This is a genomic window from Nesterenkonia suensis, from assembly GCF_054782935.1.
The window spans coordinates 1,143,102-1,347,903 of the sequence record NZ_BAAGRN010000001.1; the positions used below are offsets into that span (position 1 = coordinate 1,143,102).

Annotated in this window: 173 protein-coding genes, 3 tRNA genes, 1 other RNA gene and 3 pseudogenes (1 of these 180 running past the window's edge); 96 read left to right on the plus strand and 84 right to left on the minus strand. The window is 68.5% G+C overall.

Annotated elements, in window-relative coordinates:
* The 9 genes from ACYVKI_RS04995 to ACYVKI_RS05035 all read left to right on the plus strand — a co-directional run.
* Positions 1 to 1,297 carry the 3' portion of a GntP family permease gene (locus ACYVKI_RS04995; RefSeq protein ID WP_460689207.1) on the plus strand. 95 nt of this gene lie to the left of the window's left edge, so only the last 1,297 of its 1,392 coding nucleotides appear in the window; its start codon lies beyond the left edge, outside the window; its stop codon occupies positions 1,295 to 1,297.
* An 11-nt stretch (positions 1,298 to 1,308) separates the two neighbouring features.
* Positions 1,309 to 2,133 (plus strand): SDR family oxidoreductase, encoded by an 825-nt coding sequence (locus ACYVKI_RS05000; RefSeq protein ID WP_460689208.1) that lies wholly within the window; start codon positions 1,309 to 1,311, stop codon positions 2,131 to 2,133.
* A complete protein-coding gene (locus tag ACYVKI_RS05005; protein ID WP_460689209.1) occupies positions 2,133 to 3,197 on the plus strand; it encodes a zinc-binding dehydrogenase in 1,065 nt (354 codons plus the stop codon). Before ACYVKI_RS05000 ends, ACYVKI_RS05005 begins: the two co-directional genes overlap by 1 nt.
* 430 nt (positions 3,198 to 3,627) lie before the next feature.
* Positions 3,628 to 3,876: a glutaredoxin-like protein NrdH gene (gene nrdH / locus ACYVKI_RS05010; RefSeq protein WP_460689210.1), complete on the plus strand. Its 249-nt coding sequence runs from the start codon at positions 3,628 to 3,630 to the stop codon at positions 3,874 to 3,876.
* Positions 3,877 to 4,007: 131 nt separating this feature from the next.
* A complete protein-coding gene (nrdI, locus tag ACYVKI_RS05015) occupies positions 4,008 to 4,502 on the plus strand; it encodes a class Ib ribonucleoside-diphosphate reductase assembly flavoprotein NrdI (RefSeq protein WP_460689211.1) in 495 nt (164 codons plus the stop codon).
* Positions 4,493 to 6,676, plus strand: a complete 2,184-nt coding sequence (nrdE, locus tag ACYVKI_RS05020; RefSeq protein WP_460689212.1) for a class 1b ribonucleoside-diphosphate reductase subunit alpha — start codon at positions 4,493 to 4,495, stop codon at positions 6,674 to 6,676. Before nrdI ends, nrdE begins: the two co-directional genes overlap by 10 nt.
* A 495-nt stretch (positions 6,677 to 7,171) precedes the next feature.
* Positions 7,172 to 8,164, plus strand: a complete 993-nt coding sequence (nrdF, locus tag ACYVKI_RS05025; RefSeq protein ID WP_460689213.1) for a class 1b ribonucleoside-diphosphate reductase subunit beta — start codon at positions 7,172 to 7,174, stop codon at positions 8,162 to 8,164.
* Between the two features lie 34 nt (positions 8,165 to 8,198).
* Positions 8,199 to 8,990, plus strand: a complete 792-nt coding sequence (locus ACYVKI_RS05030; protein ID WP_460689411.1) for a thioesterase family protein — start codon at positions 8,199 to 8,201, stop codon at positions 8,988 to 8,990.
* The gene (locus ACYVKI_RS05035; protein WP_460689214.1) at positions 8,987 to 9,763 is read left to right on the plus strand and encodes a lipoyl protein ligase domain-containing protein; all 777 of its coding nucleotides are present in this window, start codon (positions 8,987 to 8,989) and stop codon (positions 9,761 to 9,763) included. The genes ACYVKI_RS05030 and ACYVKI_RS05035 overlap by 4 nt, the downstream gene beginning before the upstream one ends.
* A gap of 52 nt (positions 9,764 to 9,815) precedes the next feature.
* On the opposite strand, the gene ACYVKI_RS05040 is transcribed toward ACYVKI_RS05035, so the two are convergent.
* Positions 9,816 to 10,058: a hypothetical protein gene (locus tag ACYVKI_RS05040; RefSeq protein ID WP_460689215.1), complete on the minus strand. Its 243-nt coding sequence runs from the start codon at positions 10,056 to 10,058 to the stop codon at positions 9,816 to 9,818.
* A gap of 441 nt (positions 10,059 to 10,499) precedes the next feature.
* The gene (locus ACYVKI_RS05045) at positions 10,500 to 11,207 is read right to left on the minus strand and encodes a vitamin K epoxide reductase family protein (protein ID WP_460689216.1); all 708 of its coding nucleotides are present in this window, start codon (positions 11,205 to 11,207) and stop codon (positions 10,500 to 10,502) included.
* 529 nt (positions 11,208 to 11,736) lie between these two features.
* Here ACYVKI_RS05045 and ACYVKI_RS05050 point away from each other — a divergent pair.
* From ACYVKI_RS05050 to ACYVKI_RS05120, 15 genes are all read left to right on the plus strand, one after another.
* Positions 11,737 to 14,994 (plus strand): Rne/Rng family ribonuclease, encoded by a 3,258-nt coding sequence (locus tag ACYVKI_RS05050; protein WP_460689217.1) that lies wholly within the window; start codon positions 11,737 to 11,739, stop codon positions 14,992 to 14,994.
* Positions 14,995 to 15,236: 242 nt separating this feature from the next.
* Positions 15,237 to 15,545, plus strand: a complete 309-nt coding sequence (rplU, locus tag ACYVKI_RS05055) for a 50S ribosomal protein L21 (RefSeq protein ID WP_460689218.1) — start codon at positions 15,237 to 15,239, stop codon at positions 15,543 to 15,545.
* A 70-nt stretch (positions 15,546 to 15,615) separates the two neighbouring features.
* Positions 15,616 to 15,873 (plus strand): 50S ribosomal protein L27, encoded by a 258-nt coding sequence (rpmA, locus tag ACYVKI_RS05060; protein ID WP_460689219.1) that lies wholly within the window; start codon positions 15,616 to 15,618, stop codon positions 15,871 to 15,873.
* A gap of 153 nt (positions 15,874 to 16,026) precedes the next feature.
* Positions 16,027 to 17,748 (plus strand): GTPase ObgE, encoded by a 1,722-nt coding sequence (obgE, locus tag ACYVKI_RS05065; protein ID WP_460689220.1) that lies wholly within the window; start codon positions 16,027 to 16,029, stop codon positions 17,746 to 17,748.
* Positions 17,745 to 18,896 (plus strand): glutamate 5-kinase, encoded by a 1,152-nt coding sequence (gene proB / locus ACYVKI_RS05070; protein ID WP_460689221.1) that lies wholly within the window; start codon positions 17,745 to 17,747, stop codon positions 18,894 to 18,896. The genes obgE and proB overlap by 4 nt, the downstream gene beginning before the upstream one ends.
* A gap of 91 nt (positions 18,897 to 18,987) precedes the next feature.
* The gene (locus ACYVKI_RS05075; RefSeq protein ID WP_460689222.1) at positions 18,988 to 20,346 is read left to right on the plus strand and encodes a glutamate-5-semialdehyde dehydrogenase; all 1,359 of its coding nucleotides are present in this window, start codon (positions 18,988 to 18,990) and stop codon (positions 20,344 to 20,346) included.
* 151 nt (positions 20,347 to 20,497) lie between these two features.
* Positions 20,498 to 21,799: a mechanosensitive ion channel gene (locus ACYVKI_RS05080; protein ID WP_460689223.1), complete on the plus strand. Its 1,302-nt coding sequence runs from the start codon at positions 20,498 to 20,500 to the stop codon at positions 21,797 to 21,799.
* A gap of 135 nt (positions 21,800 to 21,934) precedes the next feature.
* Complete coding sequence (locus ACYVKI_RS05085; protein ID WP_460689224.1) at positions 21,935 to 22,120, plus strand: hypothetical protein; 186 nt, start codon at positions 21,935 to 21,937, stop codon at positions 22,118 to 22,120.
* Positions 22,121 to 22,185: 65 nt separating this feature from the next.
* Positions 22,186 to 22,863, plus strand: coding sequence for a nicotinate-nucleotide adenylyltransferase (gene nadD / locus ACYVKI_RS05090; RefSeq protein WP_460689412.1), 678 nt, complete (start codon positions 22,186 to 22,188; stop codon positions 22,861 to 22,863).
* Positions 22,860 to 24,062, plus strand: coding sequence for a hypothetical protein (locus tag ACYVKI_RS05095; RefSeq protein ID WP_460689225.1), 1,203 nt, complete (start codon positions 22,860 to 22,862; stop codon positions 24,060 to 24,062). Before nadD ends, ACYVKI_RS05095 begins: the two co-directional genes overlap by 4 nt.
* A 63-nt stretch (positions 24,063 to 24,125) precedes the next feature.
* On the plus strand, positions 24,126 to 24,515 hold the full coding sequence (rsfS, locus tag ACYVKI_RS05100) for a ribosome silencing factor (protein WP_460689226.1): 390 nt from the start codon (positions 24,126 to 24,128) through the stop codon (positions 24,513 to 24,515).
* 132 nt (positions 24,516 to 24,647) lie between these two features.
* Positions 24,648 to 24,720 (plus strand) — tRNA-Ala (locus ACYVKI_RS05105).
* A 335-nt stretch (positions 24,721 to 25,055) separates the two neighbouring features.
* Positions 25,056 to 25,658, plus strand: a complete 603-nt coding sequence (locus ACYVKI_RS05110) for an FAD-binding protein (protein ID WP_460689413.1) — start codon at positions 25,056 to 25,058, stop codon at positions 25,656 to 25,658.
* 33 nt (positions 25,659 to 25,691) lie between these two features.
* Complete coding sequence (locus ACYVKI_RS05115) at positions 25,692 to 26,246, plus strand: D-arabinono-1,4-lactone oxidase (RefSeq protein WP_460689227.1); 555 nt, start codon at positions 25,692 to 25,694, stop codon at positions 26,244 to 26,246.
* The gene (locus ACYVKI_RS05120) at positions 26,243 to 26,632 is read left to right on the plus strand and encodes a sensory rhodopsin transducer (protein WP_460689228.1); all 390 of its coding nucleotides are present in this window, start codon (positions 26,243 to 26,245) and stop codon (positions 26,630 to 26,632) included. Before ACYVKI_RS05115 ends, ACYVKI_RS05120 begins: the two co-directional genes overlap by 4 nt.
* A gap of 59 nt (positions 26,633 to 26,691) precedes the next feature.
* Here the strand turns inward: ACYVKI_RS05120 and ACYVKI_RS05125 are convergent, their stop codons facing one another.
* From ACYVKI_RS05125 to ACYVKI_RS05135, 3 genes are all read right to left on the minus strand, one after another.
* Complete coding sequence (locus ACYVKI_RS05125) at positions 26,692 to 26,949, minus strand: DUF7218 family protein (protein WP_460689229.1); 258 nt, start codon at positions 26,947 to 26,949, stop codon at positions 26,692 to 26,694.
* Position 26,950: 1 nt separating this feature from the next.
* Positions 26,951 to 27,844, minus strand: coding sequence for an SDR family oxidoreductase (locus ACYVKI_RS05130; protein ID WP_460689230.1), 894 nt, complete (start codon positions 27,842 to 27,844; stop codon positions 26,951 to 26,953).
* A 150-nt stretch (positions 27,845 to 27,994) separates the two neighbouring features.
* Complete coding sequence (locus tag ACYVKI_RS05135; RefSeq protein ID WP_460689231.1) at positions 27,995 to 28,420, minus strand: DUF3054 domain-containing protein; 426 nt, start codon at positions 28,418 to 28,420, stop codon at positions 27,995 to 27,997.
* A 94-nt stretch (positions 28,421 to 28,514) separates the two neighbouring features.
* On the opposite strand from ACYVKI_RS05135, the gene ACYVKI_RS05140 reads away from it, so the two are divergent.
* The 8 genes and pseudogenes from ACYVKI_RS05140 to ACYVKI_RS05175 all read left to right on the plus strand — a co-directional run bounded on the left by ACYVKI_RS05140 (position 28,515) and on the right by ACYVKI_RS05175 (position 34,506).
* A complete protein-coding gene (locus ACYVKI_RS05140; RefSeq protein ID WP_460689232.1) occupies positions 28,515 to 29,147 on the plus strand; it encodes a hypothetical protein in 633 nt (210 codons plus the stop codon).
* Positions 29,144 to 29,683 (plus strand): hypothetical protein, encoded by a 540-nt coding sequence (locus ACYVKI_RS05145; RefSeq protein WP_460689233.1) that lies wholly within the window; start codon positions 29,144 to 29,146, stop codon positions 29,681 to 29,683. Before ACYVKI_RS05140 ends, ACYVKI_RS05145 begins: the two co-directional genes overlap by 4 nt.
* A gap of 156 nt (positions 29,684 to 29,839) precedes the next feature.
* A complete protein-coding gene (locus tag ACYVKI_RS05150) occupies positions 29,840 to 30,358 on the plus strand; it encodes an SRPBCC family protein (protein WP_460689234.1) in 519 nt (172 codons plus the stop codon).
* Positions 30,355 to 30,714 carry an ArsR/SmtB family transcription factor gene (locus tag ACYVKI_RS05155; RefSeq protein ID WP_460689235.1) on the plus strand — a complete coding sequence of 120 codons (360 nt, stop codon included), beginning with the start codon at positions 30,355 to 30,357 and terminating at the stop codon, positions 30,712 to 30,714. Before ACYVKI_RS05150 ends, ACYVKI_RS05155 begins: the two co-directional genes overlap by 4 nt.
* Positions 30,715 to 30,934: 220 nt before the next feature.
* A complete protein-coding gene (locus tag ACYVKI_RS05160; protein ID WP_460689236.1) occupies positions 30,935 to 31,885 on the plus strand; it encodes a putative RNA methyltransferase in 951 nt (316 codons plus the stop codon).
* A 128-nt stretch (positions 31,886 to 32,013) separates the two neighbouring features.
* Complete coding sequence (locus tag ACYVKI_RS05165) at positions 32,014 to 32,499, plus strand: NfeD family protein (RefSeq protein ID WP_460689237.1); 486 nt, start codon at positions 32,014 to 32,016, stop codon at positions 32,497 to 32,499.
* A 40-nt stretch (positions 32,500 to 32,539) separates the two neighbouring features.
* Positions 32,540 to 33,436 (plus strand): annotated as a pseudogene (locus ACYVKI_RS05170) (SPFH domain-containing protein); the annotation flags it as partial.
* A 725-nt stretch (positions 33,437 to 34,161) separates the two neighbouring features.
* A complete protein-coding gene (locus ACYVKI_RS05175) occupies positions 34,162 to 34,506 on the plus strand; it encodes an RNA polymerase-binding protein RbpA (protein WP_460689238.1) in 345 nt (114 codons plus the stop codon).
* 119 nt (positions 34,507 to 34,625) lie between these two features.
* Here ACYVKI_RS05175 and ACYVKI_RS05180 read toward each other — a convergent pair whose 3' ends face one another.
* The 3 genes from ACYVKI_RS05180 to ACYVKI_RS05190 form a co-directional block, all read right to left on the minus strand.
* Positions 34,626 to 35,360: a polyprenol monophosphomannose synthase gene (locus ACYVKI_RS05180; protein WP_460689239.1), complete on the minus strand. Its 735-nt coding sequence runs from the start codon at positions 35,358 to 35,360 to the stop codon at positions 34,626 to 34,628.
* A 116-nt stretch (positions 35,361 to 35,476) separates the two neighbouring features.
* Positions 35,477 to 36,838, minus strand: a complete 1,362-nt coding sequence (locus ACYVKI_RS05185; RefSeq protein ID WP_460689240.1) for a hypothetical protein — start codon at positions 36,836 to 36,838, stop codon at positions 35,477 to 35,479.
* Between the two features lie 69 nt (positions 36,839 to 36,907).
* Complete coding sequence (locus ACYVKI_RS05190; protein ID WP_460689241.1) at positions 36,908 to 39,904, minus strand: DEAD/DEAH box helicase; 2,997 nt, start codon at positions 39,902 to 39,904, stop codon at positions 36,908 to 36,910.
* Positions 39,905 to 39,969: 65 nt separating this feature from the next.
* Between ACYVKI_RS05190 and ACYVKI_RS05195 the strand changes: the two genes are divergently transcribed.
* Positions 39,970 to 41,259: an MFS transporter gene (locus ACYVKI_RS05195; protein ID WP_460689242.1), complete on the plus strand. Its 1,290-nt coding sequence runs from the start codon at positions 39,970 to 39,972 to the stop codon at positions 41,257 to 41,259.
* Positions 41,260 to 41,307: 48 nt separating this feature from the next.
* On the opposite strand, the gene ACYVKI_RS05200 is transcribed toward ACYVKI_RS05195, so the two are convergent.
* The gene (locus tag ACYVKI_RS05200; protein WP_460689243.1) at positions 41,308 to 42,417 is read right to left on the minus strand and encodes a LacI family DNA-binding transcriptional regulator; all 1,110 of its coding nucleotides are present in this window, start codon (positions 42,415 to 42,417) and stop codon (positions 41,308 to 41,310) included.
* Positions 42,418 to 42,429: 12 nt separating this feature from the next.
* Positions 42,430 to 44,187 carry a glycoside hydrolase family 13 protein gene (locus ACYVKI_RS05205; protein ID WP_460689244.1) on the minus strand — a complete coding sequence of 586 codons (1,758 nt, stop codon included), beginning with the start codon at positions 44,185 to 44,187 and terminating at the stop codon, positions 42,430 to 42,432.
* Between the two features lie 197 nt (positions 44,188 to 44,384).
* On the opposite strand from ACYVKI_RS05205, the gene ACYVKI_RS05210 reads away from it, so the two are divergent.
* The 6 genes from ACYVKI_RS05210 to ACYVKI_RS05235 all read left to right on the plus strand — a co-directional run bounded on the left by ACYVKI_RS05210 (position 44,385) and on the right by ACYVKI_RS05235 (position 54,479).
* Positions 44,385 to 45,632, plus strand: a complete 1,248-nt coding sequence (locus ACYVKI_RS05210; protein ID WP_460689245.1) for a sugar ABC transporter substrate-binding protein — start codon at positions 44,385 to 44,387, stop codon at positions 45,630 to 45,632.
* Between the two features lie 6 nt (positions 45,633 to 45,638).
* On the plus strand, positions 45,639 to 47,282 hold the full coding sequence (locus ACYVKI_RS05215) for an ABC transporter permease subunit (protein ID WP_460689246.1): 1,644 nt from the start codon (positions 45,639 to 45,641) through the stop codon (positions 47,280 to 47,282).
* Position 47,283: 1 nt separating this feature from the next.
* Positions 47,284 to 48,210 carry a sugar ABC transporter permease gene (locus tag ACYVKI_RS05220; RefSeq protein ID WP_460689247.1) on the plus strand — a complete coding sequence of 309 codons (927 nt, stop codon included), beginning with the start codon at positions 47,284 to 47,286 and terminating at the stop codon, positions 48,208 to 48,210.
* 9 nt (positions 48,211 to 48,219) lie between these two features.
* Positions 48,220 to 50,196 (plus strand): glycoside hydrolase family 13 protein, encoded by a 1,977-nt coding sequence (locus ACYVKI_RS05225; protein ID WP_460689248.1) that lies wholly within the window; start codon positions 48,220 to 48,222, stop codon positions 50,194 to 50,196.
* A gap of 272 nt (positions 50,197 to 50,468) precedes the next feature.
* Positions 50,469 to 50,942: a hypothetical protein gene (locus ACYVKI_RS05230; protein WP_460689249.1), complete on the plus strand. Its 474-nt coding sequence runs from the start codon at positions 50,469 to 50,471 to the stop codon at positions 50,940 to 50,942.
* A gap of 75 nt (positions 50,943 to 51,017) precedes the next feature.
* A complete protein-coding gene (locus tag ACYVKI_RS05235; protein WP_460689250.1) occupies positions 51,018 to 54,479 on the plus strand; it encodes a DNA polymerase III subunit alpha in 3,462 nt (1,153 codons plus the stop codon).
* Here the strand turns inward: ACYVKI_RS05235 and ACYVKI_RS05240 are convergent.
* Both ACYVKI_RS05240 and exaC read right to left on the minus strand, forming a co-directional pair.
* Positions 54,404 to 54,793, minus strand: a complete 390-nt coding sequence (locus ACYVKI_RS05240; RefSeq protein WP_460689251.1) for a DUF779 domain-containing protein — start codon at positions 54,791 to 54,793, stop codon at positions 54,404 to 54,406. The genes ACYVKI_RS05235 and ACYVKI_RS05240 overlap by 76 nt on opposite strands.
* Before the next feature lie 76 nt (positions 54,794 to 54,869).
* Complete coding sequence (gene exaC / locus ACYVKI_RS05245) at positions 54,870 to 56,393, minus strand: acetaldehyde dehydrogenase ExaC (protein WP_460689252.1); 1,524 nt, start codon at positions 56,391 to 56,393, stop codon at positions 54,870 to 54,872.
* Positions 56,394 to 56,752: 359 nt separating this feature from the next.
* On the opposite strand from exaC, the gene ACYVKI_RS05250 reads away from it, so the two are divergent.
* Together ACYVKI_RS05250 and ACYVKI_RS05255 are read left to right on the plus strand one after the other, a co-directional pair.
* Positions 56,753 to 57,901 carry a sigma-54-dependent transcriptional regulator family protein gene (locus tag ACYVKI_RS05250; protein ID WP_460689253.1) on the plus strand — a complete coding sequence of 383 codons (1,149 nt, stop codon included), beginning with the start codon at positions 56,753 to 56,755 and terminating at the stop codon, positions 57,899 to 57,901.
* A 110-nt stretch (positions 57,902 to 58,011) separates the two neighbouring features.
* A pseudogene (locus ACYVKI_RS05255) lies at positions 58,012 to 58,823 on the plus strand (alcohol dehydrogenase catalytic domain-containing protein).
* A gap of 211 nt (positions 58,824 to 59,034) precedes the next feature.
* Here the strand turns inward: ACYVKI_RS05255 and ACYVKI_RS05260 are convergent.
* From ACYVKI_RS05260 to ACYVKI_RS05270, 3 genes are all read right to left on the minus strand, one after another.
* On the minus strand, positions 59,035 to 59,433 hold the full coding sequence (locus ACYVKI_RS05260) for a VOC family protein (protein ID WP_460689254.1): 399 nt from the start codon (positions 59,431 to 59,433) through the stop codon (positions 59,035 to 59,037).
* 101 nt (positions 59,434 to 59,534) lie between these two features.
* Complete coding sequence (locus ACYVKI_RS05265) at positions 59,535 to 60,485, minus strand: heme o synthase (protein WP_460689255.1); 951 nt, start codon at positions 60,483 to 60,485, stop codon at positions 59,535 to 59,537.
* A 212-nt stretch (positions 60,486 to 60,697) separates the two neighbouring features.
* Positions 60,698 to 62,779: a DNA gyrase/topoisomerase IV subunit B gene (locus tag ACYVKI_RS05270; protein WP_460689256.1), complete on the minus strand. Its 2,082-nt coding sequence runs from the start codon at positions 62,777 to 62,779 to the stop codon at positions 60,698 to 60,700.
* 287 nt (positions 62,780 to 63,066) lie between these two features.
* On the opposite strand from ACYVKI_RS05270, the gene ACYVKI_RS05275 reads away from it, so the two are divergent.
* A complete protein-coding gene (locus ACYVKI_RS05275) occupies positions 63,067 to 63,288 on the plus strand; it encodes a DUF7455 domain-containing protein (RefSeq protein ID WP_460689257.1) in 222 nt (73 codons plus the stop codon).
* 260 nt (positions 63,289 to 63,548) lie between these two features.
* On the opposite strand, the gene ACYVKI_RS05280 is transcribed toward ACYVKI_RS05275, so the two are convergent.
* From ACYVKI_RS05280 to ACYVKI_RS05290, 3 genes are all read right to left on the minus strand, one after another.
* Complete coding sequence (locus ACYVKI_RS05280; protein WP_460689258.1) at positions 63,549 to 65,048, minus strand: RNA polymerase sigma factor; 1,500 nt, start codon at positions 65,046 to 65,048, stop codon at positions 63,549 to 63,551.
* A 276-nt stretch (positions 65,049 to 65,324) separates the two neighbouring features.
* The gene (locus ACYVKI_RS05285; protein WP_460689259.1) at positions 65,325 to 66,797 is read right to left on the minus strand and encodes a DUF4192 family protein; all 1,473 of its coding nucleotides are present in this window, start codon (positions 66,795 to 66,797) and stop codon (positions 65,325 to 65,327) included.
* Positions 66,798 to 66,901: 104 nt separating this feature from the next.
* Positions 66,902 to 68,014 (minus strand): PAC2 family protein, encoded by a 1,113-nt coding sequence (locus tag ACYVKI_RS05290; protein ID WP_460689260.1) that lies wholly within the window; start codon positions 68,012 to 68,014, stop codon positions 66,902 to 66,904.
* A 331-nt stretch (positions 68,015 to 68,345) separates the two neighbouring features.
* Here ACYVKI_RS05290 and ACYVKI_RS05295 point away from each other — a divergent pair, with 331 nt between their 5' ends.
* The 3 genes from ACYVKI_RS05295 (at position 68,346) to sucB (ending at position 73,402) form a co-directional block, all read left to right on the plus strand.
* On the plus strand, positions 68,346 to 69,935 hold the full coding sequence (locus tag ACYVKI_RS05295; RefSeq protein ID WP_460689261.1) for a leucyl aminopeptidase: 1,590 nt from the start codon (positions 68,346 to 68,348) through the stop codon (positions 69,933 to 69,935).
* Positions 69,936 to 70,181: 246 nt separating this feature from the next.
* Positions 70,182 to 71,561 (plus strand): dihydrolipoyl dehydrogenase, encoded by a 1,380-nt coding sequence (gene lpdA, locus ACYVKI_RS05300; RefSeq protein ID WP_460689262.1) that lies wholly within the window; start codon positions 70,182 to 70,184, stop codon positions 71,559 to 71,561.
* A gap of 95 nt (positions 71,562 to 71,656) precedes the next feature.
* Positions 71,657 to 73,402 (plus strand): 2-oxoglutarate dehydrogenase, E2 component, dihydrolipoamide succinyltransferase, encoded by a 1,746-nt coding sequence (gene sucB / locus ACYVKI_RS05305; RefSeq protein ID WP_460689263.1) that lies wholly within the window; start codon positions 71,657 to 71,659, stop codon positions 73,400 to 73,402.
* Between the two features lie 99 nt (positions 73,403 to 73,501).
* On the opposite strand, the gene ACYVKI_RS05310 is transcribed toward sucB, so the two are convergent.
* The gene (locus ACYVKI_RS05310) at positions 73,502 to 75,028 is read right to left on the minus strand and encodes a serine/threonine-protein kinase (protein ID WP_460689264.1); all 1,527 of its coding nucleotides are present in this window, start codon (positions 75,026 to 75,028) and stop codon (positions 73,502 to 73,504) included.
* Between the two features lie 225 nt (positions 75,029 to 75,253).
* On the opposite strand from ACYVKI_RS05310, the gene lipB reads away from it, so the two are divergent.
* From lipB to ACYVKI_RS05345, 7 genes are all read left to right on the plus strand, one after another.
* A complete protein-coding gene (gene lipB, locus ACYVKI_RS05315; protein WP_460689265.1) occupies positions 75,254 to 75,961 on the plus strand; it encodes a lipoyl(octanoyl) transferase LipB in 708 nt (235 codons plus the stop codon).
* Complete coding sequence (gene lipA, locus ACYVKI_RS05320; protein WP_460689266.1) at positions 75,958 to 76,965, plus strand: lipoyl synthase; 1,008 nt, start codon at positions 75,958 to 75,960, stop codon at positions 76,963 to 76,965. The genes lipB and lipA overlap by 4 nt, the downstream gene beginning before the upstream one ends.
* 259 nt (positions 76,966 to 77,224) lie before the next feature.
* Entirely contained in the window at positions 77,225 to 78,025 is an 801-nt protein-coding gene (locus ACYVKI_RS05325) for a DUF4191 domain-containing protein (protein ID WP_460689267.1), read from the plus strand.
* A gap of 362 nt (positions 78,026 to 78,387) precedes the next feature.
* A complete protein-coding gene (rpsD, locus tag ACYVKI_RS05330; protein ID WP_460689268.1) occupies positions 78,388 to 79,017 on the plus strand; it encodes a 30S ribosomal protein S4 in 630 nt (209 codons plus the stop codon).
* Between the two features lie 193 nt (positions 79,018 to 79,210).
* Positions 79,211 to 81,934, plus strand: a complete 2,724-nt coding sequence (gene alaS, locus ACYVKI_RS05335; protein WP_460689269.1) for an alanine--tRNA ligase — start codon at positions 79,211 to 79,213, stop codon at positions 81,932 to 81,934.
* Entirely contained in the window at positions 81,909 to 82,436 is a 528-nt protein-coding gene (gene ruvX, locus ACYVKI_RS05340) for a Holliday junction resolvase RuvX (protein ID WP_460689270.1), read from the plus strand. The genes alaS and ruvX overlap by 26 nt, the downstream gene beginning before the upstream one ends.
* A 118-nt stretch (positions 82,437 to 82,554) precedes the next feature.
* Positions 82,555 to 83,400, plus strand: coding sequence for a hypothetical protein (locus tag ACYVKI_RS05345; RefSeq protein ID WP_460689271.1), 846 nt, complete (start codon positions 82,555 to 82,557; stop codon positions 83,398 to 83,400).
* Here the strand turns inward: ACYVKI_RS05345 and ACYVKI_RS05350 are convergent.
* The 8 genes from ACYVKI_RS05350 to ACYVKI_RS05385 all read right to left on the minus strand — a co-directional run bounded on the left by ACYVKI_RS05350 (position 83,364) and on the right by ACYVKI_RS05385 (position 93,010).
* A complete protein-coding gene (locus tag ACYVKI_RS05350) occupies positions 83,364 to 85,583 on the minus strand; it encodes a RelA/SpoT family protein (RefSeq protein WP_460689414.1) in 2,220 nt (739 codons plus the stop codon). The two genes, ACYVKI_RS05345 and ACYVKI_RS05350, sit on opposite strands and share 37 nt — an antisense overlap.
* Before the next feature lie 225 nt (positions 85,584 to 85,808).
* Positions 85,809 to 86,987, minus strand: a complete 1,179-nt coding sequence (gene secF / locus ACYVKI_RS05355; protein ID WP_460689272.1) for a protein translocase subunit SecF — start codon at positions 86,985 to 86,987, stop codon at positions 85,809 to 85,811.
* A complete protein-coding gene (gene secD / locus ACYVKI_RS05360) occupies positions 86,987 to 89,044 on the minus strand; it encodes a protein translocase subunit SecD (RefSeq protein ID WP_460689273.1) in 2,058 nt (685 codons plus the stop codon). The genes secF and secD overlap by 1 nt, the downstream gene beginning before the upstream one ends.
* Positions 89,045 to 89,169: 125 nt before the next feature.
* Positions 89,170 to 89,517, minus strand: a complete 348-nt coding sequence (locus ACYVKI_RS05365; protein WP_460689274.1) for a preprotein translocase subunit YajC — start codon at positions 89,515 to 89,517, stop codon at positions 89,170 to 89,172.
* 159 nt (positions 89,518 to 89,676) lie between these two features.
* Entirely contained in the window at positions 89,677 to 90,750 is a 1,074-nt protein-coding gene (gene ruvB / locus ACYVKI_RS05370) for a Holliday junction branch migration DNA helicase RuvB (RefSeq protein WP_460689275.1), read from the minus strand.
* Positions 90,747 to 91,376 (minus strand): Holliday junction branch migration protein RuvA, encoded by a 630-nt coding sequence (gene ruvA, locus ACYVKI_RS05375; protein ID WP_460689276.1) that lies wholly within the window; start codon positions 91,374 to 91,376, stop codon positions 90,747 to 90,749. The genes ruvB and ruvA overlap by 4 nt, the downstream gene beginning before the upstream one ends.
* A 167-nt stretch (positions 91,377 to 91,543) precedes the next feature.
* Positions 91,544 to 92,239 (minus strand): crossover junction endodeoxyribonuclease RuvC, encoded by a 696-nt coding sequence (gene ruvC, locus ACYVKI_RS05380; RefSeq protein ID WP_460689277.1) that lies wholly within the window; start codon positions 92,237 to 92,239, stop codon positions 91,544 to 91,546.
* 12 nt (positions 92,240 to 92,251) lie between these two features.
* A complete protein-coding gene (locus tag ACYVKI_RS05385; protein WP_460689278.1) occupies positions 92,252 to 93,010 on the minus strand; it encodes a YebC/PmpR family DNA-binding transcriptional regulator in 759 nt (252 codons plus the stop codon).
* 141 nt (positions 93,011 to 93,151) lie between these two features.
* Here ACYVKI_RS05385 and ACYVKI_RS05390 point away from each other — a divergent pair, with 141 nt between their 5' ends.
* Positions 93,152 to 95,308 carry a M3 family metallopeptidase gene (locus ACYVKI_RS05390; RefSeq protein WP_460689279.1) on the plus strand — a complete coding sequence of 719 codons (2,157 nt, stop codon included), beginning with the start codon at positions 93,152 to 93,154 and terminating at the stop codon, positions 95,306 to 95,308.
* Here ACYVKI_RS05390 and pgsA read toward each other — a convergent pair whose 3' ends face one another.
* The 5 genes from pgsA to ACYVKI_RS05415 all read right to left on the minus strand — a co-directional run bounded on the left by pgsA (position 95,309) and on the right by ACYVKI_RS05415 (position 100,251).
* On the minus strand, positions 95,309 to 95,923 hold the full coding sequence (gene pgsA / locus ACYVKI_RS05395; protein ID WP_460689280.1) for a phosphatidylinositol phosphate synthase: 615 nt from the start codon (positions 95,921 to 95,923) through the stop codon (positions 95,309 to 95,311).
* A complete protein-coding gene (locus ACYVKI_RS05400; RefSeq protein ID WP_460689415.1) occupies positions 95,923 to 96,582 on the minus strand; it encodes an HIT family protein in 660 nt (219 codons plus the stop codon). The genes pgsA and ACYVKI_RS05400 overlap by 1 nt, the downstream gene beginning before the upstream one ends.
* Before the next feature lie 31 nt (positions 96,583 to 96,613).
* Positions 96,614 to 98,632 (minus strand): threonine--tRNA ligase, encoded by a 2,019-nt coding sequence (thrS, locus tag ACYVKI_RS05405; RefSeq protein ID WP_460689281.1) that lies wholly within the window; start codon positions 98,630 to 98,632, stop codon positions 96,614 to 96,616.
* Positions 98,633 to 98,864: 232 nt separating this feature from the next.
* A complete protein-coding gene (locus ACYVKI_RS05410; protein ID WP_460689282.1) occupies positions 98,865 to 99,755 on the minus strand; it encodes an Fpg/Nei family DNA glycosylase in 891 nt (296 codons plus the stop codon).
* A 22-nt stretch (positions 99,756 to 99,777) separates the two neighbouring features.
* A complete protein-coding gene (locus ACYVKI_RS05415) occupies positions 99,778 to 100,251 on the minus strand; it encodes a ribose-5-phosphate isomerase (protein WP_460689283.1) in 474 nt (157 codons plus the stop codon).
* Between the two features lie 247 nt (positions 100,252 to 100,498).
* Between ACYVKI_RS05415 and ACYVKI_RS05420 the strand changes: the two are divergent.
* A pseudogene (locus ACYVKI_RS05420) lies at positions 100,499 to 100,966 on the plus strand (OsmC family protein); the annotation flags it as partial.
* 282 nt (positions 100,967 to 101,248) lie between these two features.
* Entirely contained in the window at positions 101,249 to 101,677 is a 429-nt protein-coding gene (locus ACYVKI_RS05425) for a globin (protein WP_460689416.1), read from the plus strand.
* 57 nt (positions 101,678 to 101,734) lie between these two features.
* Here ACYVKI_RS05425 and ACYVKI_RS05430 read toward each other — a convergent pair whose 3' ends face one another.
* Positions 101,735 to 102,484 (minus strand): hypothetical protein, encoded by a 750-nt coding sequence (locus ACYVKI_RS05430; RefSeq protein WP_460689284.1) that lies wholly within the window; start codon positions 102,482 to 102,484, stop codon positions 101,735 to 101,737.
* A gap of 198 nt (positions 102,485 to 102,682) precedes the next feature.
* Between ACYVKI_RS05430 and ACYVKI_RS05435 the strand changes: the two genes are divergently transcribed.
* Complete coding sequence (locus ACYVKI_RS05435; RefSeq protein WP_460689285.1) at positions 102,683 to 103,708, plus strand: acyl-CoA thioesterase; 1,026 nt, start codon at positions 102,683 to 102,685, stop codon at positions 103,706 to 103,708.
* Between the two features lie 94 nt (positions 103,709 to 103,802).
* On the opposite strand, the gene ACYVKI_RS05440 is transcribed toward ACYVKI_RS05435, so the two are convergent.
* The 3 genes from ACYVKI_RS05440 to ACYVKI_RS05450 form a co-directional block, all read right to left on the minus strand.
* Positions 103,803 to 105,041: a glycosyltransferase gene (locus ACYVKI_RS05440; protein WP_460689286.1), complete on the minus strand. Its 1,239-nt coding sequence runs from the start codon at positions 105,039 to 105,041 to the stop codon at positions 103,803 to 103,805.
* Positions 105,042 to 105,201: 160 nt separating this feature from the next.
* A complete protein-coding gene (locus ACYVKI_RS05445; protein WP_460689287.1) occupies positions 105,202 to 106,662 on the minus strand; it encodes a DUF2079 domain-containing protein in 1,461 nt (486 codons plus the stop codon).
* 1 nt (position 106,663) lies between these two features.
* A tRNA-Arg gene (locus ACYVKI_RS05450) sits at positions 106,664 to 106,736 on the minus strand.
* A gap of 255 nt (positions 106,737 to 106,991) precedes the next feature.
* On the opposite strand from ACYVKI_RS05450, the gene ACYVKI_RS05455 reads away from it, so the two are divergent.
* Both ACYVKI_RS05455 and ettA read left to right on the plus strand, forming a co-directional pair.
* Complete coding sequence (locus tag ACYVKI_RS05455; protein WP_460689288.1) at positions 106,992 to 107,579, plus strand: single-stranded DNA-binding protein; 588 nt, start codon at positions 106,992 to 106,994, stop codon at positions 107,577 to 107,579.
* A 76-nt stretch (positions 107,580 to 107,655) separates the two neighbouring features.
* Positions 107,656 to 109,338 (plus strand): energy-dependent translational throttle protein EttA, encoded by a 1,683-nt coding sequence (ettA, locus tag ACYVKI_RS05460; protein ID WP_460689289.1) that lies wholly within the window; start codon positions 107,656 to 107,658, stop codon positions 109,336 to 109,338.
* Between the two features lie 166 nt (positions 109,339 to 109,504).
* Here ettA and ACYVKI_RS05465 read toward each other — a convergent pair whose 3' ends face one another.
* The 4 genes from ACYVKI_RS05465 to ACYVKI_RS05480 form a co-directional block, all read right to left on the minus strand.
* Complete coding sequence (locus ACYVKI_RS05465; RefSeq protein ID WP_460689290.1) at positions 109,505 to 110,971, minus strand: glyceraldehyde-3-phosphate dehydrogenase; 1,467 nt, start codon at positions 110,969 to 110,971, stop codon at positions 109,505 to 109,507.
* Positions 110,972 to 111,184: 213 nt separating this feature from the next.
* Positions 111,185 to 111,597, minus strand: an RNA gene (gene rnpB, locus ACYVKI_RS05470) — RNase P RNA component class A.
* 99 nt (positions 111,598 to 111,696) lie between these two features.
* Positions 111,697 to 112,194, minus strand: coding sequence for a hypothetical protein (locus ACYVKI_RS05475; protein WP_460689291.1), 498 nt, complete (start codon positions 112,192 to 112,194; stop codon positions 111,697 to 111,699).
* Positions 112,195 to 112,203: 9 nt separating this feature from the next.
* Positions 112,204 to 113,757 (minus strand): flotillin family protein, encoded by a 1,554-nt coding sequence (locus ACYVKI_RS05480; protein WP_460689292.1) that lies wholly within the window; start codon positions 113,755 to 113,757, stop codon positions 112,204 to 112,206.
* Positions 113,758 to 114,015: 258 nt separating this feature from the next.
* On the opposite strand from ACYVKI_RS05480, the gene ACYVKI_RS05485 reads away from it, so the two are divergent.
* The 3 genes from ACYVKI_RS05485 (at position 114,016) to ACYVKI_RS05495 (ending at position 118,019) form a co-directional block, all read left to right on the plus strand.
* Positions 114,016 to 114,939 carry an ATP-binding protein gene (locus ACYVKI_RS05485; RefSeq protein ID WP_460689293.1) on the plus strand — a complete coding sequence of 308 codons (924 nt, stop codon included), beginning with the start codon at positions 114,016 to 114,018 and terminating at the stop codon, positions 114,937 to 114,939.
* Positions 114,936 to 117,152 (plus strand): VWA domain-containing protein, encoded by a 2,217-nt coding sequence (locus ACYVKI_RS05490; protein ID WP_460689294.1) that lies wholly within the window; start codon positions 114,936 to 114,938, stop codon positions 117,150 to 117,152. Before ACYVKI_RS05485 ends, ACYVKI_RS05490 begins: the two co-directional genes overlap by 4 nt.
* An 84-nt stretch (positions 117,153 to 117,236) precedes the next feature.
* A complete protein-coding gene (locus ACYVKI_RS05495) occupies positions 117,237 to 118,019 on the plus strand; it encodes a YaaA family protein (RefSeq protein WP_460689295.1) in 783 nt (260 codons plus the stop codon).
* 90 nt (positions 118,020 to 118,109) lie between these two features.
* On the opposite strand, the gene ACYVKI_RS05500 is transcribed toward ACYVKI_RS05495, so the two are convergent.
* Both ACYVKI_RS05500 and ACYVKI_RS05505 read right to left on the minus strand, forming a co-directional pair.
* Entirely contained in the window at positions 118,110 to 118,562 is a 453-nt protein-coding gene (locus ACYVKI_RS05500; RefSeq protein ID WP_460689296.1) for a reverse transcriptase-like protein, read from the minus strand.
* A 70-nt stretch (positions 118,563 to 118,632) separates the two neighbouring features.
* The gene (locus tag ACYVKI_RS05505) at positions 118,633 to 119,583 is read right to left on the minus strand and encodes a Nif3-like dinuclear metal center hexameric protein (RefSeq protein WP_460689297.1); all 951 of its coding nucleotides are present in this window, start codon (positions 119,581 to 119,583) and stop codon (positions 118,633 to 118,635) included.
* Positions 119,584 to 119,704: 121 nt separating this feature from the next.
* Here ACYVKI_RS05505 and msrA point away from each other — a divergent pair, with 121 nt between their 5' ends.
* The 3 genes from msrA to epsC all read left to right on the plus strand — a co-directional run bounded on the left by msrA (position 119,705) and on the right by epsC (position 122,073).
* Positions 119,705 to 120,295, plus strand: a complete 591-nt coding sequence (gene msrA, locus ACYVKI_RS05510; protein ID WP_460689298.1) for a peptide-methionine (S)-S-oxide reductase MsrA — start codon at positions 119,705 to 119,707, stop codon at positions 120,293 to 120,295.
* 104 nt (positions 120,296 to 120,399) lie between these two features.
* Positions 120,400 to 121,335 (plus strand): cysteine synthase A, encoded by a 936-nt coding sequence (cysK, locus tag ACYVKI_RS05515; RefSeq protein ID WP_460689299.1) that lies wholly within the window; start codon positions 120,400 to 120,402, stop codon positions 121,333 to 121,335.
* A gap of 150 nt (positions 121,336 to 121,485) precedes the next feature.
* Positions 121,486 to 122,073, plus strand: a complete 588-nt coding sequence (epsC, locus tag ACYVKI_RS05520; protein WP_460689300.1) for a serine O-acetyltransferase EpsC — start codon at positions 121,486 to 121,488, stop codon at positions 122,071 to 122,073.
* A 206-nt stretch (positions 122,074 to 122,279) separates the two neighbouring features.
* Here the strand turns inward: epsC and gndA are convergent, their stop codons facing one another.
* From gndA to zapE, 3 genes are all read right to left on the minus strand, one after another.
* On the minus strand, positions 122,280 to 123,722 hold the full coding sequence (gndA, locus tag ACYVKI_RS05525; RefSeq protein ID WP_460689301.1) for an NADP-dependent phosphogluconate dehydrogenase: 1,443 nt from the start codon (positions 123,720 to 123,722) through the stop codon (positions 122,280 to 122,282).
* A 256-nt stretch (positions 123,723 to 123,978) separates the two neighbouring features.
* On the minus strand, positions 123,979 to 124,917 hold the full coding sequence (gene ppk2, locus ACYVKI_RS05530) for a polyphosphate kinase 2 (RefSeq protein ID WP_179542811.1): 939 nt from the start codon (positions 124,915 to 124,917) through the stop codon (positions 123,979 to 123,981).
* Between the two features lie 181 nt (positions 124,918 to 125,098).
* Positions 125,099 to 126,178, minus strand: a complete 1,080-nt coding sequence (gene zapE / locus ACYVKI_RS05535; RefSeq protein ID WP_460689302.1) for a cell division protein ZapE — start codon at positions 126,176 to 126,178, stop codon at positions 125,099 to 125,101.
* A 150-nt stretch (positions 126,179 to 126,328) separates the two neighbouring features.
* Here zapE and ACYVKI_RS05540 point away from each other — a divergent pair, with 150 nt between their 5' ends.
* Positions 126,329 to 127,213 (plus strand): sulfurtransferase, encoded by an 885-nt coding sequence (locus ACYVKI_RS05540; RefSeq protein WP_460689303.1) that lies wholly within the window; start codon positions 126,329 to 126,331, stop codon positions 127,211 to 127,213.
* 120 nt (positions 127,214 to 127,333) lie between these two features.
* The gene (locus ACYVKI_RS05545) at positions 127,334 to 127,792 is read left to right on the plus strand and encodes a SufE family protein (RefSeq protein ID WP_460689417.1); all 459 of its coding nucleotides are present in this window, start codon (positions 127,334 to 127,336) and stop codon (positions 127,790 to 127,792) included.
* On the opposite strand, the gene ACYVKI_RS05550 is transcribed toward ACYVKI_RS05545, so the two are convergent.
* Positions 127,764 to 129,137 (minus strand): alpha/beta hydrolase family protein, encoded by a 1,374-nt coding sequence (locus tag ACYVKI_RS05550; RefSeq protein ID WP_460689304.1) that lies wholly within the window; start codon positions 129,135 to 129,137, stop codon positions 127,764 to 127,766. The two genes, ACYVKI_RS05545 and ACYVKI_RS05550, sit on opposite strands and share 29 nt — an antisense overlap.
* Before the next feature lie 124 nt (positions 129,138 to 129,261).
* On the opposite strand from ACYVKI_RS05550, the gene msrB reads away from it, so the two are divergent.
* The 6 genes from msrB (at position 129,262) to ACYVKI_RS05580 (ending at position 135,590) form a co-directional block, all read left to right on the plus strand.
* A complete protein-coding gene (msrB, locus tag ACYVKI_RS05555) occupies positions 129,262 to 129,693 on the plus strand; it encodes a peptide-methionine (R)-S-oxide reductase MsrB (protein ID WP_460689305.1) in 432 nt (143 codons plus the stop codon).
* Positions 129,690 to 130,808, plus strand: a complete 1,119-nt coding sequence (locus ACYVKI_RS05560) for a threonine aldolase family protein (RefSeq protein ID WP_460689306.1) — start codon at positions 129,690 to 129,692, stop codon at positions 130,806 to 130,808. The genes msrB and ACYVKI_RS05560 overlap by 4 nt, the downstream gene beginning before the upstream one ends.
* A 21-nt stretch (positions 130,809 to 130,829) precedes the next feature.
* On the plus strand, positions 130,830 to 131,513 hold the full coding sequence (locus ACYVKI_RS05565) for a DUF3000 domain-containing protein (protein WP_460689307.1): 684 nt from the start codon (positions 130,830 to 130,832) through the stop codon (positions 131,511 to 131,513).
* A gap of 7 nt (positions 131,514 to 131,520) precedes the next feature.
* Positions 131,521 to 132,750 (plus strand): HRDC domain-containing protein, encoded by a 1,230-nt coding sequence (locus tag ACYVKI_RS05570; RefSeq protein WP_460689308.1) that lies wholly within the window; start codon positions 131,521 to 131,523, stop codon positions 132,748 to 132,750.
* Positions 132,751 to 132,849: 99 nt separating this feature from the next.
* Complete coding sequence (locus ACYVKI_RS05575; RefSeq protein WP_460689309.1) at positions 132,850 to 135,027, plus strand: 3-hydroxyacyl-CoA dehydrogenase NAD-binding domain-containing protein; 2,178 nt, start codon at positions 132,850 to 132,852, stop codon at positions 135,025 to 135,027.
* A 119-nt stretch (positions 135,028 to 135,146) separates the two neighbouring features.
* The gene (locus ACYVKI_RS05580) at positions 135,147 to 135,590 is read left to right on the plus strand and encodes a Rieske (2Fe-2S) protein (RefSeq protein ID WP_460689310.1); all 444 of its coding nucleotides are present in this window, start codon (positions 135,147 to 135,149) and stop codon (positions 135,588 to 135,590) included.
* Between the two features lie 35 nt (positions 135,591 to 135,625).
* Here the strand turns inward: ACYVKI_RS05580 and ACYVKI_RS05585 are convergent, their stop codons facing one another.
* From ACYVKI_RS05585 to dut, 7 genes are all read right to left on the minus strand, one after another.
* On the minus strand, positions 135,626 to 136,120 hold the full coding sequence (locus tag ACYVKI_RS05585; protein WP_460689311.1) for a hypothetical protein: 495 nt from the start codon (positions 136,118 to 136,120) through the stop codon (positions 135,626 to 135,628).
* 87 nt (positions 136,121 to 136,207) lie between these two features.
* On the minus strand, positions 136,208 to 138,199 hold the full coding sequence (gene dxs / locus ACYVKI_RS05590; protein ID WP_460689418.1) for a 1-deoxy-D-xylulose-5-phosphate synthase: 1,992 nt from the start codon (positions 138,197 to 138,199) through the stop codon (positions 136,208 to 136,210).
* A 164-nt stretch (positions 138,200 to 138,363) separates the two neighbouring features.
* Entirely contained in the window at positions 138,364 to 141,204 is a 2,841-nt protein-coding gene (gene acnA, locus ACYVKI_RS05595) for an aconitate hydratase AcnA (RefSeq protein ID WP_460689312.1), read from the minus strand.
* A 296-nt stretch (positions 141,205 to 141,500) separates the two neighbouring features.
* Positions 141,501 to 143,051, minus strand: a complete 1,551-nt coding sequence (locus tag ACYVKI_RS05600) for a class I SAM-dependent RNA methyltransferase (protein WP_460689313.1) — start codon at positions 143,049 to 143,051, stop codon at positions 141,501 to 141,503.
* Between the two features lie 4 nt (positions 143,052 to 143,055).
* The gene (locus ACYVKI_RS05605) at positions 143,056 to 143,883 is read right to left on the minus strand and encodes a DUF3159 domain-containing protein (RefSeq protein ID WP_460689314.1); all 828 of its coding nucleotides are present in this window, start codon (positions 143,881 to 143,883) and stop codon (positions 143,056 to 143,058) included.
* Between the two features lie 9 nt (positions 143,884 to 143,892).
* Positions 143,893 to 144,855 carry a DUF3710 domain-containing protein gene (locus ACYVKI_RS05610; RefSeq protein ID WP_460689315.1) on the minus strand — a complete coding sequence of 321 codons (963 nt, stop codon included), beginning with the start codon at positions 144,853 to 144,855 and terminating at the stop codon, positions 143,893 to 143,895.
* A 26-nt stretch (positions 144,856 to 144,881) separates the two neighbouring features.
* Positions 144,882 to 145,376 (minus strand): dUTP diphosphatase, encoded by a 495-nt coding sequence (gene dut, locus ACYVKI_RS05615; protein ID WP_460689316.1) that lies wholly within the window; start codon positions 145,374 to 145,376, stop codon positions 144,882 to 144,884.
* A 162-nt stretch (positions 145,377 to 145,538) separates the two neighbouring features.
* Between dut and ACYVKI_RS05620 the strand changes: the two genes are divergently transcribed.
* Positions 145,539 to 146,021, plus strand: coding sequence for a DUF3093 domain-containing protein (locus ACYVKI_RS05620; protein ID WP_460689317.1), 483 nt, complete (start codon positions 145,539 to 145,541; stop codon positions 146,019 to 146,021).
* Here the strand turns inward: ACYVKI_RS05620 and ACYVKI_RS05625 are convergent.
* Positions 146,018 to 146,924 (minus strand): IS5 family transposase gene (locus ACYVKI_RS05625; protein ID WP_460689318.1). Its coding sequence is split into 2 segments (ribosomal slippage): positions 146,018 to 146,572 and positions 146,574 to 146,924, totalling 906 coding nucleotides; the frame shifts between segments, so codons are not numbered across the junction. The genes ACYVKI_RS05620 and ACYVKI_RS05625 overlap by 4 nt on opposite strands.
* A 67-nt stretch (positions 146,925 to 146,991) precedes the next feature.
* A protein-coding gene (locus tag ACYVKI_RS05630; protein WP_460689419.1) for an IS5 family transposase occupies positions 146,992 to 147,859 on the minus strand; the annotation gives its coding sequence in 2 pieces (ribosomal slippage) (positions 146,992 to 147,507 and positions 147,509 to 147,859; 867 coding nt in all).
* 264 nt (positions 147,860 to 148,123) lie between these two features.
* Between ACYVKI_RS05630 and ACYVKI_RS05635 the strand changes: the two genes are divergently transcribed.
* The gene (locus tag ACYVKI_RS05635) at positions 148,124 to 148,252 is read left to right on the plus strand and encodes a hypothetical protein (protein ID WP_460689319.1); all 129 of its coding nucleotides are present in this window, start codon (positions 148,124 to 148,126) and stop codon (positions 148,250 to 148,252) included.
* 476 nt (positions 148,253 to 148,728) lie between these two features.
* Here the strand turns inward: ACYVKI_RS05635 and ACYVKI_RS05640 are convergent, their stop codons facing one another.
* On the minus strand, positions 148,729 to 149,028 hold the full coding sequence (locus ACYVKI_RS05640; protein WP_179542827.1) for a DUF4193 domain-containing protein: 300 nt from the start codon (positions 149,026 to 149,028) through the stop codon (positions 148,729 to 148,731).
* A 390-nt stretch (positions 149,029 to 149,418) separates the two neighbouring features.
* Between ACYVKI_RS05640 and sepH the strand changes: the two genes are divergently transcribed.
* Positions 149,419 to 150,822: a septation protein SepH gene (gene sepH / locus ACYVKI_RS05645; protein WP_460689320.1), complete on the plus strand. Its 1,404-nt coding sequence runs from the start codon at positions 149,419 to 149,421 to the stop codon at positions 150,820 to 150,822.
* Positions 150,823 to 150,883: 61 nt separating this feature from the next.
* On the opposite strand, the gene ACYVKI_RS05650 is transcribed toward sepH, so the two are convergent.
* Positions 150,884 to 152,110: an alkaline phosphatase family protein gene (locus ACYVKI_RS05650; RefSeq protein WP_460689321.1), complete on the minus strand. Its 1,227-nt coding sequence runs from the start codon at positions 152,108 to 152,110 to the stop codon at positions 150,884 to 150,886.
* Between the two features lie 29 nt (positions 152,111 to 152,139).
* Positions 152,140 to 152,760, minus strand: a complete 621-nt coding sequence (locus tag ACYVKI_RS05655) for a DUF5998 family protein (protein ID WP_460689322.1) — start codon at positions 152,758 to 152,760, stop codon at positions 152,140 to 152,142.
* A 61-nt stretch (positions 152,761 to 152,821) separates the two neighbouring features.
* On the opposite strand from ACYVKI_RS05655, the gene ACYVKI_RS05660 reads away from it, so the two are divergent.
* The 3 genes from ACYVKI_RS05660 to ACYVKI_RS05670 are packed head-to-tail and all read left to right on the plus strand — an operon-like array spanning position 152,822 to position 157,703.
* Positions 152,822 to 153,850: a 3-oxoacyl-ACP synthase III gene (locus ACYVKI_RS05660; RefSeq protein ID WP_460689323.1), complete on the plus strand. Its 1,029-nt coding sequence runs from the start codon at positions 152,822 to 152,824 to the stop codon at positions 153,848 to 153,850.
* Positions 153,844 to 156,651, plus strand: a complete 2,808-nt coding sequence (locus ACYVKI_RS05665; protein WP_460689324.1) for an alpha/beta fold hydrolase — start codon at positions 153,844 to 153,846, stop codon at positions 156,649 to 156,651. The genes ACYVKI_RS05660 and ACYVKI_RS05665 overlap by 7 nt, the downstream gene beginning before the upstream one ends.
* Positions 156,652 to 156,695: 44 nt before the next feature.
* Positions 156,696 to 157,703, plus strand: coding sequence for an NAD-dependent epimerase/dehydratase family protein (locus tag ACYVKI_RS05670; protein WP_460689420.1), 1,008 nt, complete (start codon positions 156,696 to 156,698; stop codon positions 157,701 to 157,703).
* A gap of 32 nt (positions 157,704 to 157,735) precedes the next feature.
* Here the strand turns inward: ACYVKI_RS05670 and ACYVKI_RS05675 are convergent, their stop codons facing one another.
* Entirely contained in the window at positions 157,736 to 160,474 is a 2,739-nt protein-coding gene (locus ACYVKI_RS05675; RefSeq protein ID WP_460689325.1) for a GNAT family N-acetyltransferase, read from the minus strand.
* 100 nt (positions 160,475 to 160,574) lie between these two features.
* Between ACYVKI_RS05675 and ACYVKI_RS05680 the strand changes: the two genes are divergently transcribed.
* The 3 genes from ACYVKI_RS05680 (at position 160,575) to ACYVKI_RS05690 (ending at position 164,891) form a co-directional block, all read left to right on the plus strand.
* The gene (locus ACYVKI_RS05680) at positions 160,575 to 163,175 is read left to right on the plus strand and encodes a DNA gyrase/topoisomerase IV subunit A (protein ID WP_460689326.1); all 2,601 of its coding nucleotides are present in this window, start codon (positions 160,575 to 160,577) and stop codon (positions 163,173 to 163,175) included.
* 225 nt (positions 163,176 to 163,400) lie between these two features.
* Entirely contained in the window at positions 163,401 to 163,745 is a 345-nt protein-coding gene (locus ACYVKI_RS05685; protein ID WP_460689327.1) for a BlaI/MecI/CopY family transcriptional regulator, read from the plus strand.
* A 60-nt stretch (positions 163,746 to 163,805) separates the two neighbouring features.
* Positions 163,806 to 164,891 (plus strand): M56 family metallopeptidase, encoded by a 1,086-nt coding sequence (locus ACYVKI_RS05690; protein ID WP_460689328.1) that lies wholly within the window; start codon positions 163,806 to 163,808, stop codon positions 164,889 to 164,891.
* Positions 164,892 to 165,512: 621 nt separating this feature from the next.
* Here ACYVKI_RS05690 and ACYVKI_RS05695 read toward each other — a convergent pair.
* The 3 genes from ACYVKI_RS05695 to ACYVKI_RS05705 are packed head-to-tail and all read right to left on the minus strand — an operon-like array spanning position 165,513 to position 167,105.
* A complete protein-coding gene (locus ACYVKI_RS05695) occupies positions 165,513 to 166,424 on the minus strand; it encodes an SURF1 family cytochrome oxidase biogenesis protein (RefSeq protein ID WP_460689329.1) in 912 nt (303 codons plus the stop codon).
* Positions 166,421 to 166,705: an acetone carboxylase gene (locus ACYVKI_RS05700; protein ID WP_460689330.1), complete on the minus strand. Its 285-nt coding sequence runs from the start codon at positions 166,703 to 166,705 to the stop codon at positions 166,421 to 166,423. Before ACYVKI_RS05700 ends, ACYVKI_RS05695 begins: the two co-directional genes overlap by 4 nt.
* The gene (locus ACYVKI_RS05705; protein ID WP_460689331.1) at positions 166,692 to 167,105 is read right to left on the minus strand and encodes a DUF3099 domain-containing protein; all 414 of its coding nucleotides are present in this window, start codon (positions 167,103 to 167,105) and stop codon (positions 166,692 to 166,694) included. The genes ACYVKI_RS05700 and ACYVKI_RS05705 overlap by 14 nt, the downstream gene beginning before the upstream one ends.
* A gap of 113 nt (positions 167,106 to 167,218) precedes the next feature.
* Between ACYVKI_RS05705 and ACYVKI_RS05710 the strand changes: the two genes are divergently transcribed.
* Both ACYVKI_RS05710 and ACYVKI_RS05715 read left to right on the plus strand, forming a co-directional pair.
* Entirely contained in the window at positions 167,219 to 167,926 is a 708-nt protein-coding gene (locus ACYVKI_RS05710; protein WP_460689332.1) for a beta-ketoacyl-ACP reductase, read from the plus strand.
* A 50-nt stretch (positions 167,927 to 167,976) separates the two neighbouring features.
* Positions 167,977 to 168,741 carry an SDR family oxidoreductase gene (locus ACYVKI_RS05715; protein WP_460689333.1) on the plus strand — a complete coding sequence of 255 codons (765 nt, stop codon included), beginning with the start codon at positions 167,977 to 167,979 and terminating at the stop codon, positions 168,739 to 168,741.
* A 94-nt stretch (positions 168,742 to 168,835) separates the two neighbouring features.
* Here ACYVKI_RS05715 and ACYVKI_RS05720 read toward each other — a convergent pair whose 3' ends face one another.
* Positions 168,836 to 170,434 carry an ABC-F family ATP-binding cassette domain-containing protein gene (locus ACYVKI_RS05720; RefSeq protein WP_460689334.1) on the minus strand — a complete coding sequence of 533 codons (1,599 nt, stop codon included), beginning with the start codon at positions 170,432 to 170,434 and terminating at the stop codon, positions 168,836 to 168,838.
* 202 nt (positions 170,435 to 170,636) lie between these two features.
* On the opposite strand from ACYVKI_RS05720, the gene ACYVKI_RS05725 reads away from it, so the two are divergent.
* Positions 170,637 to 171,320, plus strand: a complete 684-nt coding sequence (locus ACYVKI_RS05725) for an energy-coupling factor ABC transporter ATP-binding protein (RefSeq protein ID WP_460689335.1) — start codon at positions 170,637 to 170,639, stop codon at positions 171,318 to 171,320.
* A 63-nt stretch (positions 171,321 to 171,383) separates the two neighbouring features.
* Here the strand turns inward: ACYVKI_RS05725 and ACYVKI_RS05730 are convergent, their stop codons facing one another.
* The 7 genes from ACYVKI_RS05730 to ACYVKI_RS05760 form a co-directional block, all read right to left on the minus strand.
* Positions 171,384 to 171,716, minus strand: coding sequence for a metal-sulfur cluster assembly factor (locus tag ACYVKI_RS05730; RefSeq protein WP_460689336.1), 333 nt, complete (start codon positions 171,714 to 171,716; stop codon positions 171,384 to 171,386).
* 105 nt (positions 171,717 to 171,821) lie between these two features.
* Positions 171,822 to 172,316, minus strand: coding sequence for a Fe-S cluster assembly sulfur transfer protein SufU (gene sufU, locus ACYVKI_RS05735; protein WP_460689337.1), 495 nt, complete (start codon positions 172,314 to 172,316; stop codon positions 171,822 to 171,824).
* Positions 172,309 to 173,700 (minus strand): SufS family cysteine desulfurase, encoded by a 1,392-nt coding sequence (locus ACYVKI_RS05740; protein ID WP_460689338.1) that lies wholly within the window; start codon positions 173,698 to 173,700, stop codon positions 172,309 to 172,311. Before ACYVKI_RS05740 ends, sufU begins: the two co-directional genes overlap by 8 nt.
* A gap of 29 nt (positions 173,701 to 173,729) precedes the next feature.
* A complete protein-coding gene (gene sufC, locus ACYVKI_RS05745; protein WP_460689339.1) occupies positions 173,730 to 174,488 on the minus strand; it encodes a Fe-S cluster assembly ATPase SufC in 759 nt (252 codons plus the stop codon).
* A gap of 86 nt (positions 174,489 to 174,574) precedes the next feature.
* Positions 174,575 to 175,864, minus strand: coding sequence for a Fe-S cluster assembly protein SufD (gene sufD / locus ACYVKI_RS05750; RefSeq protein WP_460689340.1), 1,290 nt, complete (start codon positions 175,862 to 175,864; stop codon positions 174,575 to 174,577).
* 126 nt (positions 175,865 to 175,990) lie between these two features.
* A complete protein-coding gene (gene sufB, locus ACYVKI_RS05755; RefSeq protein ID WP_460689341.1) occupies positions 175,991 to 177,448 on the minus strand; it encodes a Fe-S cluster assembly protein SufB in 1,458 nt (485 codons plus the stop codon).
* Complete coding sequence (locus ACYVKI_RS05760; protein WP_460689342.1) at positions 177,445 to 178,308, minus strand: helix-turn-helix transcriptional regulator; 864 nt, start codon at positions 178,306 to 178,308, stop codon at positions 177,445 to 177,447. Before ACYVKI_RS05760 ends, sufB begins: the two co-directional genes overlap by 4 nt.
* Before the next feature lie 153 nt (positions 178,309 to 178,461).
* Between ACYVKI_RS05760 and ACYVKI_RS05765 the strand changes: the two genes are divergently transcribed.
* From ACYVKI_RS05765 to ACYVKI_RS05775, 3 genes are read left to right on the plus strand one after another with little or no spacing between them, the layout of a single operon-like run.
* Positions 178,462 to 179,409, plus strand: a complete 948-nt coding sequence (locus ACYVKI_RS05765) for an ABC transporter ATP-binding protein (RefSeq protein ID WP_460689343.1) — start codon at positions 178,462 to 178,464, stop codon at positions 179,407 to 179,409.
* A complete protein-coding gene (locus tag ACYVKI_RS05770; protein ID WP_460689344.1) occupies positions 179,406 to 180,170 on the plus strand; it encodes an ABC transporter permease in 765 nt (254 codons plus the stop codon). Before ACYVKI_RS05765 ends, ACYVKI_RS05770 begins: the two co-directional genes overlap by 4 nt.
* A complete protein-coding gene (locus tag ACYVKI_RS05775) occupies positions 180,161 to 181,141 on the plus strand; it encodes a COX15/CtaA family protein (protein ID WP_460689345.1) in 981 nt (326 codons plus the stop codon). Before ACYVKI_RS05770 ends, ACYVKI_RS05775 begins: the two co-directional genes overlap by 10 nt.
* A 16-nt stretch (positions 181,142 to 181,157) precedes the next feature.
* Here the strand turns inward: ACYVKI_RS05775 and ACYVKI_RS05780 are convergent, their stop codons facing one another.
* A complete protein-coding gene (locus ACYVKI_RS05780; protein WP_460689346.1) occupies positions 181,158 to 181,595 on the minus strand; it encodes an RDD family protein in 438 nt (145 codons plus the stop codon).
* Positions 181,596 to 181,988: 393 nt separating this feature from the next.
* Between ACYVKI_RS05780 and glnA (ACYVKI_RS05785) the strand changes: the two genes are divergently transcribed.
* On the plus strand, positions 181,989 to 183,413 hold the full coding sequence (glnA, locus tag ACYVKI_RS05785) for a type I glutamate--ammonia ligase (RefSeq protein WP_460689347.1): 1,425 nt from the start codon (positions 181,989 to 181,991) through the stop codon (positions 183,411 to 183,413).
* Positions 183,414 to 183,621: 208 nt separating this feature from the next.
* Here glnA (ACYVKI_RS05785) and ACYVKI_RS05790 read toward each other — a convergent pair whose 3' ends face one another.
* Positions 183,622 to 184,632: a Rossmann-fold NAD(P)-binding domain-containing protein gene (locus ACYVKI_RS05790; RefSeq protein ID WP_460689348.1), complete on the minus strand. Its 1,011-nt coding sequence runs from the start codon at positions 184,630 to 184,632 to the stop codon at positions 183,622 to 183,624.
* 292 nt (positions 184,633 to 184,924) lie between these two features.
* Between ACYVKI_RS05790 and ACYVKI_RS05795 the strand changes: the two genes are divergently transcribed.
* Positions 184,925 to 185,935 carry an LLM class flavin-dependent oxidoreductase gene (locus ACYVKI_RS05795; protein ID WP_460689349.1) on the plus strand — a complete coding sequence of 337 codons (1,011 nt, stop codon included), beginning with the start codon at positions 184,925 to 184,927 and terminating at the stop codon, positions 185,933 to 185,935.
* Here the strand turns inward: ACYVKI_RS05795 and ACYVKI_RS05800 are convergent.
* Positions 185,920 to 188,991, minus strand: a complete 3,072-nt coding sequence (locus ACYVKI_RS05800; protein ID WP_460689350.1) for a bifunctional [glutamine synthetase] adenylyltransferase/[glutamine synthetase]-adenylyl-L-tyrosine phosphorylase — start codon at positions 188,989 to 188,991, stop codon at positions 185,920 to 185,922. The two genes, ACYVKI_RS05795 and ACYVKI_RS05800, sit on opposite strands and share 16 nt — an antisense overlap.
* A gap of 16 nt (positions 188,992 to 189,007) precedes the next feature.
* Positions 189,008 to 190,348: a type I glutamate--ammonia ligase gene (gene glnA / locus ACYVKI_RS05805; RefSeq protein WP_460689351.1), complete on the minus strand. Its 1,341-nt coding sequence runs from the start codon at positions 190,346 to 190,348 to the stop codon at positions 189,008 to 189,010.
* Between the two features lie 139 nt (positions 190,349 to 190,487).
* Here glnA (ACYVKI_RS05805) and panB point away from each other — a divergent pair, with 139 nt between their 5' ends.
* On the plus strand, positions 190,488 to 191,447 hold the full coding sequence (gene panB / locus ACYVKI_RS05810) for a 3-methyl-2-oxobutanoate hydroxymethyltransferase (protein ID WP_460689352.1): 960 nt from the start codon (positions 190,488 to 190,490) through the stop codon (positions 191,445 to 191,447).
* 40 nt (positions 191,448 to 191,487) lie between these two features.
* Here the strand turns inward: panB and ACYVKI_RS05815 are convergent, their stop codons facing one another.
* Positions 191,488 to 191,652 (minus strand): SPOR domain-containing protein, encoded by a 165-nt coding sequence (locus tag ACYVKI_RS05815; protein WP_460689353.1) that lies wholly within the window; start codon positions 191,650 to 191,652, stop codon positions 191,488 to 191,490.
* A gap of 18 nt (positions 191,653 to 191,670) precedes the next feature.
* Complete coding sequence (locus tag ACYVKI_RS05820) at positions 191,671 to 192,444, minus strand: DeoR/GlpR family DNA-binding transcription regulator (protein ID WP_460689354.1); 774 nt, start codon at positions 192,442 to 192,444, stop codon at positions 191,671 to 191,673.
* 30 nt (positions 192,445 to 192,474) lie between these two features.
* On the opposite strand from ACYVKI_RS05820, the gene ACYVKI_RS05825 reads away from it, so the two are divergent.
* The 4 genes from ACYVKI_RS05825 to ACYVKI_RS05840 all read left to right on the plus strand — a co-directional run bounded on the left by ACYVKI_RS05825 (position 192,475) and on the right by ACYVKI_RS05840 (position 195,954).
* Entirely contained in the window at positions 192,475 to 193,677 is a 1,203-nt protein-coding gene (locus tag ACYVKI_RS05825; RefSeq protein WP_460689355.1) for an MFS transporter, read from the plus strand.
* 124 nt (positions 193,678 to 193,801) lie between these two features.
* Complete coding sequence (map, locus tag ACYVKI_RS05830) at positions 193,802 to 194,698, plus strand: type I methionyl aminopeptidase (protein ID WP_460689356.1); 897 nt, start codon at positions 193,802 to 193,804, stop codon at positions 194,696 to 194,698.
* 196 nt (positions 194,699 to 194,894) lie between these two features.
* The gene (gene ppgK, locus ACYVKI_RS05835) at positions 194,895 to 195,803 is read left to right on the plus strand and encodes a polyphosphate--glucose phosphotransferase (protein WP_460689357.1); all 909 of its coding nucleotides are present in this window, start codon (positions 194,895 to 194,897) and stop codon (positions 195,801 to 195,803) included.
* Between the two features lie 78 nt (positions 195,804 to 195,881).
* Positions 195,882 to 195,954: transfer RNA gene (locus ACYVKI_RS05840), tRNA-Val, on the plus strand.
* A 124-nt stretch (positions 195,955 to 196,078) separates the two neighbouring features.
* Here ACYVKI_RS05840 and ACYVKI_RS05845 read toward each other — a convergent pair.
* Complete coding sequence (locus ACYVKI_RS05845) at positions 196,079 to 196,231, minus strand: zinc transporter permease (RefSeq protein WP_460689358.1); 153 nt, start codon at positions 196,229 to 196,231, stop codon at positions 196,079 to 196,081.
* Between the two features lie 20 nt (positions 196,232 to 196,251).
* Positions 196,252 to 196,560 carry an ArsR/SmtB family transcription factor gene (locus ACYVKI_RS05850; RefSeq protein WP_460689359.1) on the minus strand — a complete coding sequence of 103 codons (309 nt, stop codon included), beginning with the start codon at positions 196,558 to 196,560 and terminating at the stop codon, positions 196,252 to 196,254.
* Positions 196,561 to 196,771: 211 nt separating this feature from the next.
* Between ACYVKI_RS05850 and ACYVKI_RS05855 the strand changes: the two genes are divergently transcribed.
* Positions 196,772 to 197,362, plus strand: a complete 591-nt coding sequence (locus ACYVKI_RS05855; protein ID WP_460689360.1) for a DUF3995 domain-containing protein — start codon at positions 196,772 to 196,774, stop codon at positions 197,360 to 197,362.
* Here ACYVKI_RS05855 and ACYVKI_RS05860 read toward each other — a convergent pair.
* The 3 genes from ACYVKI_RS05860 to ACYVKI_RS05870 all read right to left on the minus strand — a co-directional run bounded on the left by ACYVKI_RS05860 (position 197,277) and on the right by ACYVKI_RS05870 (position 201,088).
* Entirely contained in the window at positions 197,277 to 198,437 is a 1,161-nt protein-coding gene (locus tag ACYVKI_RS05860; protein WP_460689361.1) for an ABC transporter ATP-binding protein, read from the minus strand. The genes ACYVKI_RS05855 and ACYVKI_RS05860 overlap by 86 nt on opposite strands.
* Positions 198,434 to 199,963 carry an ABC transporter permease gene (locus tag ACYVKI_RS05865; RefSeq protein ID WP_460689362.1) on the minus strand — a complete coding sequence of 510 codons (1,530 nt, stop codon included), beginning with the start codon at positions 199,961 to 199,963 and terminating at the stop codon, positions 198,434 to 198,436. The genes ACYVKI_RS05860 and ACYVKI_RS05865 overlap by 4 nt, the downstream gene beginning before the upstream one ends.
* 75 nt (positions 199,964 to 200,038) lie before the next feature.
* Entirely contained in the window at positions 200,039 to 201,088 is a 1,050-nt protein-coding gene (locus ACYVKI_RS05870; RefSeq protein WP_460689363.1) for an iron ABC transporter substrate-binding protein, read from the minus strand.
* A gap of 419 nt (positions 201,089 to 201,507) precedes the next feature.
* Here ACYVKI_RS05870 and ACYVKI_RS05875 point away from each other — a divergent pair, with 419 nt between their 5' ends.
* A complete protein-coding gene (locus ACYVKI_RS05875; RefSeq protein WP_460689364.1) occupies positions 201,508 to 201,939 on the plus strand; it encodes a RidA family protein in 432 nt (143 codons plus the stop codon).
* 83 nt (positions 201,940 to 202,022) lie between these two features.
* On the opposite strand, the gene ACYVKI_RS05880 is transcribed toward ACYVKI_RS05875, so the two are convergent.
* Genes ACYVKI_RS05880 through ACYVKI_RS05890 form a run of 3 tightly spaced genes read right to left on the minus strand, consistent with a single transcriptional unit; the run spans position 202,023 to position 204,487 of the window.
* Complete coding sequence (locus ACYVKI_RS05880; protein ID WP_460689365.1) at positions 202,023 to 203,498, minus strand: NCS2 family permease; 1,476 nt, start codon at positions 203,496 to 203,498, stop codon at positions 202,023 to 202,025.
* A 21-nt stretch (positions 203,499 to 203,519) separates the two neighbouring features.
* Positions 203,520 to 204,050 carry a redoxin domain-containing protein gene (locus tag ACYVKI_RS05885; protein WP_460689366.1) on the minus strand — a complete coding sequence of 177 codons (531 nt, stop codon included), beginning with the start codon at positions 204,048 to 204,050 and terminating at the stop codon, positions 203,520 to 203,522.
* On the minus strand, positions 204,047 to 204,487 hold the full coding sequence (locus ACYVKI_RS05890; protein WP_460689367.1) for a DUF3052 domain-containing protein: 441 nt from the start codon (positions 204,485 to 204,487) through the stop codon (positions 204,047 to 204,049). Before ACYVKI_RS05890 ends, ACYVKI_RS05885 begins: the two co-directional genes overlap by 4 nt.
* Positions 204,488 to 204,802 lie beyond the last annotated feature (315 nt).

Below are 204,802 nucleotides of genomic sequence, written 5' to 3' on the forward strand. Positions count from 1 at the left end.
AGTCCATGCCTTCATCACGTTGGTCGTGGTCTCCGCGCTGACCGCGATCGTCGCGGGGGTCCCCATGACTGCCCTGACGGACACGCTCATGGACGGTTTCGGCTCGACCCTGGCCTCCGTGGCGATTCTGGTGGCACTGGGCGCCATGCTCGGCCGTCTGGTGGAGCACTCCGGCGGCGCCCAGGCGCTGGCTGATCGCATGGTCTCCACCTTCGGTGAGCGTCGGGCGCCCCTGGCGCTGGGCATCGCCTCCCTGATCCTGGGGTTTCCGATGTTCTTCGACGCGGGCCTGGTGATGATGCTGCCCATCGTTTTCGCGGTGGCTCGCCGCGTCTCGGGGAACCGTTCGGTGCTGCTCTTCGGCATCCCGACCGCCGCAGCGTTCTCCGTGATGCACGTGTTCCTGCCGCCGCATCCCGGACCCGTGTCGGCCAGTGAGTTCTTTGAGGCGAACCTGGGACTGGTCCTGCTGGTGGGCCTGGTGATCGCCTATCCGCTGTGGTATATCGCCGGCGCCTTCTGGGGCCGGATGGTCGGTGAGCGCATCATGGTGCCCGTGCCGAGTCTGTTCGGCGACGTCGACGAGGATCCGCCGCAGAACCCGCCGCGCGTGGGCACCATCATCGGGCTACTGCTGCTGCCGATGTTCCTCATCTTCCTGAACACGGGCCTGAACAGCCTCGCCTCCGTGGGCGTGGTCAGCGAGGAGGACGTCTGGGTCCAGACCTTGACCTTCCTGGGCACCTCTGCCATGGCGCTGCTGATCACCGTCATCGTGGCCACTGTGGTGCTCGGCCACCGGCGTGGCGAGCACGGCACGGCGTTGGAGAAGCTGCTGGACTCTGCGCTGGGTCCGGTCTGCTCCGTCATCCTGATCACCGGAGCCGGCGGCATGTTCGGCGGCGTGCTGCGGGCCTCCGGCATCGGCGATGCCTTGGCGGACACCCTCAGCGGCGTCGGTCTGCCGGTGATCGTCGCGGCCTACCTGATCGCCGTCGCCCTGCGGCTGGCGCAGGGTTCGGCCACAGTGGCCCTGGTGACGGCCGCCGGACTGGCCTCGCCGGCGGTGCTCGCCGGTGATTTCAGTCCGCTGCAGGTGGCCTGCATCGTGCTGGCCACCGCGGCAGGATCGGTCTTCGCCGGGCACGTCAACGATTCCGGATTCTGGCTGGTGGGCCGTCTGATGGGGATGGACGTCAAGACCACGCTGAAGACCTGGACCGTCCAGCAGGCACTGCAGTCGGTCGTCGGATTCCTGCTGGTCGGCGTCGTCTACCTGGCCGCCGGAGCCTTCTGAGGAGGAACATCATGAGCAACGAGCAACAGCACACCGGCGATCCCGGTGCCGAACCCGCTCCAGGGCTGACGCCAGGTCTCTTCGATGTCAGGGGCCACCTGGCCCTGGTGACCGGCTCCTCCCGCGGACTCGGTCGCTCCCTGGCGCTGGCGCTGGCCGACGCCGGCGCCCGGGTCATCGTCCATGGTCGTGACGTACAGGCGCTTGAGGAGGTCTGTCGGGAGGCCTCCGCCCGGTCCGGGCACGAGGCGGCCAGCATCCGGTTCGACGTCACGGACGTCGACGAGGTCCGGGCCGGAATCGAGGAGCTGGTCTCCGCCCACGGCGTGCCAGACATCCTGGTCAACAATGCCGGGCTGCAGCGCCGGGCGCCTTTCGAGACCTTCGACCCGCAGGACTGGGACGCGGTGGTGGCCTCCAATCTCGACAGCGTCTTCTATGTCTCCCGCCACGTGGTGCCGGGGATGGTGGAGCGCGGTTCGGGCAAGATCATCACCATCGGCTCGGTCCAGTCGCTGTTGGCCCGGGAGACCATCGCTCCGTACTCGGCCACCAAGGGGGCGGTCGTCCAGCTGACCAAGGGCATGGCGGCCGACCTTGCCCGCCACGGCATCCAGGTCAACGCGATCTCCCCGGGATACTTCGCCACAGAGATGAACCGAGCGCTGGTGGAGGACGAGGGCTTCAACACCTGGCTGATCAACCGGACGCCGGCTCGTCGTTGGGGTTCCTTCGACGAGCTCTTCGGGGCGCTGCTGTTCTTCGCCTCCTCGGCCTCCAGCTTCGTCTCGGGGCAGAACCTGTTCGTCGACGGCGGCATGACGGCGGTGGTCTGATGCAGGAGCAGAGCAGGCCGAGGGGTTCGAGCAGCCGCCAGGTCCGGGCGCTGGTCATCGAGGCGGCGCGGCGGGCGGTCGTGCGCCGCATCGAGGTCCCCGCCCCGAGGATGGGTCAGGTGCGCCTGGCTGTCCACCATGTGGGTCTCTGCGGTTCGGATCTGCACTACTACTCCGCGGGGGCCAACGGGGCCTTCGTGATGCGGGAGCCGCTGATTCCCGGCCACGAGCTCTCCGGTGTCGTGGAGAGCGATCCCTCCGGGGAGCTGGCGCCGGGCACGCCGGTCACCGTGCATCCGGCCCGATTCGGCGTGCGGGACGACCGGTTCGCCGAGTCCCCGCATCTGTGGCCGGGAGGTTCGTACCTCGGCAGCGCGTCGACCTGGCCGCATACGCAGGGGGCGTTGAGCGAGCTCCTGGTCGTCGAGCAGGAGATGGTGCGCACGTTGCCGCCGGATCTTCCGGTGCGCCGGGCGGTGCTGGCCGAGCCGCTGGCCGTGGCGCTGCACGGCATGGCCCAGGCGACCTCCGTGGGGGCGCGGCTGCCTGGCGCGAAGGTGCTGGTCGCCGGAGCCGGTCCGATCGGCCTGCTTGCGGTGGCCGCCGCCGTCGACGCCGGCGCGGAGTCGGTCACCGCCGCCGATGTGTTGCCCGGTCCGCTGGGGCGGGCTGTCGAGCAGGGTGCGGGACGCACGGTGGACGTCTCTGTCGAGGCGCTGCCGGAGAACACCTTCGACGTGGTGCTGGAGTGCTCCGGGACCGCGGCCTCGATCGGGGCGGCGCTGCAGGCCGTCCGCCCCGCCGGAGTCGTGGTCCAGGTGGGCATGGTGCCCACGACGCCGCGACCGATGGACCTTTCGCCGGTGATCGCCAAGGAGGTGCGCTATGTGGGCACCTTCCGGTTCGATGAGGAGATCGAGGCCGCGATGGACCTGCTTGCGCGTCGACCGCAGATCGAACAGGTGATCACCCACGAGCTGGATCCGGGGGATCCGGAGGCGCTCTTCGCCGCAGCCGGGGATGCCGAGCGTTCGGGGAAGGTGATCAGCGCCTACTGGGGCTGAGCCGAGCGTCGGACGCGGGCCCGGTGTCCTGCTCGGCCGGGGCGTCGAGAGGCCCTCACCGACCTGCCGCCAGAGGGGTGCGGCACTACATGTTGCGGTCGACCCGGCGCCGACGGCCACATCTTCGACCTCTCGAGTGGGCGACACGCCGCGACACGCGATGAGAAAAATCATGCTTCCGGTGGAGGAGTCGATCTCCACAGGTGTGGACTGGTGGGGGCGGGTGTCCGTGGATCCGCATGATCTCGGGCATCAGTCGCTCCACAGGGGCTGTGCACTCCCCGGTGGAGGAACTACACTGGTGTGAGTACAGCATCTAGTGGTGACTTCCATGCGGCGACCCAAGATGTAGTATTGAAGCATCGCTTCCGCAGGAACACCCGATGACGACGCCCAGCCCTCGCCGAGGGCGGGAGAGAAGGGGAGGACCATGTCCGTCACCGTCTACACCAAGCCCGCATGTGTCCAGTGCAACGCCACCTACCGCGCCCTGGACAAGAACGGCGTCACCTACCGCTCCGTCGACATCTCCCAGGATGCCGAGGCCCTGGAGCGTGTGCGTGCCCTGGGGTACATGCAGGCTCCCGTCGTCATCACCGAAGACGACCACTGGTCCGGCTTCCGCCCGGACAAGATCTCGGGCCTGGCCTCCCGGGTCGAGGCCACCTCGGTCGCCTGAGGCTCGTTCCGCGATCAGCGGAGCGCCCCCCCCGCACAGCCCTTCCACACAGCGGAGGCTCAGGGCGCACCGAGCTCAGCACCCACGGAGCAGCACCGGAGCAGGATGAGCAGCATCGAGGAGCACCAGCGATGACCGCAGCAGCCACGGAGATCTCCGGAGGCGCAGGCGGAGGGTCGGAGGATGTGCCGTCGGCGCGCAGCACCTCGGCCTCGCTGATCTACTTCTCCTCGGTCTCCAACAACACCCATCGATTCGTGGAGAAGCTGGGTCTGCCGACCGAGGAGGTCGCCAGGCTCCCGCTGCGCACGCAGGAGGAGACCCTGCACGCGACGCGACCCTTCGTCCTGATCCTGCCCACCTACGGGGCCGACGGAGGCAAGGGCTCGGTGCCGAAGCAGGTCATCAAGTTCCTCAACGTCGAGTCCAACCGGAATCTGCTGCGCGGGGTGATCGGTGCGGGCAACACGAATTTCCATGAGAGCTACTGCCTCGCCGGCGACATCGTCGCGGCGAAATGCGGGGTCCCTCATCTGTACAGGTTCGAACTGATGGGCACCGAGGACGACGTGTCCACCGTCCACCAGGGATTGGAAGAGTTTTGGAAACAGCAGTCATGCCGTTGAACGATCGGGACGCGCAGCAGGGCGCCGCCGGTGAACCGCCGCTGGCCAAGGAGCTGCCCCCGCAGTGGCAGGGGCTGAGCTATCACGAGCTCAACGCCATGCTGAACCTGTACAACTCCGACGGGGAGATCCAGCTGGAGGCCGACCAGCTAGCGGCTCGGCAGTACTTCCTGGAGCACGTGAACACCAACACGGTGTTCTTCCATGACCTGGACGAGAAGCTGAAGTACCTGGTCGAGAAGGACTATTACGAGGTCGAGACCCTCGAGCAGTACAGCCGGGAGTTCATCAACCGGCTCTGGGACGACGCCTACGCCCGTCGGTTCCGTTTCCGGACCTTCTTGGGCGCGTTCAAGTTCTACACCTCCTATGCGCTGAAGACCTTCGACGGCAAGCGATACCTCGAGCGCTTCGAGGACCGGGTCTGCATGGTGGCCCTGCACCTGGCCCGGGGTGAGGAGAAGCTGGCCAGCCGGATCATGGAGGAGATGATCTCCGGGCGCTTCCAGCCGGCGACCCCGACCTTCCTCAACGCCGGAAAGAAACAGCGCGGTGAGCTCGTCTCCTGCTTCCTGCTGCGCATCGAGGACAACATGGAGTCCATCGCCCGCGGCATCAACTCGGCGCTGCAGCTCTCCAAGCGCGGCGGGGGAGTGGCCCTGTCGCTGACGAACATCCGCGAGCACGGCGCTCCGATCAAACAGATCGAGAACCAGTCCTCCGGCGTCATCCCGGTGATGAAGCTCCTCGAGGACTCCTTCTCCTACGCCAACCAGCTGGGGGCTCGGCAGGGCGCCGGCGCGGTCTACCTCAACGCCCACCACCCGGACATCCACCGGTTCCTGGACACCAAGCGGGAGAACGCGGACGAGAAGATCCGCATCAAGACCCTCTCGCTCGGCGTCGTCGTCCCGGACATCACCTTCGAGCTGGCGAAGCGCAACGAGGACATGTATCTGTTCTCTCCGTACGACGTCGAGCGCGTCTACGGCAAGCCGTTCAGCGAGATCTCGGTGACGGAGAAGTACCACGAGATGGTCGACGACGCGCGCATCCGCAAGTCGAAGATCAGCGCCCGGGCGTTCTTCCAGACGCTGGCCGAGATCCAGTTCGAGTCCGGATACCCGTATGTGATGTTCGAGGACACGGTGAACAGGGCGAACCCGATCGCGGGTCGGATCACCATGTCCAACCTGTGCTCCGAGATCCTGCAGGTCTCCGAGCCCAGCGAGTACACCGCTGACCTCGGATACCAGACCGTGGGCAAGGACATCTCCTGCAACCTCGGTTCGCTGAACATCGCCCGGACCATGGACTCCCCGGACTTCGGGCAGACCATCGAGACGGCGATCCGTTCACTCTCGGCAGTCTCTGACATGTCGGACATCCAGTCGGTCCCCTCCATCGCCGACGGCAACCGTCGCTCGCACGCGATCGGCCTCGGCCAGATGAACCTCCACGGCTACCTCGCCCGTGAGCGGGTCTTCTACGGGTCGGAAGAGGGCATCGACTTCACGAACATCTACTTCTACACCGTCCTGTTCCACGCGCTGCGGGCGTCGAACCGGCTGGCGATCGAGAAGGGCGAGGTGTTCGACGGATTCGAGAACTCGAAATATGCCTCGGGAGAGTTCTTCGACAAGTACACCGAGCAGATCTGGGAGCCGGCTACCGAGAAGGTCCGCGAGCTGTTCAGCCACGTGCACATCCCCACCCAGGCGGACTGGCGTGAGCTGAAGGCCTCGGTGATGGAGCACGGCATCTACAACCAGAACCTGCAGGCCGTGCCGCCGACCGGCTCGATCTCCTACATCAACAACTCGACCTCCTCGATCCACCCGGTGGCCTCGAAGATCGAGATCCGCAAGGAGGGGAAGATCGGGCGTGTGTACTACCCGGCCCCCTACCTGACCAATGACAATCTGGAGTACTACCAGGACGCGTACGAGATCGGGTATGAGAAGATCATCGACACGTACGCGGCCGCCACGCAGCACGTGGACCAGGGCCTGTCGCTGACGCTGTTCTTCAAGGACACCGCCACCACGCGCGACATCAACAAGGCTCAGATCTACGCGTGGAAGAAGGGCATCAAGACGCTGTACTACATCCGTCTGCGCCAGCTCGCGCTCGAGGGCACCGAGGTCGAGGGCTGCGTGTCCTGCATGCTGTGAGACCCAGAAAAGACTTTGGGGGACCGTGCGCGAACACGGTCCCCCAAAAGGAAGCCCGGGATAGAACCGAGCTCGAGACTTTGCTAGAAGTCGTGCTCGATTCTAAAGGAGCCAGCAGGCCGTTGTCGAACGGCCCTCCGTCCCGGCGTGACGCCAGGAAGGAGGTGGCGTATGCCGAAGAAGATTCGGATCCGGCGCACCATTCGCGTGCGCCCGAAGCGTGTGCGCATTACTGTCAAGCCTGAGCGCTGACAAGTGCCCAGGAAGGCAGCTCGACAAACGGCCTGAGAGGAGGTGACTCCTATGGCCAAGAAGCGAACTGTCTACCGTTCTGCAATCACGGGACGTTGGGTGACCAAGACCCACGTGAAGCGGAGCCCCAGGACGACTACCACTGAGCGTCGTTAGTAGACTGACAATCAAGAAGGGGTGGAGCCTCCGCGTGCGGAGGCTCCACCCCGAGCCCGCGCAGACCAGACAGAAAGTAAGCCTCAAGTGACCACTTCAGCCTCTGCGACGACCTCCTCGACGCTGCTCGACCACGTCGAGGCCATCAACTGGAACCGGATGCCGGATGAGAAGGACGGCGAGGTCTGGAACCGTCTGGTCAACAACTTCTGGCTTCCGGAGAAGGTGCCGCTGTCCAACGACGTCCAGTCCTGGGCGACGCTCACCCCGGAGGAGCAGACCCTGACCATGCGGGTCTTCACCGGGCTGACCCTGCTGGACACCATCCAGGGAACCGTGGGTGCGGTGGCGCTCATCCCGCATGCGCTGACTCAGCATGAGGAGGCGGTGTACACGAACATCGCCTTCATGGAGTCGGTGCACGCGAAGTCCTACTCCTCGATCTTCTCCACGCTGTGCTCCACCAAGGAGATCGACGACGCCTTCCGCTGGTCCCGGGAGAACCCGAACCTGCAGCGCAAGGCCCAGATCGTCATGGATTATTACCATGGCGCCGACGGCCTGAAGAAGCGGGTAGCCTCCACCATTCTGGAGTCCTTCCTCTTCTACTCCGGCTTCTACCTGCCGATGCACTGGTCCGCCCACGCGAAGCTGACCAACACCGCCGACGTCATCCGTCTGATCATCCGTGATGAGGCGGTGCACGGCTACTACATCGGCTACAAGTACCAGCGGGCCCTGGAGGCCGAGACTCCGGAGCGCCGCCAGGAGCTGAAGGACTACACCTTCGACCTGCTCTTCGAGCTCTACGAGAACGAGGTGCAGTACACCCACGACCTCTACGACGGCGTCGGCCTCAGCGAGGACGTGAAGAAGTTCCTGCACTACAACGCCAACAAGGCGCTGATGAACCTGGGCTACGAGGCGATGTTCCCCAAGGACGTCACCGACGTGAACCCGGCGATCCTCTCCGCACTGAGCCCCAACGCCGACGAGAACCACGACTTCTTCTCGGGCTCCGGCTCCTCCTACGTCATCGGCACGGCCGTGGAGACCGAGGACGAGGACTGGGACTTCTGAGGTGACAGCGCAGTCACGGGCCGAGACGCAGCCGATGCCGGTGCTCGCCGAGGGGGACTTCTTCTACGAGTCCCTCGGTGAGGGCCGGTACCGCTCCACCATCCATTCTCAGGGGGCGTGGAACCCGCATGAGCAGCACATGGCGCCTGCCACCGGGCTGCTCACGCACGTGCTGGAGCGCTTCCAGCCACGCGAGGACCTCCGCCTGGCTCGGCTGAGCCTGGACATCCACGGGATCATCCATGCGGGGGAGGTGGAGGTCACCACTCGGATGATCCGCCCGGGGCGGACCATCGAGCTGGTCGAGGCGGAGATGACCGCCCAGGGCCGCACTGCGGTGGTGGCCCGGGGGTGGCGGCTGCAGACCTCCGACACCACGGCGGTGGTTGCGACCGAGGATGCACCGATCGTCGGGCCGGATGAGCTTGCCGTCTGGGACGGCCAGCAGCTCTGGCCCGGCGGATACATCAGCTCCTTGGAGATCCGTGTGGGGGAGGAGCACCGTCCCGGCCGCGGGGTCACCTGGTTGCGCAATCCCTATGAGATGGTCTCCGGCGTCGAAGCCTCGTCCTTGGTGCGACTGCTGGGGATGGTGGACACCGCCAACGGCGTCGCACCGCGGGTGCCTCCGGGGCCGGACTCCTGGATGTTTCCCAATGTCGACCTGCAGATCCACCTGCACCGTGCGCCCGTCGGCGAGTGGCTGGGTCTGCAGACCTCCCAGACCTTCGGCGCCGACGGCGTCGGCCTGACGTCCTCGGTGCTGCATGACCTGCAGGGCCCCTTCGGTCGGGCTGAGCAGATCCTCACCGTCCGTCCGCTGTGAGGCGTTCTCGACGACGGCCTCTGACGACGCCGAAGCTTCTTCTGCGTCGGCGGGCGGAGTCACTCGGTGCGGCCGCGGACCTGGACGAGGCCATCTCCCTGCTCCAGGGGACACGGGACGGTTCCACCTCTGCGATGCTGCGGCTCTACCGTCCTCGCCCGACGGTGGCCTTCGGACAACGGGACCGGCGGCTTTCAGGTTTCGCCGCGGCCGAGGAGGCGAGTCGTCGACTCGGTTTCGAGCCGCTGGTGCGCCGAGCCGGCGGTCGGGCGGCGGCCTATCACCCGGGATGCCTGGTGGTGGACCATATCGAACCGGATGCCGATCCTATCGTGGAGTCGCAGGACCGCTTCGCCGCCTTCGGGGGCATGCTCACCGAGGCCCTCGTCTCGTGTGGACTGGACGCTCGTCTCGGGGAGATCCCCGGTGAGTACTGCGCCGGCCGAGAGTCCGGGCACGCGGTGGGCCGGGGCGAGAGCGGCCCGTGGGCCGCGGATCGGCGGGTGAAGGTCATCGGCACCGCCCAGCGCGTGATCGCCAGCGGGTGGCTGTTCTCCTCGGTCATCGTCGTCGCCGGGGGTCCGTCGATCAGACGCGTCCTCGGGGAGGTCTACGATCACCTGGACATCCCGTGGGACCCGCTGACCGCCGGCGCCGCCGATGAGATCGTCCCCGGACTGGCGGTGGACGCCGTCGAGGCCGCCGTGCTGGATGCCTATCGACGGCACTGGCAGCTTATCCCGGAGCAGGATGACGCCGTCACGGCACGGTGAGGCCAGCAGACCCTTGCGGCAGACCCGCAGAGGCAGTCGACAGACGAAGGTGTCAGCGGCCGCGGTCGATCCAGTCCTGCAGGTGGGGCCTCTCCTGGTCGACGCGGGTGGTGTCTCTGTCTCCGGTGCGCGTCTCGGTCTGCGCCGGCAGGTCGGTGACGATCCGGTCTCGGATGGAGCTGATGATCGTCTCGAAGCTGCTGGGGCGTCCGGTGGCTCCGGGGTCGTCCTGGACGAGGGTGTCTCCGGAGAAGGGCGCCGGTCCGTGGTCATGGGGGAGCAGGATGGCCAGCACAGTGCGGTCTCCGACGGCTCGGGTGACGGTTTCGGCGTCGTCGGCGGGGTCGATGATGAGGCCTTCGTCGTCGCCGACGAGGTAGACGCTGTTCTCCGCCTCTCAGGTGCCGCCGTCTCGGGAGACGGTCCCGGAGGTTCTCCGGTGCTCGATGCGTGTGCGCTGTGGACGCGCTGTGGGCGCTGGGCGTGCCGTGTGGGGATCACCGGTGCGGCTCCTTCGACGGCGATCTCCAGCGACGGTCACAGTCCGGGACGTCACGAGGAGTCTCCAGGACTGGCGAGGTGCTCCGCACGTCATGGCCCCACCCCCGGGGGAACCGGGGAGAGGTAGCGCCCGCACGAGGGGACAAGACCGCAGGTCAGCTCGCTCACCGGCCGCGGCGAGCAGGTGCGGCTCGACTCATGCGACGCAGAGGTCCAGAGCTCAGAGGCCCAGTGCTCAGAGGCCCAGCGCGTGGGGCAGCTCGATCGCGATGGAGGCGACGACCAGCAGGACGATCACTGCCATCACCACCCACCACCAGTCGGCGGTCAGCCGACGGAGCCGCGGCGAGGACGGAAGGTCGCCGGCGAGGATGTTCCGCGCGGTCACCGCCACGGTCATCGGGATCACCGCCGCCCAGACGATCATGCAGTACGGGCACAGGGCACCGATCGCATACACAGCCTGGGACCAGAGCCACACGCAGAATCCGAAGGCGAAGACCACTCCCGCCTGCAGCCCGAGCCAGAACCAGCGCGGCGGGCGCAGTCCGGCCAGCAGTGTCACGGCCAGGGCGATCACCACCGGGAAGGCCACAACTCCGATGAAGATGTTCGGGAAGCCGAAGGTGGACGCCTGCCAGGAAGCCATGACCTCCCCGCAGGAGACCCAGGGGTTCACGTCACAGGCGGTGATGTGGTCGGGGTCCTGCCAGAGCTGGACGCGTTCGTGGAGCAGCAGAAAGCTGGCCGCGGCTCCCACCAGACCGGTCACCATCAGCCAGACCGCCAGTGCTCGCGGCCCGAAGGGGCCGCCCGGCACCGACTCGCCGGGCGCAACGGAGCCAGCCGCTCCGGGGGGATCGGCGGACTGCTCCGTCCCTGCCCCGGCCGGTGTCCTGGCGCGCTGATCCGGCTCGGAGGGTGCGTTCATGTCGACTGCCATGGCTGGAATTGTACGGGTCTCTCCTGCATGCTTCCCGAGAGAGTGCTCCTCAGTGTGCGATACTGAGGATCACCGACGTGCGGACCACACCCGGACGTCGGATGAGCTTGACTGCTTCGACAACTGCACATCCGCACCGCACGCACGGGCCCAGGCGACGCCGGCACCCGTCGTGGACGAGGGGGACCGCCCCGAGTCCGCACGGATCCGAGAAGACGATGGATGAGAAGGCGCAAGATGCCGCCGCCGACGCCCCGGGGGTCTTGTATGCTCCCGACTCTGCGTGGGTGCGGAGGGGCTGCGGAGTGAGTGTTCGCGGACAGGCCGTGAAGAGCGCACAGTGGAGAACCCGCTGTCAGCGCCCGGCGTGGACCGCGAGGCTGCGAGAGCAGGTTTTGCAGACGATGACGATGTGCCTCGGACGCATCCGCTGTGACAGAGCGGGCATGCGGCCGAAGGAATGACCGTACAAGCAGCCGACGCGAGGGTGGGTGTGGCCCCCTCGGCGTGGGCATGGAGCAACAGAACAATGTCGCACACAGACACGCCGCAGGACGCGGCGTCGACACAGGACACCTCCGGCGCAGAGATCTTCGACCCGTTCAGCCCGCCGCCCGGGACCCTGCAGGACGGCCCGCAGTCCGGGGAGGACGGAACGGACGCGCCGGACCACGGGACGCAGGACGGGCAGAGCGGCGGGGGCACAGCCCGAGAGGCCGACCAGGACACCGACCAGGACGCGGACCAGGACTCCGACGCATCGGAGCCGCAGGGGCCTGACCACGGCACCACCTCCGCGCAGAGTGGGCAGGGCGCAGAATCGGTGGCTGCCGATCCGGTGGCCGTCCTCTTCCAGGCGCCGGATCTCTCAGCCGTCCAGCAGGTCCGCCGGTCCCAGCCGGACCACGATCAGGACCGTGACCAGGACCGTGACCAGCACCCTGACCACGACTCTCCGGCCGAGGGCGAGGCCGACCCCACGGAGGAGCCGCGGCGCGGCGGCCGTCGGGCGTCCCGCGCAGAGCACGACGACTCCTCCGCAGAGGGTCGGCAGGCCTCCGCGGACGATTCGTCCGCTGACACGGAGGAGGAGTCCGGGGACGGAGAGTCGGGCGGCGGGCAGCGCCGTTCGCGGCGCAAGCGTCGCCGCGGCGGCCGCGGCCGCAGCCGCCAGCAGGGTGACGGCGAGGACGGCTCCGCCGCCGACTCCCGGGGGGATTCCGCGAAGCGCACCGGACAGGGTGAGTCGGCCGACGGAGGCTCCCCCGGCGAGGAGGAGCAGGGAGACGAGCCCCGGGATGAGGACGGTCAGGTGATCCGTCGCCGACGTCGCCGCCGACGCGGTTCCGTGGACATGGAGGTCTCCGGGGGTGACGGGGATGATCCGGAGCACACGGTGACCCGGGTCCGGGCCCCCCGTGAGGTCTCCGAGTCGACCGCCCCGGACAAGGTCACGAGCCTGAAGGGATCCACCCGGCTGGAGGCCAAGCGCCAGCGCCGACGTGCCTCCCGGGAGACTGGCCGTCGGCGGCAGGTCATCACCGAAGCTGAGTTCCTCGCCCGCCGGGAGTCGGTGGACCGGAAGATGATCGTCCGGCAGAAGGGCGAACGGATCCAGATCGGAGTGCTCGAGGACGGGGTGCTCGCCGAGCACTACGTCTCGAACACCCAGCAGGACTCGCTGATCGGCAATGTGTACCTCGGCAAGGTCCAGAACGTGCTTCCCTCCATGGAGGCGGCGTTCGTCGACATCGGACGGGGCCGCAACGCGGTGCTCTATGCCGGCGAGGTGGACTGGGACGCCGCGAACCTCGACGGGGCACCCCGGAAGATCGAGAACGCCCTGAAGTCCGGCGACTCTGTGCTGGTGCAGGTCACCAAGGACCCGGTCGGTCACAAGGGCGCTCGGCTGACCAGCCAGGTCTCGCTGCCCGGCCGGTACCTCGTCTTCGTCCCGGGCGGCTCCATGACCGGCATCTCGCGGAAGCTGCCGGACACGGAGCGTTCGCGGCTGAAGAAGATACTCAAGGAGCACATGCCCAACAACGCGGGCGTGATCGTGCGCACCGCGGCCGAAGGTGCCTCTGAGGAGGAACTCACCAACGACATCAACCGCCTCCGCGCCCTCTGGGAGACGATCCAGGCGCAGAAGGCCGACCGCAAGGTGCTGGCTCCGGAGCTGCTCTACAGCGAGCCGGACCTGACCATCAAGGTCGTGCGCGACGTCTTCAACGAGGACTTCTCCTCCATGGAGATCCAGGGGGAGGAGACCTGGGACAACGTCGAGGCCTATGTGACCTATGTGGCGCCGCACCTGTTGGACAGGCTGCATCGTTGGGAACCAGAGGGCCAGCAGGCCGATGACATCTTCAGCCATCACCGGATCGATGAGCAGCTCGCCAAGGCCCTGGACCGTAAGGTCAACCTGCCGTCGGGAGGCTCCCTGGTCTTCGACCGGACCGAAGCGATGACAGTCGTCGACGTCAACACCGGCAAGTTCACCGGTTCCGGGGGAAACCTCGAGGAGACCGTCACTCGCAACAACCTGGAGGCGGCCGAGGAGCTGGTCCGTCAGCTGCGGCTGCGCGACATCGGCGGCATCATCGTCATCGACTTCATCGATATGGTCCTCGAGTCCAATCGGGACCTGGTCCTGCGTCGGCTGGTCGAGTGCCTCGGCCGGGACCGCACCAAGCATCAGGTCGCCGAGGTGACCTCCCTGGGGCTGGTCCAGATGACCCGCAAGCGCATGGGAACGGGCCTGCTGGAGGTGTTCTCCGAGCCCTGCGAGCATTGCGCAGGTCGGGGGATGATCACCCACGGGGAACCGGTGGGGAACACCCCGTCCTACACTTCCCAGGGGGAGGTGCGCTCCGGCAAGGGCTCGAAGAAGCGGCGCAAGAAGGGCGGCAAGCCCCAGTCCGGCGGCGGTGACCAGCCGTCGGGCGAGCTCAGCTCCGAGGATCGGCAGAAGCAGGAGAAAGCCCGCCAGGCACTTGCCCAGGTGGCGGCCGCGACGACGGGCCACGCGGAGGAGGACACCCAGGCCAAGGATTCACCGGCCAAGGATTCACCGGCCAAGGGCTCACCGGCCAAGAACATCGGGGAGAAGGATTCTGCGGCCGGGACCGTCGCAGAGGAGGAGCCCGGCTCCGGACGCCGTCGACGCGGACGCAAGCCACGTCGGGCCACCGGCGGCGGTCAGCCCGACTCCGCCGGGGGCGAGGCCCGGAGCTCGGCGTCGGCAGACGAAGGCTCAGATGCGGGGCAGACGCCGGTGCTCACCATCGGTGGTGAACCGGTGCCGGTTCCGCGCGGGGAGTCCGGCGCGGCGGCAGAGACCACGGGTTCGTCGGAGGCGAGCCGGCCTGTCTCGCTGGACTCTCTGGACGAGGCGCTGGCCTCCCGCGCCGGTGACGGTGAGTCCGGGGAGCAGGAGAAGTCCTCCTCCCCAGCCGCCTCAGCCGGCCGTCCTGCCGGCCGTCCTGCCGGCCGTCGTCGGCGCCGAGCCGCTGGATCCGCCCAGGGGGCCGGCGGCGAGGTGCATGAGGTCGCCGCCGCGGTCACCGGCCCCAGCCGGACCTTCAGCAGCACGGTCTCCACGGGAGGGACGGAGGAATCCTCGGCGCCTGCGGGCTCGGCCGGTGAGCCGGTGATGTTCGGCGTCGGCGTCAGTGCTGAGGAGATCAGCCAGACCTCTCCGCGGGCCGATGAGGAGGCCTCGGGAGCTGAGGACGGATCCGGCGCAGACACCGGAGATCAGGCAGATGCGGATTCCTCGCGGTGACCGGCGTGTCGCGGCGACTCCCAGTTGCTGCTGAGCACTTCATCCCGTAAAGTGGATCCCTGGTGTCATCGGCACCAGCACGTCTTCTGCGCTCGGAAGAGTATGAGTACACCGGCAGTCCGACGACCCGCACGCCTGAGCTCCTCAGCCGTTCCGCGAGTCCCACATGACCGTCGTCGAGTCCTCGTCTCCGGCCAGATCCAGAATTGTCAGCAATTGTCATCGAGAGAAGTGAGTCCCAAGTGGTGTACGCGATTGTCCGCGCAGGCGGCCGCCAGGAGAAGGTTTCCGTCGGAGACCTCGTGACCCTTGACCGCGTCCCCGCCGAGGCAGGCAGCACCATTGAGCTGCCGGCAGTGATGCTGGTGGACGGGGACAAGATCACCACCGCAGCCGACGACCTGGCCAAGGTCACGGTGTCTGCCGAGGTCCTGGAGAACATCCGCGGCAAGAAGGTGGTCATTCACAAGTTCAAGAACAAGACCGGCTACCACAAGCGGCAGGGTCACCGTTCTGAGCTGACCCGTGTGAAGGTCACCTCCATCGCCTGAGCGGCGCCGGAACGACGACGCACGCTCAACCTGTTCAACATACCTACCCAGCTGAGAGGCAGGCAGTCCCATGGCACATAAGAAGGGTGCGAGCTCTACTCGCAACGGTCGTGACTCGAACGCGCAGCGCCTCGGCGTGAAGCGTTTCGGCGGCCAGGCCGTCAACGCCGGTGAGATCCTGGTCCGCCAGCGCGGCACCAAGTTCCACCCCGGCACCAACGTCGGACGCGGCGGCGACGACACCCTGTTCGCCCTGGCCGACGGCGCCGTGGAGTTCGGCAGCCGTCGCGGCCGCAAGGTCGTCAACATCGTCCCAGCCGCACAGTGAACGCGGCGCCGGGCTGAGCTGGGCGCCACGCGTCCAGCGGGCCCGGACGACTGAGCCACACCAGATCGAGGACGGGCCGTGACGGTCCGTCCTCGATCTGTCTTAACAGCCGGTCCACCACCGGCGCACCGGCCCCTGAGAAGGAGCATCACCATGGCACACTTCGTCGATCGCGTCGTGCTGCACGCCTCCGGCGGTGACGGAGGGCACGGTTGCGTGTCCGTCCACCGCGAGAAGTTCAAGCCGCTGGGAGGCCCCGACGGCGCCGACGGCGGAGACGGCGGAGATGTCGTCCTCGTGGTCGACCCGCAGACGACCACCCTTCTCGACTACCACCACCGGCCGCATCGTCGCGCGGAGAGCGGCGGCGTCGGCCAGGGCGGGCTGCGTCACGGCCGCCGCGGTGCGCCCTTGGAGCTCCCGGTGCCCGACGGCACCGTGGTCAAGGACCGTGACGGCACTGTCCTGGCCGATCTGATCGGCGACGGCGCCCGGTGCACGATCGCGGAGGGAGGCCAGGGCGGCCTCGGCAACGCGGCGCTGGCCTCCAGACGGCGCAAGGCACCGGGCTTCGCGCTCCTCGGCACACCCGGTGAGACCCGTGACGTCGTCCTCGAACTCAAGACGGTGGCCGACATCGCCCTGGTCGGGTTCCCCTCGGCCGGCAAGTCGAGCCTCATCGCAGCGATGAGTGCCGCCCGCCCGAAGATCGCAGATTATCCCTTCACCACGCTGATCCCGAACCTCGGGGTGGTGCAGGCCGGCGAGACCCGATTCACCGTCGCAGACGTGCCCGGCCTCATCCCGGGTGCCGCCGAAGGACGTGGGCTGGGGCAAGAGTTCCTTCGCCACGTGGAGCGCTGCGCGGCGCTGGTCCATGTGCTCGACTGCGCCTCCCTGGAGACCGATCGGGACCCGCTGAACGACTTCGAGGCGATCGAGGCCGAACTGGCGGCGTACAGCCCCGATGCCGTGATCGATGCCTCCGGGCACACCGGCGAGTCTGCTGTGCCCCTCAACGAGCGGCCGCGCCTGGTCGTGCTCAACAAGACGGACCTGCCCGACGGCTCGGCCATGGCGGACATGGTCCGCGAGGAGCTGGAGTCCCGGGGGCTGCGCGTCTTCGACGTCTCGGCGCTGGACAGATCCGGGCTGCGTGCGCTCGGCTTCGCCATGGCAGAGATCGTTGAGCAGGCGCGTCGTCAGCGGGAGACCCAGCCGGCTCCGGTGCCGATCACAGTGCGCCCGCAGGCGGTGAACGCCAAGCCGTTCACCATCACTCGCGAGGAGAAGGGCGGCGAGCCGCTCTTCCGTGTCCGCGGCGCGAAGCCCGAGCGGTGGATCCTGCAGACCGACTTCTCCAACGACGAGGCCGTGGGCTACCTGGCGGACCGTCTGGCGAAGATCGGGATCGAGGATGAACTCTTCCGCATCGGCGCTACGCCGGGGGACGCCGTGGTCATCGGTGACGACGCCGACGGCGTCGTCTTCGACTGGGAGCCCACCATGGTCGGCGGCGCTGAGCATCTGGCAGGCCCCCGCGGCACCGACCTGCGCTTCGAGGACTCCAACCGTCCGACCCGCGAGCAGAAGCGCGAGGAGCAGCAGGCCCGCCGCGACGCCAAGGCCTCCGTACGTGCAGAGATGGACGCCCAGTACACCCATTGGGACGCCGAGGAGACGGTCGCCGGCGCGGAGGACGAAACGGAGGTCGTCTACACCCACGGCGATCCCGACGCGGAGCTGCGCGTGGAGAGCCGAGGCACCTGGACCGATGCGGAGCACGCTGCGGGTGCTGCAGACGAGGCTGCTGGTGAGGCTGCTGATGACGACTCCGGCCCGGTCGAGCAGGACGCAGGGGAGAGCCGACGATGAGTACGCCTCGATTGACCCAGTCGGCCATCACGCAGCGCAGTGAGATCACCCGGGCCCGTCGCCTCGTGGTGAAGGTCGGCTCGTCGTCGTTGACCACGATCGACGGCGGCATCTCGGTGGACGCCCTCAATCGTCTGGTCGACTCGCTGCAGGTCCTGCGGGCTCGCGGCACCGAGATCGTGCTGGTCTCCTCCGGCGCCATCGCCGCGGGTCTGGCTCCCCTCGGCCTGGCCCGTCGGCCCCATGATCTCGCCACCCAGCAGGCGGCCGCCGCCGTGGGTCAGGGACTGCTGCTGGCCCACTACAATCGTGCGTTCGCCACGTACCGGACCACGGTCTCGCAGGTGCTGCTGACCGTGGAGGACCTGATCCGACGGACCCAGTACACCAACGCCCTGCGAGCGATCGAGAAGCTGCTCAGTCTGGGTTCGGTGCCGATCGTCAACGAGAACGACGCGGTGGCGACCCACGAGATCCGCTTCGGGGACAACGACCGGCTCGCCGCTCTGACCGCCAATCTGGTCCGGGCTGACGGTCTGGTGCTGCTCTCGGATGTCGATGCTCTGCACGACGGCCCACCCGAGCAGGGCGGGCGGCCGGTGTCGACGGTGCGCAGCCCGGAGGACCTTGAGGGAGTCACCTTGGGGCGTCGCGGCAAGGCCGGGGTGGGGACCGGAGGCATGATGACCAAGGTCGAGGCCGCGCAGATCACGGCCGCCAATGGGATTCCTGCGATGCTCACCTCTGCCGACCAGGCGGCGCGGCTCTTCGCCGGGGAGGATGTCGGGACCTACTTCGTGGCGCGCGGACGCCGTCGGGGGGCGCGTTCGGCCTGGCTGGCGCACCTTGCTCATGTCAAAGGCCGGCTGATCATCGACGACGGCGCCGTCGCCGCCGTCGTCGACGGCCGTCGGTCCCTGCTGCCCGCCGGCCTCAGCAGGGTTGAAGGTGAGTTCGAGGCCACGGACCCCGTCGAGATCGCCGACCTGCGCGGTGTGGTGCGGGCACGGGGCCTGGTCGGATTCTCCTCGACGGAGCTGCCGACCATGCTCGGCCGGTCCACGGCGGATCTCGGCCGTGACCTGGGCACTGACTACGAACGTCCCGTCGTGCACACTGATGACATGGTCAGGATTCCAGTGCTCTGAGCGCGGATCCTGCACTCAGGGGGACATCCAGAGGATGAGATGTCCTCCAGATCCGGTTCACGGACGGACAACGACGACTAGGCTGGAGAACATGAGCGAGCAGCAGACGACTGACCAGCCGGCCGCTGAGGGCCAGGCCGCAGAGGACCACGCCCAGGATCTGGGCGCCGAGATCCGCCGCATCTCCGACCGGGCACGGGCGGCCTCGAAACGCCTGGCCCAGCTGGACCGGGACCATAAGGATCGGACGCTGCATGCGATCGCTCGAGGTCTGCGAGAGTCCTGCGCAGCCCTGCTGAAGGCCAATCGCGAGGACCTCGACCACGGTCGCGAGGCGGGGCTCAGCCGCGCGCTTCTCGACCGGCTGGCTCTCGACGAGCCACGGATCGAACAGCTTGCCGCTGCGGTGGAGGAGATCATCGGCCTCGACGATCCGACCGGCCGCGTGGTGCAGGGGCGCACGCTGCCCAACGGGCTGCGTCTGACCCAGGTGACGGTCCCGCTCGGGGTCATCGGGGTGGTCTACGAGGCCCGACCCAACGTGACTGTGGACATCGCGGCCCTGGCGCTGAAGTCGGGCAATGCGGCGCTGCTGCGCGGCGGGTCGGCGGCGCAGCGCACCAACGAGGTGCTGCTGTCCGTCATCCGGGAGGCCCTGCGCGCCACCGCGGCTCCGGTGGATGCGGTGCTCAGCATCGACGCCTGGGGACGGGAAGGCGCCACGGAGCTGATGACGCAGCTCGGCTCCGTCGACGTGCTGATTCCGCGCGGCGGTCGTGAGCTGATCCAGCACGTGGTCAGGACCTCCAGGGTCCCGGTGATCGAGACCGGCGAGGGCAACGTGCACATCTACATCGATGCGACCGCCGATGCCGACACAGCTCGCGACATCGTGGTCAACGCGAAGACCCATCGCCCCAGCGTCTGCAACGCGGCCGAGACCCTGCTGCTGCACAAGGACGCGGAGAAGGCTGGTCGGGAAGTCCTGCGAGGCCTTCTGCGTGCGGGGGTGGATCTGCATCTGGACCCGCGGGCCAGAGACTGGCTGCCTGTCGCCGAGCCGGAGGACCCCGCGCAGGACCGTACCGAGGGGGAGGTCATCGAGCTCACTGACGATGACTACGCGACCGAGTATCTGGACCTGGACATCGCCGTGGGGGTGGTGGACTCGCTCGACGAGGCCATCGAGCACATCTCCCGGTGGAGCACCGGCCACACCGAGGCGATCGTCACCGACTCCGTCGCTCATGCGGATCGGTTCGTCTCGGAGGTCGACGCAGCGGCGGTGATCGTCAACGCATCCACACGGTTCACCGACGGGGGCGAGTTCGGTCTCGGCGCGGAGGTCGGCATCTCGACGCAGAAGATGCACGCCCGAGGCCCGATGGGCATGGGACAGCTGACCACCACCAAGTGGGTCGTCCGGGGTGAGGGGCAGATCCGGGGCTGATCCTTCGAGGTCACTGACGCGCTGAGGCGCCTGAGCAGACGATGAGCTCCATCTGGCGATCTATGGACCTGTGCCAGGGGTTTGGGTAGCGTGTGTGATGTCAGACACTTTCGGGGTCTGGCTGACAAGCACATACGTCGAAGGAGCAATCATGAACCTGGGCGATTATGACTGGCTCGGGCTGGTCGAGAAGCTCGTCATAGCTCTCGTCATCCTTCTGGTCACGTGGATCCTGGCCAAAGTCGTCAAATGGGCTGTGGTGAAGCTCGTCACCCGAGTGCCGTTCTTCCAGCGCGGGGAGGACCGCGGGCAGTCCTTGGGCGATGGAATCGGCCAGATTGCTTCGTTGCTGATCTGGCTGTTCGGCCTGGTGGCCATCCTGCAGGTCTTCGCACTCGAGCAGGTCCTGGGTCCGGTCCAGGAGCTGCTCCACGTCTCCCTGGGCTTCCTGCCCAACATCATCGCGGCCGGTGTGATCTTCTTCATCGGTTTCGTGATCGCCCGTCTCGTGAAGCAGCTCATCGAGGCGACGATCGGTCGCGTGAACTTCCACGGCCTCTTCAACCGGGCCAAGTCTGCCGCTGACCGCACCAGCGCCACCGCCGCAGGGCCGGCGCAGGGCGCGGCGGAGCAGGCCCCGCAGGGATACTCCCCCGAGGCCGCTGACCTGAATCGGAGGATCACCTCCACGATCGCGAACGTGGTCTTCGCCGTCATCGTGATCGTCGTCGGCATCGCCGCTCTGCAGGTGCTCGGGATCTCCGCCATCTCGGAGCCAGCGACCGCGATGCTCGACATGATCCTCAACGCGATCCCGGCGATCATCGCCGCAGCGCTGATCCTCGGTGTGGGTGTGCTGATCGCCAAGTTCATCGGTGACCTTCTGGACTCCACGCTGAGCAGCATCGGCACCGACCGGTTCGCCGCGAACCTCGGCATCGAGCCGCAGCAGGCGAGCGTCTCTTCGATCCTGGCAAAGGTCGCGCAGGTGGCGATCGTGCTGTTCTTCGCCATCATGGCCGCTCGTGCGCTGAACTTCCCGGAGATCACCCTGATCCTCAACGAGGTGCTCAGCCTCGGTGGTCGGGTGCTCTTCGGTGCGGTCATCATCGGTGTCGGCTTCTTCATCGCGAATCTGCTGGCCCGCACGGTCGGCGGCGGCACCGCGAGCACGATCATCCGCTACGGCACGCTGGCGCTGTTCATCGCGATGGGCCTGCAGTACATGGGCATCGCGGATTCGATCATCAACCTCGCCTTCGGCGCGGTGGTCGTCGGAGGTGCCCTCGCCGCGGCCCTGGCCTTCGGGCTGGGTGGACGCGAGACGGCCGCACGCACGCTGAAGAAGCTCGAGGGGAAGGTCGGCGATCAGGAGGCTCCGACAGCACCGCGAGCCTCCGGTGGTGCGGCTGCTCCCGGCACCCCGCCGAGCACCCCGCCACGGGCGCCCTGACCCTGGAAGGATCGTGCAGGAGGGGCCCAGTTCGGACTCTTTCGCGCATCGGAAGGCATCGGTGCGCCGAGGGGCGAGCTGGGCCCCTTTTCGCGTAGACTTGCGATGTTCTGACCCATCCGTAGAGGGAGAGGCATGCTCAACCTGCCGTTCGCCGCCATGGTGCTCGCCGCCGAGGGTGAAGAGGAGATCGCGCTCTTCATGCCAGCTGAGTGGTTCGGCATCATCATGTTCATCGTGCTGATGCTGCTGCTGCTGACCACCGTCGCGTTCTCGAGCAAGAGCAAGAGCCCCGCGGCCCGGGAGCATGAGGACCACTGAACGTAGTGCCTCCCCAGTCCTCCGCCACCTCCGATCCCGGACGCCGCCGGATCCGCCTGGGCATCATGGGCGGCACCTTCGACCCGATCCACCATGGGCACCTGGTGGCCGCCAGCGAGGTGGCCAGCGAGTTTCAGCTGGACGAGGTCGTCTTCGTCCCGACCGGCCAGCCGTGGCAGAAGGCCGAACGTGATGTCACCGCAGCGGAGCATCGGTATCTGCTCACGGTGATCGCCACGGCGGCCAATCCGCGGTTCACCGTCTCCCGGGTCGACATCGACCGGGCTGGTCCCACCTATACGATCGATACGTTGCGGGACTTTCGGCGGCTCTATCCCGAGGCGGAGCTGTTCTTCATCACCGGCGCGGACGCCATGGCCCAGATCATGTCCTGGAAGGACGTGGAGGAGCTCTGGGAGCTCGCCCACTTCGTCTCGGTGACTCGCCCTGGATTCGTCTCGGAGGATTTCGGACGCACCGAGCAGATCTCGCTGATGGAGATCCCTGCCATGGCGATCTCGTCCACCGACTGCCGCGAGCGGGTGCGTGACAGTAAGCCTGTCTGGTATCTGGTGCCGGACGGTGTGGTGCAGTACATCGCCAAACACCGCCTGTATCAGGATCTCCAGGCCGGGGGAGAGGCATCCGGCGAGCCGGGCGGGCAGGACGCGGAGCGGAGACATAGCATGGACGAAACCCCGCGATCACGGACCGCACACAGTCCGCAGGAGGCTACGAGATGACTGCAGAGAACCCTGAGCAGGGCGACGGCGGCGCCGACCTCCGAGCACGCTACCTGCCGGTGTCTCGCAAGGAGCTGCGCCGACGCCGCGAGGCTGAGCTGGCCGCGCAAAGCGCCGGCGAACAGTCCGTCGGCGCGGTCACGGAGGGCGAGGACGCGGCAGACGGTGACGCACCGGCCGCCGAGGAGGCACCCGCGGCGCCGGCGAGGCCGGTCTCGGCGTCGAGCCTCGTCGATGAGGACACCCAGACCGCGAGCACGCCCGTCATCTCCGATGGCCAGGCAGAGCCCTCCGCGGAGGATGCGGTCGAGGACGCTGATCTCGTGGATGAGACGGAATTCGACGACGCTCCGGGGGAGGCGGTCGACTCGGCTGATGAGGACTCTGATCCCGAGGATTCGTCCGCGTCGACTTCCCCCACGGAGTCCGAGGTCCTGGAGGACGCCAGTGACGTGGCCGAGAGTGCTGCGGACGAGCGGCCCCAGGATGACCTCGCCGACGAGATGGCGGATTCCACAGAGACCGGTCTTGAGACCCTGGGGGAGGGAGAGTCCCAGGGTGGCGATCTGCGCGACGAGGATGCTGATGTCGTGAAGGACGAGGCCGCGTCTGAGGACGAGGCTGAGGCTGAGGACGAGGACGAGGCTGAGGACGAGGCTGAGGATCCTGATGAAGAGACAGCGCCCATCCCCGCCTCGCGGAGGGCGCGTCGACTTCTGCGGGAGACCGGCAGTCTGGACGCCCTCACCGACGAACGGCTGCGGGAGATCGATCAGCTCACCGCCGAGATCACCGCGCGGCCAGAGCAGGATCCGCAACGAGTGGACCCCGAGCTGCTGAAGAAGCAACAGGCGATGGCGGCCAAAGCCATGCAGGCCAATCAGGAGCGGCGTCGCAAGGAGCTGGAGGACGAGGCGCGCGAGCGTGCCCGTCGGCGTCATGAGCGCCCTGAGTCCGAGATCATCACCCGGAAGGCGCTGCGTGCCTACGTCTCCTCCGATGACCCGGAGCACCTGGACGTCGCCACCGGAGAGATCGACCCGGTCGAAGCCCGGGGCGCCCACGGTCTGGACCTTGATGACATGGTGGAGCACACCTCGCGCCAGGCCTCGCGCCAGGCCGTCCTGCTGTGGCTGGTCATCGTCCTCGCCGCGCTGTTGCTGATCACCGTCGGCGTGGTGCTCTTCAGCGTTCTCTGACCCCCCCCTGGACCCCACCCATCCGGTGCCACGGCACCGGCGACCTAGGAGCATCGACTCGACGTGACCATCCCGGAGACGGTCCTGACCGAGCTGCGCACCGCCGCGGCTGCCGCAGCGGACAAACTTGCCACTGACATCGTCGGCCTGGACGTGGGGGAGAGGGTCGGCATCACCGATGCCTTCCTCCTCTGCTCGGCCCCTTCAGATCGCCAGATCAGTGCCATCGTCGACGAGATCGAGCAGCGGCTCAAGGAGCAGCACCACTCGGCTCCACTGCGGCGAGAGGGCCGAGAGTCCGGCACATGGGTCCTGCTGGACTACGGCCACATGGTCATCCATATCCAGCACGAGCAGGAACGCGTGCTCTATGGATTGGACCGGCTCTACGCCGAGGTCGATCGTGTCGACCTGCAGCTTCCGGAGACTGGAGCGGGTGTGCAGGACTGCTGAATCATCCCAGTCATCGCCCCAGGTCAGACGCTGATCAGGGTGTGATGAGCGCCACAGGAGCTCGATTTGCGTCTGTGCTCGACGGGTGAGTAAAGTATAGGAGTCGTCACGGCGACGAGGACAACACAATACGGGGGTATGGCGCAGCTGGTAGCGCGTCTGCATGGCATGCAGAAGGTCACGGGTTCGAGTCCCGTTACCTCCACCGAGAGGCTGAGGGCCGGATCCATCGTGGATCCGGCCCTCAGTCGTCTCTGCGACGAGGATGCCATTTAGGGCCCTGGGCCGCTCGACCAGCGGTGCCACCTCCTCGGATCCGGTCTGCGACGCGCTGATGACAGGTGGAGGGGCAGGACAGGGTCGCTAGGGTGGACCTGACCTCTGGCCCGGACAGCGAGTCACCCACCGAGCCTCCTCCTGAGTCCACGGAGTGTCTCCCATGAGTGAACCCCAGCCCACAGCCCGTCGCCGCCCAACAGCGGGGGTACGGCAGGCGCTACGTTCATCAACTGGTCTGGCAGCGTCTCCTCCACTCCCCGGCTGCGTTGCAGCCCAAGCGGCACTGAGGAGCTGGCCGAGGTCATCTCCGCCGCAGCTGCCGCCGAGGAGGTCGTCCGACCGGTCGGCTCAGGGGATTCCTCCCTGCCGTTGATGACGACTGACGACGTGCTGGTCAGCCTGGACCGGCTCTCCGGCCTCCTCGAGACTGATGGGCGCTCCAGGACTGCCAGCGTGCTCCCGGGGACAGGCCTGGGAGAGCTCGGATCCCAGCCGGCGGAGCAGGGGCTGGCCATGGAGAACCTCGGAGACGTCGACTATCAGTCGATCGCCGGGGCGCTTGCCACCGGCACCCACGGCTCCGGGGCCACCTTGGGAAATCTCTCCTCGTCGGTGGTGGGGGGCCAGCTCGTCGACGGACGCGGTGAGTTCGTGGACTTCGGTGTCGACGCCGGGGCGGGCGAGGAGGACCCTCTGCTGCGGGCGGCCCAGGTCTCATTGGGAGCGCTGGGCGTGTTCACTCGACTGACGCTGCGTCTGGAGCCCGCCTACGAGCTGCACCGCGTGAACGTGATGACACATCTCGACTGGGTTCTCGAGCATTTCGAGCACCTCATCGCCGCCCATCGCAGCGTGGGCTTCTAGTGGTACCCGCGCAGCGATCTGGCTCAGGTGCGGATGTTGAACAAGCCAGGGGAGGGTCCGGACGCGGATGAGCCAGGTGCCATGCCGCCGGGGGAGGTCAAGACCGATGAGATCGGTGCCTCCTACGAGATCATCCCCAACTCTCGCGACCTGCGGTTCGAGGAGACGGAGTACATGCTCCCGCTCGACCCCTCATTGGAAGCGTTTCGGCTGGTCCGTGAACGGGTGAAGGCTCGGCATCGGGGCAGGGTGGGCTGGCGCGTCCTGGTGCGGACGATCGCCCCGGATCGCGCGCTGATCAGCACGGCTCAGCATCGACCGACGATGACCATCGCCCTGCTTGAGAACGCCTCGCTGGATCATCAGGAGTACTTCGCGGATCTCGAGCCGCTGCGGCGGGCCTTCGGCGGCAGGCCCCACTGGGGGAAGAAGCATTTCCTGGCGGCGCCTGAGTTGGGCCAGCTCTACCCGGAGTGGGCGGAATTCCTGGCCCACCGTGAGCGGATGGATCCTGAGCATGTCTTCGTCAACGAACATCTCTCCGCACATCTCGGGCTCCAGGAGACACCAGAGAAGGAGGCCGGATGAATGAGGGGCCCGTGGATGCCCCACGGAGGTCCGACGGCGTCGGCAGATGGCGGTGGGCCTTCTCTGCTGGCTGGATCCCACCCGCGAGCACCGGGCACGAGCCGGAGTTCACCAGCCGCGAGGTGTTGTGCCTGATGAATCCCGAAGCTGAGCCGGCCTGCGCAGAGGTGACGGTGCACCATGCCGACCGTGACCCTGTGGGTCCCTATCGGATTCTTGTGGACGCAGGCCGCGTCAGGCACGTGCGCATCAACGATCTCATCGATCCGGAGGCCGTGCCCTTGGGCGTGCCCTACGGCTTGACCGTGAGCAGCGACGTGCCGGTGATCGTCCAGCTGGCTCACGTGGACACCCGGAGCACGTGGACACCCGGAGTGGGGTGCTGAGCACCGCGTTGCTCAACGGGGTCCCGGGAGACTGACGAACGGCTGAACCGCTGAGGCGCTCAGTGTCGGCGGAGCTGCCGGATCAACTCGTCCTTGGTCATGTCGGAGTAACCGGTCATGCCGAGCTCCTTGACCCGCTCCCGAAGCTGCTCGACGGTGCGGTGCTCGTAGTTCGAGGCGTCACCGCCTTTCGCTCCGACGTCGCTGCGGCCCTCTCTGGCGGCCTGGTTCGCGATCCGAGCGGCCTTCTCCTTGGGCTCGCCGTCATCTCTCAACCTCTCATAGAGCTCTTCATCCTTGATGCGGTCCCGTGCCATCTCAGAATCCCTTTCCTCCGGTCACCGGGATCACCGATCCCGAGACATAGGATGCTTCCTCGCTGGCCAGATACACATAGGCGCCGGCAAGCTCCGCCGGCTGGCCCGGACGACCCAGGGGCGTGTCCTGCCCGAACTGCTCGACGGCCTCGTCGGGGAATCCCGTGGCAGGGATCAGCGGAGTCCAGATCGGCCCCGGGGCCACGGCATTGACGCGGATGCCCTTTCCGCCGAGCTCCAGGGCCAGTGCTTCGGTGAAGGCGACCTGCGCAGCCTTGGTCATGGCGTAGTCGAACAGCGGAGGCTTGGGCCCGACCGCCTGGATCGAGGTGGTGGTGATGATCGAGGCCCCAGGTCTCAGATGAGGCGCTGCCTCGCGGGTGATCACCACATGGGCCAGCAGGTTGGTGTCGAACACGCGCCGAACCTCGTCGGTGGGCACAGTCTCGATGCCGTCCCGCTGCCGCTGGTAGGCGGCGTTGAGGATCAGGACATCGAGCCCGCCCAAGTCCGCGACGGCCCGGCTGACGGCGCCCACGGCATCATCCTCGTCGGTGATGTCCGCCGGGTAGGCGAACGCACGCCGACCTTCCTGCTCGACCAGCCGGGTGGTCTGTTCGGCGTCCGCAGCCTCTTCGGGGAGGTGGATGAAGGCGACGTCGGCACCCTCGCGGGCGTAGGCGATCGCCACGGCTCGTCCGATGCCGGAGTCGCCTCCGGTGATCAGGGCCTTCTTTCCCCGGAGACGATCGTGACCGACCCACGTCTCTTCTCCGTGGTCCGGCGTGGGCGTGGTGGGCCCGGTGAGCCCCGGCTGCTGGTGCTGCTGCTGAGCCGGGAGCGGGGCCTCGCGGTGCATGGTCCGTGGGTCGCGGGGCGTGTCAGCGGCGGTCATCGGCTGCCTCCTGTCGAAAGCTGACGCCTGTCACCTCCAACCTACGCCGGGTGCGGAGGCAGTCAACGGGCGGGCGAGGATTCTCGGAGAACTTCCAGGATTCCGGGTGGTGGCGTGAAGAAGACCGGTGCTGGGCGCAACGGGGGCTGATCATCCACGGCTGTTGGGGATCAGTCGGCCGGTGAGCAGCCGACGCCCCAGGAGGAACGTCGTGAGCACTCCGGCGGTGACGAGCACGAAGGACAACGGAGCGCCTCCGAGGCCCAGCACCACGCGCAGACCCATGCCCACCGTCACTGTCAGGGTCAGGATAATCACGCCGTCGGGCCATACTCGAGAGGGGCGGCGCCAGGTGCGCAGCAACAGGACGCTCAGGGCCCAGGCGAGCACGAAGGGCGAGGCAGTGGAGAGGACGTCCAGCACTCCGAGCCCGCTCAGGTGAGTGCGGTTCCCCAGGACGGCGAACAGGATGATCAACGCGGCGTCGACAGGCAGCATCCATCCCGAGTGGCGGCGCCCTGCAGGATGGCGGACAGGGGAACGGCAGGCGGTGAGGTGGGGCTCAGAGGCGTTCATCCTGGCCAGCATAGGTGGTCGCGCTGAAGGTTGTGTCCCAGCATACAACCTCAGATGATTGTAACTCTATTGACAACCTATTATAGTTGTGAACATGTTCGTCATGACACTGGATCAGCGGGGCTCCCGCGATCGACCGGATCTGGTGGATCAGGCCGTCACGGAGTTCGGGGCGCGCGCCGCAGAACACCTGGTGCGCCCCTTCCAGCGCACTGCCGGAGATGAGGTTCAGGGTGTCCTCGATGACGCCGGCGCGGTCCTGGCGGTCACGCTGTGGGCCGCGCGCACCGAGCAGTGGAGCATCGGGATCGGGGTCGGGGCTGTGCGCACCCCGCTGCCGCAGGAGACCCGCGCGGGCAGTGGTCAGGCCTTCGAGGCCGCTCGCGAGGCCGTCACGCGGGCCAAGCGCGCCTCGGGGGGAGTGGCCCTCAGTGCCGGAGGACTCCAGGAGCATGCCGCTGAACAGGTTGAGGCCTTGGTGCAGATGCTCGGCGAACTGGAGCGCCGCCGCACCGACTCCAGCCAGGAGGCCGGTGAGCTGATCGCGCAGGGTCTCTCCCAGGCGCAGGCCGCCGAGCGGCTCGGGACCAGTCAGCAGGCGGTCTCACGCAGGCTCCAGCGCGGGCTCTGGGCGGAGACGCGACGGGTCATGTCAGTGGCCGCAGAGATTATGGACGTCATGCATCAGGATTGTGATCGGCGCAACGTTCAGGGGGTCCACGAGTGACCATCGCAGCCACCATTCTGCTGCTGCTCTCCGCCGCACCGGCCGCACTGTCGCTCCTGCCGCACGGGATGCGCCCCTCCTTGGGGCTGCTGGGCTCCACGGCGCTGGTCCAGCTGGCGCTGCTGGCCGCCGCGGGGCTGTGTGCGCTGCAGGCCTCCGGGTCCGACGGCGGCGGCTGGGGCCCCGCGCTCGTGATCACCGCGACGGTGGCGGCCTGCCTGGGTGGCTCCGGGGTCTCGCTGGCGGTGCTCGACACGGCGACAAGGTTCGACGCGCGACAGCACGCCCAGGGGGACCTGCCGGTGCTGCGCGGCGGCGCCTGGATCGGCCTGCTCGAGCGCCTGGCGGTGGTGTCCACGCTGCTCATGGGGTGGCCGGAGGGGCTTGCCGTGGTGCTCGCGGTCAAAGGGCTGGCTCGCTATTCGGAGCTCAAGCAGCCCAACGGCGCGGCGGAGCGTTTCATCATCGGGACTTTCTGCTCCGTCCTCTGGGCCTCCGCCTGTGCAGGTGTGGCAACTCTCGGCATGGCGAGCTGAGGGTGCCCCGGCGGGCTGGCAGGCGTTACGTCCCTCCATGTGCAACAGGCGGTTGCGTATAGACAGGGGTGGGAGTAGGGTGGCAGTCATAAGCAACCAGACGTTGCACTTAGATGATGCCGCGAGACCCTCGACGGCACGCCAGGGAGGCCGGTCATGTCAGAGCACACGTGCACACCAGGTCACGAGGAGGATGCCGCAGGCATGGAGGAAGGAAGCATCACCCGAACGATAGAGGTGGAGGCGCCTCCGCATGTCGTCTACGAAGTCATCAGCTCACCGGGTCATCTGGTGAAATGGTGGCCGGAGCAGGCGGACTTCATCCCTGGGGAGGGGGAGACCGGCACGCTGGTCTTCGGTGAATCCTGCGGTGGAGGCCATGCCGAGACCGTGTCGCTGACCGTTGTCGCGGCGGAGCCGCACCGCCGCTTCTCATTCAGGTGGGTCTATGACGCAGCACAGGCCGAGCCGGGGAACTCCCTGCTGGTGACCTTCGAGATCACGCCGCGGCGCGGAGCGCAGGCCTCCACGGTGACGATGACCGAGACCGGCTTCAGGGAGCACGGCTGGAGCGAGACGATCGTCCGCGCGGAGCATCGGGATCACATCCGCGGGTGGGACATCTTCCTCCCGCGTCTGCGGGACTACGCGGCCGAGCTGGTGGCCACCGGATGAGTCTGCCGGATGTCGATCAGCCTCAGAGCTTCGACGACGATCTGTGGGACGCCGTCGGGGATCCGATGCGGCGCGCGCTGGTGGATCTGATGCTCAGCAGCGGACCCAGCAGCGCGACCCGACTCAGCGGGCAGGTGCCGGTCACCAGGCAGGCCGTGGCGAAGCATCTCGCTGTGTTGGAGCGCGTCGGGCTGGTTCGGGCACACCAGGAGGGTCGAGAGCGGAAGTTTGCGGTGAATGCCGAGCAGCTGGCGCGGGCCACCTCACAGCTCCACCATGTGGGGCGGCGCTGGGATGAGCGCCTGGGCAGGATCAAACAGTTGGCCGAGGAGGTTCACCGGTCACGGCAGAGCTGAAGCCGCGGAACCGAGGCACAGCTGTAGATTGACATAATGTAGATTATCGGGTCTTCTGCGGGAGCGTGCGAGGACCAGCTGGCCGGATCACTGCCGGGTCACCACGCAGGTCACCAGGCGGGTCGTCCTGAGCGGGTCGTCCTGAGCGGGTCGTCCAGGACTGGACCCGCGACGTTGATCAGGTCTGCCTGCCGAGGCGTGACGGGATACGCTTCTGACCATGAGTCAGTCCCCGCCGGAGCCAGCGGATGCCGCCGCCGCATGGATGCGCGACGACAGCTGGCCGTTGCTGTGTCCACTGCATGCCGAGGCGCAGGCGCCGCGGGTGGCCGCGACGTCTGCAGCGCCTGCACTGGCCATCCTGCGCCGCCGCGCGGACGGCTCGGTGAAGGGGCTCGCCTGCCCGTCCGGGCATCGGTTCGATGCCGCCAGACAAGGTTATGTCAATCTGCTGGTCGGGCGTGGGTCCGCAGCCACGCCCGACTCCGCCGCCATGATCATGGCCCGCGAACGCGTGCAGGACGCCGGGCTCTTCTCGGAGCTGACCGAGGTTCTGGTCAGGCTCGCGGACCGCTGGCTGGCCCCGGGCGCCGGATCTGCCGATCTCCTGCTCGACTGCGGATCCGGGACGGGATATCACCTGCGCAGCCTGCTGGATCAGCGATCATCTGCGCGCGGGGTGGCGCTGGACCTCTCCCCTGCCGGTCTCAGACGAGCCGCGCGAGACCCACGGACTCTCGCCCTCGCCTGGGATCTGTGGAGGCCGCTGCCCCTGGCGGACGGCACCGTGGACCTGCTCCTGGACATCTTCGCTCCGCGCAATGTCGAGGAGTACGCCCGGGTCCTCTCCCCCGGCGCGGCCGCTCTCGTCGTGACCCCGCGGCCGAGACATCTCCACGAGCTGGCGGGACACGGCCTGCTGAGCATGCAGTCGGACAAGCTCCCCGATCTCCGCGCGCAGATGCGCCGCTGCTTCTCCGAGCCGGTCGCTCATCAGGTCGTCACCTCACGGGTGCCGGTGAGCCCGGAGTCCGCCTGTGATCTGGTCATGATGGGACCGGCAGGACACCACCGGCAGGCCGCTGAGGTCGCTGCGCGGATCGCCGCGTCACAGGTGGCCGAGGTGACCATCGACCTGGATGTCACGGTGTGGCGACGAACACGTCCTTGAGCGCGTCAGGGGTGACGGGAACCCCCTGGTCAGGCAGAATGAAGAGGAGATGTGCCTCGCCAGGGCGGCCCCGGTCCCGGGGCGACTGGCGAGCGCCCGGCCGGATGGGGTCTTGAGGAGGTCCGTGCATGATCGAATGGTTCGGTGAGAATCTCTGGGCGGCCTGGCTCTCCCTGACCTTCGTGCTGCTCGTCCTCGAGCTCCTGATGCTCGACCTGCTCTTCCTCATGCTCGCCGCCGGCGCCGCGGCCGCGACGACGGTGGCGCTGGCCGGTGGCCCCGGGTGGATGCAGGTCGTCCTCGGGTCCGCCACTGCGCTGCTCATGCTGGGCGCGGTGAGGCCTGTGGCACTGAAGCACATGAGGAAGGGGTCCCAGGAGCAGCTGACCAACGTGGACCGGATGACCGGCATGGAGGCCCAAGCCCTGGAGACCGTGACTCATGATGCAGGCCTGGCCGAGGTTGACGGGGACACCTGGACCGCCCGCACAGCCGGAGACGTCCGGATCGAACCTGGCATGGCGGCCCTCGTGGAATCAGTCGACGGCGCCATCGTCTACCTCAGACCGGCTTCAGGGATCGAATGGCAGGATCCGGAACCTCGCGAAGCCTGATGGCCCGATTCCCACGACAGACACGAAGAACGGATATCCCATGGATGTAGCACTTCTCGTCGTACTGCTGGCGCTGATGGCGCTCGTCGTCATCATCCTGGTGCGCAGCGTACGGATCATCCCGCAGGCGCGCGCCGGCATCGTCGAACGCCTCGGCAAGTATCAGCGGACCCAGGGGCCTGGGCTGACGCTGCTCGTGCCCTTCATCGATCGGCTGGTCCCGCTGCTGGACATGCGTGAGCAGGTCGTGTCCTTCCCCCCGCAGCCGGTGATCACCGAGGACAACCTGGTGGTCTCCATCGACACGGTGGTCTATTTCCAGATCACCGACCCCAAGGCGGCCACCTACGAGATCCAGAACTACATCCATGCCGTCCAGGAGCTGACCACCACCACGCTGCGCAACGTGGTCGGCGGCATGCATCTGGAGGCCGCGCTGACCTCCCGAGATCGGATCAACGGTCAGCTCCGTGGTGAGCTGGACAAGGTCACCGGCCGCTGGGGCATCCGCGTGGCGCGCGTGGAGCTCAAGGCCATCGAGCCGCCGCTGTCCATCCAGGACTCCATGGAGAAACAGATGCGTGCCGAGCGTGACCGTCGTGCGGCCATCCTCACCGCGGAGGGCACCAAGCAGTCCGCGGTGCTGACCGCGGAAGGTGAGCGCCAGGCGGCGATCCTGCAGGCCGAAGGTGAGGCGCAGGCCCGGATCCTGGCCGCCAATGCGGAGGCCCAGGCCATCGAGACCGTGTTCAACGCGGTCCATGACTCCGAGCCGGGCCCGGAGCTGCTCTCGTATCAGTACCTGCAGACCCTGCCGGAGCTGGCCAAGGGCGACTCGAACACCATGTGGGTCATCCCCGGCGAGTTCGGCGATGCGCTCAAGGCCTTCTCCGGTGCGTTCACCGGCAACACCGAGGCCTCCGACGGTCGCAGCCCTGAGGAGCGGGAGGCTGAGCGTGCCGCCCGCGAGGAGCGGCTGCGCGAGCGTCGTGAGCGCAAGGAGCGCGAGGCCAAGGAACGCCGGGGCAAGCCCGCGATCTCCGACGCGATCGCTGACATGGCCTCCTCGGCACGCTCCACCTCGGTGACCGATGAGCACCCGAACTACGAGGGCACCCGGGACATCGAAGAGGAGGCACGGCGGGCTCAGACCGGAGGTGGCGTCGGCGCGCAGTCCCGCCCGGACCGCGAGTCGAGCACCGACACGCTGAAGCGGATCGCTGAGTCGGCTCCACCGGAGGCAGACCCGTCGATCAGTTCGGGCCATGGAGTCGAGGACTCCGCGCAGCAGTCGCTTCCACAGAACCCCCGGCCTCCGGCTGTCGACCCGTACGGGAACCAGCACCGACAGCAGGGACATCAGGGGCAGCACGGACCGGGTGGCCAACCCGGGCAGCAGGGGCAGCCTGGTCAGCAGTCTCCCCAGGAGCCTCCCCGCGGGCAGACCTGGCCACAGCCCGGCCAGGGATCGCCTGGACGTCGGGGCGGCCCTCCCCCGCAGAAGGCCTGACCCGCACCTCTCGACACAGGGGCGGCCACCGGAGCAGGAACGAGCCAGCCTGCCACGGGAGCCAGCTCACAGGGGGTGCCCGGAATATCCGGGCACCCCCTGCTGTTGAGCACCACGACAACATCTGTCCCCAGCAGTGGAGGAGAATGCCGATGAGCGATCGCAGTCTGCGCGGGATGCGCCTGGGTGCGCAGTCCATGGAGACCGAGCAGGGTGTGGAGCCGGCACCGCGTCAGAACGTCGAGTATGTCTGCGAAGACGGCGAGAAGATCACCGTCACGTTCGCAGCCGATGCTGACGTTCCGGCCACCTGGACCTCCCCGACGGGCAAGGAGGGCGTCCTGGTGGACGGCTCTGCGCCTGACGAGACTCCGGAGAAGCCGGTCCGCACCCACTGGGACATGCTTCTGGAGCGCCGTTCGGAGGAGGAGCTGGAGGACATCCTCACAGAGCGGCTGAAGCAGCTGCGCGAACGGCGCGGCGAGAAGGTCTCCTGACTCCCGTCAGTGCGTGAGCACCTCCGACGCCACGTCCGGTGTGCTCACGTCACGACAGTTCGAGCCCGTCACCGATCATCCGGTGACGGGCTCGAACTGTCGTGACGCCCGGCGGCGAGTCAGTCCAGACCGATGCGGCGGGCCAGTCTCTTCGCGCGAGCGGCCAGTCCCCAGCGCGTGACGTTGAGCATGGCCTCGACCACGATGTCGGAGCTCATCTTCGATGCGCCCAGCGTCCGCTCGACGAAGGTGATCGGCACCTCGACGATGGTCTTGCGCTGTCGGGCGACCCGGAAGGTCATGTCCACCTGGAAGCCGTAGCCCACCGACTCGATGCTGCCGAGGTCGATGTCCTCCAAGGTGGAGCGCCGGAACACCCGGTAGCCGGCGGTGATGTCCCGGACCGGCAGACCCAGCATAGTCCTGGAGAACAGCGATCCGGCCCGCGAGATCACCTCCCGGTGCAACGGCCAATTGACCACCGCACCTCCGGGAACCCAGCGTGAGCCGATGACCAGATCAGCCTCGTCGATCTTCTCGATCAGGTCCGGCAGCTGTTCCGGCTGGTGGGATCCGTCGGCGTCGAGCTCGATGAGCACGTCATACCCCTGGTCGAGCCCCCAGCGGAACCCGGCGATGTAGGCCCCTCCCAGGCCGTTCTTCGCTCGGCGATGCAGCACGTGGATCTGCGGATCGTGGTGGCTCATCCTGTCGGCGAGCTCCCCGGTGCCGTCCGGGCTGTTGTCGTCGACGACGAGCACGTCGGACTCCGGCACTGCCGCCCGCAGGCGTTGCACGGTGAGCGGCAGGGCCTCGATCTCGTCGTAGGTCGGGATGATCGTCAGGATCTTCACGGGTGGCCTGTGCCCCTTCTATGCTGTCTGGAGGTGTCTCAGGGTCTCTGATGGTGATGTGAGGCGACCGGCTCGACACGGCGGTCCCCGAAGTATTCTGCCCCCGGTGGGCCGGTTCAGGAATGCCCGGCCTCGGAGTGTCGGATCCCTGCCGTCCCGTGAACTTCGACACCACCGATGACGGTGGCCCGCAGCACGGGACGAGCCACCGGCTCCTCGGCCGTGCCCAGGTACGGCAGCAACGGGGTGCGGGCCCGGGCGTCGGTGCTCCAGGCGGCGGTGCGTGGATCGGCCGTCTGCACCGCCAGCGTCTCGACCTCCCAGACGGCGAAGCTGGCCGCGGCGCCGGGGTCGAGCTGCGGCGCGAGCGTCGTCACTGCCGGAGCGGCACCGTCGGGGGCCGGAAGGGACCGATGGGCGGCGCGGGTCTGGGCGTTGAACGCCGCCCGCACCGAGACCGCGGCCTGTTGCTGGTGGACGTGTGCGGCCACCGGCTGCCAGGGATCGACCGTCTCCGCAGGGGCGACGGAGGTGGGCACTCCCGCGGCGAGAGCCAGGCCGAGGTGCCCGGGACGCCGCAGCAGCACATGCACGGCCGTGCCGACCAGCCCCTGCCAGTCCTCCCGCCGGGACGAGTCGAAGTCGACCAGCACTGTGGGCCGATCGGGCCGGGGCGTCGACCGGTGCTCCCGCAGCCGCTGCCGCACGGCCGAGACCAGGCCGGCCACGATGCCGGCGGGCTGCCCGGCGACGTCCAGGAGCAGCTGGCACGAGGCCTTCGCCACCACGGAGGAGACCTGGGCCAGGTGCTCGACGACCTGCTCATCCGGCGGGTGCCCCGCGTCGAGCGGCTCCGGGAATCCTCGGAGCAGCTCCTCGACGACGAGCTCGACTCCGATCGGCGTCCCGGCGGCGTCATCGCTGTGGGCGAGGACCTCCATCAGCAGACCCAGGGCCTCCTCCTGCGTGGTGGAGAGTTCGGCATCCTCCGCTGCGGTGCTCCGGTCAAGACCCGTCAGCCGTACTGCGGGAAAGACGACCACAGGGTGCCAGCGGGCGGCCTTGAACACCTCGATCAGCTGAGTGCGCAGCTGATGAGCCTGGTCCGCCACCGCGTTCCCGGAGACGCCGAGCACCAGTCGCGCAGCGGCCTGTCCGTGCGCGGCCGCCGCATCCAGCGCCGTGACGACCTCGCCGGCGTCGAGGGTCTCGAGCCTCCGGTCGATCCGCCCGACGAAGGCCGGGGCGACCAGGGCGCGGTCCAGGTCCTGGCGCTCGGCGTCTCCGTCGGTGAGTCGACCGGCGGTCTCCGGCGCACCGATCCAGGAGATCACCCCGTCGTCGATCAGCAGGGCTTCCGCATAGGGCTCTGCGATGCTGTGGACGGTGCCGTCGACCAGCACTCGTGGGGCGGCCCCCGACGGCTGGTCCACTGGGTGGCTGGCGCCGGGCTCCTGCCCGGATTGGGGGCTCATCATGGGCGTCATGGCGTCCTCACTGCGCGGGGCCTCCGCGCCGTCGTCGTGCTGACCTGGTGGGCGGATGGGTCATTCCGTGCCCGAGGAATCTGCGAGCCACCCGACTCCGTCATCCTGATCACCGTCGGGGGCGTTGGGGGTGTCGGCGTCGGGCAGACTCGCCACGGCCGAATAGGCCACCACACCCCGGGCGATGAGGTCCACCGCCTCGTGACAGCGTGCCGCCAGCTTGGCCGAGGTGTGCGGGGCTCGGGCCAGCTGATCCAGCGAGTCGATGCACTGCTTGGCCCACCGGACGAAGTCCCCGGCGGCCAGCGGAGAGTCCTCGAGGGCCTGTCGCAGGCTCTGCCCGGATGCCCACGCGTACATCGGCGGCACCAGCCCCATCTCGGGCGCGGCGGTGGGCTCCAGGTGATGCTGCTTCTCCAGCGACTCCAGGCGTTCATGGACGTCGACGGCGGCTCTGACCGCCGCGGTGAGTCGGGAGGTGGGCATCTGCGGCATCGCTCCCTCGTCCTCACGCTTGGCCTGGTAGATGAGCACGGTGGCGAAGGCGGCCAGCTCCTGGGCCGACAGCCCGGCGAGCACACCCTGCTCCTGGAGCATCTCGGTGAAGAGATCCCGCTCCCCGTAGATGCGGCGCAGCCGGTGGCCGCGCTCCGTGACCGAGAACTCCTGGCGTCCTGCGGAGTGATCGTCACTGGGCTCAGGGGCGTCCACAGCATCGAACAGAGGGTCCTCGGATTCCTCCTGCGGCACCAGGTGCCCCAACTCCACCAGGACCTCGCAGATGCGGTCGAAGGTCTTCGCGATCGAGCCCGTGCGTCGACTGATCTTGGCCTGCAGCTGATCAGTCTCACGGCGCAGCCGCCACCAGCGCTCGGCCCAGCGCGCGTGCTCCTCGCGATCTCCGCAGCTGTGGCAGGGATGACGGCGCAGCTGACTCTGCAGGGACTCGACGGCGTCCTCGTCGGGTTCGTCGACGAACCCGAACCCGGCCGCGGGGGCATCGCTGCGCGGCGGGACCCGGTCCCGCAGAGCGCTGCGCATCGTCGAGGCCAGATCACGCCGGACCTTGGGCACCTTCACCTGCGGCTTGCGCGGAAGGCGGACGCTGGTCAGCACCTCCGGCGGTTGGCTGAAGTCGTCGACGGTCAGCCGTCGCAGCTGACCCGAAGCGGTCACGACGCTGGGTCTCGGATCATGCTCCGGCGCCCCGTGGACCACCAGACATTCTCCGAGACGTCGGCGTCCGGCGACCTCGACGACGTCGCCGGGCTTCAGTGCCGCGAGCACCCGGACCACCTCACGGCGACGCTGTCTGTTCCGCGCCTTGGCCTGGCCCTTCTGCACTTCGGCCAGGCGCCGGCGCAGCTCCGCATACTCCCGGAAGTCGCCCAGGTGGCAGGCCATGGCCTCGACATACCCCGTCATGGAGGATTCTCGCTGCGCGACGTCTCGAGCCAGACCGACCACGGAACGGTCGGCCTGGAACTGGGCGAAGGAGGACTCGAGGATGGTCCGGGATCGTGCACGCCCGAACTGGGCGGTGAGGTTGACCGCCATGTTGTAGCTCGGGCGGAAGCTGGAGTTCAGCGGATAGGTGCGCCGTGAGGCCAGGCCAGCCACCTGACGCGGGTCCATCCCTGGCTGCCAGACGACCACGGCGTGACCTTCGACGTCGATCCCGCGCCGGCCGGCCCGACCGGTCAGCTGCGTGTACTCCCCCGGTGTGATGTCCACATGGGACTCGCCGTTGAACTTGTCCAGCTTCTCCAGCACGACGGTCCGAGCGGGCATGTTGATCCCCAGTGCCAGCGTCTCGGTGGCGAAGACGACCTTGAGGAGTCCAGCCGCGAAGAGCTCCTCCACGAGCTCCTTGAAGGGCGGCAGCATGCCGGCATGATGCGCGGCGATGCCGTTGACCAGGGCTTCGCGAAAGCTGTCGTAGCCCAGCACGGCGAGATCCTCAGCGGGCAGCTCCCAGCCCATCTGTTCGACCCGGGAGGCGATCTCACCGCGCTCTTCCCGGGTGGTCAGCTGGATGCCGGCCTGCAGACACTGCTCGACGGCGGCTTCGCATCCGGCGCGCGAGAAGATGAAGCTGATGCAGGGCAGGAGTCCGTCACGGTCCAGAGCTCTCATCATCTTGGGTCTGTTGAGACGCATCCGCGCACCTGAGGCGCCCGAGATGCCTGAGGCCCCGGCTGTCATCTGCGTCGAGGAGCGCCGTTGGGAGGCACGCTCGCGGCGCGGGTCGCGTCGGCCGCGGCCGCGCGGCCCCCCGGATCGACGGGAGGACGGCGCCTGCTGGCGGTGCGCCAGACGCTGCAGCTCCGGGTTGACCTGCAGACGGCCACCCTCGGCGGCATCGTGCTGGTCATCGTCGGTGACGAACAGGTCGTGCAGCTCATGGTCGACCAGCATGTGCTGCCACAGGGGAACCGGGCGATGTTCGGACACCACCACGGCAGTCTCGCCGCGCACTGTGTCGAGCCAGGCGCCGAACTCCTCAGCGTTGGAGACGGTGGCGCTCAGCGCGACCACCTGCACGTGCTCCGGGAGGTGGATGATGACTTCCTCCCAGACGGCGCCGCGGAACCGATCAGCCAGGTAGTGGACCTCGTCCATCACCACGTGACCGAGGCCCTGCAGGGCTTCGGAGTCTGCGTAGAGCATGTTGCGCAGCACCTCCGTGGTCATCACCACGATCTGCGCCCCTGCATTGATGGAGGTGTCGCCGGTGAGCAGCCCGACACGCTCGACGCCGTGATCCTCCACCAGTTCCTGATACTTCTGGTTGGACAGCGCTTTGATCGGTGTGGTGTAGAAGGTCTTCGCACCGGTGGCCAGTCCCAGATGGACGGCGAACTCTCCCACGATCGTCTTGCCGGCCCCTGTCGGGGCCGCCACCAGCACGGCCTTGCCCGCTTCGAGATGACGGCAGGCCTGCAGCTGGAAATCATCCAGTTCGAAGCCCTGCTGGCGTCGGAAGGCGCCCAGCTCGGTCCGGGACTCTGCGGTGCGGCGTCGAGCCTGGGCATAACGCTCGGCCGGTGAACTCATGCCTCCCAGCCTATGGCATCGCCGGGGCCGACGGCGTCCGGAGTCACCGGAGTAGGCTGGCGGCCGTGCCTGCAGATCGTCGACTCTCCGCCGCCAGGGGGCGCCCGGACCCGGCCGCGCCGCTGTTCCCCGCCCAGAGCGTCGTGGTGGGTGCGCTGATCCCGGCATTCCTGTTCAGCATCGGAATCGGGGCGATGCTGCCGATCATCGCTCCGCACGCCGTCCAACAGGGAGCCACGCTCGCTGTCGCGGGAGTCATCGCAGCGATGCTGCCGATGGGGCAGATCCTGGCCGACATCCCGGCCGGGGCGCTGGCTTCACGGATCGGTGACCGGCGGGCCATGCTGCTGGCCGGCGGCACGGCCTGCCTGGGCCTGCTGGCCGCCGCGCTAGCGCCGTCGTTGCTCTCCCTGGCGCTGGCGATCCTGCTGGTCGGCGCGGCGAACGCTGTGTTCCACCTGGCCCGCCATTCCTACCTGACCGAGATCACCCCGCCGATGCACCGAGCGCGGGTGCTCTCGACCCTGGGCGGGGTCCACCGGATCGGGCAGTTCGTCGGACCGTTCATCGGCGCGCTGGTGCTGCAGAGTGGGGACCTGCGGCTGGTCTTCCTGCTCGCGCTGGTCACCGCCGCGGCCGCGACCGTCACCGTCGCGCTCTCTCGGCCGGACCCCGGTGGTCTCAGGCGGAGGCGCACCGCCACAGCACCGGGAGGCGAGGTCGCCCACGGGTGCCGACCCAGCCTGCGGACCGTGCTGCGGGAGCACCGCACGATGCTGCTCACCCTCGGGGTCCCGGTGCTGCTGGTGGGAGGCATCCGCGGTGCCCGGCAGCAGGTGCTGCCCCTCTGGGGAGAGCACCTCGGGCTGGACCCGGCGACGATCTCGGTCATCTACGGGATCGCCGGCGGCATCGACATGCTGCTGTTCTATCCGGCGGGCAAGATCATGGACCACTTCGGCCGTCTCTGGATCGGTGTGCCGGCCATGCTGGTGCTCGCCGCCGCGATGGCGATGATCCCGCTGACCTCGGGATCGGGGCAGCTGACCTGGGCGGCTGTGGCATTGGGCCTGGGCAACGGACTGGGCTCCGGCATCATGATGACCGTCGCCTCAGATGTGGCACCCTCCTCCGGGCGTCCCCAGTTCCTCGGGGTATGGCGCCTGCTCCAGGATCTGGGGATCGCCGCCGGTCCGCTGATCATCGCCGCAGGAGCAGCTGTGGGCTCCCTGGCGGCAGGGATCTGGACGGCCGCCGCCTTGGGCCCCGCAGCGGCGGCGGCCCTGCAGCGCTGGCTGCCTCGGTGGTCTGTGCACGCCAACCGCACCACCCGCCGCCGCGCCGGCCTGCGCTGACGGGGCTGACGGGGCTGACGGCGCCGCTCACGCCGTGGCTGCCGGGGATCAGCCAGAACGCGGTGCTGCCGTGCTGCCGCGGACCACCAGCTGGAAGGGCAGAGCTCCGGGGTCCTGGGCAGCCTCCGGTGCGACCCCCTGTGTGACCCCCGGTGCCGCCTCCTGCCCCGCCCCCTGCGCCGACAGTCCGGTGGCCTGCTGGGCGAGCTCACCGACCGCCCGAGGAGCCTCGATGAGCTCGAGGATGTCGCGCGCGGCGCGACTGCCCTGGTCCAACGGATGCTGATCCACTGTGGTGAGATCGAACAGCGGCCCCAGGTCATGGCCGTCGATGCCCACCACAGAGATGTCCTGCGGCACCTGCAGGCCGAGCTCACCGGCGGCGAGCAGCGCGCCGATCGCCATCTCGTCGGAGAAGGCGACCAGCCCGGTGGGGGCGGCCGCCGAGCGCCCCAGAATCTGTTTGGCCGCTCGATGGCCACCTTCGATGGTGAAGTCAGCCGTCACGCACAGCCGGGGATCCGGCTCGACGCCGGCTTCGGCGAGCGCGTCCCGGAAGCCGGCGTCCCGGCGGGCCGGAATGTGGAAGTCCCGGTTGAAGCTCGCCTCCGCTCCGATCCTTCCGATGCGGGTGTGTCCCAGCCGGAGCAGGTGGTCCACGGCCAGCCGTGCCACGGCATAGTCGTCGATGGCGCGGCCCGGCAGCCGGGGGTTCGACCCGCCCAGGGTGAGCACCGGGATGCCCAGCCCGGTCAGCTGGTCGATCTCCTCGGCATGGAGCTCCATGGCGACCACGATCAGTCCGTCGACGCGGCGCCGACGAAGGAAGGAGGAGAAGATCTCCCGGCGCACGCCGGCATCGTCGGTGACGTTGTACAGGGTCAGGTCGTAGCCCCTGCGGCTGAGCTCCTCGGAGACGCCGGTGAGCACCGTGGAGAAGAACCAGCGGTGCAGGTCAGGGAGCAGGACTCCGATGTTGCGGCTGCGTCCGGAGGCCAGGCTCGAGGCCGCCGAGGAGACCACGTAGCCGAGGTCATCAGCGACGCGCAGGACCTTCTCGCGCGTCGGCGGTGAGACGTGGCCCCGTCCGCTGAGGGCGCGCGAGACCGTCGCTGACGACACTCCGGCCGCGCGGGCGACCTCATCGATGCTGACCACGGGCTCGATTCCTCAGCTGCTATCGGGGTTCTCCGGTGAGACCAACCATACAACGGTGTCCCCGGGGAGCATCTGCGGAGCGTCCTGTCCGTCCTGCGGGGGCACCGGCTGGGAGGCGTGCCCGAGTGCGTCGCTGGCGGCCACGACGGCGTACCCCGGTGGCAGCGGCACGGCCTCGGACCCCAGATTCGCCACGACCACCAGATCTCGGTTGCGCAGGACCAGGACATCATCGGTGGCGCCTCCGAGCGTGCCCTCGGCATCGAGCCACGCCACGGCGCCGTCGCCGAGGCGATGCTGTCGGCGCAGCTGAAGCAGCTGGCGGTACATCGACAGCGTGGAGACGGGATCCTCGCGCTGCTGGTCCCGGGCGAAGGAGCCCCAACCCTGCGGCTGCGGCAGCCAGGAGCGTCCTGAGGGGCTGAAGCCGCAGGCGGGGGCGTCGGCCTCCCAGGGGATGGGCACCCTGCACCCGTCCCTGCCGTAGCGCGCTCCGGAGGTGCGGAACCAGGTGGGGTCCTGGCGGGCGTCGTCGGGGATCTCCAGGACCTCGGGCAGGCCCAGCTCCTCTCCCTGATAGAGGTAGGCGGAGCCGGGCAGGGACAGCATCAGCGCCGTGGCGGCCCGGGCGCGGCGCAGCGCCTCCTGCGGCTCGGGCAGCCCGGGGAAGTCCGGCCCGATGCCGCTGCCCTGGGGGCTCTCGGCGGTGAGGCCCAGCCGGGTGGCGTGTCGGATGACGTCGTGATTGGACAGCACCCAGGTGCTGGGAGCGCCCACGGAGCTGAAGGCGGTCAGCGAGTCGTCGATGATCCCCCGCAGCGCAGCGGCGTCCCACGGGGTCTCCAGGTAGTGGAAGTTGAAGGTCTGGTGCATCTCGTCGGGCCTGACCCATAGTGCGGTCTTCTCCAGGGTGGAGACCCAGGCCTCCCCACACAGTGCACGGTCGCCGTCGTACTCGGCGAGCAGACGGTGCCAGTCGCGATAGATCTCATGCACACCGGGCTGCTCCCAGTACGGGGCCGGCGTCGCGTCTCCGCCCATCGAGGCGGCCTGCGGGTCCGGGGTCCAGTCCGGGAACTCCGGGTCCTTGACCATGCCGTGGGCGACGTCGACCCGGAAGCCGTCCACCCCGCGGTCGAGCCAGAATCGCAGGATGCGGCGGAACTCCTCCCGCACGTCCTCGTTGTCCCAGTTGAAGTCCGGCTGGCTGGCATCGAACAGGTGCAGGTACCACTGCCCGGCGGAGCCGTCCGCTTCGGTGACCCGCGTCCAGGCGGGACCGCCGAAGATGGACTCCCAGTTGGTGGGCGGCTGGTCTCCCCCGGGGCCGCGACCCTCCCGGAAGATGTAGCGTGCCCGTTCGGGCGACCCCGGCGCAGAGGCCAGCGCCTGCTGGAACCACGGGTGCTGGTCCGAGGAGTGGTTCGGCACCAGGTCCACGATGATGCGGAGGTCTCGTGCGTGGGCCGCGGAGAGGAGCTCATCGAAGTCGGCGAGCGTGCCGAAGAGCGGATCGACGTCGCAGTAGTCGGCGACGTCGTAGCCGGCGTCCTTCTGCGGGGAGACCATGAAGGGGCTCAGCCAGAGAGCGTCGACGCCCAGCTCGGTCAGTTCGTCGAGTCGGCCGGTGATGCCGCGCAGGTCGCCCACACCATCACCGGAGGAGTCGGCGAAGGACCGCGGATAGATCTGGTAGATCACGGCAGTGCGCCACCACTCGGGCGCGTCGAGGGCCGAGGCCGTGTGTCGTACGTCATGGCTGGTCTTCATGATCACACTGTAATCGTAAGCGTTTGCATTTCGCACCTCTCAACCCAGAACTTTCACTGCTGTGCCGCGGATCGATGGCAATGCTTGCAATGCCACGTGGCCTGATCCATACTGGAAGCGCTTGCAGTGAGGTGGCTCACGAATCCGCCTCTCTCCACCGCACCTGTCATGCACATCGACGATCAGAGGGACACACCATGAGGGCCAACACCACCCGAGCCCGCAGCGCCGGCGCAGCCCTGGCAGCCGGAGCGCTGCTGATGACCGCCTGCGGAGGCGATGACACGACCCCCGAGGGCGGCGATGCCGAGGCCCCCGAGGCCACCGGCAGTCTGACGGTCTGGGTCGACGCCGACCGGGCCGACGTTCTCCAGGACGCCTCCGCGGACTTCACCGAAGACACCGGCATCGATGTGGAGATGGTCCAGCAGGACTTCGCCGACGTCCGGGACCAGTTCGTCTCCCAGGTGCCCACCGGCGAGGGCCCGGACGTCGCCGTCGGCGCCCATGACTGGCTGGGCACCCTGGTCACCAACGGTGTGGTCGCCCCCATCGAGCTCGGGGACAAGGCCGCAGAGTTCCAGGACGTCGCCCTGGAGGCCTGGACCTACGACGGCAACCTCTACGGCCTGCCCTACTCCATCGAGAACATCGCGCTGCTCCGCAATGCCGAGCTCGCTCCTGAGGCGCCCGAGACCTACGAGGACATGATCGCCGCCGGCGAGAGCGCCGACGTCGACTATCCCTTCCTGGTGGGGCTCGACCCGACCGAAGCCGACCCGTACCACCTCTACCCGTTCCAGATGTCCTTCGACGCCCCCGTCTTCGGCACTGACTCCGAGGGCGGCTACGACGCCGAGGACCTGCGCATCGGCGACGAGGGCGGCGTGGACTTCGCCGAATGGCTCGGCCAGCAGGGTGCCGACGGGCTGTTCAACACCAACATCGACGGTGACCTGGCCCGGGAGAACTTCGTCGAGGGGAACACTCCGTTCCTGATCACCGGACCGTGGAACGTGCCGGCCGCCCTGGAGGCCGACATCGACCTGCAGGTCGACCCGATCCCCTCTGCGGGCGGCTCCCCCGCCCAGCCCTTCGCCGGGGTCCAGGGCTTCTTCCTCTCTGCCCAGAGTGAGAACGTCGTGGCCGCGACCACCTTCCTCACGGAGTATGTCGGCTCCGCCGAGATCCAGACTGCACTCTACGAGGTCGGCGGACGTGCTCCGGCCCTGACCGAGTCCTTCGACGCGGCCCTCACCGATGACGAGATCGTCGCCGGATTCGGCGAAGTCGGCGCCGAGGCCGTCCCGATGCCCAGCATCCCGGAGATGGGCGCTGTCTGGGAGTACTGGGGCACCACGCAGGCCGCGATCATCAACGGTGAGGGCGACCCGGCCGAGCTCTGGGAGAGCATGGCCGACGACATCGCCGGAGCCATCGACTGATCCGCGATGACCACCACGTCTCCCGCCCCTGAGAAGCCCCAGCCGGCCGCGGACCACACCCGCGGCCGGCGGGCCCCCGGGCGTCGCTCACGCCAGGCGGAACGCCTGGCGGAGGCCGCCTCTGTGGGATGGAAGCTGCTCCTCTTCAAGATCCTGGCTCTCGGCGTGCTCAACGCCGTCGCCGTCTACGCGGCCCTGGTGCTGTTCGCCGGGGGCCGACCGCTGGTCGGCGGCGCCGTCGTCGCCGTGGGGCTCCTGATCTCCTGGGTCTATCTCCGCCGCGGCGGCCTGCCGGCGAAGTACCTGCTGCCCGGTGTGGCGTTCCTGCTGATCTTCCAGATCTTCATGGTGCTCTACTCCGGCTACGTGGCCTTCACGAACTACGGCACCGGCCACAACAGCGACAAGGACGATGCGGTGCACGCGATCATGCTCCAGAACCAGGAGCGCGTGCCGGACTCTCCGACCTACCCGTTGGCGGTGGCCGAGCGCTTCGGAGAGCTGTCCTTCGTGGTCACCGATCCAGCCGGTGATGTCTTCATCGGCTCCGAGGATCAGCCTCTGGAGCGGGTCGACGGTGTCGTCACCGATGCCGGGCGGGTGGTCGATGTGCCCGGCCACGATGTCCTCGACTTCGCCGAGGTGCTCCAACGCCAAGGCGAGATCACCCAGCTGGCGGTGCCTTTCAGCGAGGACCCCAACGCCGGAGTGCTCCGCACCCAGGATGCCCAGTCGGCCTTCCTCTACACCTCCCGGTACGTCTATGACGCCGAGGCTGACACCATGACCAACACCGACACCGGGACGGTCTACGCCGACACCGGTGACGGCGCGTTCACCTCCCCCGAGGGCGAACAGCTGCTGCCGGGCTGGCGGATCCACGTCGGGCTGGACAACTTCGTGCGTGCCGCCACGGAGCCGGCGATCCGGGGGCCGCTGATCTCGGTGACGATCTGGACCTTCGCCTTCGCGTTCCTCTCGGTCGCGACGACGTTCGTGCTGGGTCTCTTCCTGGCCATGGCGCTCAACGATCCCAGGATGCGCAGCCGGAAATACTACCGGCTGATCATGATCCTGCCCTATGCCTTCCCCGGGTTCCTCTCGGCGCTGGTCTGGGCGGGCATGCTCAACCAGGAGTTCGGATTCGTCAACAACGTGCTCTTCGGCGGTGCCCAGATCCCCTGGCTGACCGATGCGCTCCTGGCGAAGATCTCGATCCTGCTGGTGAACCTCTGGCTGGGCTTCCCCTATATGTTCCTGGTCTGCACCGGAGCGCTGCAGGCGATACCCGACGAGCTCACCGAAGCCGCGCAGATGGACGGCGCCAGGCCCTTCCAAGCCTTCCGCATGATCAAGCTGCCGCTGCTGCTGGTCTCTCTGGCGCCTCTGCTGATCTCGGCGTTCGCCTTCAACTTCAACAACCTGACCCTGATCTACATGCTCACCGGAGGTGGGCCCCGCGACATCGACGCGGACATCAACGTCGGTGCCACCGACATCCTGATCACTCTGGTGTACAAGGTGGCGTTCGTGGGTGCGGACCGGGACTACGGGCTGGCCAGCGCCTTCGCGATCCTGATCTTCCTGCTGGTGGGAACCGTGTCCGTCATCGCGTTCCGTCAGACCAAGTCACTCGAGGAGCTGAACTGACATGTCGGTGCAGACCACCCCCGCAGGGACCGCCGCCGTCCCCTCCGACGAGCCCCGCGTCGTCCGGACCCGACGTCCCTTTCGGGTCTGGATGCGGCAGACCGGGTGGCGTCACCTGGTCGGCGTCGCCATCGCGGTCTTCTCGATCTTCCCCCTGGTCTATGTGTTCTCCGCCTCGCTGAACCCCGGGGGCACGCTGATCACCGCCAACAGCCTGTTCCGGAACATGAGCCTGGACAGCTATGTGGAGCTGTTCAACAGGCCCCAGCAGCCCTATGCCGCGTGGTTCGGGAACACGCTGTTCATCGGGCTGACCGCCTCGGCAGGCAGTGTGCTGCTCGGGGCGTTGGCCGCGTATGCGTTCTCGCGGATGCGGTTCACCGGACGGCGGGTCGGGCTGATCACCCTGCTGCTGGTGCAGATGTTCCCGCAGCTGCTGGCCGTGGTGGCGATCTTCCTGCTGATGCTCACCATCGGTGAGATCTTCCCGGCCATCGGCGTCAACAGTCAGGTGGGTCTGATCATGGTGTACCTGGGCGGAGCTCTGGGGGTGAACACCTATCTGATGTATGGCTTCTTCAATACGATCCCGCAGTCCATCGATGAGGCCGCCCGGATCGACGGAGCCGGTCACGCCCGGATCTTCTTCACGATCATCCTGCCGCTGGTCTCCCCGATCCTGGCGGTGGTGGCGCTGCTGTCCTTCATCGCGACCACCAACGACTTCGTGGTGGCCTCGGTGCTGCTGATCGATCCGGAGAAACAGACTCTCGCGGTGGGGCTCTACCAGTTCGTCTCCCAGGAGACCTCGCAGAACTGGTCGATCTTCGCCGCCGGGGCCGTGCTGGCCGCGATCATCCCCGTGGCGCTGTTCCTGGCGCTGCAGAAGTACATCATCGGCGGTCTGACCGCCGGAAGCGTGAAATGAGGACCCCCTATGGCCCCTGCCCGCCGCACCGCCCCCTGCAGGGATGCTGCTCTGCTCCCCCACCATGACGGCTCCGCGCTGCATGTCTCGCACGAGGCTCCCGCACTCGGCGAGCAGGTCCGGGTGCGACTGCGCGTGCCGGAGGGCTTCGGCCCGCTGAAGGCTGTCCTGGTGCGGTCGAATCCGGACCGCGAGCCAGTCTGGGACGAGGCGGTCCTTCTGGGGACCGCCGGGGGCTGGCAGTGGTGGGAGGCTGAGGTCACCGTGCACAACCCGCGCCACGGCTACCGCTGGCTGCTGCGGGGTGAGGACGGGGCCGTGCACTGGCTGAACCAGTCCGGCCTGCACTCCGGAGAGGTCCGCGACGTCGACGACTTCGTCCTGCTGGCCACCCCGCCGGCCCCGGCCTGGCTGGCCGAGTCGGTGATGTACCAGATCTTCCCGGACCGCTTCGCCCGGTCTGCGGAGGCCGACCAGCGTGAGGCCCCGGAGTGGGCCATTCCAGCCGCCTGGGACGACCCGGTGGACCCGGTGATGCCCGGGCGCTGTCAGCAGCTCTACGGCGGTGACCTCGACGGGATCGTGGAGAAGCTGGACCACCTGGCAGGCCTCGGAGTGGATCTGCTGTATCTGACCCCGGTCTTTCCCGCAGCCTCCAACCACCGGTACGACGCTTCCAGCTTCGAGCGGGTGGACCCGCTGCTGGGTGGGGACGAGGCCTATGTGCGCCTGGTCAGGGCCGCCCATGCCCGTGGCATGCGGGTGATCGGAGACCTCACGACCAATCACTCCGGAGACCGCCATGAGTGGTTCCAGACCGCGCTCGCCGATCCCGAGTCTCCGGAGCGGGAGTACTACTACTTCGCCGACGATGAGGCGGAGGAGAGCGACGCTGCTGGGGAGGGTCTCGGGTACGAGGCGTGGTTGGGCGTGCCGTCCCTGCCGAAGTTCGACTGGTCCTCCCAGCAGTTGCGCGAGAGGTTCATCGAGGGGGCTGACTCCGTGGTCGCCCGCTGGCTGCTGCCCCCTTTCGAGGCCGACGGCTGGCGGATCGATGTGGCCAACATGACCGGCAGGCTGCGCGATGTGGACCTCAACGCCGAGGTGCGGCAGATTCTGCGCCGCACTATGGAGACGGTCAACCCGGACACCGTGCTGCTGGCCGAGTCCACCAATGACGCCACTGAGGATCTCCAGGGCGACGCCTGGCACGGAGCCATGACGTATCCGGCCTTCACCCGGCCGCTGTGGTCCTGGCTGAGCGAGCCCGCCGGGGAGCCCTGGACCACGGCCGAGGGTGAGCAGCGCACTGAACCGTGGTTCTTCGGGCAGCCGCTGGGCGGGATCCCGCGGGCCACCGCGGCGGAGTTCGCCCAGGCGGTGAACCGGTTCTCCGCGGGGATCCCGTGGCGGATCCGACTGGGCAACATGCAGCCGCTGAACACCCATGACACCGCACGGTTCGCCACGCATGCCGCTGAGGGCGCCATGCCGCTGGCGCTTGGTCTGGCGATGACCCTGCCCGGCGTCCCGGTGCTCTTCGCCGGCGACGAGTTCGGGCTCACCGGGGCTGACGGGGAGCTCAGCCGCGCCCCGATGCCCTGGGGCACCGAGTCTGATCCGGAGGTCGCCGAGCGGCTGGCGCTGTGCCGGGAGCTGGTCGGTCTGCGCCGGGGCCATGAGGTGCTCGCCCGCGGAGGGATGCGCTGGATCCACACCGACGACGACGCCGTGGTGTTCGTCCGCGAGTCGGCTGCCGAGAGCCTGCTGGTGCTGGCCACCATGGCGGAGCGTGAGCTGGATCTCCCGGCGGCGATCGTGCCGGGTCTGGCGGCTCTCCGAGAGCAGCAGGGTGAGCAGGGTGAGGTGGCCTCACGGTTGCTCGGTGAGGCGGCGCTGGAGGTCCCCACCGAGGCTGCGCGGATCTCCGCCGTCGGCCCTTCCTTCACCGTGTGGAGCCTGCCTGGGGTTCCTGTTCCGCGTTGAGCCGCGCTGTTCCGCGTTGAGCCGCGCTGAGCGTTGCGCCCGCAGGGGCGTCGGAGAGTGGTCCCCGGTGCACCTGCGGGCATCTCCTGCCGGTTCGCCCCTGCTGCCTCGCATGTCAGTGCTCCGTCGTAGCCTCCCTTTGTCTTCGAAACTGTGTTCGAACTACGATGGAGGGGCGAGAGGCGACGCCACGCTCCCCGCTCGCTCCTTCCCATCGTCAGCGAACACTGCACCTGTGCGCCCTCGGGCGCTGGACCAAGGGAGTAGAGCTGATGAGCCCCACCTCGACCACCCCCGCCCTCCCCGGCGTCGTGCGCCTCGTCGCTCCGGAGGAGGCTCGCCGTCTCGCCGCGGCACGGAGCCAGAGTCCGTCGAACCGCACCTCGGCGCCGGGCCCTGGCGCAGATTCCCGCACCGACGCAGCCGTCATCCCGCTCTCGCGGGCCCTCAGCGAGGAGCTGACCGTCGAGTGCGACGACGGCGGCATCCCGTCTCGGCTGTGTTGGCGGAATCGCTGGCATACCGTCGTGGAGGAGCCGGTCCGCTGGTTCGAGCGCCGTCGTTGGTGGCTCGAGGACGCCAGGGTGGAACGTGGCCGCGGCGCCGGCGTCGTCGACCATGAGATCTGGCGGCTCCAGATCCGCCTGGAGGCCGCGTCCCGAGCTGTGCCTCGGACCGTCGATCTGAGCCGCCATGCGGGCTCCGGACGATGGCGGCTGCTGAGAGTCCACGATGCGGCAGCCTGACCTGTTCACCCCCGACCTGCTCACCCCTGGTCGGCGCGCCCTGTCCCGGGCAGCCTTCTGGCGAAGGCTCTCCTGATGGGCGGGTTCGTACATCTCGACGTCGCCTCCTCCTTCAGCGCCCACTACGGCGCCAGCTGGCCGGAGGACCTGGTCGCGGCGGCCGCCGCGGACGGTGCGGACGCCGCAGCCTGTGTGGACCGGGACGGACTGTATGGGGCGGTCAAACATGTCTCCGCCTGCCGTCTCCATGGCCTCTCCCCCATCCTCGGGGTGAACCTGCAGGTCGTCGAGGATCTGCCCGACGGCGACAGCGTGGACCGCGGGCGGGTGGTCCTGCTCGCCCACGGTTCGGCCGCCGGGTATGCGGCGCTGTGCCGGGCGGTCTCGGCGGCCCATCTGCGGGACACCGGCTCCGGGCCTCGGCTCCGCCTCTCTCAGCTGGTGGAGCTGGCCTGCCCCGCAGGGGTGCGGGCCGTGACCTCCGGGGCAGTGGAGCCTGCGCTGTTCGTGCTGCTGGGCCCGGAGAGCGACATCGGCGACGCGGCGGCCACCCGGCGCTACGCCCGGGCCCGGGGCCTGCTGCGTGGCTGGCGGGCCGTGCTGGGGACCGTCCCGCTGCGGATCGAGGTGGTCTCCCACCTCGCCCCTCCCGGCGAACCGCTCTCCACCGCCCATGCCGCACGGATGCTGGCCATCGCTGAGGACTGCTCGGTGGCTCCGGTGCTGACCAACATGGTGCGCTTCGCCCAGGAGGACGACGCCACCACCGCCGATGTGCTCGACGCGGTCCGGGTGCTCTCCAGCCTGCAGGTCACCGAGACGCTGCAGCCCAACGGTCAGGGCTGGCTCAAGCCTGCCCGGACGATGGAGCGTCTGGCCGGGGAGATCTGCGCGGCCAGTTCGGCGGCGCGCAGCGGCCCCGTCGCGCTGCTGGAGCACACCCGGACGCTGGCGCAACGGTGTCTGGTGGATCCGGAGGAGCATATGAGCTTCCGCGTGCCGAAGGTCCCGGAGGCCCGGGTGCTCGGGCTCGGGAGGCAGGGGCGCGGCACGGATCCGCGCCGCGAGCTGCGCCAACGCTGCGAGGTCGGGCTCGCCGCACGGTTCCCCGGGCTGTCCTCCTCTGCCGCCGCGCAGGTGCAGGGCCGGCTGGAGCATGAGCTGGCGATCATCGAGGACCTCGGATTCGCCAGCTACTTCCTGACCGTTGCGGAAGTGGTCGCGATGGTCGAGCAGATGGGGGTGCGGGTCGCCGCCCGCGGCTCGGGAGCTTCATCCCTGGTGAATCATCTGTTGAGGATCAGTGCGGTGGACCCGATCGAGCATGACCTGATCTTCGAGCGTTTCCTCTCGCGGAGACGCTCCACCCTGCCGGACATCGACATCGACGTGGAGTCGGCCCGCCGTCATGAGGTCTACCACCGGATCTTCGAGAGGTTCGGGCCGGAGCGCACCACGCTGATGAGCATGCAGAACAGCTACCGGATCCGCGGGGCGGTGCGCGACGCCGGCCTCGCCCTGGGGCTTCCGGAGGAGGAGATCGCCCAGATCGCCGAGACCATGTGGCGCTTCCCGGCGCGCCAGTTCCGCGAGGCGCTGGCGGAGAAGCCGGAGCTGCGCACCGTGGCCGCCCGGCTGGACTCTGCACGGGGACAGGGGCGCCAGCAGCTGGACCTGCTGGTGGACCTCACCGAGCGGCTGGACCGGCTGCCCCGGCACATCTCCACCCATCCCTGCGGGATCATCCTGGGTGATCAGCGGCTGCTGGACCTCACCCCGGTCCAGCCCTCCGGGGTGGACGGACTGCCGATGAGCCAGTTCGACAAGCACGACATGGACCCTATGGGCTTCCTGAAGCTGGACGTGCTGGGGGTGCGCATGCAGTCCACCATCGCCCACGCCCTGCAGGAGGTGCACCGCACCACCGGAGAGCGGATCGATCTGGAGGCGGTGGACCGCGACGATGAGGCCACCTACCGTCTCATCCAGTCCACCCACACTCTGGGATGCTTCCAGGTCGAGTCCCCGGGGCAGCGGGAGCTGGTGGGCAAGTTGGTGCCACGGTGCTTCTCCGACCTGGTGGTGGACATCTCCCTGTTCCGTCCGGGGCCGATGGGGTCAGGCATGGTGACCCCCTATCTGGAGCGGCGGCACGGCTTCGAGCCGAGACGCTTCCCTCACCCGGATCTGGCCGAGGTGCTGGCCGAGACCCACGGGGTGACGATCTACCACGAGCAGGTGCTGCGTCTCTTCGACACGATGACCGGGTGCGGGCTCGCCCTGGCCGATGAGCTCCGCCGTGCGCTGGGCGGCTCCGAGCAGGACGGGGTGGAGGAGTTCTTCCGCACCCGAGCCGCCGCGGGCGGGTATGCGGACAGTGTCATCGACGAGGTCTGGGAGATCCTGGACAGCTTCGGCTCCTTCGGCTTCTGCAAGGCCCATGGGGCGGCCTTCGCCGTGCCGACCTTCGAGTCGGCCTGGCTGAAGACCCATCACCCGGCGGCGTTCCTGGCCGGGCTCTTCGAACATGATCCGGGGATGTATCCGCTGCGGCTGCTGGTGGCCGAGGCCAGGCGTCTGGGGGTGCCGCTGCTGGGCATGGATGTCAACCGTTCGAATCGGCACTACGTGCTGGAACAGCTGGAGGATCCGGCAATCCCGGACGAACAGGACCGGCCGTCCGCAGCAGTGGGCATCCGCATGGCGTTGACCAGTCTCGCGGGCATCAGCGAGGCGGAGCTCGACAGAATCACGGAGACTCAGCCCTTCGACTCACTCGCGGATCTGCGTGATCGGGCCCGTCCGAAGCGCCCCACGCTGCGTGCCCTGGCCCAGGTGGGGGCCCTGGACTCGCTCATGCCAGGAGGGCGGAGTCGACGCGGTGACCTGATCGCCGCCGTCGCAGAGAAGACCCAGGCGAAGGTGTCCACCTCGCGGCGCCGGGAGGTGGCCGGACAGCTGCCGCTGCCGATCGCCGATGTGGAGCTCGCCGCCCTGCCGGCCTCCCACTCCGCGCCGGAACAGGACGAGCTCATCGCTGATGAGCTCCGACTGACCAGCATCGACGTCACCGGTCATGTGATGGAGACCCATCGGCAGACGATGGACCGTTTCGGCGTGACCCGGGCGGAGGACCTGCTGACGCTGCGCAGCGGCTCCACCGTGCGAGTGGCCGGCATCCGGGTCGCCACCCAGACGCCTCCGATGGCCAGCGGACGGCGAGTGGTGTTCATCAGCCTCGACGACGGCACCGGCTGCGCCGACGTCGCCTTCTTCGACGAGGCGCAGAACAACGCCGGGGAGATCCTCTTCACCGCCCGGCTGATGCTGGTAGAGGGCACGATCCGCCGCACCGGGCCCCGGGCGGTGAGCATCCAGGCCTGTGAGGCGTGGGATCTGCGGCGCGAAGACCACGTGGAGCAGGTCTCCCGACGCCGGGTGCCGCAGGCTGCGCGCGCGGCTCAGCCGGTGCGGACCGGCTCCAGGTCCTCGGCCTCCTCCTCGGTGAAGAGGCGGGAACGGATCATGAACCGATGACCGGTGGGCCCCTCGATGGAGAATCCCGCGCCGCGGCCTGTGGTGACGTCGATCGTGATGTGGGTGTGTGACCAGTACTCGAACTGTGCCCGGGAGATCCACACCGGGACGGGTTCGCCCGTGCCGGCGTCGAGCTGACCGAGCAGCACGTCCGACGGCCCGGTGAGAAACGTCCCCTGTGTGTAGCACATCGGGGCGGAACCGTCGCAGCAGCCACCGGACTGGTGGAACATCAGCGGTCTGCCATGCTCGTGCCTCAGCCGTCGCAGCAGCGCTGCGGCCTCCTCGGTCACGCTGACCCGTGGGTGCGCCATGATCCTGACTCCCTTCTGGACGCCGGGGCGGCCCCTGCTCGCACAGGGACCGTCCCGACTGACGTCGCCCGGCGGCTCAGAAGAGCCCGGCCGGGCCTTCCGAGTAGCTGACCAGCAGGTTCTTGGTCTGCTGATAGTGGGCGAGCATCATCGCATGGTTCTCGCGGCCGATGCCGGACTGCTTGTACCCGCCGAAGGCGGCGTGGGCCGGGTACTGGTGGTAGCAGTTGGTCCAGACGCGTCCGGCCTGGATCTCTCGGCCGGCCCGGTAGGCGGTGTTCGCCTCGCGGGACCACACGCCGGCGCCGAGCCCGTAGAGGGTGTCGTTGGCGATCTCCATGGCGTCCTGGTAGCCGGAGAATCCGGTCACCGAGACCACCGGGCCGAAGATCTCCTCCTGGAAGATCCGCATCGAGTTCTCGCCCCGGAAGATCGTCGGCTGCACGTAGTATCCCTCGGAGAGGTCTCCGCCCAGGTCCACCCGTTCGCCGCCGAGGAGCACCTCGGCGCCCTCCTTCCTGCCGATGTCGATGTAGGACAGGATCTTCTCCAGCTGGTCGTTCGAGGCCTGGGCCCCGATCATCGTGGAGGTGTCCAGAGGGTTCCCCTGGGTGACTTTCCGGGTCCGGTCGATGGCGTCATCCAGGAAGCCCTCGATGATGGAGTCGTCGATCAGGGCACGCGACGGGCAGGTGCAGACCTCGCCCTGGTTCAGGGCGAACATGGTGAAGCCCTCGAGCGCCTTGTCGTAGAACGCGTCCTTCTCTCGGGCGACGTCGTCGAAGAAGATGTTGGGGCTCTTGCCGCCGAGCTCGAGGGTCACCGGGATCAGGTTCTGCGTGGCGTACTGCATGATGAGCCGGCCGGTCGTGGTCTCCCCGGTGAAGGCGATCTTCCGGATCCGGGGGCTGGAGGCCAGGGGCGCCCCAGCCTCCGCGCCGAAGCCGTTGACCACGTTGACCACGCCCTCCGGGAGCAGATCGGCGAGGAGCTCCATCAGCACCAGGATGGAGGTCGGGGTCTGCTCGGCGGGCTTGAGCACGACGGCGTTGCCGGCGGCCAGCGCCGGGGCGAGCTTCCAGGTGGCCATCAGCAGGGGGAAGTTCCAGGGGATGATCTGCCCGACGACTCCGAGCGGCTCGTGGAAGTGGTAGGCGACGGTGTCGCCGTCGAGCTCGGAGATCCCGCCCTCCTGGGCCCGGATCGCCGAGGCGAAATAGCGAAAGTGGTCGACCACCAGAGGCAGGTCGGCGGCCAGGCACTCCCGCACGGGCTTGCCGTTGTCCCAGGTCTCCACGACCGCCAGCATCTCGAGGTTCTCCTCGACGCGGTCGGCGACCCGATTCAGGACCACGGCGCGCTCCGCCACAGTGGTGCGACCCCAGGAGGGTGCGGCCCGGTGGGCGGCGTCGAGGGCCAGCTCGATGTCCTCCGCATCGGACTGCGCGATCTCGGTGAAGGTCCGACCTGTCACCGGTGAGGGGTTCTCGAAGTATCGGCCCTTCACGGGTGCGGTCCACGCTCCGCCGATCCAATTGTCATAGCGGGCCTTGAAGGTCACCAGGCTGTCTGGGCTGCCGGGCTGCGCGTAGACGGTCATCGGGACTCCTTCGTCGTGATGGTCAGTGACGTCGACCCATGGTCGGCTGCGAGGTCGGTCTGATGCGGTCGGCCTGATGTGACCTCGCTCACGACAGTGACGGTAGCTCCGCCGACGTTGCACCTTCGTTGCATGCCCGCCGCATCGTCGAGGTCACGGCACGGGCCCCTGCTGATGGCGGCTCAGATGTGATGCTCGTCTCGCCCCCGTGGTCTATCCTGACCGCACCACCGGGGTCACCGGAGGTCCCGTCCGGAAGTCCCGACGTGCATGACGACTGTGTCCTCACCACTGCAGGAGGTGCCATGGGCAGAGAGCCCATCCCTGATGAGCCGCAGACCTGATCTGTCCTGCCGCCGGTGCTGCGCGAGTCCTGGCTGCGTTCTGCGAGCTACCTCGACGACCCCGTGAGAGCCCAGGCGCCGATCGATCTGGACGCCGGTGACCTGAGCACGCTGCGTCGCGAGCATCCGCTCTCCGTCGCCATGCCGCTGCTGGACAGGCTGCTGGTCCGGCCCGCAAAGGAGGCGGGACTCGTCGTCGCCATCGGCGACGCCCAGGGGCGCCTCCTCTGGGTGGACGGGTCGCATCAGGCGATGCGTCGGGCCGAGACCAGCGCCTTCCAGGCCGGCGCCAACTGGTCGGAGCGCGCCGTCGGCACCTCGGCTCCTGGTACCGCGCTGGCCACCGGCCGGGCCGTCCAGGTGGATCAGGAGGAGCACTTCGTCCCGGCAGCCCACCAGTTCTCCTGCTCAGCCGCGCCGATCCGCTGCCCGCAGACCGGCGATCTGCTCGGCGTGGTGGACATCACCGGGGGCCCGGCTGCGGTGGAGACGCACGCGCTGCCGCTGGTGCTCGCTGCCATCACCGCCGCCCAGGGTGAGCTGCGCTCACGTCCCCGATCGGCCCTGCGGCTCAGATTCTCCGTGCTGGGCTCAGAGACCGGCACGGTCGCGACTGGAGAGTCGAGCTGGCGGTTGAGCCTGCGCCACGCCGAGCTGCTGACCCTGCTGGCCTGGGAGGCGTCATCGCCCTCCGGAGGCGGCGCCAGTGCTGCCCATCTGGCTGAGGAGATCTTCGGTGAGATGGGGCATGAGGTCGCACTGCGCGCGGAGGTGACTCGGCTGCGGCGGCTCCTCGCCGGTCTGCCGGGACGCGCGGACCCACCCAGGCTGCACTCTCGGCCGTACCGACTGGATCCGCCGCCGTGGCTGGATGCCGTCAGTGTCGTGCATGCCCTCGCCGCCGGCGATCGCACCACCGCGCTGGACCTGTACTCCGGGGAGCTGCTGCCCCGGTCCGAGGCGCCGGGGATCGCTCGGATCCGCTGGGAGCTCTCGGTGATGCTCCGAGAGTCGATCCTGCAGGACGGGTCCCCGTGGGAGATCTGTCGATATCTGCAGCTGCCGGAGGCGCGCGGTGACGGTGAGATCCTCCGGGAAGCACTGCGCCTGCTGCCTCCGGAGGCGCCCCAGAGGGCCCTGCTGATCGCCCGTTCGGAGCTCTGAACGGAAGCACCTCGCCGCTCGGGGAGGCCGATGGGTGCAGCCTCGCTGCAACGGTGCCATGACGAGCGTCACGGTCGTCATCGGTCATCGAACAGGCGAGGAGCACGACCATGAGCACCATGACGGCAGCAGTCGTCGAGGAGTTCGGCGCAGAGCTCACCACCCGGGAGCACGAGCGGCCCGAGCCCGGCCCGGGTCAGGCCCTTGTGCGACTGCTCGCCTCAGGCGTCTGTCACACTGACCGGCACGCCGCCGAGGGGAACGGCCGATCAAGCCCACTCCTCCGTTCATCCCCGGCCACGGGGGCCTGAGCGCGGTGGACAGGGTCGGGCCGGGCGTCACCGACGTCGAGATCGGACAGACTGGGGGCAACGCCTGGTTGTGGAGCGCCTGCGGGTCCTGCGAGCACTGCCGCACCGGGTGGGAGACGCTGTGTGAGGAGCAGATCGACGGAGGGTACCCCGTCGACGGTGCCATCGGGCAGTACATGATCGTCGATGCTCGCTTGGCCGCGGCGTTCCCCGGCGGTGCGGACCCCTTCGAGGTCGCCCCGTGCTCTGCGCCGGCGTGACGGTCTACAAAGGACTGAAGACGACCGGGGTCAGGCCCGGTCAGTGGGTGGTGATCTGCGGGCTCGGCGGCCTCGGGCACCTGGCGCGGCGGGACCATCGTCGTCAACGGTCTGCCGCCTGGCGAGTTCCCCGCGCCGATCTTCGACATCGTCCTCCAAGGGCTGACCATCAGAGGTTCGATCGTCGGCACCCGCCGGGACATGGTCGACGCTCTGGAGATCTGTTCCCGCGGCAGGATCCACCCGACGATCTCCACTCGCCCTCTGAGCGACATCAACGCGGTGTTCGACGAGATGCACCACGGGAAGATCGACGGCCGGGTGGTCATCGACTTCGTTCAGCGGGATTGACACGCTCAACGGGACCCGGCCAGGCGAGGGGCTTGGCCAGGCGGGACCCCAGGAGTGAGCCCAGGAGTGAGCCCATGGCGACGACTACCGGCTCCCGGAACTGCGCCTCCGGTCCGTCAGGGGCGCTGGCAGAGGACATCCGCCCAGCTCAGCCTGCCAGCGCGCGTCATCCATCCTCAGGGGTGGGCTCTCCCCCGCCCGCCGAGCAAGCTCACATGTCTCGGGAGGAGAGCACGCAGAACTCGTTGCCCTCGGGGTCGGCCAGCACCGTCCAGCTGGCGTCCTCGGGGGCGCCGACGTCGACGTGTTGAGCGCCCATGTCGACCAGGCGCTGGATCTCGGCGTCGCGGTCATCATCGGTGTGCGGAGCGAAGTCCCAGTGCAGCCGATTCTTGACGCGCTTGGCGTAGTCCACAGGCACGAAGACCATGCCCGGGGGGATGTGGTGAAACTCGAGGATCTTCACGAAGTCCTTCGCCCAGGGAGGGAGCACGGCGGCCTCGTCTTCGGTCTCGAAGACGACGTCCCATCCGAGGGCCTCCGCCCACCACCGAGCCAGCGCGCGGTGGTCCCGTGCCTCCACCACGGTGGAGTACCAACGCAGAGCCATCGGCGTTCCCCTCCTCACCAGCCGCCGTCAGGCGGGCCGCTGACCGGGCCTCACCCGCGGAGCGGAGGACGAGGCGTACACCCGACGGTCGGAGAACCAGGTTAGCCCATCAGTGGCGCGCCGATGAAGGGATCGAGCGCCAGGCCGACGAACAGCAGTGTGAGGTACATGATCGACAGGTGGAAGACCTTCATGGCCTTCTTGTCGCTCAGCGATTCACGCTGGGCCTGGCGGTGCAGCACATGGCATTCATAGAGGAACCACCCACCGGACACCGCCGCGAAGGCGGTGTAGGTGACCCCCGCCCAGCCCATGGGCACCAGCAGCAGGGAACAGACTACAGTCGCCCAGGCATACAGGACCACCTGCACGGAGACGGTCTTGGCGGTGGCCACGGCGCCGAGCATGGGCACATCGGCAGTCTGATAGTCCGTGCGGTACTTCATCGACAGCGGCCAGTAGTGCGGCGGCGTCCAGAGGAAGATGATGAAGAAGAGCACCAGGGCCGGCCACTCGACGGCCTCTCGGACAGCGGCCCAGGCGATGAGCACCGGGAAGCAGCCCGCCAGCCCGCCCCAGATGATGTTCTGCTCCGTGCGGCGCTTCAGGATGATCGTGTAGATGACCACGTAGAAGAAGATGGCGGCCGCACCGAGGCCGGCGGCGAGCGGATTGGCGCCGAACCACAGGATCGCCAGTGCGGCGACGCCGAGCAGCGAGGCGAAGACGACTGCCTCCCGTGGCGTCAGCTCACCGGTCACCAACGGGCGCTTCTTCGTCCGGTTCATGAGCTTGTCCATGTCCCGGTCGATGTAGCAGTTGAAGGCCCCGGCCGATCCGGCGGCGAAGGCCCCTCCGACCATGGTGGCCAGCACGAGCCAGAAGTCCGGGAAGCCCCGGTGGGCGAAGATCATCGTCGGAAGGGTCGTGACCAGCAGCAGCTCGATCACCCGCGGCTTCGTCAGCGCCCAATAGGCCGCAGCCTTGCGACGCCACGGCGACCGTACCTCACCGGCCGGTCTCCCAGCAGACGGCGAGGTGTCAGTCGACATGGACGCGCCGGATGCGGCGGCGGAGGATTTCTGGGTCACGTCTGATGCTCACAATGGGTCAAGGTGCAGTCGCGGTCGAGGGTCAGTCTATCGTCAGAGCGTCAGTCTGCGTGCCGTGGGGACGCCAGTGAGGCAGACTGTTTCGACACGCTGTAGAAGAGTCGGCGAGAACCTGTCCCGCGCTCTTGCGCCCACGGCCACAGAACCTGGGATCAGGCGTCGATGCGTTCGCGGTCGAGAGCCTTCGATCCTTCGATGATGAAGTCCTTCCGGGGAGCCACGACCGAGCCCATGAGCAGGTCGAAGACTCGTTCGGCGGCCTCGGCATCCTCGATCCGTATGCGTCGCAGAGATCGATGGGCCGGGTCCATCGTGGTCTCTGAGAGCTGGTCGGCATCCATCTCGCCGAGTCCCTTATAGCGTTGGATCGGCTCCTTGTATCGCAGTCCCTCGGACTCCAGGTGGGCGAGCAGCTGATTCAGCTCCGCCTCCGAGTAGGTGTAGCGGACCTCGTTGGGCTTCCTTCCGGAATGGACCACTTCGACCCGGTGCAGCGGCGGGACCGCCGCGAAGACCCGGCCCTGCTCGATCATGGGCCGCATGTACCGGAAGAACAGGGTCAGCAGCAGCGTGCGGATGTGTGCGCCGTCGACGTCGGCGTCGGTCATCAGCACGACCTTGCCGTATCGGGCGGCGTCCACATCGAAGGTCCGCCCCGAGCCGGCACCGATGACCTGCAGCAGGGCGGCACACTCGGTGTTGGAGAGCATGTCGGACACGGAGGCCTTCTGCACGTTGAGGATCTTGCCGCGGATCGGCAGCAGGGCCTGGTAGTCGGAGGAGCGGGCCAGCTTGGCGGTACCCAGGGCCGAGTCCCCCTCGACGATGAACAGCTCCGTGTTCTCCACGCCCTTGGAACGGCACTCCACCAGCTTCGCCGGCATCGAGGAGTTCTCCAGGGCGTTCTTCCGGCGCTGGGTCTCCTTGTGCATGCGCGCGGAGATCCGGGACTTCATCTCGGAGACGACCTTCTCCAGCACGGCGGTGGCCTGCTGCTTGTCCCCTCGCTTGGTGGAGTTGAGGCGTTGCCGGATCTCCTGGTCCACCACTTTGGAGACGATCTGACGCGCGGCGGGAGTCCCCAGGATCTCCTTGGTCTGGCCCTCGAACTGCGGCTCAGCGATGCGCACGGTCACCACGGCGGTCAGCCCTGCCAGGACGTCGTCCTTCTCCAGCTTGTCGTTGCCGGCCTTGAGTCGTCTGGCATTGGCCTCCACGGCCTTGCGGAAGGATTTCAGCATCGCCTGCTCGAAGCCGGCCAGGTGTGTTCCGCCCTTGGGCGTGGAGATGATGTTCACGAAGCTGCGCACCTGCGAGTCATAGCCCACGCCCCAGCGCAGCGCGATGTCCACCTCACAGTCCCGCTCGACGTCTTCGAGGTGGCTTCGACCATCGTCGCCGATTACCGGCACACGTTCGGTGAACCGCCCGTGGCCTTGGATCCGCCAGATGTCGGTCACCGGCGAGTCGGTGGAGAGGAAGTCGACGAACTCACTGATGCCGCCGTCGTACTGGAAGACCTCCTCGGACGGCGTCTCGCCGCGCTGGTCGCGGACTGTGATGCGCAGTCCGGGGATGAGGAATGCGGTCTGCCGTGCCCGGTTGGTGAGCTCCTCGTCGTCGAAGTGCGCATCCGGAGTGAAGATCTGTCGGTCCGCCCAGTATCGGATGGTGGTGCCGGTGATCCCGCGCTTCGCCTTGCCGATGACTTCCACCGGTGATCCTTCGGCGGCCGGGGTGAAATCCGCCTCAGGATCCGCAGCAGCCCCGGCGAAGGTGCCCGGTTCGCCTCGTCGGAAGGACATCTGATGGACCTTGCCGCCACGGGTGACCCTGGCGTCGAGACGGGCGGACAGGGCGTTGACCACAGAGGCGCCGACGCCGTGGAGACCGCCGACGGCGTTGTAGGATCCGCCGCCGAATTTGCCTCCGGCGTGGAGTTTGGTGAAGACGACCTCGAGCCCGGAGAGGCCGGTGCGGGGCTCGACGTCGACGGGGATGCCGCGGCCGTCGTCGGAGACCTCCACCGAATCATCGGAGTGCAGCACGATGGTGATCGTGGAGGCGTAGCCCGCCAGGGCCTCGTCGACGGAGTTGTCGATGATCTCCCAGAGACAGTGCATCAGGCCCCGGGAGTCCGTGGACCCGATGTACATCCCCGGCCGTTTGCGGACAGCTTCGAGGCCCTCGAGCACTGACAGATGCCGTGCGTCGTACTCGGATCGCTTCGCCACGGTTCTCCTCCTGCTGGACTCGGATCACGGGCCGTCTCGGCGCCGCCGGTGATCACCTCGCACCGGCGATGACTCCTGCCGGATCAGGCACAGACGCTGTCAGCCTATCCGGCGGGGCCGCCTCTGCCAGGCAGAACCGCCGTCGACGCCTCCTATGACCCTGAACGGTCCGGCTGGCTCGTACGCGGACAGCGAAAGCAGGGGCAGACTCGGGGCCGACGGCGAATGAAACCCTTCCCGGCATGGTTGTATAGGTATCTACGTATTCACGTGAGGAGGCGAAGAGCATGACCGGCACGACTGGGACACTCGAAGCACACACGAACACTCTGACTGCCCTCGACCGCTGCGACCGCTGCGGAGCACAGGCCTATGTGAGCGCTGCCCTGTCCTCCGGCGCCGGTGTCCTGCTCTTCTGCGTGCACCACGCCCGTCAGGTGGAGGGGACGCTGCGCCCGCAGACGTCCGCGTGGGTCGACGAATCCGCACGTCTCGAGGAGGCGCGCTGATCCAGACACCCTGAGGGGTGTCCGCTGCACCGCCTCAGCCGTGGCAGTCGCTCCGCGACATGACGAGGGGCCCGGAGGATCATCCTCCGGGCCCCTCGTCGTCTGTGCGTTGCGGCGGGGTGGGTCATCATCTCTGCTGACCCATCCCGCCGCAGTCGACACAGCGTCGGCTCGTCGCCGACAGGTGCGGGCTTATTCAGCCGGAGGCTCGCGCCGGTCTCCCGGCGCGGGCCTCCACAGTCATGCGGCGTCGCCGACGCTCAGTCCAGGTAGTCGCGGAGCACCTGGGAACGGCTGGGGTGGCGGAGCTTGGACATCGTCTTGGACTCTATCTGCCGAATCCGCTCGCGCGTGACGCCGTAGACCTTGCCGATCTCGTCTAAAGTCTTCGGCTGGCCGTCTGTGAGGCCGAAGCGCATGGCCACGACGCCCGCCTCCCGCTCAGCCAGGGTGTCCAGCACCGAATGCAGCTGCTCCTGCAGGAGCGTGAAGCTGACCGCGTCCGAGGGCACGACCGCCTCGGAGTCCTCGATGAGGTCTCCGAACTCCGAGTCGCCGTCCTCACCCAGCGGGGTGTGCAGCGAGATCGGTTCACGACCGTACTTCTGGACCTCGACGACCTTCTCCGGGGTCATGTCCAGTTCCTGGGCCAGTTCTTCCGGGGTGGGCTCTCGGCCCAGATCCTGCAGCATCTGCCGCTGGACTCGGGCGAGCTTGTTGATGACTTCGACCATGTGCACCGGTATGCGGATGGTGCGGGCCTGGTCTGCCATGGCCCGGGTGATCGCCTGTCGGATCCACCAGGTCGCGTAGGTGGAGAACTTGAAGCCTTTGGTGTAGTCGAACTTCTCCACCGCGCGGATCAGACCCAGGTTCCCCTCCTGGATGAGGTCCAGGAACAGCATGCCGCGGCCTGTGTAGCGCTTCGCCAGGGAGACCACCAGACGCAGGTTGGCCTCAAGGAGGTGGTTCTTGGCCCGCTTGCCGTCGGCCACGACGAGCTCCATGTCTCGCCGCAGGCGCTTGTCAGAGATCTCCTCGGTGGCGAGCTTATGCTCGGCGTAGAGTCCTGCCTCGATCCTGAGCGCAAGGTCGACCTCCTGCTCAGCGTTCAGCAGGGCCACCTTGCCGATCTGTTTGAGATAGTCCTTGACCGGGTCCGCGGTGGCCCCGGCAGAGACGACCTGGACTGCAGGGGCATCGTCGTCGTCGGCGTTGGAGATGACGAAGCCGCGCCCCTTGGTCTCCTCCTCCTCGGCGTCCTCACCCTTGGCGGCCTTCTTCGCGTTCTCGACGATCGCTTCGGCGTTGCCCTCGTCGCCGGTGGCGGCGGCCACCTTCTTGGCGACCTCCTCCTCGTCGCCGTTCTCCAGGGCCTTGGCCACGGCCTTCTCGAGCACTGTGGTCGGTGCAGCCTGCTCCTGGTCGGTCTCCGCGAGGACCTCATCGACGGGGTCGGCGGTCTCCTTCCGACCGCGATCCTGCTCCGGAGCTTCCTCACTGGCCGGTGTGGCGGTGGACTTCTTGGCTGCGGAGCTGGACTTCGAGGCGGTGGACCGCTTCGTCGTCGAACTCGACTTCTTGGCCGCGGCGTCGCCGTCGCGCGCCGTGGTGCGCGAGGCTGAGCTTCTGCTGGCAGCGGAGGACTGCTCCGCCTCTGCCGCGGCTGCGTTCTCTTCTGTGGACTGGGACGCAGTAGTGGGCACGATGACCTTCCGACTCGGACGTGTGAAGGCGATGGATTGACCTGAGGTCAACACACCTATGACCCTGTCAAGTCCGTCGCCTTGCTCACACTGACCGCTCCGGCGGCCTGCGGCCCTCTCCCCACGGGGGAGCTGGCGGCGCCGGCTTGCCGGTGCGTGGCGAGCGACCTGACGATGGTTGCAGGGTCTCAGCAAGGCACAACGCAGCTCCCCTGCAGATCATTCCCGCTCCCGCGAAAAGTTTCGCAGGAATTGTCCTGCCCACCGTTTGAGCATGTCATGACGGGCGCCGAAGCCGACGCACAGGTGAGGGTCTCACCACCGGGGGCGTCACTGTCCGGCGCCGGCGGTGCTCCAGGAATGGTCTCGGACCATCGCCCAGGGGCAGATGCGGCCGATCCCCTGGTCGACCTGCATCAGCCGGGCCAGGGGGTGATCCGGCGCCAGGTCCAGGCACCGGTCCACGTACGCCCCGGAGATGCTGCCCCGGCCGCGCGCCCACTCGATCCAGCACATCAGCGCCAGCGTCTCCGCCTGCCCCGGGGGCGTCAGCACCGGCTGCATACGGGAGAGCAGAGTGGCCAATGCATCGATGCGCTCCCAGCCCGGACGTTCACCGGTTGCGCCGAGGAGCACTGCGCGATATCTCTCCACAGCGCAGTCGACGAGGCGGTGGTGGTCCAGGTCCTCCGCCCAGGACGCCTCTCCGCCCTCCGATGACGCCGCCCCTCCGACACGCAGCGCCTCCAGCGTCATGGAGGCGATCTCGAATCCGTCGGCGGCGAGCACCAGGAGTCCATCCCGCAGGTCTCCCCAGGACAGCGACGCCGCCATCATCACGAGCTCGTCGTGATGCTCCTCGATCCAGCGCTCCGAGGCCTCCTCCGGCGGTCGGGCGGCCGCCCGCCGGTCAGGATCAGGGCGATCCGCCTCCTGTCGACGGACCTCCTGCTGGATCATCGACTCCCATGCCCACAGCGCCCGCTGGGCGGCTTCCGGGCCGGAGAGCTCGCGGCCGCAGTGCTTCTGCGCAGACTGGGATGCTTCCAACGTCCGCGTCGGGAGACTGATGGGTGGGGCGAGGAAGTCCTGCACCATCTGCCGTGGGGTGCTGAGCGTCCGACCGCGGTAGACCATATGCGTGTGCAGCACGCTGCGGGCCGCCGCCTGGATGTCCTGCCCTGGATACGAGCAGCAGGTCGCGTCGGCGCAGTCGTAGTCTCGGATGTGGCCGCCGCCGACCCACCAGGTCTGGACGGTCCGGACGCCCTGGGCGGCGAGCAGCTCCACGAGGGACGAGTGCAGGGCCGCGTACGGACGAAGCGCGGGGTCGTCCCAGCTGGGTGGGGTCGGCGCCTCTGTCGTGAAGAGATAGATGACGGCGCCGTCAGGCCGGGGGCTGGTCTGCGGGCCTGCCAGGTGCTTACAGACCCAGCGGCCCAATCCGTCGGGATGATCGACGCCGGCTCGAAGGTCGATCCGCAGGTGGGCGCCGACGCGTGCATCATGAAGCCCGACGACGACGAGCGAGTCCTCCGGCAGGAACCCGAAGGTGTGCTGCACCAGCGCCAGCGCGTCGCCGACCCCGGAGATGCGGATGAGCTCCTCGGCCTGCCGCTCCGTCTCAGCCCTGGTCTCGGAGGGACTCCGGTCCTCAGCCTGGCCCCGGGGCGCTGGTTCCGCCCCGGATGATGTCGGCCTGCCGGTGGAAGGAGTCCTCTCTGAGGCCTCCGGTGGCGTGCCGAGCGGGCTCTCGTTGCGGGTCGGGGCGCCGTCGTCGAGGGGGTGGCTGTGAGGGTCCATGCCGCCAGTCTCACGAGCCGGGGCTCCGCCGTGCAGGTCCTCGCTGTGCTCTGTGGAGAGACCGGCGTGTCGCCGAGCGGCCCCGGGTGCTGTGGAGGACCTGATCAGGACGGGGCGGAGTCGTCTCCTCCGTCCGGGAGGTCCTGCTGACCGTGATCCTCCTCCGGTGCGGGATCGACGTCCAGGGACTCGGACGTGGGCTCGGACGTGGGCTCGGACGTGGGCGCGGGCTGGGTCCGCAGGAAAGCCTCGACGGCGGCGCCGAGTTCCTCGGCGTCGGGAACGACGTCATCATCCTTGACCAGCAGCGAGCGCTGCTCAGTGGTGGCGTGCTCGTCGTAGTTCTGCTCCAACCGGTGCACCAGACCCTGGATCTCACTGTTGCCGCTGACCTGACGTGAGATGTCCTGGTCCACCATCCGAGCCGATTCACGCAGTTCGTCGCTGGGGAGCATCAGCTCCATGGCCGCACCGATGTACTCCAGGGCGGAGACCGCCACCTGCGGGTAGCGACCGCCGGCCAGGTAATGCGGCACGTGCAGGGTGTAGCCGACGACATCGTGCCCCTCCTGATCCAGCCGCATCTCCAGCACCTGGCCCAGTCCGGCTTCCAGTTGGGCCGTCGGGCTCCAGGTGGAGATCCCCTCGACCAGGTCCTGGCGGCTTCCGTGGGCTGTCACCCCCAAGGGGCGCGTATGGGGGACGGGGAGCCCGAGCGCGTCCACGAGCACCACCAGAGAGACGTCCAGGTGGTCCACGAGTTCGAGCACGGCTTCGGAGACACGGTCCCATTGGAAGTCAGGCTCGTCGCCTGTGAGCATGAGGAAGGGCAGGCCCGAGGCGTCCCGCACCTCGTAGAGCCGCAGCTCAGGTCCTTCGTAGTCCGTGAAGCGCCCCTCCTGGAAGGTCACCCGCGGGCGACGGGAGCGATAGTCGAACAGCTCGTCCACGTCGAAGCTGGCCAGCAGCTTATGCGGCAGCGATCCCAGCAGAGCCTCGGCGAGCTGGTCGCTCAGCCCGCCGGCATCGGTGTGGCCCGACCAGGAGACGAGCATGGTCAGTCTCCTCGACGCCTGTGCTGCGCGGGCATCGCGCAGCACGAGGTCACCACCCTGTGCCCGCACTGTCGAGGTGGGCACGCCAGGGCCGGGGAAGTCCAGGTGCTCCTCCTCCGGTTCGGCGGGGTGCACATGGAGCAAGTCCAGGGGTTCCTTCATGAAGCTGATGCTCCTCTCCGCTCTCCGCGCTGTCGCATGGCGCCCACCGGGTCCGACGAGTCCGACGGATCCGACGGATCACTCGACGACCCGACGGCGTCGACGGGGCGTCGTCCCAGGTGAACACCGATATAACGACCCGACAGGGTGGAGAAATTCCCGCTGCCGCCGCCGGGCGCGCGGCTGCCGCTGCGCGGAGATGCGCACGACAGGATCTCGGATAGGATCGAATCCTGAAGCCGCCGAGGGCTTCCACACACGGGCAGCGCGTCGGCGGATGCACACACAGACGATTCGACGATCCCCGGACCGGGGATCAGACGGGATTGACGTGATCAACGACTTCCAGCCCACACTCTCCGCTGTCACCACGGCCGTCGAGAGGGCCGAGACCGACGCACTCGTTCTCGGCGTCGCCAAGGGCCCGGAGGGCCCGATCCTCCTGCCCAACCCTCTGGCCGACGAGGCCGCCCGCAGCGTCGCGGACTCCCTGAAGGCACTCGGGGTCACCGGTGCCGCCGATCAGCTGCTCCGTCTGCCGGGTGTCGACGGCTTCCGCAGTGAGACCCTGGTGCTGATCGGCGTCGGCGAGCTCACCGGAGAGCCCACCGGCGGTGTGTCTCTGGAAGCCCTGCGGCGCGCGGCCGGCTCGGCGGTGCGCCAGCTGGGGTCGCTGGACTCGGTCGCCCTGGCACTGCCCGCCTCCAGTCCGGATGAGGTGGCCGCCGTCGCGGAAGGTGCCGCGATCGGGGCGTACTCCTTCACGGCCTTCCGCAGTGCGGAGGAGTCCCGGAGCAAGACTCCGGTCGAGGAGATCCTCATCCTGACTGACTTGAAGGACCGTCACACCCGACCAGCGCTCGACCGGGCCGCCGTCGTCGGAGCCGCCGTGCGGACAGCTCGCGACCTGGTCAACACCCCGCCCAGCCACCTGTACCCCGAGAGCTTCGCGGAGCTCTCTTCGGAGCTCGGGGCGCGCACCAAGGCACCGGCGCATGGAGGATCGACCACGAAGGCATCGAAGCTGTCGGTGAAGGTGTGGGAGGAGAAGGACCTCGAGAAGGGCGGCTTCGGCGGGCTCCTCGGCGTCGGCAGGGGATCCTCCCGGGGGCCGCGGCTGGTTCGCATCGAGCACTCCCCCTCGAAGCCTGCCGCCCATGTCGCCCTGGTCGGCAAAGGCATCACGTTCGATTCCGGCGGACTCTCGCTCAAGCCGGCCTCGGCGATGACGACGATGAAGCTCGACATGGGCGGCGCCGCCACAGTGCTCGCCGTGGTGCGAGCCGCCGCTGACCTGAACCTGCCCGTCCGGGTCACCGGCTGGCTCTGCCTGGCTGAGAACATGCCCTCCTCCACCGCGCAGCGCCCGGAGGACGTCATCACCATCCGAGGCGGCAAGACCGTCGAGGTCCTCAACACCGATGCTGAGGGGCGCCTGGTCATGGCTGATGGCCTCGTCGCTGCGTCCGAGGAGCAGCCCGACGCGCTCATCGACGTCGCCACCCTCACCGGTGCGCAGATGGTGGCGCTGGGCGTTCGGACCACCGGTGTCATGGGTGAGGAGCAGCTCCGCTCCGAGCTCGTCGGCTCGGCCGAAGCCGCCGGCGAGCAGATCTGGCCCATGCCGATCCCTGAGGAGGTTCGCTCCGGGTTCGACTCTGAGGTCGCTGACCTGACCAACCTCGGCGACCGCAACGGCGGCATGCTGGGGGCCGCCGCCTTCCTGCGCGAGTTCGTCGGAGACCGCGCCGACGCCGATCAGGACTCGCTCGACCCGGAGGCCCGGCGGATCCCCTGGGCCCATCTGGACATCGCGGGCCCGGCATTCAACGAGAAGTCCCCCTACGGGTACACCCCCAAAGCGGGAACCGGCGTGATGGTTCGTACGCTGGTGAACTATCTCGAGGGTCGGTCCCGCTGATCAGTGACGACACCACCGGTGGCGGCAGGATTCAGACCCTGCCGCCACCGGTGGCGTCACAGTTCGGAGCACCCGTGGTGTCGGTGGAAGCCCCCTGCGCTCAGGCGATAGGCTGACAGCTGGGCGCACGGGTGACGCGCCGACACCGAGGGCACAGGGCTGTGACCCTCCCGTCGTCGGCCTCCCCCCCCCGCCCCACGACAACCTCACACCACAAGACTCACGCGACCCAAGGGAGCAACGACCGTGGCCGACCAGCCCCAGGCACAGGAATTCGACGTACTCGTCCTCGGCGGAGGCAGCGCAGGCTACGCCGCCGCGCTGCGTGCGGTGCAGCACGGCCTGACGGTCGGTCTGATCGAGAGGTCCAAGCTCGGCGGAACCTGCCTGCACACCGGGTGCATCCCCACGAAGGCTTACCTGCACGCCGCGGAGCTGGCTGATGAGGCCCGGTCCAGCGAGAAGTACGGTGTCAAGATCTCTTTCGAGGGCATCGACATGGCGAAGGTCCGTGAGTACAAGGACGGAATCGTCGCCGGCAAGCACAAGGGTCTCTCCGGCCTGCTGAAGATGCGCAAGGTGACCGTCATCGAAGGTGAGGGCCGCCTGGTCTCGCACGACCAGATCGAGGTGGACGGCACCCGGTACTCCGGCCGGAGCATCGTCCTGGCCACCGGTTCCACCGCGAAGACGATGGGTCTGCCCATCGGTGACCGGATCATCACCTCCACCGAGGCCCTGGAGATGGACCGGACGCCGAAGTCGGCCATCGTGCTCGGCGGCGGTGTCATCGGCTGCGAGTTCGCCTCTGCGTGGACCTCCTACGGCACCGAGGTCACCATCATCGAAGGTCTGCCCTCCCTGGTCCCCAATGAGGACCCCTCGATCATCAAGAACCTCGAGCGCAGCTTCAAGAAGCGTGGCATCACGTTCAACACCGGGACGTTCTTCAAGGATGTCGAGGACACCGGCGACGGCGTCAAGGTGACCCTCGAGGACGGCAAGACCTTCGAGGCGGAGATCTGCCTGGTCGCCGTCGGACGCGGCCCGGTCACCGAGGGTTTCGGCTTCGAGGAGCAGGGCATCACCCTGGACCGCGGCTTCGTGATCACCGACGAGCGGCTGCACACCGGTGTGGGGAACATCTATGCGGTCGGTGACATCGTCCCCGGCCTGCAGCTGGCCCACCGCGGTTATCAGCAGGGCATCTTCGTCGCCGAGGAGATCGTCGGCAACAACCCCGTGGTGGTCGAAGACATCAACATCCCGAAGGTCACCTTCTGCGAGCCGGAGATCATGTCCGTCGGTTACACCCAGCCCAAGGCCGAGGAGGAGTTCGGCAAGGACAACGTCGAGATCACCGAGTACAACCTCGCCGGCAACGGCAAGTCCTCGATCCTCGGCACCGGCGGCATCATCAAGATGGTCGGTGTCAAGGGCGGTCCGATCGTGGGCGTCCACGGCATCGGCACCCGCATCGGCGAACAGATCGGCGAGGCGCAGCTGATCGTGAACTGGGAGGCCTACCCCGAGGATGTCGCCACCTTGGTGCACGCCCACCCGACGCAGAACGAGGCGCTCGGAGAGGCCGCGATGGCGCTCTTCGGCCACCCGCTCCACGGCTGAGAGCCGCATCCAGACCACCCAGAGAATTCAACACATCTGAGAAGACGCACCACGTCCGCCTGGTGCGACGCATTCAAGAGTAGGAGCCGGACATCATGTCTGAGACCGTGAACCTTCCAGCCCTCGGTGAGTCAGTCACCGAAGGCACTATCACCCGATGGCTCGTGGAGGTCGGGGAGGAGGTCGAGGTCGACCAGCCGATCGTGGAGGTCTCCACCGACAAGGTCGACACCGAGGTCCCCTCCCCCGCCGCCGGTGTGATCGAGGAGCTGCTGGTGGACGAGGACGAGACCGTCGAGGTCGGTGCGCCCCTGGTCACCATCGGCGACGGCTCCGGCGGAGGCTCGGACGACGCCGGTTCCGACGACGCTGCGGAGGCCGACGACGAGCAGGCCGCCGAAGGGGCTGCTGATGGCGGCACGGAGGAGACCGCTGAGCCCACCGCTGAACCCGCCGGCGAGGCTGAAGGGGCCGAGGCGACTCCCGAGGAGTCCTCCCCTGCCGAGGACACCGGCTCCTCCGGCGGCGACTCCCAGGAGGTCACCCTCCCGGCGCTGGGCGAGTCCGTCACCGAGGGCACCGTCACCCGCTGGCTGGTCGAGGTCGGTGACGAGATCGAGGTGGATCAGCCGTTGCTCGAGGTCTCCACCGATAAGGTCGACACGGAAGTCCCTTCGCCCGTGGCCGGAACCCTGCAGGAGATCAAGGTCGGCGAGGACGAGACCGTCGAGGTCGGCGCGGTGCTGGCACTGGTCGGTTCGGGCGCCGCGCCGGCGAAGACCGCCCCTGCCGAGGAGAAGCCCGAGCCGACGGCCGAGGAGAAGCCCGAGCCCGAAGCCGCCGAGGACCCGAAGCCGAGCCCGCGTGCGGAGTCCCCGGCTCAGGAGTCCTCCGGCGGCGCCGAGGGCTATGTGACCCCGCTGGTCCGCCGTCTGGCGAAGAAGGAGGGCATCGACTTGTCCTCGGTCACCGGCACCGGTGTCGGTGGGCGTATCCGCAAGCAGGACGTCATCGACGCCGCGGAGGCCAAGAAGGCATCGGCGGCATCGGCCGCACCAGCCGCCTCCGCTCCGGCCTCTGCAGCCGCCTCCAGCCCTGATGTCGACGTGGACACCACCAAACGGGGCTCATCCGAGAAGGCTCCGCGCATCCGGCAGGTGATCGCCCAGCGGATGAACGAGTCGCTCGAGGTCAGCGCTCAGCTGACGCAGGTGCACGAAGTCGACATGACGCGCATCGTGAACCTCCGGAACCAGGCCAAGTCCGCCTTCAAACAGGCGAACGGGGTGAGCCTCTCCTACTTGGCGTTCATCGCGGTGGCCGTCACCGAGGCGCTCAAGCAGCACCCGAAGCTGAACGCTGAGTATGACGAGAAGCAGCAGCAGATCACCTACCACGATGCCGAGCACCTGTCCTTCGCCGTGGACACCGAGAAGGGTCTCATGGTTCCGGTCATCTCCGACGCCGGCGACCTGAACCTGGCCGGCATGGCGAAGAAGATCTCCGACGTCGCGGCGCGGACACGCAGCAACAAGATCGGTCCGAACGAGCTCTCGGGTGGGACATTCACGATCACCAACCTGGGCTCATTCGGCGCGCTGACCGACACTCCGATCATCAACCAGCCTCAGGTGGCGATCCTCGGCCCGGGGTCCATCGTCAAGCGCCCGATGGTCGTCACCGATGCGGAGGGCAACGAGAGCATCGGCATCCGCCACATGATGTACCTCTCGCTGACCTACGACCACCGTCTGGTCGACGGGGCTGACGCCGGCCGGTTCATGCAGACGCTGAAGGCGCGCCTGGAGGACGGCAGCTTCGAGTCGCAGCTGGGTCTGTGATCCGAGGAGGCTGAGCGTCTCCTCACCGGTATGGAGGGTCCGCCCGTGGCATCGGGCGGGCCCTCCATGCATGACGACGCCAGAGGCCGCCACGTCGCCTCAGGTGTCGGCGCTGCTCGGCTCCCGGATCGCATGCAGCCTCCAGAAGCCCTCCTGCCGCACCAGCTCCAGCCGGACCGCCTGTCTCTCCTGACCATCCCCATGGAGCGCATCCATCGTGACCTCCACGGGCACGGACACGGCCTCCTCCGGCAGGCCCTCCAAGGCCTCGTCCTCAGCCGGTGACTGCGGCGGCCCGAGCGGCTCGACCGTCATGGTCGCCCCCTCATAGGCCTCTCGTGCTTGCTGGAGATCCTCGACCAGCTCCTGTTCGGACCGGGCCGCTGGCGAGCCGACGGCGACATATTTCCTGGTCGTCGCGATCTGCAGCTCCTGCAATGCCGCTGTTCGCAGCACGACCAATCCGTCGAGCGCCACGAGCGGGTCCTCGTCAGCCATCAGCTCAGCAGCGGCCTCAAGGCTGAGCGGAGTCACTGCATGCCCGCCGGTCGGTTCGCCGGCGGAGAGGTCGCCCGACACCGACGTGCCCCGCGCGTGAGGCTGGTCGCCGAGTCCGCTGAGAGCCCCGACTCCCCCGGTGATCAGCAGGCTCCCGGCGCACAGGCCTGTCAGCAGCCGACGGGCTCGGGAGGACCGCGGGGGCCGATCAGTCGCACCAGGCTGCGCTGTCGGCAGCTCCGGCAGGACGTCGTCGTCGACATGCGGACTCAGGTCCAGGCCCTGAGCCGGAGCACACCGGTGGAGTGCCACGGCGAACTCTCGGGCGCTGGGGCGACCGACCGGTTCCTCACTCAGCGCCTCCTCCAGCAGGCGGATCAGCGAGGACGGAGCCTCAGGACACAACGTGCCCAAGGGAGTTCGGCGGCGCTCAGGCCCGGGCGGCGCCTCGGTGAGGACATACCACGTGAGCGCCGCCAGCGAGTAGACATCCGACTCCGGACCGAGACTTTCCTCCCACGCCCGGGCGGCGGCCGCCCCGGAGTGCCCACGCACGGCCTCACGCCGCTCCGGGGCGGCGAACCCGGCCGTCATCGCTTCGGGCCGTGGAGCCCCGAGGAGCTGGGCGTCACCCAGGTCAGCCAGGGCGGGCCGTCCGTCCGGGGCGAGCACCACGTTCCCCGGCGACACGTCCCCATGGGCGACCCCCTCTCGGTGCAGATGGGCCAGCGCTTGGGCGATCGGCACCAGCACCGTGACCGTCTCCCCCAGCGTCAACGTTCGCCGGGACGCCAGGATCCGCCCCAGCGATCCAGCGGTGAAGGGCTCCAGCAGGAGCCCAGGGCCGCAGGAGGTCTCGACCCACCCGTAGACGGTCACCAGGTGATCGTGATGGAGCCGCCGCATGGCGTCCAGTTCAGCAGTGAGTCGGCGACGATCGGGAGCTGTCCATCCACGGTCCGCCGGGTGGTCCTGAACCGTTCGCTGCCGCTGACTGTGGCCCCCTGTGGGCACCTTGACGGCCACGAGCTCCGCGTCGGCGACGTCCACACTCCAGTGCGGCCCCTCGCCGGTCACCCGGGCGAGCCACACCGAGGAGGTCGCACCTGTCCCGAGAGGTCTGACCATGCGGAGCCCTGGAGCGCTGGGTGGCGCGCCCGGTCGAGGAGCGGGACGGCCGTCTGTGGGCGCCCCGGAGCCCCCTCCCCCGCGGCCCTGCCCTGATCCGGGCCGACCGACGGCCGGGCCCGGGGAGTCGTCACTGCGCGTCGTGTTGCTGTTCATGACGACCAGCCTGCCCCAGTGGGAGCCGTCCTGCAGGAGTTATCCACAGGCTCCGGTCAGCACAGCGCGATGATTCGGACTAGGCTGGCATCTATGGACCTCGTATTCCGGAGGCTCGGATTCCACCCCCACCTGGTGGACTACGCCGAAGCCCTCGCCGTTCAACAGCGGCTGCACGCTGAGGTGCTCGCCGACGAGTCGCCCTCGACCGTCCTGCTGCTCGAGCATGACGACGTCTACACCGCCGGTCGCCGCACCGAGCCCGAGGACCGCCCGAAAGACGGCACTCCGGTCATCGATGTCGACCGGGGCGGCAAGATCACCTGGCACGGCCAGGGTCAACTGGTGGGCTATCCGATCATCAAGCTCGCGGAACGAGCCATGGTCAAGGAGTATGTGGCCACGCTGGAGGAGCTGCTGATCCGCGTGCTGCACCGGGAATACGGCATCGTCTCCACGACCGTGGAGGGACGTTCCGGCGTGTGGCTCACCGATGGTCCCCGGGACCGGAAGATCGCCGCCATCGGTCTGCGCGTGCACAAGGCGGTGACGACGCACGGCTTCGCCCTCAACTGCTCCAACAGCCTGGCTCCGTTCGAGAACATCGTGCCCTGCGGCATCGCTGACGCCGACACCACCAGCATCAGCGACGAAGTGGGCGCGTCCGTCACTCCTGCTGACGTCGTCGACGCCGTGGCCGCCGAGCTGGCCGCTGAGCTGCCCCGCTTCCTCAGCACGGAACACACCACACCCGCAGCAGAAGGAGCCCTGTCGTGACCATCGCCCCTGAAGGACGCCGCATGCTCCGCGTCGAGGCGCGGAACTCCGAGGTCCCCGTCGAGCGGAAGCCCGCCTGGATGCGGACCAAGGTGAAGATGGGCCCGGAGTTCGCCGAGATGAAGAAGCGGGTCGGCGCCAAGGGACTGCACACGGTCTGTGAGGAGGCCGGGTGCCCGAACATCTTCGAATGCTGGGAGGACCGTGAGGCCACCTTCCTCATCGGCGGTTCGGCCTGCACCCGGCGCTGTGACTTCTGCGAGATCGACACCGGACGACCGCAGCCGGTCGACGAGGGTGAACCGCTGCAGGTCGCTGAGTCCGTCCGCGAGATGAACCTGCGTTATGCCACAGTCACCGGCGTGGCCCGCGATGACCTGCCCGACGAGGGCGTGTGGCTCTACGCGGAGACCATCCGGAAGATCCATGAGCTCAACCCCGGCACCGGCGTCGAGATCCTCATCCCGGACTTCTCCGGCAAGGAGGAGAACATCGCCGCGATCTGCGAGGCCGCTCCGGAGGTCTTCGCCCACAACGTCGAGACCGTTCCCCGCATCTTCCGCCGGATCCGCCCGGCCTTCCGCTACGAGCGCTCCCTGGACGTGCTGACCCAGGGCCGGGGCCACGGCATGATCACCAAGTCGAATCTCATCCTGGGCATGGGCGAGACCCGCGCAGAGATCACCGAGGCCCTGCAGGACCTGCACGAGGCCGGCTGTGACCTGATCACCATCACCCAGTACCTGCGGCCCACGCCTCGTCACCTGCCGGTGGACCGGTGGCTGAAGCCCCAGGAGTTCCTGGAGATCTCGGAGGAGGCCGAGGAGATCGGCTTCCTGGGCGTGATGTCCGGGCCGCTGGTCCGCTCCTCCTACCGAGCCGGTTCACTGTGGGCCAAAGCGATGCAGAAGAAGGGCCGTCAGATCCCACCCGAGCTGGCCCACATCCAGCCCTCAGGCACGACGCGGCAGGAGGCCGCGACGCTGGTCGCCGCCGGACACTGAACCGCCGCGGATACCCCCCCGGCGACCTCGCCGGTGCCCGTCAGGCCACCGAAGGTGTCGAGTCCGTGCTCCGCTTTGATCAGCTCTGATCTGCCGCCGACGGCGGTGCAGCGGAGACGGGGGTGAGCGGATCAGGAAGGGTCCTAGGCTCGTCTCGGGAGCTCGGCAGGCTCCAGGGCGACCAACTCGACCCAGTCGGGGCGGACCCGGGCACGCCGGGGTCCGTCGGCATTCCCCGACACGGTAGACTGGTGCCACTATGGCACCAGCTGACTCCCCCACCCCACAGGTCTCGTCGAAGGCAGAGGCGAAGACCGAGCTCAAGAAGCTCAAGGCCCAGCAGAAGGCTGAGAAGCAGGAGCGCAAGGCACGGAAGAAGTCCTCCAAGAAGGAGGGCTTCATCTCCCGCATCAAACAGGTCTTCACCATGACCCGGGCGCACGATCCCAACATCGCCTGGTGGATGGCTCTGGCGTTCCTGGTCACGTTCGGGGTCTCTGCGGTCCTCGTCGGCCTGCTGCTCAACTGGGTGACCGGCATCCTCTTCGGTCTTCCCATGGGCCTGCTGGCGGCGATGATTCTGATGAACCGCCGAGCCGAGAAGGCCGCGTTCGCCCGGATCGAAGGTCGCCCCGGCGCCGCCGCGGCGGCCTTGGGCACTCTGCGCAGGGGGTGGATCGTCGTCGAGGAGCCGGTGGCGATGGATCCGAAGACCCAGGCCGCGATCTTCCGCGTGGTCGGGCGCCCGGGCCTCATCCTGGTCACCGACGGACCGGCCGGGCCGGTGCGGAAGATGGTCCCCAAGACTCGCAAGCGCTTCAGCCCCATCCTTCGTGACACCGGTGTGCCGATCCACGTGGTGGAGACCGGCAATGGTGAGGGCCAGGTGCCGCTGTCCAAGCTCACCAAGCATCTGAAGAAGCTCGACAAGGCGCTGACCAAGCATGAGGTCAGTGCTCTGGAGAAGCGACTCGCCGCTCTGCCGATCTCGCGGCCCCCCATCCCCAAGGGTGTCGACCCCTACCGCGTCCGCCCGGACCGGAAGGCGATGCGCGGCTGAGACGTCTGACGCTCCACCCCCGGACGGGGCCCGTCACGGACCATCCAGGTCCATGACGGGCCCCGTCGCGTGGTAGAGTGATCTGCTGTCTGGCAGGCGCCGTCCAGCTTCCCACCCTGTGTGGGATGCCTCACGGAGATCCTGCACCTCGGCCCCTCAGGTCTTCTCGGAGATTCCGGAGTGCTGCGCTGAGCGTGCGGACGACGCCGCAGTGAGCGAGCATTCGGCAGCTCGCGCTCTCCGCTTCGGGATCGCGGAGGCCAGGTGACCGTCCGTTCTTCGACCAGGTGCCCAGCATCCGGCCGCAGTGCCGCGGACGGCGGATAAACAGTGATCTGCCGATACAAGAGAAAGGCACACCCATGCCCACCACCCCCCTGCGCGGTCGCCGCACCGTGAAGGCCTCGCGTGCCCTTGGCATCGCGCTGACCCCGAAGGCCCAGAAGTATCTGGACCGTCGCCCCTACGGCCCCGGCCAGCACGGTCGGACCCGGCGAAAGACCGACTCCGACTACGCGGTGCGTCTGCGTGAGAAGCAGCGTCTGCGGGCGCAGTACGGCATTCGCGAGGCGCAGATGGTGCGCTACTTCGAGGAGGCCAAGCGCCGCGACGGGCTGACCGGTGAGATCCTCATCGAGCTCCTCGAGTCCCGTCTGGACTCACTGGTCCTGCGTGCCGGCTTCGCCCGCACCATCGCCCAGGCCCGGCAGTTCGTGGTCCACCGCCACATCACCGTCAACGGCAAGCGCGTGGACCGCCCGTCCTTCCGCGTGAAGCCCGGTCAGGTCATCCAGGTCCACGAGCGGTCCGAGAAGTTCGAGCCGTTCCAGGTCGCCGCTTCCGGCGCCCACCAGGACGTGCTGCCGACCGTTCCGGGATACCTGTCGGTCGAGATCGACAAGCTCCAGGCGACCCTGTCTCGCGCCCCGAAGCGCGAAGAGGTTCCGGTCACCTGCGAAGAGCAGCTCGTCGTCGAGTACTACGCCCGCTGATCATCGGCGAGCATCACAGGACCTCCGGGTCCTGAACCGCAGAGCCCGCCGCGACGTCCTCTTCACCGAAGGAGTCGCGGCGGGCTCTGCGTCTGTGCGTGCGGGCTGTCCACGCCCAGCAGAACCTCTAGACTTGTTCCGGCGTCGTGGACGCCCGCAGACCGATTCGTCAGCAGGAGGACCGCAGAATCCCATGAAGACCGAGGACATCACTCGCACGTGGTACGACTACTTCGCCGCGAAGGGCCATGAGCGTGTCCCCTCGGCGTCCCTCATCTCGCCGGATCCCTCCGTGCTGTTCACCATCGCCGGCATGGTGCCTTTCATCCCCTACTTCCTCGGCACGGAGAAGCCTCCCTACGATCGAGCCGTCTCTGTTCAGAAGTGCATCCGCACCGCTGACATCGAGGAGGTCGGCAAGACGGCGCGCCACGGGACCTTCTTCCAGATGTGCGGCAACTTCTCCTTCGGCGACTATTTCAAGGAGAAGGCCATCCCCATGGCCTGGGAGCTGCTGACCAGCCCTGTCGACGGCCACCCGGAGACCGGGATCCGCGGCTTCGGACTGGACCCCGAGCGCCTCTGGATCACCGTCTACGAAGACGGCGACGACCGTGACGACGAGGCCCGCCGGATCTGGGAGGACGTCGTCGGCGTGCCGCACGAGCGCGTGGTGGGCACCGGGCCCGCTGACAACTACTGGAACACCGGGCAGCCGGGTCCGGGCGGTCCGTGCTCCGAGATCTACTACGACCGCGGCCCTGCCTACGGCGCCGACGGCGGCCCGGCAGTGGACGAGACCCGATTCATCGAGCTGTGGAACCTCGTCTTCATGCAGGATCGGCTCTCCCAGGTGCATTCGAAGACCGAGTTCGAGGTCGCCGGCCCGCTGCAGAACAAGAACATCGACACCGGTCTGGGGCTCGAACGGCTCGCCATGGTCCTCCAGGGCGTCGAGAACATGTACGAGACGGACCAGGTCCGCCCCGTCCTCGATCGCGCCGCCGAGCTCGCCGGAGTCATCTACACCTCCACTGAGGACCCGTCGGACCCCAACCACGCCACCGATGTGCGCCTGCGCATGATCGCTGACCACGTCCGCAGCTCGCTGATGCTGATCTCCGACGGGGTGCGACCGTCCAACGAGGGCGGCGGCTTCGTGCTGCGCCGGCTGATCCGCCGGGTCATCCTGGCCATGCGTCTGATGGGCGTCGAAGAGCCGGTGCTGGGTGAGCTGTTCACCGTCTCCCGTGACGCGATGAAGGGCGTCTACCCGGAGGTCGCTGAGGACTACGAGGCGATCCACCAGGTCGCGGTGAAGGAGGAGCAGGCCTTCCTGCGGACGATCTCGGCCGGGACCGCCAAGCTGCAGGCCGCGGTGTCCACCGCCAGGAGCTCTGACCGCCCGGTCTCCGGCGCCGACGCCTTCGCGCTGCACGACACCTACGGCTTCCCCATCGACCTGACATTGGAGATGGCCGCAGAGGCCGGGGTCTCGGTGGACCAGGACCGCTTCCGTGAACTGATGACCGAGCAGCGCGAGCGGGCACGTGCGGACGCCAAGGGGAAGAAGTCGGGCCATGCCGACACCGAGGTGTACTCGCAGCTGCGCGGTGAGCGCCCCACTCATTTCACCGGCTACACGGAGCACACCACAGAGTCGACCATCCGCGGGCTGCTGGTTGACGGCCAGACCGCCGACCGGGCTGCGGCAGGCCAGGAGGTGGAGATCGTCCTCGACGCCACCCCGTTCTACGCCGAGGCGGGGGGCCAGGCCGCCGACACGGGCCGCATCTCCGGCGACGGCTTCGAGCTCGAGGTCGTCGATGTCCAGTCTCCGATCAGCGGCCTGGCCGTGCATCGCGCCCGCGTGGTCCACGGTGAGGTCCCTGCCGGTGTGGAGGCTCTGGGTGCGATCGACCTGCGGCGGCGACTCGACGCGCAGAAGGCCCACTCCGCCACCCACATCATCCATGCCGCACTCCACGATGTGCTCGGCCCGGAAACAGTGCAGGCAGGCTCCTTCAACAAGGAGGGTTATCTGCGGTTCGACTTCACCGCTGAGGACGCCCTCAGCCAGTCCGCGCGACAGGAGCTGGAGGAGGCTGCCAACCTCGCCATCCGGGACAACTATGAGGTCAGCACCCAGGTGATGTCGTTGGACGATGCGAAGGCCATGGGAGCGATGATGCTCTTCGGGGAGAAGTACAGCGAACAGGTCCGCGTGGTCGAGATGAACGGTGCCTGGTCCCGGGAGCTGTGCGGCGGAACCCACGTCGCCACCACTGCGGAGATCGGCACGCTGGCCCTGCTGAGCGAAGCCTCAGTCGGATCGGGGAACCGTCGCGTCGAAGCGCTGGTCGGTCTCGACGCCTTCCAACACTTCGCGGCCGAGCGCACTCTGGTCAATCAGCTCACCGAGATGTTGAAGGTGCCGGCGGACCAGGTGCCGGACCGGATCTCGAGCACATTGCAGAAGCTGAAGGAGACCGAGCGGGAGCTGGAGCGGCTCCGCGCGGAACGGCTCCGCGCCCAGGCCGGTGAGCTGGTGAAGCAGGCCGTCGATGCTGATGGGGTGGATGTGCTGGCTCACGACGCCGGCACTGTCGCCGGCGGCGACGACCTGCGCGCGCTGGCCGTGGACCTGCGCCAGCGCTTCGGTGCGCGCGCCGCCGTCGTCGCCGTGGCGGGTGAGTCCAAGGGACGGCCGCTGATCGTAGTGGCCACCACCGAGGCAGCCCGGGACGAGGGCGTCCAGGCGGGAAGCCTCGTCAAGGAGGCCTGCGGCGTGCTCGGCGGAGGAGGCGGCGGCAAGCCTGACGTCGCGCAGGGCGGCGGTCAGGATGTCTCCCGTGTGGCGGAGGCCCTGGATGGGGTGGTCCGCTCGGTCCGTGACCGTGACCGCGCCCGTGGCTGAGCAGCAGACGCACGGGAGTGCACCGCGGGCCGGCGTCCGACTGGCGGTGGACGTCGGTGAGGCGCGAGTCGGCCTGGCGGCCTCGGACCCCGATGCACTGGTGGCCACGCCGGTGATGACTCTGCGGCGCGATCAGAAGCGACGTTCCGACGTCCGCATGCTGGTGAAGATCGCCCGTGACCGTGCGGCCCGGGTCGTCTATGTGGGGCTGCCCCTCTCCCTCTCCGGAGCGGACACCGCCTCCACGCAGAAGGCGCGTGACTATGCGGGGCTGCTCGCACAGAAGCTGGCCGATGCCGAGCTCGCCACGGCAGTCCATCTGGTCGATGAGAGGCTCTCCACCGTCTCAGCGGCCGAGAAGATGCGGGCCTCCGGCGTGGAGGCCCGCGATCAGCGCGATCGCATCGATCAGGCCGCCGCGGTGGAGATCCTCACCCAGGCGTTGGAGATCCGCCGCGCCCAGGCGCGCGAACCGGGGGAAGCCGTCCTGCCTCAGCGCTGAGCTCGGCCACCCGGAGGCCGCTTCAGCTCACGCGAGTGCTTCCTCCACACCCGTGCTGTTCTCCACAGATCGCTCACGTGGGCTGCCGGGCACAGTGGGGATGCGGCAGTCTGGACTCATGCGCACCACCACTGCCAGCACACCTGCCACGCGACCGGGCCCGTCTCCCACCAGCCCGTCTCCCACCGGGCCGAGTCCCACCGGCCCGACTGCCGCCTCCCCGGCGCTCGGAGCACGCGGCCCCCGGGGTGGCGGGACGGCGGCGGACGCGAGGCCTGCTCCTGATCTGTATCGGGCGGGTGCGCCCTTCAGTTCCGCCGAGCTGCAGGCGCTGACCTGCGAGGGGGCGCTGAGGCATGTCATCGCCGATGTCTACGCTGCGTCCACGTCACGTCCGGGTCCTGCACTGCGCGCGCGGGCCGCCCGTCTGCTGCTGCCCGCAGCTGTGGCCGAGGGTTCCGTGCTCTGCGGAGAGTCGGCCGCCTGGATCCAGCTCGGCGGTGTCCCGGGGCCCCGACTCACCCTGATCTCCTCAGTGTTCCGCCGGGGACGGGCGGCCGGAGCCCCGGCCTGGCAGGTCCACCAGATCGAGCTGTCTGACCGAGAGGTCTGCCGCGTCTCCGACGTCGCCGTCACCACGGCGGCGCGGACGGCGGCGGACCTGTTCCTCGGGGTCGGTGCCACGGACAGCCGTCGGTCTCTCGACCTGTTGGCGTGGGAGTCCGTGCACGCCCGGCGCCCGGAGGCAGTCTCTGCCGCCGAGGCTCCTGACCCGGCCTGGCTCCGGCGGTGGTGGCTGCTGGCGGACCTGTTGGAGGCACGGAGCCACGAGGTCGACACCGGGATGCTGACGGCCCTGGTGCTGGAACGGGTCCAGCGACAGCGCCACGATCCCGACCGTCTGGACCGGATCCGGCGTCTCATCGATCAGTGTGCGTCTCGCCGCCGCCCCACAGTGCGGTAGACGTCATAGACGCCGTCGATGCGACGGACCGAGTTCAGCACATGGTTCAGATAGCGCGGGTCTCCCATCTCGAAGGAGAAACGGGAGATCGCGACCCGGTCCCGTGAGGTCTGCACGCTCGCGGAGAGGATGTTCACCTGCGATTCGGCCAGCACCCGTGTGACATCGGAGAGCAAAGACTTGCGGTCCAATGCCTCCACCTGGATCTCCACCAGGAACACGGAGCTCTTCGTCGGAGCCCATTCGACGTCGACCAGCCGTCCGGGCTGCTCACGCAGCTGCTGGACGTTTCGGCAGTCGGCGCGGTGCACCGAGACCCCCTGGCCCCGCGTGACGAAGCCCTCGATCTCGTCCGGGGGCACCGGAGTGCAACACCGCGCCAGCTTCGCCAGCACATTGCCGGCCCCCTTGATGACCACTCCGGCGTCGGAGTACTGGTTCGCCGGAATCACCGGGGTGGTGATCGGAGTGGTGTCATGCTCCTCGGACTCTTCCTCCTCAGGCTCGAAGAGTGCGGAGAGATGCTCGATGACGTTCTGCGTGGAGACGTGGTTGTCCCCCACCCCGGCATAGAGCCCGGAGATGTCCGGGTAGTGCAGCTGACGGGCGACTTCGGCCAGCACATCCGGGTTCATCACCTTCTGCAGCTGCAGATTCGACTTCCGGATAGCCTTGGTGAGTTCATCCTTGCCGCGCTCGATGGACTCCTCACGGCGTTCCTTGGAGAACCACTGGCGGATCTTGTTCCGGGCGCGGGCGCTCTTGACGAACTGCTGCCAATCGCTGCTGGGACCAGCCCCTTCGGCCTTGGAGGTGAAGATCTCCACCCAGTCGCCGTGCTGGAGCTCGGAGTTCAACGGGACGAGCTTCCCGTTGACTCGGGCGCCGATGGTCTTGTGCCCGACGTCGGTGTGGATCGCATAGGCGAAGTCCACCGGTGTCGCCCCGGCGGGAAGCGCCATCACCTCCCCCTTGGGGGTGTAGACGAACACTTCCTTGGCGTTGATCTCATAGCGCAACGACTCCAGGAACTCGTCCGGGTCCTTCGTCTCGGACTGCCAGTCGACCAGAGACCTCAGCCAGCCGATGTCCGCGGTCGTCTGACTCTGCTGGGTGGCGACCTCCGGAGTGCGCTCCGCGCCTTCGGCCGCGGCCTGGGTCCCCTCCGCTGCGGGGGCTCCGGAGGACTTCTGCTTGTACTTCCAGTGAGCCGCGACGCCGTACTCAGCCCGGCGGTGCATCTCGTAGGTCCGGATCTGAATCTCCACGGGCTTTCCCTGGGGACCGATCACCGTGGTGTGCAGCGACTGGTACATGTTGAACTTCGGCATCGCGATGTAGTCCTTGAACCGCCCCGGCAGGGGGTTCCAGCGCGCATGCAGTGCACCCAGGGCGCCATAGCAGTCCCTGACCGTGTCCACCAGGACCCGCACACCCATGAGGTCGTGGATGTCGTCGAAGTCCTTCCCCCGGACGATCATCTTCTGGTAGATCGAGTAGTAGTGCTTGGGGCGGCCGGTGATGGTCGCCGCGATGCTGGCTTCATTGAGATCGTCGGCGATGGTCTCCCGGACTTCGGAGAGGAACTTCTCCCGCTGCGGGGTCCGGTCCCCCACCAGTCGCACGATCTCCTCATAGACCTTGGGATACAGGGCCGCGAAGGACAGGTCCTCCAGCTCCCACTTGATCGTGTTCATCCCCAGCCGGTGCGCCAGCGGGGAGAAGATCTCCAGGGTCTCCTTGGCCTTCCGGGCGCTGGACTCCGCCGGGACATAGCGCCACGTGCGTGCGTTGTGGAGGCGATCGGCAAGCTTGATCATCAGCACGCGGATGTCCTTGGCCATGGCCAGGACCATCTTGCGGACCGTCTCGGCCTGGGCGGCGTCACCAAACTTCAGCTTGTCGAGCTTGGTCACCCCGTCCACCAACAGAGCGATCTCCTGGCCGAAGTCGACGGTGAGCTGGTCGAGGCTGTACTCCGTGTCCTCCACGGTGTCATGGAGCAGGGCCGCGGCCAGCGTGGATCCGGTCAGTCCCAGCTCCGCGAGGATCGTCGCCACCGCCACCGGATGGGTGATGTAGGGGTCGCCGCTCTTGCGCTTCTGATGACGGTGGTGGTGGTTCGCCGCTTCGAAGGCCCGTTGGATCAGCGGCAGGTCCTGCTGCCCGCCGTTGGCGCGCATCGCGCGCAGCAACGGCTCCAGCAGCGGTGACGAGGCTTTGTCCACGACCCCGACGGCGCGCGCTCGTCGGACCGCGGCGGGGGCGGGCGGGCTGGCCGCCGTCACCGACGTCGCGGAATCGGACTGGGCCCGGCCGGAGCCCTCGTCGTTCACCACCTAGAACCTGCTCTCGGAGACGACATCATGAGTCACTGTGTCGGCCATTGTACCCCCGGCGCCGCCATGTCAGCGTCGCAGGTCGTCGCCGGAGGGGTCACCGTCATCGTCGAGCCCGGGGCCCTGCGGCTCCAGCCCGGTGATGATGACCTCGTAGGCCTCCTCCTCGAACTCGTCCTCCTCCGGCTCAGGCTCCGGCAACGGGGGGAACGCCACCGGCCGGCCCGCATCGTCCAGCGGAGTGCCCGAGTAGGTGACAGTGTCGACTCCCCGCTCCTCGCGCAGGCCCAGGACCTCCGCGGTGTGGGCGACGATGTCGGCGTCATGACGGCGCATGCGCGCATAGAGCGGAGCCTGGACGAAGATCGTGGCCAAGGTGCCCACGATGACCCCGACGAACAGTGCCAGGGAGATGTCCCGCAAAGTCCCGGCTCCCAGCAGCCAGGCGCCGATGAACAGGATCGAGCCCACCGGCAGGATCCCGACGACCGAGGTGTTCAGCGACCGGACCAGCGTCTGGTTCACCGCGAGATTGACCCGCTCGGTGAAGGTCTGGTCCTTCTGCTGCGTCAGGGACTGCACGTTCTCACGGATCTTGTCGAAGACCACCATCGTGTCGTAGAGGGCGTAGGACAGGATGGTCAGGAACCCGATGATCGCGCTGGGGGTGACCTCGAAGCCAGAGGCCGAGTAGATCCCCGCGGTGGTGATCACCACGAAGCCCAGGCCGAGGATCGCCGCCAGCGACATCTTCCACGTCCGGAAATAGACGGCCATGTAGAGCGCCACCAGGATGATGAAGATGATCAGTCCGAGCATCATCTGTTCGGAGACCTGCTCGCCCCAGGTGGGCCCGATGAAGGTCGAGGTCACCTGATCCGCGCTGACTCCATAGCCCTCCTGCAAGGCCTCGGCGACCTGAAGGGTCTCGTCATCGGTGAGCTGCTCGGTCTGCACCCGGACGGTGTTGGCCGCGATGTTGGTGACCGTCGCCTCCTGCGTGGAGAACTCGGCGACGGCCTCCTCACCGATGGCGATGTCGGTCTCCTCCGTCTGGGAGATCGTGAACTGGGAACCACCGGTGAACTCGATGCCGAGGTTGAACCCTCCCCGCACGAAGGGGATGGCGATGGAGATCAGCACGGCCAGGGCCGCCAGGATGAACCACAGGTTGGACTTCTGGATGAACGGGTAGGCCCGCTCACCGGTGTAGAGCTGGTTGCCGGCCTTGGCGACACCTGCTGCCATCAGCGGGCCTCCTCATCATTCTCGGGGGTCGACGGGGAGGCACTGTCGGCCTCCTCGCCGCGTGCGGACCGGCGGGCTCGTCGGGAACGGGCTCGACGCCGTTCGGCGATGGTCATGGAGGCCAGATCGGCGGCGTCCTCGTCATCAGGCGCCTCAGCCGGATCCTGGAGCTGCGTGGCGGCGGCCGTTCGGTCCCTCTGCTGGGAGGATTCCGCGTCCTGGCCGGACGACACGGTGGAGGACGTCGCCTGCCCTGGCCCCTGCCCTGACCTCTGCCCTGTCGCCTGCGGAGGCTCCGAGGAGGCCCGGGGCACCGTCTCGGTGTCCCCGGCCGCCTCCGCAGGGGATACGGCGCCGGTCGGTCCGCCATCGCTGGAGGACAGCTCCTGTCGAGCGAATCGTCCCGCCCCCCGATAGAGCACGTCCACCCCCAGCTCGGCGGCGGAGAGCCCGGAGAACTTCCGACCGGCGGCGAAGAACGTGCGCCGGGCCAGCAGCTGCATCACCGGGTGGGTGAAGAGGAAGACCAGGATCACGTCCAGGATCGCGGTCAGCCCCAGGGTGAAGGCGAAGCCCCGCACATTGCCCACAGCGACCATGTAGAGCACCACCGCGGCGATCACGTTCACCGCCTTGGAGGCCAGGATGGTGCGCCGGGCCCGGGCCCATCCGGCCTCCACCGCACCGGCCAGCGACCTGCCTTCGCGGAGCTCGTCCTTGACACGTTCGAAGTAGACGATGAACGAGTCTGCGGTGAGACCGATCGAGACGATCAGCCCCGCGATCCCGGCCAGCGACAGGCGATACCCGTCGGACCAGCCGAGCAACGCGATAGCCCACCAGGTGAGCAGCCCCACCACGGCCAACGAGGAGATCGTCACCAGCCCCAGCGCCCGGTACTGGAACAGCGCATAGCCAGCCACCAGGACGAGTCCGATGATGCCGGCCAGCAGGCCCATGCGCAGCTGGTCCTCACCGAGGGTCGCAGAGATCTGCTCCTCGGACTGGATCTCGAAGGTCACCGGCAGTGACCCATAGCGCAGCTGCTCGGACAGGTTCCGCGCCTCGTCCTCCGTGAAGTTGCCGGAGATCTCCGCCCGACCGTCCGAGATGGGAGCATTCATCCGGGGCGCCGAGATCACCCGGTTGTCCATCACGATGGCGAACTGGTTGCGGACGCCCTCGAGGCCGAAGAGGCGCGTGGAGGACTCGCGGAACTCCTCGGTGCCCTCACGGTCCAGCGTCAGGTTGACCACCCAGCGGCCGGTCTGATTGCCGGTCTGCGTCTGCTCCATGCCGAAGCTGGCGTCGGAGAGATGAGTTCCGGGCACTTCGACCGGGCCCAGCAGGTACTTCATCCCCGTGTCGGGCTCACAGGTGACCAACGGCTGGTCCGGATCCGCGGCTTCCCGCTCCTCGATGCTCACCTCACGGGTGCAGCGGAAGTTGGCGAAGTCAGCGGCGACCTCGGGGGTGATCCAGTTCAGGTCTGAGGGGTTCTCCGGCTCAGCGGTCGGCTCCTGGAAGTCCTCGGGCGCCGCGAGATCGTCGGCGGAGTCCTCCTCCTGGGCCTCAGCCTCCGCCCGGAGCTCCTCGGCCTCCTCCTCCGAGAGCCCCTCCTCCGCGAGCTCGTCCTCGATCAGCTGATCGACGTAGGTGGGATCCATCTCCGCCTGCAGCACCGGCCGGAACTCCATGTTCGCCGAGGCCTGGATGAGTTCACGGGTCTCCGCATCCGGACTCCCCGGCATGCCGACGACCACGTTCTCCGCTCCCTGGGTGGCGATCTCAGCCTCGGCAACTCCCGAGCCGTCGACACGCTGGCGGATGATCTCCACGGCCTGCTCCAGCTGTTCGTCATCCAGCTGCTCGTCTCCGTCGACATGCGGTGAGAGCACCATCTGTGTGCCGCCGGAGAGGTCGAGCGCCAGCAGGGGGGCCAACTGGGCACGGTCCTGGGACACTCCGTAGGCCAGCAGTCCGCCCATCCCGAGGATGAGCACCAACAGTCCGATCAGTGCCGCTCGTGCGCGGGACACCGGTGTGCTTGTCGCCATCAGGCTCTGGTCAACCTTCCGCTCGTCGGATGTCTCGAGCCCCGGCGCGCGGTCGCGCTGCCGATGCTCTCAGACGGCACAGCCCGCGCACCGGTCAGGTGGCGGGCTGTGCAGGGGTGCTCGGGTTAGCGGTCCTCGCGCTCTGTGGGCTCCTCGGAGGAGCCCTCTGCGGCGTCCTGAGCCGGGGCCTCAGCCGGGTCCTCGGGGGAGGTCGCCGGCGTCACCACGTGCTGGACCGCCGGCAGCTGGAAGTCGACACGGTCACCGCCGGAGAACTCGAGGGTGACGCGCTGGCGCTCCTCGTCACGGGTCACCACGGTGCCGACGACACCGCCTGCGGTGACCACCTCAGCACCCGGGACAGCGCCGCTGATGGCGGCGGACTGCGCATCGCGCATCTTCTTCCCACGCCGGAAAGTCATCACCATGAAGAGCGCGAGGATGGCGACCATGATCAGCAGAAAGGGGTCCATCAGAGGACACCTCCATCCGCCACGGCTGCCTGGTGCATTGCGAGGTTTCGAGGTTCGTTCACCGGTGGGGCCAATCTGTTCTCTCGGAGGGCAGGTCACGGCACGGGACCACACCACAGGGGCTGCGGACCGAACGGTGCCGTTCAACCGGACAGACTATCAGCTGTCCCCCTGCCGAGCGGTCGGTTCCGCCGCGCCGTCGGAGCGGGGACTGCTGCCGGCGGAGTCCGGAGGCTCCAGACCGAGGTGGCGCCAGGCCTCATCGGTGGCGATCCGCCCCCGAGGGGTGCGGGCCAGAAGCCCCTCCCGCACCAGATACGGTTCCGCGACCGTCTCCACCGTCTCGGTCTCCTCCCCCACCAGGATGGCCAAGGTGGACAGCCCGACCGGACCTCCCCGGAACTTGGTGCACAGGGCCCGCAGCACACCCCGATCGAGTCGGTCGAGACCTCGCCGATCGACCTCATAGGTGTCCAGGGCCTGCCCTGCGGCGTCACGGTCCACGACCGGGACCTGGTGTACCAGAGCCCAGTCGCGGACGCGACGCAGCAGCCGATTGGCGATGCGCGGCGTCCCTCGGGAGCGACCCGCAATCTCGGCGAAGCCCTCGTCGTCGACCTCGATGTCCAGCATCCCCGCGGAGCGCCGCAGCACCTGCTCCAACTCGCCGGCGGAGTAATACTCCAGCTGCCCGGTGAATCCGAAGCGGTCCCGCAGCGGTCCGGGCAGCAGGCCTGCCCGGGTGGTGGCTCCGACCAGGGTGAACGCGGGCAGCTCCAGCGGAATGGAGGTCGCCCCGGCGCCCTTGCCCACGATGATGTCGACTCGGAAGTCTTCCATCGCCATGTACAGCATCTCTTCCGCGGGACGAGACATCCGATGGATCTCGTCGATGAAGAGCACCTCACCCTCGGTGAGCGAGGACAGGATGGCCGCGAGGTCCCCGGCATGCTGGATGGCCGGTCCAGAGGTGATCCGCAGGGCGGCGTTCATCTCTGCCGCGATGATCATCGCCAAAGTGGTCTTGCCCAGGCCGGGTGGACCAGAGAGGAGCACATGGTCCGCGGCGGCCCCTCGGAGCCGAGAGGACTCCAGCACCAGCGACAGCTGCCCCCGGACGGTGGCCTGTCCGACGAAATCCTCCAGGGACTTCGGGCGCAGAGCGGCCTCGAGGACCTTCTCCTCGGCGGCAGGGGCTGTCCCCACCAGCTCGCGCGGATCCTCAGTGCTCATCGGCCGCTCCCGGCGGTGGTCGAGCCGAGCATCCGCAGCGTGTGGCGCAGCACAGCCGCGACCTCCGCCTCGGCCAGCTCCGGGGTCTCATTCAGGACCTGCTCCACCGCGGAGCGGGCGTCCTTCTCCGTCCAGCCCAGCGACGTCAGCGCATCCTGGACCTGGGCGCGCACCTCCTCAGCCCGGGTGGGGGCCTGCGGTGCAGGGTGGGCCGCCGGCTGATCGATGACGAGCTTGCCGGCAAGCTCCAGCAGGATCCGCTGGGCCGTCTTCTTGCCGATTCCCGGGACCTTCGTGAAGGCTGCCGTGTCCGAGTCGGTGATCGCCTGACGGACCTCAGTCGGAGTGTGCACGCTCAACACGGCCAGGGCCAGCCGAGGCCCGACACCAGAGATGCCCAGCAACGTCGTGAAGATCTCCCGCTCCCCCGCGTCGGCGAATCCGAAGAGCAGCGGTGCATCATCCTGCCGGGGCACGAACGAGGTCTGCAGCCTGGTCTCCTGGCCGAGACGGAGCTCCCCCAGCGTCTGCGGCGTCGCCGTGACCTCCAGACCGAAGCCGGAGACTTCGACGACGGCATGATCCAGTCCCACGTGGAGCACCTCGCCCCGGATCGAAGAGATCATCGTCCACCTGTCCTGTCTCGCATGGAGGCGGTCCTGCCGGTCAGTGCCGACCGAACCGTGGGGTGTCCCGGATCACCGCCCGGTCGTGCCATCCAGCCGCCTGGTGCTCCCGAGGACACCCCACTAGTACACATCTTCGAAGAAGACTACCGTGACCGTCGACGATCTCAGGGCCCGACGCGCCCGGATCGCCCACTGGAGGCCGCCCGGCGCTCCGCGTCCCGCCACGCACGCTGCGCCGCCGTCAGACCCGTCCCGCGGGTCTCCGCCGCCTTCTGCAGCGCTGTCCGGGCCCCCTGATGGGTCCGAGTCCCTGCCGCCATGTCATACCGGGTGCCGATGCCCGAACGCCACGCATGGCAGATCGCCACCGCATAGGCGTCTGTGGCGTCCACGGGCTTCGGCAAGGCCGGCAGCCCGAGGATGCGCTGGACCATGCGTGCGACCGCCGCCTTGTCGGCAGAGCCATCGTCAGTGACCGAGCCCTTGACCTCGGAGGGCGTGTGCCAGGCCACTGGTATGCCCCGGGCAGCGGCGGCGGCGATCACCACCCCGGAGGCCTGCGCGGTGCCGATCACCGTCGGCGCATTGTTCTGGGCGAAGACCCGCTCGATCGCCAGCACGTCAGGAGCGTAGACGTCGAGCAGTCGCTCGGCCGCGCGCTGGATCAGCAGGATCCGCTCCGCCAGGTGCTGGTCCGACCGGGTGCCGGTGACCTCCACATGCACCGAGGAGCCGGTGCGGTCCCGGTGCATCTCCACGATGGCGAAACCGCAGCGCGTCAGCCCCGGGTCGACCCCCATGATCCGCTGGGCCACCCGGGAATCGCCGGCCGTGCCGCCCACGGGCCTCGATGCCGCCATCGCCGGCCCGGATCAGCTCTCGGCGTCGAGCGCGGCCAGCGTCTCCGCACTGAGGTCGGCGTTGGTGTGGACGTTCTGCACATCGTCGAGATCCTCGAGCGCATCGTGGAGTTTGAGGAACTTCTTGGCGGCGTCCAGGTCGAGATCGACCTTGACGTCGGAGACGAACTCCACCTCGTCCGAGTCATAGGTGATGCCGGCGGCCTCCAGTCCCGTGACCACATCCTGCAGGTCCTGGGGCTCGGACTGCACCTCGAAGGAGTCCTCATGTTCGATGACCTCTTCGACGCCGGCCTCCAGGACCGCTGCCAGCACGTCGTCCTCCGTGAGCCCCTCCTTGGGAACTGTGACCACACCCTTGCGTTGGAACATGTAGGCCACACTTCCAGGGTCCGCCACTGTCCCGCCGGAGCGGGTCACCGCCACCCGCACTTCGGACGCCGCACGGTTGCGGTTGTCCGTGAGGCACTCGACGAGCAGCGCTGAGCCCTGCGGCCCCCGCACCTCATAGGTGATCTCCTCATACTCCACGGCGTCACCGGTCAGACCTGCTCCGCGCTTGATGGCCCGGTCGATGTTGTCATTGGGGACCGAGTTCTTCTTCGCCTTGGAGACCGCGAGGTCGAGGGCCGGGTTGCCCGCCGGGTCGGGGCCTCCGTTGCGCGCGGCGACCTCGATCTGCTTGATGTACCGGGCGTTGATCTTGGCACGCTTGGCGTCCACTGCCGCCTTGCGGTGCTTGGTGTTGGCCCATTTGGAGTGGCCGGCCATAGTTCTCCGTTCTCGTCTGTCAGGGTTCTCGTCCGTCTGGGTTCTCGCCTGCCAGGAATGCAGGGCAGCGCATGTCGAGGCGACATGCCACGCGTAGTCTGTCTATCAGCCTACCGTCGACACGTTCGGAAAGCAGACGCCATGACTCACTCGACCTCGGCCGCCTCCACCGCCGACCATCCTGCGCCGTCCATCTCGCCTGAGGCCGCTGTGGACCCCTTCGGTGCGGGCTTCCTGCTGGACCATCAGCATCCGGACATGCGGATGATCACCGACGAGGACTGGCTGCCTGCCTTCCGGGCCGCGATGGCCGAGCAACGCCATGACCTGGAACAGGTGACCGCCGACGACACCCCGGCGGACGTGGACAACACGCTGCGGGCGATCGGTCGTGCCGGGCTGCGCCTGCGCCGCATCCGCCGAGCGTTCTCCTGCCTGCTCTCCGCTGACGGTACCGAGGCTCTCCACCAGGTCCAGGCGGTGATCTCACCGGAGCTGGCCGCTCACCGTGACTGGATCCAGCTCCATCCCGGGCTGCATCGCCGCCTGCAGGCCCTGGCCGCCCGCGCGGACTCCGGCGCCACCACGCTCAACGCTGAACAGGCCCGGTTCCTCGAGCAGCTCCTCGTCGAGGCCCGCACCGCCGGCGCCGGCCTTGACGAGGCCTCCCAGGCCCGGCTGCGAGGCCTCAACCGCCGTCTCGCCGAGGAGGAGGCCGCCTACCAGCGGCTCCAACGCCGGGAGGCGGTCGAGGCCTCAGTGCTGGTGACCGCCCCGGCCGCTGTCTCCGCGATGAGTCCGCAGGACCGGTCTGCGGCCGCCGCCGCGGCCCGCGAAGCCGGCCACGACACCGGACATCTGCTGGGTCTGACCATGCCTGTCCAGCAGCCGCTGTCGGCCTCGCTGCCGGACCGGGCTCTTCGGCGGCGCCTCCACGAGGCATCGACCTCGCGCGGCACGCGGCCCGGCGAGGACGGCCGGACGACCCGGCAGATCGGTGCGCAGATCGCCGTGCTCCGCGCACGACGCGCCGAGATCCTGGGACACCGTCACCACCTGGACGCCGTGCTGCCGTTGCGCACGGCCACGGACCGTCAGGCCATCGAAGCGATGCTGCGTCCCGTGGTCCAAGGCGGGCTGCGACGCCTGGCCTCTGAGCTGACGACCGTCGAGGAGCATCTGCGCACCACCGGAAAGATCGACGACGAGCTCCGCCCATGGGACATCAGCTACGGGATGGCCTGCGTCGCTCGGTCGCGGAGCTGCCGGACCGAAGGCACCGCAGGATCGGCTGAAGGCGCACTGCCGCTGAAGACGGCGTTGTCCCGGGTCTTCTCTGCGGCCGGTCAGGTGTACGGGCTGCAGATGGTCGAACGTGCTGACCTGCCGTCGTTCGTCGAGGGGGCGCGTAGTTTCGAAGCCCGCGAGGACGACGGCACGGTGACAGGCATGGTCCTGCTCGACCTCTTCCGCCGCCCCACGAAGGCCGGCGGAGCCTGGATGAACTCCTTCTCCGTGGCCTCCGGGCTGACCGGCACCCGACCGGTGGTCATCGTCTGTCTGAACATCGCACGACCCTCCGACGGGGAGACCGCCTGGGTCACCCGCGCCGAGCAGCGCACGCTGTTCCATGAGTACGGCCACGCGCTGCACGGTCTGCTCGCCGAGACCGAGTTCGACGAGCTCTCGGGCACCGCCGTACCACGGGACGCCGTCGAATTCCCCTCACAGGTCAACGAAGTCTTCGCCGAACTCTGGCCGAGGGCCGAGGCCGAATCCCCGGAGGCCGACCCCCCGGACGCCGCTTCTGCAGAGTCCCCGACGCACGACCTCGGGGACGCACAGTGGTGGGGCCAAGGCCTGAAGACGGTCGAGCACGTCGCCGCCGTCGTGCTCGACCTGGCCTGGCACACGCTGAGCGCCGAGCAGGCAGAGGCGGCGGCCACCGATCCAGAGGCCTTCGAACGGCACGCTCTGGCTGCCTGGGGCCTCGACCATCCCCTGGTGCCGCCGCGCTACAGCACCGGCGGCTTCAAGCACATCTTCGCCGGTTCCGGATACGCCGCGGGATATTACTCCTACCTGTGGGCGGAGGTGCTCGCCGCCGACGCCGCCGAGTGGTTCCGTGGAACCATGGGAGATGCCCCGGCCCTGGCACGGGCCGGTCGGCGCTTCCGCCGCGAGCTGCTCAGCAGGGGAAACACCCGTGACATCCAGGAGTCCTTCCGCCGGGCAGTCGGTCACGACCCGTCCATCACCCCGATGCTGCGCGCCCGGGGAATGGACACGCCCACATGATCACCGACTCTGCCGATGGGCCTGACGCCGGACGCTGACCATGCGCTGGCCCACTGTCACCGCCGAGGCCGCGGCCAGCAGGGTGAGCACGCCCAGCAGCACCCCCGGGTGGAGCCCCAGTCCGGTGAACCCGGTGAACACCAGAGTCGCCACCATCCGCTCCGGCCGCTCGGCGACGCCGACGTCGGCGGTGTAGCCCAGCGCCTCGGCCTTCGCCCGGACGTAGGAGACCAGGCCCCCGAGCAGGAGGCAGGCCGCGGCCGCCACTCCGATCCACGGGTGATCGCCGCCGGTGAAGAACCAGACCAGCAGACCGAGGAACACCGCCCCGTCCTGGACCCGGTCCAGGGTCGAATCCAGGAAACCTCCCAGGGGTGAGGTCTTCCCGGTGGAACGGGCCATGAGCCCGTCGATGAGGTCGGAGAAGACGAACAGGGTGATGAAGACCGTGCCCCAGAACAGCTCACCCAAGGGGTAGAAGATCAGGGCGCCGAGGCTGACTCCGAGGGTCCCGACGACGGTGACGGCGTTCGGAGTGACCCCCATCCGAATCAGCAGGCGGGCGATCGGGGTGAACAGGGCGGCGAAGAAGGTGCGTGCGTAACGATTGAGCATCAGGCCTCGCCCTCGCCCGCACAGGACTCGGCCCCCCGGGTCGCATCCTGCCGCCCGACGCTCGGGCTGTCCGTCGTGTCATCCGCCTGATCATCGGTGAACCTGCGGGCGGCCTCGTCCCAGGCGGCGTGCAGCAACCGGTGGGTCTCTCCCAGCGTCTGAGCCATGTTCTTGGTCTGCGCGATGATGGGCAGGAAGTTGCCGTCTCCACCCCAGCGGGGCACCACATGCTGGTGCAGATGCGCGGAGATGCCCGCGCCGCCGGCCTTGCCCTGGTTCAGCCCCAGATTGAACCCCTCGGGAGCGGCCACGGCGCGCAGCGCCGCCATCGCAACCTGGGAGAGGCGCATGAACTCCTGCGACTCCTTCAGGGTGAGATCCGTGAGATCCGGAACATGCCGATAGGGGCACACCAGCAGATGGCCCGGATTGTACGGATAGAGATTGAGCAGCACGTAGCAGTGGTCGCCCCGGTGGACGATCAGCGACTCCTCGTCCGATCGTGCCGGACCGGCGCAGAAAGGACAGTCGTCGACGCCGGAGACCTGGTCCTGGCCGCGCTGCATGTAGGCGATGCGATGCGGATTCCAGAGCCTCTGGAACGCATCAGGCACGCCGGCGAGGGTGAAGTCGTCCTGCTGAGCACCGGCGTCGCCCATGAAGTCGCGCTCCCGATCCACCACGAGGGGCTCAGACCTGACGGTCCTCGATGGCCTTCAGGATCCGCGTCACGGCCTCCTCGACGGGGACCTGATTGTCCTGGCTGCCGTCACGGAAGCGGAAGGACACCGCGCCGGCCTCGGCGTCCTCACCTCCGGCGATGAGCACGAACGGGATCTTGTCCTTCGAGGCGGTGCGGATCTTCTTCGGGAACCGATCGGTGCCATCCTCCAGCTCCGCACGCACCCCAGCGGCCTTCAGTCGGTCGATGACCTCACCGAGGTAGTCGTTGAACGGCTCGGCCACCGGGATGCCTCGCACCTGCACAGGAGCCAGCCAGGCCGGGAAGGCTCCGGCGTAGTGCTCCAACAGGATCGCGAAGAACCGCTCGATCGATCCGAAGAGGGCCCGGTGAATCATGATCGGGCGCTGACGGGTTCCGTCCTCGGCGGCATACTCCAGGCCGAAGCGCTCCGGCAGATTCGGGTCGACCTGCACCGTGGAGAGCTGCCACTGCCGCCCGATGGCGTCGGTGACCTTCAGATCGATCTTCGGCCCGTAGAACGCGGCCTCGCCCGGGATCTCGGTGAGCTTCAGCCCGGAGTTCACCGCCACGTTGCGCAGCGCCTGGGTCGCATCCTCCCAGAACTGGTCGGATCCGACCCACTTGTCCTTCTCCTCGTCGCGCATGGAGAGCTCCAGCTCGAACTGCTCCAGGCCGAAGTCCCGCAGCAGCGAGACCACGAACTCGACGACCTTGGTGATCTCCTCCTCCAGCTGGTCCTGCCGCACGAACAGGTGCGCGTCGTCCTGGGTGAAACCGCGCACACGGGTGAGCCCATGCAGGGCCCCGGAGCGCTCGTTGCGGTAGACGGTCCCGTTCTCCGCCAGCCTTAGCGGCAGCTCCCGATAGCTGCGCCCCCGCTCCTTGTAGATGAGGATGTGCATGGGGCAGTTCATGGGCTTCAGGAAGTAGTCCTGACCCTGCTTGGTGATGTTGCCCTCGTCGTCGCGCTCCTCGTCCATGTGGATGGCAGGCCACATGTCGTCCTGGTAGTTGGCCAGGTGCCCGGAGGTCGCGAACAGATCCGCCTTGGAGATGTGCGGCGTGTAGACATAGGTGTACCCGGACTCCAGGTGGCGCGCACGGGCGTGCTGCTCCATGATCCCGCGCACCAGCCCGCCCTTGGGGTGCCAGACGGAGAGACCGGAGCCGATCTCCTCGGGGAAGCTGAACAGGTCCAGCTCGCGGCCGAGCCGTCGGTGGTCGCGCCGCTCGGCCTCGGCCAGGCGGTCCTGATAGTCCTTCAGATCATCCTTGGTGGGCCACGCAGTGCCGTAGAGACGCTGCAGCTGCGGGTTCGTCTCCTTGCCCCGCCAATAGGCCCCGGCCGCACGCATGACTGCATACCCGTTGGCGATCAGCTTGGTGTTCGGCAGGTGGGGGCCGCGGCAGAGGTCGGCCCAGACCCGCTGACCCTTGCGGTCCACGTTGTGGTAGATCGTGATGACGTCCCCGCCGACCTCCACATCCGCTCCGTCAGCCGTGGCGTCCCCGCTCGAGGCCCCCAGCAGCTCGAGCTTGTAGGGCTCCTCGGCCATCTGCCGTGTGGCGTCGGCAAGGTCGACCACCTCACGTTCGAAGGTCTGGCCGGACTTCACGATCTTCTGCATCGCCTTCTCGATCTTCTTCAGATCCTCCGGCGTGAACGGTTCCTCGACGTCGAAGTCGAAGTAGAAGCCGTCCGTGATGTACGGTCCGATGCCGAGCTTGGCGCCGGGAAAGAGCTGTTGGACGGCCTGGGCCATGACATGGGCGGTCGAGTGCCGCAGCACGTCGAGACCGTCCTGCTCGGTGATGTCGACAGGCTCGACGACGGCGCCGGCGGGGATCTCACGCGACAGGTCCCAGAGCTCGCCGTCGACTCGCATCACCACAGTGGTCGGCTGCTCCGCGAAGAGGGTGGTCCCGGTGGTGCCCCGCGCGATGCCGGTGGCCTCGCCGTCGATCGTGATGGTGATCTTCTCGGACACAGCGTTCTCGGACACGTGGAACGGTTCTCCTCACGGATCGGCCGGCGTCACCGGCCACGGGCAGGACACATCCGACCCCTCGACGGGGTCGGGAGTGATTCTACGGGACTCGGACTGCTCACACGCATTCCGGCCGCAGACACTGCGCCCAGCGGACGGTGTGACTGGCGCACACCCTCCGTCTCCCCTGCCTCTCCACTCCCCTGCCTCTCCACTCCCTGTCACCCTCCTCCGCCAGCCTACGGAGTCAGCGCTGGCACCCGGGACACCAGTACAGGGTCCGCCCCTGCAGCTCGCGCGCCGCCAGCGGTGTTGAACAGCGCAGACACGGCGTGTCCTGCTGGCGGTAGACCCAGTGTCGGCGTCCGTCGGCAGATGAGAGCATCTCCTCATCCTCGGGTTTCAGGGTCCGGATCACGCCGTCACGGACCCCGTCACGCAGCTGTGCGGTGAGCCGGCACCACAGGGAACCGATGGCCTCACCGGGCACGTCCCGGGCAGGAGACCAGGGGTCGAGGCGCTCCAGGAACAGCGACTCCGCCCGGTAGATGTTCCCCACACCGGCGATCACCGCCTGGTCCATCAGGGCGGCTCCGAGCGGGACCCGGCGTCGAGCCAGCCGACGGGCGAACTCCTCGACGTTCTCGTCGAGGATCACGTCCCGGGGCTGACGCAGCGGGTCGGGACCGAGCCGCGCGATGATCCGCTGGTGTTCCTGAGGCGTGAGCACCGCACATGTGGCGGGTCCTCGCAGATCGGCCCATCCGTGGCGGGAGCGGATACGGGCACGGACGGCCCCCTCCGGCACCGTGGGGACGATCCAGCCGTCGTCGTCATACCGGATCTCCCAGGACTGCCCCGCGGCCCGGGGAGCACCGAGAGTCGCGGCTCCGCCGAAGGTCTCGTCGCCCCGGAAGCTGAACGCCCCGTAGAGACCGAGGTGCACCTGCCAGACGCGATCGTCGACATGGACGAAGAGGTGCTTGCCCCAGGCTTCTGCATGCGCCGGCACGCGCGCGTCCAGCAGCGTCGCACCCGCGGCGAACCGCCCCTGGGGAGAGCTGACCTTCCACTGGCGACCCACGAAGAGCGCCGCGATCTGGTGCGCGAGCCGATGAAGGGTGTGGCCTTCAGGCATGACGGTGGATGACCGGTGACGATCAGTCGACGATCTCGCCGGTCTCCTCGTACCGGGCGATCTTGCCGATCCGGCGCGCGTGCCGCTCCTCCTCAGCCCACCGGCCGGTGAGGAAGGCCTCCACGATCTCGGTCGCCTCCTCTGCGCTGTGCTGGCGGCCGCCGAGGGCGACGACGTTGGCGTCGTTGTGCTCGCGGGCCAGTCGCGCGGTGTCCAGGTTCCACGCCAGGGCCGCCCGGATCCCGCGGACCTTGTTGGCCGCGATCTGTTCGCCGTTGCCGGAGCCCCCGAGAACGATGCCCAGGGAATCCAGTCCGTCACGGCGCTCCTGGGCCACAGCCTCGGCAGCCCGCAGGCAGAACCCCGGGTAGTCGTCGAGCGCGTCGTACTCCTGAGGTCCGTGGTCGATCATCTCGTAGCCCTGGGCGCTGAGGTGCGTCACCAGGTGGGCGGAGAGCTCCATGCCGGCGTGGTCTGTGGCGATGTGGACGCGCATGTCAGGCGGTGTTCCTCTCGGGACTGTCAGGTGGCGGTCGGCTCGGCGACTCCAGCAGGTGCTGAGGCGCCGAGGCCATCCTATGGGGGAATCGGTCCGGCCCTGAATGCGGGCCCCTGAACGGGAGCCCGTGAAGGTGCCCCCGTGAAGGTGCGCCCGTGAAGGTGCGCCACGGATGCGCTCCATGGGGAGACCCGCGGCGGCGGAACGGTATCGTGAAGGGAGAGCGACCACGGATGAGGAGAGCATGCAGATCGACCAGCACAGCTTTCGGGTGGAGGTCACCTGGAGCGACGCCGACGGCGGCACCACCGGTCCGCGCGGCTATCGGCGTGAGCACACCGTCACCGCTGTTCTCAGCGACCGGGAGCAGGCCCGCGGTCTGGAGCCGCCCCCTCCGCTGACCGGCTCGGCCGCCCGGGCCTTCCACGGCGACGCCGAACGGTGGAATCCCGAGCAGATGCTGCTGGCCGCTCTCGCGCAGTGCCACACGCTGTCCTATCTGCACGCGGCGGCCGGTGCGGGCCTGGTGGTCACTGCGATGACCGTGCGCGGCACCGCGGAGCTCCGCGTGCACAGCGACGGCTCCGGAGAGATCACCGCCGCGGTGCTGCGCCCGGTGGTCACACTCGCCGACGACTCTCAGCGCCAGCAGGCCGATGCGCTCCACGCGGAGGCCGCGCAGCGGTGCTTCATCGCCCGCAGCGTGAACTTTCCGGTCACCCACGAGCCGATGGATCCGAGCGTCGGGGCCCCCGAGGCCCCGGGCCCCGCCGACGATGGGGCCCGGCCCGCATTCTCCCGAAGGCTCGGCGCCCCGATCGCCACGCTGAAGCCGGTGGGCAAGGCCCCCTCGCAGGTCAGCGGGCTCCCTGGGAAGAACGAGCACAGCGGCGAGGCCCAGCACGGCACCGAGGGCCGGTCGGGGGGAGACGCCGCGCAGCCGACGAGCGATCGGTCGGCAGCACAGCCGGCGCCGCAGCGTGGTGGCGCAGACATGGGCTATCTGCCCGCGCCCGACGGCCGGCCGGTGGGAGACAGCTCCCCCTCGCCGGAGCAGAAGAGCTTCTTCGACGAGGTGGGCGGTCACGAGACGTTCCAGAAGATCGTGGACGTCTTCTATGCGCAGGTGGCCGAGGACCCGGACTTTCGGTCCCTGTACCCGGAGGAGGATCTGGAGCCGGCCAAGCGGCGCCTGCTGATGTTCCTCGAACAGTACTGGGGAGGGCCCCGGACCTACCAGGCCGAACGGGGCCACCCGCGGCTGCGCATGCGCCATATGCCTTTCCGCGTCGACGCCGCCGCACGCGACACCTGGCTGCGGTACATGCGCCGTGCCGTGGAGGCCGCGGAGCTCTCCCCGCTCCACGAGGAGATCCTGTGGGACTACCTGGAGCGGGCCGCCCACTCCATGGTCAACAGCTGAATCCTGGGCTCGCGCGAACGGTCACCGCTGCTCTGTCCCCTCCCTGAGCGCAGGAGCTCAGAGCCCCGACCGTCGGCAGAGGATGAATCCCCCGGCCGAGCTGAGCCGCAGCCACCGGCCCCGCGCGTGGATCGTAGTCCGCCCCCGGGTCCCCCGAGCGGCCAGGAAGTTCAGTGCGTGGGCTCCGAAGGCGGCGCCCGCAGGCACCTGCGGAGCGGCCGTTCCGCCGTCGCGAGCGGCCAGCTCGGCCAGATCTCGCCCCCAGACGCGTTCACGGACCTGCTCCACGACAGCGGCCCCTGCGGTGTCCGGAACCGTCTCGGCGATCTCTGCGATGCCTCGCTCAGCGGCGGTGCGGATGTCGTCGTCGTCGATCTCGCCCAGCGGCTCCCATCCTGAGCGAGGCGGAGTCACCGCGGCCCACGGCACCGAGAGACGGCTGGGCGGCAACGGCAGCACCGTCTCGGCGGGGTTCAACCGCGCCAGGCGTTCGGTGATCGAACTCAGCTCCGCCGTGACATCGGCCGACGACGGCTCGGCCAGCGCCATGGTGCGCAGCCCCAGCACGGCCGGCAGTCGGCCGACCAGCGAACCCGGCGTCATCACCGGGACCCAGGCGGCGAGCACCGATCCGATCGCCTGCAGCCTGATGCCCTGCTCCTGGATCCTGCGCGCTCGACGGATGTACGTGCTCAGATCCTGCAGAGCCACGGCTTCCGCGAAACGCAGCTCCTCGGCTTCCGTCGGCGTGCCACCGGAGGACGCAGGGGAGGGCTGAGGCGTGCTGCGGGGTGAAGAGCTGGTCATACTCCACATTGTCCCACTGGGGGATCCCCCGACAGTCCGGCAGGCCCCGACTATGACACCGGGTGTCCGTCACAGATGAGGGTCGCGTCACACCAGCCGCAGGCGTGCAGTGAGCGTCGAGGCGCCCGGACAGGTCAACCGGTACAGGTCGCGGCCCGCTGTGCCCCTGGGACGGGCGGCTCTGGATAGAGTGGCCCCATGGCTGAACGACCGTACCGCGTCCCCACCCCCGCCGAGGCCGTCGAACGCCTGGTGGGCATGCTGGAGGTCCAACCGCTGGAAGCGGCTGACGAAGCAGGTGCCGGCGAGGAGCGATTCCGCGGACCCGTGTTCGACCAGGCCTTCTGGAGAGTCTTCGGCGGCCAGGTGCTCGCCCAGTCCGCGATCGCCGCCATGCGCACGGTGGACCCTGAGCGTGTCATCCATTCGGTGCACGGCTACTTCCTGCGGCCCGGCGACGCCACCAAACCGTTGGAGATCGGTGTGGAGCGTCTCCGCGACGGCGGTTCGTTCTCCGCCCGACGCAGCCAGGCCTATCAGGACGGCCGTCCGATCCTGTCGATGATCGCCTCCTTCCAACGGCCCTCCCCCGGTCCCTCCCACCAGCAGCAGATGCCGCTGGATGTTCCGCCGCCCGAAGAGCTGGCCGCGCCGCATGAACTGGTCGGCCATGTGAAGCACCCGATCATGCAGGAATGGGGGCACGGTCGGCCCTTCGAGATCCGTCATGTGGACCGGCCCATCTATCTGGAGGGGGATCCGGCGCCTCGCGCCTCCAACGCGGTGTGGATGCGCGCTCGTGCCCCGCTGCCCGAGGACCCCAGCATCCACCGTGCCGCGATCCTCTATGCCTCGGACTACACCCTGCTGGAGCCCATTCTGCGTCGGCATGATCTCTACTGGGCGAAGCCCGGGATCAAGGTGGCCTCCCTGGACCACGCCATGTGGTGGCACCGCGACGCGGCCGCCGACCAGTGGCTGCTCTATGTCCAGCACAGCCCCAGCGCGCAGAGCTCCCGCGGGCTCGGTGCCGGCGCGATCTACACCCGTGAGGGCACGCTGGTGGCCACTGTGGCTCAGGAGGGCATGGTGCGCCGGCCCCACGGCCTCAAGCCACGGATCCAGGAACGCATCCAACGCTCTATGGTGCGCAGCTCTCGCACGCAGCGGCAGCTTGACCGGAAATACGGGAGCGCCTGGGCCTCACGCTACTTCACCCGATGACCTGGGGAAGAGGCCAGGGCCTCTTCTGGTCAGGGCACCCGGCGGGCATGTTCCTTCGTGACGGTCCGACTGGCCGGCACTTCGGCCCTCGGTCTCAGACCGAGACCGCCAGGAGGCTGCAGTAGAGGCGTCGACCAGCTGTCGCAGTGGCCGCCCACGAGTACTCCTCCGCCAGCGCGGCAGCAGTGACGCTGTACCGGGACCAGGCGCGCCGGTGCAGCACCAACCAGCGCATCTCCTCAGCCCAGGCGGCCGGGTCCAAAGACTCCACCAGACGGCCGGTGCGTCGGTGTCTGACGAGCTCGGAGAGTCCCCCCACGTCATGGGCGAGCACCGGAGTGCCACAGGCCATGGCCTCCAGTGCCACCAGTCCGAAGGACTCACTGTAGGAGGGCATCAGCACCGCGTCGCTCTCCCGGAACAGGCTGGCCAGCTGCGGATGGGGCAGCGGCTCGGTGGTGCGCACCAGATCCTCGACCCCGTGCGCGGCGGCGAGCTCAGCGATGTCCAGGGCGTCCTGACCGCTCTGCCGTCCGGCTACAGTGAGCTCGACCGGCGTGTCAGGCATGGTCCGTCGGAGCTCTCCCAGGGCGGCGACCGCCACCTGCGGACCCTTGTGGGGCTGCAGGCGGCCGGCGAACGTGAGCCGGAGTGGGCGGCCCTCCAGGCGTCCACGAGGATCCTCCCCTGAGGGAGGATAGAAGGTGCTCAGGTCCACTCCGGGACGCACCAGGGCCACTCCGGAGGGCGGCACGCCGAAGAGCCGGACCAGGTCGTCGCGTTCGCCGGTGGTGTTGGCGGTCAGCATGCCGGCAGCCCGCGCGATCCGGGCCTCGGCGGCATCGCGCCGGGGGTCCTCAGCAGTACGAGGATCGCATTCCTGCTTGATGGCCCCGATCGTGTGCATCGTGTGCACCAGCGGAGCCCGGAGCCGACGAGCCATGGTCATCCCGGCCAGTCCGGAGATCCAGTAATGGGAGTGGACGGTGGTCACCGGCGCGGGGTCGACGGCGGTCAGGCTGCGCAGCGCCCGCGCAGCCAAGGAGTCGGCCTGGTCCACCAGGCTGTTCTTGTCTCCTCCGCCACCGACCTGGAGCTGATGGACTCGTCGTCCGTCGGCGAGCTCCCGCACATGGTCGGGCTGGTCGCCTGTGGTCACCAGATCGATGCAGACCCCGGCGCTGCGCAGGGCCCGGGACAGGGCGTTCACATAGACGTTGAGTCCTCCTGCATCACCGGCCCCGGCCTGTGCCAGCGGTGAGGTGTGCAGGCTCACCATCACGATGCGCAGCGCTTGGGTGCCTCCGCAGGGAAGTGTGGTGGTGCTGAGCATGGGCAGATCTCCATGGGCGGCTGATGCGGGTCTCGACGAGGCCATCCGGGCATGGGCGGCGTCGCTGTCTCCATTGTGCCTGAGCGAGGCCCCTGGTGGGCTGTGAGTCAGCTCGGCCGCCGTACTCGGTGGGGCCGGGCCCGGCCGTCTGATCATCGTCTCAGCGGGCGAGATAGTCCGCACAGCCGGCGCCGTCGACGTCGTCGTCGAGCTCACGACTGAAGACCCACAGCCCCTCGTCGTCCTGGATCACCGGTGTGAAGCCGAGGCGGTCGGCTCGTACGAAGGCTTCGTCGGGAGTGAGCGGATTCGAGCCGCCGAGCTCCTCGACCCGGTCATCGATGATCAGCCAACTCAGCCGCTCCACGTCGGTCGTGCCGTTGAGCCCGACCCGGGTGCGGTCCACCAGATGGGGCACCGCAGTGTCGGCCGCCTCCACACACACCCCGTCCGGAACCGCCTCCACGGCGCGCTGGTGGGCGTGCGCGCGATCGGACATTCCCCAATTGTCAGCGGTCAGCGTGCGTTGCAGGGGGAAGACCTGGGGGAAGAACAGCGTGCCGATCAGACCCACCAGCAGCACCGTCGAGGGCAGGGCGATCGCCAGACGCCGGCCGGTCTGCGGAGCAGTGCGAGCTGCGATGCGCCGTACCACGTCCAGGCCCGCGAGCAGGAACACCGGCGCAAGGATCGCGTCGTACTGGTAGACCGGCGCCCAGACGTTGAGCCGATCATTGAACAGGCGGGAGAGCAGGATGGGTGCGCCGAGGATCACGTACGGCGAGGCGAAGGGCAGCAGCCACAGCGGGAGGAAGTGCAGCAGCCAGAGTCCGACCTTCAACGGGTGGTCGACCAGGATGACGGCGGCGTTCCAGGGCTGGGTGAGCATGAAGACGATCGCCGCGCCCGCCGAGGCGCCCAGCGCGGTGAACTCCCAGTAGCCGAACTCCCCTGCCGGGGAGAAGTGGGGGATCACCACTTCAGTGGCGAACCAGTACCCGGCCACGCCCAGCACCGCGGTGGAGGCCGCGGGCAGCCACCACCGCCGCAGGGCCAGCACGATGGCGATGGCCACCAGAGTGACCCCGAGGTCCTCCCGGACCAGCAGCAGCACGCAGGAGAGCCCCACGGCCAGCCAAGGACGGCGCCGTTCGATCGACCAGATGACCCAGGCGATGAGCGGGACACCGAAGGCGATCTCATGGAAGTCCCAATTGATGATCGCCTGGAACGGCCAGAACAGCAGCAGAGCGGCCGCACTGAGGAGCGCGCTGCGGTGCCCGAACCAGCCGCGCGCCACCAGGTAGACCGGGAACGCGGTGGAGACGAGCAGGCCGGTCATGGCGATGTTGAGCGTGCGCGGATCGTCCCAGATCCAGTAGAGCGGCGCCAACGCGGCGATGATCGGATGGAAGTGGTCCCCGAGTAGGTGGAAGTCCTCACCCTTGACCGGCACGATCGGCGCGTTGAACAACGCATACTGGCGGACCGCCTGGTCGAATATTCCGAGGTCGTATCCCTTGGCCTCGAAGCTCCGGAAGCGGAGCAGCGAGTGCACCAGGTACAGCAATGAGGCCGCCGTCATCACGGCGGCCACCTGCAACTTCTGTGAACGCGTCAAGCGCCCCGGGAGGGATTCGAACCCCCGACCGGCGGATTAGAAGGCCGCTGCTCTATCCCCTGAGCTACCGAGGCTGGCACTGGCGGGGGTCTCGAGCACCTGGCGTGCGCGACGCGGTGCGCCGGACCCGTCCAGTCCGATCCATCAGTCTACCGAGTCTGTTCCTCCACAAGCGACTCCGACGGGTGCGCGACACGCCGCCGGCTCCACAGACGCCCACGGTCCCCTCGTCCGCCGGTTCCCCGCCGCGCAGACTGGTTCCGCTGGATCCCTCCCGGACCAGCACGTGACCCGACCCGGATCAGCCGGCCACACCCCAGGAGGACACCATGAGCGAGACCGTCACCGTCCGCGGATTCATCGGCAATGACGTGCGGACCATCACCACGGAGAAGGGCCTGCCGATCTCCACCTTCCGTCTGGCCTCCACGCCCCGCCGTTTCGACAGGGAACGGGGGGAATGGGTCGACGGTGACACGAACTGGTTCACCGTCACCTGTTTCCGTGCCCTGGCGCAGAATGCCCGCACCACCCTCTCCAAGGGTGACCCGGTCCTGGTCACCGGGCGCCTGAAGGTGCGCCAGTGGACCAATGACACCGGCCAGCGCGGCACCGCCGTGGAGATCGAAGCGGAGGGACTCGGCCATGACCTGACCTTCGGCACCGGCTCGTTCACCCGGCTGGGAGGCCCGGCCTCCGAGCCGTCATCCGGAGGGGGATCGGCACCGTCGCCCACGGCACCGGCAGAAGACCCGCAGGGCGCGTCCGACGCCACGGGATCCGACCTCGGCACCCCGGCAGGGGACGATCCGACGTCCCCTGCGGGGTCAGCCGGGTCAGCCGGGTCAACCGCCTCAGCTGCCACCTCCTGGGACGCCGACCTCTCGGACTCCCCCAGCACCGAGGCCCCGTTCTGAGCCATTCACCGCCATGCTGACCCGGCAGCGGCCGTCCATTGGGCGAACTGCACCGAAGCCGACTAGCCTGGGGATCATGGCAGAGTTCATTTACACCATGGTCAAGGCCCGCAAGAAGGTGGGCGACAAGGTCATCCTCGACGACGTCACGATGTCGTTCTACCCAGGAGCGAAGATCGGCGTCGTGGGCCCCAACGGGGCAGGAAAGTCCACGATCCTGAAGATCATGGCGGGCCTCGACCAGCCCTCCAACGGTGAGGCACGGCTCTCCCCGGGATACTCCGTCGGCATCCTGCTGCAGGAACCGCCGCTGAACGAGGAGAAGACGGTGCTCGGCAACGTCCAGGAGGGCGTGGGCGAGATCTACAGCAAGCTTCAGCGGTACAACGAGATCTCCGAGGAGATGGCGAATCCTGACGCCGACTTCGAGGCTCTCATGGAGGAGATGGGCAAGCTCCAGGAGACGATCGACGCCGCCAACGCCTGGGACCTGGACTCCCAGCTGGAGCAGGCCATGGACGCACTGCGCTGCCCTCCGGGGGACGAGCCGGTGAGCCACCTCTCCGGCGGTGAGCGGCGGCGTGTGGCCCTGTGCAAACTCCTGCTGTCGAAGCCGGACCTGCTGCTCCTCGACGAGCCAACGAACCACCTGGATGCGGAGTCGGTGCTGTGGCTCGAGCAGCACCTGGCAGACTACGAGGGCGCGGTTCTGGCGGTCACTCACGATCGCTATTTCCTCGACCACGTCGCCCAGTGGATCTGTGAGGTCGATCGCGGTCGCCTCTACCCCTACGAGGGCAACTACTCGACCTACCTGGAGAAGAAGCGTGCCCGCCTGGAGATCCAGGGCAAGAAGGACGCCAAGATGGCACGTCGTCTCGCCGATGAGCTCGAATGGGTCCGCTCCAACGCCAAGGGTCGCCAGGCCAAGTCGAAGGCTCGTCTGGCCCGCTACGAGGAGATGGCCGCCGAGGCTGAACGCACCAAGAAGCTCGACTTCGAAGAGATCCAGATCCCACCCGGCCCGCGCCTGGGAACCCAGGTCATCGAGGCGGAGAACCTGCAGAAGGGCTTCGGCGACCGTCGGCTGATCGAGGGGCTCTCATTCTCGCTGCCCCGCAACGGCATCGTCGGGGTCATCGGGCCCAACGGCGTCGGCAAGTCCACCCTGTTCAAGTCCATCGTCGGCTTCGAAGAGCTCGACGGAGGGAACCTCACCGTCGGTGAGTCGGTGAAGATCTCCTATGTCGACCAGTCCCGGGCCGGCATCGACCCGGAGAAGTCCCTGTGGGAGGTGGTCTCCGACGGCCTGGACTACATCAAGGTCGGCAACACCGAGGTCCCTTCGCGCGCCTACGTCTCCGCCTTCGGCTTCAAGGGTCCGGATCAGCAGAAGAAGGCGGGGGTGCTCTCCGGAGGAGAGCGCAACCGGCTGAACCTCGCACTGACCCTCAAGCAGGGCGGCAACCTGCTGCTCCTGGACGAGCCGACCAACGACCTCGACGTCGAGACACTGGGCTCCCTGGAGAACGCCCTGCTGGAGTTCCCCGGATGTGCTGTCGTGATCTCCCACGACCGCTGGTTCCTCGACCGGGTCGCCACCCACATCCTCGCGTGGGAGGGCAGCGATGAGGATCCGGCCCGCTGGTACTGGTTCGAGGGCAACTTCGAATCCTACGAGAACAACAAGGTCGAACGACTGGGACCGGAGGCGGCCCGCCCGCACCGGGTCACCCACCGTAAGCTCACGCGCGGCTGAGATCCGCCGCCGCTGACAGACGAAGGCCCCGCCCTCCAGGTCTCCTGGGGTCGGGGCCTTCCTCGTCGTGCATGATCATCCGTCGACCGTCCTGGGTGGTCGCGGTGGGGTCCGTCGGCTCGGCCGCGCCACCAGCACAGCTCAAACATGCTGACGCCGCCGCATCTCAGAGGATGGAGGCGGAGAGCTCCTCCACTCGGGGATACTTCACCGGTGCCGCATCGGTCATCTTCTCCAGTGTCCGGATGACCTGGGCGGAGTACCCGAACTCATTGTCGTACCAGACGTAGAGGATCGCCTGACTGCCGTTGACGATCGTGGCGAGACCGTCGACGATCCCGGCCGCACGGGTTCCCACGAAGTCAGTGGACACGACCTCCGCCGAGTCGATGTAGTCCACCTGCTTGTGCAGGGGACCCTCCAACGATTCGCGGCGCAGATAGCGGTTGAGCTCCTCCTTGCTGGTCTGACGGTGCAGCTCGAGGTTCAGGATCGCCATCGACACATCCGGAGTGGGCACCCGGATCGCGCTGCCCGAAAGCTTGCCGGTCAGTTCCGGCAGGGCCTTGGCCACGGCCTTGGCCGCTCCCGTCTCGGTCAGCACCATGTTCAGCGCCGCCGAGCGCCCGCGCCGCTCACCCTTGTGGAAGTTGTCGATGAGGTTCTGATCGTTGGTGTAGGAGTGGACCGTCTCCACATGCCCATGGTCGATCCCATAGGCCTCATGCATCAGCTTCGCCACCGGGGTGATGGCGTTGGTCGTGCAGGATGCCGCAGAAAGGATGCGGTCCCCTTCGGCGATGTCCTCCTGATTGACGCCGAAGACGATGTTCTTGATGTCGCCCTTCCCGGGGGCGGTCAGCAGCACGCGAGACACGCCCGGGGCGCGCAGGTGCTGGCTCAGACCCTCCTCGTCACGCCACCGACCGGTGTTGTCCACCACCACGGCATCCTGGATGCCGTGGGCGGTGTAGTCCACCGCGGCAGGATCGTCGGCATAGATGACCTTGATCCAGGTGCCGTTGGCGATGATCGCCTGGTTCTGCTCGTCGAGACGGATCGAACCGGCGAAGGGGCCGTGCACCGAGTCTCGACGGAGCAGAGAGGCGCGCTTGGCGAGGTCGTTCTCCGACCCGCGCCGGACCACGATCGCCCGAAGCCGCAGTCCGGAGGCCGAGGAGGCCCGGCCGACCAGGATGCGGGCCAGCAGGCGTCCGATGCGCCCGAAGCCGTAGAGCACGACGTCGCGTGGCTCCGAGCCGCCCTGCCCTTTGCGCCCGACGACCTCAGAGAGCTCCTGGCGGAGGAACGCGTCAAGATCGGTCGAACCGGACTTCTTGAACCGGGAGTTCAGCCGGGCGATGTCCACGCTCGCCGCCCCGAGGTCCAGAGCCGTCAGCGCCTCGACGAGTGGAAGCGTCTCGGAGATGGGGAGCTCGGTCTCGTCGACCTGACGGGCGAACCGGTGCGCCTTGAGGATGTCGATCGCAGACTGGTTGACAAGTTTCCGGCCGTGGATCCCGGTCACCACGTTGTTCTCGCGGTAGAGCCGACCGATCAGCGGAATCATGGCCTCCGCCATCGATTCCCGGTCGATCCACTGTTGGAGATGCTCGTCAGCATGGTGCGGCACAGTCGTGTTCCTTCCGTGAAGACGTCGTTGTCTTGGGCGGAGTGCCTCGCACCGTCGGCGTCCTCACCGCGGTGCGTCGTCGAAGCGTTCCGCGGTCCAGTCTAGAGCGTCACTGCGGAGGTGACGTCACCGCGACCCCTGACGGGCGTCACATGTGAGGCAGCGCACTGTCGCAGGGCTGTCCGCAAAGCGAGGACGGGGCGGAGACGAGGAGGGACGGGCCGGCCTGTACGCCGGATTCTGTGCCGCGCCCGATGCGCGGCGGCCATCATCCATCTGGACCACGTGTCACCACGGGCCTCGAGCGATCAACCCGGATGCTCGGGCGGGCAGCCCTGAGGACGCATCCTGTTCGATCTTGCACCGGATGGGGTTTGCCGAGCCGCAGCAGTCACCTGCTGCGCTGGTGGTCTCTTACACCACCGTTTCACCCTTACCCGCATCGGACACCGGAGTCTCCGGCGGGCGGTCTGTTCTCTGTGGCACTGGCCTGCGGGTCTCCCCGAGTGGGCGTTACCCACCATCCTGCCCTGCGGAGTCCGGACGTTCCTCGACGCCGCAGTTATCCGACCGCACACCCTGGTGCGGTCGGGGCCTTGCGGCGGCGCGATGGCCCGGCCGACCCGTCCCTGCAGCTCCATGATACGCCAGTGCGAGCCCGGACCGCGGCGCCCGCCTGGTGGAGGTGACACTTCTCTCCCGAGGCCAGGGCACCCCGGCGGGGCTCAGGTCCGAGGGGCGACCTGCAGCCGGGTGGGAGAGAGCACCGCTTCCACGGTCAGCTCCTCACCCTGCACGACGTCATATGCTGCGACGGCGGCGATCTTCAGCCGATGGCCGTGATGCACGACGGTGAACTCGAAGGGCGCGCCGGCCGAAGCTCCGGTGAGGGCGCGACCGGTGGTCCCGACGACGTCCTCGAGCCGGGCCTGCGGCGCCTCCGCACCACGCACCGCGCGCACGGTGAAGCCGGTGACGGCGAGCACGACGACGGCGGCCGCCCCCGCGAACAGCAGGCTCCCGGCCGGACCGAGGCCCAGGGCTCCAGAGCCCATCCACCCGCCGTATCCCCCGCCGGCCACGGCGGCGCACAACGACGTCGACGACAGCAGTCCGTCACCCCCGAGGTCCGGCAGCACCGAGTCGAGCAGTCCGTCGAGGAAGAAGGCGAGCACGGTCAGGACGGTGAAGACGACGGCCACGACGACGAACCCGATCATCATCGGCCCCGGTCAGTCCCGCCCAGGTGTGGCACCGTCGGCGGTGTCGGTGGCCGTCGGGCTGTCCGCGGCCTGGCGCGGGCCGCCCCCCTCATCGGCACCGACATCGGCACTGCCAGCACCCGCAGCAGCACCGTCTGCGTCGGCGTCTGCGGCGGCGTCTGCGGCGGCGTCCCCCCGCGTGACGCCGACGGTGGGCCCCTCGTCGCCGGTGAAGCTCTTCACCAGCTCCCGGAAATCGATGCCCAGGGTGGAGCTCACCAGCTCCACGGCCTGGTTGACGTTGTCGATGCCGTTGGTGACGACCTTGTTGGCCCCGGCGGAATCGATCACCGACAGAGTGTCGATGTTGCTCATCGGCGCGGCGGCCTCGCGGGCGATCTCCGGCAGCGAGTCGACGATGCGGTCCATGATGGCGGCCTGCCCGAAGCTGCGGTAGGCCTCGCCCTTCTCGTGCAGCGCAGTGGCCTCGGCCTGACCCCGATCGCGGATGGCAGCAGCTTCGGCCTCACCCTCGAGGCGGATCGCCCGGGCCTCCTTCTCCCGCCGCTCCAGGTCGGCCTGGGCGCCGAGCCGGACACGCTCAGCCTCGGCCTGGGCCTCGGCGACCTCGGCCACTCGGCGGGCCTCCGCCTCCTGCTCGGCGCGGTAGCGGTCCGCGTCTGCCTGCTTGTGGACTTCGGCCACGAGCTCCTGCTCACGCAGCTGGGCGCGACGCTCGGCCGTCTCCCGCTGCTGGTCCACCACCGCTCGCTGGGACTCGGCCTCTGCTCGTGGGCCGGCGGCTGCGGCCTTGGCCTGAGCCTGGTCGGTCTCCTCCCGGATGGTGGCGTTGCGCAGGTCCAGCTCACGCTGGGACTCGAGGATCTCCTGCTCAGCGGCGATGCGGGCTCGTTCGGACTCTCGCCGGGCGTTCTCCTCGGCGATGTCGGCGTCGCGCTTGACCTTGGCGGCCTCGGGGCGTCCGAGGTCGACCAGGTAGTCGTTGTCGTCCCGGATTCCTTGGATCTGGAAGGCGTCGAGCAGCAGGCCCTGGTTGGTCAGGGTCGACTCGGACTCGTCCAGCGCTCGGGAGGCGAAGGCCTCGCGCTCCCGATTGACCTGTTCCACGGTCATGGTGCCGAGGATGGAGCGGAGCGAGGCTTCGAGGACGTCCTTGGTGAACCGCTCGATCTCCTGCTGCTGCCCCAGGAACCGCTGGGCGGCGGCCCGGATGGAGTCCTCTTTGCCGTCGACTTTCACCAGGGCGACGGCCTCCACATGAAGATTGATGCCGTTCTGGGTGATCGCGGCGGTCTCCAGGAGGACCTTCCGGGACTCCAGCGAGATGGCGTCCGCCTTCTGGACGAAGGGCAGCACGAAGACGCCTCCGCCCTGGACGATCTTCTGCGTGGCCGGAAGTCCGGAGTCCCCGCTGCGGCGGGAGCCGGATCCCGAGACGATGATCGCCTCGTTGGGCTTGGCGATGCGATACCGCGCGATGATCGCGCCGATCGCCACCAGGATCACCAGGATCAGGCCGAGGATGGGGACGAACAGGCTCGCCCCGAGCAGTGTCTCGAGCATCGGTTCAGTACCTCTTCAGTGGGGAGTCGTTCACAGACGTCGCATCGTCCTGCAGCACCGGGGAGGCCGGCCGGCGCACCGGCGAGGCGACGCCGTCGCCGCAGGTCCGACGCGTGCGCCGAGGCACTCTCCTGCTGGCGAGGGTATCAGCCGCACACGCTCCACTGACTCGTTTTTCCCCAGACTTCGGAGGTGCCGCTGGAGGCGGCACCCACCCTTTCTTGCGAATCGTTCGCAATTGATCTAGGTTCGTCTTCTGTGTTTCCCTTCACGGCCGTGCTCGGCCAGGACCAGCTGAAGAACTGCCTGCTCCTCTGTGCCGTCGACCCCACGATCTCCGGGGTCCTCGCCATCGGCGACCGCGGGACGGCGAAGACCACCACGGTCCGCGCCCTGGGCGAGCTGCTGCACAGCCAGGGCCTCGACATGCCCGTGGCAGAGATGCCACTGGGAGCCACTGAGGATCGCGTGCTCGGAAGTCTCGACGTGGACAAGGCGCTGCGCGGCGAGGTCGCGTTCGCACCGGGCATCCTCAGCCATGCCGACGGCGGATTCCTCTACATCGACGAGGTCAATCTTCTCGACGACTTCCTGGTGGACGTGCTGCTCGACGTCGCGGCCTCGGGTGTCAACCGAGTGGAGCGGGACGGGCTCAGCCATACGCATGCGGCACGATTCGTCCTGGTCGGCAGCGGAAACCCCGAGGAAGGAGAGCTTCGGCCCCAGCTGGAGGACCGCTTCGGCCTGGCGACCGAGGTTCAGACGATCACCGATCCGAAACTTCGGGTGGAGATCGTACGCCGGCGGCTGGAGCATGATGCCGATCCGGAAGGCTTCGGCCGACGCTGGCACGACAGCCAGATGCGTCTCGCCGCCCGGATCCTCGCCGCCCGGGAACGGCTGGACACGGTGTCGATCCCTGAGCGGGTGCTTCAGCGCATCGTCGACGTCTGTGTGGAGTCGGGCGCCGTCGGCCACCGAGCGGACCTCGTGCTGGCCCGCACCGCTCGCGCGCTGGCGGCCATGGCTGGCCGTGACGAGGCCTCCCTGACAGACGTCGCCTTCGCCGCGGTCCCGGCCCTGCAGCATCGCACGCCCGCCCGCCCCGGAGATCGGAGCACCACGGCAGCAGCGCGGGTGCGGCTCAGCGCGGCGCGCGTGCTGGGTCTGCGTGCCGCATGAGACGTCTGCTGAGTCCCGGTCCGACACCCGCCCGGGCTCCAGGCGGCGCATCCGCTCATGGGCGTCCCTTCCGCGTCTCAGCGCTGGCCTCGGCGCTGGAGGGTGATCCGCTGTCCGCCGCAGACGACGCGCTGCACCTGGTGATGGCCGCCTGGGAGACCGGTGTGCAGTGCGGGCTGCTCTGCACCGGGGATCCGCTGCTGGCCGACGCGGCATTCGCCCGCCTGCGCGCGGCCGCCGACCATTCCTGTGGCCACGCCGCGGCGATGAACGGTGACGAGCTCGCCGCGCTGCAGGGGTCGCGGCTTCTCGTCCGAACCGCTGACATCACCGAGGTATCACCGGCCTTGCTGCGGCGATGCACTGCAGTCCTCGATTTCCCCCACCCTCCCCTGCCCTGGCGCAGCGGGCCTCAGATCGCAGAGACCGGCGAGTCCTCGTCGCCCAGCAGGCACAGCGGCGGCGCTGAACAGGACACCACACCGGACGACCGACCGGTCACTGAAGGGGCCACCGAACGAGCCACTGGACGCGACACTGGACGCGACACTGGACGGGACATCGTCCACGACCCTGTTCGTGCCTCCGAGGCCCTGACCGTCGACGTCGTCGCGCTGCTGTCTCAGGCCGGGTGCCATGATCATGGGCTCGACACGACCGCGACCCGGCTGGCCCTGGCCTTGAGCGACGAAGTCGGTCGGGAACAGGCACTGACCGTGCTGCATCGAGTGGTCGCCGCACCACGTCAAGTGCTCCGCAGGTCGTCCGTGGATGGCTCCGAGGGTGGCTCTGAAGGCGGCTCTGCGGACTCCACATCCTGCGGTGAGGGCGATCCGGCCTCGCAGCACGCCGGCGAGGAGGGGGACGGCGAAGCAGGTCCCGCCTCTGAGACCGAGGACGCGGCCCGGGGAACGACCGGTGACAATACGGAGACGGATGCAGAGACGGAGGCAGAGACGGAGACACGGACAGACCAGCCCGCCGGCGGGACCGGGGATGGGGCCTCCCCGGAGGCCGGCCCAGCTGCCGAGGACCGAGGAACCACCGACGCCGCAGACCCCGCCGTGGGCTCCCCAGGCTCCCCGGACTCCCCGGACTCCGCAGACCACGGCTCCGCAGACCACGGCTCCGGGGACGAGGCGTCCGAGGGTCAGGCGTCCGAGGGTCAGGCGTCCGACGCCGACTTCCCCTCCGGGCCTGTCGCCACCCCCGGGAACCCGGCCGGTCTCGACACCGAGGGCCCGTCCGGGCCACCACACGGAGACGACACCGAGCCTCTCACCATCGACCTGGGCCAGGTGCAGCCGGACGCCGAACATCTCGAACTGGACCTCCAGGTCGCCGCCCGAAGCCCTTCCTCGAGCAGCGATCCCGGATCCCGTCCGCCGGTTCGCCTGCCCCCGGCACGACACCACCACCGGGGCCATGGCGGGCCACGGAGCCTGTCGACGGTCCGCGGGACGACGGTCCGTGAGGTGCCGGTGGAGCGCGCCGCCGGGGTGATCGCCATCGGGGCGACGCTTCGCCAGGCCGCCAGACGCCACGCGGCCGAGGTGCGCGCCGCTCACCCGGAGGCGGTCGGCGGCCCGACCGGATCGGCCGCCCCGGGGCCCGTCGGCTGTCCGTCGGCCGACGAGCCGCCTGAAGAGGACCGCCCCCTCACCGTCCGACGCGACGATCTCCGGGGTGCGCTGCGGCGCCGCCGCGGCGGAATGCACACCGTGGTGATCGTGGACGGGTCCTCCTCATTGCGTGCCGGCGGGCTGGCCCGCGCCGCGGCGATGCTCGACGAGCAGGTTTCCTCGGCAGTGTCGCGGCGAGGGCTGGTGTCCGTGGTCCTGGCCGCCGGCTCGGTCCCGCGGCTGCTGGTCTCCCGCACCGCCAGTCTGTCCCGTGTCCGGCAGACCGTCCATCGGGTGGCGGCTGGAGGGGGCACGCCTCTGGTCCCCGCACTCGAACTCGCCGAGGACCTGCTGGTCGAGGACGATCCGCCGCATCGTCGTGTGCTGCTCCTCTCCGACGGGCGCCCCACAGTGGGGCGCGCAGGCGTCCACTGCCGGCCGCAGGCCGCTGTGGCCGAGCTGGAGGACCAGCTTCGGATTCTGGTGCAGAAGTGTGCGGAGGTCGCCCTGCTCCCGGTCGGGATCTCCTCATCCCGAACCCGCCGGGAGGTCGCGGCACCGTTCCGGCGTGCCGGGGCCCAGGTGCTCTGAGGCACAGCGTCGTCCGTCCCGACGTCGCCGGGGACACCACCGGGGACACCACCGGGGACACCACCGCGCTGGTAGCCTGCTCCGGTGCTGATCTTTCTCCCTCCTTCCGAAGGCAAGACCCCGCCACGCGAGGGGGCCGCCCCGGTGGCCCTCGACGCCCTCACGCTGCCCGACCTGGAGGAGCAGCGCAGGACGGTGATGGATGCGCTGATCCGGGTGAGCCGACAGCAGGACGCCCAGAAGGTCTTGAAGGTCGGGGCCCGGGTCATGGAGGAGGTCGCGCGCAACGAGGAGCTCTGGCAGGCCCCTGCGGCGCCGGCCCATGAGATCTACAGCGGGGTCCTCTTCGACGCGCTCGGCGCCTCGGAGCTGCCGCCGGTCGCCGCGTCGCGTGCCGCTGAGCAGGTGCTGATCTTCTCCGGCCTCTTCGGTGCGATCTCCTTCGCCGACCGGATCCCGGCGTATCGGCTCTCCATGGGCGTCGACCTGTCGCCGACGGACGGCAGCCCGGCTCCCGGTCGCCTCGGGAGCTATTGGCGGCGCGCTCTGGACGAGCCGCTGCGTGACCTCATCGGCGACCAGCTGGTCCTGGACTGCCGGTCCTCCAGTTACGCGGCGGCCTTCCGATCGGATCCCCAGCAGACAGTAGTGGTCAACAGCTTCACCGAGCGCGAGGGTGAACGGAAGGTGGTGACCCACTTCGCCAAGCATGCCCGCGGTGTGCTCAGCGGCATGGCCCTGCGCGCCGAGCACCAGCCGCGCCACGTCGACGACGTCGCCGAGCTCGCCTCGACGAGGTGGCAGGTGGAGGTGCGCCCGGCGACCGGCCGCACGCCCCACCAGCTGGACCTCATCGACCAGGGCTGATCGGCAGGCGCTGATCGACCAGAGCTGACCGGCAGGTGCTGAGCAGCGACGGCCGGTCCGCCTCGCTGCTGCCCAGCCGTGCCCGCACGGTCAGGAGGCCGGCTGGATCCTGCTGGTCTCCGGGTCCCAGTCCACCCCGGCCGCGGCGGCGTCCATGGCCTCGTTGCTGAGGGCATCGGCGTCGCCGTTCTTCGCCCTCGGGATCCAGGTGAAGGTCACGTTCATCAGCGGAAGGATCTGTGCCGCCTGGTGGGCCAGGCGCTTCATGTCGGCGTGTTTGATCTTCCACCGCCCGCTCATCTGCTCCACCACGAGCTTGGAGTCCATCCGCACCTCGACTGTAGCCTGCGGGTCGATCTCACGGACCAGGGTCAGTCCGTCGATGAGCCCGGTGTATTCGGCGACGTTGTTGGACGCTTGGCCGATCGGAGTGGCCTTCGTCGCCAGGATCCTCCCCTCGGTGTCCCGCACGAGGGCTCCTGCTCCGGCGATGCCCGGATTGCCGCGGCTGCCGCCGTCGGCCTCGATGATCAAAGTGGTCACGTCTCTCCTGTCACGCGCTGGGTGGATGCCGCGCCGCCTCGGCCCCTCGGCGGCTTGCGCCTCACCCGGGTCACCGCCCCGGAGTGATCACGAAGTCCCAGGGGTCGGTGTTGATGCCGCTGACGGCGACCTCCACATCGTATCCGCGATAGCTCAGGGCTCGGTCCAGGGCATGCGCCGCTGCAGGCAGCCAGAGCCACTCACTGGCGAAGTGGGAGACGTCGATGAGGAAGGGACGGCCCCCGCGCACAGCCTCGCGGGCCTCGGAGGCCGGGTGATGGCGCAGATCCCCGGTGATGTAGACGTCGGCCTCCGCCTCACGGGCAGCGTGCAGCAGACTGTCGCCCGCCCCGCCGCACAGGGCCACCCGCTGGATGAAGGCGTCCCGGTCCCCGGCCACACGGACGCCTCCGGCCACCGACGGCAGGACGGAGAACACCGTGGCGGCGAAATCCCCGAGGGTCGTGCCGGCGGGCAGGGAGCCGATGCGTCCCAGGCCCTCCTCCTGGAGACCGGCGGCGGCCGCCTGCAGGGGCACCGCATCCTCCAGACCGAGGATCTCAGCGAGCACGTCGTTGACTCCGCCCACGGCGGAGTCTCCGTTGGTATGGGCGGTCAGCAGACCACAGCCTGATTCGATGAGGCGGTGGATCATCTCTCCCTTGAAGGTCCCGGCCTCGACGCTCTGGACCGGTCGCAGCAGCAGCGGGTGATGGGTGATGAGCAGGTCTGCCTGGGCGGTGCAGGCCTCCTCCACCACAGCCGCGACAGGGTCCACGGCGAAGTGGATGAGCTCCACCGGTCGGTCACGGCGCCCGGAGACCAGCCCCACGGCGTCCCATTCTTCAGCCAATGCGGCGGGCCAGAGCTCCTCGAGGAGCTCCAGCACGTCGCGCAGCAACGGGGTCCTCCGGCGCCCGGGCACCGGAGGTGCCGCGGCGACACGATCAGCGGTCTGATCAGCGGTCGGTTCGGCGGAGGCATGGTCAGGACGGGATCCGGTCCCGGGGGTGTGTGCCATATCTCCAGTTGTACCCCGTCGGCGGGACGGATCACCAGGGACACACCAGAGAGGCACCCCGCATGCCGCCTCCCCCGGGTGTGGCAGGAATGTCGGGGCACCCTGTGGAGTTGTCCCGATCATGACGATCTTCAACCAGGCGACGAGCGTGCCCGACACCGGTGGAGAGGCTCCCGCGCTGCGAACCGTGGTCCTGGCGGCCGGCTGCTTCTGGTGCCTGGACTCACTGGCACGCCGGCTCCGGGGAGTCCGGACGGTCCGGAGCGTCTACACCGGCGGGACGGGGCCTGCCGACTATGAGTCGGTGTGCTCCGGGACCACGGGACATGCTGAGGCGGTCGAGATCACCTTCGATCAGCAGACGCTGCCTCCGGAGATCCTCTTCGACGTCTTCTTCAGCGCACATGATCCCACCCAGCTGAACCGGCAGGGGCACGACGTCGGCACCCAATACCGTTCCGCGATGTTCTACGCCGATGCCGTGGAGCTGGACGAGTTCCGCGCGGCGATCGAACGGGCGCAGGCGGCCTACCCCCGGCCGATCGTCACCGCGCTGGAACCTCTCGGCCCGATCGTCGAGGCCGAGCCGGTGCATCAGAACTTCCACGCGCGTCGCCCTGACGCCGGTTACTGCCGGGTCATCATCGACCCCAAGGTCGCCCGGCTGCGGCAGCGTTACGCCGGATGGCTCCGGGACGGCGTCCCGGTCTGATCAGCCGCTAGAGTCAACACTGGCGGTGCTGTGCTCATGGCGGGCCGGCACCAGCTTCCGCCTGTGATTCCGATCCACCACCCTCACGGAAGAGGTTCCCCACCATGGCCAAGATCCTGGACAACATCACCCAGGCCGTCGGCAGCACTCCGCTGGTGCGGCTCAACCGGCTCGACGCGGACCTGCCCGGCAACGTGGCGGTCAAGCTCGAGTTCTACTCCCCTGCGAGCTCCGTGAAAGACCGCATCGGCACAGCCATCGTCGACGCCGCCGAGGCGGCCGGTGTGCTGAAGCCCGGCGGCACGATTGTGGAGGGGACCTCCGGCAACACCGGAATCGCCCTGGCCATGGTGGGCGCCGCACGGGGCTACCGGGTGGTTCTGACCATGCCGGAGACGATGTCCACCGAACGGCGGGTCATGCTCCGGGCCTTCGGCGCTGAGATCGTGCTGACCCCGGGGGCGGACGGCATGCGCGGGGCTGTCGAGAAGGCGAAGGCCATCGTCGACGAGACGGAGAACTCCATCTGGGCCCGTCAGTTCGCCAACGAGGCGAACCCGCAGGTCCACTACAACACCACAGGCGACGAGATCTGGCAGGACACCGACGGCGCCGTGGACGTGCTGGTCTCCGGCATCGGGACCGGTGGCACCATCACCGGGGCCGGTCGGCGGCTGCGCGAGCACAAGCCGGGCATCCACATCGTCGCCGTGGAGCCGCAGGACTCCCCCATCCTCTCCGGCGGAGCCGCGGGTCCGCACAAGATCCAGGGAATCGGCCCGAACTTCGTGCCGGACATCCTGGACCGGGACGTCTACGACGAGGTCATCACCGCCCATCTCGACACCGCCCTGCAGACTGCGCGCGATCTCGGCACTCAGGAAGGCATCCTCGGCGGCATCTCGACCGGGGCGAACGTCGCCGCCGCTCTGGAGGTCGCCGCCCGGGAGGAGTACCGGGACAAGCTCATCGTCACCGTCGCCTGCGACTTCGGCGAACGGTACATCTCCACCCTGCTCTACGAAGACATCCGCGGCTGAGCGCCGCTCGGGGCACCTCCACCAGAGCGTGCCGACCTGGGACTCCCCCCCCCCCCCCCACAGATCCCGGCCAGGCCGGCTGGCCGCGGACGGCACCGCGCGGATACTCTTCTGGGACCCGCCGTCGACGTCGAAAGGCACCGATTCACCTTGGGCATCATCAAGCGTCTGCGTGAGGACATCCGCTCCGCGCGCGAGCACGACCCGGCCGCCCGCAGCGACGTGGAGGTGGTGCTGGTCTATTCCGGGCTGCACGCCATCTGGTCCCATCGGGTGGCGCACCGGATGTGGCAGCGGCGTCCGCTGAAGACACCAGCTCGCCTGCTCTCGCAGGTCACCCGGGGGCTCACCGGCATCGAGATCCATCCCGGCGCCCAGATCGGGCGGCGCTTCTTCATCGACCACGGCATGGGTGTGGTCATCGGCGAGACCACTGAGATCGGCGACGACTGCATGCTCTACCAGGGCGTGACGCTCGGCGGGAGGTCGTTGGAGGCCGTGAAGCGCCACCCCACGCTGCAGGACGGCGTGGTCGTGGGGGCCGGCGCCAAGGTGCTGGGGCCCGTGGAGATCGGCGCAGGCTCCGCCGTCGGAGCCAATGCGGTGGTCGTCAAGTCAGCTCCGGAGAATTCGATCCTCACCGGCATCCCGGCCAAGGACAGGCAGCGTCGCGAGGAGGAGCACCAGCCTGCCGTCGACCCGGCTGAATACGCCCTGGATCCCGCTCTGTTCATCTGAGGCCGCCGATGTGCCGGAAGACGTCGGCACCGAGAAGAGTGCCCCAGCCGGAGGCTGCTCGCTGGGCCTCCCCGGACACGACGAGGGCCCTGCCTGCGGATCGCGACTGATCGTTCCGCGGGCAGGGCCCTGGCCGTGTCGTGCCAGGAGGGCTCCGATGTCTTCAGCTGACCTCAGCTGACCTCCCCGCCACCGATGGATCGGGCTCAGGCCTCGATCTCTGTGCGGTCTCCAGACCAGAGTGTGTGGAAGGTGCCGTCCTTGTCCACACGCTGATAGGTGTGCGCGCCGAAGAAGTCCCGCAGCCCCTGGGTCAGCGCAGCCGGGAGGCGGTCCCGGCGCAGGCTGTCATAGTAGGCCAAGGAGGAGGCGAAGACCGGGGCCGGAACGCCGTGGGTCGCCGCGGCGGCGACCACCCGACGCCAGGCGGGCAGGCACTCATTGATGGCCTCGGTGAACTCCTCGGCCAGAAGCAGGTTCTTCGGCCGCGCTTCCGCCTCGGCGTCGTAGGCCTTCATGATGGTGTCGAGCAGGTCGGCACGGATGATGCAGCCGGCGCGCCACAGCGAGGCGATCGACTTCAGGTCCAGGTCCCAGCCATACTCCTCCCCGGCGGCGACGAGCATGTCGAGGCCCTGAGCGTAGGCGACCAGCTTGGAGGCGTAGAGCGCCTTGCGCACATCCTCCACGAAGTCGGCGCCGAACTCGGCGCTCGGAGCGTTCTCGTCGATGCCTGAGCTGAAGACGGCGTTGGTCTCGGCGCGCAGCTGTCGCTGTGAGGAGATGGAGCGGGCGAACACGGACTCCGCGATCGCGGTCACCGGCGAACCGACCTCGAGGGCGGAGATCGCCGTCCAGCGGCCAGTGCCCTTCTGCCCGGCCGAGTCCACCACGACGTCCACCAGCGGACGACCGGTGACCTCATCCTCCTGTTCGAGGACCTCCGAGGTGATCTCGATCAGGTAGGAGGCCAGGTCCGTGGTGTTCCACTCGCGGAAGACCTTCGCCTGTTCGGCAGGCTCGATGCCGGCGAGGCTGCGCATCAGGTCGTAGGCCTCACCGATGACCTGCATGTCGGCATATTCGATGCCGTTGTGGACCATCTTCACGTAGTGGCCGGCCCCGTCGGTGCCGACCCACGCGCAGCAGGGTTCACCGTGGTAGTCGGCGGAGATCTTCTCGAGCATCGGGCCGAGGGTCTCGTAGGACTCCCTCGATCCGCCGGGCATGATGGAGGGCCCGTTCAGGGCGCCCTCCTCACCGCCGGAGACCCCGACGCCGACAAAGTGCAGGCCTTTGGCACGCAGCGTCTCCTCGCGCCGACGGGTCTCCTCATAGAAGGAGTTGCCAGCGTCGATGATGATGTCGCCCTCATCGAGCAGCGGGACCAGATCCTCGATGACAGCGTCGACCGGCGCCCCGGCCTTGACCATGATGAGCACACGCCGCGGACGCTCCAGCGACTCCACGAGCTCTGCGATCGTCTCCGTGCGGACGAAACGTCCTTCGGACCCGTGCGCTTCGAGCAGCGCATCGGTGCGGCCCACCGACCGATTGTGCAGGGCCACGGTGTAGCCGTTGCGGGCCAGGTTCCGTGCCAGGTTGGCCCCCATCACGGCCAGTCCGGTCACGCCGATATCGGCACTCATGCAGTCTCCTTGTCGAGGTCTGGTGATCGATCGAATGCATCCTAGTACCGGGAGGTTTCCGCGATGACGCAGTCTCCTCATGCCTCACCCGCCCCGTGGTGAGGCGGCGGCCCAAGGTGCTCAGATGACACGATGCTCGCCGTCGACGGTCGACGACGACCGAGGAGGCGAGCGTCTCCACTCTATCGCTTCGGAGCCAGCACTGTGATGACCATTGCGTCCGGGCCCAGACCGCAGCCGGCGGACCGCGCCGGAGTCAGTCGCCGACGGCGTCGCGCCCGCGGCGCACGATGAGCGGGTCGGGTTCGCCGACGACCTCATGGTCCTTGCCCTCGTACTCGAACTGGCTGAGGAAGTAGCGCATGGCGTTGAGCCGGGCGCGCTTCTTGTCATTGGACTTGATCGTGATCCAGGGCGCGTGATCGGTATCGGTGCGCCGGAACATCTCCTCCTTGGCGTCGGTGTAGGCCTCCCAGCGATCGAGGGACTCCAGGTCCATCGGCGAGAGCTTCCACTGCCGGACCGGGTCGATCTGCCGGATCGCGAAGCGAGTGCGCTGCTCCTTCTGGGTCACGGAAAACCAGAACTTGGTCAGGTGGATGCCGGCGTCGACGAGCATCTGTTCGAACTGCGGAGCCTGACGCATGAACACTTCGTACTCGTCGTCGGAGCAGAAGCCCATCACCCGCTCCACGCCGGCGCGGTTGTACCAGGAACGGTCGAAGAGGACCATCTCTCCAGCGGTGGGCAGGTGATGGACGTAACGCTGGAAGTACCACTGGCCCCGCTCGCGGTCGGAGGGCTTGTTCAGCGCGACCACCCGTGCCGTGCGCGGGTTGAGATGCTCGGTGAAGCGTTTGATGGTGCCGCCCTTGCCGGCCGCGTCCCGTCCCTCGAAGACCAGGACGTGCTTGAGACCGTAGTCTTCGGCCCAGTACTGGAACTTCAGCAGCTCCACCTGCAGGTGGTACTTCTCCAGCTCGTAGATGTCCCTCTCGAGGCGGTACTCGTAGGGGTAGTTCTCCTGCCAGGTCTCGACGGCGTTTCCCTGCGGGTCGATGAGATCCGGATCCGGAGTATGGCCGTCCTGGACCGTGTAGCCGCCCTCACGGAGTCGGTCGATGAACTCCCGCAGGTTCTCCCGGGGTGCCTGGTTCAGATCCCCCACGATGTCCTGCACCTGGTCTCTGATCATGCTCACGCTCCCCTTCTCTCCTGCGACGGCATCCATCAGATCAGACGCCGATGAACCGCTCGTTAACGAGCTGCCTGGGGCGCCGCTCGCGCCCGGCGGAACGCGACGGCTCCCTGATGGTGAGGAACGAGTCTACGCCTCCAGGGCACAGGGCACAGCAGGTGGCGCACCGAGGACGGGCTCAGAGCGCCTTCTCCCCCATCTGTCCGGCGCGGACCAGAGCGGTCAGGCGTGAGACGGCCCGGTGATACTTCTTCATGTATCCGCCGGACATCATCTCCTCGGTGAACAGCTGGTCGAAGGGGACGCCGGAGGCCACGATCTTCACGTCCTGGTCATAGAGCCGGTCGGCCAGCACCACGAAGCGCAGGGCCAGCGACTGGGCGTCGATGGTGGTGACGTCCTTCAGAACCAGGACCTCCACGCCGCTGATCATCCGCCGGTAGCGGCTGGGGTGGACCTGGCTCAGATGCTCGGTGAGGTCCGTGAAGTCGTCGACGACGATCGCCGCCCCCTGATGATGCGCGGAGGCGAAGTCCTCCAGCTCGTCGGTCGCCAGGGGCGGCGGGGCCTCCGGCAGTCCTCGATGACGGAAGTCCTCGCCGTCGACGCGGACCACGGCGAACTGGTCGGCCAGCACCTGGATCTCGCGCTGGAAGTCGGAGGCGGCGAAACGCCCCTCCCCCAGGGATCCCGGCAGGGTGTTGGAGGTGGCGGCGAGCTTGACTCCGGCATCGGTGAGCTCGCGCATCAGCCGGGACATCAGCACCGTGTCTCCGGGGTCGTCGAGTTCGAACTCGTCGATGCAGACCAGGGAGTAGTCCGAGAGCACGTCGACGGTGCGTCGGAAGGACAGCGCGCCGACGAGGTTCGTGTACTCCACGAAGGTGCCGAAGGCCCGCAGGCCCGGTGACGCGTGGTACAGAGAGGCCAGCAGGTGCGTCTTGCCCACGCCGAATCCCCCGTCGAGGTAGATGCCCCCGGCGCGGGTGGTCTTCGGGCCTCGTCTGGTCTTGGCTGCGCGGTCTCCCCCGCCGAAGAGACGGGAGAGCATCCCGCCGGTTCCCCGGGAACGGCCCACGGTGCCGGCGAAGCCGCGCAGCGCCTCCACCGCCTGGGCCTGCGAGGGATGTCCGGGGTCCGGGATGTAGGTGTCGAAGGAGACGTCGGCGAAACGGTAGGAGGGCGTCAGGCCCTCCAGCAGCTCCCCGACGCCGACCTGCGGGCTCCGGCGGCTCAGCGGTGTGGCATCAGACGGCATGAGCCCATGCTACCCAGTGGTGGTCGGGTGGTCGCATGACGGATCGTGACGTCCGGCGGGCACCCGGTAGGCACACAGAGCACACCTCGATACGCTGACACCAGGTGTTTCCACAGGTGTACGGACGAGCCCGACAGAAAGGCCCCGCAGATGAGCGAGAAGGACTTCAGCCAGTACGCCCACCCGGAGAAGCTGGTCTCCACCGCATGGGTGGCGGAGCACAAGGACGACGAGGGCGTGGTGCTGGTCGAGTCGAACGAGGACGTCCTGCTGTACGAGACGGGTCATATCCCCGGGGCGGTGAAGATCGACTGGCACACGGAGCTCAACGACCCGGTCACCCGCGATTTCCTGGATGGTGAGCACTTCGCCGAGTTCGCCGCCTCCAAAGGCATCAGTCGGGACTCCACCGTGGTGTTCTACGGGGACAAGTCCAACTGGTGGGCCGCCTACGCCCTCTGGGTGTTCACGCTCTTCGGCCACGAGGACGTCCGCCTCATGGACGGCGGTCGGCAGAAATGGATCGCCGAGGGCCGGGAGGTGACCACCGACCGTCCGGAACCGGTGCGCGGGGACTATCCGGTGGTGCCGCGCGACGACTCGACGTTCCGGGCCTTCCGTGAGGATGTGTTCGAGCACTTCGGCAAGCCTCTGGTGGACGTGCGCTCTCCTGCGGAGTACACCGGTGAGCGCACGCATATGGACGGCTACGAGGAGGAGGGTGCCCTGCGCGGCGGCCACATCCCGACGGCGGCCTCGGTGCCCTGGGGCAGGGCCGCGGAGGAGGACGGCACCTTCAAGCCGCGCGAGGAGCTGGAGACGATCTACCGCCAGGAGGCCGGCCTGGGCGCCGCCGACGAGGTCATCGCCTACTGCCGCATCGGCGAGCGGTCGTCGCACACCTGGTTCGTGCTGCAGCACCTGCTGGGCCACGAGAACGTGCGCAACTATGACGGTTCCTGGACGGAGTGGGGCAATGCGGTGCGTCTGCCGATCGCCGTGGGCGAGGAGCCCGGCGAGGCTCCCCGCCGCTGAGACTCGGGCCGAGGTCAGAGTCCCCGCGTCGGCTCATCTCCCAACCTCTTGACGGTGCACGCCCTGCGGGAGGGCATCACGCCTGCGCGTGATGCCCTCCCGTCCTATCCTGGAGACATGATGACCACCACCACCGCCGAGCACCTGCCCGAGCCGCTGGCCGAGATCGTCGAGGAGTTCCAGGCGGTGCCGGACCAGCAGAAGCTGGAGCTGCTGCTGGAGCTCTCCCGCGAGCTTCCCGAGGTCCCCGAGCACTATCAGGATGCGGCCGAGTCCATGGAGCAGGTGGTGGAGTGTCAGACGCCGTTGTTCCTGGCCTTCGAGTATGACGACGACGCCCGCACCGCCGACATCGTGTTCTCCGCCCCGCCGGAGGCGCCCACGACCCGCGGCTTCGCCTCGATCCTGCATCAGGGGCTCAGCGGTCTGCGCTACGAGGAGATCCTGGCGGTCCCCGACGACGTGCCGAACCGGCTGGGGCTGGCCAAGGCCATCACCCCGCTGCGTCTGCGGGGAATGTCAGCGATGCTGGGACGCATCAAGCGCAACATCACCGACCATGTCGCGTCCCTGAGCTGAGGTGGGCGGGGGCGTCGCCGGCGAAGAGCCGAGTCACCCACTCCTCGACGCTGTCCTCCCATCGTTGACGGTCATGGTTCCATTCCTTGACGTGGCGCGCCTGGGTGAATGGCACGAAGCTGACCATCTCATTGCGTTCGGCGAGGTTCCGCGAGGGTGCGTAGGGGACGACGTCGTCGTCGCTGCTGTGCAGGATCAACGTGCGCACGTGCAGCTGGTCGGCACGATCGATCCAGTTCAGCATCTTCAGATCCACCGGGGCGCCCAGACCGGTCACGCGGCGACCGGCCGGGTGTGAGATGAACCATCGCCCCAGTCTTCCCACCGCCTCCGGGATCCGGTTGGCCCGCGCCTGGTAACCGAGCACGTCGATCCAATCCACCACTGGTCCGGTGAGCACCAGTCCCCGGATCGCCGGCGCGAGCCGGGACCGGTCGGCTGTCTGCAGGGCGATCGCCCCGCCCATCGACCATCCGAAGAGCAGGACATCCTCCGCCCCCTGGTCGAGGGCATGCTGGACGGCCGCCTCGACGTCCTCCCATTCCGTGATGCCGAGACCATAGCGACCGTCCGGGGCGTCGGGGGCCTCCCCGTCATTGCGGTAGGAGATCAGCAGAGAGTCGATGCCGAGCTTCTCGGCCACGCCCAGCGCACGGATGCCCTCCGTCCGCCGGCCTCCCCGACCATGGACCATCACCGCCCACACGTTCTTCTCCCCCAGGGGCCCGCCGCGTGTGCCCGGAGGCACGTGCCACGCAGGTGCCGGTCCCCCCGGCAGCTCCACGACGACCTCCTGCGCGGCGAAACCGGCGTCCTCCGGCGTGGGGTCGGGCACCGACGTCCACCAGCCGCGCGAGACGCGCCGGAGGTCTCCGTGGTACACCTTCTCCACGCGACGGGAGATCGTGCCGTCCCGCGGACTGAACGAGGTGATCTCCCCGATGCGGGCGCTGGCCCGGCCGCCATGGAAGTTGAGTCCGTAGGTGCCCTCCACCACCGTCTCGGGAGTCGCCGGCAGGATCACCTCATCACCGGCGCTGCCGCGGACCACTGCCAGGATCTCCAGGTCCTCGGCGTGCTCCTTGGCGGGGGTGACCACCATCCGGGCGAAGTGACCGGCCAGCGCCGATGCGGCCCCGGCCAAGGTCATCCCGGCGGCCAGGCCGGTGCCGGCTCCCAGGACAGTGGCACGCAGCCAGGGGGTCGATGGTTCAGGCTCGGGCGCCCGTCCGGGCAGGGCCTCGGGAAGCTGCCGGAGGAGCGTCCGGACCCGGGAGGGCGTGATGGCCCCGGCGCCGGTGCCGGGACGCCTGTCCGGTCGGAGTGCGCGGGTGAGAGATGACATGGGGTGAGGACCTCCCACGGAGTCGGTGCGTGATCGCTGGTGGGGCCGGAAGCCCACGACTCAGCTTACGCGCGCCGGGCGCGGGGAACCCACCTCGCCGACGCGATCGTGATGTGATGGAGCCATGAGCACAGACCAGACGGATGCGGGAGCCTCCTTCCGCTCGTTGAGCGATGCCCAGTGGCGTGAACGGCTGACTGCCGAGGAGTACTATGTGCTGCGCCAGGGCGGCACCGAGCGGCCGTTCAGCGGTGAGCACTGGGACACCACGCGGCCCGGGGTCTACCACTGCCGGGCCTGTGGAGCCGAGCTGTTCACCTCGGAGGCGAAGTTCGACGCACGCTGTGGGTGGCCGAGCTTCTACCGACCCGCCGAGGGGGCGAACGTACGGTACCTGCAGGACAGGTCCCTGGGCATGGAGCGGGTGGAGGTCCGTTGCGGATCCTGCGACTCGCACCTGGGCCATGTCTTCTCCGGAGAAGGCTTCGACACCCCCACCGACCAGCGCTTCTGCATCAACTCCCTGGCGATGACCTTCCAGGAGCACCACCGGTGACCAGCATCGAGCTGCAGGGCTCTCCTGCTCAGAGCGGACCGCCGGCCCCTCCCCAGCATGTGGATCCGTCCTTCGCGTCCGACAACACCGCAGGCGTCTCCCCGGCGATCCTCGAGGCGCTCGCCCGGGCGAACCCCGGTGCGGCTCTGCCCTACGGCGAGGATGACGTCACCGCACGGCTGGAGCACATGGTGGCCGAGCAGTTCGGGCCGCGGGCCCAGGTGTTCCCGGTCTTCAACGGCACCGGCGCCAATGTGGTCGCGCTGCAGGCGATGCTCCCTCGCTGGGGTGCGGCGATCTGCACTCAGCAGGCCCATGTGAACACCGATGAAGGGGCCGCCCCGGAACGTCTGGGGGCGATCAAGCTGCTGGCCCGGTCACGACCCGATGGGCGGCTCACCGCCGACGACGTCGACGCCGAGCTGGGAGCGCAGGGGTTCGTCCATGCCGCACAGCCGCTGGCCGTGACGCTGACCCAGTCCACTGAGCTCGGCACGGTCTACTCCCCCGAGCAGGTCGCCGCCGTGGCGGAGCGCGCCCATGCCGCAGGCCTGGGCGTCCACATGGACGGTGCACGGCTCTCCAACGCGGCCGTCGCCCTGGGGGCCTCGCTGCGGGAGATCACCGCCGACGTGGGCGTCGACGTCCTGAGTCTCGGCGGCACCAAGAACGGGGCACTGGCGGCCGAGGCCGTGGTGGTGATGGACCCGGACCGAGTGGCCGGTCTCGACTACATCCGGAAGTTCTCGATGCAGCTGGCCAGCAAGCAGCGGTTCGTCTCCGCCCAGCTGCTCGAGCTCTTCGGCACGGACCTCTGGCGCCGCAACGCCGAGCATGCCAATTCCCAGGCCCGCCTGCTCGGTGAGCGTCTGGCTGAGCTCGACGGCATCGAGCTCAGCTCTGCTGTCACGGTCAACGCGGTGTTCCCGAAGATGCCCCAGTCGGTGCTGGAGGCGCTGCAGTCCCGGTACCTCTGCCATGTGTGGGACCGTGCGGACGACGGGGATCCGATCGTGCGGCTGATGTGCTCCTTCGAGACCTCGGAGGCGCAGATCGACGAGCTGGTCGCGCACGCGCACCAGGCCACCACGGCGCGCCTGGCCCATGGGAGCTGATCCTGTCCATAGGCTGGTCGTGTGACAGCACTCGGTCCAGCCGGGACTGATGGGGGACGCGGACGCAGCCCACAGATCTCCACCCCCGGCATCGACGAGCTCCCAGAGTCGTTCCGCTCGGCCCTGGGAGAGCTGCGCCGTGCCCGGCCCCGGCATCAGGCCCAGGTCGAGGAGATCCCGGCGCCCGTGAAGCTGGCTCCTTATGCGGTGGCGCTGCGGGCTGAAGTGCTGGACCCCTCGTCAACCGTCCCACTGCATGGTCCGGCGCGGCTGCGGTCGACCCCGGAGGAACCTGATCTGCTGGCCACCGGACGCTTCATCCTGCTGCACGACCCGCAGGGACAGGAGACCTGGGGCGGAACGTTCCGCGTCGTCATCTACATCCGCGCCGAGCTGGATGCCGACATGGGCAATGACCCCCTGCTCGCCGAGGTCGCCTGGACCTGGTTGAGCGACTCGTTGGACCAGTGCGGAGTCGAGCACAGCCGCGCCGGCGGCACCGCCACTCGCATCCTCTCTGAGTCCTTCGGCAGCCTCGAACAGCGCCGCGCCAGCAGCACCGTGGAGCTGCGTGCCTCGTGGACGCCCACAGGTCCGCGCCTGGGCCGGCACCTCGAGGCCTGGGCAGACATGGTCTGCTCCTTCGCCGGACTCCCGCCCCTGCCCGACGGCGTGGTGGCTCTGCCGCATGTCAGGAGGAACTGACCACACGATGGAAGACCAGTCCGAGCATCTTCCTCCTCTGCTCACCGAACCGGCCGATGGGGTGCCCTTCGTCATCGACACCCCGCGTGGGCTGCAACGCTGCGCGGAGGCGCTCGAGGCCGGAGAGGGTCCGGTCGCCGTGGACGCCGAACGTGCCTCAGGATTCCGCTACGGCCAACGAGCTTTCCTCGTGCAGCTCAAGCGGGAGGGATCCGGCCTGTGGCTGATCGACCCTGAGCCCTTCGACACCCTCATCCCGGTGCAGCGTGCCCTCGGCGGGGCCGAGTGGATCCTGCATGCCGCCACGCAGGACCTGCCGTGTCTGGCAGAGCTCGGCATGCATCCCCATGCCCTGTTCGACACCGAGCTCGGCGCACGTCTGGCCGGCCTGCCGCGAGTAGGCCTGGGCGCCGTCGTCGAATCCCTGCTGGGCGTGCGGCTCGCCAAGGAGCACTCCGCGGCGGACTGGTCTCGACGCCCTTTGCCGCAGGACTGGCTGCGGTACGCGGCACTGGATGTGGAACTGCTGATCGAGCTCCGTGCCGCACTGAGCACGATGCTCGATGACCAGGGGAAGACCGAGTGGGCGCGCCAGGAGTTCGAGCATGTGCGCACCCACCGTCCCCCCAGCGTCCCCCGCCGGGACCGTTGGAGGAAGACCACCGGGATCAACAGGCTGAAGTCGCCGCGCCGACTGGCCGTGCTCCGCGAACTCTGGCGGGCACGGGAGCATCTCGCCGAGCAGAAGGACGTCTCCCCCGGCCACGTGCTTCCCGACTCCGCACTTCTCGCCGCAGCCCAAGAGATGCCCGAGACCGTGCCGCAGCTGCTCAGCGTCCCCGGTTTCCATGGGCGCGCCGCCAAACGCGAAGCCCCGCGGTGGCTGCGCGCCATCAAAGTGGGCACGGCCACCGAAGACCTGCCTCAGCTGCAGCGTCGCACCGGAGCTCCGCCGCCGCCCCGCTCCTGGAAGGACCGGCACCCGCTGGCCTTCCGACGCTACCGCACCGCCAGGGATCGGCTCACCCGGCAGGCGGAGCAGCTGGACGTCATGCCTGAGGTCCTGCTGACCCCGGCGGTGCTCAAGCAGCTGTGCTGGGATCCGCCGGAGCCTGTGGATCTGGAGACGGTCTCGGCCGGTCTGGCCGAGCTGGGGGCACGCCCCTGGCAGGTCGAGCAGACGGCGGCGATCGTCACAGTGGCGCTGTTGGACCCCGAGCCGCTCGACGACCTCTGACGGGACTGACGAGGATTCCACTGGCCAGCGGAGCTACCCGCCGGTAGCATGTGATGCGGCACGCATTCTTCCCTGACGACGACGCTGTGGAGGCACCCCATGACCGCGCAGTCCGCACACACCGGCTCCGCCGGCACGACCCGCCAGACCATCTCCGCCGAGCAGACAGACTTCTCCGGCTACGCCGAGCTCGCCGAGGCCTTCGCCGACGAGGTCCGCACACACAGCCGGGTCGAGGACGTCGCCCTGCCCGACGGCGGAGGCACTCTGGCCCTGATCCGCCTGGACAACGACGACGACCGGCGACCGACCACCCTGGGACCCAACTCGCTCATCGCATTCGGCGAGGCCGTCGCCTCGCAGCTGCCTCGTGCAGAGTCCGGAGAGATCGTCGGCCTGGCTCTGATCGGCAAACCAGGCTACCTGGTGGCAGGCGCCGATCTGGGCGCGGTCAACAGGATCGAATCCGCCGACCTGGCGCGACAGATGGCGGAGCTGGGTCACCAGGCCTACAGCCTTCTCGAAGACTTCCCGGTGCCCAGCTTCGCCTTCATCAACGGCACCGCCCTGGGCGGCGGCCTGGAGATCGCGCTGGCGGCGCAGTGGCGCACCGTCTCCACCGGAGCCAAGGCCCTCTCCCTGCCGGAGGCCTTCCTGGGGCTCATCCCCGGCTGGGGTGGCGTCTACCGCCTGCCGCGGCTGATCGGCCCGGAGGCCGCCGCCCACGTGATCTTCGACAACGCGCTGGCGAACAACCGCACGCTCAAGGGCGCGGCCGCCTACGAGCGGGGCATCGCCGATGTCCTGCTCCCGGCCGACTCCTTCGAGCAGGATTCGCTGGCCTTCGCCGCACGGATCATCTCCGGCGAGGACCAGACCCTCACGGAGGTCACCCGGCACCGAGACCGTGACACTTCCGAAGCGGCCTGGCAGCGGGCCATCGCCTCCGCGGAGAAGACCGTGGCCGCCAAGACCGGGGAATCCGCCCCCGCCCCGCTGAAGGCCCTTGAGGTCTTCAGCGCCGGCAAGGACCGTGATCGCGAGCAGGACCGCATCGCCGAATGCGACGCGCTGGCCGAGCTGATGGTCACCGACGAGTTCGCCAACACCGTCTACGCGTTCCTGGAGCTGGTCCAGAAGCGGGCGAAGCGCCCGGCCGGCGTTCCGGACACTGAGCCGCGACACATCGGCAAGATCGGCATCGTGGGGGCCGGGCTCATGGCGTCCCAGCTGGCGATGGTCTTCGCCCAGCACCTGCAGGTCCCGGTCGTGATGACGGACATCGACCAGACCCGGGTCGCCAAAGGGCTGGACTTCGTCTCCTCCCAGGTGAAGAAGCTGCAGGACCGAGGAAAGCTCAGCGCCGAGCAGGCTGCCGGGCTGGCAGGCCTGGTGACCGGCTCGACCGACAAGTCGGTCTACGCGGACGCGGACTTCGTCATCGAGGCGGTCTTCGAGGAGATCGGGGTCAAGAAGCAGGTCTTCGCCGAGCTCGAGGAGATCGTGCCGCACGAGACCATCCTGGCCACGAACACCTCCTCGCTGTCGGTCACGGAGATGGCGGCCGATCTGAAGCACCCGGAGCGGGTCATCGGTTTCCATTTCTTCAACCCGGTGGCGGTCATGCCGCTGATCGAGATCGCCCGCACCCCGAAGACCACGGACGAACCCATCGCGACCGCCTTCGCGCTGGCCGCGGGTCTGCGCAAGACCCCGGTGCTGACCTCCGACTCAGCGGCCTTCGTGGTCAATCGTGTTCTGCTGCGCCTCATGGCCGAAGTGCAGAAGGCCTTCGACGAGGGTACTGGCGCGGCCACCGCTGACCAGGCGCTCCGTCCCATCGGACTGCCGATGACGCCGTTCACCCTGCTCGCGATGGTCGGCATCCCCGTGGCCCAGCATGTCACCGAGTCCCTCCATGCCGCTTTCGGCGAGAGGTTCCACGTCTCGGCTAACCTGCAGCGGCTCATCGACGCCGGCGTCACCGAGATCTGGAGCACCGACGACGACGGCCGCCCGTTCATCGCGGAGGAGACGCTGGCACTGCTGGAGTTCGGCGACTCCCCACGCACCGGTGAGCAGCTTTTGTCCGACGTCCAGGATGCCCTGGCCCAGGAGATCGGACTGATGCTCGCCGAGGGCGTGGTGAGCTCCCCGAAGGACATCGACCTGTGCATGATCCTCGGCGCCGGCTGGCCCATGCACCGCGGAGGGATCACCCCCTACCTGGACCAGGTGGGAGCGAGCGAGCGGGTCAACGGCCGCACCTTCCACTGAGGCGGACGCAGTCGGCGCGGGCGCGGATGGCACCGGTCCGCTCCGACACGTCGACCCGCGACGGACGACGGCCCGGCGGGCCCAGGACAGACCATCGCAGCCCGATTAGACTCGGGTCCATGAGTGAGCTGTGCTGCGCCCGCCGGGCCTTTATCCGTTCCACCGCCGCCGGGACCGCGAGTGTCGCCGGACTGTCGTTGGCCGCCTGCGGCAACGGCGTGGAGGACAGCGGCGGTCCCGGGGCGGAGCCCACACATGCCGGAGAGACCTGGAGGATGGTCCTCAGCGCGGATGAGCTGGCGGTGGGTGCATCCGCAGCGGCCAGCGTGGACGGGCAGGATCTGCTGCTGCACCGGATCGCCGACGATGAGGTCCACGCCTTCAGTGCGGTCTGCACCCACCAGGGCTGCACGGTGGAGGCCGAGGACACACAGTTCCCCTGCCCCTGCCACGGCTCCGTCTTCGCCGTCGACACCGGGGAGCCCACCTCCGGACCTGCGACCCGCCCGCTGACTCGTTTCGAGGCCGAGATCGGCGACGGCGAGATCCGGGTGCTCGTCTGACCGCACGCCCCGGCTCCCACTCGGGACCGGGTGCGTCAGCCCACGCGAATGCGGACCTTCGAGGCCGGGACATCGGTGCTGCGCACGGCCCTGCGCAGCGCGTCTCCGGCTTTGCGGCGGTGCAGTGTGCGCGCCCGCATCATCAGAGCCGGCCCGTCCTCGCCAATCTCCAGGACCGGGTCGCTGAGTGCTCCGAGACCGCGCCAGGCCAGCGCCGTCAGCGCAGCGGTGTGCACCGTCTCCGCGTTGCGTCGTTCCGAGGACGAGGCTTCGTCTCCCTTCAGCGGAAGCGCCAGCTGGAGTTCGGAGGTCTCCTCGTCGGTGACTTCACGGTAGCCGTCGACCCGGCACTGGGCGAGGAAGCCATCCAGCAGCGCCACAGCCTCGTCGGTCGGCACCTTCTCCGCCGTGAGCTGACCGTTGGAACCCACGGTACCGTGGTGCACCACGAACTCACCGACTGCCTCGTCGTACCAGGCCTCCCGGTACTCCCACCCGGTCTCGGGGCTGTGACGGAACAGACTGATCATGATGCCTCCCGGAAATCAGGTCGCAGGCAGCGCCCGCGGCGGAACAATGGTGTCGACCAGTCTCGGGCCGACGGGTCAGCTCGCCGTTCAGGCGTCGCGGCTCTGCGGAAAGCTGGGGATCTCCCCGGTGGGCAGATTCTCCCCGGGCAGCGGCCGGGCGAAGGGCACCTTGGTGCCCAGCACCTGGGCGACAGTGTCCTGAGCGATCTGGGTGGAGGTCACCCCGACGCGGGCCAGGACCTCTCCCCGTGAGCCGTGCGAGAGGAATTCGACCGGAAGGCCCACCTCATTGAGGGCGGTGTCCACGCCGGCCTCCCTCATGGTCTGCCGGATCCGGGACCCGACGCCGCCGGCCTTCACGCCGTCCTCCACGCAGACGACGATCCGGTGCCGGGCGGCCAGCGAGACGACCGATTCCGGGACCGGCAGCACCCATCGCGGGTCCACTACGGTGGAGGTGATACCCTGGTCGGCCAGGCGGCGCGCCACATCGAGGGACAGCTCCCCCATCGTGCCGACGGAGATGATGAGCACGTCGTTGCTGTAGGCGCCCTGGTCGTCGCGCTGCCCGTGGAGGACCTCCACGCCGTCGTCGAGACGCTCGAGCGCGTCGATCTCACCGTTGACGGACCCCTTGGAGAAACGGAGCACCGTGGGGGCGTCGTCCACCGCCACCGCCTCGCGCAGCTCCTCCCGCAGACGCGTCGAATCCCGCGGTGCGGCGAGCTGGATGCCGGGCACGATCTGCAGCAGGGAGAGGTCCCACATGCCGTGGTGGCTGGGCCCGTCCGGGCCGGTCACTCCGGCCCGGTCCAGCACCAACGTCACTCCGGCCCGGTGCAGCGCGACGTCCATGAGCAGCTGGTCGAAGGCCCGGTTGAGGAAAGTCGCATACACGGCCACCACGGGGTGCAGCCCGCCATAGGCCAGCCCTGCCGCAGAGGCCACGGCATGCTGCTCGGCGATGCCGACGTCGAAGACCCGCTCCGGGTGCTTCTGGGCGAAGCTGCGCAGCCCCACCGGGATCATCATCGCTCCGGTCAGCGCCACGACATGCGGGCGCTCATCCGCGATGGCAGTGATCTCCTCCTCGAACACCGAGGTCCAGGACCGTGCCGCGCCGCGGGAGACGGGTTCACCGGTCTCCGGGTCGATCACCCCGACCGCGTGGAACTGATCGTTCTCGTCGGCTCGGGCCGGAGCATAGCCCCGCCCCTTCTCCGTCAGCGCATGGACGATCACCGGGCCGCCGTAGTTCCGGGCGTCCTGCAGCGCCTCCTCCATGGCCGACTGATCATGGCCGTCCACCGGGCCGATGTACTTCATCCCCAGGTCCTCGAAGAGGCCCTGCGGCGCCCAGAAATCCTTGGCCCCCTTCTTCGCGGCGTGGAGGCTGCGGTAGACCATCTGACTGACCGGTCCCCCCTGCTGCAGCCGCTGCTTGGTGCCGTCCATGGCCCGCTCGTAGACATGGTGTGTCCGCAGCTTGTCCAGGAAGCCGCGACGCAGGCGACCGAGCTGATCGGCCAGGCCGCCCACAGTGGGAGCGTACGACCGGCCGTTGTCGTTCACCACGATCACCACGCGACGATCCTTGTCCGCGGCGATGTTGTTCAACGCCTCCCAGGCCATGCCTCCGGTCAGCGCACCGTCGCCGATGATCGCGACGACGAAACGGTCGTCCTCCCCGCTGAGCACGCGGGCCTTGGAGATCCCGTCCGCCCAGGACAGGGAAGAGGAGGCGTGCGAGGACTCGACGATGTCGTGGATGGACTCGGCACGCTCCGGATATCCGGCCAGACCGCCCTGCTGACGCAGGGTGGAGAAGTCCTGGCGGCCGGTGACCAGCTTATGGATATAGGACTGGTGCCCGGTGTCGAAGATCACGGAGTCCCGGGGCGAGTCGAAGATCCGGTGGATCGCCAGCGTCAGCTCGACGACACCGAGGTTGGGGCCCAGGTGTCCCCCGGTGCGGGACACGTTGTCGATGAGGAACTGGCGGATCTCCGCGGCCAGACGCTCCAGCTGCTCGTCCGTCAGCCGGGACAGGTCCTGGGGAGACCGGATGGTCTCCAGAATGGTCTTCACTGGCGCGATCCCTCCCATGCGATCAGGCTCCCTGCGATTCTACCGCCCGGTCGGCACCGGGAGTCACCCGGAGAACGCCGACGTCGGGCGGGACGGAGTCGTCTCCGTCCCGCCCGCCGTCAGCTCGATTGTTCGTGTCTGACGTCCTCGACGGGTCAGCTCACCAGCTGACGCAGCACGAACTGCAGGATGCCGCCGTTGCGGTAATAGTCCGCCTCACCGGGCGTGTCGATGCGCACCACGGCGTCGAAGGAGGTCTCTGAGCCGTCCTCGGCGGTGGCGGTGACCTTCACGGTCTTCGGGATCGAGCCGTCGTTGAGGACGGTGATCCCAGAGATCGCGAACGTCTCGAATCCGGTCAGGCCCAGCGTGTCGGCCGTCTCGCCCTCGGGGAACTGCAGCGGCAGCACGCCCATACCGATGAGGTTCGAGCGGTGGATGCGCTCGAAGGACTCGGCGATCACCGCGCGGACACCGAGCAGCTTGGTGCCCTTGGCCGCCCAGTCACGCGAGGACCCGGAGCCGTACTCCTTGCCGCCCAGGACCACGAGCGGAATGCCGGCCTCCTTGTAGTTCATGGCGGCGTCGTAGACGTAGGCCTGCGGGCTACCCTCCTGGGTGAAGTCCCGGGTGAAGCCGCCTTCGACACCGGCCCCGTCGTTCTCGTCGGCGAGCAGCTGGTTCTTGATTCGGATGTTGGCGAAGGTGCCACGGATCATGACCTCGTGATTGCCACGCCGGGAGCCGTAGGAGTTGAAGTCCTTGCGCTCCACCCCGTTCTCCAGCAGGTAGCGACCCGCCGGTGTGTCGGACTTGAAGGAGCCCGCCGGTGAGATGTGGTCGGTGGTGACCGAATCCCCGAGCTTGAGCAGCACCCGTGCGTCGGTGATGTCCTCCACGGGCGAGGGCTCCAGCTGCATGCCGTCGAAGTAGGGGGCTTTGCGCACGTAGGTGGAGTTCTCGTCCCAGGAGAACGTCGAACCCTCCGGAGTGTCGAGCTCCTTCCAGCGGTGGTCCCCGTCGAAGACGGTGTCGTACTTGGAGGTGAACATCTCGGTGTCGATGGACTCGTCGATGATCTTCTGGACCTCGACAGGGTCCGGCCAGATGTCACGGAGGTAGACGTCGCGGCCGTCGGCATCCTGCCCCAGCGGCTCGTTCTCGAAGTCGAAGTCCATGGTCCCGGCCAGCGCGTAGGCGACCACCAGCGGCGGGGAGGCCAGGTAGTTCATCTTCACGTCCGGGTTGATGCGACCCTCGAAGTTGCGGTTTCCGGAGAGCACCGAGGTGACCGCGAGGTCCTCCTCCTGGACCGTCTTGGAGATCGTCTCCTCCAACGGCCCGGAGTTGCCGATGCAGGTGGTGCAGCCGTAGCCGACCACGAAGAAGCCGACCTTCTCCAGGTATTCGATCAGGCCCGACTTCTCGTAGTAGTCGGTCACCACCTTCGAGCCCGGCGCGATGGAGGTCTTGACCCAGGGCTTCTGCACCAGGCCCTTCTCGACCGCGTTGCGGGCCAGCACGCCCGCGGCGAGCATCACGTTCGGGTTGGAGGTGTTCGTGCAGGAGGTGATCGAAGCGATGGAGACCGCACCGTGGTCCAGCGTGAACTCACGGCCGTCCGGCATGGAGACCGCCACGGGCTTCGAGGGGCGACCCACGACCTCCTCGCCTCCGACATGGCGCGGACGGTCCTTGAGATCCTGCTGCTCGTCCGCGGCGTGTGCCGGAGCGTCAGAGGCCGGGAACGACTCCGCGGACGCGGCGTCGGCGTGGCCGTTGGTCGAGGGGTCGCTGATGTGCTCGGCGTAGTTGTGGATGTCCTTGCGGAACTGCTCCTTGGCATCGGTGAGCTCGATGCGGTCCTGCGGACGCTTCGGTCCGGAGATCGACGGCACCACAGTGGAGAGGTCCAGCTCGAGATACTCGGAGAAGCGCAGCTCGCGGGAGGCGTCGTGCCACATGCCCTGCTCCTTGGCGTAGGCCTCCACCAGGGCGAGCTGCTCCTCGGTGCGACCGGTCAGGCGCAGATAGTCGATGGTCACGTCGTCGATCGGGAACATCGCGGCGGTGGAGCCGAACTCCGGTGACATGTTGCCGATGGTCGCGCGGTTGGCCAGCGGCACAGCGGCCACGCCCTCGCCGTAGAACTCCACGAACTTGCCGACCACGCCGTGCTCGCGGAGCATCTGGGTGATGGTCAGCACCACGTCCGTGGCGGTGGCTCCGGCGGGGATCTCACCGGTGAGCTTGAAGCCGACCACCCGCGGGATCAGCATGGAGATCGGCTGGCCCAGCATCGCGGCCTCCGCTTCGATGCCGCCGACGCCCCAGCCGAGCACGCCCAGACCGTTCTCCATGGTGGTGTGCGAGTCGGTCCCGACGCAGGTGTCCGGGTAGGCGCGCAGCGCCCCGCCGACCTCACGGGTCATCACCACGCGGGCCAGGTTCTCGATGTTGACCTGGTGGACGATCCCCATGCCGGGAGGCACCACCTTGAAGTCGTCGAAGGCCGTCTGGCCCCAGCGCAGGAACTGGTACCGCTCGCCGTTTCGCTGATACTCGATGTCCATGTTGCGCTCGATGGCGTCGGAGTTCCCGAAGGAGTCGATCTGCACCGAGTGGTCGATGACCATCTCGGCCGGCGCGAGCGGGTTGATCCGGTTCGGGTCTCCGCCCAAGTCGGCCACGGCTTCGCGCATGGTCGCCAGGTCCACCACGCAGGGCACCCCGGTGAAGTCCTGCATCAGGACACGACCGGGGGTGAACTGGATCTCGGTGTTCGGCTGCGCCGCCTCGTCCCACTCGCCGAGAGCCTTGATGTGCTCGGCCGTCACATTCGCGCCGTCCTCAGTGCGCAGGAGGTTCTCCAGGAGGACCTTCAGGCTGTAGGGAAGGGACTCGTGGCCCTCCACAGTGCTGAGGCGGAAGATTTCATAGTCGGCGCCGTTGACGTTGAGAACGCCTTTTGCGCCGAAGCTGTCCACAGTGCTCACGCGGGACTCCTCTGTAGTTGCCAGACTGACACGGTCCGACGGCACACGGCCCCCGGACAACGGGCGCTGAGGGTGTTCGCAGACAGGAGTCTCCGGTGCAGGTCCGGTCGCCCGTCGGCCACGGCGGTGCTCGACGACGAGCACGGCGGCGACCTCAGGTCAGTGGTGCGACCGGGCCCGGACACGCGTCGTCTCCTGCTGCGCTCAGAGCCGTATCGGTGTCCATCCTACTCGGTCGTCATCCTGTGACGGGACTCATGTCGCAGTGTCCCCCGGGTGCACCTCGCTCGGGGAGATCACCGTTCGAACAGCGCCACCGACTCCATGTGGTGGGTGTTCGGGTACAGGTCGAGGACCTGGAGGTCGTTGAGTCGCCAGCCTCGGGCGAGCAGGTCCTTCGCGTCTCGCGCGAAGGACGCCGGTTCGCAGGAGACGTAGACGATCCGCCGGGGATCCGCCGCGTCGAGCCCTCCGATGACCTTCTTGCCGGCCCCGGCGCGCGGAGGATCCAGCAGGACGACGTCATGGCCGGCGAGCGAGTCCAGGACGTGCTCGACGGGGGCGCGTTCGAGTCTGACCTGCGGCACGCCGGAGAACAGCTCGCGGGCTGAGGCGTTCGAACCCGCCGCCGCCTCAACGCTGAGCACCCGGCCGTCCGGACCGACACGCTCGGCGGCCCAGGCGCTGAAGAGCCCCGCCCCGGAGTACAGATCAGCCACCGAATCCCCCTCGCCGAGGTCGAGCATCCCTTCCAGCGACCGCACCAGGGCTTCCGGGGCATGCCGGTGGATCTGCCAGAAGCCCTCCGGGCGCAGCGGCACCGTCCGGCGCAGCGCCCCGTCGGACTCCGGGATCGGCGTCGGCAATGGCTCCTCGACGGTGCGACCGCCCAGCACCACCTCATACTCCACCACCGTGGGCACCTGAGGAGCCGCCACGCGTGCGCCACGGCCCCCGCCGCGACCTCCACGCGTGCCGTTGCGGGCACCCCCCGGGGCTCTCCGGCTGCGCGCACTCCCGGGTGAGGGGGCTTCGGAGCTCTCCGGACGCGCATCGTCGGCCCGAGCCAGGGCCAGCACGATCGTCTCGACTGTGGGTTCGATCTCAGCGATGCGGAACAGCCGTTCACGCAGGCCCGCCTCGGCGGCACGCTGCTGCTGGGCGTGGACCACCAGCGCCAACGGCGCGCGCCCGCCCGGTGCGACGACGTCGACCCGTTCAGCGCCGGTGAAGTCACCGCCGAAGAGGCGCGACTCGTGGATGTCCTCGACCGCCAGGGGCATGCCCCGCAGGTCGATCAGCTGATGGCTTCGATAGGGCTTCATGCTCAGCACGCCGTGGTCGTTGACCCCGAAGCTGACCCGGGTGCGCCAATGCAGCCCGTTGGAGTGGCGCTCTCCCACGTCGAGCACATGGATCTCCCCGTCGGCGGGCGCCTGTGCCAACGAGAGATCATGCAGCGAGATGCCTCCGATGCGCTGCAGAGTGTCGCGGAAGACATGAGCCTTGACCCGCCGCTGGTGCTGATCGGTGATGTGGCCATACTCGGCCCCGCCGACCGGCAGCCGGTCCATCTCGTGGGCGCGCAGCGCGTCAGCGAGCTTCCAGATGTGACGACGCCGATAGTCCGAGGCTTCGAGGACCTCGATCACGTCGGCGCGCCAGAACTTGGCCTGCGGCCCGGAGTCCGTGACGCGGGCACGCACCACCTCACCGGGGATGGCATGACGCACGAAGATCACGCGCCCTTCATGCCGAGCCACGCAATGCCCGCCATGCGCCATGGGCCCCACGTCGAGGGTGAGCACCTGCTGGGTGTTGGTCTTCGGTTCGGTCTGACGGGTCATGGGCTCAGCTCACCGCCTCGCTGCTCCGGGAGCCGGGTCTCGACGTCGGGCGGGTGATCATCCAGGCGATCCACAGGGCCAGTCCGTAGAGCGGCAGCCCCATCACCAGGCGCGCAGTGCCGAGTGCGACCACGGCGTCGGCCAGGTAGAGCGGCAGCTGCACGGCGAGCCGCAGCGCCAGCACACCGGTGACCAGCCAGGTGGCCAGCGCGTAGCGGCGGCGTTGTGCGGCGTCGTGGCGCCAGCTGACGCCTTCTCCACGGAGGAAGCCGAACAGGATGCCCAGGAACGGCCATCGCACCGCGATCGAGAGCGCGAAGCCGGCGATGTAGACCAGGTTGGTGACGAAGCCCCACAGGTAGAAGTCACGAGCTTGGCCCGTCTGCTGGGCGACGACGGCGCACAGCACGATGACGGCGAGGCCGGAGAGCGACTGGATGAGCGGTCCGCGCTGCGCCAGCCGGACGAGTGTGAACACCGCTCCGAGACCGACCGCCACGATCGAGGAGAGCAGCAGATCCTCCGTCACCACGAAGACGGTCAGGAACGCGGCCGCCGGCAACGAGGCCTCCAGCAGACCGCGCACTCCGCCGACGGAGGACATCACATCCAACGAACCGTCCTCGCGCGTGCGCAGCCGCGAGGAGGCCGACTCGGAGAGCCGCTCGCCGAATTCCTCGCCGCGCGCCTCGCCCCATGCGCCGTCACGGTCGTCCGGCTCACCGGGCGTGTCACCCCTGGCCGATGGGTGTGTCATCACCGTCGCCTGCCCCTCCCCCAGTCGCTGATCTCCCGCGTCGCGGATGCGCCCGCCGTCGTGTCCCTCGCCCATCCGCGCCTTTCAGACCTGCCCCGGGCCGTCCGTCCGAGCCTGACGACGTGCTGTTCCGTTCTTCTCCTGGGGCCGTACGCCGTTGTCCGTGGGTTGGGCCTCGTCGCTGTCGCCGACGGCGGCCGCGGCCGGGTTCGGTCCGGGAGCCGCATCCCGACGCTGTGCCGGATTCCGTGGAGTGACTACGCGCTTCGCCCCTTCGGGGGGCCTCAGTGCCAGCAGCTCGCGGGGTGGAAGTGGGTCATCGCCGCGGACGACGACGAGCCGGGAGAACAGGTCCTCCACGCCCCGAGCAGCCTTGGGGTCGATGGCGCCCCGCCCTCCGACGACGCCGCGGAGGAACCAGCGGTTCCCCTCGAACCCGACGAAGCGGGCCACCCGCCATCCGGAGCGGCCGTCCTTGAGCGTGGTGGGCACCCGTGCGGCGATCTCCTTGCCGAACCGTCCGTCCAGCTCCTTGATGCGGCCCTTCTGCTTGATCACCGAGTCCTGGATCTGTTCACGCACCTCATCCCAGGTGCCGCCGGACTTCGGCGCGGAGAAGGGCTGGATCTGGATGCTGGCCTGGCCGACCGAGATGGTCAGCGCCACCACGCGCTTGGTCTTCTGGTCGATGTCGAGCCGGACCTTCTGGTCCTTGCCTGCGGGGACGAGCACCGCACCGAAGTCGATGTATCCCTTGGTCGACTCGATCTCGCTGATGTCGTAGGGACCATCGCCAGCAGTGCTCGGAGCGCTCTCCTCCTCGGTCGTCTCGGAGGAGGCCGCGACGTCGTCCTTCGGCGCGGCGTCCGTCGTCGTTCTCGGCGCGGCGCTCCCGGCGCTCCGCTCAGTCGGCGCCTCGGCGGACACGGCGGTGCCGCCTCCGCCGGCGGAAGCCGCTGCCGTGTCCTCCTTGCGGAGTGCCTCCTGGATGGTGGCGGGCGCGCTGGCCTCCGCCTCCTTGGACTTCTTCCGTCGTCCGAAGATCATGCTGAAGTTCCTCTATCCCTCGGAAGTCACGTGCCGGTGGAGCCGAAGCCGCCTGCACCGCGGACGCTGTCGTCGAGCTCATCGACAGGCACGAACTCAGCCTGCTCGACGCGCTGGAGGACGAGCTGTGCGATGCGGTCTCCACGACGGAAGCCCACCGGGATCGAACGGTCGGTGTTCAGCAGACACACCTTGAGCTCCCCACGATACCCAGCATCGATGGTTCCCGGCGTGTTGACAAGGGTGATTCCGTGCTTGACGGCCAGCCCGCTGCGCGGATGGACCAGCCCAACCCAGCCCCGGGGAATGGCGACGGCGACACCGGTCGGCACCAGCCGGCGCTCCCCTGGCTGAAGCGTGAAGTCCTCTGCGGTGACCAGATCCGCACCGGCGTCTCCGGGGTGGGCGTATCCCGGCAGCGGGAGATCCGGGTCGAGTCTGCGGATCGGCACCTGAAGTCGGTCGAGCGTCGGGGCGGCGCCGGCGGGGCCAGCGCCCTGCTCAGGCGTGGACGTGGTCATCTGTGTCGCTCTCTCCTCTGTGGACGGCAGCCCTTCGAGTCTACTCATCTCGGAGCCGTCGCCAGATCCCCCCCTCCGTGCGCCTGCCGACTCACGGAAACTCCCTCCACCCCCCGATGGGCTGTTCCCCGGGCGCCGGTGTTCCGTGAGAAGCTGGGAACCATGACGACCCAACTTCCGAGCTATTCCGAGAAGCTCTGGCCGGCGTGGTGGATCTGGCTCGCCACAGTCATCATCGGGGCGTCGGTCTCGTTGATCTTCTTCCCGATCAGCATCGGCCTGGGCCTGGTGGTCATGGTGATCGGAGTGGCGCTGCTGCTCTTCGCCCTGGTCATCACCACTCCGCGCCTCGAGGTCTCCCAGGGCTGGCTGACCGCAGGGCGTGCGCGGATCCCGGTGCAGCAGCTGGGCATGGTGGTGGCGCATCGCAGCCAGGCCGCTCGCGAGCAGCTCGGTCCGGGATTCGACGCACGCGCCTACCAGTGCATCCGCGGATGGATCGACTCGGTGGTGACCGTCGAAATCACCGACCCCGAGGACGCCACTCCCTATTGGATCGTCTCCACGCGGAACCCGGAGGCCGTGCTCGCCGCCCTGGGCTCCGAGGAGCCGGTCCGGGAGACCGGCGTCAGCGTGACCGACTAGGGCATGTCTGACGAATGTGCGGTCCACGCGATCACCGCGTTGAGCACGACCGCGGCCCGGTAGGTCAGGGCGTGCTTGTCATAGCGAGTCGCGATCCCGCGCCACTGCTTGATGTGGCAGTAGCGGTGTTCGACGACGTTGCGGCCGCAGTAAGCGTCCGGGTCGAAGTTCGGCGGCCGGCCGCCGGTTGATCCGCGCCGCAGCCGATGGCCCTTCTGGTCCTCGGGCTCGGGGATATGGGCGGTGAGGCCCCTGGCGCGCAGATGCTTGCGGATCGCCCGCGAAGAGTAGGCCTTGTCGCCACAGAGCCCATCCGGCCGGGTCCGTGGCCGCCCGAGGCGGCGGCCAACCTTCAGCTGCTGCAGCAGCAGGACCAGCATCGGCGAGTCGCCGGCCTGACCGGGACTCAGCAGCACCACCAGCGGCAGCCCGCGGCCGTCGACGAGCTGATGGATCTTCGTCGAGAGCCCGCGGTGCGAGCGGCCCAGGGCATGATCAGGCGGCTCTGGGGCCGGCTGGGTCTGCTGATTCGTGTAGTTCGATCCAGCCCCCTGTGTGACGACTGACGTTGGTCGCGTGCTGATGAGCACGAGCAATCGTCGAATCCACCGAGACCGTCCAGTCGATCTGTCCAGCTTCGTCAGCCACTGCGGTCAGCCGCTCCAGCACCCGGTCCCAGGTGCCCTCGGCGGCCATGCGCCGGTGCCAGGTCCCGACCGTCTGCCAGGGACCGAAGACCTCGGGCAGATCGCGCCAGGCGATGCCGATCCGATACCGGTAGATGATCGCCTCGACCATGGTCCGCGCATCGGCGAAGGGCCTGCCTTTGCGGCCTGTAGGGCGGGACAACATGTCGGCAATCATCGACCACTGGGCATCGGAGAGCACCTGGAACCTCGACATCCTCTCAGTCTCGCAGGACGGGCGCTCAGTATCTTCTCAAGCATGCCCTAGGAACGCCTGGCGGCCCCTAGGCCGTGTTGATCAAGTCGGTCTTGATCCAGATCAGGGTGGCGGCGAAGCTGATCGCGGCGCGGAAGTTGCAGGCGAGTTTGTCTGAGCGCATCGCTATTCCGCACCACTGTTTGAGTCGGTTGAAGCACCGTTCGACGACATTGCGCCCCTTGTAGCGTTGCTGCTGCTGGTCGCCGAAGTCGATGGGCCGACCGGGCTTCCTGCGGCGGTGAGAGATCTGGTCGTCGCGCTCGGGGATGGTCGCTGAGATCCCATGCACGCGCAGCCAGGCGCGGTTCGCCTTCGAGGGATAGCCCTTGTCCGCGAGCACGCGATCGGGTCGGGTGCGGGGCCTACCCTTCCCCGCCCGAGGAACGCGGATCTCCTCGAGCACGGCGGTCATCATCGTGGTGTCGTTGATGTTCCCGCCGGTGATCATCATCCCCAGCGGCCTGCCGCGGCCGTCCGCGACCAGGTGCAGCTTGCTCGTCAGCCCGCCACGTGAGCGTCCGATCCCGTGATCAGGCGACTCGATCCCCGGATTCTTGTGATTCGGCAGAGCCCCCTGTGTCCCGGGGAAGGGTCGCACCGTGCTGATGCACACGCGCGATGGTCGAGTCGATCGAGACGACCCAATCGATCTTCCCCGCCGCGTCCGCCTGCTTCGGCACCTCAGCGAGCAGCTTCTCCCAAGTACCGTCCTGAGCCCACCGGTTGAACCGCTTGTAGATCGAGTTCCATTTCCCGAACCGCTCTGGCACGTCCCGCCACGGCGCTCCGGTCCGGTACTTCCACGCCATCCCCTCGAGGGCCAGGCGGTGATCGGTCCATGGTCGCGACCTACCCGTCGCGGTCGGCATCAACGGCTCCAACACAGCCCACATCTCGTCAGATATCTCCTGTCGCGTCACTGAGCAATACTCACCCAACAGAGAGCGAGACCTATTGATCAACACGCCCTAGCCGCGTGACCGACGAGCCGTACCCGGCACTGGAACAGCACGAAGTCGGACGGATGCCGCCCGCCTCGAGGGGCGGCTCGACCGCCGCCGCCATCTGCGCCGGAACCTGTTGCTGCTGACTGGCAGAGTGTCATGCATCACCTGCTCTGATGTCCGGCACTCCATCTCTGTCCAGTCGGAGGCCCTGTGACCGTCTCCGCTATGGTCGGCACCGCGATCCTCGGCGCTGAGCAGGCAGGCCTCGGCACTGAGCCGATCATCCGGATCGACGAGGACGGCGCCCACCCCTCATGGGGCGGTCTGCTCGGCGAGTGACATGACGCCCCAGTGAGGACGGCCGATCCGTCGGACCCTACGGCGGTGCTGCCGATGTTCCCCCTCGACGGGCTCACCGCCCTGATGCAGCGGGGTCTCCCGCCTGGTTCCCCACGGGGCAAGCTGTGGGTCCGTGGTCTCCTGACCGGGAGAGGCCGTCTCAACACCCTCCAGGCCACTGAGACCAGCATCATCGACAGCGGATGGCTGCGCACCAGTGATCTCGCGACCTACGATCCGGGCGGCTGGTCGGCGTGGTGGCGTTCATCAAGGAGGTGTCGACGTCCCGCGCCGGCACGATCCTGCGCCACGAGCTGAAGACCAGCACGAGCTGAAGACCAGCATGGCCCGATTGCTGAGGATTCCCCGCCGCGCCCCAGGCTCGGGGTCCCGGGCCGAGACAGACGGAGGCCTTGGCCCGGATCATCCGGGCCAAGGCCTCCGTCATGCTGCGACCGCAGCGACGCGCCATGGGCTCAGCTGTCACAGTCCCGGCAGATGAACATGCCGTTCTCCTCGCGGGAGACCTGCGACCGGTGACGCACCAGGAAGCACTCGCCGCAGGTGAACTCGTCAGACTGAGCCGGCAGCACCCGCACCTGCAGCTCTTCGTCGGAGAGGTCCGCGCCGGGGAGCTCGAAACCCTCAGCAGCCTCAGCCTCGTCCTCGTCCACGACGGCGGACTGACGGTTGGTCTGCTGATTCTTCAGTTCCTCGATGGAGTCTTCATTGACGTCGTCGTCGTTCTTGCGCGGCGCATCGTAGTCGGTTGCCATGAGGGTCGCTCCACACTCCGAGAGTTGAATTCGTGTCGCACGGTCACCGGACTCCACCAGTGCCGCAAGCGCGATTTGTCGCACAGATTGTGTCGCATCGGGCCCCCTGTGCCAAATCCACGACCCAGCGTTGAGCCGTGGGCGGACGTCGACGGTCCCGTCCGGGGCAAGTCGGCCTGACCAGGACCCGGCCGCTTCCGCAGGAGGAATCCCAGGAGACACGATCCGCGGACAAGGTTCAAGTTCTGCTGAACAGAGGATGGGAGGTCCGCGACCCCGCGCGCTACAGTGACCCGTGGACCACCGTCAGGACCACGGCACCTGGACCACCCCGTCCAGGCCGACGACCACCTGGACGACGACTGCCGGCACAGGCGGGAGGATGCATCGATGCAGCAGCTGCGGATCATGGGCGTCAGGGACGAGGACTCCGAGGAGATGCTCGTCCTCGCCGACGAGGACGGCCAGGAGTACGCCCTGCCCGTGGACGAGGCCCTGCGCTCGGCAGTGGGGCGTCGCTCGACCCGCCCGGCCCATCTGACCACGCGCGCGGAAGATCCCCGAGCGCCGATGACCGTCCGGGAGGTCCAGGCCAGGCTGCGTGCCGGTGCCTCCGTCGAACAGATGGTCGCCGAGTCCGGCCTCGATCCTGCCCGCGTCGAACGCTACGCCGGGCCCGTGCAGGCCGAGCGCGCGTACATCGCTGAGCGGGCACGCAGCACCCATGTGGCGCCGCCCTCCTCCGCCGAGCAGCACCGGATCGCCTTCGGGGACGCTCCGGCCACTCTGGAGGCCATGGTCCTGGTCCGGCTGCGTGCACTCGACGTGGACCTCGCCTCGCTGGCCTGGGACGCCTGGCGGCGGCAGGACGGCAACTGGCAGATCCTCTGCTGGTTCTCCGCCCACGACCTCGCGGCCGGACGCGCCCGCGTGGACGTCGATCCGCCGGCGGAGTGGGTCTTCTCCCCCGAATCGCGCCACCTGAGGCCGGTGGGGCCGTGGGCGCAGACCCTGAACAGCCTTCCCCCGGAGCCGGGGGCCAGTCGCGGCCCACGCCGCCTGACCGCTGTCGACGCACCCTTCGACGTCGAGTCCTCCGGGGAGCATCCCTCGACCCGGAGGCGGCCTGCACGACCGGCGGGTCCGGTCCCGGCCGATGAGCAGGACACCTCCCCGATCGGGGTTCCGACCCCCTCGTCGACCCCCTCGTCGAGCACAGCTCGCCCGAGCGGCCCCGCGACGGAGGGCGACGAGCACGAGGATCTGCTCGACGTGCTACGTGCCCGACGCGGCCAGCGCCTGGGTGCCGACGAGGAGGCCGACGACAAGCTCGCCCTGATGCTCACCCGCGACGAGCACCCGGCTGAGCAAGGATCCCCCCGCCTGCGCGCCGTGGAGGCCCCGGAGGACTCCGGACATCCCGGGCATGCCGCCGAAGCCTCTGGCGACGCCGGTGATCACTCCGCTGATGACTCCGGTGATGACTCCGGTGATGACGCTGAGCCCGAGAGCACCGACGCCTGGGGCTTCAGCTACGCCGAGGCCACCGATGTCCACGGCCCCGACGCCGAGGACGCCGAGGGGACGGTCGGAGATCTCCCGGACGGACCGGCGCGGCACGAGCCCTCGCCCAGGCCCCCGGCCCCGAGCGGCCCCGAGGAGTCGAGCCCCGAGTCCGACGCCCCGAGCGGGTCGGAGTCCACCGCGGGCCGCCCGCGTCCGAAGCGATCCGGGTCGCGTCGCCCGAACATGCCCCGCTGGGACGACATCCTCTTCGGGTCCAAGGACGACTGAACCACCGGTCGGCGGCCCCGCGGCTGCTGAGCGCCGGGGGCTCAGGCTGTACGCGCTCCCGTCAGCCGAACGCGCGACCGGTCAGCGAGAGCATCGGCACTTTGATCTCCGCATCGGTCAGCGACCCATGCTGTCCGACCATCTGCATCGGGTCGGGTCCTGTCCGAGCGGTGTGATAGAGCGCGAGGGGGCCGTGGGCGGCGATCAGCAGATCCCCGATGCGGGGTCGGACCCGATCCTCCACCGCACCGAACCAGCCGGCGTCGATCACCTCATCCCGGGTGCAGATCCAGGCCTGATCGCCGAACCGCTCCTCCCAGGACTCATGCACGCCTCGGCGCACTCCGGGCGAGGTGTCCTTGTCGAAGTAGAGGTGCACGAACCGCGGCTCACCGCCGGTATGCCGGACCCCGCGCAGCAGCGCCCGGTCCTCGCTGAAGTCCACGCGACCCTCCGGGGCGACGTCGAGCATCCCGTGATCCGCGGTGAGCACCACGGAGAGCTGATCGCCGAACCGTCCGCCGAGTCGGGTCACGAACTTCTCCACCTCCGCATCCAGAGTCTCCAGCGCACGGACCCATTCTGCGGAGTCGACGCCATACCGATGCCCGGTCTTGTCCAGCTCATCCACGTACAGATACACCAGAAGCGGCTGAGGGGATCCCTGGCGCATCCCCGGAGTCTCGGGCCGATGCGCCTGCACCGCTTCGGCCGCCACCCGGAATCGAGCATCCATGTGGTTGGCCCCCAGGAACTCCCCTCCGGACAGCACGGCCTGGGTCAGCGGAGACTCGGCGAACTTCGGCCGAGAGACCGTCACGACCCGCGCACCGGCCTGAGCCGCTCGGCGCAGCACCGTCGGGTGAGGCTGCCAACGTGCCGGATCCACCGCAGGATCCCAGCCGCCGAGCATGTTGACGACCCGGTCGAGCCATGGAGCCAGCACGTCGTAGCCCACCAGCCCATGCCGGCCGGGGGCCTCCCCGGTGCCCAGCGCCGCGAGGGAGGCCGCTGTGGTCGCCGGGGCTGTCGCATCCAGCACCCGCGCAGTGCTCCTGCTGCGCCAGCACGAGGCCAGAAACCGGGCATGGCCGGTATGCCGGGCGATGAGCTCATCACCGAGCCCATCGACCATGAGCACCACGGCGATGCCGGCAGCAGGCAGCTCCAGACGTGAGGAGAAGCCGTCCAGCCCCAGAGAGGCGGCGGCGGAGGTCATCACGTGACGGACATGGGCACCGTCGTAGTCCGGGGCCAAGGCTGCCATCTCGCGTGCGCGCGCTGTCATCAGCGGTGCTCCTCTCCAGCTCGGCCGGCTCAGCGGGCGTGCCGCACGCAGGCTCGGCGCAGGGCGCGCACGAAACGGCGCGCCTCCTCCACGGCGGTGTCTCCTTCAGCGGTCGCCGCGATGCGCAGCACGATGTCCTCCGGGATGACCGTGCCGTCGTCACCGTGATCCGCCATGCAGTCCGGGTCCCCGCAATGGACCGGGGCCGTCTCGAACCGGGCACCGCCGGTCCAGTTCATGTTGAGGGTGACCTCGGCCAGGCCGCGGTCCGGCCGGAACTCCTCGGGGTGCCGGTGCACCTCCGAGAGGATCACCGAACGGATGCGACTGACCGGGACCACCTCCGTGGAGATCCGCGCGACCGTGTCGGTGCGGCCGGCTGTCCCGGCGTCGTCGGCCTCGAGGTCGTGGTCGTCCAGGTGCGCCACCACGACGACGTTCTCGGCCAGCGCCAGCACGGTGATGTGCCGATGCACCTCCTCCATGTCGAAGTGGGTGTCCACATGGACGATCTGATGCGTCGGTTCACGGCCGTCCAGGGCGTCGGTGACCGTATGGTGCACCAAGGCAGGGTAGAAGCCGCCACGTTCGATCGCCGCGCGCAGCGAGAACGTCGAGGCGGCCGCGGAGTCGTCAGGGCTGAAGGTCATGGCACCCATGCTAGCCCGGTGTCGATTCGCTAGCCCGGTTCACCTGCTGGATAATGGAGCGGTGCCAGGAAACGCGACCTTTCATCACCGCAACGCCGCTCTGCTCTCCGTGGCCGAGGTCCAGGCCCCGGTCCCGCTGACCTCCAGGGACCTCGACCGCCGCCTGGCCGATGCGCTGAAGCGGCTCAGGCTCCCCCAGGGGCTCCTCCAGCGCGTGGCCGGGGTGAAGACCCGCCGGAACTGGGAGAAGGACGGTGACGTCCGCTCCGGGACCGTGGAGGCCGGCCGCCGCGCGCTGCAGGCCGCCGGCGTGCCCACCGCAGAGGTCTCTGTGATGATCAACACCTCGGTGACCCGGGAGCATCTGGAACCCTCGGTCGCCGTCGGCGTCCATCATGACCTGGGCCTGCCCAGCTCGGCGATGAACTTCGACATCACCAACGCCTGCCTCGGCTTCGTCAATGCGATGACCCTGGCGAGCTCGCTCATCGACGCCGGGCAGGCGACCTACGTGCTGATCGTCAACGGTGAGGACGCCAAGAAGGTCCAGGACGCCACCGTGGAGCGGATCAACGGCCTGGACGCGATGGTCGGCCGCGAGGACTTCATGTCCGAGTTCGCCTCGCTCACGCTGGGCTCCGGTGCCGCGGCCGCCGTCGTCGGCCCTGCGGACCGCCATCCGGAGGGCCACCGCATCATCGGTGGCGTGACGCGGGCCGCCACCCAGCACCACGGCCTGTGCGTCGGAGATCATCGCGGCATGTTCACCGACTCTCGAGGCCTGCTCGACGGCGGCCTCGAGCTCGTGATGGACGCCTGGCAGGATGCCCGTGAGCACTTCGACTGGCGCTCCATGGACGCCTACGTGACGCATCAGGTCTCCTCCCTGCACACTGCGTCGATCATCAAGGCCGCGAAGCTGGACAAGAAGCGCGTACCGATCACCTACCCCGAGCTGGGCAATGTGGGCCCCGCCTCGCTGCCGATCACACTGGCCCGGGAGTCCTCCCGACTCTCAACAGGCTCACGGGTGCTCTGCATGGGGGTCGGATCCGGACTCAACACGGCGATGCTGGAGATCGAATGGTGACAGTGCCCCCTCTGCGATTCCGACCGCTGCCCGCCGCCCACGCCCAGCTTCCCCCGGCAGGACTGCCCGGGCTGGACCCCGCCTGGTCCTCGCTGGTGCCGGCTCGCACCAGCGACGGCACGCGCACCTTCCACGTGCTGGACACCGCCGCGGCGCTCGCCGAGCGTGGCATCCGTCCCCGTGGCACCATCCTGGCAGTGCACGGCAATCCGACCTGGTCCTATCTCTGGCGCCGTCTGTTGGCGGAGTCGCTGCGCCGAGCCGAGACCTCAGGACAGGCCGAGACGGCGTCCCCGTCCGGCTGGCGGATCATCGCCCCGGACCAGCTGGACATGGGGTTCTCCGAGCGCCTCGCACATCCGGACGCTCCCCGGCCACAAGGCACCGGTGCCTCCGATGCTCCCGCAGACTCCGGATATCGGAGCCTGGAGCAGCGGCTCGACGACCTCGATGCGCTGATGGATGCGCTCGACGTCGACACCTCACTGCCGCTGGTCACCCTGGGCCACGACTGGGGCGGAGTCATCTCCCTGGGGTGGGCCATGCGTCACACCCATGAGGTCGACGCCACCGCGACGTTGAACACCGCAGTGGACCATCCGCTGGAGGAGCCGGTGCCCGCGGCCCTGCGGGCCGCCATGACCCCGGGGCTGCTCGGGGCCTCCACCGTGGAGACCCGCGGGTTCCTCACCACGACACTCTCGCTGGCCGCGCAGCGGCTCGACCCCGGCGTGCGTCGGGCCTACTACGCTCCGTACCGCGGCAGGGAGCGCCGCGGCGGAATCGGCGGCTTCGTCGCCGACATCCCGGCCCGGTCCGACCATCCCTCACGCCCAGCACTGGAGGAGATCTCCTCGGCCTTGACCCGATGGGACAGACCCTCACTGCTGCTCTGGGGTCCGAAGGACCCGGTGTTCCAGGAACGTCACCTGGCAGATCTCCAGCAGCGCCTCCCGCAGGCGGACCTGCATCGTTTCGAAGGCTCCGGTCACCTGCTGGCCGAGGATCATGACATCGCCGCGCCCCTGCTGACCTGGCTCGACGACATGACCTGGTCCGACGGCAGGCTCACCCGCAGTTCGGCCGTGCCCCGCTCGCCCGAGCCCGTCGCTCCGGCCGAGGGACTCCACGCGCAGCTGGCGGAGATGACCGCCGGATGGCGCCGAAAGTCGCCCGCCGTAGTGGACATGACCGCAGAGGATCCGACCACCTTGTCCTGGCAGGAGCTCTCCGGCCGGATCCATGCTCTCGCCCGGGGACTCAGTGAGCTCGGCGTCTCCCACGGGGACCGTGTCTCGTTGCTGGTGCCCCCGGGAAACGACCTGACCGTGGTGCTCTACGCCTGTCTGCGTCTCGGGGCCGTCGCCGTCGTCGCGGACGCCGGCCTGGGTGTGCGGGGCATGACGCGTGCTGCGCGCAGTGCACGCCCGGACTGGATCATCGGCGGGGCTGCCGGGCTGGCCCTGGCACGCACCTGCGGTTGGCCGGGCCGCCGGATCAGCGTCCAGGCCCTCTCCCGCCGCCAGGCTCACCTGCTGGGCACGGTCGCCTCGGTGGAGCGTCTGCTGCGCAGCCACGTGGGCCGGGCTCCGGAGACTCCCACCCCGGACCCCGCGGATCAGGCGGCGGTGCTGTTCACCTCCGGTTCCACCGGACCTGCCAAAGGCGTGCTCTACACCCATGGGCGACTGGCCGCACTCGTGGCCCTGCTGCGCCGCCAGTTCGACGTGGCGCCCGGCTCCTCGCTCATCGCGGGCTTCGCCCCGTTCGCGCTGCTGGGTCCGGCCATCGGCGCCACCTCGGTGACCCCTGACATGTCGGTGACCAAGCCCGCCACGCTGACCGCCGTCGCCGTCGCCGAGGCGGCGCTGGCTGGTGAGGCGACGATGTTCTTCGGCTCGCCGGCGGCCCTGCGCAACGTGGTGGCCACAGCTTCAGAGCTCGACGCCGACCAGCGTGCGGCGCTGGGACGGATCGCTCTGGTGCTCTCCGCCGGAGCCCCGGTCCATCCCGACCTGCTCGACGCCGTGCAGGAGCTCTTCCCGGCCGCAGAGATCCACACCCCCTACGGGATGACCGAGGGGCTGCTCCAGGCCGACATCGAACGGCGGCAGGTCCACGAGGCGATGGCCACCGGGCAGAGCGGGGTCTGCGTCGGTCGGCCGGTGGACGGTGTCCGGCTGGCCCTGGCTCCGCTGGATCCCGCCGGACGACCGGCCGAGGAGCTCCTCGTCCTGGAGGAGGAACCGCAGTCCGCGGCCGTGGGCGTACTCGCCGAGGTCGTGGTCTCCGCCGCTCATATGAAGGCCGGCTATGACCGCCTGTGGCACACTGACCGGGCCAGCAGCCGAGACCATGCCGAGGGCCTTCTCTGGCACCGCACCAATGACGTCGGCCATGTCGACGCCGACGGGCGCCTGTGGATCGAAGGACGGCTCCAGCACGTCATCACCACCCCGGCCGGGCCGGTCGGGCCCGGCTCGGTGGAGACCCCGGTCGACGCCCTCGACGGAGTCGCCCGCAGCGCCGCCGTCGGAGTCGGCCCCGCCGGCACCCAGGCTGTGGCGGTGATCGTGGAGCCTGAGGGAGAGGCCCGCCAGCTGCGCACCGGCCGCTCCCCGCTGGCCGCTCCGGAGTTCGCCGCCGAGGTGCGCCGGGCCGCCGCCGAGATCCCGGTCGCCGCCGTGCTGGTGCTCGACGAGCTGCCGACCGACATCCGCCACAACTCGAAGATCGACCGCACTCGGCTGGCCGCCTGGGCCGACCGGGTGCTCACCGGGAGGAGGCCCGGCACCCCGTGAGCGCATCCCACTCTCCCCAGGACCACACGACCCGCGACCCAGAGATCGGGCCCGGATCGCGGGTGCTGCTCACCGGCGCCTCGGGACTGCTGGGGCGCAGCGTGGCCCGGCGTCTGACGGAGACCGGCTACGAGGTCACCACCTTGCAGCGCAGCCCCTCGCAGGTCGACGGCGCCCGGGACGTGCGTGGCTCGTTGACCGACCGTGCCGTCGTCGCCGAGGCCATGGCCGGCCAGGACGCCGTGATCCACATGGCGGCGAAGGTCTCGGTCTCGGGCAGCGCACAGGACTTCGTGGACATCAACATCCATGGCACCGAGAACATCCTCGACGCCGCGGAGGCCGCCTCCGTGGAGCACGTCCTGCATGTCTCCTCGCCGTCAGTCGCCCATGCCGGCGCCTCACTGGTGGGCGAGGGAGCCGGTGCCCCGGACCCGGAAGGCGCCGCAGGCCACTACGCCCGCACCAAGGCGGAGGCCGAGCTGCTCGTCCAGGCGCGGGCGGCGGCCGGACTGAAGGTGCTGATCGTCCGGCCGCACCTGGTGTGGGGTCCCGGGGACGGCCAGCTGACCCGCCGCATCGTGGACCGGGCACGCTCCAGGAGGCTGCCGCTGATCGGCTCCGGGGCGGCACTGGTCGACACCCTGTACATCGACAATGCGGTGGACGCCTTCACGGCAGGGCTGCGTCGGCTTCCCTCCATCCATGGGAAGCGCCTGGTGCTCACCAATGGCGAGCCCCGGCCGATCGGCGAACTGATCATGGGGATCGCGGCCGCCGGCGGGGCGCCGCGGCCCCGGCTGCGCATCACTCCGGGCCTGGCGAAGGCCGCCGGGCTGGCCGTCGAGAAGGCCTGGGGGCTGGCCGAACGCGCCGTCGGCGAGTTCGCCGACGAACCACCGATGACGAAGTTCCTGGCCGAGCAGCTCTCCACGGCCCATTGGTTCGACCAGCGCGAGACCCGCGAGGCCTTGGACTGGACACCAGCGGTCAGCATCGACGAGGGCCTGGCCCGCCTCGCGAAGCATGTGCGCCGCACCGGCGGTGTCTGAGGCTCAGCGCCTCTCACCAGTGGCCGGCCCCCTCACCAGCGGCTGATGGCCCGCCGGGCGGAGTCGGTGCGCTGCTCCGGGTTCGCGATGTCGACGGCGGCGTGCAGGATCCGGGTCCCCTCCTGTCCTGCGAGGAGCGGAGCGAACTCCAGGGAGGCGACCTGCGGGTGATTGTCCTTGAGCATGGCCACCCGTTGCACCACGTCCTCCACGGCCGCGAGGTCCGCGCCGGGAAGCCCGCGATGTCCCTGCAGCTTCTGTGCAGCTCGCGGACCGCGGACCAGCTCCCGCAGATCCTTGTCGGTCAGCGGAGGCACCGCGTGGGCCCAGTCGTCGAGCAGGTCGACCGCGTCACCGGAGATCCCGAAGGACACCACCGGGCCCATGAGCGGATCCTCGAGCGCGCGGACCATGCAGCCCTGCCCGGCGGGCGCCATCGCCTGGACCTCGAGCCCGGGGGCTCCGTAGCCCTCGAGCTGGTCGCGCATGTCCGCGACCACATCGCCCAGCATCGACGCGTCACGGATGGCCAGCCGCACCCCGCCGAGGTCGAGGCGGTGCCGCAGGTAGCTGTTCGTGGCCTTGACCGCCACAGGCCAGCCGAGCCGCTCCGCGGCGGCGACGGCCTCCTCGACGGTCTCGAAGGGCACCGACTCCATGACGTGCAGCCCGTAGATCCCGAGCAGCTCCGCAGTCCTGTCCCGATCCAGGCGGTGCAGGTCAGCACCGGTGACCGACCCGGCCAGCCACTGCTCGAGCAGCGGGTCGGCGGCCCGGCGAGCCTGTGTGCCCTCCAGCCCCGGCGGAGTCCAGATCTCGCCGACGCCGTCTCGGCGCCATCGCTGGTAGGACACGATCTTGCCCAGCGCCGCCATCGAGCGCGTCGGCGAGGAGAACACCGGCACGCCCTGCTGGAGGGACCCGGTCTCCATCACCGGTGCGGCGGCGGCCAGATGGTTCAGCGGCACGTCGTCCTCCAGCACCCCGATCAGCGAGACGACGACCGGCTTCGGATGGTCTCGGGCGGCCTGCAGGATCGTACGGGAGTGGTCGGGGTGCTCACCGGTGATCATCGGCTGCAGGCAGACCGCGACGGCGTCGACCTCCTCAGTGCCGAGCAGGGCGTCCAACGCTCTGGAGAGCTCCTCAGCCGCCTCCCGCCGGGTTCCCTCGAGGTCGAGGCCGCCGATGACCCGGACCGGGTCCAGACCATGGGTCTCCGCGGCCTGGGCGAGCACCCGGCTCATGGAGGAGGAGTCGGACAGGATGCCCACTCGCGCGCCGGCCGGCACGGGCTGGGTGGCCAGGATCTGCAGCACGTCCATCAGGGAGTCCTGGTTGCCACACCGGATGACCCCGGAGTTCCGCAGCATTGCGTCCATGGCACCGGGCGGAGCCACCGTGGCGCGGACATCGTGTCCCGGCGGCAGCCGACGGCCGGTCACCTCCGAGGTCGCCACGACGACCGGAGTGCTCAACGAGAGTCGGCGGGCGATCCGAGAGAACTTGCGCGGGTTGCCGAAGCTCTCCAGGTACATGCCCACCGCCCGGGTGGCCTCGTCGTCCTCGAAGCGCTGCATCGCGTCGTTCCCCGAGAGGTCGGCTCGGTTTCCCGCAGAGATGACGGCGGACAGCCCGATCTGCCGCCGGTGCGCGGCGGCGAAGAACGAGACCCCGATGGAGGCCGACTGGCTGAACAGTCCGACTCCCCCGCGCAGCGGCATCTGCGGGGACAGCGATGCGTTCAGCGAGATCTCCGGGGCAGTGTTGATCAGCCCCACGGATGCAGGCCCGATCACGCGCATCCCCCACCGGCGGGCGAGACGCACCAGCTCCCGCTGGTCGATCCTCTCCTCCCCGCCGCGATCCACGCCGTCGGTGACCACCAGCAGCCCCTTGACCCCCTGACGGCCACAGTCGACGACGACGTCGGCGAGGTGCTCCGGCGGGACCGCGAGCACGGCGAGGTCGATGTCCTGTCTGATGTCCTCCAGCGACGCGTAGGCCGCCGTGCCGCCGACCTCGAAGGCCTCGGGGTTCACCGAGTGCACCCCTCCGGTGAAACGCCCCTCGACGATGTTCTGCAGCAGGTGGTAGCCCACCGAGCCGTACTGACGGGACGCTCCGATGACAGTCACCTGATCCGGGGCGAGCAGCTCGGCGACGCTGCGGGACTCGGCCCGGTGTTCCCGAGCCTCCATGACGGCCCGGGAACGTTCGGTCGGGTCGATGGGGAACTCGAGGACGACGACCCCGTCCTCGAACCGTCGCTGCACCTCGTACCCGGCTTCGGAGAGGACGGTGAGCATCTTGCGGTTCTGCGGCAGCACTTCGGCCGAGAACCGCTCGAGCCCGCGTTCCCGTCCGGCGGCGGCCAGATGCTCCAACAGGATGGAGCCGAGTCCTCGTCCCTGGTGGGCGTCGGAGATGTGGAACGAGACTTCGGCCTGTCGGGTGCCCTCGATCCGGTCGTAGCCTCCGACTCCGATGATCTCCTGCTCGCCGGACGGGCTGGCCAGCAGGATCACCATGGCCACCCGATCCATGTGGTCCACGTGGGTGAACCGGCGCAGCTCCTTCTCCGTGAGCGACGACTTATAGGTGAAGTAACGCAGGTAGATGGAAGACTCGGACTGTGCGGCATGCATACGCTGGAGCCGGTCGGCATCCTCAGCGCCGATCGGACGCAGGTGGGCCGCAGCGCCGTCACGCAGAACGACATCAGCCTCCCAGTGGGCCGGATATCCGCGGGTTTCTGCTGGCTCACCCATAGGATCAACACTACGAGATGATCTCGACGACCGACACAGCCGGATCCGTCGAGCTCCTGTCAGACGACGCACCGACCGACGAAGGACACCTCCAGCCCCCATGGCCCGACGTTCGACCTCCCGCTCCCAGCGCTCCGGCTCCGAGCAGCCCCCGGTGACCCCGGAGGACCACATCGTCGACATCGATGTCTCCGCGGAGATGGAGACCTCGTTCCTGGAGTACGCCTATTCGGTGATCTACTCCCGGGCCCTGCCGGACGCCAGGGACGGTCTGAAGCCGGTGCAGCGGCGGATCCTGTACATGATGTCTCAGATGGGCCTGCGCCCGGAGAAGGGCCATGTGAAGTCGGCCCGCGTAGTGGGCGAGGTGATGGGGAAGCTCCACCCGCACGGGGACGCGGCGATCTATGACGCACTGGTGCGCATGGCCCAGTCGTTCTCCCTGCGACTGCCGCTGGTCGACGGTCACGGAAACTTCGGTTCTCTCGACGACGGCCCCGCGGCTCCGCGCTACACCGAGGCGCGGATGACGGCGGCGGCAGTCTCGATGACCACCGACCTCGATGAGGACGTCGTCGACTTCGAGGCGAACTACGACAACCAGCTGACCCAGCCGTCGGTCCTGCCGAGCGCGTTTCCGAACCTGCTGGTCAACGGCGCCTCGGGGATCGCCGTGGGCATGGCGACGAACATGGCTCCGCACAACCTGGGTGAGGTGGTGGCCGGGGCCCGTCACCTGATCCTGCACCCGGAGGCGAGCCTCGAGGACATCATGGTCCACATCCCCGGCCCGGACCTCCCCTCCGGTGGGCGGATCGTGGGACTGGACGGCATCCGAGACGCCTACCGCACCGGCCGCGGCTCCTTCAAGACCCGGGCCACCGTCTCGATCGAGCAGGTCTCAGCGCGGAAGACGGGCATCGTGGTCACCGAGCTGCCGTACATGGTGGGCCCGGAGAAGATCATCGAGAAGATCAAGGATGCGGTGCAGGCGAAGAAGCTCGCCGGCATCTCCGACGTGTTGGACCTCACCGACCGCACACACGGCCTGCGGATGATCATCGAGCTCAAGGCCGGCTTCAACCCCCAGGCGGTCCTGGCTCAGCTCTACAAGCTCACCCCGCTGGAGGATTCCTTCGGCATCAACAACGTCGCCCTGGTCGAGGGACAGCCGCGCACTCTGGGCCTGCTGGAGATGCTGCAGGTCTATGTGGACCACCGGATCTCCGTGGTCCGTCGGCGCACCGCCTTCCGGCTGGGCCGGCGGCAGGACCGTCTGCATCTGGTCGAGGGCCTGCTGATCGCGATCCTCGACATCGACGAGGTCATCCAGATCATCCGCGCCGCCGACGACTCCGGGACTGCCCGCCAGCGGCTGATGACCATCTTCGATCTGACCCAGGCGCAGGCCGAGCACATTCTGGAGCTCCGTCTGCGGCAGCTGACCCGCTACTCCGCGCTGGAGCTGGAGCAGGAGAAGCAGCGTCTCGAGGAGGAGATCGCCGAGCTGCAGGCCATCCTCGACTCCGAGCAGCGGCTCCGCGAGACCGTCGCCGACGAGCTGGAGCAGGTCTCACGGGCCCATGGTGACCCCCGACGCACGCAGCTGCTGGAGTCCGAGACCCTGGAGGCCCCGGCCCCCGCGGCGAAGGCCTCCTCCCCCGATGAGGCCGCCACAGCGCTGCAGATCGCCGACTCCCCGTGCTGGGCTCTGCTGTCGACCTCCGGGCAGCTGGCTCGGACCACCGATCGTTCCGGTCTGGTCCACCCGAGCCGTCGGGCCCGCCACGACACCCTGATCTCCATGGTCCCCACGTCGGCTCGAGGGGAGATCGGTGCCGTCACCTCCCTGGGGCGGATGATCCGCGTGCCGGTGGTGGACATGCCCGCCGTGGAGGCCACTTCCGGCACGGTGAACCTCAACCAGGGGGTGAAGGTCAAGGACTTCCTCTCCCTGGAGCGGAAGGAGGACCTGGTGGCCTTCGTGCCCCTCGACGAGATCATCGCCCTCGGAACCGCGGCAGGACGGGTCAAACGGGTGAACCCCGACTATCCGCTCAACCGGGACGAGTGGGAGGTCATCACCCTGAAGGGCACGGATCGGGTCATCGGGGCGCAGGTGGCCGCCGAGGACGCGGATCAGCTCGTCTTCGTCACGGCAGGCGCCCAGCTGCTGCACTACGACGCCGCACTGGTGCGCCCGCAGGGACGCACGGCCGCCGGCATGGCCGGGATCAAGGTCTCCGACGGAGACCAGGTCCTCAGTTTCACGGTCATCCCGGGCGCGGGTGTGCCCGACGCCGACGGTGCGGTGAACGAGGATCTGGCCGGCTGGACGCCCGTGGTGGTGACAGTGGCCGCCGGGCAGGAGCCGCTGGAGGGCTTCGAGGACGGCAGTGTGAAGATCACCGAGTTCTCCGAGTTCCCGGCCAAGGGCCGGGCCACCGCCGGGGTGCGGGCCCATCGTTTCCTCCGCGGGGAGGATCGCCTGCGGCTGGCGTGGGCGGGCCTCGGCCCCGCCCTGGGGGCGGCGAAGAACGGCTCGGCTCGGGTTCTGCCCGCCGAGATGGCTCGTCGCGACGGCTCGGGCGTGCCGCTGGAGCAGACCGTCGACGCCGTGGCCTCGAGTCCGGAGGCGCTCACCCGCGCGGCCGGACTGCGGATCGCGGCTGCCGACGGACCAGCTGACGACGGCTCCTGATCCACCTGGTCACCGGGCCCCAGGCCGCCGGCGGGGTCCGACGACGGCCCCGGAAGGCGTCGGGACGTCCGGTGTCTCACGATATGACACGCTCTTACTACAGGTTGTAGAAATCACGTCGCGCCAGGAGTATCGTGGAATGGCACCTGGTGCTGTGGGGCCCGCCCCCCCCCCGGACCCGGGCGCCGTCGCCCCCCGACCGTTCCTCGCAAGGAGATTCACCGCATGGCCACCCTCGGCGACCTCGAGCGTTCAGTCATGAGCCTGCTCTGGGACAGCGCTCAGCCCCTGAGCGCCAATGACGTGCGCGATCGTCTCGATGAGGATCTGGCTGTCACCACTGTGCTGACCGTGCTGGCCCGCCTCGAGAAGAAGGACCTGGTCACCCGAGAGCGCTCCAGCCGACCCCACCGCTACTCGGCCGCGGCCAGCCGAGAGGAGCACACAGTCGAGATGCTCAACGAGGTCCTGGGCACCGCAGCCGACCGCGAGGCGGTGCTGGCCCGATTCATCGGAGGGGTCTCCGACTCGGAGGCGGCCGCGCTCCGCCGCATCCTGAAGTCCTCCTGACCTCCGGCGGGATTCGCCGTCCCAGGACGTCGCCGCGCTGACGCCCCCTAGACTGGAGCCGTGACCTCGCTGGCCCTCCTTCTCGCCGTCCTGGCGCTGCTCCTCGCCGTGCCCGTGCCTCGACTGCTCCATCGTGCCCGCTTCCGAGTCCGCTCACCCTGGTCCACGATGCTGCTCTGGCAGGCGATCGCCCTGGCAGGCGGACTCTCGCTGGTCGGGGCTCCCCTGGTCTACGGGCTCTCCCCGTTCGGCGACTCCCTGCATGCCGGCGCCCGCGAGGTGCTGCGCCTGCTGATCGCTGGGGACTTCAGCGCGCTGGAAGAGCTGCATGTCCGCCCCACCCACGTCTTCGCGCTGTGCCTCGCCGTGCTGCTCGGCACCCATCTGCTGCTGACCCTGCTGCGCACCTATGTCCGCGTGCTGGGCTCACGACGCCGACATCGCGACCTCGTCAGGCTGCTGTCCACGCCCTTCGCGGGGCACGATCCGGCGGGACCCGACCACAGTGCGGCAGATGAGGAGTCCAGCACACCGGACCAGTCCGAGGCGCCGGCGGCTCCGGTCTCGGAGGCTGTGCTGGACGAGGCCCACGTCATCGAGCACGAGACCCCGCTGGCGTACTGTCTGCCCGGACGCACGCACGCACGCTCGGTCACCGTGCTCTCCCGGGGGCTGCTGGATCAGCTCTCCGGTGAGGAGCTGGCGGCTGTGGTCGCCCATGAGCGGACCCACCTGCGGCAGCGTCATCATCTGCTGACCATGGCCTTCGACGCCTGGTACCGAGCTCTGCCGTGGCTGCCGACCACCCGTCACGGACGCGAGGCGGTCCTGGAGCTGACCGAGATGCTCGCCGACGACGGTGCCCTGCGGCACCATTCCCGAGGTGCCCTGCTGCGTTCTCTGGCGCTGAGCACCCCCGACGTGGCCACCACCGAGGGACCACCCGACCCAGAGGCGCAGAGCACGCCGCCGGTCAACGCCGCACGCGGGGCCACGGCCGGAGCCGGCGGCTCGATCATCACCACGGCTCGGCTCCGGCGGCTGCTCGTCCCTCCAGCACCGCTGCCGGTCCCCGCGCAGGCCGCCATCGTCGCAGCAGCCGCCGCGCTCCTTGCCGTTCCGACGCTGCTTCTGGTGGTGATCTGATGCGGCACCGATCCGCAGGGCAGCACGGCGCAGACACGGTGCTGCACCGGGAGAGGGCCCCTGTCAGGGCGTTGCCCTGGGGACTCCTCGCCATGGGGGTGGCCCTCCTCTATGGGACGTGGACCGGGGACGTGGACCGGGGTCGTGGACCGTGACGAGCCGGTGGGCGCCGCCGTCGCCTGGGCCGCCTTCGCCGCGGGCAGTGTCGGAGTGCTGTTCCTGGCGGTGTGGGCGCCGCCGGTCCTCGTCGTCGAAGGCAAGCGAGTGCAGGTCGACTCACGGGGGCTCAGCGTCGCGGGACGTCGACTGCCGGTCGGAGGCACTCGGCCGGGTGACGCAGGTCGGGGACAGAGCGCTGCAGCGTCAGGCGTGGCGGTAGATGGTCGGCGGCGAACGGATTCTTCCCCACAGGCTGTTCGTGCTCAGAGGTCCGGCCCCACGCCCCCGGCACGGCGCGACGCCGGAGGCGCCGGAGGCTCTGCTGATCGAGGACCTGCGAGCAGTCCGCCGGGGCAGTCGGCGGCCGTACTGGGCCGTCCAGGCACCGCGCCTCGACGCCCTGCACGCGGCGTTGCTCACCGTCCGCGATCAGCATCGCGGCCGCTGGGCCGTCATCTGGGGTCAGCCCGAGCCCAGTCGCTCCTCCACCCACGCGTCCTCGGCGTCCTCGTCGCTGAGCTTCCCGGTCCGCTGTCGGCGACGACGACGTGCCTCGCGCAGCCGGTCCTGCGTCGAGATCCCGGCGGAGGCCACGCCGGCCGCCTGTCGTCTGCCGTCCTCCTCCTCGGCGATGAAGTCCAGGTCCCGATTCCGCGCGGTCAGCCGGGCGGCGTAGCCCCATCCGATGAAGCCCAGCAGGCCGAAGGCGTACCACTGCATGGAGTAGGACAGGTGGGGGCCCTCATCGAGCTGGGGACGCGCCAATGCGCGCGGCTGCTCGGCCGGTGCGGGGTCCTCCTCGGCCATCAGGCCGTAGGCACCGGTGACGATGTCGTAGCCCAGCTGGTCCTGATACTCCTGAAGGTCCAGCGAGGCCAACTGCCCCGTCGGGGCGTCGCGGTCGATGTCGGGTTCGGCGGGCTTGAGCCGCACCGTCAGCTCCACGCTGCCCCGGGGCGGCTCAGGCATGGAGGCCGGCCGCGCGGCGTCGGTGCTGTCGGTGGGCAGCCACCCGCGGCTGATCACGACGACCTCGCCGTCGTCGAGGCGGAACGGCATCGCCTGCTCATAGCCGACCGCCCCACTGTGACCACGATTGCGGACGAGTCGGACGTCGTCGGCCAGATACTCTCCACGCATCGTGGTGACGGTCCACTCGTCGTCGACGTGGGGCTGGTGATACTTCTCGCGGACCTCGGCATAGGGCACCGGCTCCTCGTCATAGTTGGCGACGATGCGGTTGATGTCCTCCATCGCCTGCTCCCGTCGGTCCAGCTGCCACTGGCCCAGGAACACGCATCCCACCGCGAAGGCGACGCATACGGCCAGCCACCCCATCCAGGTGGGACTCAGCAGGAAGCGATAACGGCTCACCGGGCGTCCTCCCCTGCGGCTGAGGACGCATCGTCGTCGGGAGCGGACGCCAGGGGCTCGGTGCTGCGCCAGAAGAGCCGCTGGGCGAGGAAGTTCTCCAACCAGGGGCGATGGTCATCACAGGCGAGCCAGATCTTGCGGCGCTCGGGGGCGTGGATCTTCGGATTGTTCCAGCGGATCTGCCATCGCGCGGGAACGCGGCACCCCTTCCGGGAGCACTGCGGGACGTCGGGACCGGGGGCCTGCCCACCCGGTCCGCTCCACGAGCTAAGAACGTCCATCGTCTCCCGCATCCCGCACGACTTCACCTTCGATGATCTGCTCCGACCCCCGGTCCTGCTCGCTCGACCGGCCCTCCGCCGACGCCTCGGCGTCCTGCCGCGGTGCCGCCTCCTCGAGCCGGGCCGCGCCCGAGGGCAGGGCCGCAACATCGTCGAGGTCGTCGGCTTCACGAGTGCGCTGATACCGGTCGGTCCCGGCATTGGCGGCTGTGACCGCGATGTACGGCAGCACCACCGCCAGTCCGAGGAAGACCCAGGTCATCCAGTTCTGCACCACCACGGCCAGCACGAAGCACACGATGCGGATCCCCATGGAGATCGCATAGCGCACCATGCGGCCATGCTGCTCCTCGCTGTGCCGCTGAGGAGCGTCGGTGATGGAGTGGACCTGTTCGTTCACCGCTCTATTCTAGTGCGCGGACCTGGACGTCTTCCGGCGATGTGACAAGACGGTCGCCGGTGCGCTGGCATAGGCTGGACCTCAGTTGTGACCATCTTGACGACGGGAGACCCATGAGCGGACGCAGCGTACTGATCACCGGAGGCAATCGGGGCATCGGCCGGGCCATCGCCGAAGAGTTCATCACGGCCGGAGACAAGGTCGCGGTGACCACCCGCAACGGCGACGCCCCGGAGGGCGCTCTGGGGGTGGCGGCCGATGTCACCGACGCCGCCTCGATCGATGAGGCCTTCACCACGGTGGAGAAGGAGCACGGCCCGGTGGAGGTGCTCGTCGCCAATGCCGGCATCACCCGGGACACTCTGCTGCTGCGCATGTCGGAAGACGACTTCACCGACGTCGTCGACACCAACCTCACCGGTGCGTTCCGCGTCCTGAAGCGGGCGTCGAAGGGCATGCTGCGGCTGCGGAAGGGACGAGTGGTGCTGATCTCCTCGGTGGTCGGGCTCTACGGCTCCCCCGGGCAGATCAACTACTCCTCCTCCAAGGCCGGGCTGGTGGGCATGGCCCGCTCCCTGACCCGTGAGCTCGGGGGACGGGGGATCACCGCCAACGTGGTCGCCCCCGGCTTCGTCCGCTCGGACATGACCGACGCCCTCGACGAGGACACGCAGAAGACGTACCTGCAGAACATCCCGGCCGGTCGATTCGCCGAGACCGAGGAGGTCGCCCGCGTCGTCCGCTGGCTGTCCTCCGACGAGGCCGCCTACATCTCCGGTGCCGTCATCCCGGTCGACGGCGGCCTGGGCATGGGGCACTGAGCCCGCCGCACGATCTCTCCGACACCCTGCACAGAAGGAACCACACCACCATGACTGACACCCAGGACCTCGCCGGGACCGGCGCCGTCATCACCGGATCCTCCCGCGGCATCGGTGCCGCCACCGCCCAGCTGGTCGCCGCTCGCGGCGCCGGCGTCGTGATCAACTACCGCCAGAAGGCGCCCCGCGCGAACAAGGTCGTCGCCGGCATCGAGGAGGCCGGCGGACGCGCGGTGGCCGTCGGCGCCGACCTCACCGAGGCGGCCGGAGCCCAGGCTCTGGTCGACGCCGCCGTGTCGACCTTCGGCTCCCTGGACCTGCTGATCCTCAACGCCTCCGGCGGTATGGAGGCCGGTCGGGGCGAGGACTACGCGCTGATGCTGAACCGCGACGCCCAGGTGCAGATGCTGCGCACCGCGATGGAGGTCATGCCGCGGGGCTCACAGGTCGTCTTCGTCACCAGCCACCAGGCGCATTTCATCCACGAGACCGCCACCATGGACGCCTATGAGCCGGTGGCCCGTTCCAAGCGCGCCGGCGAGGACGCCCTGGTGGCGATGATCCCGGAGCTGGATGCGAAGGGCATCACGCTGACCATCGTCTCCGGCGACATGATCGAGGGCACCATCACCGCCACGCTGCTGGAGCGTGCCGAGCCCGGTGCCATCGATGCCCGGCGAGAGGCGGCCGGGCGCCTCTACTCGGTGGAGGAGTTCGCCGCCGAGATCGCCGCGATGGTCAACCGCGATGACCTGGAACAGGGGCACGTCGAGCTGGTCGGCGGCGCGGAGGACTTCCTCAGCCGTCAGGGCTGAGGCCCGTTCCCTCCCCACCGCACGAGGCAGGGCCGGGACTCCGCATCAGCGGGGTCCCGGCCCTGCCTCGGCCCTCCTGGGTCCGTCCCTCGTCTCAGGCGAGGGTGACCAGGTCCTGGTACTCCGCGGTGTAGAGGTCCTCGACGCCGTCCGGCAGCAGCACCACCCGCTCAGGGTCAAGGGCCTCCACTGCGCCTTCATCATGGGTGACCAGCACGACGGCGCCCTCATAGGTGCGCAGCGCCGCCAGGATCTCCTCACGGGAGGCCGGGTCGAGGTTGTTGGTGGGCTCGTCGAGCAGCAGCACGTTCGCACTGGAGGCCACCAGCGTGGCCAGTGCCAGACGGGTCTTCTCCCCGCCGGAGAGCACCGAGGCCGGCTTGTGCACGTCGTCCCCGGTGAACAGGAAGGAGCCCAGGATCCGGCGCTGCTCGGTGTCCGCCAGCTCCGGTGCCGCGGTCTTCATGTTCTCCAGCACCGTCCGGTCGGTGTCGAGAGTGTCATGCTCCTGGGCGTAATAGCCCAGCTTCAGCCCATGTCCGGGGATCACTGCTCCGGAGTCCGGCTGGCTGACGCCGGCGAGCATGCGCAGCAGCGTCGTCTTCCCGGCGCCGTTGTATCCCAGGATGACCACTCGTGATCCTCGGTCGATGGCCAGGTCCACTCCGGTGAAGATCTCCAGGGAGCCGTACGACTTCGACAGGCCCTCAGCGAAGAGCGGCGTCTTGCCGCAGGCGGCGGGCCGCGGGAAGCGGATGTTGGCCACGCGGTCGCTCTGCCGCTCGCCCTCGACTCCCGCCATCATGCGGTCGGCGCGTTTGAGCATGTTCTGGGCGGCGACGGCCTTCGAGGCCTTGGCGCGCATCTTCTCCGCCTGCGACCTCAGCGCCGTCGCCTTCTTCTCCGCATTGGCGAACTCGCGCTTGCGCCGGGCCTCGTCCTGCTCGCGCTGAGCCAGGTAGTTCTTCCATCCCATGTTGTACTCGTCGACCACGCAACGGTTCGCATCCAGGTAGAGAACCTTGTTCACCGTGCGCTCCATGAGCTCGACATCGTGGGAGATGACCATGACGCCGCCCGAGAAGTGCTGCAGATAGTCACGCAGCCAAACGATGGAGTCCTGATCCAGGTGGTTCGTCGGCTCGTCCAGCAGCAGCGTGTCCGCATCGGAGAAGAGGATGCGTGCCAGCTCCACACGTCGCCGCTGTCCGCCCGAGAGGGTCTTCAGCGGCTGGGTGAGGATGCGTTCCGGCAGGTCCAGGTTCGCGCAGATCGTGGCGGCCTCGGACTCCGCGGCGTACCCGCCGGCGGCGACGAATCGGGCCTCCAGGTTCGAGTAGCGCTTCATGGCTCGGGCCTGGACCGTCGAGTCGGTGGAGCTCATCTCCTCCTCGGCGGTGCGCATCTTCGTGACCACCTCATCGAGCCCGCGCGCCGAGAGGATCCGCTCCCGGGCCAGCTGCTCCATGTTCTCCACCCGGGGGTCCTGCGGCAGGTAGCCGACCGATCCGCCACGCTCGACATGACCGGCGGCCGGCTGGGCCTGCCCGGCCAGCACCTTGGTCATCGTGGTCTTACCGGCACCGTTGCGTCCGACCAGGCCGACCTTGTCCCCGGAGTCGATGCGGAAGGACACCTCGTCCATGAGCAGACGGGCGCCAGCTCGGAGCTCGAGGTTCGATACGCTGATCACAGTAGACAGGCCTTCCTGAGGTCGACAGAGACCACCGCAGAACGGAGCAGCAGTCAGTATGGCAGAGGCGAGGGACGGGGCGGACCCCGGACGTCCAGGACAGTCTAACGAGACTGTCCAGTCGGGCCGTGCGGCCACAGGGGCCGAGGGGCGGATCGCACCGGGCCAGCGCCCGCCGCAGGAACACCAGAGTCGCTCTCCTGTGGTGACGGAGATCGCTGCGGTGCAGGTGGACGTGGACTCCCCGGACGGGTCGAGCCGGACCATTCTGCATGAGCTCACCCTGACCCTGACCGAGCCCGTGGTCGCCGTGGTCGGCGCCAACGGCTCCGGGAAGTCGACCCTGCTGCGGCTGGTGGCCGGCCTGGTCGCGCCGACCGCCGGGGAGGTCCGTTTCTCCCCTGCCGTGCCGCGTGCGGGATTCATCTTCGCGAACCCCCAGGCCCAGATCATCATGCCCGTGGTCGGCGAGGACATCGAGTTCTCGCTGCGCGGCACGGTCACTGGACGGGCGGAGCGCACCCGGAGGATGCGCGAGATCCTGGAGTCCCTGGAGCTGGGACATCGAGAGGAGGCGAGCGTCTTCGAGCTCTCGTCCGGGGAGCGGCAGAAGGTCGCGTTGGCCGGTGTGCTGGCCACCGAGCCGGAACTGGTGATCGCCGATGAGCCGACCACCCTGCTGGACCTGCGCAATGCCGCAGAGTTCCGCTCACGCCTTCTCGACCTCGAGGTCCCGCTGCTGCTGGCCACCCATGATCTGGACTTCGCCGCCCGCGCCGACCGGGTGCTGGTCTTCGACCAGGGGCGGCTGGTCGACGATGACGAGCCTGCGGCGGCGATCGCTCGCTACCGCAGGCTCGCACTGGAGGGCTCGGGGCCTCCCTGACCGTCTCCGGCCGGAACGTCTCCTGCCTGAACGTCTCCTGTGCACCGTCTCGGACGCAGAGGCTCAGATGTTGAAGCCGAGGGCACGCATCTGCTCGCGACCGTCCTCGGTGATCTTCTCCGGGCCCCAGGGCGGCATCCATACCCAGTTCAGACGCCACTCATCCACCATGGTGCCCACGTGCTGGCCGACCTGGTCCTCCAGGACGTCGGTCAGCGGGCAGGCCGCAGTGGTCAGCGTCATGTCGATCACCAGGGCGCCGTCCTCGGCATAGTTCAGGCCGTAGAGCAGGCCCAGGTCGACGATGTTGATGCCCAGCTCGGGGTCGATGACCTCTTTGAGGGCCTCTTCGATGTCTTCAAGCGGAGTGCGCTCGGTGGTGGGGGTCTCACTCATGGTCGGATCTCCTTCCTGGATGGCGTAACGTCGCGACGTCGCCGTGTATGCCCGACCCGTACGGTCGGACGGTGAGGGACAGGCCCTCGAAGCCTGGCGGCCGTGTCAGGCTCCCTCACGGGAGGCTCTCGCCTGCAGCAGGGCGTCGTGCAGAGCCATCCATCCCAGCAGTGCGCATTTGATGCGCGCCGGGTACTTGGCCACCCCGACGAACGCGGAGGCGTCCTCGAGGCTCTCCTGCCGCTGCTCATCCTCCAGCGGCTGTCCTCGTCCCCGCATCAGCTCACGGAAGGTCGCACCCAGCTGCTCGGCCTGCGCCAGGTCGACCCCGTCGACGAGATCATGCATCACCGACAGCGAGGCCTGGGATATCGAACAGCCGTGACCTTCCCAGCCCAGACCCGCGATCCGCAGTCCGGTCCCGTCCTCCGTGTCGGCGCCGGTCATCTCCAGTCTGACCCATAACCGCGCTTCATCACCACAGGTCGGGTTGACCTGGAAGGACTCGCCGTCGAAGGCGTCCAACGGGCCCTCCCCGTGGCGCTCGCGGGAATGATCGAGGATGACCTGCTGATACAGTTGCTCCATCGCGTCAGCCACGGACACCTCCCGACGGCGTGCGGGTCGGCCCCGTGCTGGTCGGCGTCGTGCTCCCGACGCCGAAGAAGGGCCTCACCCGTGCCAGCGCATCGATGAACGCTTCGATCTCCTCGGCCGTGGTGTGGATTCCTGCGGACGCGCGGGCCGAGGCATGCACCCCCAGCCTGCGGTGGACGGGCTGAGCACAGTGGTGGCCGACCCGGACCGCGATGCCGGCGTCGTCAAGCACCTGACCCACGTCGTGCGGATGCACTCCGTCCACGGCGAAGGCGACCAGCGCCAGACGGTCGGCGGCGTCCTGCGGTCCGAGGACCCGCACACCGGGGACCGTCGCCACGCCGTCGAGCAGCAGCCGGGTGAGCTGCTCCTCATGGGCGGCGAAGGCGTCCATGCCGATCTGCCGGAGGTAGTCGACGGCGGCATGCATCCCCGCCGTCTGAGCGACCATCTGAGTCCCGGCCTCGAAGCGGTTGGGCGGCGGCATGAACGTGGTGGTCTCCATGGTGACGACCTCCACCATCGATCCGCCGGTGATGAACGGAGGCATCGCCTCCAGCAGCTCGGCACGCCCGTAGAGCACGCCGATGCCGGTGGGGGCGAGCATCTTGTGTCCAGAGAACGCGGCGAAGTCCACGTCGAGCGCCGTCAGATCGAGCGGCAGATGCGCCGCCGACTGGCAGGCGTCCAGCACCACGGTGGCGCCGACCTGGCGGGCCAGAGCGACGATGTCGGACACCGGAGTGATCGCGCCGGTCACGTTGGAGGCGTGGGTGATCGCGACGATCCGTGTCCGTTCGCTGATCACTGAGTACGTCTCCGGATCAAGCCGTCCCTCGTCGGTGAGACTGATCCAGCGCAGGGTCGCCCCCGTCCGAGCGGCCAGCTGCTGCCAGGGCACCAGGTTCGCGTGGTGCTCGGCCTCGGTGACGACGATCTCATCGCCCTCGGCCAGGGCGAAGCGCTCCGCGGTCTCCGGTTCGCCACGGCCGAGGCGGGCGTCCAACGTAGCGTTGAGGAAGCCGTGGCTGACCAGGTTGAGCGCCTCGGTGGCGTTCTTGGTCCAGACGATCTCGTGCTCCCCCACCCCCACAAAACCGGCGACGGCGGCACGGGCGGCCTCGTAAACCTCCGTCGCCTCCTCGGCGACCTGATGAGCCCCCCGGTGGACCGCGGCGTTGGTGCGCTCGTAGAAGCGGCGCTCCGCATCGAGCACAGAGCGCGGCTTCTGGGAGGTCGCCGCCGTGTCCAGGTAGACCAGGGGGCGGCCGTCGCGCACGGTGCGCTCCAGCAGCGGGAAGTCCGCACGGACCTCCGCCAGCCCCGCGGCGCTCAGGGAGCGGGCGGAGCCGGCGGACGGGCCGGGCTGCGTCTGGGCAGCGGTCATCGGATCAGAGCCTCTCGACAGGGTGCGTCTCAGGCGGTCAGGGCGAGGAAACGGTCGTAGCCGTTGGCCTCGAGCTCGTCGGCCAGCTCGGGACCGCCGTGCTCGGCGACCCGGCCGTCGACGAACACGTGCACGTGGTCGGGCTTGATGTAATTGAGGATGCGCGTGTAGTGCGTGATGAGCATGGTGCCCATGTCGTTGTCCGCCTGGGCGCGGTTCACGCCCTCGGAGACCACGCGCAGCGCGTCGATGTCCAGCCCGGAGTCCGTCTCGTCGAGGACGGCGAACTTCGGCTTGAAGAGCTCCAGCTGCAGGATCTCCACACGCTTCTTCTCGCCGCCGGAGAAGCCCTCATTGACGTTGCGGTTGGCGAAGTCGGCGTCGATCTTCAGCTTCTCCATGGCCTCGCGGACCTCTTTGGTCCAGGTGCGGAGCTTGGGCGCCTCGCCGTCCAGCGCGGTCTTCGCCGTGCGCAGGAAGTTGGTCATGGTGACCCCGGGCACCTCGACCGGGTACTGCATGGCCAGGAACAGGCCGGCCTGGGCACGCTCATCGACGCCCATCTCCAGGACATCCTCGCCGTCGAAGGTGATGGAGCCGGAGGTGACCTCATAGCGCGGGTGCCCGGCGATCGTCGCGGCCAGAGTCGACTTGCCGGAGCCGTTGGGGCCCATGATGGCGTGGATCTCACCGGAGCTGATGGTCAGGGAGACACCTTTGAGGATCTCCTTGCTGCCCTGCTCGGTCTCGATGGAGACGTGGAGGTCCTTGATCTCGAGAGTAGACATGTCGTGTCCGTCGTCCTTTGCTGTGTCGTGAAGCGTCAGTGTGAAGCGATGGGGGGGGGTGGGCCGGAACCGGCCACCGGTGGTGCTCAGAAGCCGGCGATCTCCAGCTCATTCTCCAGGTCGTCCTGCAGCGAGTCCTCGATGCTGGTCACACCGATCTTCTGGACGATCTCGTTCAGGAAGCCGCGGACCACCAGCTGGCGGGCCTCCTTCTCCGGAATGCCGCGGGCCATGAGGTAGAACAGGTGGTTCTCGTCGAACCGGCCCGTCGAGGAGGCGTGCCCGGCCCCCTCGATGACGCCGGTCTCGATCTCCAAGTTGGGGACCGAGTCGGCGCGTGCACCGTCGGTGAGCACGAGGTTCTGGTTCTTCTCGTAGGAGTCGGTGCCCTCGGCGGCCTTGCGGATCAGCACATCGCCGACCCAGACGGTGCGTGCGGACTCTCCCTGCAGCGCACCCTTGTAGAGCACGTTGGAGGAGTTCCGCGGGGCGTTGTGGTCCACGAAGGTGCGGTGCTCGATGTGCTGGCCGGAATCGGCGAAGTACAGGCCGTACATCTCGGCCTCCGCGCCCTCCGCCGCGTAGCGGAAGTTGGTGTTGAGGCGGACCACCCGGCCGCCGAGAGAGACGGCCACGTGCTTGTAGGAGGCGTCGCGGCCGACCTCGGCGTCGTGCTGACCCACGTGGACGGCGTCGTCGTCCCAGCGCTGCAGCGAGATGACCTTGACGTCGGCACCGTCTCCGACGATGACCTCGACGTTGCCGTTGAAGTCCGCGCTTCCCCGGTGCTCCAACACGAACACGACGGTTGAGTGTGTTGCGGCCTCCAGGACGATATGGCTGTTGGCTCGGCGCCCTGCACCTGCCCCGGTGATGTCCACACGCACCGGCTCGGCGACCTCGACGTCGGCGGGGACTTTGAGGTGCAGCGCCTCGGCCACGTTCTTCGAGGCGACGGCGGCGGCCCGGTCGGCCGGCTGCAACACGCTGTTGCGCGGGGCGGCATCCTGCGCGAGCGAGGAGACGAGCACCTCGTCGGGGGCGGTGACGCGGTAATCCGCGGCCTCGCCGTCACCGGGGTCATCGGTCAGCACGCCGGCCAGCTGCTTCATCGGGGTGAAACGCCACTCCTCCTCCCGGCCGCTCGGTTCGGGGAAGCCGGCCACATCGAAGCCGACGTGCCGGTTGGCCCGCGAGCCGATCCCGGAGGTGAGCGTCCGGGTCTTCTCGGGAAGGGTGTGGCTGTGCTCGGCGGCCTGATTCGTCTCGGCGGCGAGGTTCTCGCCCTCTTCCGTCATGCCCGGGATGGAGATTCGGCGTTCGCCGACCTCCACGCCTGCGACCTTCTCCGCCTGGTCAGCGGGGGTGTTCGTCATCTGTTCCTCGTCCCTTGTCTGTCGTCGAGATGTCGGTGAAGTCTGTTCTCACGGACACCCGCCCAGGGGTTTCCCTGAGCGGGCGTCCGGAGGTGCGCCGCGGCGCAGCGGTGGGAGAGCCGGCGATCAGCCGACCGAGCCCTCCATCTGCAGCTCGATGAGGCGGTTGAGCTCGAGGGCGTACTCCATGGGCAGCTCACGGGCGATCGGCTCGATGAAGCCGCGCACGATCATCGCCATGGCCTCGTCCTCGGCCATGCCGCGGGCCATCAGGTAGAACAGCTGGTCCTCGGAGACCTTGGAGACTGTGGCCTCGTGACCCAGGGTGACGTCATCCTCGCGGATGTCGATGTACGGGTAGGTGTCCGTCTTGGAGATCGTGTCCACCAGCAGGGCGTCACAGACCACCGAGTTCGCGGAGTGCGCCGCGCCCTCGTTGATCTGCACCAGGCCGCGATAGGAGGCCCGGCCCCCGTTGCGAGCCACTGACTTCGAGACGATGGAGCTCGAGGTGTGCGGCGCCATGTGGACCATCTTGGACCCGGTGTCCTGGTGCTGGCCCTCGCCGGCGAAGGCGACCGAGAGGGTCTCGCCCTTGGCGTGCTCGCCGGTGAGGTACACCGCCGGGTACTTCATGGTGACCTTGGAGCCGATGTTGCCGTCGATCCACTCCATGGTGCCGCCGGCGTCGACCACAGCACGCTTGGTGACCAGGTTGTACACGTTGTTCGACCAGTTCTGGATGGTCGTGTACCGGACGCGGGCGTTCTTCTTGACCACGATCTCCACGACCGCCGAGTGCAGCGAGTCGGTGTCGTAGATCGGGGCCGTGCAGCCCTCGATGTAGTGGACGTAGGAGTCCTCGTCGGCGATGATCAGGGTCCGCTCGAACTGGCCCATGTTCTCGGTGTTGATGCGGAAGTAGGCCTGCAGCGGAATCTCGACGTGGACACCCTTGGGCACGTAGACGAAGGACCCGCCGGACCACACGGCCGTGTTGAGCGCGGCGAACTTGTTGTCGCCCACCGGGATGACCGAGCCGAAGTACTCCTCGAAGAACTCCGGGTGCTCCTTCAGTGCGGTGTCGGTGTCCATGAAGATGACGCCCTGCTCCTCCAGGTCCTCGCGGATCTGGTGGTAGACGACCTCCGACTCGTACTGGGCGGCGACGCCGGAGACCAGACGCTCACGCTCCGCCTCCGGGATGCCCAGCTTCTCGTAGGTGTTCCGGATGTCCTCGGGAAGGTCCTCCCAGGTGCGGGCCTGCTTCTCGGTGGAGCGGACGAAGTACTTGATGTTGTCGAAGTCGATCTCCGCGAGGTCGGCTCCCCACATCGGCAACGGCTTGCGCTCGAAGTACTTCAGGCCCTTCTTGCGCAGCTTGAGCATCCACTCCGGCTCGTCCTTCTTGGAGGAGATGTCCTCGACGACGCCCACTCCGAGGCCGCGCTTGGCGTTGGCCCCTGCGGCGTCCGAGTCGGACCAGCCATACTCGTAGGCCCCGATCGCGTTGAGCTCAGGGTTCTTCTCCAGGATCTCGGAGATGACGCCCGAGTCCTCGGTGCGCTGGATCTGCTCGGTCATGACAACCTCTCTTGTTGACGGGGGGAGATGACGATTCTCTTGCGCCCTCCGCCGGACAGGCCGGGGCCTGCGGCGGAGGGGCTGGTCGTGGCGTCCTGCGGGTCGTCGGACGCGGCGCGTCGAGCACGGTGCTCAGCGGCCAGCCGTTCGCGACCGACGGGGACGTGGGTGGTGCAGACGTGGGCCCCGGAAGCCTGCGTGGAGAGCCTCCGGACATCGACCTGAAGCAGTCGAGAGATCATCTCGGTCTCTTCCTCGCAGAACACCGGATGGGCCTCAGCTATTTCCCGGACCGGACAGTGACCCTGGCACAGCTGGGTGGACTGCATGGCCAGCAGAGGATTGTCCCGCCCGACTTTGCGGGTGAATCCGGCGAAGCCGTCGGCGTTGAACAGCTCGGCGAGCTTCTCGGTGCGCGCGTCGAGATCGTCGAGGCCGGCGAGCTGTTCGCGGTAGCGCTCTTCATGACCGGCGAAGTACGCCGCAGCCAACGCCCGCGGAGCCTCTTCGCCCACGGCGGCGGAGAGGGCGTCGAGCGCGTGACGGGTCAGCGTGAGATAGTCGTCGCCGAGGGCCTCCTGCCCGCGCTGGGACAGGACATAGCGTCGGGACGGGCGCCCGGCCCCCTTGCGGCGCGAGGTGACGTTCTTGATCTCGACGATCCCCTGCTCGGTCATCGCGTCGAGATGGCGCCGCACTGCGGCGGCGGTGAGGTCGAGTCGGCGCCCGAGGGCCGCGGCACTGATGGGCCCCTCCTCGACGACGAGCTGGAGCACCCGTTCCCGGGTCGTGGCATCACCGTCCCTGCCGACGTCGGACGACGCCGACGTGGAGTCCTCAGGGCTCCGACTCGAATACATGACTCTATTGTGACTTATTCAGATCTGGGGTGCCAGTAAGGCGACCCTGTGTCAGCCGCCGAGCACCCCGGCACTGCCCCGCTGTGCCGTCATCTCGCGCGACGGACGGGTCGCCGAACTCTACTACAGCCTGTAGAAATGTAGAATGTCCTGGTGCCCCACCAGCCCCTCTGCCTCAGCCTGCGCCAGGTCCGGTACGCCGTCGGCTCCGCCCGCTCCGCGACCGGCGTGCAGGAGATCCTCCGCGGCGTCGACTTCACCGCCCGCCGCGGTGAGGTCACCGTCCTGCTGGGCCCCAACGGCGCCGGGAAGACCACCGCGCTGGGCTGCGCCCAAGGACTCCTGAGACCCTCCCAGGGGACAGTCACCCTCCTGGGGGAGGATCCCTGGCGAGCCGGCGCCGCCCTGCGTGCCCGCGTCGGGGTGATGCTCCAGGACGGCGGGCTCCCGCAGTCAGTGCGCCCCGATGTGCTGCTCCAGCATGTCGCCCGACTCCACTCCGACCCCTGGCCGTTGGCGGATCTGGTGGAACGCCTGGGCATGTCCGGCTTCATGAACACCGCGGTGCGTCGGCTCTCCGGCGGCCAGCGCCAGCGCGTCGCGTTGGCGGCCAGCCTCATCGGCCGCCCGGAGGCCGTCTTCCTGGACGAGCCGTCGGCCGGCCTGGACCCGCAGTCCCGGCAGACGGTCTTCGATCTGATCACCCACCTGCGCGATCGGGGGCTGGGCATCGTGCTGACCACACACCTGCTGGAGGAGGCCCAGCGGCTGGCCGACTCGGTCCACATCCTCAAGGACGGCGTGGTGGTCCGCCACGGCACCGTGGCCGAGCTCACCGACGACGGCCGCAGCCGCCGTCTGCTCTTCGTCGCGCCGCGGACGCTCACCCGTGGCGAGCTCGACGCCGCCCCGATCCCGGTGAGCCTCGACGGCGGCGCCGACAATGGACCCGGAGCCCGCTGGGCGGTGGCCGGGATCGGGGGCCCGACGGATCTGCACCGGCTGACCGCGTGGTGGCAGGACATCGACCTGATGCCCGGTGAGGTCTCCTTCGAGGCCCGCACTCTCGAGGACGTCTTCTGGGAGGTCTCCGTCTCATGAGCATGCCGATCTCCCGCCCCGCACCTGTGGGACGTCGCATCCTCTCCCACGGCCTCTACGAGACCCGCAACACTCTGCGCAACGGAGAGCAGCTGCTGGTCTCGGTGATCCTTCCGCTGCTGGTGCTCTTCGGCGCCCATCGGCTCGACCTCGTCGCCGGCCGCACCGGCGACGGGCTCGCCGTGCCCGGCATCGACGTGATCACCCCCGGCGTGCTGGCCCTGGCCGTGATGGCGTCCGCGTTCACCGGGCAGGGCATCGCGGCCGGCTTCGAACGCCAGTACGGAGTGCTCGCCTATCTCTCCACCACCCCCTTGGGCCCCACCGGACTCATCCTCGGCAAGGCAGTGGCTGTGGTCTGCGTCGTCGCCGTCCAAGTGGTGGTCATCGGAGCCGCAGGCCTGGTGCTGGGCTGGCAGCCGGACCCTGCCGGGCTGGTCTGGCTGCTGATCTTCCTCATCCTGGGCGCCACCGCCTTCACCGCACTGGGGCTGCTCCTGGCCGGCACTGTCCGGGCCGAGGCAACGCTCGCGGTGACCAACATCCTCTGGGTGCTGCTCGGCGCCGCCGGCGGAGCAGTGTTCCCTCTGGACCATGAGGGACCCGGTGCGCTGCTGCTCCTGCTCCCCTCCGCCGCGCTGGGTGAGGGGCTGCGCGCGGCCACGGTCGAAGGCTCCCTCGCCGCAGTCCCTGCACTCGTCCTGGCGGGCTGGTCCGTGCTCGCCGTCCTCGCCGCACGAAGGTGGTTCCAATGGCGCTGACCGACTCCCTGACCCGCCGCCTGCCCACGCGCATCACAGCCATGACGCGGATCCTGGCCATCGCCACCCTGGTGTCCAACATCGGCATCATGGTCACGGGCGGCGCCGTCCGCCTCACCGACTCCGGCCTGGGATGTCCGGAATGGCCGCGCTGCACCCCCGAGTCCTGGGTGTCCACCCCGGAGATGGGCATCCACGGTGCGATCGAGTTCGGCAACCGCCTGCTGACCTATGTGCTCATCGCGATCAGTGTGGCCATGTTCCTGGCGATCGTCCGGCTCTGGGACAGCCATCGTCCCCTCGTCGTGCGGGCACTGCTGATCGGCCTGGGCATCCCCCTGCAGGGCGTCATCGGCGGCATCACCGTGTGGACGAACCTCAATCCGTGGATCGTCGCCCTGCATTTCCTGCTGTCCTCGATCCTCGTGATGCTCGCCGCCCAGCTGCTGCACCGGGTGAACTTCGAGCTTGAACAGCAGGGAGGGCCCGGACGCCCCCTCGTGGACGCCCCGGTGGACTCGGTGAGCTCCGCCATGGCTCCGGTGGTGCTGGCCTCCAGCTGGATCGCGGTCATCCTGGGCACGATCGTCACCGGCACAGGGCCCCATGCCGGAGATCCCGGGGCGCCTCGGCACGGCTTCGACCCGGACCTGGTCACCCGGCTCCACACCCTTCCGGTGTGGGTGCTCTGCGCGGCGACGCTGACCATCCTGGTCCGCCAGCTGCGCCACCGGGCATCCCCGGCCCAGCGGAAGGCCACGTGGTGGATGGTCGGCGTGATCCTGGTCCAGGGCACCATCGGCTATGTGCAGCACTTCACCGGGCTGCCGATCCTGCTGGTGCTGCTGCACATGCTCGGCTCCGCCGTGCTCATCGCCGTCGCGATCATCCTGGTGGACAGGCTGCGCGCGCCGTACCGGACGCGCGGCCTCGAGCGCTCGGCCCCGAGCCCCGCTGCGACCTCCCGCTGAGCGGCTCAGCCGCCGGTCACATCCTCAGTTGGACGGTTCCCGCCACGCGGTCGTGGACGGCGCGTCCGTCCGGTCCGAAGAGGATCGCCGGGATCACGATCAGCAGCAGCAGGGTGCGCACCGTCGACCACAGGGGTCCCGGGACCCGAGCGCCACGCACCACCTGGATGCGGACCAGCCGCTTGCCGATGGTCACGCCCAACAGCCCCACCAGAATGATGTGCATCGCGGCGAAGATCAGCAGCGTCACCACGGGGTCACCGCCGAACCAGACCGTGGAGATCAGCAGGGCGATCCCCCAGTCGATGAGCAGGGCCAGCACACGCCGCCCGAACGGGGCCAGGCTGCCGGGGCCGCTCTCCGGGAGGCCCAGGCTCTGACCCGGCCAGCTGTCTCCGGCCCCCTCCCCAGAGGGCTCTGAACGACCAGGTCGGGCATCTCGGCTGTCTGCCACGGATCTCCTCTGCTCGACGGACCCTCGGGGCGGTCTCGGCCGAGGGGTTCAGGGACCCTATTCTACGGGCGGAGGAGCCGCCCTGGGACCTGCCCGACCGAGGCGCCCACCGGGCCCCGCCGTCGTCGTCCACCACCGCCGCACGCGCATCCGGAATCCACCGGACCCCGATGAGCGAGTTAAGTTACATGGCTGAAACATTTGCGTGATGGTCGAGAAATCCCGCCTGCTTAGCGTGGTGCCCAGAGCGCGAGCCTCGGCCACGGCTCAGGAGGCGCGGATCAGGTCATCGACGGTGATCGGTCCCACACACCTGCGCCGATCCGGCTAGGGTGAACAACGCAGACCGGGTCCGCCCGGTGTCCAGCACGATATCCATAGGAGCACGGACGCATGTTCAGCAACCCCGAAGAAGTCCTGAAGTTCATCCAGGAGGAGGATGTCAGGTTCGTCGACATCCGGTTCACCGACCTGCCCGGCAGCCAGCACCACTTCAACGTCCCGGCCAAGACCGTCGACCTCGACTTCTTCGAGAACGGGCAGCTGTTCGACGGCTCCTCGATCCGCGGATTCCAGGGCATCGAAGAGTCTGACATGCAGCTGATCCCGGACGTCGCCACCGCGTTCATCGACGAGTACCGCGTCGAGAAGACCCTGGCGATGAACTTCTCCATCGTGAACCCGCGCACCGGCGAGCCCTACGTCCGCGACCCGCGCGGCGTCGCGCAGAAGGCCGAGGAGTATCTGGCCTCCTCCGGCATCGCCGACACCGCCTTCTTCGGCGCCGAGGCCGAGTTCTTCCTCTTCGACGACGTGAAGTGGCAGTCCTCCCCGCAGGCGTCCTTCTACTCGGTGGACGCCGATGAGGCCAACTGGAAGTCCGCGGAGGAGCTCCCCGGCGGCAACCTGGGTCACAAGCTGTCCACCAAGGGCGGATACTTCCCGGTCTCCCCGCAGGACAAGAGCGCCGACCTCCGTGACGCGATCTGCATCGCGATGGACAACGCGGGCCTGGAGGTCGAGCGCTCCCACCACGAGGTCGCCGCACCGGGTCAGCAGGAGATCAACTACAAGTTCAACACCCTGGTGCACGCAGCCGACGATGTCCAGAAGTTCAAGTACGTGGTGAAGAACACCGCGGACCAGTTCGGCAAATCCGCCACGTTCATGCCGAAGCCGGTCTTCGAGGAGAACGGCTCGGGCATGCACTGCCACCAGTCGCTGTGGCGCGACGGCGAACCGCTGTTCTTCGACGAGAAGGGCTACGCGAACCTCTCCGACACCGCGCGCTGGTACATCGGGGGCCTGCTCAAGCACGCCCACGCGGTGCTCGCCTTCACGAACCCGACGGTGAACTCCTACAAGCGCCTGGTCAAGGGGTATGAGGCTCCGGTCTCCCTGGTCTACTCGCAGGGCAACCGCTCGGCCTCCATCCGCATTCCGATCACCGGAGCGAACCCGAAGGCCAAGCGTCTCGAGTTCCGCGCCCCGGATGCCTCGGGGAACCCCTACCTGGCCTTCGCCGCCCAGATGATGGCCGGCCTCGACGGCATCCGGAACCGCATCGAGCCGCACGAGCCGGTCGACAAGGACCTCTACGAGCTGCCGCCCGAGGAGCTGGCGACCATCCCGCAGGCCCCGGGTTCCCTGGAGGAGGCGCTCGAGGCGCTCGAGAACGACTACGAGTTCCTGCTCGAAGGCGGGGTGTTCACCGAGGAGATCGTCAAGACCTGGATCGCCTATAAGCGCGAGGAAGAGATCGAGCCGCTGAACCTGCGCCCGAACCCCCACGAGTTCGAGCTCTACTACTCGGTCTGACGGCATCACGGGGATCTGGTGGGACTTGTCCCCACACTCCTCCCACATGGGAGCCGGATTCACCGGCCTCAGAAGCGCCGCGCTCGGCAACCAGCTGTTCCCCAGCTGAGCGCGGCGCTTCTGCCGTATCCGGCCCCGAGAGCCCCGAACAGCCCAAGAGCCCCGGCGGGACCCACCACCGCACGCAGAGGGAGCCTTCAGGCCCTCGTCAGGCGACCCGGTGGGGGCGCTCCAGGGCGCGGCCCTGGAAGGCCAGGATCTGCGGGTTGATGACCCGGCCGTCGCGGATCCCGATGGCCCCGCTGATGGTCTCATCCGCGTCCCAGCCCGACGGCCCTCCCATCACGTGGGGCACGAACTCCAGGAGCGCCAGGCTGTTCTCCCAGGTCGCGGAGTTCCACAGATAGGACGGGCTGTGGTCCACCCCGTAGTGGACGCCACGGTCTGCGACGGTGAATATCGGGTCGGTGAACGAGGTGGGGCGGGCCCATTCGAAGCCCATCCCCTCATCGCAGGACACGTCCACGATCAGACTCCCCGGACGGAACTGCTCGAGGTCCTGGACGGTCAGGGAGGTCAGCGGCGCGGCGGAGTCCTGCAGGGTGCTGTTGACGACGACGTCGGCCCGGGCCAGGAACTCCGCCCATGGCTGGCGACCCTCGTCCGTGATGACCTCGGAGCGATCCTCCCCGTGGTGCTCGACCTGCCGGATGCGGACCGAATGGATCGACGAACCCACCGCATCCACACCGCGATTCGTCAGCACGTGCATGTCGTGCACTCCATGGGCGCTGAGTGCCGTGACTGCGCCCCGGGCGGTCGCGCCGAAGCCGGTGACCACGGCGCTGAGAGGCCGTCCGTAGTCGCCGGTGGATCCGATCAGCTGCAGGGCGTGCAGCACCGAGCTGTACCCGGCGAGCTCGTTGTTCTTGTGGAACACATGCAGCCCCACCGCGCCGTCGGAGGTCCACCGATTCATGGTTTCGAAGGCGATCAGGGTCAGCCGTCTGTCGATGGCCAGCTGAGTCATCGTCGGATCCTGCACACGGTGCGTCCAGGACCACAGCACCTGGCCGTTGCTCATCAGGGCCACATCCTCGTGCTGAGGCTTGGGCATCAGCACGACGTCCGAAGTGGTGATCAGGTGGTCGGGGTGGAGAGGAAGGCGCCGCTCGTTCTCCTTGGACGAGGTGCCGACCACGCCCAAGGACCCGAGCATCCGCGCTTCTTCTCCGCGAGCTTCTCTCCGAACGACTTCTCAGCCGCGGCGCGCTTGTCAGCGCGCTTCTCCTTGAGGGACTTGCTGGATTTCTTGGACATGGTGTAGCGGGGCGACTTGTCGCTCATGATCTCTCATGAAGGGGAAGCCTGGACGGCTTCATGACCCCACCGTACTCCCTCTGCCTGTGATGATGCTCTCAGCGAGCCTGGGATGGCCGTGGCCGGACCGTCTGTTGCACCCACAGACAGCTGAACCGTATCAGCCCGCCACGACCCTGCGAGGAGCCCCAGTGCCCACATCTGTGCCCCTGTCCCTGGTGGATCTGGCGACTGTCCGGAGCCGGGAGTCCATCGCGGAGGGCATCGCCCGCAGCCGCCGTCTGGCCGGCACCGCCGACGGCCTCGGGTACACCCGGCTTTGGTTCGCCGAGCACCACAACATGCCGCATATCGCCTCCTCAGCGACGGCGCTGATGATCCAGCACATCGCCGCCGCCACAGAGAACCTCCGGGTCGGCTCCGGGGGCATCATGCTCCCCAACCACACCCCGTTGGTCATCGCGGAGCAGTTCGGGATGCTCGAGACGCTCTTCCCCGGCAGGATCGACCTCGGCCTGGGACGGGCTCCCGGCGCCGACGGCGCCACCATGCAAGCACTGCGTCGCGACGGCACGGAGGCGGATCGCTTCGAGTCTGACCTCATGGAGCTCGCCGGATACCTGACCGGGCGCTCCCGGATCCCCGGAGTCCGGGCGTATCCCGGCCACGGCACCCAGGTGCCGATGTACATCCTCGGCTCCTCGCTGTTCGGGGCCCAGCTCGCGGCGACGCTCGGGCTACCCTACGCCTTCGCCTCCCACTTCGCGCCGCAGATGCTCACCCAGGCCGCCGACATCTATCGTTCCACCTTCGAGGCGACGAACTCGCTGCGGGGGCCCGGATCACAGCCCCACTTCATCGCGGCTGTCAACGTGATCGCCCACGACGACGCCGAGGTCGCCCATCGCCAGCGGCGGGCCGCCGAAGACACCTGGATCCGGAACATGCTGGGCCGGAACCGCACGCTCACCGACGAGGACGTCCTGCGGCTGCGCGACCATCCGGCCGGACGGCAGGTCCTGGAGATGCTCACCCGCACGACTGCGGGCACCGCGAGTGAGGTCATCAGCTGGCTGGACGCCGTCGCCGCAGAGGTCGCCGCCGATGAGCTGATGCTGGTCAACCTGGCGCGGGACGAAGCCGTGCAACATCGCACCCTGGAGCTGCTCGCCCCGGGGGCAGAAGCTCATGCCTCGTCGTAGAAGAGCCGCTCGTAGACCTGTCGGCAGCGGCGTGTCGTCCGCAGGTAGTGCTCCTCGAAGGCTGCGGCGGAGCCTGCCTCGAATCCGCACCAGCGGGCCACCGCTTCCAGGTCACGTCGGGAGGAGGGCAGCACGTCCGAGGTCCGGCCGCTCCAGACCTTGCTGGCGGCCCGCACCCGCGTGCACAGCTTCCACGCCTCGGCCAGTACGGCCGCGTCCTCACCGGCCAGCAGCTCATGCTGAACCAGCACCTCCAGCGTGTCCAACGTGTTGGTCACATGCAGCGACGGCACGTCGTGGGCATGCTGGAGCTGCTTCAGCTGCGCCAGCCATTCGACATCGGAGAGCCCTCCCCGGCCCAGCTTCACATGGCGTGAGGGGTCCGCCCCGCGGGGCAGACGCTCGGACTCCACCCGCGCCTTGATGCGCCGGATCTCGCGCACCTCGCTCTCGCTCGGGGCAGCGCCATAGCGCACCTCGTCGACCAAGGCCATGAAGTCGGCGGCCAAGGTGTCACAGCCCGCGACCGGCCGGGCCCGCAGCAGAGCCTGACGCTCCCAGACGTCCATCCACCGCCGATAGTATTCGCGAAAGGAGTCCAGGGTCCGGGAGATCGGACCGGTCTTGCCTTCGGGCCGCAGGTCCGCGTCGAGCTTCAGCGGATCCTCCCCGCGCACCGGTGGCTTCACCGACTGGGAGAGCAGAGCGGTCAGGCGGGCGGCCAGGCGGCCGGCCTGTTCGTCGGCGACCGCCGGATCCGCACCCTGGACTGGGCGGTGGACGAACATCGCGTCCATGTCGGATCCGTAGGAGATCTCTCGGCCTCCCTGGCGCCCCATCGCGACCACCAGGAACTTCACCTGCTCGCCCTCTTCGGCGAAGACCTCCCGCTCGGCGATGTGCAACGCGCCCAATGTCGTGGCCCGGTCGACGTCGGCCAAGGCGTGCCCGATCTCCTCGAGCTCGAGCAGCCCGGCAGAGTCCGCGATCGCGATGCGGAGCACCTCACGCTGGCGGACCAGTCGGGTCAGCCGGGCTGCCGTGGAGGAGTCGCCCCCGTGACGAGCCAGCTGATGATGGATCTCCGTCCAGAGCGACTCGAAGCTCAGCGGCTGCAACGCGGAGTCGTCACCCAGCCAGCGGCTCGACTCCGGGGAATGCTCCAACAGGTCAGAGATGAAGCGTGAGCTGGTGAGGATGTGACACAGCCGTTCGGCCGCCACGGAGGAGTCACGCAGCATGCTCAGGTACCAGGGGCTGCTGCCCAGCGACTCACTGAGCCGGCGGAAGGCCAGCAGGCCGGCGTCCGGGTCGACGCCTTCGGCGAACCACCCGAGCATCATCGGCAGGATCCGCCGCTGCAGGGTGGCTCGGCGAGTCACTCCCGAGGTCAGCGTCTCGATGTGCCGCATCGCACCGGAGGTGTCGGAATAGCCCAGCGCGGCCAGACGGTCCTGGGCGGCCTGCGACGAAAGCCGGACCTCCTCGTCGGAGAGCACCGCAGTGGTGGAGAGCAGCGGCCTGTAGAAGATCGTCTCGTGGAACGAGGAGACCTCCCGGACCACGCTGCGCCACGCCTTCAGGAGATCCTCGGCCGTGTCCCGCCGAGCAGTCTGCGGCGGGCGGACGGCATGGGCCAGTGCGCGCAGCTCGTGATCCTGGGACGGCATCAGATGCGTCCGCCGCATGTTCTTCATCTGGATCCGGTGCTCATAGAGGCGCAGCTGTCGGTAGCACCGGGTCATCGCCTCCTGGTCCCGGGAGCTCATGTACGCGCCTTCGGCGAGGGCCCGGATGGCGGTGAGGGTGTCTCGGACATGGAGGGTCTCGTCGACCCGGCCGTGGACCAGCTGGAGCAGCTGGACGGTGAACTCGATGTCACGCAGCCCGCCGCGGCCGAGCTTGATCTCCCGATCCACGTGGTCAGCGGGGATGTGTTCGAAGACCCGACGGCGCATCCTCTGGACGTTCTCGACGAACTCCTCCTGCTGCGAGGAGCTCCACACCAGCGGCCACAGCTTCGAGACATAGGCCTCGCCCAACGCTGCACTCCCGGCGATCGGTCGGGCCTTCAGCAGGGCCTGGAACTCCCAGCCGTGGGCCCAGCGACGGTAATACTCGACATGAGACTCCAGTGTCCGGCTCAGCGGACCGTCCTTGCCCTCTGGCCGCAGGTTCGCGTCCACCTCCCAGAGGCCGGGCTCCGGAGCTGACGAGTTGATGACCTTCGAGATTCCGCCCGCGAGGCCTCCGGCGATGGTCCGTGCGTCGACGTCGTCGAGGTCCTCTGGAGCACGGTGGACGAAGACGACGTCGACGTCCGAGATGTAGTTGAGCTCACGGGCCCCGCATTTGCCCATGCCGATGACGGCCAGCTCCACCCGATGGGCGTCGTCGCCATGCCGCTCGACGACTTCGGCCCGCGTCACGGCCAGGGCGGCATCGACGGTCCCGGCGGCGAGGTCCGCCAGCTGCTGCGAGACCAGCGGCTGATAGGCCGACGGGTCAGTGGCGCAGAGGTCCCGCAGGGCGATGCCCACCAGCGCCCGGCGGTAGGCGATGCGCAGCGCCGCTGCCGCCTGACGAGCGGTGAACTCTTCGTCCAGCTGCGCCACCGGCGTCGCCGCCGGTGGGTCAGCCCGCACAGACTCCATCAGCGCGGTGCGGAAAGTCTCGGCATCGACCACTGGCGGGAGCGCGTCGGGAGCCGCTGTCTCCATCATGTCGGCATGCTCGACGAGCACCTGGACGGCCTCAGGCCGACGGACGAGGAACTCACCGAGGTCACGCGAGGCACCGAGCAGCCGGATCAGCGGCACCGCGTGCCGGTGGAGGCCCTGATCCGTCTCGGCGAAGAGACTGCCGACCTCGGGTGACTGCTCCAACAGCCTGATGAGCAGCAGCAGCGCCTGGTCCGGATCCGGGGCACGACGCATCGTGTGCAGCAACGCCCGGCGATCCAGTCCGCTGAGCTGCTCATCGGCCAGGAAGCTCGCCGCGCGGTCGAGCTCGTCGAAGCCCGCGGCGATCAGATCACGTGTCGACGTTTCGCTCATACTGGCCTGACCGACCTCAGATCATGCCGAGATAGCGATTGATCTCGAAGGGCGAGACGTTGATCCGATATTCGTCCCACTCCTGCTGCTTGTTCCGCAGAAAGTTCTCGAAGACCTGCTCTCCGAGGATCTCGGCCACCAGCTCGGAGTCCTCCATCTGCCGGATGGCGTCATGCAGGGTTCCCGGAAGGGGCTTGATCCCCAGGGCCTTGCGCTCGGGAGTGGTGAGCGACCAGACGTCCTCGGTGATGGCCTCGGCCAGCTGATACTCCTCCTTGATGCCCTTCAGGCCGGCACCCAGCACGACCGCGTAGGCCAGGTAGGGATTGGCCGAGGAGTCGATGCCGCGGAACTCGACACGGGCCGATCCGCCCTTGGTCGGTTTGTACAGCGGCACGCGCATCAGGGCGGAACGGTTGTTGTGACCCCAGGAGACATGGGACGGTGCCTCTCCCCCGCCCCACAGGCGCTTGTACGAATTCACGAACTGATTGGTGATCGCGGTGAACTCGGGAGCGTGGGTCAGCACTCCGGCGATGAACTGCCGAGCGATGGTCGAGAGGTTGAACTCGGCGTTGGGGGCGAAGAAAGCGTTGGAGTCGCCTTCGAAGAGACCGAAATGGGTGTGCATGCCCGACCCCGGATGCTCGGTGAAGGGCTTGGGCATGAAGGTCGCGTACTTGCCCTGCATCACGGCGACCTCTTTGATCACCGTGCGGAAGGTCATGATGTTGTCGGCGGTGGTCAGTGCGTCCGCGTACCGGAGGTCGATCTCGTTCTGCCCCGGTCCTGCCTCATGGTGGCTGAACTCCACCGAGATCCCCACCGCCTCGAGCATGGAGACCACGTGACGCCGGAAGTCCTGCGAGACGCTGCCGGTGACGTGATCGAAGTACCCGGCGCGGTCGACCGGGATCGGGCAGCCGTCGGAGTCGAGCTCCTCAGAGTCCAGCAGGTAGAACTCGATCTCCGGATGCGTGTAGCAGGTGAAGCCCATCTCCCCCGCGGCGTCGAGCTGACGCCGGAGCACAGACCGCGGGTCCGCGGAGGCGGGCTCCTGGTCCGGGGTGAGGATGTCGCAGAACATCCTGGAGGTGGGCTCCTGCTCGCCCCGCCACGGCAGGATCTGGAAGCTGGAGGGATCCGGCTTCAGCAGCATGTCAGACTCGAAGACCCGGGAGAGACCCTCGATGGAGGAGCCGTCGAATCCGAGCCCTTCGCTGAACACGCCTTCGACCTCCGCCGGCGCCAGCGCCACGGACTTGAGCGCGCCCACGACATCGGTGAACCAGAGACGTACGAATCGCACGTCCCGTTCTTCGATGGTGCGCAGTACGAATTCCTGCTGTCGATCCATGCTCGCTGCAGCCTCTCTGACATGCGTGGTTGTCTCGCCGCTTCCACTCTACCCAACAGCCCTGCCTCGTCGGAGGCGCCGCCGTCCGAGAACCTGTCCGCAAGCCGTGCCGCTGCCCGCGAGGCGCTAGCCTGGTGCCATGCCAGCTGAGAACCGCGCCCGCGAGACCCCTGACACCACACCCGCTATCGCACCCGCGGAGAGCCCCGTCCCCTACGGCGGCACCGGTGGCACTGGTGGCACCGGTAGCACCGGCGACGCCGCGGCTCCGACCTCCGCTCGCTCCGCCGCGGCGCCGGCGTCGCCGGCCCGCATCCGCACCGTGCACCTGCGGCGTTTCAAGGAGGAGGGCCGCCGGTTCGCGATGCTGACGGCCTACGACGCGCAGATAGCCGAGATCTTCGACGAGGCCGGCATCGAGGTGCTGCTGGTCGGGGACTCCGCCGCCAACGTGATGATGGGCCGCAGCACCACTCTGCCGATCACCGTCGACGAGATGCTCGTCTTCTCTCGCTCCGTGGCCAACGGCGCCCGCCGGGCCCTGGTGGTCGCCGACGTACCCTTCGGCAGCTATGAATCATCCCCGCAGCAGGCGGTGCAGACCGGTGTCCGCTTCATGAAGGAGGCCGAGGTCCACGCGGTGAAAGTGGAGGGCGACGCGGCGATGGCCGGCCATGTCCAGGCCATGGTCGCCGCCGGGATCCCCGTGATGGCACATGTGGGGTTCACCCCCCAGTCCGAGCACGCTCTGGGCGGCTACCGCGTCCAAGGCCGCGGCGATGCCGCCGCCCGGGTGCTTGCTGACGCCCGGGCCATGCAGGACGCGGGCGCCTTCTGCGTGCTGATGGAGATGGTCCCGGCCGACGTCGCCGCCGAGGTCGAGGCCACGCTCGAGGTTCCGACCATCGGGATCGGAGCCGGCCCGAAGACCACGGGACAGGTCCTGGTGTGGCAGGACATGCTGGGACTGACCCGCGGACGCCGGCCACGCTTCGTCAAGCAGTACGCGGATCTCCGCGGCACGATCGGCGCAGCGGCCGCCGCCTACGCCGAGGATGTGCGCGGCGGGTCGTTCCCCGCCGAGGAGCACGGGTTCTGAGCGGCGCCGCCGCCTTCAGACCCGTCAGACCTGAAACCCCTCAGTCCTGGGTCTCCTCCCACCGCTCATTATTGGCCTGGACCTTCTCCATGGCGCGGGCCGCCTCGTCGTAGGTGTCATAGGGCCCCAGCAGGTGCTTCCAGCTGGACTGCGCCCCCTGTTCGACCTCGCCGGTGCGGACGTTGTACCAGTACTCCGTACCCATGGCATCAGCCTACGCCGGTCATCCGGTGGTGACGACGTCCACCCCAGACTCCTCGAGCCAGAGTCGTCGGTCGAAGCGCAGCTCACCGGTGACCAGAGTCGAGATGTCTTCAGTGGCGCAGACCGCGAAGGTCGCCGAGACTCCCAGCTTGTCCGCGCCTGCGGCGGCGACGGTCTCCCGGGACGAGCCCCGGATCGCTCGCTTGACATCAGCGTCCTGGGCGGTGGAGGCGGTCATCCCGGAGTCCTCGTCCCAGCCACAGACCCCGAGCACGCCGACGTCGGCGCGGAACGCCTCGATGTCCCGCACGGCCCGATGCCCACTCCAGGACAGCTCTCCCGGGTTCAGCTCGCCGCCCGGAGTGAGGACCCGGGTGCCTCGTGCTTCCGGCCCGGGCTCCCGGGCCAGGACGGCCGCGATGTGCAATGAGAGCGCCAGCACCGTGATGTCCCGGCCGGCCAGCGCCTCGGCGACAGCCATGCAGGTGGTCCCGTCGTCGATGATCACGCTGGAGCCGTCGGGTATCAGGGCGGCCGCCGCCCGACCGATCGCCCGCTTCTCCTCCACCCGAGTGTCCCGCCGGACGTCATAGGGAAGGTGCGCCCCCCGTGCGGGCAGACCGACCGCTCCTCCGTGGGTGCGGCGCAGCAGGCCACGCTGCTCCAGTTCACTGAGGTCACGGCGTATCGTCATCGTCGAGGCCCCGGTCGCGCGCACCAGATCGGCGGCACGCACCTGCTCACCGCCACGGACCGCCGAGATGATCGTTCTGTGTCTGTTCGCACGTTGCATGTGTGCGATTCCAGCGGAAGACTGCTCGCCATGCAAACGCCCAGCACACCGCATGGAGGACGCCGCCGGGCCGTCCCCGCCTCGTTGCGCCGAAGCCGCCTGGCCACCATGGCCGCCTTCGCCACCAACGGGGCGCTGCCGGCGTCGCTGCTGGCCCGCTATGCCGAAGTCAAGGAGCTCCTCGGTCTCAGTCCAGCCCTCTTCGGACTGCTGGTGGTCGGCTTCGGACTGGGCGGCACGCTGGCGCTGCACCTGCCTGGCGTCCTCTCCCGCACGGTCGGAGTGGCCCGCGCGGCGGGATTCGGGACCGCATGGATCGGCATGTCTCTGGTGCTGGCCACCGCCGGCGTCGCCCTGGGCAACCCCTGGCTGGTGCTGGCCGGCCTGCTCCTGGCAGGCTGCGGCGACGCCGTCGTCGACGTCGCGCAGAACTCCCAGGGCCTGCGCGTCCAGGAGGCCTACGGCCGCTCCCTGTTGAACTCGATGCACGCCGGATGGAGCATCGGTGCGGCGATCGGCGGCGGGGTGGGCACTCTGGCGGCAGTGGCGGGCATCCCGCTGCTGACGCATATGGCAGTCTGGGCGGGACTCTGCGTGGTGACCATGGGCCTGTCCTCCCGGGCATTCCTCCCGGAGCCGGATCGCTCCCTGGGCACCTCACAGAGCACCACGCGACCCACCGGATGGTCCACGGCGAAGATCCTCATCCCCCTGGCCCTGGTGGCCCTGGCCGGGATCTCCGTGGAGGACGTCGGCAACAACTGGTCTGCAGTCCTGCTGGCCACGGAGCGGGACATGGCGGCCGCCTCGGCCGGAGTCGGGCTGACCGTGCTGCTGACCGCCCAGTTCATCGGCAGGATGCTCGGCGATCGCCTCATCGACCGGCTCGGCGATCGGCGTTCGCTGCTGCTGAGTCTCACCGCAGTCATTCTCGGGCTGCTCGCCGCGGCCTGGGCCCCGAACGTCGCCGTGACCCTGACCGGGCTGGCACTGGCCGGACTGGGCTGCGCCGTCACGGTGCCCATCGCCTTCGCTCGGGCCGACGCGGTCCCCGGACTCCCGCCGCACAGCGGAGTGACCTGGATCAGCTGGACGATGCGGACCGTCACCCTGAGCCTCTCCCCGGCGATCGGCGCGATGACCCAGGGAAGTTCGCTCCCGGTCGCGCTGACGGTGGTGACCCTGATCGCCGTGGCGGCACTGCTCCTGCAGCTGCGCAGCCAGCCTCGCTGACGACCTCGCTGACGACCTCGCTGACGACCTCGCTCACGACCCCGCACTCTGTCATCCTGGACAGGCCCCCGGGCCCGGTCCGCCTCGTGCCGGCGGCCCCCGCACGAACGATAGGATGGCCGGCATGGCTTCCGTCCCTTCTTCGACAGCCCCCGTCGGCACCCTGACCAAGGGAGTCGTGAGCCCACGACGCCCGGTCCCGGACCACATCGCGAAGCCGGACTACGTCGGCCTCGATGCACCCCCGCCCTACACGGGCGAGGACGTCTATGACGTCGAGACGGTCGAACGCATCCGCCGGGCAGGTCGCCTGGCGGCCGATGCGATGGTCGCCACCGGGCGGCTGATCCGCCCCGGAGTGACCACCGATGAGCTCGACGCCTTCGCCCACGACTATCTCGTCTCCCGCGGCGCCTACCCGTCCTGCCTGTCCTATCGGGGTTTCCCCAAGGCGATCTGCACCTCCATCAACGAGGTCATCTGCCACGGCATCCCGGACTCCACTGCGCTGCAGGACGGAGACATCGTCAACCTCGACATCACCGCCTATCTCGACGGCGTCCACGGCGATCACAACCGCACTTTCCTGGTCGGGGAGGTCGACGAGGAATCTCGGCTGCTGGTGGAACGTACCCAGGAGGCGATGATGCGCGGGATCCGGGCGGTGAAGCCGGGGCGCCCGATCAACGTGATCGGACGCTCCATCGAGTCCTATGCGAAGCGGTTCGGCTACGGCGTGGTGCGTGAGTTCATCGGCCACGGAGTCGGCAAGGCCTTCCACACCGGGCTGGTCATCCCCCACTACGACACCGCCCCCGAGCACTCGCGACCCATGGAGCCGGGCATGGTGTTCACCATCGAGCCGATGCTGACCCTGGGGACCCGCCACTGGGACATGTGGGCCGATGACTGGACCGCCGTCACCCGAGATCGGCGACGCACGGCCCAGTTCGAGCACACGCTGGTCGTGACCGACGACGGCGCCGACATCCTGACCCTGCCCTCGGAGCAGGGCGGCTGAACCCGTCGCACATCGTGACATACGTGACCTGCATCGCGTCGACCGGTTATCCTGGTCTCTGGCCGGCGCGCAGGAGCGTCCGGTCATTGACACCCGGTGCGACGACGCACTTCCAGTCCCTGTGGCCCGCGAGCGGAGCCGAAGGCGCGTCGTGGACCGTCGACTGCGCTCTTCTCGCCTCACCCCTTGGAGAGCAATGACCCACTCTGAGCAGTCCCAGCCGCTGGCCGCCCAGGCGGTGGCCCCGGCCAGCGCAGCCCTCGAGACCCTGCCCAAGCGTGCCATCGGCATCGATGTGGGCGGCACCGGCATCAAGGGCGGCATCGTGAACCTGCGCAAGGGCAAGCTCGTCGGCGATCGATTCCGCATCCCGACGCCGAAGCCCGCCACCCCGGAAGCCGTCGCGGACGTCATCCGCACCATCCTGGAGGAGCTGCTGGGCCGGGAGAAGGCGCCGTCCCGCGAGGATCTGGCCGTCGGCGTGCTGGTGCCGGGCATCGTGATCGACAACGTGGTCCTCTCCGCGGCGAACATCGACGACTCCTGGATCGAATGCGACGCCGGGGAACTGCTGCGCGCGCTCCCCGGGGACATCTACACCTTCAACGACGCCGACGGCGCCGGGCTGGCCGAAGCCCGATACGGGGCCGGCGCAGGACGGTCGGGCTCAGTGATGACCATCACGCTGGGAACCGGCATCGGCTCAGCCCTGGTGCATGACGGGGTCCTCATCCCCAACAGCGAGCTGGGACATCTCGAGTTCGAGGGGGAGGTCGCTGAGCAGAAGGCCTCAGCAGCCGCGCGCGAGCGCACAGACATGCCCTGGGACGAGTATGGGCGACTGCTGGACCGCTACCTCACCCACGTGGAGAGGCTGTTCTCCCCCGGCCAGTTCATCATCGGCGGCGGCATCTCCAAGCGCAGTGAAGACTTCCTGCCGCAGGTCACCAGTCCACGAGCCCCCGTGGTGCCGGCGCAGCTGCAGAACAACGCCGGCATCGTCGGTGCGGCGCTCTTCGCCGCGGAGCAGCGTGTCCTGGCACACCGCTCCGGCCTGACGCACCCCGAGCAGGCGGCTGCGGAGAGGATCGCCGCAGAGGCCTGACCGGTCTTGGTATAGTTCTCTCGCCGGCGAGCCCGCCCCTGTCACTGCGCCGCGACACGGGACAGGGCCGCCGCGCCCGGGCCTTTAGCTCAGCTGGTAGAGCATCGCGTTTACACCGCGAGTGTCGTCGGTTCGATCCCGGCAGGGCCCACACGCGTACTGCCGCCCTCACCGATGACCGGAGCCCGGGGCCACGCATGAGCGTGGCCCCGGGCTCCGGTCAGCCGAGGCGCAACGGGCGGCGCGTGCACTCAGCGCGCATCGCCCGCGTGGACTCAGTGCTCGTCGTAGTGGTCGCCGTGCGGGGCATGACGATGACCGTCGTGGACGTAATCCACGTGGTCGTCATGCGGCACCGCCTCATGGCCGCAGTTCTCTCCGTGCTGGTGCTCCTCGACGGTGTGCTCAGCAGTCTTGTGATCAGTCATGGCGAAGTCCTTCCCGGCCCTCAGTCGGCCACGTACGTTGCATGGGATTCTTCGACGTGCGCGATGGCATCGTCGACGATGTGCGCAACATGATCATCTGCGAGGTGATAGCTCACGGCCTTTCCCTGGCGGTCCGCGGCCACAAGTCCCGCCTGCTTCAGCGACCGCAGGTGCTGAGAGACCAGCGGCTGCGACATGCCGGTCTCCTCCACAAGCCTCCCCACCGTTCGGGGCGACTCACCGAGCAGCCGTAGGAGCTGCAGCCTCGACTCATTGCCGAGGACTTTGAACAGCTCCGCCGCCGCCACCACACCGTGTTCGTCGCGCACAGTCCCACCTCACCATACATATAAAGAGATTGCAATGTATTTACTGAGAATCATTCCTGTGGCCTCAGGATAGATCCGCAACCTGCGGGGCACCGCATCCGGTGCAGTCACAGCTGGAAGCCGGGCCGGATTCCTTCAGCCGGTGGGCACCTGCCGGGTAGCGTGCGCCACAGATCTGCCGATCAGCACCATTCCGGTCCAGGAGGAACCGATGTCGACTCCGCGCGCCTCCGGCGAGTCCTCCGCGGCGCGGACACGCGGACGTCCGGCGGCGTCCCCTCGGACGATCCGTCGGATGTTCCTGCTCGCCGCGGGCCTGGGCACCCTGCATGCCCTCCCGAGCTTCTACTGGGCGCTGGGCGGCGAATGGCTGCTGCCCCTGGTCGGTCGATGGGCCTTCGACGCCATGGGTGACGGAGACCTCTCGCTGATGCTGCTGCTCCTGGTGACGGGTCTGCTGAAGCTCGCCGCCGCCTGGGTGCCGCTGCTCGCCGAGGAGGGCCGCATCCCCTGGCGGCAGATGTGGCGGGTCATCTCCTGGGCAGGGGGCGCAGGCCTGGTCCTCTACGGCAGTGCCGACGTCGTCCTCGGCGGGCTGGTCCTGACCGGGGCCGTCGACGTCGAGATCACCGACCGCCCGGGCCTGCTGGGACACACGCTGCTCTGGGGTCCCCACTTCATGCTGTGGGGTCTGATGCTGCTGGTGGCCCTGGTGCTCAGCCGCCGTCGGCCGGATAGAAGACCCCGACACCAGCGACGGTCAGGCGCACGGAGACTCCTGCCCGGAGGGGGTCAGCGTTGAGGCGGCGCACACGCACCGGCTCCTCGAGCCCCTCAACGGCCACGACGGCTGTGGTGTCATGGCCGAAGTACTGGGAGGATAGCACCTCCCCCGGCGTGCCGTGATCGGCGAGTTCGATCTGTTCGGGTCGCAGCATCACGGTCCCCACGCCCCCTGGGGCGTGGACCGGCTCAGCGAGATTCCCCTGCCGCTGATCAGCAACCTCGCGCCCATCAGCCTCAATCACACGGATCTCTCCCAGGGCGCTGGTGGCCCGACCGGTGCTGGTGACACGAGCCGGGAGCAGCACCGACTCCCCGAGGAACTGCGCAGTACGCGTGTCCTGCGGCCTGCGGTACACAGCTTCCGGACTGCCGATCTGCGAGAGCCGCCCCAGCTGGAGCACCGCGACCTGATCCGCGAAGGACAGCGCCTCATCCTGGTCATGGGTGACCAGCACAGTGGTGGTGCCGGTGGAGGCCAGGATCTCGCGCACAGCCTGCCGGGTGGTCTCGCGGAGACCGGCATCCAATGCCGAGAACGGCTCGTCCAGGAGGATCACGTCGGGCCGTCGCGCCAGCGCCCGGGCCAGCGCGACACGCTGACGCTGGCCTCCGGAGAGCTGGTCGGGCCGCCGTCGGGCGTACTCGGGATCCAGGCTCACCAAGTCCAGCAGCTCCTCCACGCGGCGGCGGACTTCCCGGCGCCGCGTCCCGCGGGGCAGCCCGAAGGCGATGTTCCCGGCGACATCGAGGTGCGGGAACAGCGCTCCGTCCTGGGACACCAGGCCGATGCTCCGCCGGTGGGCGGCCACATCGGTGACGTCCGTGCCGCGGAGCAGCACACCCCCGGAGTCAGGCGGCAGGAAGCCGGCGATGACCCGCAGCAGGGAGGTCTTCCCCGAGCCGGAGGGGCCCACGATCGCCGTGGTCGTTCCGGCCCTGACCTCCAGATCGATGTCATGCAGAACCCGATGGCTCCCGAAACTCACCGCCGTGCCGGTGACCTGGAGACCAGCTGGCACGCCGGCCTCGGCCGAGGCGGCCACGCCGTCCACCGGGTCGGACGCTGAAGCGTCCAGGGTCATGGCGCTCATCGAACCTCCTTGAGCAATCGAGAGATCATCATCCAGGCCGGCACGGCCGCGACGAGCACCAGCAGCGCCGCGAACGGCGCGGCCGCCGCATAGGACTCATTGCCGGTATAGGTCCACAGCCGGGTGGCCAGCGTGTCGAATCCGGTGGGGCGCAGCATCAACGTGGCGGGCAGCTCCTTGACCACGGTCAGCAGCACCAGCAGCGCCCCGGAGATGATACCCGGAAGCATCAACGGCAGCGTGACGCGGGCGTAGGCGAGGAAGGGGCTGCGGCCCAGCGCCCGGGCAGCCTCCTCAAGTTCCGGCGGAGCACTCAGCGCCGAGGAGATCACCGGGCCCAAAGCCAACGGCAGCATCAGGGAGCAATAGGCCAGTGTCAGCAGCCACATCGTCTGATAGAGACCGGGCAGCACAGTGATCCCCAGCATGACCACGGACAGCCCGATGACCACCCCCGGCAGGGAATGGGCCAGATAGGCGGTGCGCTCCAACAGGCGAGCCAGCAGGCTGGGACGCCGAGCGAGCCAGAGTCCCAGCGGCACGGCGACCACCGTCGTCGCTGCGGCCGCTGCCCCGGCGGCCATCAGCGAGTTGCCCAGCGCCATGAGGACCTCGCCGATCGATCCCGGCCGCGAGACCCCCTGGGCGCTCCAGACGGCGAGGGCACTCAGCGGCACCCCGAGCCCCACCAGGACGGGGACCCAGCCGAGCAACGCCACCGGTGCGGCCCATCGCCCCACGGGGAGGAGATCCGGCCTCCCCCGGCCCGGGCCGGAGAGGCTCGCGTAGCGGGTTCCGGTACGACGGATGCGTCCCTCCACGGTGAGCACGCAGAGCGTGAGCACCAGCAGCACCGAGGACAGGGCGATCCCGCCCAGCCGGTCGAAGCCCATGGAGAAGCTGGTGAACACTGCGCGGGTGAAGGTGTCCACACGCAGGATCGACACGGCGCCGAAGTCGGCGATGACGTAGATCGCGCAGAGCAGACCGCCAGCAGTGATCGCGGGAGCGGCCTGCCGTGCGGTCACGGTGAAGAACGTATTGACAGGGCCCCGGCCCAGGGCGCGGGCCGCCTCCTCCTGCTCAGGATCGACCGCGACCAGCGCCGCGACCGCAGGAAGGTACACATAGGGATAGGTCACTGAGGTGATCACCACCGCCGCCGCCGCGAAGCCCTCGAAGGTTGTCCCCGGGCTGACCAGGGCGTTCATCGACTGCCAGCCGAATGCCGCCACATAGGAGGGGATCGCCAGCGGCAGAGCCGCAGCGACTCCCAGTGCGAGGCGTCCGCGCACTCTGATCCGGGTCACCAGCACGGCGAGCCCGACGCCGAGAACCACGCACAGGCAGGTGACGACGCCGGTCAGGGCCAGTGAGGTGATGGCCAGTCGACCGCTGCGCGGGCTGAGCACCACGTCCAGGAAGTCGGCCAGCGGATACTGCCCGGCGCGGACCACCAGGTAGATCAGCGGCAGCAGCGCCACGCCGGCGCCGACCAGTGCGGCGGCACGCAGCCACCAGGGCACACCGGCGGCCCCACCCCTGGCAGGGACGGGGCCGCGGGTGCGCCGGAGACGTCCGGCCGGGGCCAGGGTGATGGGTCAGCCCACCAGCCCGGAGTCGGTGATCATCTGCACGGTGGTCTCCAGGTCCTCCAAGGAGTTCAGGTCGATGTCCGGGACGTCCAGGTCCTCCAGCGCCGGCAGTCCCTCAGGCCCCTCCAGACCGTCGATCAACGGGTACTCCGCGGTCTCCTCGGAGAAGTAGCGCTGCCCGTCTTCGCTGAGCAGGTGCTCCACCAGAGTCTGCGAGGCCTCGTGGTCCGCGTCGAACAGGCCGACCCCGGCCACGTTCACCAAGGACCCGATGTCACCGTCGCCGAAGAGGTGGTTGGCGATGTTCAGGTCAGCCGGCTCCTGCCCGAGCTCACGGGCGCGGCCGTAGAGGTAGTAGTGGTTGACCAGCCCCATCTCCACGGCGCCGTCGGCGACGTCGGAGATGATCTCGCCGTTCTTCTCACGGATCTGCGGGTCGTTCTCAGCCAGTCCGGAGAGGAAATCCTCGGCGGCCTGCTCCCCTTCGACCTCGCGGTAGGCGGTGACGAAGGACTGGAAGGATGCGTTCGTCGGGGCCACGGCGAAACGACCTTCGTACTCCGCCTCGGCGAGCTCGGCCACCGCTGACGGGAGGTCCTCCTCATCGACGAGGTCGGTGTTGTAGACCAGCGTCCGGGCACGGCCGGAGACGCCGACCCAACGCTCACCCGAGTCGCGGAACTCCTCCGGCACCTGCCCGAGGAGCTCGTCGTCGAGCTCGTCGAAGAGTCCCTCCTGGGCCACTGCGCCGAGCGCACCGGCGTCCTGGGCGAGGAAGACGTCGGCCGGAGTGTCCTCCCCCTCCTCGAGGATCTGGGCGGCGAGTTCGGCGGTGTTGCCGTAACGGACCTCCACCTCGATCCCGGAGTCTTCGCTGAACTGGTCGATCAGCGGCTGGATCAGCTCCTCGTTGCGTCCCGAGTACAGCACCAGGCTGTCCTGGCCGGCCTCGGCCTGCTCTTCGGAACCGTTCTCCTGGCCGTCGCCGGGGTCACCGCAGGAGGTCAACGTGAGGGCGAGCAGCGCCAGGGCTGCCGGCGTCACAGTGCGAGTCATCAAGACTGAAGGTCCTTTCCAAGGGGCGTGGCAGGTGAGCGAGCCGCGGGGTGCTCCGGTGGTGCCCGAAGCCCCGAGCTGCGGCCCGGCCTGCATGACTGTCGGTGTGGTTGTCAGTGCGGTGCGTGTCGACCGCAGGAGCGGTCCTCGGTGTACGACGATGTGCCCGGCGTCCCGACGGGCACAGTCACCAAGTATACGCAACATGAGTGTGCACTAATTGACTCTGAGCCTCTCAGGTCAGGTGAGGCGCGCCTTGCCTCAACAGATATGCGCTTCAGTGGCGCATTGTTGCGCGTTAGGTCATCCGAATATGACGCAACAGGAACTGACGCCCCACCGATGATCCTGCTGGCCTCCCGAGGGGAGGCACGGATTCTTCCTGAGGGGACGCCGTCAGCTCATGGCACGATGAGGGCATGCTCTCCTCCCCCTCCAGCCGACCTTCGCCCGTCACGCTGCACCGCTCTGCGACGCTGAGCGATGTCGCTGAGTACGCCTACGCCTCCACAGTCCCCGCCGGCGCACACATGGCCTTTCTGGCGGGCTCCTGCCCTCTCGACGCCGACGGGCGGACCGTCGCGGTCGGAGACATCGCCGGCCAGGCCCGTCGCTGCGTGGACAATCTCGAGACGGTGCTTCGCGAGCTCGGCGCCGACCTGCACCACGTGGCCTCCACCCGTGTGCTGGTCGCCTCGTCCCGGCAACAGGACCTCGTCACCGCATGGGAGGTCGTCCGCGACAGGTTCGGTGAGCACGACGCGCCCTCCACGCTGGTGGGCGTAGCGGCGCTCGGCTACGACGACCAGCTGGTGGAGGTTGAGTCGACAGCCGTGCTTCCCGAGACGTGACCGACCTTCCCCTGCGTGCGCCCAGACACACGTCGGCCCCGGCCCGCGCGGACCAGGGCCGACATCGCCGGGGAGCTGAGCATTCAGCTCACACCGAGAGCCTCCTGGATGGGACCGGAGACGAAGTAGAGGATGAACAGCACCGCAGTGACGTACATCAGTGGATGCACCGCACGGGCCTTGCCGCGGAGCACCTTGATGGCCACGAAGGTGATGAAGCCGGCTCCGATGCCGTTGGTGATCGAGTAGGAGAACGGCATCATCACCACGGTCATGAAGGCCGGGATCCCGATCTCGACATCCGTCCAGTCAATCCGGGTGATCTGCTGCATCATCAGGAATCCGACGAGCACGAGCGTGGCCGAGGCCGCCTCGGTGGGGATCACTGCAGCCAACGGTGCCAGCACGATAGTCGCCAGGAACAGCGCCCCGGTGACCACGTTGGCCAGCCCTGTGCGGGCCCCGTCGCCGACTCCTACGGTGGACTCGATGAATCCGGAGTTCACCGACGTCGACCCCAGACCGCCGCCCATGGTGCCGATCGCGTCGGAGACCATGATGCGCCGGGAGTACGGGATCTCCCCGTGCTCATCCTTGATCCCTCCGGCGTTGGAGACGCCGACCATGGTCCCCAGCAGGTCGAAGAAGTTGGCCAGCAGCAGGGTGAAGATGGCCAGTGAGGCCGCGATGATCCCGATGTTCTGCCAGGAGCCCAGCAGGTTGAACTCACCGATGAGGGACAGGTCGGGCCAGGTGAACCAGTCCTGATCCAGTGTCGGCACAGAGAGTCCCCAGCCGAAGGCGTTCTCCTCACCGTCAGGGCCGACCTGCGGGCCGACCCGGAATATCGACTCCACGGTGATCGCCAGCGCCGAGGCACCGATGATGGAGTAGAGAATGGCTCCACGCACCTTCGCGGCCCACATGGCGAACAGCGCGAACAGGGCCACCAGGAAGATCAGCAGCGGCCACCCGAAGAGGAAGCCGTCCACCCCGAGCTCAAGCCCGACACCGCCGGAGTTCTGGATGAACCCGGCATTCATCATGCCGATCAGGGCGATGAACAGCCCGATGCCCACGCTGATCGCGGTCTTCAGCGGGGAGGGCACGGCGTTGAAGATCGCCGAGCGGAACCCGGTGAGCACCAGGATCAGCAGGATGAAGCCCTCGATGACCACCAGGCCCATGGCGTCAGCCCAGGTCATGCCCGGGAGCACGACGATGCCGTAGGTGATGAAGGCAGAGAGCCCCAGTGACGAGGACACGGCCATGGGGAACTTGCCGATCACGCCCATCAGGATCGTCAGTACCCCGGAGATCAGCGACGTCGCCGCCGCCACTGCGGGCAGGTTCGGCTCGGTCCCCCCACCCAGGTAGTGCCCGGTGGAGTCGGCTGCGGCACCGATGATCAACGGGTTGAGCACGATGATGTAGCTCATGGCCAAGAACGTGGCCAGGCCGCCGCGGACCTCGCGCCCGAGGGTGGAGCCCCGCTCGGAGACATGGAAATAGCGGTCCAGGACGCCCAGCCGCGCCCTCGTGGAATTCTGAACACTCACGGGGCCCCACTCTAGGCGATCTCAACTGTGGCGCAGTGCTGCCAGGGCCTCCTCCACGTCTCGCGACTCGTGGGACGGCACATTCTGGACATGCCGGACCCTGGCCTGAGCATCGAGGATGTAGCTGGTCCGGGTCGGAGCACCCCGGGCCTCGTCGAAGACCCCGCAGGCTCGGGAGATCGCTCCATGGGGCCAGAAGTCGCTGAGCAGGTCGACGGCCGGCTCAGCCGCGCCTGCGGCCAGGTGCTCGGCATACGCGCGCAGGGTATGCACAGAGTCACAGCTGATGGCGACCACCCGGGCCCCCATCTCGGCCACGTCCTGGCGGGCGGCCTGGACCGATGCCAACTCAGCACCGCAGACCCGGCTGAAGGCGAAGGGGAAGAACATCACCCAGGCCGGCGCCCCGGCCAACGCGTCAAGCCGCAGCTCCTCGCCGTGGTGGGTCCGCCCCGCCAGTGCCGGGATCCTCTCCCCCACCTGCAGACGCCCAGGTCGGGAGGTGCCGGTGCCGGCGGGGCCGGGCACCTCGGCGGTCGCTGGATCGGTCACTTGCGCGCCATCAGGCGCGCAGCGGCCCAGTCGGCGCACACGCCCGCCGAGGAGGTCACGTGGAGCCCGGCGTTCGGCGCAGCATCCTGGATCTCGACCGGGGCGACATACCCGTCGCGCCCCGACCGCGGAGTGAGAAGCCAGATAAACCCGCCCTCGTCCAGGGTGGTCAGCGAATCCACCAGTACGTCAGCAAGGTCGCCGTCCCCGTCGCGGAACCACAGCAGCACCGCATCGACGACCTCATCGTCCTCCTCATCGATCAGGGGCTCGTCGAGGAGCTCCTCCAGCGCATCCCGGAACGCATCATCGACGTCATCATCCAGACCGATCTCCTGGACCAGAGCGTCAGAGGAGAGACCGAGCTCCTCCAGGAGACCGGACCTGTCGACGACGTTCGTCGCCGCGTCGTAGGGGTGGCCGGTCTCGGCACTCATCGGGTCCTCGGCAGCGGCTGCCTGACTCACCTCGGGCGTCACTTCCTCTCGTGTCATGGGTCAGAGGCTCACGGCCTGTGCCGCGTCTCTCACAGGCCACGTTACGTGCCCAGGGCGCCAGGTGGGAAGTACGACACCACCCGTTCCGGGTAGAGTTGCCGTGACACGTGCCCGCACCCTGACGGGCGCGCCTGACCTCGTGGTGTCGCTCTGGGGACCATCCCTGTCCTTGGATCAGCGGTGCCGACCATCGACCCTTGAGAGAGGTGCCTTGTGAGCGCTGGTGAAGAGAACTCACACATTCGCAGCGGTCTG

Excerpts from the sequence above, each read along its gene's own strand:
- ACYVKI_RS05000 (WP_460689208.1), top strand. The coding sequence starts at position 1,309 with ATGAGCAACGAGCAACAGCACACCGGCGATCCCGGTGCCGAACCCGCT.
- ACYVKI_RS05005 (WP_460689209.1), top strand. The coding sequence starts at position 2,133 with ATGCAGGAGCAGAGCAGGCCGAGGGGTTCGAGCAGCCGCCAGGTCCGG.
- nrdH (WP_460689210.1), top strand. The coding sequence starts at position 3,628 with ATGTCCGTCACCGTCTACACCAAGCCCGCATGTGTCCAGTGCAACGCC.
- nrdI (WP_460689211.1), top strand. The coding sequence starts at position 4,008 with ATGACCGCAGCAGCCACGGAGATCTCCGGAGGCGCAGGCGGAGGGTCG.
- nrdE (WP_460689212.1), top strand. The coding sequence starts at position 4,493 with ATGCCGTTGAACGATCGGGACGCGCAGCAGGGCGCCGCCGGTGAACCG.
- ACYVKI_RS05030 (WP_460689411.1), top strand. The coding sequence starts at position 8,199 with ATGCCGGTGCTCGCCGAGGGGGACTTCTTCTACGAGTCCCTCGGTGAG.
- ACYVKI_RS05045 (WP_460689216.1), bottom strand. The coding sequence starts at position 11,207 with ATGGCAGTCGACATGAACGCACCCTCCGAGCCGGATCAGCGCGCCAGG.
- ACYVKI_RS05050 (WP_460689217.1), top strand. The coding sequence starts at position 11,737 with ATGTCGCACACAGACACGCCGCAGGACGCGGCGTCGACACAGGACACC.
- rpmA (WP_460689219.1), top strand. The coding sequence starts at position 15,616 with ATGGCACATAAGAAGGGTGCGAGCTCTACTCGCAACGGTCGTGACTCG.
- obgE (WP_460689220.1), top strand. The coding sequence starts at position 16,027 with ATGGCACACTTCGTCGATCGCGTCGTGCTGCACGCCTCCGGCGGTGAC.
- proB (WP_460689221.1), top strand. The coding sequence starts at position 17,745 with ATGAGTACGCCTCGATTGACCCAGTCGGCCATCACGCAGCGCAGTGAG.
- ACYVKI_RS05075 (WP_460689222.1), top strand. The coding sequence starts at position 18,988 with ATGAGCGAGCAGCAGACGACTGACCAGCCGGCCGCTGAGGGCCAGGCC.
- ACYVKI_RS05080 (WP_460689223.1), top strand. The coding sequence starts at position 20,498 with ATGAACCTGGGCGATTATGACTGGCTCGGGCTGGTCGAGAAGCTCGTC.
- ACYVKI_RS05085 (WP_460689224.1), top strand. The coding sequence starts at position 21,935 with ATGCTCAACCTGCCGTTCGCCGCCATGGTGCTCGCCGCCGAGGGTGAA.
- nadD (WP_460689412.1), top strand. The coding sequence starts at position 22,186 with ATGGGCGGCACCTTCGACCCGATCCACCATGGGCACCTGGTGGCCGCC.
- ACYVKI_RS05095 (WP_460689225.1), top strand. The coding sequence starts at position 22,860 with ATGACTGCAGAGAACCCTGAGCAGGGCGACGGCGGCGCCGACCTCCGA.
- ACYVKI_RS05115 (WP_460689227.1), top strand. The coding sequence starts at position 25,692 with ATGTTGAACAAGCCAGGGGAGGGTCCGGACGCGGATGAGCCAGGTGCC.
- ACYVKI_RS05120 (WP_460689228.1), top strand. The coding sequence starts at position 26,243 with ATGAATGAGGGGCCCGTGGATGCCCCACGGAGGTCCGACGGCGTCGGC.
- ACYVKI_RS05125 (WP_460689229.1), bottom strand. The coding sequence starts at position 26,949 with ATGGCACGGGACCGCATCAAGGATGAAGAGCTCTATGAGAGGTTGAGA.
- ACYVKI_RS05130 (WP_460689230.1), bottom strand. The coding sequence starts at position 27,844 with ATGACCGCCGCTGACACGCCCCGCGACCCACGGACCATGCACCGCGAG.
- ACYVKI_RS05135 (WP_460689231.1), bottom strand. The coding sequence starts at position 28,420 with ATGAACGCCTCTGAGCCCCACCTCACCGCCTGCCGTTCCCCTGTCCGC.
- ACYVKI_RS05140 (WP_460689232.1), top strand. The coding sequence starts at position 28,515 with ATGTTCGTCATGACACTGGATCAGCGGGGCTCCCGCGATCGACCGGAT.
- ACYVKI_RS05150 (WP_460689234.1), top strand. The coding sequence starts at position 29,840 with ATGTCAGAGCACACGTGCACACCAGGTCACGAGGAGGATGCCGCAGGC.
- ACYVKI_RS05155 (WP_460689235.1), top strand. The coding sequence starts at position 30,355 with ATGAGTCTGCCGGATGTCGATCAGCCTCAGAGCTTCGACGACGATCTG.
- ACYVKI_RS05160 (WP_460689236.1), top strand. The coding sequence starts at position 30,935 with ATGAGTCAGTCCCCGCCGGAGCCAGCGGATGCCGCCGCCGCATGGATG.
- ACYVKI_RS05165 (WP_460689237.1), top strand. The coding sequence starts at position 32,014 with ATGATCGAATGGTTCGGTGAGAATCTCTGGGCGGCCTGGCTCTCCCTG.
- ACYVKI_RS05175 (WP_460689238.1), top strand. The coding sequence starts at position 34,162 with ATGAGCGATCGCAGTCTGCGCGGGATGCGCCTGGGTGCGCAGTCCATG.
- ACYVKI_RS05185 (WP_460689240.1), bottom strand. The coding sequence starts at position 36,838 with ATGATGAGCCCCCAATCCGGGCAGGAGCCCGGCGCCAGCCACCCAGTG.
- ACYVKI_RS05190 (WP_460689241.1), bottom strand. The coding sequence starts at position 39,904 with ATGAGTTCACCGGCCGAGCGTTATGCCCAGGCTCGACGCCGCACCGCA.
- ACYVKI_RS05205 (WP_460689244.1), bottom strand. The coding sequence starts at position 44,187 with ATGAAGACCAGCCATGACGTACGACACACGGCCTCGGCCCTCGACGCG.
- ACYVKI_RS05210 (WP_460689245.1), top strand. The coding sequence starts at position 44,385 with ATGAGGGCCAACACCACCCGAGCCCGCAGCGCCGGCGCAGCCCTGGCA.
- ACYVKI_RS05215 (WP_460689246.1), top strand. The coding sequence starts at position 45,639 with ATGACCACCACGTCTCCCGCCCCTGAGAAGCCCCAGCCGGCCGCGGAC.
- ACYVKI_RS05220 (WP_460689247.1), top strand. The coding sequence starts at position 47,284 with ATGTCGGTGCAGACCACCCCCGCAGGGACCGCCGCCGTCCCCTCCGAC.
- ACYVKI_RS05225 (WP_460689248.1), top strand. The coding sequence starts at position 48,220 with ATGGCCCCTGCCCGCCGCACCGCCCCCTGCAGGGATGCTGCTCTGCTC.
- ACYVKI_RS05230 (WP_460689249.1), top strand. The coding sequence starts at position 50,469 with ATGAGCCCCACCTCGACCACCCCCGCCCTCCCCGGCGTCGTGCGCCTC.
- ACYVKI_RS05235 (WP_460689250.1), top strand. The coding sequence starts at position 51,018 with ATGGGCGGGTTCGTACATCTCGACGTCGCCTCCTCCTTCAGCGCCCAC.
- ACYVKI_RS05240 (WP_460689251.1), bottom strand. The coding sequence starts at position 54,793 with ATGGCGCACCCACGGGTCAGCGTGACCGAGGAGGCCGCAGCGCTGCTG.
- exaC (WP_460689252.1), bottom strand. The coding sequence starts at position 56,393 with ATGACCGTCTACGCGCAGCCCGGCAGCCCAGACAGCCTGGTGACCTTC.
- ACYVKI_RS05260 (WP_460689254.1), bottom strand. The coding sequence starts at position 59,433 with ATGGCTCTGCGTTGGTACTCCACCGTGGTGGAGGCACGGGACCACCGC.
- ACYVKI_RS05265 (WP_460689255.1), bottom strand. The coding sequence starts at position 60,485 with ATGTCGACTGACACCTCGCCGTCTGCTGGGAGACCGGCCGGTGAGGTA.
- ACYVKI_RS05275 (WP_460689257.1), top strand. The coding sequence starts at position 63,067 with ATGACCGGCACGACTGGGACACTCGAAGCACACACGAACACTCTGACT.
- ACYVKI_RS05285 (WP_460689259.1), bottom strand. The coding sequence starts at position 66,797 with ATGGACCCTCACAGCCACCCCCTCGACGACGGCGCCCCGACCCGCAAC.
- ACYVKI_RS05290 (WP_460689260.1), bottom strand. The coding sequence starts at position 68,014 with ATGAAGGAACCCCTGGACTTGCTCCATGTGCACCCCGCCGAACCGGAG.
- sucB (WP_460689263.1), top strand. The coding sequence starts at position 71,657 with ATGTCTGAGACCGTGAACCTTCCAGCCCTCGGTGAGTCAGTCACCGAA.
- ACYVKI_RS05310 (WP_460689264.1), bottom strand. The coding sequence starts at position 75,028 with ATGGTCAGACCTCTCGGGACAGGTGCGACCTCCTCGGTGTGGCTCGCC.
- lipB (WP_460689265.1), top strand. The coding sequence starts at position 75,254 with ATGATTCGGACTAGGCTGGCATCTATGGACCTCGTATTCCGGAGGCTC.
- ACYVKI_RS05325 (WP_460689267.1), top strand. The coding sequence starts at position 77,225 with ATGGCACCAGCTGACTCCCCCACCCCACAGGTCTCGTCGAAGGCAGAG.
- rpsD (WP_460689268.1), top strand. The coding sequence starts at position 78,388 with ATGCCCACCACCCCCCTGCGCGGTCGCCGCACCGTGAAGGCCTCGCGT.
- alaS (WP_460689269.1), top strand. The coding sequence starts at position 79,211 with ATGAAGACCGAGGACATCACTCGCACGTGGTACGACTACTTCGCCGCG.
- ACYVKI_RS05345 (WP_460689271.1), top strand. The coding sequence starts at position 82,555 with ATGCGCACCACCACTGCCAGCACACCTGCCACGCGACCGGGCCCGTCT.
- ACYVKI_RS05350 (WP_460689414.1), bottom strand. The coding sequence starts at position 85,583 with ATGCGCGCCAACGGCGGGCAGCAGGACCTGCCGCTGATCCAACGGGCC.
- secF (WP_460689272.1), bottom strand. The coding sequence starts at position 86,987 with ATGGCAGCAGGTGTCGCCAAGGCCGGCAACCAGCTCTACACCGGTGAG.
- secD (WP_460689273.1), bottom strand. The coding sequence starts at position 89,044 with ATGGCGACAAGCACACCGGTGTCCCGCGCACGAGCGGCACTGATCGGA.
- ACYVKI_RS05365 (WP_460689274.1), bottom strand. The coding sequence starts at position 89,517 with ATGGACCCCTTTCTGCTGATCATGGTCGCCATCCTCGCGCTCTTCATG.
- ruvB (WP_460689275.1), bottom strand. The coding sequence starts at position 90,750 with ATGAGCACTGAGGATCCGCGCGAGCTGGTGGGGACAGCCCCTGCCGCC.
- ruvA (WP_460689276.1), bottom strand. The coding sequence starts at position 91,376 with ATGATCTCTTCGATCCGGGGCGAGGTGCTCCACGTGGGACTGGATCAT.
- ruvC (WP_460689277.1), bottom strand. The coding sequence starts at position 92,239 with ATGGCGGCATCGAGGCCCGTGGGCGGCACGGCCGGCGATTCCCGGGTG.
- ACYVKI_RS05385 (WP_460689278.1), bottom strand. The coding sequence starts at position 93,010 with ATGGCCGGCCACTCCAAATGGGCCAACACCAAGCACCGCAAGGCGGCA.
- ACYVKI_RS05390 (WP_460689279.1), top strand. The coding sequence starts at position 93,152 with ATGACTCACTCGACCTCGGCCGCCTCCACCGCCGACCATCCTGCGCCG.
- pgsA (WP_460689280.1), bottom strand. The coding sequence starts at position 95,923 with ATGCTCAATCGTTACGCACGCACCTTCTTCGCCGCCCTGTTCACCCCG.
- ACYVKI_RS05400 (WP_460689415.1), bottom strand. The coding sequence starts at position 96,582 with ATGGGCGACGCCGGTGCTCAGCAGGACGACTTCACCCTCGCCGGCGTG.
- ACYVKI_RS05410 (WP_460689282.1), bottom strand. The coding sequence starts at position 99,755 with ATGCCTGAAGGCCACACCCTTCATCGGCTCGCGCACCAGATCGCGGCG.
- ACYVKI_RS05415 (WP_460689283.1), bottom strand. The coding sequence starts at position 100,251 with ATGCGCGTCCACATCGCCACAGACCACGCCGGCATGGAGCTCTCCGCC.
- ACYVKI_RS05425 (WP_460689416.1), top strand. The coding sequence starts at position 101,249 with ATGGGCTATCTGCCCGCGCCCGACGGCCGGCCGGTGGGAGACAGCTCC.
- ACYVKI_RS05430 (WP_460689284.1), bottom strand. The coding sequence starts at position 102,484 with ATGACCAGCTCTTCACCCCGCAGCACGCCTCAGCCCTCCCCTGCGTCC.
- ACYVKI_RS05435 (WP_460689285.1), top strand. The coding sequence starts at position 102,683 with ATGGCTGAACGACCGTACCGCGTCCCCACCCCCGCCGAGGCCGTCGAA.
- ACYVKI_RS05440 (WP_460689286.1), bottom strand. The coding sequence starts at position 105,041 with ATGCTCAGCACCACCACACTTCCCTGCGGAGGCACCCAAGCGCTGCGC.
- ACYVKI_RS05455 (WP_460689288.1), top strand. The coding sequence starts at position 106,992 with ATGAGCGAGACCGTCACCGTCCGCGGATTCATCGGCAATGACGTGCGG.
- ettA (WP_460689289.1), top strand. The coding sequence starts at position 107,656 with ATGGCAGAGTTCATTTACACCATGGTCAAGGCCCGCAAGAAGGTGGGC.
- ACYVKI_RS05475 (WP_460689291.1), bottom strand. The coding sequence starts at position 112,194 with ATGATGATCGGGTTCGTCGTCGTGGCCGTCGTCTTCACCGTCCTGACC.
- ACYVKI_RS05480 (WP_460689292.1), bottom strand. The coding sequence starts at position 113,757 with ATGCTCGAGACACTGCTCGGGGCGAGCCTGTTCGTCCCCATCCTCGGC.
- ACYVKI_RS05490 (WP_460689294.1), top strand. The coding sequence starts at position 114,936 with ATGAGACGTCTGCTGAGTCCCGGTCCGACACCCGCCCGGGCTCCAGGC.
- ACYVKI_RS05505 (WP_460689297.1), bottom strand. The coding sequence starts at position 119,583 with ATGGCACACACCCCCGGGACCGGATCCCGTCCTGACCATGCCTCCGCC.
- msrA (WP_460689298.1), top strand. The coding sequence starts at position 119,705 with ATGACGATCTTCAACCAGGCGACGAGCGTGCCCGACACCGGTGGAGAG.
- cysK (WP_460689299.1), top strand. The coding sequence starts at position 120,400 with ATGGCCAAGATCCTGGACAACATCACCCAGGCCGTCGGCAGCACTCCG.
- gndA (WP_460689301.1), bottom strand. The coding sequence starts at position 123,722 with ATGAGTGCCGATATCGGCGTGACCGGACTGGCCGTGATGGGGGCCAAC.
- ppk2 (WP_179542811.1), bottom strand. The coding sequence starts at position 124,917 with ATGATCAGAGACCAGGTGCAGGACATCGTGGGGGATCTGAACCAGGCA.
- zapE (WP_460689302.1), bottom strand. The coding sequence starts at position 126,178 with ATGCCGTCTGATGCCACACCGCTGAGCCGCCGGAGCCCGCAGGTCGGC.
- ACYVKI_RS05540 (WP_460689303.1), top strand. The coding sequence starts at position 126,329 with ATGAGCGAGAAGGACTTCAGCCAGTACGCCCACCCGGAGAAGCTGGTC.
- ACYVKI_RS05545 (WP_460689417.1), top strand. The coding sequence starts at position 127,334 with ATGACCACCACCACCGCCGAGCACCTGCCCGAGCCGCTGGCCGAGATC.
- ACYVKI_RS05550 (WP_460689304.1), bottom strand. The coding sequence starts at position 129,137 with ATGTCATCTCTCACCCGCGCACTCCGACCGGACAGGCGTCCCGGCACC.
- msrB (WP_460689305.1), top strand. The coding sequence starts at position 129,262 with ATGAGCACAGACCAGACGGATGCGGGAGCCTCCTTCCGCTCGTTGAGC.
- ACYVKI_RS05570 (WP_460689308.1), top strand. The coding sequence starts at position 131,521 with ATGGAAGACCAGTCCGAGCATCTTCCTCCTCTGCTCACCGAACCGGCC.
- ACYVKI_RS05575 (WP_460689309.1), top strand. The coding sequence starts at position 132,850 with ATGACCGCGCAGTCCGCACACACCGGCTCCGCCGGCACGACCCGCCAG.
- ACYVKI_RS05580 (WP_460689310.1), top strand. The coding sequence starts at position 135,147 with ATGAGTGAGCTGTGCTGCGCCCGCCGGGCCTTTATCCGTTCCACCGCC.
- ACYVKI_RS05585 (WP_460689311.1), bottom strand. The coding sequence starts at position 136,120 with ATGATCAGTCTGTTCCGTCACAGCCCCGAGACCGGGTGGGAGTACCGG.
- ACYVKI_RS05600 (WP_460689313.1), bottom strand. The coding sequence starts at position 143,051 with ATGACCCGTCAGACCGAACCGAAGACCAACACCCAGCAGGTGCTCACC.
- ACYVKI_RS05605 (WP_460689314.1), bottom strand. The coding sequence starts at position 143,883 with ATGGGCGAGGGACACGACGGCGGGCGCATCCGCGACGCGGGAGATCAG.
- ACYVKI_RS05610 (WP_460689315.1), bottom strand. The coding sequence starts at position 144,855 with ATGATCTTCGGACGACGGAAGAAGTCCAAGGAGGCGGAGGCCAGCGCG.
- dut (WP_460689316.1), bottom strand. The coding sequence starts at position 145,376 with ATGACCACGTCCACGCCTGAGCAGGGCGCTGGCCCCGCCGGCGCCGCC.
- ACYVKI_RS05620 (WP_460689317.1), top strand. The coding sequence starts at position 145,539 with ATGACGACCCAACTTCCGAGCTATTCCGAGAAGCTCTGGCCGGCGTGG.
- ACYVKI_RS05640 (WP_179542827.1), bottom strand. The coding sequence starts at position 149,028 with ATGGCAACCGACTACGATGCGCCGCGCAAGAACGACGACGACGTCAAT.
- sepH (WP_460689320.1), top strand. The coding sequence starts at position 149,419 with ATGCAGCAGCTGCGGATCATGGGCGTCAGGGACGAGGACTCCGAGGAG.
- ACYVKI_RS05650 (WP_460689321.1), bottom strand. The coding sequence starts at position 152,110 with ATGACAGCGCGCGCACGCGAGATGGCAGCCTTGGCCCCGGACTACGAC.
- ACYVKI_RS05655 (WP_460689322.1), bottom strand. The coding sequence starts at position 152,760 with ATGACCTTCAGCCCTGACGACTCCGCGGCCGCCTCGACGTTCTCGCTG.
- ACYVKI_RS05665 (WP_460689324.1), top strand. The coding sequence starts at position 153,844 with ATGGTGACAGTGCCCCCTCTGCGATTCCGACCGCTGCCCGCCGCCCAC.
- ACYVKI_RS05675 (WP_460689325.1), bottom strand. The coding sequence starts at position 160,474 with ATGGGTGAGCCAGCAGAAACCCGCGGATATCCGGCCCACTGGGAGGCT.
- ACYVKI_RS05680 (WP_460689326.1), top strand. The coding sequence starts at position 160,575 with ATGGCCCGACGTTCGACCTCCCGCTCCCAGCGCTCCGGCTCCGAGCAG.
- ACYVKI_RS05685 (WP_460689327.1), top strand. The coding sequence starts at position 163,401 with ATGGCCACCCTCGGCGACCTCGAGCGTTCAGTCATGAGCCTGCTCTGG.
- ACYVKI_RS05700 (WP_460689330.1), bottom strand. The coding sequence starts at position 166,705 with ATGGACGTTCTTAGCTCGTGGAGCGGACCGGGTGGGCAGGCCCCCGGT.
- ACYVKI_RS05710 (WP_460689332.1), top strand. The coding sequence starts at position 167,219 with ATGAGCGGACGCAGCGTACTGATCACCGGAGGCAATCGGGGCATCGGC.
- ACYVKI_RS05715 (WP_460689333.1), top strand. The coding sequence starts at position 167,977 with ATGACTGACACCCAGGACCTCGCCGGGACCGGCGCCGTCATCACCGGA.
- ACYVKI_RS05730 (WP_460689336.1), bottom strand. The coding sequence starts at position 171,716 with ATGAGTGAGACCCCCACCACCGAGCGCACTCCGCTTGAAGACATCGAA.
- ACYVKI_RS05740 (WP_460689338.1), bottom strand. The coding sequence starts at position 173,700 with ATGACCGCTGCCCAGACGCAGCCCGGCCCGTCCGCCGGCTCCGCCCGC.
- sufC (WP_460689339.1), bottom strand. The coding sequence starts at position 174,488 with ATGTCTACTCTCGAGATCAAGGACCTCCACGTCTCCATCGAGACCGAG.
- sufD (WP_460689340.1), bottom strand. The coding sequence starts at position 175,864 with ATGACGAACACCCCCGCTGACCAGGCGGAGAAGGTCGCAGGCGTGGAG.
- sufB (WP_460689341.1), bottom strand. The coding sequence starts at position 177,448 with ATGACCGAGCAGATCCAGCGCACCGAGGACTCGGGCGTCATCTCCGAG.
- ACYVKI_RS05760 (WP_460689342.1), bottom strand. The coding sequence starts at position 178,308 with ATGTATTCGAGTCGGAGCCCTGAGGACTCCACGTCGGCGTCGTCCGAC.
- ACYVKI_RS05770 (WP_460689344.1), top strand. The coding sequence starts at position 179,406 with ATGAGCATGCCGATCTCCCGCCCCGCACCTGTGGGACGTCGCATCCTC.
- ACYVKI_RS05775 (WP_460689345.1), top strand. The coding sequence starts at position 180,161 with ATGGCGCTGACCGACTCCCTGACCCGCCGCCTGCCCACGCGCATCACA.
- glnA (WP_460689347.1), top strand. The coding sequence starts at position 181,989 with ATGTTCAGCAACCCCGAAGAAGTCCTGAAGTTCATCCAGGAGGAGGAT.
- ACYVKI_RS05790 (WP_460689348.1), bottom strand. The coding sequence starts at position 184,632 with ATGCTCGGGTCCTTGGGCGTGGTCGGCACCTCGTCCAAGGAGAACGAG.
- ACYVKI_RS05800 (WP_460689350.1), bottom strand. The coding sequence starts at position 188,991 with ATGAGCGAAACGTCGACACGTGATCTGATCGCCGCGGGCTTCGACGAG.
- glnA (WP_460689351.1), bottom strand. The coding sequence starts at position 190,348 with ATGGATCGACAGCAGGAATTCGTACTGCGCACCATCGAAGAACGGGAC.
- panB (WP_460689352.1), top strand. The coding sequence starts at position 190,488 with ATGCCAGCTGAGAACCGCGCCCGCGAGACCCCTGACACCACACCCGCT.
- ACYVKI_RS05815 (WP_460689353.1), bottom strand. The coding sequence starts at position 191,652 with ATGGGTACGGAGTACTGGTACAACGTCCGCACCGGCGAGGTCGAACAG.
- ACYVKI_RS05820 (WP_460689354.1), bottom strand. The coding sequence starts at position 192,444 with ATGCAACGTGCGAACAGACACAGAACGATCATCTCGGCGGTCCGTGGC.
- ACYVKI_RS05825 (WP_460689355.1), top strand. The coding sequence starts at position 192,475 with ATGCAAACGCCCAGCACACCGCATGGAGGACGCCGCCGGGCCGTCCCC.
- map (WP_460689356.1), top strand. The coding sequence starts at position 193,802 with ATGGCTTCCGTCCCTTCTTCGACAGCCCCCGTCGGCACCCTGACCAAG.
- ppgK (WP_460689357.1), top strand. The coding sequence starts at position 194,895 with ATGACCCACTCTGAGCAGTCCCAGCCGCTGGCCGCCCAGGCGGTGGCC.
- ACYVKI_RS05845 (WP_460689358.1), bottom strand. The coding sequence starts at position 196,231 with ATGACTGATCACAAGACTGCTGAGCACACCGTCGAGGAGCACCAGCAC.
- ACYVKI_RS05855 (WP_460689360.1), top strand. The coding sequence starts at position 196,772 with ATGTCGACTCCGCGCGCCTCCGGCGAGTCCTCCGCGGCGCGGACACGC.
- ACYVKI_RS05860 (WP_460689361.1), bottom strand. The coding sequence starts at position 198,437 with ATGAGCGCCATGACCCTGGACGCTTCAGCGTCCGACCCGGTGGACGGC.
- ACYVKI_RS05870 (WP_460689363.1), bottom strand. The coding sequence starts at position 201,088 with ATGACTCGCACTGTGACGCCGGCAGCCCTGGCGCTGCTCGCCCTCACG.
- ACYVKI_RS05875 (WP_460689364.1), top strand. The coding sequence starts at position 201,508 with ATGCTCTCCTCCCCCTCCAGCCGACCTTCGCCCGTCACGCTGCACCGC.
- ACYVKI_RS05890 (WP_460689367.1), bottom strand. The coding sequence starts at position 204,487 with ATGAGTGCCGAGACCGGCCACCCCTACGACGCGGCGACGAACGTCGTC.